Source organism: Streptomyces sp. AK08-02 (assembly GCF_033795085.1).
Classification (GTDB): domain Bacteria; phylum Actinomycetota; class Actinomycetes; order Streptomycetales; family Streptomycetaceae; genus Streptomyces; species Streptomyces echiniscabiei.
In genome coordinates this window covers 1-229,757 of sequence record NZ_JARAZV010000016.1, presented here as the reverse complement: position 1 = coordinate 229,757, position 229,757 = coordinate 1, and the positions used below count along the sequence as shown (strand labels likewise).

The window sequence follows — 229,757 nt, the reverse complement described above, 5'->3', positions numbered from 1 at the left end:
CTGGTGCTGTCGGCGGGGGTGGGGCTGGCGCTGGGCGTCGTCCTGCTCAAGATGACGAGCTCGTCGGTCCACGTCGACTGGGCCGCCGTACTGGCGATGACCGGGATCGGCGCGGGCGTCGTGCTGCTGGTGACGGTGCTGAGTCTGCCGCCGCTGCTGCGGCTGATGAGGCCGGACGGCCTGCGGACGGAATAGCTCTCCCGCGATTTGTCCGGCTTCCGCTCGGGCCCCTCCCCCGGACCTCGGTTTCCGGGAGAGGGGTCTGTCGGCGTTCGCGCTCAGCGGATGTTCAGAGGCTGTACTCCTTGACCACCCGCCGCACCTGGGCGAAGAGCATGCCGACGTTGACCGCCTTGCGGCAGACGACCACGGCGACGACGTCCTGCTGCTCGTTCAGTCGCACGAACAGGTGAGTGAGGTTCTCGCTGTTGACGAGGATCTCCTGGAAGAAGTGCTGGTCGCTCGGAGTGCCCCGGCGTTCCTTGAACACGTCCTCGATCATCACGACCGTACGGCCCTGGAACAGGTCGAGGGTCGCGCCCGCCAGCAGGTCCAGCACCTCCGGCGGATGGTTGTCGACCGTCTCGTACGAGAGCAGCATCCCGGTGGCCATGTCGACCACCCCCGACGCGACACACTCGGGGGCATCGGTACGTAGCGCCTTGACCAGGCTCATGACCTGGTCGGAGAAACCTGTGGTCATGCGTTTCGTCGCCATCCTTCCTTCACACTCCTTCGGTCGCCACGGCGGGTTCCGTGGCGGTGAGGATCGAGCCGATACGGCGCAGCGCCGGCTGGGTCGCCCGGTGCAGCCGTTCCAGGTCGACGCCCTCGTCGCCGAGTACGACCATCAGCGCGGTGTCCCCGACGGCGTAGAAGGCCGCGCAGCCCTGGCTGCCGTAGGTGACCGTCCGGCGCAGGGTGCCCCGGCCGGTCGCCTGGGCGGCCCGTCGGGCGAGACCGAGTCCCGCGGCGGCGATGGCGGCGAGACCCTCGGGATCGATCGACGCGGCGGTGTCCGCCGCTATGAGCAGTCCGTCGGTGGCGGCGATCGCCGTGTCGGTTATTCCGTCCACCTTTTCGCGCAGGTCGCGCATTTCCATGGCCAGCGCTTTGTGGTCCATGTACTCAACTCCCCTATGAGCTCTACGAACTTCTACGAACCTTCACGAATTTCCATGAGTTCCGTTCCGCATTCGGAAGAACCCTTTCCAGCTCGTCCCGCGCTTTTCGGGGGCGAGAGTTTCGGTGATGCCACTGGCGCCGGGTTCGCGGCGGGGCAGTGCGGGAGCGGGAGCCTGTGGTGGCGATGCCGGTCGAGGCACCGGTTGCGCGTCGGAGGCGAGGACGGCGGCCAACGCGGTGACGACGGCCGCGTCCACGTACGGGGGCGGCAACGGCGGGGGTGGTGGTGGCAGGGGCGGCGGTGGCGGCCTGCGCTGTCGCAGGCCCTCCTGCGGCACCCGGACGACCGGGAGCGGCGCGGCCCCCTCGACGCATTCCAGAAGCCCGGCACCGAGCATCCGCGCCACCTCGACCGTCACCGCGTACACCCCTCGACCGGTACGGAACGCGAGGTCACGCGCGGTACGGCGGCCGTCGGCCTCGGCCAGCAACTCCTGCTGTACGGGATTGAGTTGCCCCGCTCCGATCGGCAGCGGCACCGAACTCGGGCTCGGGCGCTCCCGGTTGGGGCGTACCGGGTGGGACAGGGCGGCGAGGGCGGCGAGTTTGCGGTTGGCGTCCTGCAGGAGGCGGACCGGCCCCTCGCCCACCGGGACCGGGGCGGACGGCTCGGCCCCCGGGTCGCGTTCACAGACGTCCACGCGGCCCGCGACGACCGCGAAGACGGCGTCCCGTAACGCCATCATGCAGACGACGCGCAGTTGGGCGGAGCCCGCGTAGCCGTGCCTGATGAGTTCCGCGCCCGGCCAGCGCGCTCCCCCGGCCTCCCGCACCAGCTCGGCCCACTCCTCGCCGCTGATCCGGCGGGAGCGCAGCAGCAGCGCCTCGGGGCCGGGGGCACCGGGGCTCTCGACGCCGACGACCAGTCCGCGCCGGAAGTGGAATGCCCCGCCTGGGCTGCCGACCGCGCGCAGGGCCCCGGTGTACTCCTCCTGCCCGCACTCGGCCAGGGCGTCGAGCAGCAGGCCGTAGCCGACGCGGCCGAGGGAATCCGGGGAGGCGGATACGGGAACGGGGTCAAGGGCGGACGCGGAGACGGAATCGCGGATGACCGACATCACTCCCCTTGGCCTTGCTCACCGGTATTTCGCACATACGCCTGACGCGTAGCACTGAGGGGGTATGTGTATCAGTCCGGGCGCATATTCAGACCGGGGTCTCGCTACCTGACGGAAGTTGAGATCTCTCGCCGTTCAACGGGCTTTGTTCGACGCTCATTTGATCGAACTGTCACCTGTTTAGTCGCCCAACACCCGGACGGGCAACGGCCGCAGTGCCTCCCGCAGAGCCGCCGCCAGTTCCTCGTACTCCGCGCCCCGCACCGCGCCCGCACGCGTCGCGAGGCCGATCCGACGGGTCGGGGCCGGGGCGGCGAAGTGACCGGTGCTGAGCTCGCCGCTGCGGCCCGCCTCGACCCTGACGGCGGTGTGCGGCAGCAGCGTCACCCCGAGGCCACCGGCCACGAGCTGGACGAGGGTGGACAGTCCGGCGGCCGTCGTGGCGGCCGGGGAGTCCGCGTGCCCGGCCTCCTGGCAGACGTCGAGCGCCTGGTCGCGCAGACAGTGCCCTTCGTCCAGGAGCAGCAGGTCGAGCCCGCGCAGTGCCTCACGCGGGATGTCCGTGTGTCCGCCGAGGGGGTGGTCGCGGGGCGTGACGAGCACGAAGTCCTCGTCGAAGAGCGGGAGTTCGAGGATGCCGGGCATTCCGGTCGGGACGGCGATCAGGAGCAGGTCGAGGCGACCGGTGGTGAGTCCGTCGAGGAGTCCGGCGGTCTGCTCCTCGTGGACCTGGAGGTCGAGGTCGGGGTAACAGTCGTGGACCAGGCGCAGAACGGCGGGCAGGAGGTAGGGCGCGACGGTCGGGATCACGCCGAGCCGCAGCGTCCCGGTGAAGGGCGCGCGCACGGCCTCGGCCTCCTCCATCAGCGCGGCGACCGACTCCAGCACGTCCCGTGCGCGTACGGCGAGCCGCTCCCCGGCGGGCGACAGCAGCACCTTGCGGGTGGTGCGCTCCACGAGGGTGACACCGAGGGCCTCCTCCAGGGCGGCGACGGCACCCGAGAGCGCGGGCTGGCTCATGCCGATCGCGGCGGCGGCGTCCCGGAAGTGCAGATGTTCGGCGACGGCGACGAAGGCGCGCAGCTGGGCGAGGCTGGGCCTGCGGCGACCGTCGGTGTTCCTGGACGCGGCCATGCCCGTACTCCTGACTGCTGTTTCGCCACCGGGGTTCGGCTACCGGGTTTCACTGTCGGGGTTCGCTATCGGGTTCACTGATAGTTTTCGTGGATCGACATGGCCGAGTGTAGTGATTCGTCTGATCAGTGGTGGTGAGTGGGTATGGGTCTCGCGGAACTGAAGTCCGCCCTGCCGGACTACGCGGCGGACCTGCGCCTCAACCTGGAGAAGGTCGTCGACGGCTCCCGCCTCACCGGGCAGCAGCTGTGGGGCACGGTCCTGGTCTGCGCGATCGCGTCCCGCTCGCCGCGTGTACTGCGCGAGCTGGGGCGGGAGGCCAGGGCCCGGCTCTCCCCGGAGGCGTACACCGCCGCCCGCTCCACCGCCGCCGAGATGACGATGAGCAACGTCTTCCACCGCACCCGCCATCTGCTCTCCGACCCGGAGTACGGCCGACTGCGCGCCGGTCTGCGGGCCAACGTGCTCGGCGACCCGGGCGTCGGGCGGACAGACGTCGAGCTGTGGTCGGTGGCGGTGTCGGCGATCAACGCCTGCGGTGCCTGTCTGGACGCCCACGAGCGGGTGCTCCGCGCGGCGGACGTCGACCGGGAGACGGTGCAGGAGGCGTTCAGGATCGCGGCGGTCGTCCAGGCCGTCGCCACGACTCTGGACGCGGAGGCGATCCTCTCCGAGTGACCGCGGCACGGGCGTACGGCCGTAGTGCCGCGTGGTCGTGCGGTCGTGCGGCGCCTGGCAGCGGCGGGTGACGGAGGGGCCCCGGTGGGTGACTGGACGCGGCAGGCGGGACGTCCGACAATGGGCTCACCCTCTCTCCGTTCGTCGCCGCCTTCGTCGTACCGGCCGCGAGGACCGTCCTTCTCCGATTGAGGGAGCCACCCGCAATGACCGTCGTCCTGGTGCTGATGGCCGCCGTCGCCCTGACCGCCGCCGCTGTCCTGCCGCGTGTGCTGACCCGGGCCGGCTGGCCCGACCGGGAGCCGGTGCTGGGGCTGTGGGTGTGGCAGTGCCTGGTCGCGACCGTGCTGGTGTGCTGCCTCGCCGCGCTGCTGCTGGGCACGACGGCGGCGTTCGGGACGGTTCGGGCCCACGCCTTCGCCCCGGCGCCGTCGATACCGGCACGGGCCGCCGCCGCCTACCAGCTGGGGCCGTCCCCCGTCTGGCTCACCGTACTGACGCTCCTGCTGGCCTGCGGGGCGGCCTGGACGGTCGCGATGCTCGCCCGGGAACTCGCCGAGGCACACCGTCGGCGTCGGCTGCGGCGCATCCATCTGCGGGAGCGCGCGCCGGACCTGCCCGCCGGTTTTCCGGCCGCGCGGGGGCCGCTGCTGGTTCTGGAGGACGAGTATCCCGACGCCTGGCTGCTGCCCGGCCCGACGCCCCAACTCGTGGTCACCACGGGCGCGTTGCGTCGGCTGTCCGACCACGAGCTGGACGCCGTACTCGCCCATGAACTCGGTCATGCCCGCGCCCGCCACGACTGGCTGCTGCATCTCTCGCAGGCGCTGGCCACCGGTTTCCCGCGCGTCCCCGTCTTCGCGCACTTCCGTGACCAGACGCACCGCCTGGTCGAACTGGCCGCGGACGACACCGCGTCCCGGCGCTGCGGCCACCGCACCACCGCGGTGGCCCTGATCGAACTCAACCGGCACCGGGGCGTGTTGTCCTGCGCATGCACCCGCGGGCAGCTGGGCGACCGGGTCGAGCGGCTCCTGGCGCCTCCGCCGCGCCTGGACGCGCCGTACCGCGCCGCGGCGCTGCTGGCCGCCGCGGTGGCCCCTCTGATCCCGTTGCTGATCGCGCTGGGACCGGCGCTGAAGGTGCTCAGCTGAGCTTGGAGGGGGGGCGCATTGGCTTCGCCTGCGCCGGCATCTGCGTCTGCGCTGCGCGGCGGCTGACGGTCCGCTGCGGCTGGGCGCACAGTTCCCCGCGCCCCTAGAGGGCCTGCGGCCGCTCCAGGGCGGTTACGCAGGAGGGGGGTCGGACGGCGGTGGGCTCTGCTCGCGGTGCTGGGCTTTTGTCAGTGCGATCTCCGCCGATGTCGCTCCGCGTGGCTTCGGGGCGTGGTGCAGGGCCGTCGAGTCCTGGGTGTGGGCCTGGGAGTAGACGCGCAGGTAGCCGACGACCGTGTTCGTCACCGCGACCAGCGGTACGGCGACCACCGCGCCGCCGATCCCCGCCACCATGCCGCCCGCCGCCACGGACAGCACCACCGCGAGCGGGTGGACCCGGACCGCCCGGCCCAGGATGAACGGCTGCAGGACGTGCCCCTCGATCTGCTGCACGGCCAGCACCACCGCGACCACCAGCACCGCTGTGACGACGCCCTGTGTCACCAGCGCCACCACCACCGCCAGGGCACCCGAGGCGACCGCGCCGACGAGGGGGATGAAGGAGAACAGGAAGATGAAGACGGCCAGCGGGACGGCCATCGGCACGTCCAGGAAGTAGATGCCGAGGCCGATGAAGATGGCGTCGATCAGAGCCACTATCACCGTGCCCCGCACATACGCCGTCAGCGTGCGCCACGCGCGCGGACCCGCGCCGGCGACACCGGGACGGGCCGCCGCCGGGACCAGCTTCAGCGTCCACTCCCAGATGCGCTTGCCGTCGTAGAGGAGGAAGAGGGTCGAGAAGGCCGCCAGCAGTATGCCGGTCAGCGCCTCGACGACGACCGTGACGCCCTCCAGACCCACCGAGGTGATCGAGTCCGTGTTGGCGCCGATCGCGTCGCGCAGGTTCTCGGCGATCTTGTTGATCTGCTTGTCGGTGACGTGGAAGGGGCTGTTGAGCAGCCAGTTGCGAAGTTCGTCGATGCCGTCCTGGACCTGGTCGGAGAGCTGGTCGGTGTTCTCGATGACCTGCCAGGTCACGAACCAGCCGATCAGCCCCATCACGACGAACCCGAGGATCGCGGTGAGCGCGGTCGCGGGCCCCCGCGGCATGCCCCACCGGGTGAGGCGGGCGACCGTGGGCTGCAGCAGCGCGGTGATGAGCAGCGCCACCACGAAGGCGAAGACGACGAGTTGGACCGCGCCGATGACCCGCATCAGCACCCAGAGCGTGCCGGCGAGCACCAGCAGCCGCCAGCCCGCCTCGGCCGCGACCCGTACGCCCCACGGGACGACGGAGGCCGGCTCGGGCCGCACGGCGATCACGCCGGGGCCGGTGGGGGTGGTCGTGGTGCGGGCCCGGGGAACCTGCTCGCGCTCATCGTGCTCGCGCTCATCGCGCCTGTCCGGCTCGGCATCATCCGGCTCGGACGCATCGGGCTCGGACCGGGGGCCGTGCTCATACCGGGAGCCGTGCTCGTGCTCGGGTGGTGAGGTGTCCGGTCGTGACGGGGTGCCTTGCGGCGAGTCCGCGTCGTCCGTGTGCTCCTTCTCCACCTCGGCCCGGCGTGCGTCCAACCGCTCACCCAGCTCAGTGAGTCGGCCACCGATCCGGCCCAGCAAATGCGGCACTCGCGACATGATCCGCCCTCGTCCCCCGTCTCTCCCTCTGCCCATCGATCTCCCCCAAAGCCTCCAGAGCCTCGGGAGCAGCGGTCCACGTCCGACCGTACATGGCCGAAGCCCCTCACCGAAGGACGGTGAGGGGCTCGGAAAGGTTGAGACAACTGAGCGCGGAATCCGCGACAGTCGCGGCAGACTCAGTAGTAGTTGTTGGCCTGCCAGAAGTTCCACGCGCCACACGGGCTGTCGTAGCGGTCGTTCATGTAGCTCAGGCCCCATTTGATCTGGGTTGCCGGGTTCGTCGCCCAGTCGGCGCCGGCCGAGGACATCTTGGAACCCGGAAGCGCCTGCACCAGACCGAACGCGTCCGAACTGGGGTTGTCCGCCTGGTAGTTCCAGCTGGACTCGTGGTCCACGATGTTGCTGAAGCACTGGAACTGGTCCGCCGGGACGATCTGGCGTGCCATTTCCTGGACTTCGGCAATCGTGTACGAGGCCTGCTGCGGAAAGCTGGACGCGTCGCGCGTCGCGGAACGGCTGGCCGCCTCTTCCGCTTCCTTGCGCGCCTTCGCCTCGGCCTCGGCCTTCTCGGCCGCCTTCTGCTTGGCTACCGCGTCCTTGGCCGCCTGCTTGCGAGCAGACTCCTCGGCGTCCTTCTTGGCGGTGGCGTCGGCGGCGATGGCCTGGACATCGGCCTGCTGCGTCAGGGACGCGGTCTGCACCTCGGCCTGGGAGCCCACGGGAATGTCCGTGAGCAGCGTGGTGTCGCCTACCAGTGCCTCGGCGTTGTTGGGGGTCCCGGTGTCGCCCGAGGCCACACCCGTAACTGCGCCGACAGCGGTGACCGCGGTGGCCGAGGCCACTGCGAGTCCCCGGACCGAAATCCGGCTCACACGGTTTCCTTCCAGCATCGCCCGCTTCGGTGACCCTGGCGGACGCAATCTTGCCCCCAAGACGCTGGCCTCCCAACTGCGGGGTCACGGGAGACACGGGCCCGGTGGGCAACTCCTTTGCGAGGAGCGCCGCGTGGTGCACGGGCGGCATACGACGACGGTATGGAGTTGAAGGTGGTGCTTCGGTGGTGCCGTACTACTGGGGGTACAGATGTGTCGTATGCGGGGCCTGACAGGAGTGAGACTCTGCCGCACCCGGACGCCGGGTGGCAATTCTGAGTTGCGTGTGAAAGCTCACACCTCGTTTGTCCCCAGTGATTTCAGGAAAGCCGCAGACGCGGAAGCGCCGCCCGGCTAGGCTCTTCGCCTTTGCCGGACGGCGCCTCTTTTGTGAACTACACGGTAACCGGACGCAATTGCCCAATTGCCCGAGCGAGTTCCTATCTGCCCAACCAGGGTCAGATCTGCCCGTCCTCCAGCATTTCGGTCACCAGTGCGGCGATCTGGGATCGCTCCGACCGGGTGAGGGTGACGTGCGCGAAGAGCGGGTGCCCCTTCAGCTTCTCGACGACGGCCACGACACCGTCGTACCGGCCGACCCGCAGATTGTCCCGTTGCGCCACGTCATGGGTGAGAATCACCCGCGAGTTGGAGCCGATTCGGGACAGCACGGTGAGCAGGACGTTCCGCTCCAGCGACTGCGCCTCGTCCACGATCACGAACGCGTCGTGGAGCGACCTGCCGCGGATGTGGGTGAGGGGCAGCACTTCGAGCATGCCGCGTGCGGTGATCTCCTCGATGACCTCGCGGCTGGTGACCGCGGACAGCGTGTCGAAGACCGCCTGCGCCCAGGGGCCCATCTTCTCGGACTCGGAACCCGGCAGATAGCCGAGTTCCTGGCCGCCCACCGCGTACAGCGGCCGGAAGACCATCACCTTCTGGTGCTGCCGCCGTTCCAGCACGGCTTCCAGCCCCGCGCACAGCGCGAGCGCCGACTTGCCGGTGCCGGCCCGGCCACCCATCGACACGATCCCGATGTCAGGATCGAGCAGGATGTCGAGCGCGATCCGTTGCTCGGCGCTCCTCCCCTTGATACCGAACGCCTCGCGATCCCCGCGTACGAGGCGGACGTTACCCTCCGCCGTGACGCGCCCCAGTGCCTTGCCGCGCTCCGACTGGATCGTCAGACCGGTGTGCACCGGCAGCTCGGCGGCCTCGGGGACGTAGGCGTGCCCCTCCTCGAAGAGAAGGTCGACCTGCTCGCCGGCCAGGGTCAGTTCGGACATTCCGGTCCAGCCGGACGAGCCCGTGATGGCCAGCTCCGCACGGTACTCCTCGGCGAGGAGCCCGACGGACGAGGCCTTGATCCTGAGCGGCAGGTCCTTCGACACGACGGTGACGTCGTACCCCTCGGCCTGCAGATTGCGGGCGACCGCGAGGATGCGGGAGTCGTTGTCCCCCAGGCGATAGCCGCTTGGCAGCACGCTGGGGTCCGAGTGGTTGAGCTCGACACGGACGGTCCCACCCAGCTCCCCGATCGGAATCGGGGCGTCGAGACGGCCGAACCGGACGCGGAACTCGTCCAGCAGGCGCAGGGCCTGCCGGGCGAAGTACCCGAGTTCGGGATGGTGCCGCTTGGCCTCCAACTCCGTGACCACGACGATCGGCAGCACGACTTCGTGCTCCTCGAAGCGGTTCAGGGCGCCTGGATCGGCCAGCAGGACGCTGGTGTCGAGAACATAGGTGCGCCGGTCTGGCATACGGCGCTTTGTGCTGGTCACCACGGAAGGACGTACCCCCTCGGATGAGGTCGGGGAGCGACGAAGGAGATCTGGACCGGTCGACGGCCCCAGTGCGCGGGCCGAGAACCGGCCCTCCGCCTGTTCGCCCGTGCTGTGACCACACGGTCGGGCTGGTGCAAAGGGCCTCCCGGGCGGACGGCCCCGTGCCGTCCGCTGAGATACGACACCCGTGGTTCGGGTGTCGACCTGCTTGGCTTATGCCCTCGAACATGCGCGGCCATGCCACGACAAACGGCGGCGCGCTGGTGAACTCCTTGTTACATCCGCCCCAGGGAGGGTGAATTTCACCCCGTGGGCCCATTCGGGGCCGGGTCGGCTCCGGCCCGGTTCAGCCGCCGAAGCGCCGGTGGCGGGCCGCGTAGTCGCGCAGGGCACGCAGGAAGTCGACCTTGCGGAAGGCCGGCCAGAAGACCTCGCAGAAGTAGTACTCCGAGTGGGCCGTCTGCCAGAGCATGAACCCGGACAGCCGCTGCTCGCCGCTGGTGCGGATGACGAGGTCGGGGTCGGGCTGGTCGCTGGTGTAGAGGTGCTTGCCGATCATGTCGATGTCGACGCTCTCGGCGAGTTCCTCCAGCGAGGTGCCCTTGTCGTGGGCGTCGAGCATCATCGACCGCACGGCGTCGGCGATCTCCTGCCGACCGCCGTAGCCGATGGCGACGTTGACCAGTATCCCGCCCGCCACGTGCGCGGTGGCCTCCTCGGCCTCCTTGAGCTGGGTCTGCAACTGCCCGGGGAGCAGGTCGAGGTTGCCGACGTGGTGGACACGCCAGCGACCGTCGGCGGCGAGCGAGGTCACGACGTTCTCGATGATCTCGAGAAGCGGTGCCAACTCCTCCTGCGGACGGTTGACGTTGTCCGTGGAGAGCAGCCAGAGGGTGACGACCTCGACGTCGGTCTCGGAGCACCAGCCGAGGAACTCCTCGATCTTGTCCGCGCCGGCCCGGTGCCCCTGGGCGGTGGTGGAGCCGGCCGCCTTCGCCCAGCGGCGGTTGCCGTCCACGATGACGCCGATGTGCTTGGGCACCTGGTCGTGGTCGAGGTGGCCCTCCACCCTGCGTGTGTAGACCCTGACCAGCAGTCGGCGCAGGTTGTCGCGCAGGTTCACGTGTTTGTCAGCCCCTCCGTACGGATCGGACAGGCGCGGCCGGGCGCGATCCCTGGCGCGATTTCCTGCCCGTGTGGTGGTCCTCGGGGGTGGCGATCCCCGGAGGGGAAGCGTACCGCTGCGGGACGGGGGGTCCTGCGCGCGGGGAACGGGGGCCATGCGCCCGGGGGCCGCCCGGGGGCCGCCCGGGGGCCGCCCGGGGGCCATCGGCGGGCAAAGGGGACCTTGCCGCCGGGACACCGCCACGGCGAGGGAAGGGGGTGCGGAGCGGCGTACGGGAGGGGGTCGAGGAGGGTGCGGAAGGCGGGGTCGGAGAGCGGCGGTATCCGGCTGGCGCCGACCGGGCACAAAAAACGGGCCGGTCCGTGGGGGGGAGACGGACCGGCCCGAGGGGGGGCTTCCACCATAACCCTTCGTGAGTGATGCTGTGTACATCGACGCGGAAAACTACTCTCCGAAGTCGCCTGGCAACGCATGGATGGCCCCGGAAGCCCTTTTTCACGGTCGGATCATGGCTGAAAAACAGTTGATTCCCAGGAAAAAGCGCGAGATTCTGGGCGATCCAGAGGCATCCGACGGGTTTCATCCCCTGATCCGGCGCCACCCGTCAACCCCGAATCCATCCGGGTGAAGGACGGGCGCCCGGAAGGTTCGGAGGGCCCCGAACCCGGCCCCCCTCCGTGGGGCGACCCTGTCGCGAACGCTTGCTTGACGCCGTCGCTAACTTCGCAGCCATGGCCACGTTCACCACCACAGAGACACCGGAGCCGATCCCACTGGAGCTCGCCGAGTCGGGACGAGCACGCCGACGCGGGCTGCTCGGCCGGGACGGGATCGAGGGCGCACTGCTGCTCACGCCCGCGAGTTCGGTGCACACGTTCGGAATGCGATTCGCGATCGACGTCGCCTATCTCGACGCAAAGGCGCGGGTCCGAGCGGTAAGAACCATGCGCCCGGGCCGAGTTGGGCTTCCCCGCCCATGGGTCCGATCGGTCCTGGAGGCGGAGGCCGGAACCCTGGAGAGATGGGGGGTTCGGCGCGGCGTACGACTCGCGATCCGGGCCGACGATGCGACGCCGGAGGACTGCTGAACAGGCGCGGGACGCCTTCGCGCGAGCCGGTGACAGACGGGCAGGGCACCGCGCAGGCCCCTCCTCTGCGCGGTACCCTCCACGCAGCTTTGCTTGCGCGAATTGCCTTTACTCAAATTTACGTGACGCCGACCCCTGCTCACGAACCCCGGCGATAACGATGTGGAAACCTCGTGAAACCTTTTCGGGCATACGCACACATGTCGCACGGGAGGCAGGGCGGGGCGCGGAGGACCAACTTCCTCCCACTGGATTTTCGCCAATATTCGGACGAGGGCGAGCGATATCCGGATGCCTGCGGGCGAGATATCGATCTATGCGGCATATGGGCCGAATTGCGGTGAGGCTTGGCGGGCAGGAACCCAGTGGACAAGAACCCAGCGGACTGTGACAAGCGGTCGACGGGTCGGCTCAGCCGGAAGGCTTGCGGGCCTCGAAGAGATGGCGGCTGCTGTGTGCCACGAATGAGCCCTCGGCTTCGATCTGCTCGTGCAGGGACCGGAGTTGGGGCCGGTAGGCGTCGACTGCGAAGCCGGGCACCATCCAGATCACCTTGCGCAGGAAGTGCACGACGGCGGCGATGTCGTAGAACTCCATCCGCAGCCGCTCGGCGCGCAGTTCGACGATCTCCAGCCCGGCGGCCTCCGCGCCAGCCCGCTCACGGTCGGGATGGCGGGCGCCGCGCTGCTGGTCCGGCTGCGGTCCGAGGAAGTACTCGACGAGTTCGTACGCGCTGGCGGGACCGACGTGCTGGGCGAAGTACGTACCGCCGGGTCGCAGGACACGGGCGATCTCGCTCCATGGCGGGGACACCGGGTGCCGGCTCACGACCAGGTCGAAGGCCTCGGCGGCGAAGGGCAGTGGCGCGTCGTCCGGTACGGCGACGACCGCCACGCCGCGCGGGTGGAGCAGGGCGGTGGCCTTGACGACGTTCGGTGGCCAGCCCTCGGTGGCGACGGTGAGCGGGGGAAGCTTCGGGGCGGTGTTGAGCACCTCTCCGCCCCCGGTGTGCACGTCGAGCGCGGCGGCCACGCGGCCCAGCCGCTCCCCCATGGCCCGGGCGTACCCCCAGGAAGGCCGCGCTTCGGTGGCCCGCCCGTCGAACCAGGAGAAGTCCCAGCCCTCGGTGGGGACCGCGGTGCCTTCGGCGAGAAGTTGCTCGAAGGTGGGCGGAGCCGTGGGTTCGGGCACGGGCGCGGGCATGGGTTCGGGGGTAGGCACGGACATGGGGGTGATGTTCGCAGGCGGATGTCAGTGACCGCTGATAATTTCCAGGCGGTGTGAGTCCGAGGCGGTGTGAAGCGGCGTGAAGCCGTGGGGGCCGGGAGCGGGAAGGTTTGGTACGGGACATGCTGTACGCCGATGACGAGACGACAACGCTGCGCGCGAAGCTCGACCAGGAGCGGGACGCGGTGCTGTGGAAACTGGAGGGCCTGGACGAGGAGCAGGTCCGCAGGCCGATGACACCTTCGGGGACGAGCCTGTTGGGGCTGGTGAAGCATCTGGCGTCGGTGGAGTACGGCTGGTTCGTGGAGACGTTCGGCCGCGAGACCGAGTCGTTCTGGTTCGACCCGTACCTCGGCGAGGACATGACGGTGGGCCCGGACGAGTCCACCGCCCGGATCACCGACTTCTACGCCCGTGCCCGCGCCGCCGCCGACCGCGTGCTGACGGAACTCCCGCTGGACACCATGGGCAAGCCCGCGTGGCGCGACGACGAGTGCTCCCTGCGCTGGGTCCTGGTCCGTATGACGGCGGAGACTGCACGGCACGCGGGGCACATGGACATCGTGCGGGAGCTGATCGACGGGAGCACAGGCGCGTACCGCCCGTCATGACCCGGCTGGGCTCTCCTGGCTGCCGAGGACGAGCATGATGTGCTCGTCCTCGCCGTGGCGGACGGTACCGGTGCGACGGAAGCCGTGCTTTTCGAGGAGGCGGACGGAGGCGGTGTTCCCGGCGAAGGGGTCGGCGTACAGGGGCCGGTGGGTCTCGCGCCGCAGAAACTGACCGAGGGCGACGGTACCGACACCTCTCCCCCAGTACGGCCGCGCGAGCCAGTATCCGACGAAGCGATCTCCACCGACACCCTGTTCGCCCTCCCACCAGGCGACGATGCTGCCGGCGGGTTCACCGTCCACCGTGACCAGCTGCACGAACACGGTGCTGTCGCCGAGGATCCTCGACTTCCAGTGCCTCATGAAGGCATCCCGCGGCCGAGGCGTGAACCGTGACCGGCGGACGGCTTCGGGATCGTTCTCGGAGACGAACAGGAACTCCAGGTCGGCTTCGGTGACGTCGCGGAGTCGCACGTCGTCGTCCTTGCCGGTCGCGTTGTCGGTCATGTTGTCGGTCATGGTGGGGAGTGTGGCAGGGGGCACTGACATCGGCTGAGGCGGAACATCGCTTACGCCTCCGGCGCGTCGGCCCGCCCGTACCGCAGCATCACGACCCCGTTGCCGAAGGTCTGAGACTCGATGAGCCGAAGCCGGGTGGTCCGGTCGGCGTCGGGGAAGAGGGGCTTACCGCGCCCGATGAGAACCGGATGGACGTACACGAGATACTCGTCGACAAGGTCCTGCCGCATGAACTCGGCGGCAAGCTCGGCACCTCCGAGCCCCAGATCCCCACCGGGCTGCTCCTTGAGCGCCCGAATCTCCTCCGGAACGACCTCCCGCACGATCGTGCTGTTCCACTCCGCGTGGTCCAGGGTCCGGGAGAACACGTACTTCGGCATGTCCCGCCAGATCCCGGCGAACTCGATCACATGCTCCGGACTGTCCGGATCGGCATCGGCGGTGGGCCAGTAGTCGGCCATGAGTTCGTGGACAACTCGCCCGTGCAGGAAGGCACCCATGGATTTGGCCTGTTGATTGAGGTGCCGGTGCAACTCGACGTCGATCACGTGCCAGTCGATGTCACGGTTGGGCCTCTCGATGTAGCCGTCGAGGGAGACGGACATCATCAGCACAACTTTCCTCGCCATTACCGCACCCCTCGCCACCGACACCGTTGTCGCACAAGCGTCCACGGTACGCACCGGGGTGGGGGAGAGCGGGGTGCCACGCGTATCCGCTGAGCGGAGCGGCCGAAGGGTGCGGTCGGTTTTCCTCGTCGGACCCATGCCCACCATTACCGTTCCGCGCTGGTCCCGAACTCCAGAGGGTTCTCGAAACTGACCGTCTCGACGATCTGCCGGAGGATCACGCGATACTCCGCGCGGCGGGCCACGGCGGTCGTGTTCATGGTAAAGACCGCCAAACGCCTGCAGTCCGGGTGCGGCACATGTGCATGAACCTGCAGAAGTGGCTGCTGTGGAAGACCACAGTCGACTGCCGCTTTCAACGCAGTCTCACTCAGCGTTGCCGGTCCGCAGGGGAGTTCGAGGTATTCGATGTGGGTGTGGCCCGCAGTGGATGTCACCGCGCGGGGCAATGGCAACGTCACGCCAGGAGATGGTGAAGAAAGAGAGCAGGGGCCGACCGCTTGTCGCCCCTGTTTCGTTCACGTCGTCACGGTGCAAACCGATCGAGCAGTGGATGATACCGAACTCACCCAGAGCGCCCAGTAGTTGCTGCGCCTGTGCCAGTTGGGCAATGATCTGCTGCCGGGCCATCTCGTTGGTCGCGGCACCAGAAACGGCACGAAAGAACTGCGCACACGATCGTGTTCGCGCGGGTCAGTGCCTTTTTTGAAGGTCGCCATTCCTACGCGCCGGAGAATCGTGGGTACGGCGACGGTTCGACGCCCGGCGCGACACTCACTCCTGTTCGCCCAGGCCGAAGCGCCGCTCAGCAAGTACCGTATCCACTTGGCCTGGATGGACAACGCAGCGCTGACCACTGCCGATTCCGCGCGACCTGATCCACTGACTCGCCCACGATCTTTGGGGGAGAGATCGTGACTGGCATCAACTGGGAAGAACCCTTCTGCAGCGAAGGCACCAATTGCTTCCGTCTCAATGCCGACTCCGACGGCAACGCCTGCATGGAGGTTGCCGTCCAGTCCCGACGCCATACTGAGACTCCTCCGCAAGGTGGAGACGTCACTCCCCCTTCTGGAACGTCACCTCCACCCGCCGGTTCTTGCGTCGGCCCTGTTCCGAGCTGTTGTCGGCGATCGGGTAGTCCTCGCTGTAGCCGCGTACCTGGAAGGTGACGTCTCCCCCGAGGCCGGCGGCCAGTTCGTCGTGGACCACCTCCGCGCGGTTCTTGGAGAGGGTCAGGCCGTGCGCGTACGAGCCCAGGTTGTCGGTGAAGCCGAAGACCCTGACGTTCGTGGCCTTCTGGGCCTTTATCTCGTCGGCGATGGCCTGGATGCGGGAGCGCGCCTCCGGGTTCAGCTTCGAGCTGTTCTTCGGGAACAGGACTTCCGCCTGGAGGGCGAACGTGACGGTCTCACTGGTGTCCACTCGGCGTTCCTCGCCGCCCATGTCCTCCACGACCGACATGATGTCGAGCACCTTGGACGGGGCGAGCGTGGCGCCGTCGGCGAGTTTCAGGCCGGGGCTGTTGGGGTCCACTTCGGGGGGTGGGGAGGTGGTCAGGCTGCCGCCCGGGGACCCGCTCGGGTCATCGCCGTCGGCGTGGGCGACGGGAGCGCCGAGAGTGAGCGCGGCCAGGACTGCCAGGGCCGTGACCGTGGTCGCGGTGGGGCGATGAGTGCGGGTCATCGTCACTCGCCCTCAGTGATCTCGATGGACGCCGGGGGCATCGAGCCGACCAGGAAATCGACCTTGCTGGTGCTTTCAGGAGGGGCGGGGAACTGGGCGAACCAGTCCGTGGTCGCACCCGTGTCGACGCCACCGGAGAACCTCGTGCACAGGCAACGCCCTTCCGTGTCGCGGAGGACGAGGTACTTCTTCTTGCCGGTGGTGTCGATCAGACTGGCGCCCGCGATCGACCCTCCATTCGCCTGCAGGTCGGTCTCGTCACCGCGCCAGTCCGCCCCGACCCACGGGGCACCCGTACCGTTGGTCACCTTGCCCTCGACGGTGACGAAGCCGCCTTCGTCTCGAGCGGCCGACGTGACCTGGAGGGTCAGGCCTCCTGCCTTCACCTCCGCCAGCACCGGGTCTGCGGCAGGGGCCTGGGTCTTGTCCTTGTCGGCGTCTCCCTGGTCCGTGGCTGTCGAGGTGGGCGAAGGACTCGTACTCGACGCCTTGTTGTCGCCGCCTCCTCCGTCTCCCCCGCCGCAGCCGGCCACCGCGAGAAGCAGCACGGCCGTGATCGCCACCGTCGACAGCGCCCTGCGGCTCTTCTTGGTATGCCGGAAATCCATCGGTACGGCTTCCTCTCACTCGGCCAGATGCACAGAGAACAGCACGGACGCGTCGGGGAAGTCGTCCGGATCGAAATCTACGGGGTCGATGTTCACGATCTGGCCGTCGCAGTTCAGCTCGATCGGCAGCGTGGGATCCGCACCGGCGTCGAAGTCACAACGCGGCTGAATGACGGCTACGGCATGGGCCCTGGCGTGCATGCCTTCCGTACCCGGAATGATCGACGCGCCGACCGTGTTGTTCGTCTCCACAGCGACCTGGAATCCGGGGTAGCCGCCCCTGTCCACGAGTACGGCGCCGCCCTGGACCCTTGCCCCGTTGTCCGCGGCGAGTGCCTCCGCTGCCGCCGTGGCCCCGGCATCGGGTGGATCCTGGCCGTTCAACCAATGGAGCCAGTCGTCGCCCTGTCCGATCGCGCCTGTCAGGGTTGTCATCAGCTCGTCGCGGGCGTCCTGGGCTGCCGCCAACGCCGCAGCGTCCGCCGCGGACTGAGCTCCATTGCGGACGGACGCTGCTTGCGCGAAGACGAAGAACGCGACGGCGGTGAAGAGCAGGATCCCCGTCAGCCAGATGTAGATGGGAAGTGTCTGGCCTCGGTCCCCGCGCACTTCTGGAAGCCCTAGCCAGTGACGGCCTTTACGGCTTTCAGAATCGCCGACGAGATCACTCCGCCCAGCCCCAACCCGTTGATCAGCGTGAAGATCCCCGCAATGATGATCATGAGGCCCGCGTATTCCACGAACCCGGCTCCCGCGTCCCGTTCCTGCCCCCGCATCCGGGAGGCAACGGTCCGCACCCACCTGTTGACCTTCAGCATGGCTTGCGCCTTCCCGCCCGACACCACTAGCGACCTCAGCACAGTACGTGAGAACCCGCCTACCGCGCGTGGGCCCGTGGGCCCAACTTCCCCCCGCGGTACGCCCCATCACTCCCACCCCTCTCGAGCCGTACCCAGCCACCGGGCGATCGCTTCGCTCCGGGTCGCACTGTGCAGCTTTGCGAAGATGCGGTTGATGTGGTTCTTGACGGTCTTCTCGCTGATGAAGCAGGCGGCGGCGATCTGCTGGTTGCTCATGCCGGCCGCGATGAGATCCATGACCTCAACCTCCCTTGAGCTCAAGTCGAAGTGCGGTCGATTGCGGTCACGGGCGGCGAGGGTGGTCACGTGGGCGAGCCGGGTCCGCCGAGACCCTCGCAAGAGTGCCATAGATGATTGCAGGTGCGAAGCGATTTCGTTCGGTTCGTAGGAATCGCCGAGTGAATCCGCGACATCCGGACGAGGTCGACTCCGCGCGCCCCCTGCCACCGCCCGCACCGCCTGCGTCAACTCCTCCGTGGTGAAGCCTCCGTGGACCAGGTAGCCCGACGCGCCTCTGTGCAGAGCCTGCCTCACCACCTCCGGCTCGCTGCTGTACGTCAGCATCATCACCGGGGCCAGCGGGGCCAGTTGGGGGAGAGCTGTGAGGCCGTCCGTGCCTGGCATGTGTACGTCGAGGAGGATCACGTCAGGGTGTACGCGCTTCGCCGCCGACACCGCATCGGTGCCGTTCGACGCCTCCGCGACCACCTCCATGTCCGGGTGGCCGCCAAGCAGCGCCGCCAGGCCCGCCCGTACCACCGGGTTGTCGTCCGCCACCAGAACCCTCAACGGCTCCGGCCGCCGTTCATCTGTGGACATGCGATGCGGCCTCCTTCCGGGGCCGGGGGGCGGGTACGTGGTCGAGGCCGGGGCACCTCACCTCCACGCTGATCTCCGTACCCCCCTCTTCACACCGGCTCAGGTGAATCACGGCACCCAGCGTCCTCGCCCGTTCCACCATGCCCAGCACGCCGAAGTGGCCTGATCTGGCGCTCTCTTCGAGGTTCAGGGGGGTCGGGAGGCCCACTCCGTTGTCCCGGACGCGGAGCGTCACGCCCTCCCCCGATGACTTCGCCACCAGCGTCACCCTCGTCGCGTCGGCGTGCCTGCGCGTGTTCTCCAGTGCCTCCGACGCGATCGCCAGGAGGTGGTGTGCTGTCCGGTGCGGGAGGGTGGCGAGCTGTTCGGACTGCGATTCCAGGGTTGTACGGATTCCCGTGCTCCGCTCGAACTCAGCCGCCCTGTCGGCCAGTTCGACACGCAGGTCTACGTCCGGTGCCGTCAGGTCCGTATGGTGGCGCAGGTCCGTGAGTAGCTCGCGGGACTCCGCTGCGGCGCGGCGGGCGGCCGAGGCCACCAGGGTCGCCTGACGGCGTACCGCCTCCGGGTTCGCTCCGTCGTCCGACGAGGTCGCCGCCAGCGCCTCCGCCGCCAGTGCCAGCCCGTACAGGGTCTTCGCCACCGAGTCGTGCATCTCGCGTGCCAGGCGGGCCCGTTCCGAGTCCACCGCTTCCGCCACCGCCAGCCGGGAGTTCGCCTCCGCCAGTGCCTCGCTCGCCGTACCGAAGCGGAACATCAGGTTGCGCAGCGTGACGCCGATGATGCCGGCGCCGATGCAGAAGCCCGCTATGAGGAGGGTGCTGGTGCCGGTGCCCGGGCGGTGTTCCCAGGTTCGGTGGACCGTGAGGAGTACCACCAGTTGCAGGCCGGTGAGGGCGCCTGAGCCGCGCCAGCCGTAGAGGAGGCCTGCGAGGAGCGGGGTGCAGACCGTGGCGTAGGCGAGCGGGGAGGCGGGGGACGCCATGAGGAGGAGTACCGCCGCGAATGTCAGGTCCGCTGCCATGAGGGTGGGGTGGGCCAGGAGGCGGGGGGCGAGCCGGTCCCAGTCCCGGTACATCGCGTACGAGGCCGTGATGCCCAGGACCGCCGCCGCCAGGACCGCGTAACGCGGGGAGCCCTGTGCCGTGTTGGTCATCGCGAAGGGGGTGCCGAGGGCCAGCATGGTCATGCGTACGGCGAAAGTCTGACGGCACAGGGCCTGGAGTGCGTTCAGTTGGAGGCGGACCGTGGCGGGCGCGGGGGCGTCGTCGGCCAGGTAGCCGGCGGTCGGGTCGTAGCCCCGGCCGTGCTTCACACGACGTCGCATGTCCGTCACCCACGCCCTCATGGCCTCAACGCCCCAGAATCGAGCCGAAGTTGGTGCCGGAGCCGAGGAACATGCCCGTGGCGATGAGGATCATCGTCGCCGGGAGCATGAACACCAGGGTGACGAGGGTTGCCTTGGGGATCGTCTTCGCGGCGCGGCGGCGGGACTCCTGGGCGTCCGTGCGGCGCATGTCGGCGGCGATCTGGATCAGGGTCTCGGCGATCGGGGAGCCCAGCTCCTCGCCCTGCTGGAGCGCCGAGACGAACTGGGCGACCTGCTCACTGGAGTTGCGTTTGCGCAGAGCGTCGAAGGCCTGGCGGCGGCTGACGCCCATGTCCATCTGGCGGAGTGTGATGCGCAGTTCGTCCGCCCAGGGGCCCTCGTACTTCTCCGCCACCCGGTCCAGGGCCTGGCGGAAGCCCAGCCCCGCCGAGACCACGACCGCGAGCACGTCCAGGAAGTCGGGGAGGGTGCGGTCGATGACGTCCTTGCGTTCCCGTACCGCCTGCCAGATCGCGGCGTCCGCGGCCGTCAGTCCGAAGGCGAAGGTGATGACCGCGAGGACCAGTTGGCCGTTTTCGAGGAAGATCAGGCCGAGGAGGATGCCGAAGGTGACGTAGACCGCGCGGCGGGCCGCGTAGCGGGTGATGGTCAGGCCGCCGGGGTTGCCGGCCATGTCGATGCGCAGGCGTTTCGCGTCGACGCGGCGCGGGCCCATCAGGCGGAGGACGAGGGGTGCGAAGCGCATGCCCATGCGGTCCACCGCCGAGTCGGCCTTCGAGACCCGGGTGCCGCCCACCTCCAGGGCGAGTTGCAGGTCGGAGGGGAGTTTGACGTCGGCTCGGATCATGCGGATGCCCAGCAGGGCGCCCGCGACGGCGATCGCCATCACCAAGGCCAGTAGCAGTTGCAGCATCCGTTCACTCACTCCCCTCAGACCTCGATCTTGCCCAGGCGGCGGATGACGAAGAACCCGACCGTGTACAGGCCCAGGGAGAGGAGGACCAGGCCTTGGCCGAGGCCCGAGCCGGTCACCCTCTCCAACGCGCCCTCGTTCGAGGAGTTGACGAGGAGGAGGGAGCCGAGGCCCAGGCAAGGGACCGTGAAGGCCGTGGCGTTGACCTCCGACAGCATCGTGCGGACCTCCCTGCGGGTCTCCTTGCGGTCCTCGAGCGTCTGGGTGAGGTTGCGGAGCGAGCTGACCACCGAGCCACCCGCCTTGTTGGCGAGGATCAACGTCGTCACCAGGACCACCAGTTCGCGGGACGGCAGGCGTTCCGCCAGTTCTCCCAGCGCGTCGTCCACCGTCCGGCCCATGGTCAACTGGTCGGCGACCCGGGCCAGTTCCTCGCCCGCCGGGGCCTCCAGTTCCTCGGCCGCCATCGCCAGTGACGTCCGCAGGGCGAGTCCGGCCGCCGTCGCGTTCGCCAGCAGGCGGGCCACGTCCGGGAGTTGGTTGATGAACGCCTCGATACGTTTCTGGCGTTGCCAGTTGAGGAAGATCGCCGCCCCCCAGACCGTCACCAGCGCGGCGATCGGGCCGAAGAAGGGGGCCAGTGCGGCGGCTGCCAGCAGCCACAGCGCGACGCCGGCCGCGACGACGTACGTGAAGAACTCGCCCGCTGTCAGGTCCAGTCCGGTCGCGGAGAGGCGGAGGTGGATCGTGCGGCCGAGGCGGGTGCGGCGCAGTCTGCGGTCGACGGTCGCGAACCGGCGTACACGGCCGGCCGCCGTGCGCAGCGCGCCGCCGCCGGACAGGCGGTCTTCGAGTGCCTGGCGCTGGGCGTGGCCGGCGGCGTACGTGTGCACGCCCGCGACGGCGAGCGTGCAGCACAGCATGGTGGCGCCCAACGCCAGCGGGACCGTGTTGTTCATGGCGTCTCGCTCCGCGTAGTTGTACGGATCCTTGGCATGGTCCTCGTCGTCCGCGTGTTCATCCGATCGCCTGCCTCGAGTCCAGTACGTCGAGCACCTCGGCCACTCCGAACGCCGGGGGCAGCGACTCGTTCGCCAGGTACAGCTTCTCGGCGACCGGGCGGGGTACCGGGAGGTGTTCGAAGTAGCCCTGGGCGACGCGGTCGGGGCCGGTCGGGCGGGTGACGTAGCGGGAGACGGTCACGATGCGGAACTGTTCGCGGCCGTGGGAGACGAGGAGGGCGATCTCGGCGATGCGGCGGGACCCGTCGACATGGCGGGCCAGTTGGACGACCACGTCGACCGCCGAGTTGATCTGGTCCTTCAACGCCTCGAAGGGGATCATGACTTCGGACATCGAGCCCAGGGTCTGCAGGCGCATCAGCGCGTCCTCCGCCGAGTTGGCGTGGACGGTGGCGAGGGAGCCGTCGTGGCCCGTGGACATCGCCTGGAGCATGTCGAGGGTCTCACCGCCTCGGACCTCACCGACGATGATGCGGTCGGGGCGCATACGCAGGGAGTTGCGGACCAGGTCTCGGATGGTGATCTGGCCCTTGCCCTCCACGTTCGGCGGGCGGGATTCGAGGCGGATCACGTGTTCCTGCTGGAGCTGGAGTTCGGCCGAGTCCTCGATGGTGATGATGCGTTCGTGGGCGGGGACCAGGCCGGAGAGGGCGTTGAGGAGCGTGGTCTTGCCGGTGCCCGTACCGCCGCTGACGATGACGTTGAAGCGGGCCCGGACGAACGCGGCGAGGAGCATCAGCATCTGCTCGTCCAGGGAGCCGAGGCCGATCAGCTCCGGGAGCGTGTAGGCGCGGGGGAAGCGGCGGATCGTGAGGGTCGGGCCGGTGAGGGAGAGGGGCGGGATGATGACGTTGACGCGTTCGCCGGTGGGCAGACGGGCGTCGACCATCGGATTCGACTCGTCCACCCGCCTGTTGACCGTCGAGACGATTCGCTCGATGGTCTGCATCAGCTGCTCGCTCGACGCGAAGCGCATGGGGAGCTGTTCGACGCGGCCCGCTCGTTCCACGAAGATCGAGTCGGGGCCGTTGACCATGATCTCGGTGATCGACGCGTCGGCGAGGAGCGGTTCGAGGACGCCCAGGCCGAGAGCTTCGTCGACCACCCGCCGGATGAGCTGGGAGCGTTCGGCGGAGGACAGGACCGGGCCCTCGCGGCTGATGATGTGGCCGAGGACGCGTTCCAGGCGGACACGGCGTTCCGCTGCCGCGAGGCTGGACATCTCCGCGAGGTCGATCTCTTCGAGGAGCTTGGCACGGTAGACGGCGACGAGGTGGCCGTCCTCGCGCGCGGTTCCGTTGCCGTGGTCGTCGGCGGAGGCTATGCGGGAGCGCAGGCTCATGGTCTCGGTCTCAACTCCTCTCCAGTCAGCGTGTGTTGCTCGGTTCGGTCGGCGCCAAGGGGCGGTGGCCCCAGGACAGCCGGATCGGTCGTCAGTCGTCTTTGTCGTTGGGCATGGTGGCTCGGCGGGTCACGGGCCAGGAGTCGAAGATCGGGATGATCGCGGGGACGGTCACGGTCACGGTCGCGGTGGTCGTGTCCCCCGCGCCCAGCGGTGCCTCCACCTGGGGGTTCAGCCAGTCACTGACGGAGGCGGTACCCGCCGCCTGCCCGTCGCCCCCGAGGGAGGTCGCCCGGGCCGCGGCACGGGCCCCCGTACCGGCCTGGTTGATGCCGTAGCCGATCAGGCCGAGCTGGATGCAGGCCAGGCCGATGACGATGAGGATCGGCAGGAAACCGGTGAACTCCAGGATGGAGGAACCTCGGTCCCCCTTGCCCCGGACGCGGTTCGCCAGTCGGCCCCGAAACCTCCTCGTCCTCGTCCTCATCCGTCCTCGTCTCCCTCCAGCGCCGCTCCCGCCTCGCCGATCACCCTCCAGTTGACGTCGAACCCCGGGAAGAACAGCGGGACTTGGGCCTGGACGGTGGCCTTCATGACCCCGCCATCAGGGCCGCAGTCGATAGTGGCGCCGTTCCAGGCTCCGGGGAGGTGCTCGCCGCCCGCGCTCTCGCAGGCTCCCTCGTAGCCGCCGGGGTCGAGGGCGTACGCCGCTGTGGCCGCGCGAGCCGCCTCGTCCGCCGCGTTCCCGGCCAACGAGTACGTGTAGCCGTACAGCACGCACTGCCACAGGATGCTCATCACGACGAGCAACAGCGGGAACATGCCCGCGAATTCGAGGGTGATCGCGCCTCGGTCGCCGCCCTTCTCCGCCCGTCGCCGCAGGGTCGACGAGGCCCGGTCGGACGACGACTTGCGCCGCTTGCCGCCGCCCCCTTCGTGGACGACGACCAGGCCCAACTCCCCGGCCAGCGACCAGAGGGCCTGCTTGACGGTAGAGCGGGCGTCCAGGTCCTGGAGCCGGCCCGCGTCCACCACGCCCTGAAGTTCCTTGAACGCGGCGGGAATCGAGGCGCGGGCGACCTTGGTGCCGGTGACCTTCTCGACGAGCGAGGGCTGGATCTCCGTACCCTTGGACTGCCTGTTGACGACTGTCAACGTCTCCTCGGCCTTGCGGATCTGGAGGCGGTCCCAGAGGCGGACCATGCGTTTGGCGGCGCGTACGGCGACGACGTCCGGGGTGACGAGGAGCAGGGCGTGGTCGGCCATCTCGACGGCGGCGGCCGTCGCCGAGTCCATCCGGGCGCCGCAGTCGACGATCACGACGTCGTGCCGGGAGCGCAGGGCTGCCACGACCTGGCGGGTCACCCTGTCGGTGACCTCCTCGCCGCGTTCGCCCTCGGCGGGGGCGAGGAGGAGGCCGATGCCGGTGTCGTGGACGAAGACGGCGTCCTGGAGGACTCGCGGGTTGATGTCCGTGATGGCGGCCAGGTCGGCGATCGACCTGCGGAACTGGACGTCCAGGTAGGAGGCCACGTCCCCCGACTGGAGGTCCAGGTCGAGGAGGGCGACGGTGTGACCCGAAGCCCGTGCGGCGAGGGCGAGTTGGACGGCCGTGACGGTGGCGCCGACCCCGCCCTTGGCGCCGGTGACGGTGACGACCGTACCGCCGGGGCCCGAGTACAACTCCGGGGCGTTGCTGCCGAGATGGCGCCGCATGCCCGACGACCAGGAGGCCGCCGCCTGGACGCGCTCGGCCAGGGCGTCGTAGGTGAGGGGCAGTTGGACGATGCCACGTGCGCCGGAGTCCATGGCGGCGGTGAGGACGCCGGTGCTGGGGTCGGCGGTGATGAGGACGACCCCGACGGCCGGGAAGCGCATCACCAGGTCGCGGACGAGGTCGAGGGCCGGTACGGGCCCTATCCGCTCGTGCACGAGGACGACTTCCGGCAACTCGTCGAGGGACTCGGCGGCCAGCCGGGCCAGGGTGTCGAGCAGCGCGGTCGAGTCGGCGACGGGCGGGGCGGGTTCGGCGTCGGGGAGCCGGCTGAGGAGGGTGCTCAGCGCGCGGGCGGACTCGATGTCGGCGGTGGCGGCGAGAACGCGGATGGTCATCGGCGCACCCTCGGAAGGCGCGGCTGCGGCTTCGGCTGCGACCGTCGCCGGGGCTGCGGCTTCGTACGTACGGACCTCATGTCCGCCTCCTACTTGTCCTTGTTGAGGGTGTACGTACGGTCGGCGGTATCGGGGACGGCCGTCAGTTCGCCGCCCGCGACGAGGGACAGGCGGACGTGTTCGGCGAACGACTCGGCGTAGGCGACGCGTTGGGCGTCCGCCGTCTTGAGCGCGAAGGTGATCGGGACGGCCTCCGTCGCCGTACGTTGGCGGTCGTTGCTCGACTGCCCCGGTTCCAGGGCGGTGAGCTTGCCGACGTCGATGACGCGTGCGTTCGTGACGAGCAGCTTGGCTTCGTCGACGCCCTTCTCGCTGTCCTTGGACTCGAAGGTGGCGTAGATGTTGACGAGCGACCCCGGGTTGATCTTTCCGGCCACACCGGTCGAGGCGTCGATCATGATCGCGATCTCCTGCTCACCGGCGTTCAGTTCGGGCCGGTCGACGATCATGTCGGTCTGCAGCAGGGAGCCCTTCTCCAGCCGGGTCACCGCGACCTTGCCGCGGATCTGGGAGACGCGTGTGACGGCGGTCTGCGACAACCACCGCTTCGGCATGGAGATCTTCTCGAACTGGTCGGCCGTGAGCTCCTTGTAGGGCGCGACATCGCTCTTGAGGCGGTACGCCGTCACCTCAGGGCCGACCTTGGAGTTCACGTCGCGGATCACCGAGAGCACTCCGACAAAGGCGCCGATGGCGCACAGGATCGAGAGGACCAGCAGGATGACGCCGCGGCGCTGGCGTGAGTTCATGACGCGGACAACCTCGATCGGGGGTGGGGACGGACACGTCTTCTTGAGTCTCTTGCGTCTCTTACGTCGTACCTCGGGGCAGTGCTCGTACTGGTGTTCCTGATACTCCTGCCGGGGTTCCTGCCCGCCCGAGGGCCGCGGGAAGCTCAGAAGGCGAGGCAAGTGGGGCGGCGCAGAATCCGCAGCGGTCTCCGATGAGTTCGAGGCCGCACCAGTGACACTCCTCGCGGCGTACGGAGGAGACCAGTTGGTAGAGCACGGAGACGTCGTGCAGCCCTGCGGCGAACTCGACGATCTTCCCGGTTCCCCACCAGCGGGGGGACTCCGCGGGCAGCGGCACGGGGGCGACTCCCTGCACACGCCAGGCGGGTGCGAGGGTCGAGGTGACCCAGTCGGAGGGCGCCTGCCTCTGCGCGACGAGCAGCCGTGTCCCGAACTCGGGCCCGGCCAGCTCCTCCTGGCCCACCCGTACGAGCTGGGCCCGCGGGTTGGCCAGTACGGCGAACTCCGCGCCCGGCATCCAGGACTTGGCGTGCGACTTGAGGGAGACCGGCACCCGGTCGAGCTTGGCGACGGAGCCGAGGTGGGCGCCCGCGTAGATGTAGTGGGCGAGCAGCCGGGCGGAGGAGGCGAGCACTCCCGGGCTGAAGTCGCACATGGAGAGCTGCCTCAACTGCTGGGCGAGCAGGGCGAGTCCGAGGGGCGGCAGATCGACGGCGAGCAGCGCGATCCGGTCGCTCTCCAGGACGGAACGCACGGTGTGCAGCCGCCGGGTGAGGGCCGCGTCCGTGGCCGCCGGGTAGAGGGCGATGACGTACCCGTGCTGCTCGATGAGCGTGTGCATCCCCATGAGAGCGCCGTCGAGGCTGTCGAGGGACGGGACGGCGGCGGGCGGGGTCTGCCGGTCATGCGGTGGGAGCACCAGGTCGGAACTGGTGACGGCTATCGCGGTCGGCACGCTGCACACCACCCCGTTCACTGCGGCGGGGTGGTCGGCCACCGCCTCAGATCGCCCCTGTGACGTCCTCTTGCATCAGCACCTTATCCACGGCATGGCCCGCTCAACACCGAATCTTCTAGATCAACTAACGGAAGGTGGAGCCCGATCGACGGAGAGTAAGGCGAATATGCCACAAGTCGGGTGGCCGGGAGGGTAGTTGATGAGGCACCCGCGCCGAAGCCGACGACCCCTTCGGGGGCAGGTCTGCCAGAATTCTTCACACCTTCGACAACTTCACGAGCTTCACGGGTAAACCTCGTCGCCGGAATTGTGGCCTCCATCACAGCGCAAGGGGTCGGCGCCTGATCCACTGCCCGGATGATCGGTCTGATACTCCGCGTCCTGCCCTGGTACATCCGCGAACCCCTGGCCATCTCCGTGTGCCTCTTCTTCAGCGGCGCCTGCTTCTACTGGACCATCCAGGCCGGATGGTGGGCCAGATTCGGCTTCGGCCTCCTGTTTCTCGCCATCGCGGTCCTCCGGGGGTTCATCCTCAGAGGGGAGTTGAGATCGTGGCGGGCGACCAGAAGGGCTCCGGAACAGCCCAGACCCGCACAGGCCGCACAGTGACCCCCTGAGGCACCGACCCGCCTGCCGCCGGTCTCAGGCGTACAGCCTCGCGATGGCGAAGTCGACGAGTTCATCGAACTCCATCTGCCTCGGCGTGCCGTTCTGGGTGTTCCACTCGGCGACGAACCAGGCGCCGTGCCATTCGGCACGCCATACGTCGCCGTGCCGGTTCTCGAACTCGACGAAGCTCCCGGTTCCGCCGTCCATCAGCCGCAGCTCCTCGACGAGCCGCGCCGGCTCGGCGAGGCCCCGGCCCGGGTTCGTGCTCCTGCCCCCGGTCCGGGTGTCGGCGTACCGCATCTTCAGGAAGGGGAGAGGTTCGCGGTCGAGATGGTTCAGGCGCAGCATGCGGTACCTGGTGACGGCTTCGTCGAGCGTCTCGTCGCCGGAGAACTCGCAGACGTACGCCGGAAAGGTGAGCCGGACGTGCGGGGTCAGGTCCGGGTTCTCCACGCGGTAGAAGCGGTGGACCTCGGGCGCGATGCCCACCACCGCGTCGAAGCGGTGACCGGCGGGCGGTTCGAAGCAGTCGAGTGAGCCCAGAAAGGGGTTACGGGCGAAGAGCGCGTCCTCGTAGTCCCGGGTGAAACGGAGAGTGCTGACGGCGAGGTCCTGGTCGTAGGAATTACGGCCGCTCAGTTGGAGCAGCCGTTTACCGTCGGCGGACAGCGCGTGGCACTCCCCGTCAGGTCTGCGGCCAAGCCGCCGGAGGACCCGCAGAGTCGGCATTTGAATGTACTGGTCATATTCTTTCGCTGGACGTTGAGCGCAATCGCATCTGGAGGTTTCTCAACCGCTACCGAATTTTTCTGGTCATTTCCGCCATGGCCTCGTCAGGTGTGGCTGCGAGCAGCCTCACCGAGTCCATACCGACATAAACTGCACCGTCCTCCGCAACGCCAACGTATTGGTTGGTTCGGTCAATCATGCCGACGGGATAGAGATAGGTACCTGCTTGCTCGCTGAGATCATCGAGAATCTCGTCGTCCCACATGGCCAGGAGCGGGTCGAGCCGGAACTCGCCCCATGGCATCGAATCCCGCGGCTCCCGATGCGGGACTCCCACACAGCCGAATTCGGCAAGGAACCGCTGTGCTGCCTCATGCATCTCGAACTCGCCCTGCTGGTGCAGGATGCTCTCCCATGTGGCTGTGGGAACCGAGCGGCCGGGGTACCAGCCGGCCGCACGCAGTACCCGGTCCGTCTCGGCCGGCCAACGCCGCTCAGCATCGGCACCTGGGCTTACGGCTTCGATCCGGTCCCAGAAGGAGTGAGTTCCCACCGGGACATCAGGCGCCCGGACGCCCGCTTGCGTTCCTTGCAGCTGCACGAGGCGCTCGAGTGCCTGGTCGACGCCCTCTGCCAGCAACTCCGTGTGCTCCCTGGCCAGATAGACCGCCCCGCCGACGGCGATGCCCAGATAGCTGTTTCCGCTGTCAGCCTGGCCGATGGGACAGAGAAGAGTCCCGACCTCCTCGCTCAGCCTGGCGAAGGTCTCGCTGTCCCACTCGGCTTTCAGCGGGTCGAACCTGATGGCTGACTGGGTCAGGATCGAGTCCGGCGGCCAGCCATGGGTCACCAAGCCTCCGAATTCGGCGAGGAATCGTCGCGCGGTCTCGTGGACCTTGAACTCCCCGCGCTCACGCAGAATCGACTCCCACGTGGCGGTGGGCACCGAACGGCCTGGCTGCCACCCGGCCCTCCGGAGTACCTGTTCGGTCTCTGTGGACCAACGCCGCACTTCTTCACTCATCTAGGACACCCCTCGAATTCCCAAGCGATCAAGAACATCTTGGCAGGAGTCGCAAATGGGCTTCGGCACCCCATGCATGGGATTGCCCACCGCGCGCACGTTCACCGCCGCCATCACTCCGCCTCGTGGATCGACCCCGGCCTTCATGGCGTTCGAGAGTGCTTCCGCCTCACCACACCTCCCGTGCTGGCCGCCAGCGCGCTCCTTGATGGCCTGCGGAACTTGATCGTAGGCGGCTCGGATGTCCGGATGCAGGTCGTGGTCTCCTCCGCCCTTGACGCTGGCGCCGTTGAACGGTGTCTCATGTCCGGGCACCGACAACCCGGCTGCACTTGTGGGCCTGGTGTGTTTGTTTGCTCCTGGCCGCGCTTGCTCTTCGTCGGCTCTTCGCCTTGCGGCAGCACTCGCTGCCTCTTCGCAGGCCGGCGACAGCCCGAGCGGGTCGACGGCGGTGAACGGATTCGGGACGTACGCGCGAGGGTTCGGCCCAGGCGCGAGACCGAGGGGGTCCAGGGAGACGTACTGCCCTGTCTCCGGGTCATAGTGACGGTGGTAGTTGTAGTTGAGTGCTGTTTCGGGGTCGTGGTACTGGCCCGGGAAACGCAGAGGGCAGTACGCACCATCTGGGTCGGGGTCGTCGAGCGGTGCGCCCCATACGGTCGTTCGTGCCCTCCACGCCAATTCTCCGCGTTCGTCGACCAGTTCGGTCGGAGTGCCGACGAGATCGGTGACGATGGAATAGAACTGGTCGTCGACCCACTCCTGGGAGGCCTCCCCGGCGGGGACCCTGTCCACCTGAGTAACCGGGCTGAAGCGGTCCCGTTCCCAATCCCACACCGTGCAGGAGGGCGCCTCGTCGCCCGCACGCCTGACCTGCTCGGCCGGAACGAACCCGTCCCAGGCGAAGGTCACCTCCTCCACCACTGTCTCGCCATCCGGGGCGAACCGCTGTTTCGCGGTGCGGCGGCCGAACGGGTCGTACCGATAGGCCCACTTCGTGCCGTCGGGCGTGGTCACAGCTACGAGGCGGTCCTGACTGTCCCAGGCATAGCGCCAGACGTCAGGCTTGCGGGACAGACGCTTCCTGCGCCTGACCACCACCCGGCCCTGGCCGTCATACTCGTAGCGGATCTCCCCGGCCCTGCTGACCGGTCCAACCGGTCCACCTGGTCCCGGTCCGGAGGGCTGTGCGGGGCGAGGAGGCGTGCTCGCCTGCCACTCTCCCTGTGCGAGATCGCCCGCCGCGTCGTACGCGTAGCGTTCCGACCACGTCGCCGCCCGCACCCCGGTGACGCGCCCGGTGCTGTCGGTGTCCACGAGGCGGTCACCGTTGAGCAGGTCGCTGATCGCTGAGACCGTTCCGTCGGGGCGGTAGCGGTACGCACGGTGCTGGACACGTCGCGGTTCGACTGTCCCCGTCCGTTCGGCGCTTGCCGTCAGCGTCTGCGAGTTCAGCCTTCCGTCCGCGTCCCAGGTCTGGCTCAGAATCGCGGAACCTGTGCGGCGCTCGATCTCGTGCCCGGCCTCGTCATACGCGAACGTGACGGTCCTGCCCGCTGTCCGCAACAGCGTGGGCCGGTCGTTTCCGTCGTACTCCCAGGTGCTTTCCGCATTCGACGGAGTCGTCCTGCGGATACGTCTGCCCAGCACGTCGTAGGCCGAACGCACGGTCGCGCCGTTGCAGGTTTCGGCGAGGACCCTGCCTCTGGCGTCCCGCTCGTAGGTCAGCTCGGTCTGGCCGTCGACCACTCGAAGCAGGTTTCCGACCGGGTCGTACGTGTATGTGGTGGCCCCTTCCGGCGTGTGCTGCTGCGCCACCTTGCCGAAGGCGTCGCGTATGTAGTCGATGGACTCGCCCGCGCCGTTTGCCTGTCCCACGAGGCGACCGACCGCATCGAATCGATAGCTCCGGGCGCGCCCGCCGAAGTCCTGCTCACGGACCAGGCGGCCTGCCTCGTCGTAGAAGTACTGCCAGGCAGAACCGAGTTGGTTGGTGACCGACGTGACACGCAACTGGCCGTCGTAGGCGAATTCCAGGCGTGAACCGTCGGGATCGATTCGAACAGCGGGCAGATCGAATCCGCCGTACTCGAAGCGTGTCACCTGTCCGAGGGTGTCCGTGTGCTCGATGAGGTTGCCCTCGCCGTCGTGGACACGTCGCTCTGTGGTGCCGTCGGGGAGGATGCGTCGGCTGAGCCGTCCTTCGGGTGTCCAGTCGAACCGGGTGACTGCCCCGTGCGGTCCGGTCTCCGCGGTGATCCTGCCGAACACGTCCCGCTCGTACCGTGTCGTCGAACCCTCGGCGTCGGTGGTGCCGACCGGCAGACCCGCCGCATCGGACTCCAGCGATGCGGTACGCCCGGCGGCGTCGGTGACCGCGGCGAGTGCGCCGATCTCGTTGTACTGATAGGAGATGCGAGCGCCGGTGGGATCCGTCTCCGACGTCAGATTGCCGCACGCGTCGTATTCCATGCGCCAGACGTGACCATCGGCCTGGGTCACCGACACGGGTCGGCCGTACTCGTTGTTCTCCGCGTGCTCCCGACTGCCGTCCGGTCGGACGACTGCCGTTGGGGCGCCCTGCTCGTCGTACTCGTAGCGGGTCGTGAAGGCGAGCGAGTCCGTGCGGGAGAGCAGCCGGTCGTAGCGGTCCCACTCGGAATGCGTGGAGTGGCCGAGCGGGTCGGTCACAGCGACGAGTTGCTGGAGCTCGTTGTGCCGGTACGTCGTGGTGTTGCCGAGGGCGTCGCTGTAGTGCGTCTCGCGGTTGGTGGTGTCGTAGGTGATGGTGCAGGAGAGACGGCCTTCCGCCCCCTCGCCTCGTATACAGCGATCCTGATCGTCGTAGGTGAAGCGGTACCAGCAACCGATTCGGTCGGTCCACGACGTGATGCGTGCCCGGCTGTCGTAGGTGAGCCTCAACGGCAGACCGCTGGAGTCGTAGATCTCGGTGAGGTCGCCGTCGGAGCTGTAGGCGTAGCGCCGGAGGATCGTGGCCTCGGTGCTGTCCTGCGGGTTGCGCAGGCGTAGCCGAACGACGCGTTCGCCCTCGGTGTCGACATGGAGGTGCCGGCCGGCGGAGTCACGTACGGCGACGGGGACGCCCCTGGCGTCACGGTCGAAGTCGATCCGTCGACCGTTGCGGTCGGTGATCGCGGCGAGGGGAAGCGTGAACGCCGCATCGGATTCAGCCGGGGTTTCCTGAGGGGCGAAGTGACGGATGAGACCCGTGACCGGGTCGGTGATGCGCAGTGGAGTACCGGGCGCGCCGTCCCAGTCCAACGGCCAGCGCGGGCCCTCCAGCGGCATGACCGAGGCGCCTGGTTGCGGCACCGGATAGAGCAGGATCATGCCGTCGTCGACGGCGAACACGGCGCCGTCGTTGTCCAGCTCAAGGCGCTCGTCGAGGGTGGATGCCCAGGACCTCCCGAACGATCGCCCTGCCTGGTAGGTCGACAGATGGGTACGGCGCAGAATCAACGGGAGCAGGCCCGGCAGCTCGACGTCGGTCTCCTCCATGAGCATCTCGCCGGAGACCATGTCGATGGGGTCACCCTTTTTGGTGCGCCCCAACGCTTGCTTGGCCTTGCTCACCGCGTTGTCCACCCCGCGGCGAAGACCGCCCTTCCCCAAGCCCTTGGCCATGCCCTTGAGGCCGACCTTGGCGAACGCCTTCATGCCCTTGGCGAGTCCGCCGAGCGTCGTCAGCCCCTTCATCCCGGGGATGCAGTCGAGCGCGGCGAAGCCCACATCCCACAGGGACGCCTGTCCCTTGGAATACTTGTAGAGCGTGTCCGCGAGCACGACCAGAGCAGCGATCAGCACGATCGCGCCCAGGATCGGCCCCCCGATGATCATCGCGACGACACCGACCACCGTGACCACGATCTTGCAGACGGCGACGATGGTGTCCCAGTTGTCGACGAACCAGTCCCCGACGTCCTCCCACCAACTCCGGTTCTGGATACCGGCGTCCGACGCCTCGTCGATCCTCCGCTTCGCCTCGCCCGCCGCGTCCTCACGCATCCTGCGCGCGTCCTCGGCCATCTTCTTCGCCGCGTCCAGAGCCGACTGCGCACCGTTCACATCCGACTGGGCGCTGCTCCGGGCCGACTCGGCATGCTGGGCGTCCCGGGTCGCGGCCCGGACCTTCGCCTCGTCCGGCTTCTCCGCCGACTTGCTGCCCGTCGGATCATCCTTGTACTTGTCCGACTCCTTCGCCGCCCGCGTCACCCACGAATCGGCCGACGACAGACGGGACTTGGCCGACGACAGATCCGCCTGCGCCTCCCGCCCCTTCGCCAACGCCCTGTCGGCCAGAGCCTGCGCCCGCTCCAACTTCGGCCAGTAGGCCACCAGCGCGTCACCGCACAGGTCGTACGACTTCTTCAGCTTCTTCAGGTTCTTCGGCACATCCGAGAACTCGTCCTGGAACACCTCAGCGGTCTTGCCCGCCCACTCCAGCGTCTCGTTCTCCGACGCCATCCCCTTGACCAGACGCAGAGCATCCGCGACATCGTCCGCGAAGTCATGCAGCGTACGGGCCAGTTGACGCACCCGGTCCGGATCACCCGGCGTCGGGTCCTTGTCCAGATCCAGCACATGCCAGTCCGCCGGCCGATACCCCGCCATCCCACGACCCCCGTCACGTGCGCGTCACCGACAACCGTATGCACACGCGAACTTACTGCGCACGAACATTCGACGGGAAGTCGGGAGCGGGAGGGGAGCAGATCGGATGCGGTGTGGTTCACGCTGCGCGACCACAGGGATGTGAAGATCACCTTCACTGGTGGAACGCCATGTGCGGGCCCTGAGCAGAGCCCCGCAGGGCACGCACGGCGGTTCGCCTTTGCCGTTGCCACAGCGCAACCTTGGCAGCCTGGCGGAACCACCGGTCCCACCGATAGCGTCTAGATTTTGCTAGCACATCTGTCTCACGGGGAGTCCACTGTGAAGCGCCGCTCTTTGTCCGTTGCTGCCGCGCTCGTCGCGTCCGCTGCCCTGCTGTTGACCGCCTGTGGCGGCGACGACAGCGGATCGAAGGACAACGACAAGATCGCCGGGGCCGACACCGGGAGCGAGTCGTCGGCATCGCCGACGGCGTCCGCCTCGGCCTCGGCTGCCTCCGCCGACCGACCCAAGATCGACCTGCCGTCAGATGTCACGCTCACCTTCACACCAGAGCAGACCGGCGACGCCGTCAAGGACGCCGTCCTCAAAGACAACGCGGAGATGATTCGCGCGCTCGACGCAGCCATCGTCGCCCAGAACCCTCGACTCGCCGCCCTGGAGTTCTACACGGAGGGCGAAGGCGCGGTGGCCGCCGAAAAGTGGGTGAAAGCGTTCACCGACGTCGGATGGACGGTAACCGGCACCGTGCGTTACTTCGATCGGCAGGTCACCGTCAGTTCCAAGGACAGCGCTTCGCTGACTTACTGCGGGGATGAGAGCCAGGGCTTCAGCAAGGTCATCAAGACCAACGAGGTCAAGAAGACACCGCCGAACAAGGACAGCTACGTCGCCTATGGCGTTCAGGTGCAGAAGAACAAAGCAGGCGTATGGGAACTCGTGAAGATCCAGTCCACTCGTGGAGTTGACAGGTGCCAGCCATGACCCCACTCCTTCGTCTCGCCACGACTGTTCTGATCGCAGGCACAACGTGTCTGGCCGTATCCCCTTCCGCCATGGCCGCCCAAGATCCTCCTGGCGCAGGGTCGTTCGGCAACGGACCGAGCGGCAATGCCACCGGCGACGGCACCCTCTCCGCAACCGCCGGAGCCGTCGTCTACGACCGTTCCAAGAACGGGGCCGGGCAGTCGGCCGGGCCTGTTGCCGCTACCACGTCCTGGACGCCGCCCGCCTGTTGGTATGCCCCGACGTACTCCCCCGCGGAACTGGAGAAGGTCAAGGTTCCGGTCTGGGAGGCGGGGTCCACGGGGTACGAGTGGGATGCCGAGCAGCGGAAGAAGTACCTCAACGAGGACGATCACACGAAGGACTTCAACAAGGACAAGGCCGGTAAGGGCTACTGGTGGGGGTCCTACGTCAACAAGTCCTATCCGCCGGGCTGGGACTCCTGCAAGGAGGACTACTTCTGGGTGGACACCGGCGCCCCACCGCCCGCCAACATTCCTAACGTCATCACCCCCGAGATCCTCGCCGGACTCGCCTACAACGAGATCCGCGTCCCGGGCACCAAGGTGACCCTCGCCCCCGCCGGTCCCACCAAGGTCAACCTCCCGACCTGGGCCTGGCTCGACGCGGCGCAGTTCAAGCCGGTGTCCGTCACCGCGTCCGTGCCAGTGCTCGGCATGACTGCCACCACCGTCGCCGAGCCCGTCTCCCTGAAGATCGAGCCCGGTACCGCCGACGCGCAGGTCTACCCCGCGTCCGGCGTGTGCACGTTCGTCAACGGGCGCATCGGGGAGCCGTACGCCACCGGGAAGGCCACCCAGACCCCGCCCTGCGGTGTGAAGTACCTGCGCTCCTCCGGCAACGGGTCCTACCCGCTCCGCGCCACCATCACCTGGAAGATCCACTGGACCGGCACCGGCGTCAACGCCCCGCAGGCGCTGCCCGACGGTGAGTTCGGCGCCGAGCAGGCTGTCGTCGTTCAGGAGATCCAGGCCGTCAATCGCTGAGGCGTGCCCATGGGGGCGTATGGGGGCCAGGTGGGCCCTCATACGCCCCTCGGTTTCTGGCTCTGCAACATTTTCCCCCGCCCATCGCGTCAATGAGGTGAAGGCAGTTCACGCGCGCCGGACGTCAGGGTGCCGCAGGCTCAGGGGGAACGTATGAGAAAGGCCCGCTCGGACGAGTACGCGGAGTTCGCGGCGGCGCGCGCCGGGCATCTGTATCGCTCCGCGTGTCTGCTCACCGCCGGGGACACCTACCTCGCCGAGGACCTGGTGCAGGAGACCTTCGGGCGGTTGTACGTCAACTGGGGGCGCGTCTCCCGGGCCAACAACCCGGCGGGGTATGCGCAGACCGTGCTCACCCGCACCTTTCTCACGCACCAGCGCCGCCGCAGCAGTACCGAGCGTGCCACCGACGTGTTGCCCGAGTCGGCCGTTCCCTCGGACGGAACCGACGTGACCATGCGGCTCACACTGGTCGAGGCGCTCGCCCAACTCCCGCCCAAGGACCGGGCGGTGGTCGTCCTGCGCTACTGGGAGGACCGTTCCATCGAGGAGACGGCGAGCGCGATGAACGTCACCTCCGCCGCCGTACGCTCCCGCTGCCTTCGTGCCCTCACCCGGTTGCGCGTCCTCCTCGGTGAGGAACTCGGGGAGTACGCGGTCCGCTGAGGCCCGTCCCTCCTCCCGTCCCGGTACACAATGCCCGTACACAGCAGAAGTGGTGGTTCGCCATGTCCGTTGAACATCGAGACGACCAGTTCGAGGACCGGCTCGGCGCCGCGCTGCGCAACGCCGGTGGTGCCTTCGACGCCGATCGTGCCGCCCTCGTCGCCGGCGGTGAGACCCGGGGGCGCCGGCTCCGTATGCGCCGCCGGACCGCTGTCGTGAGCGGCGCCGCCGCGATCGCGCTGGTGGGCGTGGGGGGCGCGCTGATCACGCCCTGGGGCGGAGACGGGAGCGGACAGCGGTCTGCGGGAGCCACCGGAACAACCGTCGGACCCGGTGACGCCACCGGCACACCCACCGGCGCATCCACCGGCACGGCCACCTCGCCCGCCGTGTCCGGGGCTCAACTGCTCGCCACCTTCAAAGGGTTGCTGCCCGAGGGCAAGCTCAGTGAGGAGTCCGCGCGGGGCACGGACTCGAAGCGGGGGCCGTACGTGTACGCGGTGTTCGACGACGGGAAGGGCGCCGCGGCGCTTTCCCTCAGCTTCGGCCGCGTCGCGCCCGGGAGTGATCAGGCCCGGTGGGCGACCCAGTGCCCGGACACAGCATTCGGCCCGTACGACGAATGCGCGAGGAGTACGCTGCCCGGCGGCTCGGCGCTCGTGATCCTCAAGGGGTACGAGTTCACGGACCGGCGCCTCGACACGAAGCTGTGGAAGGCGGTCCTCATCACGCCGGACGGGGGACAACTGACGGTGAGCGAGTGGAATTCCGCCGCCGAGAAGGGCGCGCCCATCAGCCGTCCCGAACCGCCTTTGTCGAGCCGCCAGTTGAAGACCCTCGTCACCGACCCCGCGTGGCTCAAGGTCGTCGACACCCTTCCCGAGGTTCCACAGTCGCCGCAGTCGCCGACCCCGTCCTCCGGCTCCGGGAACGCCACCCTCCTGACGACGCTCACCGGGCTGCTCCCGAAGGGGCAGGATCTCCGTGTCGTCCGCAAGAGCGGCGAGGGGACCGAATTCGGGTACGTCGTCGTCGATGACGGCAAGGGCGAGAGCTTCGTCCAGATCAATGTGCAGCCCAACATGCAGGACGTCGAGGACGACCTCTTCGGTGAGGGCTCCGGCGCGGTGACCCTGCCCGACGGCATCAAGGTCGTCGTCCGTCAGGGGCCGGGCGACGACAAGGGCAAGGGGCTCGTCATGCGGACCGCCGACGCCTTCTGGCCCGACGGTCTGAGGGTGGTCGTCAGCGCCTTCAACTCCGCCAGCCAGATCACCGGCCCGACCCGCGAGAACCCCGCCCTGACCCTCGACCAGCTCAAGGCGATCGCCACCGACTCCAAGTGGCAGCAGCTGCAGCCGGCCCCCAACTGAGCCTTCGCCGACGGGACTCGGGCTCAGAAGAACTCCGACCACGGCTGGTCCCAGATCTGCTTCACGCACAGCACCAGGAAGAGCAGGCCCGCGATCACCAGCATCGCGTTGCTCAGCAGCCGGTTGCGCCATTCGGCAGGTGTGCGGGAGGAGTTGAGCAGGACCAGCAGCGTGCCGGCCAGGAAGGGGAGGAAGGCCGCGCCCAGGACGCCGTAGAGGATGATCAGGCGGAAGGGCTGGCCCTGGAAGAGCAGGACGATGGGCGGGAAGGTCAGCCACAGCAGGTACGCGCGGAACGGCCAGGACCGTTCGCGGGTGCCGGAGGCGACCTCCTCGCCCGTCGTCCGGGTGCCGCGGAAGCGTTCCACGAAGTCGGCGAACATCAGGCTCACGCCGTGCCAGACGCCGATCAGTGATGTGTAGGAGGTGGCGAAGAAGCCGATCAGGAAGAACTTCGCGGTCGCCGAGCCGTACTTGTCGGCCAGGATGTCGCTCAGCTGGATCAGGCCCTTGTCGCCGCTCGCGATCGCCACGTCGGCGCTGTGCAGCAGCTCCGCGCCGACGAACAGCATCGACACCACGAAGATGCCCGTCGTCGCGTACGCGACCCGGTTGTCGAGGCGCATCACCTTCATCCAGCCGGTGTTGGTCCAGCCCTTCGCGTTGACCCAGTACCCGTACGCCGCAAGGGTGATGGTGCCGCCCACACCGCCGACCAGGCCCAGCGTGTTGAGGATCGAGTCCTTCTCGTCGGGGAGGACGGGCAGCAGGCCGGCGAAGGCGTCCCCGAGGTTGGGGGTCACTCGGATCGCCAGATAGACCGTGACGACGAACATCACGCCCACCAGCACGGTCATGACCTTCTCGAAGACCTCGTACTTGTTGAACCAGACGAAGACCAGGCCCGACAACCCGCACAGGATCGCCCACCACTTGAGGTCCATGACGTCCGGGAAGAGTGCCGCCAGCGGGAGCGCGCTCGACGACATCGCCGCCGCGCCGTAGACGAAGCCCCAGATCACGACGTACGCGACGAAGAAGTACGTCGTCCAGCGGCCGAGGCTCGCCCAGCCGTCGAAGAGGGTGCGGCCGGTGGAGAGGTGCCAGCGGCCGGCCGCCTCGGCGAGGGAGATCTTCACCAGACATCCGAGTACGGCGGCCCACAGGAGGGTGTAGCCGAAGTTGCTGCCCGCGATGAGTGTCGCAACCAGGTCACCGGCGCCGACGCCGGTCGCGGCCACCACGATGCCGGGCCCGATGTACTTCCAACTCGACTTACGGGGAGTCGAGTTGGGCCTTGGAGATCCGGATACGCCCGTGGCTTTCGTGTCGGTCGTGGGCCCTGTCGCCCCTGGTTCGTTTGCTTCTGTGGAGTTTCCTGTGATGTCCGCCATGTACGTCAAGAAAGCGCAAAGGGGCTGGTCGCACAAGAGGGCGTTCCGGAGCCGGACGGTGGACGGCCGGGGCGTCCGGCGTCCGGAACACGCAGGCCGCTACGGCTGTCGCCGACCACAGCCGTGGGACCCGCAGGTGCCGAGCTCGAACCACACGGTCTTGCCCGGCCCGTCCTGGTGGCAGCCCCAGCGCCTCGCGAGCGCGTCCACCAGGAACATTCCCCGGCCGCTCTCCCCGGTGCCGGCACACAGCACCTGCGGAGTACCGCGGCCGGTGTCGGTGACCTCGCAGCGCAGGACACCGTGCGACGCCGACAGGGTGAGCCGGAAGGGGCTCGCCGCGTGCAGCACAGCGTTGGTGACCAGCTCACTGACGAGGAGTTCCGCCACGTCGACGAGGTCGTTCCCGGCCGCGAGGTCGTCCTCGGGCCCGAGGACGCCCGGGGACGAGAGGTCGTCCCGGGCCGGCGGACCGTCCCGGTCGGCCGCTTCGTCGCGGAGTTCGTCCCAGGGGTCGTCCCGGCCGGTCAGGCCCCACTCCTCCAACCGCCTGCGCACCTCCGCCCGTGCCTCGCGGGCGGCGGTGGGCCGCGGGTCGTACTCGACGCTCAGATGGCCTGCCCCCGGCGGGGGTTGGAGGTAGGAGCCATACCGAGGGACGGGACCCGGGACATGTCCCCCGGAGCCCCCGGAGAGTTGCAGCATGCCTTCAGGATCGCGTCCACGAACGCCCCCGCGCGCGGGGAGAAATACCTGTTTTCCGCACCCACAGCTCCAAGCCGACACCTCCGCACCCACACCTCCGCACGAGCGGGTCGTCATCGGCGGGTCGTCATCGGTGGGTCGTCACCCAGGCCGCGATCTGGGTGCGGTTGGCGAGGTTGAGTTTGCCGAGGATGTGTTCCACGTGGCCCTCGGCGGTACGGCGGGCGATCACCAGGCGGTCGGCGATCTGCTGGTTGGCGAGACCCTCGGCGACGAGCGCGGCGACCTCGGTCTCCCGGCGGGTCAGACCCGTACCGGACCCGCAGCCGGAGCCGGTACCAGAGCCGGAGTCGGGGACCAGGGCCGTCAGCCGTCCTGTGCCGGACGGCGGTTCGGGTTGCCGGCCTGCCGACTCCCCCTCCCGCAGGGCGTACTTGACGATCCCGGCGAGGCCAAGGCTCTCCCCCCGGCGGTACGCCCGTTCGTACGCCCGGCACCCGAGGCCTTCGCGTGCCCGGGTCTCGGCGTCCTGCCGTACGGAGTCGTACGGGATGGACCGGACGCGGTCGGCGCCGCCGAGGAGGACGGCGGCCCGGTCGTGGGTGTGGTGGCGGGCGGTCGCGATCAGCGCGAGCAGGTCCAGGGTGGGGGCGATGCCGAGGAGGTCGTGCAGGGTGTGCGCGGTGCGCAGCGCCTCGCGGGCGGACGGTTCGGCCCGGCGCCAGTCCCCACGGACGGTGTGAGCGAGGGCGAGTGCCCGCAGGACGCCTGAGCGCACCCACAGCTCTCCGTACTCCTCGCACACGCGCAGGGCGTTCTCGCAGACGGCGACGGCTCGGTCCGCCTCGCCCAAGGTGGCCAGCGCGGTGGCCAGTTGGACCCGTTCGAGCCCGGCGAGGCCCGCATGCCCGCCGGTTACGGGACCCTGCGCCACGGCGTGCTCGAAGTGCCGCAGGGCAGCGGCGGGTTCACCTCCGACGAGGCGGCCGACCCCGACGACGTACCCGGCGTGCGCCGCCTCGGCCGCGTCCCCGAGTCGTTCGGCGAGGGCGAGCGCCTCCTCGGCCCGCCGCCGTCCCCGGGCATGCTCCTCCGGTGACGCGGTGAGCAGCCCGAGCAGGCCGGAGACCCAGAGCGCCCGGGCCCGCTCCCGGCTGGGCCCGGGGTTCGCGTCGAGGGCGCGGTCGAGCCAGTACCGTCCCTCGCCGGACGCGCCGCACGCGTACCAGTGGAACCAGAGGGTGCCGGCGAGACGGAGGCCGGCGAGGGCGTCGTCGGGCCCGCACCCTTCCGGCCCCGGGCCGGCTGCGAGGCCGAACTCCAGTGCCGAGCGCAGACCGGCCCGGTCCGCGTGGAGGCGGGCGGCCATGCGCGGTTGGTCCGGACCGAACCAGGCACGCTCGTACGCCGACGCCCGGGTCTGCGTCCAGTCTCGGTGCCGGAGCCGGGCGGCCCGTTCCGCACCGGGCCGCTGCCGCAGCCGGCCGAGTCCGTACCGCCCGAGGGTGTCGAGCAGGCGGTACCGTACGCCGCCGTCGGGGCCCTGTTCCCGGCTCAGTACGGACTTGGCGACCAGCCCTGTCACGGCCTCCAGGACGTCGGCGGTACCGTCCCCGCACACGGCCTCGGCCGTCTCCAGGTCGAAGTCTCCGGCCAGTGCCGAGGCCCGCGCCCACACCAACCGCTCCTCCGGCGTGCACAGTTGGTGACTCCGGTCGATCGTTGCCCGCAGGGTGCGGTGGCGAGGGTGGGGGTAGGGAGAGGGGGAGGGGTGGGCCGATGGTTCGTCGGCTGCCAGGTCTTCAAGGTCTTCCAGGTCACCCAGATCGGCCAGGTCGTCCAGGTCACGCGCGTGGGTCATGCGGGCCGCCGCCAGTTCGATCGCCAGGGGGAGGCCGTCGAGGTGGCGGCACAGGCGGGCCACGGCGCGGCGGTTGGCGGGGGTGAGGGTGAAGCCCGGGACCACCGCGGCGGCCCGGTCCGCGAAGAGGGCGAGGGCCGGGTGGCGGTGGGCCGCGGAGAGGTCGCCGTCCGGGTCCGGGACCGGCAACGGCCTTACGTCCAGCAGGTGTTCCTCCGTCAGGCCCAGGCGGTGCCGGCTGGTGGCGAGGACCCGTACGCCGGAGGTGCGTTGCAGTAGTGCGCCGACGACTTCGGCGCAGGTCCTTTGCAGGTGTTCGCAGTTGTCGAGGACCAGCAGGAGCCGGCGTTCTCCCAGCTGATCGGCCAGTGCGAAGAGCGCGTCCGAGTCGTGCCGAACATCCGGGGAGTCGGGGAGATTCGGGGAGTTCATGAATACCGCCGACTTCGGCCGCCGCCGCGTGGACCGGTGATGGTCGTAGTCGTGGAAGCCCAGCGCCTCGGCCACGACCCCCGGTACGAGGTCCGGGTCGCTCACGTCGGCCAGGTGCACGAACCGGACGCCGTCCGGGAAGGCGCGGGACACTCGATCCGCGACGTGGGCGGCGAGGCGCGTCTTGCCCACGCCGCCCGGGCCTGTCAGCGTGACCAGGCGGGCCCTGGCCAGCAGTGCGCGGGCTTCGGTCTGTTCGTCACGGCGGTCGACGAAGCCGGCTGTCCCGACCGGTGGTCGGGCCGGTGACCGGCGATCCGTCCGTGGCGCTGATCCGCCCATGATCAGTACCTTCCAACAGCCCCCGACAGGACAAACAGGCAGGTCACACACACGTGTGCACTTGCACGAGAGCCGCGACGGGCGGGCGCCGGTACGCGTATCCTTCCCGGCCCCCACAGCTCTTTCCGGCCCGTACGGCCGACCGGTTCACGCCATCACTCTTTATGCGGTCTTGACCTGCCCATGTCATGGCCGCACGATGGCGCCACACCCACACCAGTCCGTCGCACGGAAGAACCACCCCCCGCTCCACTCCCCCACTTCCGGAGAACCCGGAACTCCCGGAGAAATCAGGAGACTTCATGCGACTTCGTATACGAGGCTCAGGCGCCCTCGGCGGCAGACGATCCGCCGCCGCCGTCGGCCTGCTGTCCCTCGCCCTCGCCCTGGGCGTCGCCTCCACCACCCCCGACGCCACCGCGACCAGCGTCAAGCGCCCGGCGGCCTCGGCGGACGACATCCGCCAGTACGAGATCAACTTCGCGAACTCCACGTCCGACGTCCGCACCGACATCATGGCGTCGGGCGTGACCGTGGACGAGGCCGACGAGGAGCATGTCGTGGTCTCCGGCCGTGCCGACCAGGCCAGGCAACTGGCCCGGCGCGGCTACGAGATCACCCTGTTGGGCTCGGCCCCGAACCGCTCCAGCAGCGCGGACGACGTACGGCTGCTCGACTTCCCCACGGCCGACTCCCGCTATCACAACTACGCGGAGATGACGTCGGAGATCAACTCCCTCGTCTCGGCCAACCCCTCCATCGCCAGCCAGCGGGTGATCGGGACCTCGTACTCGGGCCGGAACATCGTCGCCATCAAGCTCAGCGACAACGTCGGCACCGACGAGGCCGAGCCCGAGGTGCTGTTCACCCACCACCAGCACGCCCGTGAGCACCTCACCGTCGAGATGGCGCTCTACCTGCTGCGCAACCTGACCTCCACCTACGCCACCGACTCACGGGTCAAGGCGATGATCGACTCCCGTGAGATCTGGATCATCCCGGACCTCAACCCGGACGGCGGCGAGTACGACATCGCGACCGGCTCGTACCGTTCGTGGCGCAAGAACCGCCAGCCCAACAGCGGTTCGTCCAACGTCGGTACGGACCTCAACCGCAACTGGAACTACCGCTTCGGCTGCTGCGGCGGTTCCTCCGGCTCGACCTCGTCGGAGACGTACCGCGGTGCGTCCGCCGAGTCCGCGCCCGAGGTCAAGGTGGTCGCCGACTTCGTCCGCAGCCGGGTCGTCGGCGGCGTCCAGCAGATCAAGACGGGCATCGACTTCCACACGTACAGCGAACTGGTGCTGTGGCCCTTCGGGTACACGACCGCCAACACCACGACCGGCATGACCCAGGACGACCGGGACGCCTTCGCCACGGTCGGCGGGAAGATGGCCGCGAGCAACGGCTACACGCCGGAGCAGTCCAGCGACCTGTACATCACGGACGGTTCGATCGACGACTACCTCTGGGGCAGTCAGAAGATCTTCTCGTACACCTTCGAGATGTATCCGTCGTCCAGCTCGGGCGGCGGCTTCTACCCGCCCGACGAGGTGATCGACCGGGAGACGGCACGTAACCGGGACGCGGTTCTGCAACTGCTGGAGAACTCGGACTGCATGTATCGGTCCATCGGGAAGCAGGCGCAGTACTGCTGAGCGGGCTCCGAAGCAGTAGTGAGGTAGTGGGGAACTGCGGGTCCGTTGTGGCTGGTCGCGCAGTTCCCCGCGCCCCTACGGGGCGCTTTCCTCAAGGTCTTCAGCGTCCTCGAAGTAGGTGTCGAGGACCTTGTCCAGCTCCGTTTCCCACTCCTGGTGCTGCGACTTCGCCTTCGCCTCGATCTCGACCGGGTACCAGCGGCGGTCCGGGGTGTGGACCGTCACCGTGAACCGCTTGCCGAAGCGTGACGTCTCCGTCTCGACGGCCCCGATCTCGTCCCAGCGGAACTCGCACTCCTGGTCGTCCAGGTAGAGCCGTACGCCCCTGTGGTCGGCGATGATCTTCGCCCGGCGGTCGGACGCCTCGAAGACGGGCCCCTCGGGGACGTCCGCCTCCGTCTCCGGCTCGGCTTCCTCCTCCGGTGAGGCCGCCTCGGCCGGGGTCGCCTCCGGCTCCGCCGGGACCGAGTCCTCCGGGACCGGGACCGGGTCCTTGACCCCGTCCTCCGGCTCCGCCGGCGCGGGTGAAGTGAGCCCGGGGATGGCCGCCGGGTCGACCGCGGCGGTTTCCAGGGGCTGGCTGCTCGAACCTATGCGCTGCTCCACAGGCGGAAGTATGGCGGACATTGCTGTGTCATGGGACAGCAGGGGCCGGTGAGATCCAGATTGGCCGGACAGGAACACCGGCACATCCACACGAACAGGCTCAGTACGGCGGCCACGGCGGAGGCGGGCAGGGGGAGCGCATCGTGGCTGGGTGCGGGTTGTGTGTGGTTGCTCGCGCAGTTCCCCGCGCCCCTATGAGGGCCTGCGGCCCCTCATAGGGGCGCGCGGCTGGGACTCAGTTGTCCAGTACCGCGAGTGCGTCGATCTCGACGAGGAGCCCTGCGGGGAGGCCGACGTAGACCGTCGTGCGGGCGGCCGGGGGCGCTGTGAGGGCCTGCTCCTCGAAGTAGGTGTTGTAGATGCCGTTCATCTCGGCGAAGTGGTCCACGTCCGTCAGATAGACGCGGATCATCATCACGTCGTCCCAGGTCGCGCCGCCCTCCTCCAGGATCGACTTGACGTTGGCGAGCGTCTGGAGGGTCTGTTCCCGCAGGGTCGGGCCGGCGGGCGTGGGGGGCTTGCCCTCCTCCGCCGGCAGGAAGCCGACCTGGCCGGCGACCTGGAGGATGTTCCCCTTGCGCACGCCGTGGGAGAACCGGGCGGGCGGCGTGGTGTGGGTCCTGGGCGTGAGGGCGATCTTGTCTGTCATGAACCGTTGTCCTTAGCGGGCGTGGGGGTCTTGCCGGAGTACTCACCGCTGATGGCATCCGCCGTACGGCGCACCAGCGGAAGCAGGGTGAGGAGTTCGTCGGCGGTGACGACGACGTTGGGGGCGGAGACGGACATGGCGGCGACCACCCGTCCGTCGGTTCCCGTGAGGGGGGCCGCGACGCAGTTGATGGACTCCTCGTGACCGCCGAGGTCGGTGGCCCAGCCCTGGTCGCGCACCTTCTCCAACTCCCGCAGGAATGCGGGGGCGTTGGGGGTGGAGCGGGAGGTGTACATGGGGTAGTCGAGCTTGTCGGCGACGGACCGTCGCTCGGTCTCCGGCAGGTCGGCGAGGAGCAGCTTGGCGACGGCGGCGACGGTGATGGCGACGGGCTTCCCGATCCGCGAGTACATGCGCACCGGGTAACGGCTGTCGACCTTGTCGATGTAGAGGACCTCGCCCTCCTCGTACACGGCGAGGTGGACGGTGTGTCCGCAGATCTCGTTGAGGCGTACGAGGTGGGGGTGGGCGATCTCCCGGATGTCGAGGTTCTCGACGGCTTCCTGGGCGAGGGCGAAGAGGCGGGCGCCGAGACGGTAGCGCTGGTCGGACTGGCGGTAGACGAGTCCGTGTTCGTGCAGGGTGCGCAGCAGCCGAAGGGCGGTGGACTTGTGGACGCCGAGCCGGTCGGCGACCTTGCCGAGGTCGGCGGGGCCCTCTGCGAGCAACGGCAGGATGCTCAGCGCGCGGTCGACGGTCTGGCTCATGGGGTGCGTACCTCCTCCGGGGCCTGCTCGGCTTGCGTCCAGCCGGGGCCGAGTCGAAGTGTCTCCCACGCCCGCCCGTCGAGAGCGGTCAGCCGGTCGGCGTGGTCCCGGGCGGGCGGCGCGGCGAGATCGCCGGGGGCGGTGAGGACGGCGGCGGCCATGAGGTGGCCGTGCCGGATACGGTCCCGTACGGGGAGGGCGCGCAGGGTGGCGGAGAGGAACCCGGCGGCGAAGGCGTCGCCGGCGCCCACTGCCGCGACGATGTCGACGTGGGGCGCCGGGACACGGACGGAATCGGTGACGCCGGTGCCGGTGCCGATGCGCCGGTCGAAGGCGACGGCTCCGTCCCCGCCCTGCTTGACGACCACGAACCGCGGCTCGGGCAGCGCCTTCGCGATGTCGTCCGCGCCGCGCAGCCCCCACGCGGCCTCCGCCTCGTCGGCGCCGACGAAGACGAGGTCGGCGCGGCGGGCGAGGTCGAGCAGGACCCGGGGGCCGTCGGTGTCGGTCCACAGTCCCGGGCGGAAGTTGACGTCGAAGGAGACGAGTGGCCGTCCGGGCCGGGGCTCGGTCAGTTCCCACAGCAGGTCGAGACAGTCGCCGGACAGGGCGGCCGTGATCCCGGACAGATGCAGCACCCGTCCGGCGCGCGCCGCGTTCACCTCCACGGTGTCCGCCGTCATCGCCGAGGCCGCCGACCCGGCCCGGTAGTACGCCACCTCGTGCGCGTCGGTCGCCCGGTCCCCCGCCGTACGGAAGTACACGCCCGTCGGACGCGCCGGATCACGCCGTACGGACGCCACGTCCACGCCGTACGACCCGATCGCCTCGATCAGGTGGTCGCCGAAGCCGTCGTCGCCGACGCGGCTGACCCAGCGGGCGGTGTGTCCGGCGGCGGCGAGGGCGCATGCAACGTTGGACTCGGCGCCGCCGATGGCACGCTCGAAGGACGGTACGTCGGCGAGGCGGCCCGGCCGGGAGGGAAGAAAGGTGACCATGGACTCGCCGAGCGCGACGACGTCCACGACGTCGGGGGCGTTGCTGGGTCCCGTGCTGGTCACGATCGTCGTAGCTCCTCGGTGGTGCGGGGGAGGCGGCGGCTCCGTTGACCCCGCGTTGCCGAGATGTTAGACAGCGGTAAGCGATATACGCAATGCTCGTTGCAAGGAGTGCAACGAACTGGATGAGGACTGGCTGAGGGAGGCCCCATGGGCACCGAGGACGTCGAGGACGGCGAGAACATCGAGGCCACCGCGAGTGCCGACAGCGCCGGGGCGCTCGCCCGGCTGGCCGCCGAACGCGTCGACGCCCGCTTCAAGGGCCTCCCGCCGGACGCGGACGGTCTGACCGTCGGCGAGCTGGCCGCACAGCGCCGCAACCTCTTCACCGGTGGTTTCACGACCCCCGTACTCGCCCTCTCCGCCGAGCGGCTCACCCACAACCTGGAGCTGATGGAGACGTACGCGGCCCGCCACGGCCTCGTCTTCGCCCCGCACGGCAAGACCTCGATGGCCCCCCAGCTGTTCCAGCGCCAGATCGAGCACGGCGCCTGGGGCATCACCCTCTCGGTCCCCCACCAGGTGCGCGTCGCCCGCGCCTTCGGTGTCCAACGGGTTTTCCTGGCGAACGAGTTGGTCGACCCGGCGGCCCTGCGCTGGATCGCGGCGGAGCTGGCCGCCGACCCGGACTTCCGCTTCGTCTGTTACGTCGACTCCGTGCGCGGGGTTGAGCTGATGGACGCGGCTCTCACGGTGGCGGGGGCGGAGCCGGGGGCCGGTGCCCGTCCGCTGGACGTGGTCGTCGAACTCGGCGCCGGTGAGGGTGCCCGGACCGGTGTGCGCACCGAGGCGGAGTGCGCGGCTGTCGCGGACGCGGTGGCCGCCGCGGCGACCCTGCGGCTCGTCGGGGTCGCGGGGTACGAGGGCGAGGTGCCGCAGGCCGACCCGGAGCGGGTGCGGACGTGGCTGCGGCGGCTGGTGGCACTGGCGGCGGACTTCGACAAGGCGGGGCGGTTCGCCGGGGCGTCCGTTGAACAGATCATCGTGAGCGCGGGCGGCAGCGCCTGGTTCGACGCGGTCGCCGACGTGTTCGTCGAGATCCCCGAACTGTCGCTCCCTGTATGCAAGTTGCTGCGCTCCGGGGCGTACGTCTCACACGATGACGGCCGCTATCGCGAGATCACGCCGTTCAACCGGGTCCCCGAGGAGGGGTCCCTGGAGCCCGCCTTCCGTCTGTGGACGCAGGTCGTCTCCCGTCCCACTCCCGAGCAGGCCTTCACGAACGCGGGCAAGCGGGACGCGGCGTACGACCTCGACCTGCCGTTGCCGCAGGTGGTCCGGAGGGAGGGCGCCGGGGAGCGGCCGGCGACCGGCATCTCGGTCACCGGCCTCTCCGACCAGCACGCCTGGCTGCGTACGACCCCGGAGGCGGATCTGGAGGTGGGCGACTGGCTGGGCCTGGGCCTCTCCCACCCGTGCACGTCGTTCGACAAGTGGCAACTGATCCCGCTCGCGGAGGCGGACGGCACGGTCGTCGACTACATCCGTACGTTCTTCTAGGAGGCCCGACGTGGAAGAGCTCGTCATTCGGGACGCGGACGTCGTGGACGGCTCCGGTGGGCCGTCGTACCGCGCCGATGTGGTGATCGACGGCGGCAGGATCGTCTCGATCGTCCAGGAGGCGGCTGCCGCCGGTTGCCAACGCCCCGAGGCGCGCAGGGAGTTGGACGCGGAGGGTCTGACCCTCTCCCCCGGCTTCATCGACATGCACGCCCACAGCGACCTGGCCCTGCTCCGCGACCCCGACCACAGTGCGAAGGCCGCGCAGGGGGTGACCCTCGAAGTCCTGGGCCAGGACGGGCTGTCGTACGCCCCGGTCGACGACCGCACGCTCGCCGAGGTCCGTCGCGCGACCACCGGGTGGAACGGCCACGGCGACGACATCGACTTCGACTGGCGTTCCGTGGGCGAGTACCTGGACCGCCTCGACCACGGTTTCGACGGCGAGGGCATCGCCGTGAACGCGGCCTACCTCATCCCCCAGGGCACGGTCCGGATGCTCGCCGTCGGCTGGAAGGACCGTGCGGCGACTCCTCAAGAGCTGGACCGTATGCGGCGGTTGGTGGCCGAGGGCATGGAACAGGGCGCGGTCGGCATGTCGTCGGGCCTGACCTACACGCCCGGCATGTACGCCAAGGACGCCGAACTGACCGAGCTGTGCCGGGTGGTGGCGTCGTACGGCGGCTACTACTGCCCGCACCACCGCTCGTACGGGGCGGGGGCGCTGGCGGCGTACGCGGAGATGGTGGAGCTGACCCGTGAGGCGGACTGCCCGCTCCATCTCGCCCACGCCACCATGAACTTCGGCGTGAACGAGGGGCGGGCCCCGGAACTCCTGACCCTCATCGACAAGGCGCTGGCGGCGGGCGCCGACCTCACCCTGGACACGTATCCCTACACTCCCGGTTCGACAACTCTCGTGGCTCTGCTGCCGAGTTGGGCGAGCGAGGGCGGCCCGGAGGCGATCACGCGCCGCCTGACGGACGCCGACACCGCCGAACGTGTCCGGCACCACCTGGAGGTCGTCGGCGCGGACGGCTGCCACGGCGTGCCGGTCGACTGGGAGACGATCGAGATCTCCGGCGTGACGGACCCGGCGCTGAGCGGTTTCGTGGGCCGTACGGTGCGGGAGTCGGCGACCGCGCGCGCCGAGACCCCCTGGGCGACGGCCCGCCATCTGCTCCTGACCGATCGGCTGGGGACGACGATCCTCCAGCACGTCGGCCACGAGGAGAACGTCCGCGCGATCATGCGCCATCGCGTCCACACGGGCGGCTCGGACGGCATCCTCCAGGGCGCCAAGCCGCATCCGCGCGCGTACGGCACGTTCCCTCGGTATCTCGGGCGGTACGTACGGGAGTTGGAGGTCCTCACCCTGGAGGAGTGCGTGGCCCACCTGACCTCGCGCCCGGCGGCGAGGCTACGACTGCCCGACCGGGGCCTGGTCCGCGAGGGCTACCGCGCCGACCTGGTCCTGTTCGATCCGCTGACGGTGGCGGCGGGGGCGACGTACGAGAATCCGCGCACGCTGCCCACGGGCATCCCACACGTCCTGATCGACGGCCGCTTCGTCGTGGAGGACGGCCGCAGAACGAACGTGTTGGCGGGCAGGTCGATCCGCCGCTCACCCCCGCGCCCCTGAAGGGGCGCGGGGAACTGCGCGACAAGCCACGACGGCGCAGCAGACGCACCCCGACCAAGCGCGCCCCAAGCGGAGCGCTACGGCTTGGGCAGGGTGCACCCACTCGCGCTCAGGTTCAGCTTGTTGTCGAGCCCGAAGCAGGCCGGGATCTGGTAGGTCTCCTGGGCGTAGTTGATGCCCTTGCGCACGGTCACCGTGCCGTTGGCGTCGACCTCGCAGGGGTTGTTGTCGGTGCAGCGCGCGCCGTCCTCGTTGCCGGTGTTGTTGACGGCGACGACGTTGCCGGTGGCGTTGTCGACGACCGGCGAGCCCGAGGTGCCCCCGATGGTCTGGCAGGCGGAGGTGTAGCGGACCGAGTCCTTCCAGGTCCACTCGCCTTCCTTGAGGCGGTAGGCGAAGCCGTCGACGTTGCAGGCGTACGTCCGCTTCCAGTAGCCGGAGACGACGGTGATCGCGGTGCCGGCGACCGGGTGGGTGGTGTTGAGCGTGAGCGGGTTGATGTTGTACGAGCTCTTGATCGCCGCGTAGGTGGTCGTGAGCTGGTATATCGACACGTCGGTGTCGGTCATCGTCGCGTACGCGATCTTGCTGGCGCGCAGGGTGGCGACGCGGGTGGCCGCGGCGTTGAGCAGCCCGAAGGTGCGGGTGGACGCCTGGTCGACGATGACCTCGCCGGCCTCCGGGAAGCCCGTCTCCAGGCAGTGTCCGTTGGACATGACCAGCGCCGGGTCGTCGGCCTCGGAGTTCGGGAAGCGGACGAGCGAGCCGGAACAGTTGGACAGCGAGACGGTCCCGGCGAAGTTGACGGCCTGGATGGCAGGCGCGGCCTTGGCCGCCGGCGCCGCCTTGGTGACGGCGCTCTTCGCGGCGGGCGCGGCCGTGTCGGCCTGCACCGCGAACGCGGGAGCCGCTCCCGCCCCGGTGATCACCAGGGCTGCGAGCGCGGCAAGGAGAGGCTTGTTCATGTGTGGGGGTCCCCTCGTACGAAGAAGCGACCGGAGGTTTTCCGGCCGCTCGCTTTTTGTCATGCGCATTGTGATGCGGAAGGGGCGACTGGGGCAAGGAATCGTTTCCGGCCGGGGGTTGGCGGGATCGCGCCCATCGGGAGTCGACCTTGCACGATCCCCGGAACTCCGAAAAACCGCGCAGCGCCTGCTCCGCCGGAGCCGAAGCGGCGTCGATCAGCCGGAACCACGGCTCCTTCGGCACGTACAGCTGGGAGCGCCGGCCCACGGCAGGGCCGGCCGCCGCCATCCCCGCCGAGCGGCTCGCCCGTCTGCCCGCCCGGGAGATCGTCGTGGCCACAGACGGTTCGACGTCGGCGGCTGCGGGCGCGCTGGGCAAGTACCGCGAAGGCCTGCGGCTCGACTTGAAGGACGCGGCCGAAGCTGTGGGATGTTCGACCCCGAGAGTGACGGAGAGTTCGGCGGCTGAGAACTTGGCGGCGGGCCCCGGCCAAGTCACCCCCTACGGATGCAGCCTCTCCCCCTTCGCCAGCATCGCCACGTACTTCTCGATCCGACGCGCCCGAGTCTCGACCCTCTTCGCCTCCTGGACGCGGTGCAGGATCGAGTAGCGGTTCTGTCGGTCCAGGGTCTCGAAGAACGCCGCCGCGGCCGGGTCGGCGGCCAGGGCCGCCGCGAGGTCGTCCGGCACCGTGGCGGTCCTCGGGCTGTCGTACGCCGCCTCCCAGCGGCCGTCCGCCTTGGCACGGTCGATCTCCGCCAGCCCCGGCGGACGCATCCGGCCCTGCTCGACCAGGGCGGCCACCTTGTCCCGGTTGATCTTGGACCACCTGCTGCGCGCCCTGCGTGGCGTGAACCGCTGCAGCCACCACTCGTCGTCGAGCCCGGCCTTCTGACCGTCGATCCACCCGTAGCAGAGGGCCACGTCGAGCGCCTGGGCGTAGTCCAGGGCCACGATTCCGGGGCCCTTCTTACGCAACTTCAGCCAGATTCCGGCCGAGGCCGCGTGGTTCTCGCCGAGCCATGCCTCGAAGGCCTCGGCGGAGTCGAAGACGACGGTCTCCCTGTCCTGAGTCATCCGGGCAGCGAACCACACGGGACTGACAACGGGACCGACAACAGGACCGACAACGGGACCGGCGAGCGGTACGCGACCAGGTCCGGCCCACGGCCTCAGATCCGCTGGAACAGGACGGGGATCAGCGCGGGTATCGCGGGGACCAGCAGATAGAGGGTGAGTCCGGTCGTGGCCTTGCGGGTCGTGACCGGGAGCACCGGAGCGGCCCAGACCTTCGCTATCGCCGGATCGCGCTCCGCCTCGGGAAGCGTCTGGTAGAGCCACTTCACGTGGTTCTGCTTGACCACCAACGCGGAGTGGTAGCCGATCGAGGAGGGGTAGACGACCACCAGGATGTCCACCACCATCACCGCGAGCACGACGAACACCATCCAGGACGCCGCCGACAGCCAGATCATGAACAGGGCCAGCAGGCCGATCAGATGGGCCACCGCGGAGCCGTAGGTCCACAGCATGAACTGGCGCAGGGGGCGCAGCCCTCGGAAGCCGTCGCTGTCGAACCTCATGTTCGGGGTGACGCCGAAGCCGATCGCCTCGGACCGGTACAGATAGACCGTGAAGACGACGCCCATGACCAGTTGCTTCGTCAGGAAGTAGAAGGCGTACGTGCCCGCCGCGCACAGACCCACAGCCAGTTCGGGATGGGTGTGCCGGTTGGCCCACCAGCCGTCGTAGACCTCGGAACGCCAGACCGAGTCGGGGAGCTCGGTCGGGTTCCACGTCTCCAGCAGGCCATGGGTGTTGACCAGGCCGTACAGAAAGATCGTGGCTGTCGCCATGGCCACCGCGATGGCCGCCGAGACGCCCGGACGGCCGAGCGCGGCCAGCCATTTGTTGGTCCGCCGGACCAGCCGGTTGTGCTGTCCGACCTGCAGGTCGGACAGCCCCTCCGCGCCTCCGTTGCGCACGTTCATCTGCACGAAGTCGGCGATGGCCCGTACCTGCTGAGAACAGAAGACGGGCGTGACGAAGACGACCACCAGCACGATGAGTCCGGCCGGGTCCTGGAGCAGGGACAGGCTTACGCCGCTCAGCTCCGTGCTGTCGTCGAACAGGTAGTCGAGGGCCCACCGTCTGCTGGTGTCGGCCGGCGCTCCGAGCACTCCGTCGACCCCGGCCAGTATCAGCAGCGTGACGGCGGAGGCGAGGCCGAGCAGCCGGATCTTGGCCTTGGCCGTCAGCGGCCAGTACACCAGACGGACCAACCGGCGGGCCGCGCACCGGCGCCCGTCGGGCACTCGGCGCAGCAGGCGCATCGCCCAGCGGAAATCGACGGGTTCGGTCGAGTGGAAGACCCTTCCGATCCGCTCCGGACGTAATGCCGCGAGCTGCTCCATCCCCTCGCCCCCCGACGGCGACAGCACCCGATGGATTTTCACCATGCGTGTCCTGTTCATCCCCGTCTCAAGTGGTGGAAAACACGACGCGGGACGCGTTACCCGGCCGTAAGCTCGCGGACATGCAGCTGATCCAGTCGACCAAGCTCGCCAACGTCTGTTACGAGATCCGGGGCCCGGTTCTCGAAGAGGCGATGCGGCTTGAGGCGGCGGGGCACCGCATCCTCAAGCTGAACACCGGCAACCCGGCCGCCTTCGGCTTCGAGGCTCCGCCCGAGATCCTGGAGGACATCCTCCGGAACGTGTCGTCGGCCCACGGCTACGGCGACGCGAAGGGGCTCCTGGCGGCCCGCCGGGCGGTCGTCATGCACAACCAGACCCTCGGTATCGAGACGGACGTCGAGCACGTGTTCGTCGGCAACGGCGTCTCCGAGCTGATCGTGATGGCGATGCAGGCCCTGCTCGACGACGGCGACGAGGTGCTGGTCCCCGCCCCCGACTACCCCCTGTGGACGGCGGCGGTCTCCCTCTCCGGCGGTACGGCGGTCCACTACCGCTGCGACGAGCAGGCCGACTGGATGCCGGACCTCGCGGACATCGAGCGCAAGGTCACCGACCGCACCAAGGCGATCGTCATCATCAACCCGAACAACCCGACGGGCGCGGTGTACGACGACGCCATGCTCCGGGGGCTGACGGACATCGCCCGCCGCCACAACCTCCTCGTCTGCTCGGACGAGATCTACGACAAGATCCTGTACGACGGCACCACGCACACCTCGACCGCGAAGATCGCCCCCGACCTCCTCACGCTCACCTTCAACGGCATGTCGAAGGCGTACCGCGTCGCCGGTTACCGGGTCGGCTGGATGTCGATCTCCGGGCCCCGCGCGCACGCCGACTCGTACATCGAGGGCCTGACGATCCTGGCGAACATGCGCCTGTGCGCCAACATGCCGGGGCAGCACGGCGTGGTCGCCGCGCTCAGCGGGCGCCAGACCATCAACGACCTGGTGCTGCCGGGCGGGCGGCTCAAGGAGCAGATGGACGTCGCGTACGAGCTGCTCACCCAGATCCCCGGCGTCAGCTGTGTGAAGCCGAAGGGCGCGCTCTATCTCTTCCCGCGCCTCGACCCGAACGTCTTCAAGATCAAGGACGACCGGCGTATGGTCCTGGACCTGCTCCGCCGCGAGAAGATCATGGTCGTGCACGGTACGGGCTTCAACTGGCCCGAGCCGGACCACTTCCGCGTGGTGACGCTGCCCACGGTGGGCGACCTGCGTGACGCGGTGACCCGCATCGGCACCTTCCTGGACGGCTACAGCCAGCCCTAAACCCGAATTCCGCGAATTCTCTCCCCACTTTCGCGATCGGACTCAACTTTAGACTGAATCCAAGCTAGGATGGTTTCCTGTCAGCGCACAGGAGGCGTGTCTCCCCATGTACGAACCGATCCGCACCCCCTCGGTCCACAGCACCCGCAGCGCGCCGGCCGACACCGCCTCGGACTTCCCCCACAGGTCGCGCGAGGAGGAGCTGGACATCCAGCTGGCCGTTCACCTCGCCGCACTCCTCACGGCGACCGACGAACTGCGCGCCGTCGCGCCCTCCGCCGACCTGGACACCGCCGCGGAGCGCCTGGCCGGCGAGGTGGGCAGGCTGCACCGCGGCCGCACGCCGCTCCGCGCCTCGGCCGCCGTGACCGGCGCCCCCGACCTCGCCGCCCTGCACCAGCGCGCCCACGCGCTCGCCGGACGCGCACTGGTCGTCGCGGCCTCCCGTGCGGACACGGCTGCCGCGATCCTCGCCGCCGAACGTATGGACGCCCACGCCGAGGCCGCGACCGAGGCCACCGAGTCCCGCGCCCTCGCGTCCCACTGAGCCCCTCCCACGGGCTCCCCTCGACGGCCCCGGTCCGCGCGCTCCCGCAGCGACGCGCGGACCGGGTGCCACGCACTGCGTTGGCTTGAGCGGGGGGTCCTGTCGCGCCGGGTTGTGAAGTGCCGGTGGGTGCGGTGCGGTGCGTTGTGGGGGCTTGCGTTTGGGAGCGAGTGCGGGTGCGTTTTGGCTTGTCGCGCAGTTCCTCGCGCCCCTGGGCTCGTGGGAGGTAGCGAGGGTGGGGCGGCTGCGGGTGCGTCGTGGCTTGTCGCGCAGTTCCCCGCGCCCCTTTAGGGCGCGTTGCGTACCGGGACCGGTGCTTCACCCTCTGTTCATCCATTTCGCCGGGGAACGTTGGATTCCGGGAGCACGCTCCGGCTGTGAGACGAATCGCAGGGATCGTCCTCGCGGTCCTGCTGATCGGCGGCGTGGTGGCAGCCGTCGTGGCGGGCCGGGACAACGGGGACCGGAGCACGGCAACGAAGACCGTGCGTGGAGTGATCGGGTCGGAGAAGGCCGAGTTCTTCGCCGATCCCGACGTGGTGAAGGCCCTTGCCGCCAAGGGCTACACCGTACGGACGGAGACCTCCGGGTCATGGGCGATGGAAGGGCTCGACCTCAAGGGCTACGACTTCGCCTTCCCGTCCAGCCAGGCGCCCGCCGACGAACTGGCCGCCAAGTACAAGGCACGGCAGCCCCTACCGCGGCCCTTCTACTCGCCGCTGGTCGTCGTGGCCCACCGCAACGCAGCCGAGGTGCTGGCCGCGGGCGGACTCGCGACGCTCGACAAGGGGCAGCACCGCGGCACCCTCAAGATGGCCGCCTATCTCGACGCGGCCAAGGCCGACCGCACCTGGCAGCAGCTCAAGGGGGCCGAGAAGTACGGGGAGTTGACCGGCACCCTCTACATCGCCTCCACCGACCCGGAGAGTTCCAGCTCCGGCGCCCTCTACCTCGCGGCCACGAGCTACGTCGCGAACGGCGGCCGGGTGGTGGCGAGCGACGCCGACATCGCCCGTACGGCGCCCCTGATGCGCAAGCTGGTCAGCGTCCAGGGAGCCCAACAGCCCAGCTCCGACGCCGCGTTCAGGGACTTCGTGAGCGGCGCCGGAAACCCGCTCGTCCTTGTGTACGAGTCGCAGGTGGCCGCGTTGCTCCGCGAACAGCAGAGCGCCGACGACCTCACCGTCCTCTACCCGGACACCACCGCCAACAGCGACCACACCGTCGTACCGCTGACCGAAGAGGGCCGCGCGCTCGGTGAACTCCTCAGCGACGACCCGGTGTTGCGCAGGCTCGCTGTCCGTCACGGGTTCCGGCCGCAGGGCGACGCCGCCGAGTTCGTCGCGTCCACCGCGGCCCACGCCGCCTACCTCAACCAGAGACTGACCGGCGTCCGGCAGGCGCCCGTGCCCACCTCCAGGGTGCTGCACGAGATGGCGCGCCGGGCCCGAGGACAGTCGTGACCAGTAGCAGGGGGGATCACACGTGAACTTCCAGAAGCCGAACCACGGGCCCAACCAGGACACCAGCCCGTACAACAGCCCGAGCAACACCCAGAGTGCAAGTCAGAGCGCGAGTCAGAGCGGCGACGACATCTTCACGCTCACTCCGCCCGAGCCCGTCGCGGCCGTGCCGCGCGAGAGAGCCGGCGGGCTCGTCCCCGTCGACGACGACGTCCGTACGGACATGGCCCGCAAGGCCGCCGAGTACGTCGGGCAGCTCGCCGCCCTCGACGCCCGCTCGCCCGAGTTCGCGGGGCGCGTCGGGGAGATCACCGGCCTCGGCGCCGGTGAGATGCGGACCGCCGCCGCGCAGTCCAACCGCATGCTGGAACGGGCCGTGCGCAGCCTGCCGAGCAAGGGCGGGGACGCGCAGTCGCAGGTGGCGGGCTCGCTCGTCGAACTGAGGCGCGTCGTCGAGGACTTGGACCCCCGTGACCTGCCGACCGGCAAGGGGCGCAAGTTTCTCTCCAAGCTGCCCGGCGGCAACAAGCTGCGCGACCACGTCGCCAAGTACGCCACCTCGCAGGCGACCCTGAACAAGATCGTGGGCTCACTGCGCGGCGGACAGGACGAACTGCGCAGGGACAGCGCGGCGTTGCAGACCGAACGCGTCCGTCTGTGGGAGACCATGGGCAAGCTCCAGGAGTACGTCGTCCTGACGGAAGCCCTGGACGCGGCCGTCGAGCGGCACATCGGGGGCGTCGAGGCGGCCGACCCGGGGAGCGCCGACAACCTGCGGGCCGACGTCCTCTTCCCGGTCCGGCAGAAGCACCAGGACCTGCTGACCCAGCTCGCGGTGTGCGCACAGGGCTACCTCGCCATGGACGTCGTACGCCGCAACAACGACGAACTGATCAAGGGCGTCGACCGGGCGGCCACCACGACCGTGTCCGCGCTGCGCATCTCCGTGATGCTGGCCTCCGCCCTCGACAACCAGAAGAAGGTCATCGAGCAGGTCAACGCGCTGCGCGGGACGACCGAGGACCTCATCCGGGGCAACGCCGAGATGCTCGCCACGCAGAGCGGGGAGATCCAGCGCATCGCCGCCGATCCGGCCGTCGGCGCGGAGACCCTGCGCAACGCCTTCCAGCAGATCTACCGCACCCTCGACACCATCGACACGTACAAGGTCCAGGCGACGGAGGCGATGGCGGCGACCGTGGAGTCACTGACCGCCGAACTCCAGCACGCGAGCGCCTACCTGGACCGCAGCCGGTCGCGGAGCGCGCTGGACGGAGGCCAGATATGAGCAGGAGACACCGGCTCGCGGCCGCGGCCTTTCTGGCGCTCGCGCTCCTGACCGCCTGCACCACCCAGCAGGACCCCGAACCGCTGCTCGACCACGGCTCCCCCGAGCCCGGCACCCTCCGCGTCCTCGCGTCCAGCGAACTCTCCGACATGAAGCCCGTCCTCGACCGGGTCGAGAAGGACACCGGCATCAGGGTCCGGCCCACCTACATGGGCACCCTCGACGCGATCGACATGCTGGCGACGGGGAAGACGGACGGCCGGTACGACGCCCTGTGGCTGTCCTCCAACGACTATCTGCGGCTGCGTCCCGACGCGGCGAAGAAGGTCGTGTCCGAGACGCCGATCATGTCGAGCCCGGTCGCCATCGGAGTAAAGGCCGCCACCGTACGGGAGTTGGGCTGGAAGCCCGACCAGGTCACCTGGTCCCAGGTGGAGGTGGCGGTACGGGACGGAAAGCTGACGTACGGCATGACCGACCCGGCGCGCTCCAACTCCGGCTTCTCCACGCTGATCTCGGTCGCCTCGGGGCTCTCCGGGGCGCAGTCCGCGCTGACCGACGCGGATGTCGAGAAGGCGTCTCCTCGGCTGAAGGAGTTCTTCAGGGGGCAGAAGCTGACGTCGAGTTCGTCGGGCTGGCTGGCCGCCGCCTACGACCGGCGCGGCACCGTCGACGCCCTGCTCAACTACGAGTCCGTCCTCAAGGGCATCCCCGGTCTCACGGTGATCCGCCCCCGCGACGGGGTCGTGACCGCCGACTACCCGATCACCTCGCTCGCGTCGACCGACGCCGCGACCCGGGAGAACGTCCGCCGGCTGACGGAGGCCCTGCGGACCCCGGCGGCGCAGCGCGAGATCACCGACGTCACGCACCGCCGCCCGGTCGTCGCCTCCGTACCGCCCGCCACCGGCCTGGACATCTCACGCCGTCGCGAACTCCCCTTCCCCGGCAGCCGGTCCGTCGCCGACGGTCTGCTCGACGCGTACGAGAACAAGCTGCGCCGCCCCTCCCGGACCGTGTACGTCCTCGACACCTCGGGCTCGATGGAGGGCGAGCGGCTGTCCGGCCTCAAGGCGGCGCTGCGCGGCCTGACCGGCGACTTCCGGCACCGCGAGGAGGTCACGCTGATGTCGTTCGGGTCGGACGTGAAGAGCGTGAGGACGCATGTGGTGAGCCCGGCCGATCCGCGCAGCGGACTCGACGCGATCCGCCGGGACACCGACGCGCTGGCGGCGGACGGCGACACCGCGATCTACACCTCGCTGGAGAAGGCGTACGAGCGACTCCGCGCCGACCGTGACACGTTCACCTCGATCGTGCTGATGACGGACGGCGAGAACACGGCGGGCGCGAAGGCGGCGGAGTTCGACGGCTTCTACCGTCAACTCACCGCCCAGCAACGGGAGATCCCCGTGTTTCCCATCCTCTTCGGTGACTCCGACCGCGCCGAACTGGCACACATCGCCGAGCTGACCGGCGGTCGTCTCTTCGACGCCCAGAAGGGCTCGCTCGACGGCGCGTTCAAGGAGATCCGTGGCTACCAGTAGACAGGCGGGCCACTCCGGGCCCAGGGGACTTCTGGGATTTCTGGGGTTCCTGGAGTCCCGCAAGAACATCGCCGGGAGTGCCTGCGGGCTGGTGGGTCTCGGCCTGACCTTCACCGGTGTGGCGGGACCGTACTGGCCCGTCGTCGTCGCCGGACTGTACGGCGCGGGCGCGCTGATCGCCCCGCCGGAGCGGCAGCCGCTGCCCGACTTCCCGGACCCGTCGGCCCAGCTCTCCGCTCAACTCGACGAACTGCGGGGGGACTTCGAGCGGCTCCACGAGTATCTGACGCAGGTCGAGCTGGCGCCCGTGGCGGCCGGGCAGGTGACCGAACTGACCGGGCTGGTCGGCGCGTTGCTGGAGCCCGGGTGGGTGTCGGAGGCGCTGGCCCAGGACCCGGAAGGGGTGCACGTACTGTCGCGGATCGTGCGGCAGGACCTGCCCGAGGCCGTCGACAGCTTCGTACGGGCGCGGTGGTGGACGCGGCTGGCGCCGGGACAGGAGCCGCCCGAACGGCATCTGGAGCGGCAGCTCGGGCTGCTGCGGCAGGAGGCGGAGGCGCTGGCGGCGGGCCTCAGGGAGATCGAGGCCCGCCGCCAGGAGTCCCACACCCGCTACCTGGAGGGCCGGGGGCCCCGGAGCGGCGGGCTCAGCGACTGACGTAGAGCAGGGCGACGTACAACATGCTGACGTACACCGTGCCGCTCAGGATGTTCCTGATGTTCCTTGTGTTCGGAATGCTCAGGGGCAGCTGATGCGAGTGTCGCCCGGGTCGGTGGTGCAGGTGTCGAAGCCGGCGCCGCCGTTGGCGGTGTCGTTGCCGCCGACGCCGTCGGCGGTGATGAGCCGGTCGTTGCCGATGTAACCGGTCAGGGTGTCGTTGCCCGGGCCGCCGTTGAGGGTGTCGTCACCGGAGCCGCCATCGATGTTGTCGTCGCCGTAGTTGCCGTGGGCGGTGTCGTTGCCGTTTCCGGCGCGGATGATGTCGTTGCCGCCGAGACCGCAGATCACGTCGTTGCCGCCGGTCCCGTTGAGGGTCTCGGATGCGCTGGTGCCGATGATCGTGCAGCCACGGGCGTTGTTCACGGTGGTGGTCGCCGTGGCCGTGTTGTTGCCCGGGGCGGGGTCGCTCTGGGTCGCGGCGGCCGTGACGGTGTTCCTGAGGGTGCCGGTGGCGCGGGGTTCCACGACGACCGTCACCGTGGCGCCGGAGCTACCGGCGAGGGTTCCGAGGTTGCAGGAGGCGCCGGTGGCGCTGATCGTGCAGGTGCCCTGGGTGGTGGTGGCGGAGACGACCGACGCGCCGGGGCCGCTGAGCGTGTCGGTGAGGGTGACCCCTGTCGCCGTGGTGGCGGCCGTGGTGTTGGTGACCGTCATCGTGTACGTGGCACGGTCACCGATGGTCACCGTGCCGGGGCCGCTCTTCGTGACCGACAGGTCCGGGGCCGGCGGCGGCGGAGGCGTGCTGCCGCCGCCCTGGAAGCGGGCCAGCGCGAAGTCGGTGTTCGGTCCGCCCGCGCCGGCGGCGACGATCCTGCCCGCGGAGTCGAGCTTCACGCCGTACGCCGTGTCGGCACCACCGAAGTCCGCGGTCGCCCTGCCGCCGGTGCCGAAGCTGCCGTCCAGGCTGCCGCCGGTGGTGTACCGCAGGATCGTGAAGTCGCCGTCGCTGCCGCCCGCGGTGACGATCCGCCCGTCCGGCTGGAGTGCCAGGTCGGCGGCGCCGGCGGCCGGGGTGGTGACCCGGCCGTCACCGTCGAAGCTCGTGTCCAGGCTGCCGTTGGAGTTGTAGCGGGCGAGCGCGGCCCGGTCGTCGCCGGCGCCGGCCGCGACGATCTTGCCGTCGGACTGGACGGCCAGGGACTCCACGGCCTCGTAGCCGCCGAAGTCGGTGCGGACGATGCCGTCGCCGTCGAAGCTGGTGTCCACGCTGCCGTTGGAGTTGAAGCGCATCAGAGCGAAGTCGAAACGGGTCGAACCGACCTGACCCCCGACGACGATCTTCCCGTCGGGCTGCAGTGCCAGCGCGCGTCCGTCGCCGCCCTCCTGCGGGACCGGCCCCGCCGGGTTGGCGGTGACCGTGCCGTCGCCGCCGAACGTGGTGTCCGGGGTGCCGTCGCTGTTCAGGCGGAGCACCGCCATCTCGCCGCCCGTGTAGCCGGCGGCGACGATCCTGCCGTTGGAGTCGATCGCCACGTCATTGGCCTCGGTCGGGCCGGCGATGTCGGCGAAGACCCTGCCGCCGTCGCCGAAGGTGCTGTCGAGGGTGCCGTCGGCGTTGTAGCGGGCCACCACGAACCAGCAGCAGTCCTCGTACTCGCGCCAGCTCATGCCCACCACGACGATCTTGCCGTCGGCCTGCAGCGCCACCGCGTTGGCCGCGCTCCACTGGAGGCTGGGGCCCATGTTGTTGACGGGGGTCGTCACCGTGCCGGCCGCGTCGCCGCCCTGGCCGCCGAAGCCGGTGTCCGGGTTGCCGTCGGGGTTGTGGCGGGTCAGCGCGAAGCGGCTCTCCAGCACCGAGTAGTCGGCGGAGGCGCCGACCGAGACGATCTTTCCGTCGGGCTGTACCGCCACGTCGCGGGCCTGGTCGTCGTCGGCGAAGTTGGTGAGCACCTTGCCGTCGCCGCTGAAGGTGGGATCCAGGTCGCCCGGAGCCGCGATCGCGGTGCCCGGAAGGGTCAGGACGAGCGCGAGGCCGATGGCCGCCACGAGGCCGGTGCGGGCGGCCCGAGGTCTCACAGGCCTCAGAGAACTCAGAGGTCTCAGAGGTCTCAGAGGTCTCAGAGGTCTCAGACGGGAGGTGAGGGCTTTGAGCCCTGTGCGTGAGGGGAGCGATGTGAGCATGTCGGCAGCTTTGCGCCGGACACACGGCGTTTCGCCTACCAGGGAGCCGTATTGCGCTCTCTGGCAGGCGAAAATCCATCACCACGGGTGATCAATCGCACGACCGAGCGATAGCCAGGCCGTTCCGTTGATACCGCGGCCGGTCGTGACGACGTCGCAGGTCAGGGCAAGTCCGACCGGCCGCGGAGTCTCAGTGGCGGGCCTCAGCCCAGACGCTGCACCAGCGCCCGGTACTCGTCCCACAGTTCCTTCGGCGTGTGCTCCCCGAAGGTGTTGAGGTGCTCGGGAACCAGCGCGGCCTCCTCGCGCCACACCTCCTTGTCGACCGTGAGCAGGAAGTCGAGGTCGGACTCGGAGAGTTCGAGACCGTCCGTATCGAGCGCGCCCTTGGCCGGCAGCACACCGATCGGCGTCTCGACACCCTCGGCCTTCCCGTCCAGCCGGTCCACGATCCACTTCAGGACCCGGCTGTTCTCACCGAACCCGGGCCACACGAACTTGCCCTCGTCGTTCTTGCGGAACCAGTTGACGTAGTAGATCTTCGGCAGCTTGGACTGGTCCTTGTCCTTCGCCACGTCGATCCAGTGCGCCATGTAGTCGCCCATGTTGTAGCCGCAGAACGGCAGCATGGCGAACGGGTCGCGGCGCAGCTCGCCGACCTTGCCCTCGGCGGCGGCCGTCTTCTCGGAGGCCACGTTCGCGCCCAGGAAGACACCGTGGTTCCAGTCGAAGGACTCCGTGACCAGAGGTACGGCAGTGGCGCGCCGCCCGCCGAACAGGATCGCCGAGATCGGCACGCCCCGCGGGTCCTCCCACTCGGGCGCGATGATCGGGCACTGGGCGGCGGGGGTGGTGAAGCGGGCGTTGGGGTGGGCGGCGGGGACTCCGGACTCCGGCGTCCAGGAATTGCCCTTCCAGTCGGTCAGGTGGGCCGGAGTCTCCTCCGTCATGCCCTCCCACCAGATGTCGCCGTCGTCGGTCAGCGCCACGTTGGTGAAGACCGAGTTGCCCCACAGCGTCTTCATCGCGTTGGCGTTGGTGTGCTCACCCGTGCCGGGCGCGACGCCGAAGAAACCGGCCTCGGGGTTGATGGCGTAGAGCCGGCCGTCCTCGCCGAAGCGCATCCAGGCGATGTCGTCGCCGATCGTCTCGACGGTCCAGCCACTGACCGTCGGCTCCAGCATCGCGAGGTTCGTCTTGCCGCAGGCCGACGGGAAGGCGGCGGCGACGTACTTCGACTCACCCTGCGGAGGCGTGAGCTTCAGGATCAGCATGTGCTCGGCGAGCCACCCCTCGTCCCGCGCCATCACCGAGGCGATCCGCAGGGCGTAGCACTTCTTGCCGAGCAGCGCGTTGCCGCCGTACCCGGAGCCGTACGACCAGATCTCGCGGCTCTCCGGGAAGTGCGAGATGTACTTCGTGGAGTTGCACGGCCACGGCACGTCGGCCTCGCCCTCGGCCAGCGGCGCCCCGAGCGTGTGCACAGCACGCACGAAGAAGCCGTCGGTACCGAGCTCGTCGAGGACCGGCTGCCCCATGCGCGTCATGGTGCGCATGGACACGGCGACGTACGCCGAGTCGGTGATCTCCACGCCGATGGCGGAGAGGTCGGAGCCGAGCGGGCCCATGCAGAACGGGACGACGTACATCGTCCGGCCCTTCATCGAGCCGCGGAAGACGCCCTTGTCCCCCGCGAAGATCTCCCGCATCTCGGCGGGGTCCTTCCAGTGGTTCGTGGGCCCCGCGTCCTCCTCCTTCTCGGAGCAGATGAAGGTGCGGTCCTCGACCCGTGCGACATCGGTCGGGTCGGAGGCCGCGTAGTAGGAGTTGGGGCGTTTGATCGCGTCCAGTTTCCTGAAGGTGCCCTTTTGGACGAGCTCTTCGCACAGTCGCTCGTACTCGGTCTCGGATCCGTCACACCAGACCACGTTGTCCGGTTGCGTCAGTTCTGCGATCTCGTTGACCCACGAGACCAGTTGCTTGTGGTTGGTCGGGACGGTGTCGGAGAGGAAGGTGCCAGAGAGAACGGGAGCCGCGATGTCGCGCGCCACGATTGCTCCTTGAATGAGGGTTTTTTGTTGACTGCCCCTTGGGGGCCGCGACCCGGATGCTTCACGGTGATGATCAATGGCGCTCATCCGGTGCCGACTGCACTCATTTGATCATCCGACTGGAGCGCCCATCTGTCCAGAGGGCCTCACACCTGAGCGACGTGACCATCGCCACTCACCCTTTACTCCCTCTAGAGTTTTCTCCGCGCCACCGCGTGTTCACCGGTCGTACCCGAGACCCAACGCACATGAGAGGCTGGCCACTTCCGACCCCTCCCGACACCGGACTGACGCGTAACTTACGGTTACGTAGGTACGATGGCCGTCATGACTGCGCCCGCCCCCGACGCGCCTCTGGATCCGCCGGCCGCCGGCCGGGGTCCCCTGGCGCTCTCGCTGCCACATTCCGATGAGATCAAGCCCAAGCTGCGAGGCTGGCTCCATCTCGGCATGTTCCCGGCCGTACTCATCTCCGGCCTGGTGCTCACCGCGCTCGCCAGTTCGAGCCGGGCGCGCATCGCCTGCGGCATCTTCACCCTGACCGCCTGCCTGCTGTTCGGCGTGAGCGCGCTCTACCACCGGGGCACCTGGAGCCCGCGCATGGACGGCGTCCTGCGCAGACTCGACCACGCGAACATCTTCCTGATCATCGCGGGCACCTACACCCCGCTGACGATGCTGCTGCTCCCGGCGAGCCAGGGACAGTGGCTCCTGTGGGGCATCTGGGGCGCGGCCGTGGCCGGCATCGCCTTCCGCGTGTTCTGGGTCGGCGCCCCGCGCTGGCTCTACACCCCCTGCTACATCGCGATGGGCTGGGCGGCCGTCTTCTTCCTGCCGGACTTCATGCGGGCGGGCGGCATCGCCGTACTGGTACTGGTCATCGTCGGCGGGCTCCTCTACAGCGCGGGCGGCGTGATCTACGGGCTCAAGCGCCCGAACCCGTCACCGCGCTACTTCGGCTTCCACGAGGTGTTCCACTCCCTCACCCTGGCGGCGTTCATCGCGCACTACATCGGCATCTCGATGGTGGCGTACCAGCACGGGTAGCTCCCGACGTCTCGCTGAATGGCCGCGGCTCTCGAGCTGCGGCCATTTTCGTGTGCCCGCACTCCTCTCGATTGACAGCTGCCACCTTTTGATAGTTACTCTGCCGCACTGACGCTCCCGGCCGGTCTCCTCGGCGACCGCTTCGGGCGGCGCCGGATGCTGATCGCCGGGCTCGGCGTCTTCCTCGCCGGATCGCTCGTCGGCGCGCCGGCCGGTGACGTCAACTGGGTCGTCGCGGCCCGTGCGCTGATGGGAGTGGGCGCGGCCCTGGTCATGCCCCTGGCCCTCTCCGTCCTGCCCTCGCTCTTCCCGCCCCACCAGCGCACCAAGGCCGTCGGCGTCATCTCGGCCGGCTCCGCGCTCAGCATGCCGCTGGGCCCGATCATCGGCGGCTGGCTCCTCAACCACTTCTGGTGGGGCTCGGGCTTCCCGATCAACGTCCCGATGGTCGCCATCGGCATCGCGGCCTGCGTGTTCCTCCTCCCCGAGACCCGCGACCCGGCCTCTCCCAAGGTGGACGTGGTCTCCACGACGCTCACGGTGACGGGCCTGGGCGCGCTCATCCACGCGATCATCGAGGCCCCGACCCGAGGCCGGACCGACGCCCTCGTCCTCACCCTGTTCGCCGCGTCGGCCGTACTCCTCACAGCCCTCGTCCTGCGCGAACGCCGAGCCACCCGCCCCATGCTCGACATGACACTGCTCTCCCACCGGGGCTTCCTCCTCAACGCGGTCGCGGCGACGCTGGTGATGTTCGTCCTCTCCGGCCTGATGTTCGTCCTCCCGCCGTACCTCCAGGCGGTCCTGGGCACCGACGCCCTGGGCACGGGCGTACGGCTGCTGCCGCTGATGGCCGGCCTGTCGGTGGCGGCAAGGGCGGCCCACCGGTGAACGCCCGGTTCGGCTCCCGGGCGACGGTGCCCGCCGGCCTGGTGGTCCTGGCCTTCGCGGCGATCCTGGGCAGCCGTACGACGGTCGACTCGACCTACGGCTACACAGCCCTGCGGCTGACCATCGCCGGCCTCGGCTTCGGCTTCGCGGTCGCCCCGGCGACATCGAACCGGCCCAACTCCCAAAGCTGATTCTGAAGTTGACGAGGGTACGGTTGCCGACCAAGGCACGCATGACGCCAGCGTGAGAGCGCTGGGGAGGGGACGTCAAGGGGAGTTGTATGGCACGATCTTCCGCGTGGAGTGGGGAACGCTTGCCGGGACGACGCTTGGAGCAGTGCTCGGCATTGGGGCGACGCTGGCCGGCGAGCACTTGCGTTGGCGGCGGACTGTCAGGGACAGCAAGCTGCAAGACCGCCGAACCATGTACGCGGACTGTTTGGTGGCCCTCCGCCGTGCGCACGAGGCTATGCGGTTGGCCGCCGACGAGGCCTACTCGGACCCGCAGACGAGGGCAGCCAAGATACGGCAGGCATTCCAGGCATCAGGGTGCGATGAGGCGCGAGAACGGCTCGTTCTGACGGCATCCAACGGCGTATCGGAAGCCATAGACGCTTCGTACCACTCCTTGCGTCAGGTTCGAGAAACACTCGCGTCCGGATGCACGTTGACGTCAGATGAGTACGATGCCGCCAGACAGGCTCACGGAGACGCGACCCGGGCGGCACGTACCGTCTTCCGGCAAGACCTGGTGACCCTGGAGCACTGACCCGTTGCTGTACAGCAGCGAAGTACAGCAACCAACCATGGCCAGTGGCGCCCATCAGACCCCGTCGAGCGACCTGTATGACCCTCAACGCCCGATCTTGTCTGAGCTACGGATCAGAAGGCATAACCTGTTGAGCGGTGAGGTCGTCCGCACGGTAAAGGCCGCGACCCGGGGTGCGACAAGGGGCGGCTGCCTCACCACTCAAATCCGTACCAGATCCGTGCCAGGTGGAGCGGGCAACCACAGGGAATGACGGGTACTGAACCGCTAGCGTCGAAGCAGTTCCGCACAGGCGGCAGCAGGTCAGGCGCCCAGAGGGCCCAAAAGCACCTCAGCTTCTCAAGCTCAGGGCTCGGGGAGAGAAGCGTGCCTGGCACTGGTCTGTCACCCTTCACCGTCCTCGTGGTCTGTGCTGACATGCCGTGCGGGAGGATGTCTCCCTATGAGCGATGTTCCTGTCCCTCTCGATAGAGCCGCCGAGTTCATCGAGCGAGGTCGACAAGCCGCTGCCAGGGAAGATTGGAAGGCCGCTGTCACTGCCTGGATCGCTGGTTCCAACGCTGGCAGTGTGGAGTCTGCGAACCTGGTGCTCAAGGGGATCGCACCCTTGAAGGCTCTGGCCGATGCTGGGGACGTCGACGCGCAGGCCCTGGTGGCCGGAGCGGTGCTCGACTTCATGGACGATTCGGCTGTGCCGATGGTGCTGACCTACGCAACAGCCGCGGCACGGGCCGGGCATCCCGCGGCCCAGCGCACTTTGGGCTTCTTGTACCGCACTGGCCGCGGAGTCCAGGCAGACGCATTCCAGGCCGAGGCCCTCTTCACAGCAGCCGCGAAGGCCGGCGACGCATACGCCGCGTTCAACTTGGCGGGCATGCACATCAACGGCGATGCCCGGGTGAGAGACCACGACGAGTGCCTGCGCTTGCTGCGCCAAGCAGTCGAAGGGGGCGTGACACAGGCCGCTGCCGTCCTCGGTGATCGCCTCGCCGCGATCGATGAGGACGCCGAAGCGCTGAGCTGGTACTTGTACGCCGCGGAGCGGGGCCACGGGGGTGCTATGTTCGCCGCCGCTTGCCGGTACCGCGACGGACTGGGCACGGCACCTGACCCGGTCCAAGCCGTGCGGTGGTTCTTGGCCATGCTCGACCGCGGCAACGGAGACGGGATCCACGAAGCAATCCAGTTGGTGAAGCACGGGATGACCGAAGAGCAGATCCGCAACGCCGGCGAACTGGCCGACCGGTCCTCCGAGGCCGAAACACTCATCACCATGGCCCGCGAACGTGGCTGGTGAACGTCGAGCACGCCCGCCGCTGCCTGTCTCAAATTCCGTCTCGTTCAGCCCGGTTCACCGGCGTTCAACGAAGAACCGGAGCCCATCCCAGCCTGGTGACGAGCCGCCGATGAACGCAGGTGAACGACGCCCACTGCCCCACCACCACAGTTGGAAAGCGTGTTGGGCGGAAGGTCAGGTGGGACTGCTGCATGCCTGGGTGCGCAAGTACGAGGAGTTGGGCCTGCCGGGGTTGGCTGACCGGTCATCCCGGCCGGTTGCCAACCGCCAGCAAATGGGAACTCGCTGACAGCAGCTCCGGATAGGGCTCCGCCATCCGCGCTGCGGCCAGGGCCGACTCGAAGAGCGGGGACTTCCCGAGGGACTCGCCCGTGTGGCGCTCAGTCGCGGCCAGGAGGGACCAGGCAGGGCCTTCGATGCCGTAGACCTGGGTGTTGGAGAAGTTGGCGGTCGATACCTCGTCGAGGAGTTGGGCGCCGGTGTGAAAGTACGCCTTTGTGAACGCCTTCTTTCCGTCGTGGACCTGGGTGGCGAGGATGCCGGAGATGCTCTCGCGCAGGGGCTCCTTGTGGAGGTGGGCGTAGGCCGTGTGCTCGAAGAGGGAGGCGTAGCGGTTGATGCCGGCCGCCGCGAGGAGGCCGCCCGGTTTGAGGACGCGGTGGGCCTCGGCGAGGGCCCGGTCGCGGTCGGTGCGGTCCGGGAGGTGGTAGAGGGGGCCAAGGAGGAGGACGACGTCGTACGAGGCGTCCTCGGCCGTGAGGTGGCGGGCGTCCCCCAACTCCACCGTGGCGCCGCTCTGTTCGGCCTGGGTGAGGTGGCGGGGGATCGGGTCGACAAGGTGGACGTCGTAGCCGTCCGCCACAAGCCAGCGGGCGTGGGCACCTGGGCCGCCGCCAACGTCGAGGATCCGGGCGGGCGGAGGCGGCAGGTGGCGGCGTAGCAACTCCTGTGTGCGGACCAACTCCAGACGGCCGTCCGCCGTCGTGGACAGCCTGTCTGCCTCGTCGATGGTCTCCGCGTAGAACGTCACGATCTCCGGCGCTACCCCAGGGCTCGTCATACGGGCATTCTGGTGGCGAACCGGTGGACCAGTCCAGTGATCGGGAACGAACCCTATGTCGCAACTGAAGTACGAGCAGATCGCCGAGGATCTACGCACCCGGATCGCGAACGGCGAGTTCGGTCCCGGGGACTTGCTGCCCTCCGGCCGCGACCTGGCCGAGCAGTGGGACGTATCGAGAGCCACCGTCGTCAAGGCGTACGACGTCCTGCGCAATGACGGCCTGGTCGCCGCTCGGCAGGGTGCCGGATTCGTCGTCGCCCAGGCTCCCGTCGCCCGGCCGGCAGGTGCACGTCGCGCCGATTCCACACGAGTGACGGGCGGCGCCCCGTACCGGCGCCTCGGCGTCCCGGATCGCGCGGTGCCACCCCCTCGCGTGGTGGACGCCCTGGGATTGAAGCCGGGTGAGGAAGCGCTGCGGAGAGTCCGGCTCGTGTTGCTCGACGACGGCTCCCCACACACGCTGGTGACGGCCTGGTTCCCGCCCGCTGTCGCGGACGCGGCCCCGCGCCTCGCCCTCAAGGGGCCCATCGCGGAGGGAACCACGCACTACGTGCGACGTGAGACGGGTCGTCTTCCGGCGGAGGGAACGGACACGACGACGGTAAGGCTGGCCGACAACGAAGAGGCCCGTTTGCTGGAGGTGGAACAGCCAGCGGCGGTAGCTGTCGTGCTGCACGTGGCCCTGGACCAGGATCACCGACCGCTCGTCTGCGAAGAGGGAGTGACGGCCTCGCATGTGTTCGAGCATGTCGACAACTACCCCATGCGGTAGAGAAACCGACGTTTCGCTTGACTGGACCGGTCCACCGGTCCAGTCTCTTTTTCAGCGCCGCGCACATGACCACTTCGCGACGCAGTCACTCCATGCCCGGCAGCGGGCAGAAAAGACCCCGGCGACCGCTCGCGACGGCCCCGGGGTGTGGCCGATCTGACAAGGAGACCGACAATGCCCCTTGTATCACGGGCACTCGAACGGATGAGGGCGGTGCTCTTCGGGCCGCCCGACTCCGACCACCCGCCCCACCACCCGGCTACGGCCCTGGCGTTACCCCTCGCCCACCCCTCCCCCGAGACATGGACCGCCTTCCCCGCAGGCACCCCGCGCCGCAGAGCGCGCTGTCCATGGCCCGGGACCGAGCTGCCGGAAATCACCGCCGATGACATCGCCAGCACCCTCGTCGGCGCGTACGTCCTGACCTCCGAAGCGCGTCAACAGCTCAGGCAGGCGCGCCAGTTCGCGGAGGTGAGCTGATGGTCGGGGGACGGGTCCGGGCCGGAGTCCGGCGGGCCGAGATTCCCATGTTGCACGCGTACCGGCTGTGGTTCGAGCACACCCGCAAATGCGGCGTCGGCTGCAAGGGAGCCCGCACAGTCCAGGACGGCTGTGCGGCCGGGCGGGAGTTGTGGGGTGCCTATCGGCGCGCCCGGAACGAGAAGAACGTGACGGTGACTTCATGACATGGACCATCGAGCGGGCACCCGGGCGGCCTGTGCGTCGAACCGACGACGACCGGATCGCCGTACCGCTGCGGCTGAACCGGACCGGGAGCGGGCACCCCACCGACCCGGATGCCGACACCGACACCGACATGGCCCTTACCCTCGCTGAGGCCGAACACCTCCACGCCGCTCTCTGCCGTGCCCTCGACGGCCAGCCCCCGCCTCCGGCCGCGCCGGACTGTCGTCGTTCCGTCCAGACCTCGCCCGGCACCGCGCACCTCAGCGGTCGGGCGTAACGGTGACGCGCGGCCCCGTACTCGACGGATGTCGCCGGGTACGGGGCCGCAGGCCTGCGGTGTAGCGCTCAGGTCCTACCGTCGACGCTGAGCGTCAGTTCAGTCCTCATCGTCAGGTCAACGGCGCCTAACATCCCCCTTCCCACAAGCCACCCCGTCCCCGTTCGGATCCAGCCTCAGGGGATCGTCCTGGCCGTTGACCTTCAGGCGCCCGTAGTTGTTCTCCTTCAGCCACGCGCATCGTGACGTGGTCGTCTTCGTCACCTCCGCCGGGAAGTTGGTCGGCACGCACACGTTGATGGAGCCGTAGTGGCGGTCGCAGCCCGAGATGGTGGGGCTGATCTTCTGCGACGTGCGCTTCTTGCCGGGGCCCGTGACCTTGCCCGTCAGGCCGTCCGCGAAGGAGTGGACGTGGGCCGAGGGGGTCTCCCCGGAGTCTGTGGACATCGGCATGGACATGGACATGGACGTTGACGACAGTGCCGCCGGGCCCTGGAGGTGGACCCACTTCGCCACCGACGGGACTCCGTTGGCGTCGACCGCGAAGAGCATGTACCAGCCGGGCGGGGCCAGGTTGGGGTTGCTCGTCACGTTGAGGTCGATGTTGTTGCCGTCGACCGACAGGGGCAGGTCCACGAAGCGCTGGTTCGGGTCGGAGGAGTGGGTCACCGCGGCCGGGCGGATCAACTCGGCCTTGACGATGGGCCGGTCGACGGTGATGCGCTGGGTGTCGCCGTAGGTCCACTCGCCGTCGATCATCGAAGTGATCGTCGGGCGGGTGCCCTTGAGGAGGTACGGCGGGGTGTAGATCGACACGTTGTGGTTCCAGGTGCCGTTGCCCGGGTTGTCGCCGGTCGACATCACCCGGCCGTCGGGGAGCAGGAACGACGACGAGTGGTAGCCGCGGGCCTGCGGATCGGCGGACACCGGGTCGAAGGTGTTCGTCGCCGGGTCGTAGATCGACGACTCGAAGACCGGGTTGGCCCGGTTGTGCAGTGCCCCGCCCGTCTCCAGCACCTTGCCGTCCGGCAGCAGTACGGCGGAGACGTACATCTTGCCCTGGTTGCCGGTCTCGGCCACCGGACCGTTGCCGAGGTCGACCGTGCCCTGGGGCAGCGGCGGGCCGGCGACGTACGCCGGGTTCGCGGCCTTCAGGTCGATGATGTCGGTGAGGCGGTTGGCGTCGGGGTTGGACTCGATGTTGCCGCCGCCCAGGGTGAGGACCTTCTGGTTCTGGGCCGGGGGCAGCAGCACGCTCGCCGACTGGTCGCGCTGGTCCTTGTTCTGGAGCCCGGAGATCGCGGTCGTCGTGTTGGCGGCGTAGTCGTAGATCGCCGAGCCCGTGCCCGGGGTGCCGTTGCCGAAGACATGGCTGCCGGAGTAGAAGAGGCGGCCGTCCTGCATCAGGATCATCGACGGGTACAGACCCCAGTACGACCAGGTCTGGTTGACCTTCCACAGCGGCTGCCACTGCTGCTCGGCGTTCGACCAGTACTCGGCGGTCACCGAGCCGGTCGAGTCCTCGCGCAGCCCGCCGAACGAGATCACGTCACCGTTGCCGAGGGCGGTCGCCGACGGGTACCAGTGGCCGTCGTTCATGTCGTTCGTCTTGCTGTACGTCTCGGTCACCGGGTCGAAGATGTACGAGTCCTTGTAGCCCTCGTAGCCGTGCCCGCCGACGACCGGGTACGCCTTGTTGCCGCTCATCACCAGCACGCGCCCGTCCTGGAGTTGGACGTGCCCGGAGCAGAACATGTCCTTCGGCGTGGGGATGACCTTGTACGTGCCGGCGACCGGGTCGTACACCGCGCTGGTGAACGTGCCCGCGTTGAACTGTTCCTCGCTGTTACCGGAGCCCGCGATCAGCAGCACCTTGCCGTTGTTGAGGACGACGGAGTGCATGGAGCGGACCGGGTTCTGCGTGGGCAGCACCGTCCACCTGCCGTTTGCGCACTCCTCGGTGGTGCCCGTGCAGGACGCGGGCGGGACGGGATCGGTGACCTGGTCCATCGTGTAGTCGTCGGTCGTGGCGGAGCCCGTGCCGTAGACGGAGACGCCCCAGGTGATGCGGTCCGTGCCGGCCGGGACCGCCGGAGTGCGGACCGTGGCCTGGGTCCAACTCGCCTGCATGTCCAGGGTTTTGAGGTCGGTCCAGTACTGCCAGCCGAGGGTGGTGTCGTGCCGGAACAGGGTGATGGCCGCGTCCGGGGTGGTCGTCTTGTACCAGAGCCCGAGGTCGTACTGCTTGCCCGCTGTCACCACGGGCGCGCAGGTCGTGTCCTCGGTGATCAGCGCCTTGCGGTCACCGCTCACCCGGCGGGTCAGCGTCACCTTCATCGCCTTCGAGCCCGAGTGGGCGTCGGCGACCGTGGCGAAGGTGAAGTCGTTGTCGCCCCACCCCGACTTCTCCCAGCAGTACGGCATGTCGCCCGCGCCCGCCGTCTCGAAACCGGGGTTGAGGACGAGGTTGGCGGCGGAGGCGGGCTGGGGCGAGGTGAGGAGGAGACCGGCGGTCAGGGCCCCGACCCCGACAAGTGCCGTTCTCCTGCGCGAAGTTGCCCTGCCTGCTGTTGTGCCCGTTGTTCTGTCCGTTGTGCGGAATCTGCGGAACGGTCTCACGCGGCTCTCCTTGCTGTTTCGCTTCCGTGCCCGGCCCCTGAATGACCCCGGCGCGGCAGATAGACCAGCGCTTCGGTGCCGACGAAGCGCACGACGAAGGTCGTCACCAGCGCGAGCGCGGTGGCGGGCAGCGCGCCCATCCCGAAGCGGTCCACGAACAGCGCGATCAGCGGCAGCCGCAGTACGAGGTCGAGGTTGGCGAGCAGGGCGAACCGGCCGGCGCGGTCCCACCAGCGCCGGTGGCGGCGGCGGTCGCGGAACAGCAGATGCTCGATGAGCAGGAAGTTCCAGGCGACGCCCAGTTGGTTGGCGAGGATCTCGGCCGGTACGTAGTGCAGGCCGGCCGCGGTGAGCCCGTACAGGCCTATCAGGTTGGGCAGGAAGCCGGTGGCGCCGATCAGGCCGAAGCCGATCATGCGGGCGGCGGGTGAGGCGGTGCGCAGGCCGAGCAGGTGGCGCAGGAAGCGCAGGCCTTCCTGGGCCGTGGACTTGGACTCGCCGGCGTAGCGGTCCTGGAAGACGAAGGGGACCTCGGTGACCTGGCGGGGGCGGCTGCGCACGGCGAGTTCGAGGAGGATCTTGTAGCCGAGGGGCTGGAGGATTCCGGCGGTGACGGCGCTGCGGCGGATCGCGAAGAAGCCGCTCATCGGGTCGCTGATGCCGTGCAGCCTGCGCGGGAAGAGGGACTTGGTCAGCCAGGTCGCGCAACGGGACACGGCCACCCGGTAGTTGCCCGCGAGCCCGGCGCGGCTGCCGCCCTTGATGTACCGGGAGGCGACCACGAGTCCGGCGCCCGCGCGTTCGCCGGTGGCCACCAACTCGGGTACGAGGGACGGTGGGTGCTGGCAGTCGCCGTCCATGACGACGATCCAGTCGGAGGTCGCCGCCTTGATGCCCTCGACGACGGCGCCGCCGAGCCCGCCGACCGCTTCCTTCCGGTGGATGACGGTGACCGGGTACGGGCAGTTCTTCGCGGCCTCGGAGATCACCTGGGGGGTGTCGTCCGTGGAGTCGTCGACGAAGACGACCTCGCAGGGCAGCCGCGCGGGCACCGACTCGGTGATCCGGTGCAGCAACTCCCGTACGTTGGCGGACTCGTTGAAGGTCGGTACGACGATGGTGACGGCGCCCGGCTCGGGTACTTCGGCGGTGCGTACGGCCGGATCGCCGAGTTCGCCGGGGGCTGTCGACTCGAAGCTGCTCATCGGGCGCCTCCCGCGGCGTCGATCCTGCGGATCTCGATCCGGTCGTCGCCGGTGCCGAAGGTGGCCACCGGGGTCGAATGCTCCATCGCGGCCTTGACGTTGGGCAGGTCGACCGCGTCGCGCCGTACTGTCGGTGAGGCGACGACGTAGTCCAGGTCCTGCCAGCCCCTGGGCATCGTCTTCGTGACGGCCGGGTCGAGATCGGCCTTGTAGAACCAGATGACTCCGAGTCCGGGTCGGTACCCGGCGTGTACGAGGTCGAGCCAGAGTGCGTCGTCGACGAGGACGCGGGTACGTGAGGGGTCGTCGACCTCGGTGGCGAGCCAGGTGGAGGCGGCCCGGTAGGGGGCGTTGGCGGAGGCGGTGACGGCGGTGCGGTCGCCGTCGTACCAGCGCGGTACGACGTAGGCGGTCGCGGCGGATACGAGGATCGCGGCAACCACGTAGCGTGCCCAGGTGAGTTGGCGATTCTCTCCTTCTCGGCGGCGTCTGCGCAGTACCGCGTGGGCGATGCTGGCGGTGCCTCCGGCGAGGACGAGGGCGAGGAAGGGCAGGGCCTGGATGACGTACATGGCGGGCAGGTAGCCGTTGGGGCGCATGGCGACCAGGGCGAGGATGCCGATGGTGAGCGCCGGGCCGGCCAGGGCGCGGGCGGTGACCGACCAGCGCCAGGTGACGATCAGGAGCAGGGCGCCGGCGAGGCCGCCGAGCGGCAGGATCCGGTCGTAGTAGAGCCAGGACCGCAGGACGCCGTGCGAGCCGGAGCCCGGGTCGAGGATGAAGCCCGAACCGGGCCTGGTCATCTGGTATTTGAGACCGTCGATCAGCGAGACATGTCCGCCGCCGGGGAACAACTCGCCCTTGAGCAGGGCGAAGAGTGGGTACGAGAGGCCGATGAGGGCGCACGCGGTGATGGCGCCGGTGAGGGCGAACTTGCGGGTGTCGCGGTGGCCGTGGCGCCACATGGTGACCAGCAGGGCGGGGAGGATGACGAGCATCGTCTCCTTGGTGAGAACCGCCGCGGCTGCCGCGAGGCCGGCGGCGAAGTGGTGCCACAGATGGCGGCTCGGGCTGGCCGCGAGGGTGAAGGCGACCAGTACCCACATCACCGCGATGTTGTCGAGGAAGATCTCCCGTTGGAGGACGACGGACAGCGGTGAGAGCCCGAACAGGGCCATGGCGAGGCCGGCCGCCCAGCGGGGCAGTGAGAGCCGGCGGCCGAGGACGTAGACGAGGACCGCGCTGATGGCGCTGATCAGCAGCATCGCGACGCGCATGGAGCCGACGGTCATCGAATCGGGGCTGATCAGGGACGGTATCCAGGTGAGGGCGGCCAGTTGGATCCAGCCGAGGGGCGGATGGTCGTACCAGTAGGTGTAGTGGGCGAGGCCCTTGCCCTGTTGTACGGCCCAGGCCTGCGCGAGGTAGGTGCCCTCGTCGTCGCTGAGCGTCGGATAGTCGGCGATGTTCCAGCCCTGGATCACCAGGATGGCGATGAGCAGGAGGCCGCAGGTCAGAAGGTCGGGGCGGGAGGATCGGAGGCGGCTGAAGCGGCTCGGCGGCGGAGTTGTCCGAGGGGCCGAACCGGTTTCGGGCGCAGGCTGCCGCTGCGCGGGGACCTTGGTGGTGGTCGCCGCGGGAAGTGTGGAAGTCACGCAGGAACGTCCTCTCGGGACTCAACTGTTCTGCCGCCGGACGGCCGCTGACCGGCCTGGGTAAGGTGCGCGCCGACGTGACTGGTCAACTCCCAGTCGTTCTGGCCGCGTTGCTCACGCCAGACGGCGCGGACGGCGGCCCCGGCGAGGAGCACCTGGTAGAAGGGGCCGCCCACGACGAGCTTGAGATAGTGGACGAACCTGACGCGAAGCCCGTACTGCCTGCCGAAGTCGTGCAGTCCGACGAGTTCGAAGACGAAGGTGACCAGCGCGGTGACGGCCGGGAGGAAGGTGATGAAGGCGATCCCGACGGGCACGTCGAGGAAGAGCGCGACGGCCACGTTGAGCGGGATCACCACACCGGAGATCGCCTGGAGGTACGGCGTCATCAGCGTGTAGCGGGCGAGCAACCGCTGGCCGAACTGCGGGAGTTGCTTCCAGTCCTGCTTCCGGTACACCTGCAGGAAGCCCTGGTTCCACCGGGTGCGCTGTCTGAGCAGCGACATGAGTGAGCCCGGGGTCTCCTCCTTGGTCACCATGTCGGAGTCGTAGGCGACGACCACCTTCTTGCCGACGCTGGACAGCCGTACGCCCAGATCGCAGTCCTCGGCGAGGCAGTCGGGGTCCCAGCCGTCCGCCTCGCGCAGCACGTCCGTCCGTACGAAGACGGTGTTGCCGCCGAGGGGGATGAATCCTTTCTGCGCGTGCAGATGGAGCCGTGACCGGAACCAGAAGAAGTACTCCAGGCAGTTGCGCAGGCTGTACCAGCTGGAGTTGAAGTTGATGAGCTGCACCCCGCCCTGGACCACGTCCGCACCCGTCGTGCGGAACGCGTGGTCGACGTGGGAGAGCAGCTCCGGGTGGACCTGGTCCTCGGCGTCGAAGACCCCGACGACGCTGCCGCGGCAGTGCGGCAGCGCCGTGTTCATGGCCTTCGGTTTGTTCTTCCGGTCGTGGGTGTCCACGACGACCCGGACGCGTGGGTCGCTCTCGGCGGCCCGGTCGGCCACCGCCGCTGTCTCGGGGTCGTCGTGCCCGACGATGACGATGATCTCGAAGTCGGTGTGAGTGGATTCGAGCAGGCGCTGGATCGTGTGATCCAGTACTGCCTGCTCGTGGCGGGCCGGCAGCAGGAGCGAGAACGACAGCCCCTCACCGCCGTCCGGTCTGCTGAACCGGGTCGAGGCGAGCACTTCGGGTGTGCGCCACGCGTGCATCTGCCACCACAGGGTGAAGGCAGCCATCCAGAACAGGGCCAGCGAAACGGTGGCGATGAAGACAGACGTGAGCAACAGATCCCCCCAGATCCAGATACCCCCTGTCGCGACAGCGAGTTACCGCTGTCGCGTTCCGGAGGCGAGACTAGGAGGGAACTGTGAAGGGCTGGAGTTGTTCTGATAAATAGCGTGTTTCCGAACGGTTGACCGTCTAGCCGGATGTATCCGCACATGTGCGCAGATTCAGCCGAGCGAACGCGACATGGAAGGCCGCGTTCCGCCCGGTTACCGCCGGTTGGCGCCGGTCTCAGCCGCCCAGAGCGGTGCGCAGCTGCTCGGGATCCGTCGTCGGAAGGTTGCAGGTGAAATTACGGCAGACGTACGCGGTCGGTTCACCGCCGACGAGAATCCGCCCGGAGAGCAACGGCAGCTCGTCACTGTCCGCAGTCCCCACGGCCACGACGGCACCCGGAGCCGTACCCAGAAGTGCCGTACGGTGCAGGGCGGTTGTGGCGGGATCGCCGAGCGACGGCCCGACGACGGCAACCTCCCGGGGCCCGTCGAGCAGCGCCTCCGCGACAGCGAGCCCCCACCCGATGAACCGGGGCACACGCGGCCCGAGCGCCTTCACGACCCCCAACGCCCGCTCGGCGGCGGCCCGATGGGGCTCGGCCCCGGTCTGGGCGGCGTAGCCGAGCAGCGCCCCGGCAGCCGCGGTCCACCCGGAGGGCACCGCGTTGTCGGTCGGGTCCTGGGGCCGCCGGATGAGCTGCTCGGCGTCGCTCGCGGTGTCGTACAGGGAGCCCGATTCCGGGTCGACGAACCGGAGGAGCACATGGTCGAGCAGGAACCCGGCGAACTCCAGCCAGACCCCCTCCCCCGTCACGGAGGTGAGGGCGAGGAACCCCTCGGCGACATCGGCGTAGTCCTCCAACACCCCGGCGTTCGCCCCGACTTGGCCGTCCTTGCTGGTACGGGCGAGCTGGGCCCGGTCGTCCAGGTGGACCCGTACGAGAAGGTCGGCGGCGGCCAGCGCAGCGTCGACGAGGTCGGGCCGCTCGAAGTAGGCGCCGGTCTCGGCGAGCGCGGCGATCGCGAGGCCGTTCCAGGCGGCGACCACCTTGTCGTCGCGCCCGGGTTCGGGCCGCCCGCGACGGGCGTCGAGCAACCGCGCCTTGATGGAGTCGACCTTGTCGGCGTCGAACACGCCCTCGTGTTGCGGGAGTTGGAGAACGGAGGCGCCTTCCTCGAAGGTGCCCTCGGCCGTCACCCCGAAGTAGTGCGCGGCGAGTTCCGCGTCCTTCTCGCCGAGCACCTCGGTGAGCTGGGCCGGCGTCCAGACGTAGTAGGCGCCCTCGACGTGCTTGCCGGTGCCGTCGTCGCTGTCGGCGTCGAGCGCGGAGGCGAACCCCCCTTCGGCGGTGCGGAGTTCGCGCACCATGAAGTCGGCGGTCTCCAGAGCGACGCGCCGGGCGAGTTCGGAGCCGGTGGCGCGCCAGAGGTGGGCGTACACGCGGCACAGCAGCGCGTTGTCGTACAGCATCTTCTCGAAGTGGGGCACGACCCACTCCCGGTCGACGGAGTACCGGGCGAAGCCGCCGCCGAGCTGGTCGTAGATCCCGCCCCTGGCCATACGCTCACAGGTGTCCTGGGCCATCTGCAGCGCCCCCTCGGCGCCGGTACGGGCGCCGTGCCGCAGCAGGAACTCCAGGACCATGGACGGCGGGAACTTGGGGGCGCCGCCGAATCCGCCGCGCTGGGCGTCGTACTCCCGGGTCAGTCCGAGCAGTGCCCGCGCCTGCTCCTCCTCGCCGGGGGTCTCGCCGGTGCCGTATCCGATCTCCCGTCCGGCCAGATCCCGCACGATCTTCTGCGCGACCTCGGCGACCTCGTCGCGCCGGTCGGTCCAGGCGGACCGGACCCCTTCCAGCACCTCCTGGAAGGAGGGCATTCCGCTGCGCGGCTCGGGCGGGAAGTAGGTGCCGAAGTAGAAGGGTTCGGCGTCGGGCGTGAGGAACACCGTCATGGGCCAGCCGCCCTGGCCGGTGGCCGCCTGGACGGCCTCCATGTAGACGGCGTCGACGTCGGGGCGCTCCTCGCGGTCGACCTTGACGCTGACGAAGTGCTCGTTGAGGTAGTCGGCGGTGGCCTGGTCCTCGAAGGACTCGTGCGCCATGACGTGGCACCAGTGGCAGCTGCTGTAGCCGACGCTCAACAGGACCGGTTTGCCGCTGCGCCGCGCCTCCTCGAACGCCTCGGCCGACCAGGGCCACCAGTCGACCGGGTTGTCGGCGTGCTGGAGGAGATAGGGGGACGTCTCATGGGCCAGTCGGTTCGGCATGGGGACCATCCTGCCGCAGGACCCGACACGTCAGGCGCCAGGTGTGTCCCAGACGGTGACGTTCAGTTTTCCGGTGCCCCTGCTCGGCGCCGTGACGACCTTCAGGTAGGCGACGCGGCCCTGGTCGGTCATCAGGCAGAAGCGGCCGCCCGGCTTCACGTCGGACGTGTAGGTGCCGTTGGTGTCCACGGCGTCCGCGCACTCCTGGGCCGTGGGAGCGGCGCCGGATCCGGGCAGGGGAGCCAGCATGGATCCCGAGCCGGGCACGAACAGGTTCGGGTCGCCGAGGGACGCCCCGAAGATGATGTCCGCGCCTTTGAGGGAGCTGTCCGAGACGATCGGTTCGGAGGTGTCCAGCTCGATGTACGAGCCGCTGTCGGTCGTGTCGGCGTCGACGACCTTCGGTCCGAACCGGGCTCGCACGGCGTCGGCGGTGTTGTCGGCGCTCTTGGGGGGCGTCGCGGGCGACTGCTCCTGGCCGGTGTTGTCCGCGGGCGCGGACGACCGGGTCGGCGCCGACTCCACGTTCTTGTCTTCCGAGGAGCCCGGCCTGCTCACCAGCACCGTGACCAGGAGTCCCACGACGGGGATGACGATGCCGACGACCCACCAGGCCCAGCGCGGCGGCTGCGGTGCCTGGGGTGGCGTGGGCGGCGCCGGGTGCCACTGCGCGTGCGGCGGAGCGCCCGGTGGCGGGTTCACGCTGCTCATGTCCTGTTCTCCCCGTTCGATGTCTGTGATCACGATAGCCGTGCGGCGTTTCTCCCGCATCAACCGCATCCACCGCTTCTGCCGCATCTGCCGCATCTGCCGCGTCAACCGGCCTGACCGGCACGGTGATCAGGACCCGACGCCCCCTCGCCCCGATGCGCCGTCCGCAGGACACTTGACCAAGGAACCAGCAAGGAACCACCGGGGAAATGCCGTTGCTGCCGAATTGCCGTCAGATTTGCTGCCAGAGGGGGACACACCATGCGGGACAGCCACCGGGCGGAAGCCGAGCGGCTGTTGGGCCGGGCCGTGGAGGAAGAGGTACGGCGGTCCGGGGGGCGTACCGACGGAAGTGCGCTGCTCACGCGGGCGCGCGGGGCGCTGGACGCCATGGCGCAGTCGTCCGCGCAGGAGTACGAGGCGTACACGCGGGCGCTCGACGAGGCGCAGGCCGGGCAGCTCACCTTCGGGCAGCGCTACGCCCGGGAGGGCGCCGGAACTCCCCTGCTGGTGGCGGCTGTCGCCGCGCTCGCGGCGGGCGTCGCCGATCTGGCGCTCGGCACCGGGGCGGGCACCGCCGTGGGCGCCGCGCTGACCGTGGGCGTGGTGGGCGCCGTCGCGACCGTCCTGAAGGTGACGGCCTCCCATGTGCCGGCCGCTCACCATCGCGCCGGTGCCGTGGGTCAGCCCGGCGGTCCCGAGCAGCTGCGGCTGAGCTGGCTGACGGCGCTGGAGGTACGGGGTATCCGCCCGTTCCTCGACCAGCAGCGGGTGCTCAGCGCGTCCACCGGGCCGAAGAAGGCGGGGCCGAAGCTGCGCGGCAGCGACAAGAGCGCGGCGGCCCGCAGGCGCAGTGTCCTGGAGCAGTCGTTCGCCCAACTCCCTGATCCAGACGAGCCGTTCGCGGGTCGGCGGCAGGAACTGGCCCGTATCCGGCAGTGGGTGCACGCGGCCCGCGCGAGTACGGAGACCCGGCCTACCCTGGTCGTCCTGCACGGCGCGTCCGGCAGTGGCCGCAGCGCGCTCGCGATCCACGCGGCGCACGATCTGCGGGACCAGTTCCGGGGCGCGTGTGTGGTGGATCTGCGCGGCGACAGCCCGGAGGAGGCGCCGCTGCCCACCCGGGACGCCCTGCTGCATCTGCTGAACCGGCTCGGCGCGTCCCGCGAGCAGTTGCTGTTCCGTGAGCGTTCGTCGCCGGAGCAGCAGGTCAGAAGGCTGAGCGAGCTGTACAACCAGCATCTCACCAGTGTCCCGGTGACGATCGTGCTGGACGACGCCCAGGACCCCGAGCAGGTCCGCACCCTCGTCCCGGAGCGCTCCGACAGCCTCGTCATCGTCACCGCCCGCGAGCCCCTCGCCCTCCCGGACGACCTGCCGTTCTGGGTGCATCAGCTGCCCGTCGAGGCCCTGGACGCGGCGGGCGCGGAGGAACTGCTGAGCGCGTCCGCGCAGCCGGAACCAGGGTCGGGGCCGGCATCCGGGTCAGCGGCAGCGGCCGGGGCGGGACCGGATCCGTACGACGCCGAATCCGAGGACCGGATACGGGAGTTGTGCGGCGGGCTGCCTCTCGCCCTGCGTATCGCGGGCTCCTCGCTCGCGTCGCGCAGCCGGCGTCAACTGGCCACGGACCTGGGCGCGTACGGGCCGGTGGAGCCGGTCGAGCGGGTGCTGTGGCTGCGATACACCGACCAGTCGGAACAGGGCCGGCGGCTGCTGCGCAGGCTGGCGCTGGCCGGGCGGGCCTCCCTCGGCGCCGCAGCGGCGGCGTCCCTGCTGGCCACGGACCGGACGGAGGCGACCCGTCAGCTGGACGCGCTCGCCCGCGCGGGCCTGATCGACCATGTCCGGGGCAGCCGTTACCGTCTGCACGACCTGGTCCGGGCCTTCGCCCAGGCCCGTCTCCTGGACGAGGAGGAGCCGGCGGAGCGCTCGGCCGCGCAGGAACGCCTGATCGTCAGCTACGGCGAGCTGGCCGACTCGGTGCTGCGCCTGGTCGACGGCAACATGTCGACCCGCTCGGACCGCTTCAGCCCGCACGGCTTCACCTCCCTCGACGAGGCGCTGCGCTGGCTGGACGACGAGTCGAGCTTCATCACGGCGACGCTGCGCCACGCGGAGGGCGTCAACCAGGCGGCCGTACTCAACCTGCTGGGCGCGCTGTGCGACTACTGCCTGCTGCGCGGCGACCTCTACCGGCTCGGCGAGATCAGTGAGCTCGCGGAGTCGGTCGACCAGGGGCTGCTGGTGCGTTCCGTGCAGTGGCGTACGGGTATCGCGGCCCGCCAGCTGGGCGAGCTGGACAAGGCGCGTACGACGCTCACCTCGGTCGTCGAGCTGTACATGGAGGCCCATCACGACGCGGGCGCCGCCCGGGCACTGTGCTCGCTCGGGATCACGCTGCACCACCAGGGCAACCTGGTCGAGGCGGCGGCGAAGCTCCAGGAGGCCCTGGATCTCCAGCAGGCTCCCGAACTGGCGACCGACCGCGCCTGGACGATGCACGCCCTCGCCGCCGTCGAACGCGACCGCTCCCGCCTCGCCGAGGCCTGGGACCTGCTGACCCGATCCCTGGTCCTGCACCGCGAGGGCGAGTCGATCCACGGCGAGGCGTGGGCCCACTTCCAGCTCGGCCAGCTGGGCCTGCGGATGGGCGACGTACCGCGCGCCGAGTCCGAACTGCGTACGGCACTCGATCTGTACGGCCGTACCCGCGACGCCCGTGGGGAGGCCTGGGCGCTGACCCAGCTGGCCCGGGCCCGGCTGGTCGCCGGGGACGCGTCGGCGGCGGTGGACGGGCTGCGGCGGGCGGCGGCGGTGCACCGGGACAACGAGGACGCGCGCGGCGAGGCGTGGTCGGTGTACTACCTGGGCCAGTCCCTGGAGGAGACGGGCAACCTGGATCTGGCCGTCCGCGAGCTGGAACGTTCCCGCACGATGTTCTCCCGTATCCGGGACGTCTACGGTCTGGCCTGCGCCCGCCATCACTCGGCCCGTGTCACCCGTGACCAGCGGGCGGTCCAGACGGGCTCGCTGCGCAACTCGGGGTTCGCCCGCCAGCTCCTGGTGGACGCCCGCGCCGACTTCCAGCGCATCGGGGTCGCCCACGGCGAGGCCTGGACCTGTCTGGAGCTGGCGGTGGTCGACGCCGGCAACACCCGGACCCAGCAGGCGCTGGCCCTGTGCGACGAGGCGATCGCGCTGTTCACCTCGTACGGCGACCGGCGCGGCGAGGACTGGGCGCGCTTCCTGCGCTGCACGCTCCTGCCGTACGCGGCCCCCGGCGGCGTCGATATCGGCACGGCGGTGGCCCAGGAGGAGCTGAACCAGCTCTCGCGTGGCCGCCATCCGTCCCGCGACGAGAAACTCGACGACTACGTCGACGCCTACCAGCTTCTCCTGGAGCGCGGCGTGGCCCTGGAGTCGGGCTGGCAGGCGTGGCGGCTGGGCATGATCCCGAACCGGCACGCCCGGGAGGTCATGGGAGTGCCGGTGGCGGCGGCCGGTCGGCGGTAGGAGGGCGGCCGTCGGAAGGAGGGCCCGTCGGCGGGGAGGGCGGGAGGCGCGGTCACCGGGTGCCGGGCACCCGGTGCGGCCTCACTCCCGCGCGGATCCTTTGGCGGAGCCCTTGGCGGCTGGGTCGGCCGGCTCCTTGGCCGTTGCCCCGGCCGTCGCCTTGGCCGCTTCGTCGGCGGCGCCGGGGGTCCTCGCGGGGTCCGGCGCCTCCTTGAACTCGATCCTGCCCATCTGCTTGTTCATGGACTTCATCAGGGCCCACACGGCGAGGGCCATCACGGCGAACACGATGAAGCCGAGGACACCAGGGGTCACCTTGTCCTCGTCGACCTCCGCCGCGAAGGGGACGAGGTGCGTCATTGCCAGGCTTGCGCTTGCACTCATGTCAGGCATTGTCGCGGATGCCCGCAAAGAGGTCGTCCTCGGGGAGGGAAGTGTCCACGAGCGACTTCGCCAGCTCGTACTCCTCCGTCGGCCAGACCTCGCGCTGAAGGTCCAGCGGCACCCGGAACCAGCCCCCGTCGGGGTCGATCTGCGTGGCGTGCGCGAGCAGCGCCTTGTCCCGGATCTCGAAGAACTCCGCGCACGGGACATGCGTGGTCAGCGTGCGCTCGGTGCGCTCGAACTCCGACCAGCGCTTCAGCCAGTCCCCGTACGGCGACTCCATGCCACGCTCGAGCAGCGCGTTGTGCAGCGCCTCGGTGCGCGGCCGGTTGAAGCCCTGGTTGTAGTACAGCTTCTGCGGCTGGTACGCCGGGCCGAACTCCGACTCCGGGTATGCCTCGGTGTCCGCCGCGCCCTCGAAGGCCACCATCGAGATCTTGTGGGTCATGATGTGGTCGGGGTGCGGGTACCCGCCGTTCTCGTCGTAGGTGGTGATCACCTGCGGACGGAACGCGCGGATCTGCTTCACCAGCTCTCCGGCCGCCTTGTCCACGTCCTCCAGGGCGAAGCAGCCCTCGGGGAGCGGAGGCAGCGGGTCGCCCTCGGGGAGGCCGGAGTCGACGAAACCGAGCCACTCCTGCTTGATGCCGAGGATCTCGCGGGCCTCGTCCATCTCCTTCTTGCGTACCTCGTGAATGTGCTCCTCGATGTACTTGTCGCCCTGCAGCTTCGGGTTGAGGATGGACCCGCGCTCCCCGCCCGTGCAGGTCACGACGTGCACGTCCACCCCCTCGGACACGTACTTCGCCATGGTGGCCGCACCCTTGCTCGACTCGTCGTCGGGATGCGCGTGCACGGCCATCAGTCGCAGCTGATCAGTCAAGACTCAATCCTCGTAAGTCGGCATCCGGTGTGAGCGGGTGCGATGAGCGGCTTCTATAGTGACCGAACCGAGCGGCCAATAATTCCGGGGCCCGGCTTTCCAGGGCCTCGCGGAGAGGACGATCATGAGTACGGCGACCACGCGACTGCCCGAGGGACGGTACGGCCGCTCCACGGACGAGCGCGCCGACCGCAAGCTCAGGGTCGCCGCCGCCGTCCTCGGGACCGTGCTGCTGGTCGTGGTCGGCTGGTTCGGCTACCACTACGTCGTCGGCAACAAGATCAGCGCCGAGATCATCACCTTCAAGACGTACGAGGACTCGGTCAGGGTTCATCTGGAGGTCCGCAAGGACTCCGGTACGAACGGCTACTGCACGGTCCGCTCCCAGGCCGAGAACGGCGCCGAGGTCGGCCGGGCCGACTTCCGCTTCGACGGCGCCGCCACCCGCATCGACCGGGCCGTCACGCTCCGTACGACGTCCCAGGGGACCACCGCCGAACTGCTCGGCTGTCACGCCGACTGAGGCCCGCCGCCGGGGAAATCCACGGGGTCACTCTCATCACACAACCACTGACCTGCGTCGACATACTTCTGACGGCTTATGTCCTCCCCCTCCCGCCGCTGAATTGTTAGGCTCGTGGTTTCGCCCATCCGTGAAGGAACATTCTTCAGGGTAGGGCGATGCTTTGTATTCCCAGTACCTACGAGGAGCACCTGTGACCCAGACCAGCGAGAACGTCACCTGGCTGACCCAGGAGGCGTACAACAAGCTCAGGGACGAGCTTGAGCACCTTACTGGTCCTGCGCGCACGGAGATCTCCGCCAAGATCGCCGCCGCGCGTGAGGAGGGCGACCTGCGCGAGAACGGCGGGTACCACGCGGCCAAGGAGGAGCAGGGCAAGCAGGAGCTCCGTGTGCGCCAGCTGACCCAGCTCCTGGAGAACGCGAAGGTCGGCGAGGCTCCGGCGGCGAACGGCACGGTCGCGCCCGGCATGGTCGTGACCATCGCCTTCGACGGCGACGAGGACGACACGCTGACCTTCCTGCTCGCCTCCCGCGAGTACGCCAGCTCGGACATCGAGACGTACTCGCCGCAGTCCCCGCTGGGCCGGGGAGTGAGCGACAAGAAGGTCGGCGCGGACGCCCAGTACGAGCTGCCCAACGGCAAGCTCGCCACCGTGAAGATCCTCAAGGCCGTGCCTTACCAGGCCTGAGCCTTCGATCTCGAAGACCCTGACGAGCCCCCGGCGCCCCAGGACGCCGGGGGCTTCGTCATGCGGTGGCCGAGCGGTACTTGCGGACCGCGAGGGTCCTGAACACGAGGATGATCAGGACCGAGTAGATGACGGAGGCCCACACCGGGTGCTGCATGGGCCAGGCGTCGGACGGTGAGACGCCGGGGTTGCCGAACAGTTGCCGGCAGGCCTGCACGGTCGCGCTGAACGGGTTCCAGTCGGCGACATGACGCAGCCAGGGGGTCATCCGGCTGGAGTCCACGAACGCGTTCGACACGAAGGTGACCGGGAAGAGCCAGATCAGTCCGCCGGACGTCGCTGCCTCGGGCGTGCGTACGGACAGGCCGATGAGGGCGCCGATCCAGGTGAACGCGTAGCCCGTCAGGAGCAGCAGCCCGAAGGCGCCGAGCACCTCACCGATGTTGGTGTGCGTGCGCCAGCCGACCAGCAGGGCGACCACCGCCAGCACGAACAGGGTGAGCGCCGTCTGCACGAGGTCGGCGAGCGTGCGCCCGGTCAGCACCGCGCCGCGTGCCATGGGCAGGGAGCGGAAGCGGTCGATGAGGCCCTTGTGCATGTCGTCGGCGATGCCCGCACCCGCACCCGCCGTCGCGAAGGTGACGGTCTGGGCGAAGATGCCGGCCATCAGGAACTCGCGGTACGTGCCGGAGTCCGTAGAGCCGCCGATGTTCATGGAGCCGCCGAAGACGAACGCGAAGAGCACCACGAACATGATCGGCTGGATGAGCCCGAAGATCACCATCTCGGGAATCCTCGACATACGAAGCAGGTTTCTCTTCGCGATGACCAGGGAGTCGCGGATCAGTTGGCTGAAGGGGTTCGTGGGCGCCTCTGCGGGCACGGCGTCGGTGACGGCACTCACTGGACGTTCTCCTTTTCGCTCTGCTTGCCGTTCTCCTCGTCCTTCGCCTCGGCCGTGTGGCCCGTCAGGGAGAGGAAGACGTCGTCGAGGGTGGGGCGGCGCAGGCCGATGTCGTCGATCTCTATGCCACGGGAGTCCAGTTCGCGGATGACCTCGGCGAGGAGCTTCGCGCCGCCGGTGACGGGCACGGTGAGTTTGCGCATGTGCTCCTGGACGGTGACCTCGCCCTGCCCCTTGCCGAAGACGCCCAGTACCTCGGACGCGGTCGCGATGTGCTCGCGCTCGTGCACGACGACCTCGACGCGTTCGCCGCCGGTGCGGGCCTTGAGCTGGTCGGAGGTGCCGCGCGCGATGACGCGGCCGTGGTCGACCACCGCGATGTCGTGCGCGAGGTGGTCGGCCTCCTCCAGATATTGCGTGGTCAGCAGCAGGGTCGTCCCCCCGGAGACCAACTCCTTGATGACCTCCCACAGTTGCTGGCGGTTGCGGGGGTCGAGTCCGGTCGTGGGTTCGTCCATGAACATCACCGGCGGCGAGACGACCAGGGCAGCCGCGAGGTCGAGCCGGCGGCGCATGCCTCCGGAGTAGGTCTTCGCCGGGCGGTCGGCGGCGTCCGTGAGGTGGAACTGCTCCAGCAGTTCGGCCGCGCGGGCCTTCGCCGGCTTCGCCTTCATCTGGTAGAGCTGCCCGACCATCTGCAGGTTCTCGCGGCCGGTCAGATACTCGTCGACCGCCGCGAACTGGCCGGAGAGGCCGATCGAGCGGCGGACGGCGTCGGGGTTCTTCAGGACGTCGATGCCCGCGACGACCGCCGTGCCGCGGTCGGGCCGCAGCAGGGTCGTCAGACAGCGGACGGCGGTGGTCTTGCCCGCTCCGTTCGGCCCGAGCAGGCCGAGGACCGTGCCCTCCGGGACGTCAAGATCGACGCCGTCCAGAGCTTTTACGTCGCCGAAGGTCTTCACCAGACCTTCGGCGTAGATGGCGCCTGGCATATCAGTTCTCCACGTCGTTGGGGATTGCCGCGTCGTTGGGGGATCACCGCGAAAAGCCTAGATTTTTCTCCTTTGCCCCGACCGGCGAGGAAGAGGAGGATGAGCGGGCGCACGAAGGGAACAGTTGCGGCGCGTGCGGTGGCCCGACACAAACCATAACGCGATGTATCGCGTCTCTCAATGCATTTTTCCAGAGCCACCCGTCCGAGTGAGTGGCCTCAGTCGATGACGAGGTAACCGGCCTCGCGCAGGGCCAGACCGACCTCGGCGCAGTGCGCCGGACCCTTCGTCTCCAGGTGCAGTTCGACCTCCGCCTCCGTGAGGCCGAGTCGCGGGTCGGTCCGGACATGGCTCACGTCGAGGACATTAACGTCCACCACTGACAACGCCCCGAGAAGCGTCGCGAGGGCGCCCGGCCGGTCCGTCAGACGCAGCCGAACCGCCAGGTAGCGGCCCTGTGCGGCCATGCCGTGGCGCAGGATGCGCTCCAGCAGCACCGGGTCGACGTTGCCGCCGGACAGCACCGCGACGACCGGTCCCTCGAAAGCCCCGGGCCGGCTCAGCAGCGCGGCGACCGGGCTCGCCCCCGCCGGTTCCACGACGAGCTTGGCGCGCTCCAGGCAGAGCAGCAGCGCGGCCGACAGTTCGTCCTCGCTGACCGTGCGGACCTCGTCGACCAGCTCGCCGATGATCCCGAACGGCACGTCACCGGGCCGCCCGACCTTGATCCCGTCGGCCATCGTGACCGGGTTCGCGACCGACACCGGCCGCCCGGCCGCCAGTGAGGGCGGATACGCCGCCGCTCCCGCCGCCTGTACGCCCACGATCCGTACGTCGGGCCGCACCGACTTCACGGCGACCGCGATCCCGGCGGCCAGGCCGCCCCCGCCGATCCCCACGACGATCGTGCGGACCTCGGGGCACTGCTCCAGGATCTCCAGACCCACCGTGCCCTGCCCGGCGATGATGTCGGCGTGGTCGAAGGGGTGGATGAACACCGCGCCCGTCCGGTCCGCGTACTCCTGGGCTGCGGCCAGCGTCTCGTCGACGACCTGCCCGGACAGCCTCACCTCGGCGCCGTACTCGCGGGTAGCGCTGATCTTGGGCAGCGGCGCGCCCTGCGGCATGAACACCGTGGCGTTCACCCCCAGCAGTGCCGACGCCAGCGCGACCCCCTGCGCGTGGTTGCCGGCACTGGCCGCGACGACACCGGAGGCCCGCTCCTCGGGCAGCAGCCCGGCGATACGGACGTACGCGCCCCGCAGCTTGAAGGACCCGGTCCGCTGGAGGTTCTCGCACTTGAGGTGCACCGGCGCGCCCACCAGCTGGGACAGGTACCGGCTGCCCTCCATGGCCGTCATGCGCGCCACGCCCAGGAGCATCTTCTGAGCGCCGCGTACGTCGTCGAGAGTGACGGGCCGCAAGGAGTGCAAGGAGTCAGCCGTGCTGTAGCTCATGACTCAAGTCTCGCAGTTCACAGGCGCGGACTCGCGGTGTGACCAAGCACCGAGACCTGTTTACTCAGCGTCGGTACGGCCCGCCTTCCGGCCGCGTACCCTGTCCCCCAACCCAGCACCCCCTTTCATGAAGCGAGCCCCCGGCCATGCCCACAACACCTGAAATGTCGATGGACATGACGACCGTCGGTGACGCCGGTCTCCTCGACACGTTGCAGCACGAGGTCGCCGTGTTCGCGCGCCGTGCCGAACAGACCCGGCTCGGGGGAGTCGGGCAGGTGCGCAACTCGATGGACCGCGCCGCGTATCTCCTGCTCAACCGCCTCGACAAGGAAGGCCCGATGGGCGTCAAGGCGCTCGCGGCGAGCATGGGCATCGACTCGTCGACGGTCACCCGGCAGGTGGCTCCGCTCGTCGACACCGGCCTCGTCAAGCGCACCTCGCACCCCGAGGACGGCCGCGCCGTGGTCCTCCAGCTGTCCCCGCGCGGGCTCGCGCGGCTGGAGGAAGTCCGGTCCTCCAGGCGCCAGTTGATGGCCGAGCTGACCCAGGAGTGGGCGCCGGAGGAGCGCGAGGTGTTCTGCACGCTCCTCACGCGCTTCAACACCGCGCTCTCCGCCCGCCAGGCCGCCCAGGGCATCCCGGTGGGAGAGCCGGGACCCGCCTCCTGACACCGGTGCCGAAGACCCGCGCCCACGCGCGTGTGGGCGCGGCCCGAGGACTCCTGCTTCCTGGCTCTTGACCGGCGGGCGGAACCTGGCCTCAGATGAGACCGGGTCCTTGTCGTACGGCGGGAGGCACGGTGCGAGAACGGCAGGCGTCCCCCGGTGCCGGACCGGGCCGGGACTTCGAGGCGTTCGTCGCGGGAGCGGCCGGTCGGCTGCTGCACACGGCCACGCTGCTCACGGCGGAGGCGCCGCGGGACAACCCGCGCGCGCGGCGCCTGCTCACGCACGCCTTCGCGCACACGTACGCGAGCTGGGACCGGATGCGCGGCGAGGACCCGTACGACCGGGCCCGCCAGTATCTCGCCGTCCGCTTCGCGCGCGGGGCCTGGCACCAGTACGGCGGCCTCGGCCGGGCCCGTCCGCACCCCGGCAGTGCCCTGGCCGTACTCACCCCCCAGCAGCGGCTGATCCTGGTCCTGCGGCTGTACGAGGGGGTCGGCGAGGAGCAGACCGCGGCGCTGCTGGGGCTGCCCACGGAGCGGGTCCACGCGATCTGTGACCGTGCGACGGCGACGCTGCTGCACCCGCCGCCGGGCCCGGCGCCGCCCGTGGTGGCCGGGCCGAAGGTGGTGCCGTCATGAGCCGCCGGGACCGGGAGGTCGCCGCACGGCAGATCATGGAAGGCAGGCCGCCCCCGGTACCGCCCGACCTGTACGTGGAGGTCGTACGGCGCGGCGGCCGCATGCTGCGGCGCAGGCAGGCGGCGCGACGGCTGATGTGGCTGCTGCTGATCGCCGCGGTGCTCGTCTTCAGCGTGTGGGCGGCGACGGTCCAGCCCTGGGTGGCGCCGCCGTCGCAGACGACTCCGCCCCTGACCGGCTGGTGAGACCCGGTCGCGGTGACCGGGTCTCCGGCTCGTCTAGCCGAGGGCCTGCTGGAGGTCCTCCAGGAGGTCGTCGACGTTCTCGATGCCCACGGAGAGGCGTACGAGGTCGCCCGGCACCTCCAGGGCCGACCCGGCGACGGACGCGTGCGTCATGCGCCCCGGGTGCTCGATCAGGGACTCCACACCGCCGAGGGACTCGCCCAGCGTGAACACCTTGGCGCGGTTGCAGACCTCGACGGCCGCCTCCTCGCCGCCCTGGACCTGGAACGAGATCATGCCGCCGAACGCCCGCATCTGCTTGGCGGCGACCTCGTGACCGGGGTGCTCCGGGAGCCCCGGGTACAGAACGCGCGTCACGCGCGCGTGCCGGGTGAGCATGTCGGCGATCCTGGTGGCGTTCTCGCTGTGGCGGTCCATCCGCACGGCGAGCGTCTTGGCGCCGCGCAGCACCAGCCAGGAGTCGAAGGGCCCGGCGACCGCGCCCATCGCGTTCTGGTGGTACGCCAGTTCCTCGCCGAGTTCCTGGTCACCGGTGACCAGTGCGCCGCCGACGACGTCGGAGTGGCCGCCCATGTACTTGGTCAGGGAGTGCACGACGACGTCCGCGCCGAGGGCCAGCGGCTGCTGGAGGTAGGGCGTGGCGAAGGTGTTGTCGACGACGAGCCGGGCGCCGGCGCCGCGGGCGATCTGGGCGACGGCCGCGATGTCGGTGATGTTGAGGAGGGGGTTGGAGGGGGTCTCCACCCAGACGACCTTGGTCTTCGGGGTGAGGGCGGCCCGTACGGCGGCGGGGTCGCTGGTGTCGGCGACCGACCATTCCACGCCCCAGCGGGCGACGACCTTCGCGAAGAGGCGGAACGTGCCGCCGTAGGCGTCGTTGGGGATGACCACGTGGTCGCCGGGGCTGAGCAGCGTACGCAACAGGCAGTCCTCGGCCGCCAGTCCTGACGCGAACGCGAGTCCGCGGCGACCGCCCTCCAGCGCCGCGAGGTTCTCTTCGAGGGCGGTACGGGTCGGATTGGCGCTGCGGCTGTACTCGTATCCGCCGCGCAGCCCGCCGACGCCGTCCTGCTTGTAGGTCGAGACCTGGTAGATCGGCGGGACGACCGCGCCGGTGAGGGGATCCGCGGTGTTGCCCGCGTGGATCGCGAGGGTCTCGAAGTGCTGACTGATGTGCCTGTCGCTCATGTGAACCGAGGGTAGTGCGCTCGCGGGTTCGATGACGCCCACCGTCTGTGCGGCCGGGTGCGGGGCGGGCCGGGACGGGCCTGGTTCGCCAATTGTCGGAGGCGTCTGGTTCGCTTGGGGCATGGAGATTCTCTGGGTCCTGATGGCGCTGGTCATGCTCGGCTTCGTGGTGCTGCCGTTCGTGCGGCGCAGGAGTGCCGGTATTCAGCTGGTCGCCCCCGGTGACCCGGACGCCGCGGACCCGGCGAACTACGGCTTCGTCCGGCAGGAGGAGCTGGACATCCGGATGCCCGGCCCCGACCAGGATCTCCTGGACGTCCTGGACGTCGTGCAGCGCACCCAGGACTACAGAGCGGCGGCGCAGCTCCTCGCCGGCACGGAGAAGGACGGTGAGCGGCGCTGGCAGCGCGTGCAGGCCTTCGCGGGCGCCGCGTCGCTTGAGCTGCGGCAGCGCCCCGGCGGGGTGAGCGAGACGCCGGGCGGCCAGTGGCTGCGGGTGTGGCGGACGGAGTCGCCCAAGGACGCGGGCGGTGCGGCGGTGCACGCGGAGTTCCTGGTGCAGCAGGCGTGGCGGACGTCGACTCCCGGGACGGACGAGTTCCGGATCATCATGGAGGAGGCGAAGGCGGCGTGCGGCGACGCGGCGCTCCTCTCCCCCGGTGACCCGGTCCCGTACATCGTGGAACTGTCGGTGGCGCGCGGACTGGCGTACTCCCGGCCGGAGTTCGAGCAGCTCTGGCTGAAGATCCTGGACCGCGCGCCGGAACACATGGGGGCGCATCTCGCGGCCCTGCACTACTGGTGCGAGAAGTGGCACGGCTCACGCGCGCTGGCGATGTCGTTCACGGAAGCGGCGGCGGCCCGGGCTCCGCAGGGCTCGCTGCTGGCGGCGATGCCCCTGTTCGCGGTCTTCGAGCACCTGCCCGAGGTGAACCTGGTCAGCGGCTTCTACCAGAGCGAGGTGGTGACGAAGTCGATCCACGGCGCGCTGTACGCGGTCCACGCGGCTCGCCCCGACGACCCGATGCTCGCTCATGTACGCCACCTGCTGATCTTCTTCCTGGTGCGCTCCGAGCGCTGGGCGGAGGCCATGAACCAGCTGGTGCACGTGGACGGCCACGTGGGCGCGCTCCCCTGGACCCTCACCGCCGACCCGGCGTCGGAGTTCGCGGTGTACCGGGCACTGGCGGTGGCGGGGTACGAGGCGAACGGCGGAAGCCCGGCGACGCTGCTGCGGTGAGCGTGGTGACCGCGCTGCGGTGAGCACGGCGGCGGTGCCGGTGACGGGCCGGTGACGGGCGGAGCCGCCCGGCAACGGGAACGGGGACGAGGAAAGGGCCGAGAGCGCCCGCGCTGACGCCCCGTGTCTCACCCCGCCCGGCCCGCCTCGCCGCGCCCTGCCTCACTCCACCCCCACTGGCATGATCATGTCTTGCCTGCCCATGCGCCCGTAGGCGATACTCCGCTTTCCCCCACCCGCCGGTCATGACCCCACCGCTCGGCCGCGCGCCCTTCCTACCGTCCCCGTTCCCCGTGGAGGGATCCCGGCCCGATGGGCTCGACCCTGCGCGCGCTGCGCGCTCTCGTACTGCTCGCCGGCTTCTATCTGCTCGGCGTGCTTCTGCTGGCGGTGCTCGCCGGCGCCGACTTCCTGCTCTTCGCGCACGCTCCGGCGGCGCTCGCGGCGAAGCTGGCCTTCGTCTCCGTACTGCTGGCGATTCCGTTGGTCCGCGGCCTGCTCATGCTGCGTACGCCGAAGGGCGAGGAACCCTCTGGCCTGCCCGTGACCGAGGCGGAGGAGCCCGAACTCTGGCGTATCGTGCGGGAGTTGGCCGACCAGGTCGGCACCCGCGCTCCGTCCCGCATCGTCCTCACCGGCGATGTCAACGCCGCCGTCAGCGAGGACGCCCACCTGCTCGGTCTCCGCACCGGACCGCGCCGGCTCTACCTCGGCGTACCCCTCATGCAGGGGCTGACCGAGGCCCAGTTGCGCGCGGTCCTCGCCCATGAACTCGGCCACTACGCCGGCTCCGACACCCGCCTGGCCGCCCCCGCACTGCGCGGACGCGCCCAACTCGTGCGCACCATAAGGAACTTCGAGGAGCGCGCCGGCAGCACGGAGGCCCGCGAACGGGCCCGGCAGGAGCGGCGGAACGCCAGGGCCGAGGCCAGGGGCAAGGAGGGGCGGGCGATCGACACGGCCGGCGCGGGCATCACGTACCGCGCACTGGCCCGGATCTACACCGCGTACGCCGAGCTGTACCTCCGCATCACACTCGCCGACTCCCGCCGCCAGGAGTACGCCGCCGACGCCTCCGCCGCCCGGACGGCCGGCCGCGACGCCATCGCCTCGGCACTGCGCGAAATCCCGGTGCTGGACGGCGCGTTCGGGTTCTATGTGCGCTCCTACGCCACCCTCGGCACCGAAGCCGGGTTGTTGCCGCCGCACGGCGAGGTGTTCGGCGGCTTCGGCCGGATGCTGACCGCCCGCCAACTCGAACTGGCCACCCTGCGCAGCGAGTTGCCCACGGAACCGACCTCGCCGTACGACTCCCACCCACCCGTCGCCGATCGCGTACGCCGGATCGAGCTGCTGCCCGACGACGGCCGCGCGGACGAGGCCCGCGGTGCGGCCATCGCCGTACTGACCGACGCGGAGCGCACGTTCGCCGCGCTGGAGGAGGCCGTACTGACCGACGAGGTACGGCAGTTGCCGCGCACCGCCGACTGGCAGGAACTCCTCGACGGCGCGATGGCCGGCAACCTCGCCGCACTCAACACCCCACTGCACCGGGCCCTCGCTCTGTACACGAAGGACCGCCCCTCCCTCCAGGCCCTCCTCACCCTCATCGACGACGGCCAACTGTGGCAGCTGGCACGCAGGTTGCCGCTGTCGGACGAGGCGGTCGCGGCGAAGGGACGGGCGTTTCGCGAGTTCGTGCGCCCGACCCTGCACAACTCGCTGCACAGCATGGTGATGGCGGAGTTCAGCGCGCGGTCGCGGATGCGCTGGGAGTTCTCCTGGGAGCAGTCGGCGAAGGCACGTCTGCTGCCGGCGCCGGGCGACACACCGGACGACGGCGCCCCGGGGCTCGACGCCGCGATCGCCGGAGCCGTGAACACGGCCCTCGCCGATCCCCCGGACACCGCCCCGCTGCGCGCCCTGCTTCCCCCCGCTCCCCGCGACCCCGCCACCCGAGAAACGGACGCCCCCCGATGACCGTACTGCTGTGGATCCTGGGCATCCTGGCCGTGCCCACCCTGATCGTCGCCCTCTGGCTGGGCGGGGTGTTCGTCAAGGAGTTCGTCGCCCAGACGAGGGGCACCGCCACCAACGATGACGGTGACGGCGGTGCGGCGGCCGCCGAGCAGCTCGGGCTGCTGCCCGCCGAACGGCAGAGCACCAAGTACGCGGGAGTGCTGCCGGACGGCTGGGAGACGGCGCTCGACGCCGTACGGGACGGCGGTGACGGCTCCTGGAAAGCCGCCGCCGAGCTGCTGCACGGTATCGGCCGGGACTGGGAGCGCCGCGCCTCCGCCTCGTCTCTGCTGGCGAGCATCGCGGCCGAGGACGACGCCTGGCTGCTCGCGTGGGAGACCGACGGGCCGCTCGGCCCCGACGACCCGGACGCGGCCCTGGTCCGCGCCCGCAGCACGGTCAAACTCGCCTGGAACGTCAGGGGTGGCCTGCGGGCCAACCACACGACGGGCGAACAGTTCGCGGGATTCCACCGCTTGCTGCAGCGTTCCCGCGAGGAGATAGCTCGAGCCGCGGCACTCAACCCGGACGACCCGACCCCGTACGTCGCGGAGATCTGGACCGCGCTCGGGCTCGGCTACCCGCACTCCGCGATGGACAAGCTGTGGTCGGAGATCACCGCCCGCGACCCGCACCACTACGAGGCCCACTTCTCGGCGTTGCAGTACTGGTGCGAGAAGTGGCGCGGCTCGGAGCAGCTCGCGACCGAGTTCGCCGAGCGCGCGGCGGCAGCCGCACCACTGGGCAGCCTGCTGACCGTCCTCCCGCTGATCGCCCACTTCGAGCACGACGAGTCGGACGACAGCGACGCCGACCGCACCCCCGAGATGATCGCCCGCGTGAACGCGGGCCTCGCCGACGCAGCGGCGGCCGATCCGACTCACCCGCGCCTGCCGGAACTGCGCCACCTGCTGGCGTACTACCTCTCGCTACAGGACCGCGACGAGGCCGCGATCGAGCAGTTCAGGCTGGTCGACGGCTACGTGGACGCCCTGCCATGGCGCTACCGCGCGAACATGACAGCGCGCTACTGCCACATCCGGAACCTGTCGGCACAGGCGGTCGTGTCGGCGGCGCAACAGGAGTAGGGCGTAGGAGTGGGCGACAGGCCCAGGACGCGGGGGCCGGGGCGAGCCACCCCGGCCCGCCCCGCGCTCAGCGCTCAGCGCGCTCAGCCCTCCGCGCGGGTGGGCAGCTTCCATCCCGGGCGCGGGAAGTGGCAGGTGTAGCCGTTCGGGTAGTGCTGCAGGTAGTCCTGGTGCTCGGGCTCGGCCTCCCAGAAGGGGCCGACCGGCTCCACTTCGGTGACGACCTTGCCGGGCCACAGGCCGGAGGCGTCCACGTCGGCGATCGTGTCCTCGGCGATCCGCTTCTGCTCGTCGTCCACGTAGTAGATCGCCGAACGGTAGCTGAGGCCGATGTCGTTGCCCTGGCGGTTCTTGGTGCTCGGGTCGTGGATCTGGAAGAACAGCTCCAGGATCGCGCGGAAGTCGGTCGCCTCGGGGTCGAAGAGGATCTCAATGGCCTCCGCGTGCGTGCCGTGGTTGCGGTACGTCGCGTTCGGCACGTCACCACCGGTGTAGCCGACCCGGGTCGCCGTCACGCCCGGAAGACGGCGGATCAACTCCTCCATCCCCCAGAAGCATCCGCCCGCCAGCACGGCCCTCTGCGTCTGCGCAGCCATTGCAGCCCTCCACATTCCTGTCGGCTCGATCACTCGGGCTGTCCGGCCCACACACCACCGGCAGCCCTCGCCCGCTTCTTCAACGCGCGAGGGTTCCGGGCAATTCCGTGCGGCACGGTTGCTACCCCTGCGCGTTACTGCCACCGCCGGCCGCGGGGACCCGGGGAACGGCCGAGTTGGGGTCGAAGCCCGCGAACGCCAGGCCGATGACGAACCCCGCCACCTCCTCCAGTTGACGGACACGATCCAGCGCGCCCAGAGTCGCCGGGATCCCGCCGACGTCCCGCACCAGCTCACCGACGACGCGCAGTGCCGCCGTATCGTCGCCGCACATCGCCACCGTCACCCGGGACCCGTCGGCGTCGGGCGGGCTCGTCCACTGGGCGGCGGGAAAGAGATGGAACGCCTTCACGACCCTGGCTCCTGGCGCGAGCCCGGCGATCCGTTCCGCCATCGACTCGCCCTGTCCGGTGAGCAGCGTGCCGACACCGTGTGCCACGGCGTTGGTGGGATCGATCAACGGCGTCCCGTCGAGTACGCCGTCCGCCGCGCCCACCAGTTTCAGCATGTCCTCGACGCCGTCCCACGACACGGCGAGCAGTACCGCGTCGCGCCCCCCGGTGACCACCTCACGCGGCGGAGCGGCGAGCACACCGTGCCCCAGCCGCTCGGCGAGACCCTCCGCCCTCGCCCGCGACCGCCCGCCGATCACCACCTCGTGACCCGCCCGTGCCCAGCCCTCGCCCAGGCCCGCCGCGAGTGTCCCCGTTCCCAGGATCCCGATACGCATCGTCGCCGCCTCTCACACCGTGGTTGGTCGGGTAGGACGGTATGCGGGGTGTTACGCACCGATCGGTGCGTGACCGACGGAGGATGATGGGCGGCGAGATGACTGATCACGACGCCCACTGCCTCGATTTCGTCGCCGACTGCCGACTGCGCGCGGCCACCGATCTCTTCACCCACACCTGGGATCCCGTCGTACTGGCGGCTCTTCGCGTGGGGCCGCGCCGACGTGGTGAGCTGCGCACGGCGATCGGTGGCATCAGCGACAAGGTCCTCACCGAGTCCCTGCACCGTCTGGTCACCGCGGGACTGCTCGAACGCCACGCGTACGCCGAGGCACCGCCTCGCGTCGAGTACGCCCTGACCGGCCTCGGACGGAGCCTGGTCGAGGGCCCGATGACGGTCCTGGGCCGCTGGGCGATCGAGCACGCCGACGAGCTTCTTGAAGCTCGGGAGAGCAACACCTCGGAAGATCTGTGACCCTTCCGTCTCGGCTCGCGGATCATCGTCCCCGCCCCGCAGGCCGCCCGCGGGTCGGCATCGCTCGTGTGCCGGGTTTCGCACACGGTGAGCAGCCATGCCGGTGTGACGTGACTACCCATAGGGTGCATGCGTGACCGCCTCGTTGAGTTCCGCAAAAGCCCGTGCCGCGCTCCGCACGACGGCGCGTGCCTCCGCCGAGCTGCTGCTCGTACTGCTGATGCTCGCGGTGGCTCTGTGGATCCTGGGCCGTATGTGGTCGGTCGTCTGGCCGCTCGTGGTCGGCCTGCTCCTGACCACGCTGACCTGGCCACCGACCCGTTTCCTGCGTCGTCGCGGCTGGAAACCCGCACTGGCCGCATCGACCGTGACCGTGCTGTTCCTCCTGGTCGCACTGGGCTTCGTGGCACTGATCGCGGTACCGGTGTCGTCCCAGTCAGGCGACCTGACCGACGGCGTGGTCGACGGCATCCAGAAGTTGCGCGAGTGGGCTGCCGGGCCGCCGTTGAACATCGGTGACGCCCAGATCGACAAGGCCTTCGACAGCGCGGTCTCCCGCGCGCAGGACGGCCTGGGCAGCCTGGTCGGCGTTGCCGTCACGGGAGTGAGCACCGTGGTGAACGGCCTGGTCACCGCCGTCCTGGCCCTCTTCCTGATGTTCTTCTTCCTCAAGGACGGCCCTCGGTTCCTGCCGTGGCTCGCCCAGCAGCTGCCCGGTCGGCTCGCCGTCGACGTCCCGACCGTGGCCGCGCGCGGCTGGGACACCCTGGGAGCGTTCGTCCGTTCTCAGGCGATTGTCGGCCTGCTCGACGCTGTCCTGATCGGCCTGGGACTGTGGATTCTCGGGGTACCGCTGGTGCTCCCGCTGTCGGTGCTGACCTTCGTCTCCGCGTTCGTACCGATCATTGGCGCCCTGTTCGCCGGTTTCGTCGCGGTTCTCATCGCGCTGGTGTCCAACGGCCTGACGGACGCGCTGATCGTGCTGGCCATCATCGTCGTGGTGCAGCAGCTTGAGGGCAACGTGTTCCAGCCCATGATCCAGAGTCGCGGACTCGGCCTCCACGCGGGGGCGATCCTGCTGGCGGTGACGCTGGGCGGCAGCCTGGCCGGCATCGTGGGCAGTCTGCTCGCGGTACCGGTCGCCGCGCTGATCGCGGTGGTCTGGAACTACGTGCGCGAGCAGATCCGCGAACCGTCACAGGATCCGGGCACCGACGAGTCGGACGCCGGGGCCGCTGTCGCGTCCTAGGGCTACGGGGGTGCGGCGCCGTCTCCGTGCCCGGTCGGCGTCGTGTTCGGCGTACAAGCAGGCAGGCGATCATCTGCTCATACAGCCGGTACCCCGTGAATGATCCTGTGCCGCAGGACGTCAGCCTCCCGGAGCCTGATTTCGGTCAAACCGCTCCCCCGCCGCATGATTCGCCGAGCCCCACGCCACGATTACAGACATGGCGACTTCAGGGGCGATGAGCAGTCGATTCGGTGGGCTGGGACAGTGGTGGGGCGTCGTCGCCGCCGCTCTTTTGATCGCCGCCTGGATCAACAAGGCCGCAGGACCTGCGATCGTCGCAACCCTGTCGGCGCTTGTGCTGATCTGGTGCTTCTTCCAAGCACCCGTGACCTGTGCGGCCCCGGTAAGGGGGCGGAACGACGGTTGCAGGAACAACGCGACCGGTCTACTCATGGGATGTCACATCCGCCAACATCGCTGGCAGAAACTGAAAATGCTGATTCTCCGACGCCAAGTACGAGAGTTCTGCTCCGGCCTCTTCTCGGACGGAAAAGCCGCTCTCGTCACGCTGGCCGCGATCGGTAGTTTCCTCTCCGGCATCGTGGCCTTCATTCCCGGCATGGCACTCGGCTGACCTCTTCGTGCGAGCGGCGGGTGCCACGAATACACGCGCCGCTTTCCGGAGTGGTCCAGAGAAATCAGGGAACTGCCGCGGCCACCTGGACGTCTCACCCGGCAGATCAGGCACCACGATCAGCAGCGATCGCGCGCACAGCACGCACGCATGCGGCCCACCGTGCACCATCTCGGGTACGCACCACCTTGACCCGCGGCTCCGCGCACGTTTTACCGTGCCCTGTGCACCGCGCTTCCCGAAAGGACACGCTCCCGGGGTCAAGCCCTTCGGGAAAGTCAGGCCACTCGTCAACCGACGTCATACTGCGACGCTAGCCATTGTCGGGGGACCACGCAGCAGCCTCGCGCGAAACTGGGCTTGATCCGCAAAGGCGGGGATCGACCGCGGGACGGCGTTATCACGGGCGTGGGAGCGTTCCTCCCACGCATACCCGGGCAGGACAAGGGCCCTTGAGATCAGCGAATTCCCATGGCCCTTGCCCTATCACTCCATGACCTACCGGTCAGCGCTCACCGCTTCACTTGGCGGGCTTGTAGAACGCGTACGTCGCGGAGTACGGGACGCTCACCTGGTCGGTGCCGGTGCAGGCGGTCGCAGGGGCGACGCCACCGTGGGTGTTGAGGCGCTGGATGTAGGAGACGCCCGCGAAGACGCCGGTGCCGCGCGTGGCGGTGGACTGCAGGAGGAGTTCCGGGATCGTGCCGGTCTTGGGCGAGTTGGCGATGGCGGCGGCGTTCACCGCGCTGCCGTCCACCGTGGACACCCAGACAGGGCCGCGGGAGTGGAGGGCAACCGTGCGGTGGGAGCGGTCGTTCTTGGCCCAGAGAGTGGCGGCGGGCTCCAGCAGCTTCCAGGCGCCGTCGGTGCAGGTGTAGGTCTGGACGCCTTCGGCGGAGAAAACGCCGGTCAGCCGGTTGCCGTCGGGAACCTTCAGCACGGCGGGAGCGTCGACGCCGGGGCGGGCGGACTGCACGGTTGCCGCCTGACCGACGGTCGCACTCAGAAGGGTGCCGGCGGCCACGGCGGTGAGCGCGGTGGTGGTGAGGATGAGACGCTTGGCGAATTTCATCGAGCTTGTCTCCAGAACGTTTTTCGAACTTTGAACGCTGAACCTTGAACCTTGAGATCTGAACCAGGTCGTGAGCGCGGCGCGGATGTCACGCAGGTCCCTGAGCCGGGACTGTGCGGTTCGTCGACCTTCCGCACGGTAATTGGTCCTGCCCCCTCAGCCCCGCGCCGTCGCGTGAAGATCAGCGACGAGAAGGTGAACAACTCGTGGGCATCACCGCTTGGTTGAGAGTGATGACCACTGGACCCCGGCTGGCGGAACTGCCCGGCGGAGATCATCACGTCTCACGAGTAGGGAGTATCGCCGTACGGATTGCGATGCGACGAGGTCCTGTGGGGCACATGGCCGGGCAGGGCTCCGCGTACTGGGGGCGCGCGACTGACCATCAGGGCAGCTGGGTGCGGCGGGCCGCAGCAGTGTGCGGACCTCCGGCGGTCCTACTCCACCACGATGCCGAAGTCCTGCACGAGTTCCTCAAGACCGCCCCTGTAGCCCTTTCCTCCAAGCACGAAGTCCCAGTCCCCGTTGGACCTTCGGCGGAAGGAACCAAGCACCAGGGCAGTCTCACCAGGCCGACCGTCGGAGACCTCAAGGCGTCCCAGTTCGGTCATCGCCGGATCGAGGAGCCGGATACACGCGTCCGTGAAGCCGGAGAGGTCGGCGGCCGGATTCACCTCCGGGTCGATGGCGGCCACGAGCACGAACCGGTCGGCGGTCTCCGGTAGCCCGTCGAAGGTCACACAGATCGCGGCTTTGTCCGGTGCGGCGGCAGGAAGAGCTCGCACCGCGCCATCAGGTGTCTGGTGGTTGTTGAAGAAGACGAAGTGGTCATCGCTGAGCACACGGCTGCCACGGCAGACGAGAGCGCACACGTCCAGGGCGACGCTTCCGGTCCACGACATGCCCAGGATGTTGTAGTCGGCGGGCAACTGTGCGGCGGGCCCTACGGGCGTCGGCCCCGCCGTGGTCGGGCGGCCACCCCCCTCACCCAGTCGCCCACGCAGCCCGTGACGGTGCAGTAGGTCGACGAGCTCGGCTCCTGAGATCAGCTCCAGAGGCTTGCCGTTGGCGAAGGTGTGCGAGCCGGGGCCGAACCCTGAAGTCGTCACGAGGACGCCCTTGTTGGCACCGGCATCCTGAACGGTGCCGTACAGGTCACGTACAGCGGTGGGTGGCACCGTGTTGCGGTAGCGCTTCACCTGCACGACGATCTTGCCGCCGCGAATCGGTGTCGGATCGAGCGCGTCGACATCCACACCGCCGTCGTTCGAGCGCTGCGTGGTCACCGCCTGCATGCCCATGGCCCGGAAGAGATCGGCGACGAGATCCTCGAACGCGATCGGATCCATGGCGAACAGATCGGGTTCGTCATCGCCGCCATGGGCGACAACGCGATTGCCGACATCCTGTGGCCGCCGACTTGGCCGTACGGTGGCGAGCTGGTCCGGCCGCGCCGAAAGCTGCCCTCGCAGTCCGTCGGTCAGGCAGCTGACCGCGTCCACCTGGGCCAGATGCAATGCGCGGAACGCCGACCCCGAGGCCATCGCCGTCACGAGGAAGATGTGGCCGCGTTGGCCCGTCGTCGGGTCGTGCTCATCCACGAACCCGTTCAAGGACACCGACTCCAGCGCGCCCAGCTCATCCGCGGCGAAAAGCTCGTGCAGGACGAGCAGTACGCACTGCGCGAGAACCTCCCTGTACAGGGCACGGCGCTGGCTCACCGGGCGCGGGGACTCCTTGTCCTGGTCGAGGGAGGACACGTACCGCACGGACTTCGCTTCGGGGACCACGGCGTATCCGGGCAGCTCCCAGTCGAGAACCAGCTGTCGAGCTGCCGCGTCGTACGCCGCCGATACATGGCGGGGGAAGTCCTCGGGCCATGCACCCGACGAGTAGAGAGCGGCGGAGAAGTACTCGACCACCGAACCGGGGTCTCCGCGTCTGACGCCTTCGGTCACCTCGCGAATGCCCGCATTGTGCCGGCGAACCTCCGCCAGCTGAGCACTCGCCCACTGCTGGTACTCCCTCTGGGATACGGCGAGTTGCTGCTGGCGCTGTGCTTCTGCCGCCTGTGCGGCCTGCCAGTCCCGCTCGAAGCGCGCCCGCGCCTCGGCCTGCGCCTGCGCGCGGCGGCTCGCCGTCCAGCCGCCCTGCGCCTGGTACTGATCAGGGCTGGGCATGGGCAAGGCATAGGCCAACGACCCGGCGGAGAAGGGCTGGACCGTCTCGGCCCGCATAAGTGCCGCCGCACTGAACGCCGGGGCCCCGCAGCCTGCGGCGAGAAGACCTTGCAGTGACGCGACCTGTACGTCCAGTTCCTCCGTGCGACGCTGCGCGTCTGCCTGGCGGTACTCGCGGTGGCTCTGGGCGGCTCGCCTCTGATAGGCCCGCGCCTGTTGTTCTTCCTGCCTCTGCCGTCTGGCCGCGGCTTCCAACTGGCGCTGCTGCTGCCGTTGCATCTCGGCCCAGACGCCGACGGAACCAGTAGAGCGACGACTCATGTGCTGCAGGCCCTCCCCAGGACGTTGGCAGCCGGGAAACACATTGGTTGTCCCCACAACCAGTTGTAACCAGACGACTCTACCCAGCAATCACCCTCTCGCATATCCACTCGTCAAAGGCGGCCCACCCGGCCATACCCGCAGGTCAACATGACTCGGCAGTAACCAGAGCCGTACTGGGCCGCAGAACCCGAACTGTCGCATTCCGCAATGCGATGTGGTGTGTCCGGGCGGCAAGCGTGAACCCGAGCGGTTCCGCCTCGGGCGGAATCCCGGGCAGCGGTGCCCCGGGCGGGCAGCCTCCGGAGGAATGACCACGACTTGCCGGAGGGACCGATGGCGCCGAATGCGGCATACGACGAGATCGCGGACTGGTACGAGACGGAGTTCCTCGCCAGAAGCCCGGGAGACGGCCACCCGCTGAGCCTGGGCGGCCTCCTTCGCGACCTGCTCGGTGAAGGTGGCGGCACCTGCCTGGAGATCGGCTGCGGCACGGGCGTCCACGCGGCTCCGGTTCGCGAACTGGGCTGGACACCGGTGGGAATCGACCTTTCCGGGCGGATGCTGGCCCACGCCCACGGACGGTTGCCGGTGGCCCAGGCCGATGCCGAGCGACTGCCCCTGCGCGACGAGTCCGTGCCGGCCGTGATCGCGATGATGGTCCACACGGACATGCCCGGATATCCGGCAGTGTTGCGTGAGGCCGCACGGGTTCTCCAGCCGGGCGGCACGTTCGTGCACGTCGGTGTCCACCCCAGCTTCTGCGGCGGATTCGCCGACTTCAGCGACCCGGAAGCAGTGGTGATCCGCCCCGGCTACCTCGACAGCGGCTACTGGACGAAGGAGTCCTGGACGAACAAGGGCGTGCGCGACAAGGTGGGCGCCATGCACCGCCCGCTTCCCGAGCTGTTGCACGCGTTCCTTGACGCCGGTCTGCGGCTCGACCGCTTCGCCGAGGACGGGGCACCGACCCCGATCGTCCTGGCGGTCAAGGCAACCAAGCCCCGGCCAGCGGGTACAGCGCCGGCCTGAGCTCAACGCTCGATGACGGGAATGCGCGCCAACTGCCGCCCCATGACGATTGAGATGGGACAGTGGAAAAGGCCGCGCGAGCCCTCTCCTCGGAGTGACAGCAACGCGAAGCCTCCACGGACTCCCAACCGCCGCCGTACGCTCGAATCATGAGCGCCAACCTCGGCAAGCGGCTCCAGGAAGTGCGCAAGCGGCGCGGTATGACTCAGCGCCAGCTGGCGAGCGAGTCCGGCGTCTCCCTCTCCTTGATCCGGAAGCTGGAGCAGGGCGAGCGGGTCGACACCCGCCTGGAGACCGCACGCCGGCTCGCGCAGACGCTGCGCGTACCGACGACAAGCCTCATCGCCGAGCACCAGGACGAGCCGGAGGAGGCAGCACCGGGGACTGGTGATCGTTGGGAAGGTGTGCGGCGCGCGCTGGCTGCTCCTGTGCACCCCGATGGCATGGGTGACGAACCGACCGTGGCCGGCGTACACGAGGCTCTGGAAGCCGCTTTGCCGCTCTTCTCCGGTGACCGGTTCGCCGAACTGAGCGTCATCCTCCCGCCGCTGCTCCGGGATGCTGATCTAGTTGCCGACAGCGGAAACGAGGGGCGTGCCGTACGTGTTCGGCTCGCCCAGTTGACGGGGTGGCTGCTCACCCAGACCAGGCAGTTCGAGGCGGCGGACATCGCCCTGACGCGGTCTCTGAACGACGCCTCCGACCGGCTTCAGGCGGCGGCGACCGTGAGCACACAATGCTGGTTGTTGCTGCGTCGCGGCCGACTGGCCGAGGCACGTGAGTTGTCGACGCGATGGGCGGACGAGGTCGAGCCGCGCATCTCGCGGGCGACTCCGGCGGAGCTGAGTGCGTGGGGGTGGCTCCTGCTGCGCACCTCCGCCGCAGCGATCCGCGACAACCGGCCCGGCGAGGCCGACGACGCCTTGCGGTACGCCAATTCGGCGGCGGTTGCGATGGGGCGCGAGTTCGCTCCTCGTGACGACTTCCTGCAGGCCTTCGGCCCGGTCACCGTGGCGCTGAAGCGCGCCGAGAACGCCATGGTCGTCGACAGGCCGGACCTGGTGCTCAAGCTCTCCGCACGTATCCCCACCGGCGGCATGCGCCCCACCTCCAACAACCGGAACCGCCATCTCCTGGACGTGGCGGAGGCGCACGCCCGCTCGCGCGACTACGCGCAAACCGTCGAGGTCCTGCAAGGCATCCGCGCGGACGCTCCTCAATGGCTTCCCAACCAGCGGTACGCGCGGGACATCTTCAGCCGGGTGATTGCCCGTCGGCGCACACTCACCCCGGAGATGCGGAGCCTCGCCGACGCGATCGGCGTAGCTCTGTAGACAGTTGTGCGGCCGGCTCTCCAACGCTGAGTGGCACTTCGAGTCGGGACCTCACCAAAGTGCCATTGATGCGCGATCACGCCATTACCTAGCGTTATCGGTATGACGACTCAAAGCAGGGCAGCAGCAGGCGCGGCAGCCCCCACGAATGCCTCGGCGGTGAGTGATACGACCCGCTCGGTGCATGATCCGGCGAACGGACACTTTCGAGCGCTGACGCTCTCGGCGGAGTCCCCGTACTGCGCCAGAGCCGCGCGCGACATGGTCGGCTCGTACCTCCGAACCTGGGGGCTGCCGCACGCAGTTGATGCCGCGCGGCTCGTCGTGTCGGAGCTCGTCGGCAACGTCGTGCATCACGCGGTGCCGGATGACCGCCTCAACCGTCCGGGCACCGGACGACGCATCGACGTGTCGCTGATGACGTACCCCGAGATCCTCGTGATCGGAGTCTCCGACGAGGACTCGACCCCGCCCGAGCTCCCGCCGGGCGAGTTCGTGTCGCCTGCGTCGGCGGACGACTTCGCCGAAGCACTGTTGCCCGACCGAGGACGCGGACTTCTGATCGCCCAGCGGCTGGCCGAGTCCGTGTGGTGGTCGCCGGGAATCAGAGGCGGCAAGACCGTTTGGTGCCGCTTCGACCTCGCCGAGTTGAGGATCGAGTACTCGGCCTGACAGACGTCGGCGCCGACAGGGGAATCATCGGCCGACGGAAGAAGTTCCCGAGACATGGCTGTCATCCACCACACGACCATGTCCCCCGGCAAGCTGGAGCTGCTCACGGCCTGGCTTCCCACTCGACCTTGGTATCTCGGCGGGGCGAGTGAGCCGGAGTTGAGCAAAGCCGGGGGCTTTCGGCTCGACGATCCGGAAGGGGAGGTGGGTATCGAGTTCATGGTGGTCACGGACGCGTCCGGTGGGAAGCCGGTCTCCTACCACGTGCCGCTCAGCTACCGGGGCGCGCCGCTCGACGGAGCAGCCGACGACGCGCTCGTGGGTACCTCCGAGCACGGGGTGCTGGGCAAGCGCTGGCTGTACGACGGGGCCCATGACCCGGTACTCGTAGGCCAGTTGCTCGCCCTCCTCCAAGGCCGCGCCGAGGCACAGGCACAAGGCTTGAGCGACACCCCCGACCCGTCTGTCACCGGTCACCTCACGGGGGCCGGGGTCTCCGCCGAGGTCGCGTCCGTTGCCGTCACCGATGGGGAGCACGGCACCTTTGTAGTGGTGGAGACCGTGGCGGCGGGCGGCAGCGAGCCGGGGAGTACCGCCCTGACCCTTCAGGTGACCCGCGTTCTCCCACCGGAACAGTCGGCGCAGCCGGAACAGCAGGCCTCTGTCATCGACCCGACCGAGGCCCGAGGGCACGTCACCGCCGGCTGGCGCTTGCCGGACGGCAGCGAGGGTCGCGCCCCGTTCGTGCTTCTCGGTGGCACCGCGACCCCCTGAGCAGGCCGAACCGGCGCGCCCGCATGTCACGGAAATCAACAGCGGACGCAAATTCTCCGTCCTACGATCGCTGACATGCTGCTTCGAAGAACGTTACGGATGATCATTGTCATCGCTGTGGCCCTCGCAGCGGCGGTGCAGGGCGGTGCTGCGAGCGCGGCACCCGCTCGGGAGAAGCAATCACCGTCGCCTGAGCGGCAGTTGCTCTACTACAACCACGCGTACGGGGTGTTCGACCGGGAGACCGCCGACGCCATCGAGCATTCCGCCTATCTGCGGAGGTTCGCCAACTTCCAGGTCCGCACCACGACCGGGGCCGGCGGTGAGACCTGGACCGGCCGGTATCTGATGGGCCGCGAGACCTACCTCGAACTGTTCGGCGTCGGCGACGTGCCCGGCCAGGACGGCACCCTCGGCTCCGCCGGAACGGGCCTGTCGACCGAGCGGGCAGGTGATCAGGCCACTGTCGTCGAGCGGTTGCGGGCGGAAGGGGTCAGTGACCCGGTCCTGTTCCAGCAGACGCGGGACTTCGGCGACGGCGTCCCGGTGCCGTGGTTCGACGCGGTCCTCACCACCCTCCAGTACGACGCGTACGGTGCCTGGGCGATGGAGTACACGCCCGAGTACTTCGCCGACCCGCGCAGCAACACCGAGCCGGCCGCCTTCCCCGGTGACGTCGGCCGGGAACGCTATTTGTCCGACCTCTACCGCGACCACCTGATGCGGAACATCACGTCGGTCCGCCTCGCGGTCACCGCACGCGACCTCGCCGCCACGGTGCCGCTGCTGCGGGCCGGTGGCTTCGCCGTCCGGTCGGTGGCGGACGGCGGCATCGTCGCGAAGGGCGGCGGCACCACGATCCGCTACGACGTCGTCGCGCGCGAACACGCGGGGATGCGGCGGGTCGAGATGTCCCTCAACCGACCGATGAGCCACCGCCACGAGGAACAGCTCGGCCATTCGACCCTGGCCGTCGGCCCGGGCGCCCGTGCCGTGTGGACGTTCGAGGACACCAGCGGGACGTGACGGCCGAAGGCTCACTCAGGCCCCGCCACCGCCCTCACCCCTGCCCCCGCCCCCGCTCTCCCTCCCGTACGGCCGCGTAAGGATCTCCCGGGCTGTGGCCCTTCGGCTCCTCGAAGTACGCCCCTCTCCCACCGTCGTTCGCGTTGATCTCGTGCGGGCGGCGGTGGGACGGGTCCGCCCAGTACGGGAGCCCGGCCTCCCCGCTGCGCGCGCGGATCGTGTCGAAGTCGTCCACGTCACGACCCCGGGTCCGCGCCACACAGAAGGCGAAGTTAAGGTAAGCCTTGCCTTAGCAATGCCGGATTGGCTGAAAAGCAGAGCAGCGGAGTGAACAAGTGCGTACGTCGAAGTGGCAGCCCCTTCTGGCCGCGATCCTCGCCGGAGGGCTGCTGACCAGCTGCTCCTCGACCTCCGACAACGATGCCAAGGCGGCCGGCGCCGACGCCCGCAACCCTGTCATCGGGGCCTCCGAAGGCTCCGCCGACGGGCCCTCCGCCGCGCCCTCCGCCCTTGCCGCCGGCATGGGGTCCGACGTGGGCACGGACGGCACCTTCCCCCGTACCGTCACGCACTTCAAGGGTTCCACCGCTCTCAAGGCCGCGCCCACCCGCGTCGCCGTCCTCAGCACCGGGCAGCTCGACGACCTGCTCTCCCTCGGGCTCGTCCCCGCCGCCACCACCCGCGCCGGCAACGCCGGGCTCGTCCCCGACTACCTCGCCGACGCCTTCCCGCAGTACAAGGCGAAGCTCTCCGCAATGACCGACGCGGGGACCCGCCAGGCGCCGAACCTGGAGACCCTCGCCGCCGCCAAGCCCGATCTCATCCTCGCCAACGACTCCCTCGGCGACCTCTATCCCAAGCTCTCCAAGATCGCCCCGACCGTCGTCACCGCCGGCAACGGCATCAACTGGAAGCGGGATCTGCTGCTCGTCGGGGACGCCGTGGGCAAGGGGCAGGAGGCCCGGAAGCTCGTCGACACCATCGCCTCCGACGCCGCCGACTTCGGCAAGCAGGGCGGTGGGCTCGGTTCCACCACCGTCTCCATGGTCCGCTTCACGCCCGACCGAACCCGTATGTTCGGCGTCTCCTCCTTCACCGGGTCCATCGCCGTGGACATGGGGCTCGGACGGCCCAAGTCCCAGCAGTTCAGGGCCATTTCGGAGGACATCGGGGCCGAGAGCATCGACACCGCCGACGGTGACTGGATCTTCTACTCCGTGCAGGGCGACGCCGCCAAGACCGACGCGGCGAGTGTTGTCGCCGGGCCGCTCTGGAAGTCGATGAAGGCGGTCACCACCGGGCACGCCGTCAAGGTCGACGACGACCCCTGGTACCTCAACGCCGGTCCGACCGCCGCCCGTCTCGTCGTACGGCAGCTCGCCGAGCACCTCGGCAAGTGACCGCACATCCAGCGCGTACCGCCCGTACAGCAGGTCGTACCGCGGCCACCACCGCCGTCGCCGTCCTCGCCCTCCTGGCCGTCGCCGGCGTCGCTCTGCTCAGCCTCGCCGTCGGTACTCGCCCCGTGCCGCCGAGTGCCGTGCTCGACGCGCTGCTGCACGGCGGGAGCACTCCGGACGCGCTGGTCGTACGTTCACTGCGGCTGCCCCGGACCGAGATCGGACTCACCGCCGGGGCCGCCCTCGGGCTCGCCGGGGCCGCGTTGCAGGCCGTCACCCGTAATCCGCTCGCCGACCCGGGGATCCTCGGGCTCAGCCAGGGCGCGGCGGCCGGTGTCGTGATCGCCATCGCGCTCGGGCCGGCGAACGGCTTCGGCGGGTACGTGTGGTACGCCTTCGCCGGGGCCGTCGCCGCCGCCTGTCTCGTGTACGCCATCGCCGCGCGCGGCCGTGGCGGCGCCTCACCCGTGAAACTCGCGCTGGCGGGTACCGCCCTGTCCGCGATGACCGCCGGCGCCACCACCGTCGTACTGACCTCCTCCTCCGCCACGCTCGACCAGTTCCGCTTCTGGCAGGTGGGCGCGCTCAGCGGGCGGGACGCCGACACCGTGGGGCGCATGCTGCCGTTCCTGCTCTGCGGGGCGCTGCTCGTGCTGGGCTGCGCCCGTGGCCTGGACGCTCTCGCGCTCGGCGACGACACGGCCCGGGCGCTCGGGCACCGGGTGCATGTCGTACGGGGGGCTGCGGCGCTCGGCGCCACCCTGCTGACGGCCGCCGCGGTCGCCGCCGCCGGGCCGATCGCGTTCATCGGCCTCGCCGTACCCCACCTGGCCCGACGCCTCGTCCCCGGCGGCCATCGCCACGTCCTCCCGCTGTCCGCCCTCCTCGGCGCGGCCCTGCTGCTGGCCGCCGACGTGGCCGGACGGGTCGTACGGGCCCCGGCCGAAGTCCCCGCCGGTGTCATGACGGCGCTGGTGGGCGTGCCGGTACTGGTGGTGCTCGTACGGCGGAAGGTGGCGAGTACGTGAGCGGAACTCCGGTACGGCACCACACCCGGGGCGGCTCCCTTCCTCGCGGGGTCGTCGTGCTGCGGCCCCAGCCCCGCGTCTCCCTCCTCCTGCACCGGCGGTCCGCCGCCGTCGCCGCCGGGCTCCTCGCGCTGCTCGCCCTGGTGATGGCGGTGTCCGCGTCCGTCGGGCAGACGTACGTTCCGCCCGGGGAGGTGTGGGCGACCGTGCGGCACGGGGGCGGGGCGTACGACCTCGTCGTCAACGAGCTGCGGGTGCCGCGGATCGTGCTCGGGGCGCTCGTCGGGGCCGCCCTCGGGCTCGCCGGGGCGCTCGTGCAGAGCGTGACGCGCAATCCGCTGGCCAGCCCGGACGTCATCGGCGTCGGGCACGGGGCCGCCGCCGCGACCGTGCTGGCCCTCGCCACCGGGGTGGTCGCGTCCCCCGGGGCCATGCCCGCCGTGTCCGTCGCGGGCGGCATCGCGGCTGCCGCGCTCGTCTACGTGCTCGCCTGGCGGCGTGGGATGCAGGCGAGCCGGTTCGTGCTCACGGGGGTGGGGATCGGCGTCGCGCTCTCCGCGGTGGTCCAGCTCTACCTCACCGACAGCGAGCTGGAGGCCGCCGAGCAGGTCAAGCTCTGGCTCACGGGGAGTCTCAACGGGCGCGGGTGGGAGCAGGCGAGGCCGCTGGGCGTCGTACTCCTGCTGTGTCTGCCCGCGCTGGTGTGGGCGAGCCGGGCGCTGCGACCGCTCGGGCTCGACGCCGACACCGCCGCCGCGCTCGGAGTGCGGGTGCGCCGGACGCAGCTCGGGCTGACCGTCCTCGGGGTCGTCCTCGCCGCCACCGCGACCGGCGCCGCCGGACCGATCGGGTTCGTCGCGCTCACCGCGCCACAACTGGCGCGGAGGCTCACCCGTACGCCTCAACTACCGCTGCTGGGATCGGCGTTGACCGGGGCGGTGGTGCTGGTGGGGGCGGATCTGGTGGCCCGTACGCTGCTGCCCCCACTGGAAATCCCAGTGGGGGCACTCACGGCGCTGGTGGGCGGCCCGTACTTGCTGTGGCTCCTTGCGGCCCCTGGAAACCGTCGCCCGGATCACGCCTAGGGGACAGGGGCGCAGCCCCGTCCTTCAGGGGCGCGGGGCTGTATCGATATGCGGCTCCGCCGCGTGGGCGCGCCAAGCCACAACGAACCCGCAGCCGAATACGTGCACCCAGCGGAGCTAGATCGTCGCCGTGTCGATCACGAAGCGGTAGCGGACGTCGCTCGCCAGGACCCGCTCGTACGCCTCGTTGATCTGCGAGGCGCTGATCAGCTCGATCTCCGAGCCCAGGTTGTGCTCGGCGCAGAAGTCCAGCATCTCCTGGGTCTCCTGGATGCCGCCGATGCCGGAGCCGGCAAGGGTCTTGCGGCCGGCGATCACCGAGAAGAGGTTCAGCGCGACGGGCTCCTCGGGGGCGCCCACGTTCACGAACGCGCCGTCCGTCTTGAGGAGGGCCAGGTAGGCGTCCAGGTTCAGCGGGGCCGAGACCGTCGACAGGATGATGTCGAAGGTGCCGCGCAGCTCCTTGAAGGTGGCCTCGTCGCTGGTCGCGTAGTAGTGGGAGGCGCCCAGCTTCAGGCCGTCCTCCTTCTTGCGCAGGGACTGCGAGAGAACCGTCACCTCGGCGCCGAGCGCGTTCGCGATCTTGACGCCCATGTGGCCGAGGCCGCCCATGCCGAGGATCGCGACCTTCTTGCCGGGGCCGGCGTTCCAGTGCTTCAGCGGGGAGTACGTGGTGATGCCGGCGCAGAGCAGCGGCGCGGCCACGTCGAGGGCCAGGCCGTCGGGGATGCGGACGGTGAAGCTCTCGTCGACGACGATCTTCTCGGCGTAGCCGCCGTACGTCGGCTCACCGTTCTTGTCGAGGGCGTTGTAGGTGCCGACACCGCCCTTGAGGCAGTACTGCTCCAGGCCGGCCTCGCAGTTCTCGCACTCGCGGCACGAGTCGACCAGACAGCCGACGCCCACATGGTCGCCGACCGTGAACTTGGTGACGCCGGAGCCGACCGCCTCGACGACACCGGCGATCTCGTGACCGGGGACCATCGGGAAGATGGCCTCGCCCCAGCCCTCACGGGCCTGGTGGATGTCGGAGTGGCAGATGCCGGCGAACTTGATGTCGATCAGGACATCGAACTCACCGACCTCTCGACGTTCGATGGTGGTGCGCTCCAGGGGAGCCTTGGCGGAGGGGGCGGCGTATGCAGCGACAGTGGTCATGCCGGGAGTTCTCCTAGGGGATTCCGTGCCCGGCCGCCTTCTGACCGGGCACGACGACCAGTCTGCCGAGTGTTCCCCCGATCACCCAGTCCACGCCTTTGCGTACGTCCAGCGGTCCTACCACTGGCGGGGTCAGGCTCACGTTCGTACGACCGGGAATACTGGACCGTATGGACGAACATCCCGAATCCGCTCATCAGGCGAACGCCCCCGGGGACGGGCGGCTCCCTGGGGGTGCCCTGGACCGGCGTGCCGAGCTCAGCGAGTTCCTGCGCACCCGGCGGGCCCGGCTCAAGCCGGAGGACGTGGGGCTGCCGGACTTCGGGCGGCACCGCCGGGTACCGGGGCTGCGCCGCGAGGAGCTGGCCCAGCTGGCCGGGGTGTCTGTGGCCTATTACACCCGCCTCGAACAGGGCAACGGGCGGAACGTCTCCGCGGAGGTCCTCGACGCCATCGCCCACGCCCTGCGGCTCACGAGCGCCGAGCACGCCCATCTGACCCACCTCGCCAAGCCGAAGCAGCACAAGAGGAAGCCGTCGGTGCGGGTGCAGGTCGTACGCGGGACGCTGCTGCAGCTGCTCGACACGATGGACGGCGTACCGGCGTACATCGCCGGGCGGCGTACGGACATCCTGGCGTGGAACGCGATGGCGGCCTCCCTCTTCGGGGACTGGACCGAGCTGCAGCCGCAGGACCGGAACTGGGCGCGGCTGGTGTTCCTGCGGCCCGAGTACCACGAGCTGTTCCTGGACTGGGAGCAGAAGGCGATCGACATCGTGTCCTATCTGCGGATGGACGCCGGCTGCTTTCCGGAGGACCCGAGGCTGGCGGCGCTGGTGGGTGAGCTGTCGGTGAAGAGCGAGGAGTTCCGGCGGCTGTGGGCGACCCACGACGTCAAGGAGAAGGGCTACGGGGTGAAGCGGTTCCGGCATCCCCTGGTCGGTGAACTGACCCTGAACTACGAGTCGTTCAGGCTTCCCGACGACAACGACCAGACGCTGATCGTCTACGGCGCGGAACCGGGGTCGCCCTCGGCGGACGGCCTGCGGTTGCTGGCCAGCTGGGGCCGGGACGCGACCCGGGCGGGCAAGGTTTCCTGACGGCGGCACACGAAACGGCCCGCCGGGGGAAAACCCCGACGGGCCGTCCGTCAGCACGTCACCGGCGGCTCACTTGCCGTAGTACGCGTTGTAGATCGAGATCGTCGACTTGTTGCCCTTCTTGTCGCTGATCTTGGCGTGGAAGGAGATCGCCGCCCCCTTCGCCGGGTTCACGACGGTGACCTTGCCGTTCTTCACCGTCAGCTTCTTCCAGGTCCTGCCGTAGTCGTACGACGCGTACACCGACAGCGTCTTCAGGTTGCTGCCCCGCGCCGCGCCCTCGACGACGACCGGGAACGTGACCTTCGTACCGGCCGCGACCTTGTTGTCCAGGCCGACCGGCGCGTTGAAGCGCAGCGAGGACACCGGGAGCTTGGCCCCGTCGACCCCCGGCTTCTTCGAGCGGAACGTCCAGCTCGCGTCGATCCGCGTGGACGCCTGGGCGACCTTGACGCTGCGCTTGACCGACGTCGTCAGCTTGTACGCGGCGTCGCCCGCCGGCACCGTGAACGCCTTGCCGCCGAACAGCGGGTCGTCGATCGTGCCGACCTTCTGGCCGTTGCGGTAGAGCGTCGTCGCCACCGACGTGAAGTCGGACGAGCCGGCGTGGCCCGCGCCGTCGGAGAACAGCGGCACCAGACCGTAGATGTAGTTGCCGTCACGGTAGACGCCGAAGTCCGGGAGCAGCCGGGGCCCGAAGACGGCGGTGTTCCAGGTGCGCGCGTACTTGCCGCCACCCTTCAGTGTCTGCGGGTTGCCGAGCGTGTAGTAGGCCTCGGGGATCGGGAATCCGTCCGCGTCCTTGCCGTTGAACTGGGTGAAGTCGAACAGCCACTGGACCTTGTCACCCGTGGACAGGTACTGGGTACGGGTGCCCGGCAGCGCCTGCTCGACGAGCCTGCCGAAGGCGAAGTCCTCGGGCAGGAGGGCGATCGCGCTGACCGCGCCGGTCCTGTTGGGCGCTCCGCCACCGAGCCGGTTCGACACCGTGGCGAAGTCGCTCGCCTTGAAGTGGCGGACCTTGTCGCCGGTGATCTTCTTGACCTTGGCGGTGGTGATGGCGTCGTACTCCGCGCTCGCGCCCTTGCCGAACTGGCCGAACCAGGTCTGGGAGAGACCGGTGACCTCCGCGCCGAGGTGGGCCATCCGCACGTTCGCGAAGGAGTCGAGGCTCACTGCGACACCGATGCCTGGCGGGTTGTACATGTAGTCGATCGTCACGGCCAGCGGCTTGACGTCCGCGTCCGGCACCGTGATGTCCGCCGCCTTGGTGGTACGGGCGTCGATCGTCACCGAGGTGTCCTTGGTGATCGCCAGCTTCGGCTGGACCACCCAGTCGAGGCCCTCACCGCCCAGGTCGGGCTTGGTGAAGTCCTTGGCGATCCATCCGTCCAGGAGGTAGGTGCCCTTGGGCAGCCGCATGGTCGTGGTGCCGGTGGTGGCCGTCGGGACCTGGTAGTAGCGGTCCGTGGCCAGACCGGCGTAGCCGATGAGCACCGTGTTGTACTCGCCCGTCGGCCGGCCGGCCTTGTCGATGTGCTTGACCGTGACGTCGTACGACTCGACCTCACGGTTGACCGCCGCCCCCGTACGGACGCTCTGGGCGCCGGCCGTCGCCGTCACGTACGAGGAGTACGCGCCGTCGAGGGTGCCGCCCAGCTTGGTGTTGACGGTGTAGCCGACGGAGGCGCTGCCGCCCGCCGGGACCTTCAGGGTCGTCGCGGCCAGCTTGAAGAAGCCGGCCGGAGCGGCCTGGCCCTTCGGGTTGGTCGCGGTCGCCGCCAGCTTCAGCGTGACGTCGGTCGTGCCGAGGTTGCGGTACGTCAGCGGCTTGGTGACCGGGGTGTCGTCGGTGTGCGGCCACGCCTGGGTGCCGAAGCTCACCGACACGGGGTCGGCGATCACGGTCTGCTTGATGGCCTTGTCGACCTGGATCCGGCCCGAACCCTGCTGGAACGGCGTGTAGTTGCCGCCCTTCGCGGATCCGGTGAGCGCGCCCTTGAGCTCGGCGTACTTCCAGGTCGGGTGCTCCTGCTTGAGGATCGCCGCCGCGCCCGCCACATGCGGAGTCGCCATCGACGTACCCGAGATGGTGAGGTAGCCGGCCGGCTTCTCGCCGACCTCCTGCTCGATGAGGCTGCCCTTGGCGGAGGCGGCCGTGATGTCCACGCCGGGCGCGGTCACGTCCGGCTTGATGGCGCCGTCGCCGAGGCGCGGGCCGTTGCTGGAGCTCTCGTCCAGCAGGTCCTTGTCGTCGACCGCGCCGACGGTGAGCGCCGCGTCGGCGCTGCCCGGCGAACCGATCGACTCCGGACCGGAGTTGCCCGCCGCGATCGCGAAGAGGATGCCCTTCTCGGTGGACAGCTTGTTGACCATCGCCTCCAGCGGGTCCACCTCGGGGGTGTCCTGGCCGCCGAGGCTGAGGTTGACGACCTGGGCGCCCTGCTCGGCCGCCCACTCCATACCGGCGAGGATGCCCGAGTCGTCACCGGCACCGGTGTCGTCGAGCACCTTGCCGTTGAGGATCTTGGCGCCGGGTGCGACACCCTTGTACTTGCCGCCGGACTTGGCCCCGGTGCCCGCCGCGATGGACGCGACATGCGTGCCGTGGCCGAACTTGTCGGTGGCGCTGGTGGCCGTGGAGAAGTTCTTGGCCGCGATCACCTGGTCCTTGAGGTCCGGGTGGGTGGCGTCGACGCCCGTGTCCAGGACGGCGATCTTGACGCCCTTGCCGTCGTAGCCGGCCGCCCACGCCTTCGGCGCGCCGATCTGCGGGACGGACTTGTCGAGGCTGGCTCTACGGGTGCCGTCGAGCCAGATGTGCGCGATCCCGGCGGCGGTCCTGTCGCCGTTGGTCACCGCGTCCCAGAGTTCGGGAGTGTCCTTCTGCGAGGTCTGAACGGCGTCCGCGTTCAGGGACTTCAGCGTGTGACGGAGGGTGCCCGCGTCGCGGACGTCGGCCTTGGTGGCGGTCGCCGCCCCCGTGTAGCCGACGATGACCTTGAGGCCCTTCTGCTGGGACCTGCGGACCGCCGCCTTGTTCAACTCCGTGACGTCGAAGAGGCGTTGGTCGAGCTTGCCGCTCGACACGAGCCGGGCGGCGTCGGCCGGCACGACGAGCGTGTGCCCGTCGGTCTTGCGGATCTGTACGGGTATCCTGCCCCGGCCCGCCGCCCGCTCCAGGCCGACGACACGGCCCTTGGCGTCGACGGCGACCCGGTCGCCGGTGATGAGTGTGATGCGGTGCGCGGGCCTGAGCTTCTGGGCAGCGCTGGTCACACGCTGCTGCTCACCCTTCGCGTCGGCCTTCGCGGAAGCCGGGCCGGTCATGCCCGCCGCGAGAGCAACTGCGGCTGCCGTGGCGACGGTTGCCACGCATGCCCTTTTCACTTGTGTGCGCAAGTCTCCCCCAGGAGCGCTGGCTGAGTACCGGGCAGTTCCCCGTTCGCCCGGCAGGGGGAGTCCCGTACGCATGAGCGCACACCCCCCGACCGGAATTATGCCGAGGGGTGTTCAGCCGCTCAATAGACTGGACGATTACGCGTTGACCGTTATGAGCCAGTTACGAAACATTGCGCGCCTCACGTACCGGCGTTCTCCTTCACGGTGATCTTCCCCTTCCGGATGGTCGCCACCCTCGGGGCTTTCTTCGCGATCGCCGAATCGTGCGTGACCATGATGAAAGTGAGCCCGAGCTCCTTCCACATGGTTTCGAGTACGTCCATGATCTCGTCGCGCATCGACTCGTCGAGGTTGCCGGTGGGCTCGTCGGCGAGCAGCACCTTCGGCTGCTTGACCAGCGCACGAGCGATGGCGACACGCTGCTGCTGACCGCCGGACATCTCCCCCGGCAGATGCCCGAGCCGCTCCCCGAGGCCCACCGACCGCAGCGCCTCGGCGGCCCGGTCGCGCCGTTCCCTGCCCTTCACGCCCAGCGGCACGAGAGCGGTCTCGACGTTTTCCTGGGCGGACAGCGTCGGAATGAGATTGAAACTCTGGAAGACGAATCCGATGTTCTCGCTGCGGACTTTGGTGAGTCGGCTCTCGGACAGTTTGGCGAGATCCGTCCCATCGAGATCGACAATTCCCTCGGTGGGCCGGTCGAGTCCGCCGAGCATTTGCAGCAGAGTCGACTTGCCGCCGCCGGTGGGGCCCTGGATGACCAGGCGGTCGCCGTCGGCGATGGTGAGGTCGACGCCCGCGAGAGCGTCGATGGTCTCTTTGCCTCGGGTGTAGCGCTTGACTACGCCCTTGAGTTCATACATGTGGGTGACTCCTGGGAGGGGTTGGGGGTGCCGGCTGTCATTCGTCGACTACCGGCCGGTGGGGGCTGGACGCGCAGTTCCCGCGCCCCTGAGGAAATCCAGCCCCGCCGGCCGTGGGCCGAGCTACTCGACTCGCCTCAGCGCGTCCGCCGGGCGCAGTCTGGACGCGCGCCAGCCGCCGAAGGCGCCGGCGATCAGGCCGCCGGCGACCGCGAGGCCGACCGCGAGGGCGATGGTGGAGAGCGCGACGGGCGCGGTGAGCGCGACCGAGAGCGCCTTGGACGCGGCCTGCCGACCGAAGCCGCCCCCGCCGCCGGGGAAGCCTCCGCCGGGACCGCCGTTGCCGCCCGAACCACCCACCTCCGCCTGGAGTTCCGGGCTGATCGCGGTGACGACATACGCGCCGGCGAGGCCGAGCGCGATACCGAGGGCACCGCCCACCAGCCCGTTGACGACGGCCTCACCGACGACCTGCCGGGTGACCCGGCCCGACTTCCAGCCGAGCGCCTTCAGCGTGCCGAACTCGCGCACCCGCCGGGAGACGGCCGAGGAGGTGAGCAGGCCGGCGACCAGGAAGGCGGCGACGAGCACCGCGATGGACAGCCACTTACCGACGTTGGAGGCCAGGTCGGAGGCGGTGGACAGGGACCCGGAGACGGTGCTGGCGAGATCGGCGGACGTCGTGACCGTCGTACCCGAGATGTTCTTCTGGATCGTCGACTTGACCGCGCCGATCTGCTGGGAGTCGGTCGCCTGGACGTAGATCGTGGTGACCTTGCCCTTGGAGTCGCTGAGGGTCTGGGCCTGCTGCAGCGGGATGTACAGGTTGGCCGCCGAGTCGCCGCTCTCGGGGGTCGCGATGCCGATGGCCTTGTACTTGACGCTCTTGATGGTGACCGTGCTGCCGACCTTGAGCTTCTTCTCCTTGGCGTAGGACGCGTCGACGACCACGACCTTGGCGTTCGTCTCGGAGGTCGTGAACGTACGGCCGCTGGTGATCTTCGAGGAGGTCAGCGGGCCCAGGGCCGGCTTGGTGACGTCGGTGCCGTACACCGAGTAGTTGTTGACGTCGAAGTTGGCGCCGCCGCCCTCAACACGCCCCTGGGGTGCGCCCGTCGAGCCGCCGCGAGGGTATCCGCCGCCCTGGTTGCCGCCGCCGCTCTGCTGGTCCTGTCGGAACTCGCCCTGCCGGAACTGACCGCTGACCTTGAGGACCTGGAGGCTCAGTCCGCCGACAGCGTCCGAAACGCCTTTCTGGGCGTCGACCTTGGTGACTGTGGAGGCGGCCAGGGTCTGGAAGCCCTGGACCAGCACCCGGTCACTGCTCTGCTCGGCGGTGGAGTTGTTGTTCCGCGCGTCGAACTGGAAGCGCCGGCGCTGGGTGTCCCCGGTGCCCGTCTGGGCCGCGGCGGCCTTGGTGACGGTCATGTCGGTGCCGAGTCCGTACAGCGACTGCAGGACCTTGTCCTGCGCCTTCGACATGCCCGAGGAGACCGAGGTGACCACGATGACCAGGGCGATGCCGAGAGCGAGCCCGGAGGCGACGACGAGTGCCGCTTTTCTGCGGCGGCGCAGTTCGCGCCTCAGGTAGGTGAAGAACATGGCCGCAAGCTAGGTACACCGCGTGATGACGGGATAAGTCCCGCATAAGAGAAGCATGAGAAGGCTGTGGTCAGCCTCGGAAAGCGGCCTCAGGACCCTGAGAGGCCCCGAAGAACCGGGAACCGGGAAACGCCGAGAGCGGCTGCTCGGATGAGCAACCGCCCTCGGAAATCAGGGAGTTGGAGCCAGACAGTCGGAACGGAACCGTACGGCCGGGGAGACCGCAGTGCCGACCGCCGGATCAGACCGCCGAACCCGCCTTCCAGTCCGCCCAGTTCATGTTGTAGCCGTTGAGGCCGTTGGCCGGGTCGACGGTCTTGTCGCCGGTGTTCCGGACGTCGACGACGTCACCGATGATCGAGTTGTTGAAGAACCAGGCGCCCTCGCTGTTCGGGTCGTTGGCGCCCTTGGTGTCGTTCAGGCCGACACAGCCGTGGCTGGTGTTGACGTTGCCGAAGACGGAGTCGGCACCCCAGTAGTTGCCGTGCACGAAGGTGCCTGAGGTGGTCAGGCGCATGGCGTGCGGCACGTCCGGGATGTCGTACTCGCCCTTGCCGTCGTCGTCGGTGAAGCCGACCGTGGCGCCGTTCATCCGGGTCTCCTTGAACTTCTCGGAGATCACCATCCGGCCTTCGTACGTCTTGTTCTCGGGCGAACCGGCGGAGATCGGGATGGTCTTGACGACCTTGCCGTCCTGCGTGATCTTCATCGTCTTCGTCTTGGCGTCGACGATGGAGACCTGGTTGCGGCCGATCTTGAAGGTGACCGTCTTCTGCTGCACACCGAAGACGCCGTTCGCGCCCTCCACGCCGTCGAGCGCCAGCTTCAGCGTGACGGTGGAGTCCTCCTGCCAGTAGTCCTCGGGCCGGCAGTCCATCCGGGTGTCGTTGAACCAGTGACAGACGACCTCCTGCCCGCTGGTCGAGGAGACCGTGACGGCCTTCTGCACGGCCGCCTTGTCGGTGATCGCCTTGTCGAAGTTGAGCGACACGGGCATGCCCACGCCGACGGTCGAGCCGTCCTCGGGGGTGAAGTAGCCGACGAAGCTGTTCGCCGCGGAGACCGTGGTGAACGAGGCGTTCTCGTGCGCGGCGCGGCCCTTGGCGTCCTTCGCCTCCGCCGTCACCTTGTAGGTGGTGGCACGCTCCAGCTGGCCGGTCGGCTTCCAGCTGGTCTTGTCGGCCGATATCTCACCGGCGACAGCGGTACCGTCCGCCGTCGTCATCGCCACGGACGAGAGGGTGCCCTTGGTCACCGCCACCTGGGCGGCGTTGTTGATGGAGGCGTTGTTGGAACCGTCTCCGGGCGTGATCTTGATCCGGGCCTCGGATGCCGCCTCGGCCGCCGCCTCGTCGGCCTTGGCCTGCGAGGTGTCGGTACCGCTGTCTCCCTTGGAGGCACTGTCGCTGTCGCCTCCGCTGCACGCCGAGAGCACCAGCACGCCACCGAGCAGGGCGGACGCGGCCATCAGACCCTTGCGCCGCCTACTGTCCGTCATCACACGCTTCTCCATCGTTGCCGTAATCCCAAAACCACGAGTCCCCGTACGGAACCTGGAACCTGCAAGTCCCCTTGACAATCTTCAACGCTACGACCGGTTCGCCTCGTTCCACATTCGCTCAGCGTGTGGGCCACACCACGTCGCCCGGGTCACAGGGGGCTGTCCGCCCGTCCCGTACTCCACCGGGTCGCGTGATGCCACTGCCGGTCACTGCTTCTCCTGAGACGACGAAACCCCGGTCGGCGGTTGCCGACCGGGGTCACGAATTTCCCCCGGCCGAGTCAGCCGTCGACCCGATCCCCGACCACTGCGTCGCCGTCCGCCTCATCATCCTCGTCGAGATCCCAATCCGGCGAATCCGGGTCGTAGTCGATCTCCTCGCTGCTCCAGGACGCCTGTGCAAGTTCGGTCCCCGGCACCTCACCGACCAGGTCGAACGGGTCCACGAGGTACGCGAGCGCCTCCGCGGTGTCTTCCGTCACAGTGTCCTCGGCGTGCACCCGCTCGTCGGCCGGCATCTCGGTGTCGGCGGCGATCCGCTGCAACGCGGCCTTCGTCAGGGCTTCCACGTCGTCGACCTCGACGACCAGTTCCACGCGAAGCCGTACAAAACGTGATGTCTCTGATGTGCTCATGGTCGAAGAGAGTACGGCTCACAGCTCCCGCAACTTTCCCACGACCCACGCATTTCATTAGCATCGGGGTCACGGCCAATTCGCCAGCGCCACAAGGGGATCGATATTCCGTGTCAGCCGCACGTCGATCGTTGTTGACCGCCACCGCCGCGGGCACCCTCCTGGGTGCCCTGTGGTTCGTCCCGTCCGCCAACGCGACGGCCGAGAAGCCGGTGGAGCAGCGACACAGAGCGGACACGTCCATGTCCACGATGTCGGAGCACACCCGGCAGATCTCCATGACGAGCACCACCGGAAGCGCGAGCACAAGTACGCGGGTGAGCACGACGAGTACGAGCACGAGTACGACCGCCACCACCACCTCGGCGACCACGACCTCGGACTCGGCCGGCGACGGCACCCGCCTCGCCGACACCGGCAGCTTCGACACCACCCCGTACGTCGTCGGCGGCACGCTCAGCCTCGCCCTGGGCGCCGCGTTCGTGACGTACTCGCTGCGCCGGGAGCGCCTGGGCTTCTGAGCGGGCCCCCGAGACGACGCGGGAGCGCCGCCTCGGGGCACCACGAGCAAGACCTGCCGGTGCCAGATGACTACTGCGACTACTTCGGTTACTGCAGCGGGCCGGTCACCGGCTCCACCGCGGCGACCAGGTGCCCGCCCCGCACGAACACGTCCGCCGCGGCGAGGTCGGGCGCCAGGAACCGGTCCGGCCCGGGCCCCTCGACCCCGGCCGCCCGTACGGCGTCGATGACGGCCCGGGAGGCGGGCGCGGGCTTGAGCCCCTCCCGCAGTTCGATGGCGCGCGTGGCCGCGTACAGCTCCACGGCGATGATCCGGGCGAGGTTGTCGACGGCCGTACGGAGCTTGCGCGCCGCCGACCAGCCCATCGAGACGTGGTCCTCCTGCATCGCGGAGGAGGGAATCGAGTCGGCCGAGGCGGGCACGGCGAGCCGCTTCAGCTCGCTGACCAGGGCGGCCTGCGTGTACTGGGCGATCATCAGCCCGCTGTCCACACCGGCGTCGTCCGCGAGGAACGGCGGCAGCCCGTGCGAACGGTTCTTGTCGAGGAGGCGGTCCGTGCGCCGCTCGGCGATGGATCCCAGGTCGGCGGCGGCGATGGCGAGGAAGTCGAGGACGTACGCCACCGGAGCGCCGTGGAAGTTCCCGTTGGACTCGACCCGCCCGTCGGCCAGGACGACGGGGTTGTCGACGGCGGAGGCGAGCTCCCGCTCGGCGACGAGCCGGGCGTGCGCCATGGTGTCCCGCCCGGCGCCGGCGACCTGCGGGGCGCAGCGCACGGAGTAGGCGTCCTGGACTCGGGGCGCGCCGTCCTGGTGGTGCCCGGTGAGCTCGGAACCCTTCAGCACGGCGAGCATGTTGGCCGCGCTGGCCCCCTGCCCCGGGTGCGGCCGGATGGCGTGCAGCTCGGGCGCGAGCACCTTCTCGGTCCCGAGGAGCGCCTCCAGCGAGAGCGCGGCGGTGACGTCGGCGGACTTGTAGAGGGTGTCGAGGTCGGCAAGGGCCATGATCAGCATGCCGAGCATGCCGTCGGTGCCGTTGAGAAGGGCGAGGCCCTCCTTCTCGCGCAGCTCGACAGGCGCGATGCCGTGTTCGGCGAGGAGTTCGGCGGCCGGCCGTACGACCCCGTCGGGCCCCTCCGCGTCACCCTCCCCCATGAGCGTGAGCGCGCAGTGGGAGAGGGGGGCGAGGTCACCGGAGCAGCCGAGGGAGCCGTACTCGTGCACGACGGGGGTGATGCCGGCGTTCAGCAGGTCGGCCATGGTCTGCGCGACCTCGGGCCGCACGCCCGTGTGCCCCGAGCAGACGGTCTTGAGCCGCAGGAACACCAGCGCCCGTACGACCTCGCGCTCGACCCGCGGTCCCATGCCGGCGGCGTGCGAGCGGACGATGTTGCGCTGCAGCTGGGCGCGGAGTTCGGGGCTGATGTGCCGGGTCGCCAGGGCACCGAACCCGGTGCTCACGCCGTACACCGGCTCAGGCTTGGCGGCCAGCGCGTCGATGATTCCCCGGGCCTTCGAGAGGGCGGCGACGGCCTCCCCGGACAACTCGATCCGGGCCCCGCCGCGCGCCACGGCGAGCACGTCGGCCGCGGTCGTCCCGGACGTCCCCACCACCACAGTGTGCATATCCATATTCAGGAGCGTACGCACTGAATTCCAAGATGTCACTACCGGGTGGCAGGTACACCCCTTACAACACCGACCCGCACCTTCCAGGCACCGGCCCGCATCTCCAGCCCGTCCGGCGTTTGAGGACAAGGCCCGTTCAGGGCCGACAGCGGGGGCCTGGGGGCGGCAGCCCCCAGCGACGCCCACACCAACACCCCACACCAACACCCCGCACGAACCCCCCGCACCAACCCCCCGCACCTCACGACCGACGCCCACGGAACCGCCGCCGCTCAACAGCTCCCTCCCCGGAGGGCGACTCCGCGAGCAACACCACCGGATCGTCGGGCCCCTCACGTCCGGCGACCACCGGCCGGTCCGCGTGAACCGCCTTCGCCCGGTACTGCGCCGCATCGGCGAGCCGGAACAACCGGCGAGCCGTCCGCACCGGCCCGATCGCGTCGGCGGTCGAGGCGACCCCACAGGCAACCCCCTCCCCCAGCTCCAACTCACCGGCGCGACGGCACAGTTCACCCGCCGCCCGCACCACGTCGTCGACGGGCGCGCCGACCACCAGCAGGCAGAACTCGTCACCGCCGAGACGGGCGGCGAGCGCGCCGGGCAGCATCGCGCCGCACAGCGACAGCACCGACCCGAACCGTTCGAGGAGCCGGTCGCCGACCGCGTGCCCCAGGGTGTCGTTGACGCGCTTGAGGCCGTTCAGGTCACAGACGACCAGGCTGACCACGGCACCGTCCCGCCGGTGGCGCTCGATCGCCTCGTCGAGGTGGGCGTCCACGGCACGCCGGTTGGCGAGCCCGGTGAGCGCGTCGGTGAAGGCGAGCCGCCGGGCCTCCTCCAGCCGCTCGGTCTGCGCGATCCCGGCGGCGACGACGGACGCCAGGACGGTGGCGAAGTCGGCGTCGGCACGCCCGAAGACGGGGGCACCGACCGGCCGGGCGACGTACAGCTCACCCCAGGCCCGGCCGTGCAGCACGACAGGCGCGACGACGCAGCAGCCACGCCCCCGGCGCCGTAGCGCGGCGACACGCTGGTGGCAGTACCCGGCGCGCCCCGCCGACGGTCCGCGCGCGGGCCCCTCCGCGGTCTCGACCCAGGCGTTGGGCTCACCACCGCCCGCCCATCGCTCATGCAGGAACTCGGTGATCTCCGGGAACTCGTGCACGGGGTAGGCCTCCCCCTCCGGGAACTCCTCCTCGTCGGAGGACCGCTCCCCCACGTTCACGAGGACCCGCAGCCGCCCGAGTTCCCGCTCCCACACCGACAGTGCGGCGAAGTTCCCGGTCAGCGCATCACAGGCCCCGAGCGCGGCGGCACGCCAGGTCTCGCGCGGGCTCTGCGCGGCGGCCATGCCCTGCGCGAGCGTCACGACGGCGTGGAGCCGACTTTCCTCACCCATTGATCCAGATTAGGAAGGTTTGTGTTGATTTGAGACATCGAGCGGGCGAAAGAGACATCCCCCTACGACGGGAGCGGCCTCGCACGGCCGAGAAGTCCGGGCCCCTACTCCCCCGGCCAGACCGGCGCCCTCTTCTCGGCGAACGCCGCGACCCCCTCCGCCCGGTCGCCCGAGAAGGCCACGGCACGCCACGCCGCGTCCTCCACCTCCAACCCCGCCTTCAGGTCCAGCCCGAAGCCCACCCGCAACGCCCGCTTGGCCGCCCGTACGCCCACCGGGGAGTTCGCCGCGATCCGGGACGCCAGTGCCAGCGCCTCCTCCCGGTCGCGCCCCGTCTCGACCAGGACGTCCACGAGCCCCAGGGCACGCGCCTCGTCCGCCTCCACCCGCCGCGCGGTGAAGATCAGCTCGGCGGCCCGTGCCGCGCCCACCCGCCGGGGCAGCAACTGCGTACCGCCGCCCCCCGGAATCACCCCCACGGACACCTCCGGCAACCCCACCAGCGCCGTACCGTCCGCCACGATCAGATCGCAGGACAACGCCAGCTCGAACCCGCCCCCCAGCGCGAACCCGTGCACAGCGGCGATCGTGGGCATCGGCAGCTCCAGCACCCCGGTGTACGCCCCCCGCGCCACCGGCCGCTGCCGCACCAGTTCGGCGTCGGACATCGAGTTGCGCTCCTTGAGGTCGGCCCCGACACAGAACGCCCGGTCATGGGTGGAGGTCAGCACCACCGCGCGTACGTCACGGTCGGCGGCCAGCGCGGCACACGCACCGGCGACGGACCGGGCCATGGCGGAGGAGACCGCGTTCATGGCCTTCGGCCGATCGAGGACCAGCTCGGCGACGTATCCGTGCCGCCGGACCAAGACGAACTCCCCGAACCGCTCCTCGGACCGTTCCTCACCCATGACACCCTCCTGGTTAACGCGGGTTAACTACGACCGCCCCGATCATCGCAGCCGGCCGGCACCCAGGGGAAGAACGGGAGGAAGTGAGCAGGAGGAGCGGCGAGGGGGCACGGGAGGCCACCTCTCCTCGTTCGGGTGACATGGCACCGATCTCCCGAAATCTTCCTCCGGGGAGCGCATAACGTGCGCTCCGCCGCGGCGCACCCGGGGCGCGAGCGCAACGGGTAGGGATCGCGATGACGGACACCACGACAAGGCCTGTCGACACGGGCACACCAAGGCACGCACAGGCCCCCCGCCGGGTCCCGCCCCAGGCCCAGCCGTGGGCCCCGCCGCAGTTCACGACGCCTCCCCGGGCCTGGACCCCTCCCCCGCCCCCGGCCGCGCCCCGGCCCCCCGAGGCCGCGCCCGCCCCTCTCGTCAACCGCCCGCGAGGCAGGCACCGCAAGCCCCGCCCCCGCAAGGTCCTGCTCGCGGCGGGCGGCTTCGCGCTGGCCGCCGGGGTCCTGAGCCTCGTACGGCTGGCGCCCGACGGCGGAGTGGGCGGCGTCGGCAGGGCACAGGCCCAGTCGGACCTGGACCCGGACACGAGCGCGCACACGAACGCGGATACGGACACGGACCCCTCGACCGACCGCACCGGCAACACGGCGGCCACGGTCGGCAGCGTTCCCACGCCGAACCCGTCGGCGAGTACTCCCATGGGCGGCGCGACCCCGGTCCCGACCGCACCTCCGACAGCGCTCCCGACCGCTCTCCCGACCACCACGGGCCCGCTGCGGCCCTTCCCCCCGGGCGCGCTCCCCACGCCCCTGGTCCCCGCCGCGGACGCCACCACGATCCCGCAGCGGCCCAGCACGCCCTCGCCCGCCGCCACCCCGGGCGAGCTACGCCCGGGGACCTCGACACCCGCCCCGGCGGCGCCACAGCCCGCGCAGCAGACACCTCCGACCACCGCACCGACGCCCGAGCCCCCCGCGCCGGCCCCGGCGCCGAAGCCCGCGACGCCCGGCGGAGTGTGCGTACCGCTCATCGGCGTGTGCGTGGACGCTCTGAACCACCACCACTGATCAGCCCGGGCCCGACCGACCGGCGGTTCTACGTGACCGGCCCCGCACGTCGGGTCAGCAGCCAGGGCTCGACCACGCCGAGGCCGCGCACGGGCCGCTGCCACATGGGCTGGAGCGCGAAGCGGTACACCGGCGGCTCCTCGCCCTCCTTCTCCGCGGTGGCGGCGGCCTCCGCCGCCTCCGCCTCGGAGGCGGGCGCGTCCCCGGTACGGATCAGCTCCTCCGCGAACGCCGCGTCGACGAGTACCGCGTCCCGTGGCGCTATCGACGTCAACCGCGAGGCCAGGTTCACCGTCGACCCGAAAACATCACCCATACGGGTGGTCACCGTGCCGAACGCCATCCCGACTCGCAGCTCGGGCATCGTCTCGTCGTGCGCCATCGTCTCGATCAGCCGCAGCGCGATCTCCGCGGCCACACCCGGCTCGTCCGCCGCGTACAGCACCTCGTCGCCGAGCGTCTTGACGAGCCGCCCGCCGTTCGCCGCGACCAGGTCCGCGGCCGTGGTCTCGAAGGCCTCGACGAGTTCGCCGAGCTCCTCCTCCTCCATACGCCGGGTCAGCCGCGTGAACCCGACAAGGTCGGCGAAGCAGACGGCGAGCCGCCGGTCGACCATCTCCTCGTCGTCTGCGGCCTGCACGACCCGCCCGGTCGCGGCGGCGAGCTGGCGCCGCCAGACGTACACGATGAACTCCTCCAGCTCGGGCAGGAGCAGTTCGATCAGCGGGTACGTCACCTCGGTGCGCGTCATTCCGGGCTCGGGCGGCTCGGTCAGCCCCTCCAGGAAGGAGTCGATCTGCCACTCGGCCAAACGGGCGGTGGTCTGCCCCGTGGAGCGCGCCACCTGCACGGCCATCGCCTCGCTCAGCAGCCCCGCCTCGACGAGACCGGCGAGTCGGCGCAGCGCGAGTACGTCCGCCTCCGTCAGCGCCTTGGCCTGCCCGATGTCGGCGAAGCCCATCGCCCGCCAGAAGCGGGACGCGAGTTCCATGGAGACACCGGCGCTGCGGGCGGCCTGAAAGGGGGTGTAGCGCCGCTCGGCACCGAGGATGAGCTGTTCGAGACGCAGGGCGAGCGGGTCCTCACCGGGGTCGGCGATATGCCCATCCACCCGGCTGCCCGCCGCGTCGGAGCCCGTGTCGTCGACGGTCACGCCTGCTGCCCTTCCGATCTGTCACGGTCAGATATCGACCGCCCTCAACGATACGGCCTCGCTCCGCTGGGTTCAGCAGGGACGACGCACCCGGTATCGGTGTGACCGTCACTGGGGGCTGCCGCCCCCAGACCCCCGCAGGAAACGCCGCCCGGCACCGAGAACTTCGACGTCGCCCGTAAACGGACGGGAAACGGGTGGGCGGGTGGGAAATTCTTCTAGGCCGGCCGCAGGTGCACGACATCCCCCGCCCCCACCGGCTCCTGCACCCCCTCTCCCGTGGCAAGCACAAGCCGCCCATCCCCGTCCACAGCAACCGCCTCCCCCACCACAGACCTCTCCCCCGGCAACTCCGCCCGCACCGTCCGCCCCAACGTCGCGCACCCCGCCGCATACGTCTCCTGCAGTCCCGACAACACGGGATCCCCCTCCGCCGACCGCCACCGCACGTACCACTGCTCCAGCGACCGCAGCACCGCCCGCAGCAGCGGATCCCGGTCCGTGCCCACCGCCCCGGCCAGCGCCAGCGACCCCGCCGTCGGCACCGGGAGCTCGTCCTCGCGCAGGGTGACGTTGATGCCGATGCCGATCACCGCCGCGTCCGTACCGGCCCGCTCCGCGAGGATCCCGCCCGCCTTGCGCTCCGCGCCCCCCACACTCACCAGCAGGTCGTTGGGCCACTTGAGGGACGTGTCGACGCCCGCGGCGCGTGACAGGCCCGTCGCCACCGCGACCCCGGTGAGCAGCGGCAGCCAGCCCCAGCGGGTCACCGGCACCTCCGTCGGCTTCAGCAGTACGGAGAAGAACAGCCCGGAACGAGCCGGTGCCGTCCACTGCCGGTCCAGCCGACCCCGTCCGGCGGTCTGCTCCTCGGCGAGCAGGACGAGCCCCTCCTCCGCCTTGCCCGCGTTCGCGAGGGCGGCGAGGTCGGCGTTCGTGGATCCCGTACTGCGGACGACCTCCACCCCCGACCAGAGCCCGCCCTCCCGGACCAGCGCCCGGCGCAGCGCGCCGGCGTTCAGGGGCGGCCGTTCGAGATCGGACCAGCGCCCGTCGTTTCGCGCCGACCCCTCCGAACCGTCTGCACCCTCGGTGTTCTCTGCGTCATCTCGCGGCGTCATGCAAGCCACACTAGATGTGGTAAACGCCGCACTGCCGATGGGTAGGCACGCCACTACGCTACGGATGAGTAGCCCATCCCCCTTCTGAGCACGTCACACTTTGCAGGGAGCCGCATCCCGATGGCCGAGCCGGTACAGCCGCAGCAGACCGACATCCACACCACCGCTGGCAAGCTCGCGGACCTGCAGCGCCGCGTCGAGGCGGCGACGCACGCCGGATCGGAACGGGCTGTCGAGAAGCAGCACGCCAAGGGGAAACTGACGGCCCGTGAGCGGATCGAACTGCTCCTGGACGAGGACTCGTTCGTCGAGCTGGACGAGTTCGCCACGCACCGCTCGACCAACTTCGGGCTGGAGAACAACCGCCCGTACGGAGACGGCGTGGTGACCGGTTACGGCACCGTCGACGGACGTCCGATCGCCGTGTTCTCCCAGGACTTCACCGTCTTCGGCGGTGCGCTGGGCGAGGTCTACGGCCAGAAGATCGTCAAGGTCATGGACTTCGCGCTGAAGACCGGCTGTCCGGTCATCGGCATCAACGACTCGGGCGGCGCCCGTATCCAGGAGGGCGTGGCGTCGCTGGGCGCGTACGGCGAGATCTTCCGCCGCAACACCCACGCGTCCGGGGTGATCCCACAGATCTCGCTCGTCGTGGGGCCGTGCGCCGGCGGCGCGGTGTACTCCCCGGCCATCACCGACTTCACGGTCATGGTCGACCAGACCTCGCACATGTTCATCACCGGCCCGGACGTCATCAAGACGGTCACCGGCGAGGACGTCGGCATGGAGGAGCTGGGCGGAGCCAGGACCCACAACTCCGCCTCCGGCGTGGCCCATCACATGGCCGGCGACGAGAAGGACGCCATCGAGTACGTCAAGCAGCTGCTGTCGTACCTGCCGTCCAACAACCTCAGTGAGCCCCCGCTGTTCCCGGAGGAGGCGGACCTCGCCGTCACGGACGAGGACCGCGAGCTTGACGTCCTGATCCCGGACAGCGCGAACCAGCCGTACGACATGCACACGGTGATCGAACACGTCCTGGACGACGCGGAGTTCTTCGAGACGCAGTCCCTCTTCGCGCCCAACATCCTCACCGGGTTCGGCCGGGTGGAGGGCCGTCCGGTCGGGGTCGTCGCCAACCAGCCGATGCAGTTCGCGGGTTGTCTCGACATCGCCGCGTCGGAGAAGGCGGCGCGCTTCGTGCGTACCTGCGACGCCTTCAACGTGCCCGTCCTCACCTTCGTGGACGTCCCCGGCTTCCTCCCCGGTGTCGACCAGGAGCACGACGGCATCATCCGCCGGGGCGCCAAGCTGATCTACGCCTACGCGGAGGCGACCGTCCCGCTCATCACGGTCATCACCCGCAAGGCCTTCGGCGGCGCCTACGACGTCATGGGCTCCAAGCACCTGGGTGCCGACCTCAACCTCGCCTGGCCGACCGCCCAGATCGCCGTGATGGGCGCCCAGGGCGCCGTCAACATCCTGCACCGCCGCACGATCGCCGAGGCCGAGGCGAACGGGGAGGATCTGGAGGTGGTCCGCGCCCGGCTGATCCGGGAGTACGAGGACACCCTCCTCAACCCCTACATCGCGGCCGAGCGCGGCTACGTCGACGCGGTGATCCTGCCGTCCGACACCCGCCGCCAGGTCGTACGAGGGCTGCGTCAGCTCCGTACGAAGCGCGAGTCCCTGCCCCCGAAGAAGCACGGCAACATCCCGCTGTAAGGAGCCGGCGTCATGACGATCAAGGTCGTACGGGGCAACCCGACCCCCGAGGAGCTCGCCGCCGCCCTGGCGGTGGTCCGAGCCCGCGCCGCGGCGGCGCCCTCCGTGCCGCCCGGCGCACCCGGCACCACGGACGCGTGGGCGGACCCGGCAAGGATCGCGTCCCACCGGATCCCCCAGCCGAGCCCGACCTCATGGAGCCGCACCTACTGGCCCGCGTGACGGAGGCCTGCCCAGGGGCGCGAGGAACCGCGCGCAGCAGAACAACATGGGGCGCCGATTTGAGTACCCCTACTCAGGCGCCCGACCCCGCCAGGCCCCACGCTGGTGGAATGCTGTGGTCCGATCCCGAGAACGAGCCGCCGAAGGAACTGCGCGACGCGCAGCGGATGCTTCGGCGGCTCGGCCTTCTCCTGGCGCTGGCCATGGTTCTCGCGATGATCGTCCTCGGTGTGCGGTAGGACGGCAGGACCTGTCCGGGGACCGTGGCCCGCCGATACCCTGGCCGTCATGACCGATGATCAGTCGCGCCGCCGTCTCGTGCTCGCCTCCCAGTCCCCCGCCCGGCTCAACCTGCTCCGGCAGGCCGGGCTCGACCCCGAGGTGATCGTCAGCGGGTTCGACGAGGACGCGGTGACCGCGCCGTCCCCGGCCGAACTGGCCCTCGCGCTGGCCGAGGCCAAGGCCGCCGTGGTGGCCGCGCGGCCCGAGGCGCGCGGCGCCCTGGTGATCGGCTGCGACTCCGTCCTCGACCTGGACGGCGTGGCGTACGGCAAGCCCGCCGACGCCGAGGAGGCGACCGCCCGCTGGAAGGCGATGCGCGGCCGTCAGGGCACCCTGGAGACAGGACACTGCGTCCACGACACGGCGGTGGGTCGCCAGGTGTCGGCGACCGCGTCCACCGTGGTCCGCTTCGGCGAGCCGACGGACGAGGAGATCGCCGCGTACGTCGCCTCGGGCGAGCCCCTCCACGTCGCCGGTGCGTTCACGCTCGACGGCCGCTCGGCACCGTTCATCGACGGCATCGACGGCGGCCACGGCAACGTCATCGGCATCAGCCTGCCGCTGCTCCGCAAGCTGCTCGCCGAACTGGGCGTCGGCATCACGGAGTTGTGGACGCCCAGGGAGAAGTAGGAGACGGCAGAGGAGTCGCCGCGGTCAGGGGGTGCTGGGGGTCGGCGGGGGCGTCAGCGGGGAGCCGCCGTTGCCCACGGCCGGGGAGCCGCCACCGGTGCCACCCGTGCCGTCCGAACCGTCCGTGCCGTCTTCGGGTGCCATGGCCGCGGCGTCGTTCTGCCTGTCGTAGGTCATCAGCAGGAGCACCACCAGCGCCAGCACCACGACCATCGTCAGGAACGCCGGCACGCCCACCAGCCCCCAGGCGAACGCCCCGAGCAGCGCGTGCACCACGGCGACGCTGATCAGCAGGACACGCCCGAGGCCGGCCGGGGAGCGGTCGCGCAGGGCGACGAGCAGGGCCACCACCCCGCACAGCGCGAAGTAGGCACCGAAGACCAGCCCGCCGATCTTCGAGGACATGGACATCATGTCCGGGTCGAGGCCGGCGAGGGACATCTGCTGGTTGCCGACGACGATCCCCAGGAACCAGTTCAGCGCGGCGATGCCGAAGGCCTCCACGAAGAGGACGATCGCGACGATCCAAGCCACCGGTCTGCGGACCACCGGCCCCCACCCACTTTCGACTGCACCACTAGTACGTTCGGTACATCCTGAACGCTACTAACGGGTAAACGCCCGGACAAGGGTTCGGCGAAGGTTCCTCGGCGGGCAGAAAACCATTGGGCCGTTCGTAGGGACTCCACAAAGAAACCGAGTGGGCCGCAGCACGCTCTCACAGAGACCTTGACCACATCAGGGGGCTAGGGTTTCCCGATGGAGTCCCGCGTACATAGGTGCGACAAGGGATTTCACGGGTAGGGCGAGCCTCGCATCACGCTCCGTGTGGGCAAGCTCACCAGTGGGGACGGGTCGATGCGCCGTGTCGGCAGTCCCTAAACTCGGCTTGTTTCAAGGAGGGAGCCTCAATCGTGCGCAAGGTGCTCATCGCCAACCGTGGCGAAATCGCTGTCCGCGTTGCCCGGGCCTGCCAGGATGCCGGTATCGCGAGCGTGGCCGTGTACGCCGACCCGGACCGGGACGCGCTTCATGTGCGTGCCGCCGACGAGGCGTTCGCTTTGGGCGGTGACACCCCGGCGACCAGCTATCTCGACATCGCCAAGGTGCTGCAGGCCGCCAAGGACTCCGGAGCGGACGCCATCCACCCCGGATACGGCTTCCTCTCCGAGAACGCCGACTTCGCCCAGGCCGTCATCGACGCCGGACTGACCTGGATCGGCCCGCCCCCGCAGGCCATCCGCGACCTCGGCGACAAGGTCGCCGCCCGCCACATCGCCCAGCGTGCCGGTGCCCCGCTGGTCGCCGGCACCCCCGACCCCGTCTCCGGGTCGGACGAGGTCGTCGCCTTCGCCACCGAGCACGGCCTGCCCATCGCGATCAAGGCCGCCTTCGGCGGCGGCGGACGCGGTCTGAAGGTCGCCCGCACCCTCGAAGAGGTACCCGAGCTCTACGACTCCGCCGTCCGCGAGGCCGTGGCCGCGTTCGGACGCGGTGAGTGCTTCGTCGAGCGCTACCTCGACAAGCCCCGCCACGTGGAGACCCAGTGCCTGGCCGACTCCCACGGCAACGTGGTCGTCGTCTCCACCCGTGACTGCTCCCTCCAGCGCCGCCACCAGAAACTCGTCGAGGAGGCCCCCGCGCCGTTCCTCTCCGAGGCACAGGTCGCCGAGCTGTACTCCTCCTCCAAGGCGATCCTCAAGGAGGCCGGCTACGTCGGCGCCGGGACCGTGGAGTTCCTCGTCGGCACCGACGGCACGATCTCCTTCCTGGAGGTCAACACCCGCCTCCAGGTCGAGCACCCGGTCACCGAGGAGGTCGCCGGCATCGACCTCGTGCGCGAGATGTTCCGTATCGCCGACGGCGAGGAGCTCGGCTACGGCGACCCCGAGCTGCGCGGCCATTCCTTCGAGTTCCGCATCAACGGCGAGGACCCCGGCCGCGGCTTCCTGCCCGCCCCCGGCACCGTCACCACCTTCGCCCCGCCCTCGGGCCCCGGGGTGCGCCTGGACGCCGGCGTCGAGTCCGGCAGCGTCATCGGCCCCGCCTGGGACTCCCTGCTGGCCAAGCTGATCGTCACCGGCGCCACCCGCGAACAGGCCCTCCAGCGCGCCGCCCGCGCCCTGGCCGAGTTCCAGGTCGAGGGCATGGCCACCGCCATCCCCTTCCACCGCAAGGTGGTCACCGACCCCGCCTTCGCTCCCGAACTCACCGGCTCCACCGACCCGTTCACGGTCCACACCCGCTGGATCGAGACCGAGTTCGCCAACGACATCCCCGCCTTCGCCGCGCCCGCCGACATCGAGGCGGACGAGGAGGCGGGCCGCGAGACCGTGGTCGTCGAGGTCGGCGGCAAGCGCCTGGAGGTCTCCCTCCCCATCTCGCTGGGCATGTCCCTGGCCCGCACCGGCCTCGCCGCCGGCGCCAAGCCCAAGCGCCGCGCCGCCAAGAAGTCCGGCCCGGCCGCCTCCGGCGACACCCTCGCCTCCCCGATGCAGGGCACCATCGTCAAGGTGGCTGTCGAGGAGGGCCAGGAGGTCAAGGAAGGCGACCTGATCGTCGTCCTCGAAGCGATGAAGATGGAACAGCCCCTCAACGCCCACAAGGCAGGCACCGTCAAGGGCCTCGCCGCCGAGGTCGGCGCCTCCCTCACCTCCGGCGCCCCCATCTGCGAGATCAAGGACTGACCCGTACAACCCTGTGAGGCGCCCGGCGGACTGAGCAATCAGCCCACCGGGCCCTTCTGTTCCTGACGCGGGCGCATCCGTGCCTGACGTTCGGTGCGCGCAGCGCCCGAACGTCAGGGGCGCGGGGAACTGCGCGACCAGCCACACCCCGCCCGCACCCGGCGACGACCCACGTACCCCCACGGCGGCCGACCGATGGCATGCTGCACCCACGGAACCCATACAGGGAAGGGCAGGCATCCCATGGCCCAGCCGCCGGCAGGCCTACGCGCGGACGCCCGCCGCAACTACGAACGGCTCCTCGCGGAGGCCCGCTCCACCTTCGCCGAGCACGGGACGGACGCCTCACTGGAGGACGTCGCCCGGCGTGCCGGCGTGGGCATCGGCACGCTGTACCGTCACTTCCCCAACCGGCACGCCCTGATGAGCGCCGTCTTCGAGGACTCGGTGAGCGACCTGCTGGCCCGCTCCCGCGAACTGCTGACCGACCCGGAGCCGTGCGTCGCGCTGGTCACCTGGCTGCGCGAGATCGTCACGCACGCCGGTGAGTACCGCGGCCTGGCACGGGCCCTCATGACGGTGTCGTACGACGCCGACTCGGACCTGGCCAGGTGCAGCAACCCGATGCGGTCGGCGGGCGCGGCCCTGCTCACCCGCGCCCAGCAGGCCGGCACCCTCCGTGCCGACGTCTCCATCGGCGACCTGCTCCAGCTCACCAACGCCATCGCGCTGGCGGCCGAGGCGACCCCGGACGACCCGGACCTGGCCGACCGCCTCCTGACCCTGACACTGCGGGGCGTGAAGGCGGCACCGCCTCGGTAACCGGGGTCAGCGGCGGCGGAGGTCCGCCACCCGGGTTCGTTCCCGCTCGCGCTCACCGGGTCCGCCGGACTGCTCGCCCAGCATCGTGCCGCGCAGCGGATGACCCGCCGAGCCGCCGGGCAACTGCCCCCGGCGCGGGTTGGGAAGCGGCACGTCCCGGCGCTGTTGGCGGGCCGGTACCTGCTCACCGCCCTGCGGCCCGGTCCCCTGGGAACCGTTTCCCGAGCCCGCCGATCCGGCCACGGCGATCTGCACGCCCTGGTCGGCCAGGGCCTGGAGTTCCGTCCCAGCACGGTCGTCGTGGAGGGGCGGTTCGTCGGTGACGAGGCGGGTGATCAGGTCCGTCGGCACGGTCTGGAACATGGTGTCCGAGCCGAGCTTGGTGTGATCGGCGAGCACGACGACCTCGGCGGCGGCCTGCACCAGCGCGCGGTCGACGGACGCCGACAGCATGTTGGAGGTGGACAGCCCGCGTTCGGCGGTGAGCCCGCTTCCGGAGAGGAAGGCCTTGGACACCCGCAGCCCGTGCAGGGACTGCTCGGCACCACTGCCGACCAGGGCGTAGTTGGAACCGCGCAGAGTGCCGCCGGTCATCACGACCTCCACTCTGTTCGCGTGGGCCAACGCCTGGGCCACCAACAGGGAGTTGGTGACGACGGTCAGCCCGGGGACCCGCGCGAGCCGGCGTGCCAGCTCCTGCGTGGTGGTCCCCGCCCCGACCACGATGGCCTCGCCCTCTTCGACGAAGCTCGCGGCGAGGTCGGCGATGGCCGTCTTCTCGGCGGTCGCGAGATGAGATTTCTGCGGAAAGCCGGACTCCCGCGTGAACCCGCCCGGCAATACCGCACCGCCATGCCGGCGGTCGAGGAGTCCTTCTGCCTCCAGTGCGCGCACGTCCCGCCGTACGGTCACTTCGGAGGTCTGGACGACGCGGGCGAGCTCACGGAGCGACACGGCTCCATTGGCACGCACCATTTCGAGGATCAATTGACGACGTTCTGCAGCGAACACGAAACTGACAGTAACCCCAACGACCGTCTGCTTTCAGCAGTATGCGCCGAATAACAGAAGTTGTTCGCAAGCGGGTACGGGAAGTGGTATACGCGCCTATCTTCCCTGCTTATGCCATGGGAAAGGGCGGCAAATCCCCGTGACCAGCGGGAAGTTGCCACCCTTGTCGACTCCCGGCTGTCAGGCCTCGCCCGACGCCTTGCGCGTGTGAAGCTGCCGGGCGACCTCGGCGATCGATCCCGAAAGAGAGGGATAGACCGTGAACGCGTTCGCGATCTGCTCGACCGTCAGATTGTTGTCGACGGCGATCGAGATCGGGTGGATGAGTTCGGAGGCGCGCGGCGACACGACGCAGCCGCCCACGACAATCCCGGTGCCCGGCCGACACATGAGCTTGACGAAGCCGTCGCGGATGCCCTGCATCTTGGCGCGCGGATTGCGCAGCAACGGCAGTTTGACGACGACGGCGTCGATCTTGCCGCCGTCGACATCGGCCTGGGTGTAGCCGACGGTGGCGATCTCGGGGTCGGTGAACACGTTCGACGAGACGGTCTTCAGGTTCAGCGGGGCCACCGCGTCGCCGAGGAAGTGGTACATGGCGATACGGCCCTGCATGGCGGCGACCGACGCGAGGGCGAAGACACCGGTCACGTCACCGGCGGCGTACACACCGGGGGCGGTCGTCCTCGACACCTTGTCGGTCCAGATGTGCCCGGAGTCGCGCAGCTTGACCCCGGCCTCCTCCAGCCCCATTCCGGCACTGTTGGGAATCGCGCCGACGGCCATGAGGCAGTGCGAGCCGCTGATGACCCGCCCGTCGGCGAGGGTGACCTCGACCCGGTCGCCGACGCGCTTGGCGGACTCGGCGCGGGAGCGGGCCATGACGTTCATACCGCGGCGCCGGAAGACCTCTTCGAGGACCGCGGCGGCGTCCGGGTCCTCACCCGGCAGCACGCGATCACGGGAGGAGACGAGGGTGACCTTGGAGCCGAGGGCCTGGTAGGCACCCGCGAACTCGGCACCGGTGACACCCGACCCGACGACGATGAGTTCCTCGGGCAGCTCGGTGAGGTCGTAGACCTGGGTCCAGTTGAGGATGCGCTCGCCGTCGGGCTGCGCGTCGGGCAGCTCACGCGGGTGTCCGCCGGTGGCGATCAGCACGGCGTCGGCGACGAGCGTCTCCTCGCTGCCGTCCACGGCCCGGACGACGACCTTGCGGGAGCCGTCCATGCCCTGCATGCCGTCGAGCCGCCCGCGCCCGCGCAGGACGCGCGCGCCGGCCCGGGTGACGGAGGCGGTGATGTCGTGCGACTGGGCGAGGGCGAGGCGCTTCACCCGTCGGTTGACCTTGCCGAGGTCGACACCGACGACGCGGGCGGCCTGCTTGTCGGGTGGGGTGTCATCGGCGACGATGATCCCCAACTCCTCGTACGAGGAGTCGAAGGTCGTCATCACCTCGGCCGTGGCGATCAGGGTCTTCGACGGTACGCAGTCGGTGAGCACCGACGCCCCGCCCAGACCGTCGCAGTCGACGACGGTCACCTCCGCGCCGAGCTGCGCTGCCACCAGCGCCGCTTCGTAGCCGCCGGGTCCGCCACCAATGATCACGATCCGAGTCACATACCCCATTGTCCCGTACGCGCCGGGGTGCCGACGCCCCGGGGGCCGCCGCACGGGTCCGGGGCGGGCTCGGGGCGGGCCCGGGGCGGACGTCTGTGCGGGTACGAAAGGGGCGTGTGCTGCCGGAGTGACGGCCGTGTCCGCTGCCGTACTCTCGATCCATGTCGCTCTACGCCGCCTACGCCGGCAATCTCGACGCGCGGCTCATGACGCGCCGCGCCCCGCACTCGCCGCTGCGCGCCACCGGCTGGCTGACCGGGTGGCGGCTGACGTTCGCCGGCGAGCACATGGGCTGGGAGGGCGCGCTCCCGACCATCGTCGAGGCACCGCGTTCCCAGGTCTTCGTCGCCCTGTACGAGATCGCCCCGCTCGACGAGGACTCGCTGGACCGCTGGGAGGGCGTGGGTCTCGACATCTACCGCCGGATGCGGCTGCGCGTCGACACGCTGGAGGGCGAGGAACCCGCGTGGGCGTACGTCCTCAACGGATACGAGGGCGGTCTGCCGTCGGCACGGTACCTGGGCGAGATCGCCGACGCGGCGGAGTCGGCGGGGGCGCCGCACGACTACGTGATGGAACTGAGAAAACGTCCCTGTTGAGCAACCGCGGGCCGGCTGCCCACCCTTTGGTTGGAAACGACAAGACAACGATCGGCATCCCGTAACCTCCGTCATCTACGCGCGTAGGCTCGAAGCGGATACCCTCATGCCCGTGAACGCATCTCTTCTTCCGGACGACATCCAGGGCGACCCCTACTCCGCCGCCGACACCGCCGCCGCGCGCCTGCGGGAGCTCACCGGCGCCGAGACCCATGACGTCGCCCTCGTGATGGGCTCGGGCTGGGCACCGGCAGTGGACGCCCTGGGCACCCCCGAGGCCGAGCTCCAGGTCACCGAGCTGCCCGGATTCCCGCCGCCGGCCGTCGAGGGCCACGGCGGCAAGATCCGCTCGTACCGGATCGGCGACAAGCGCGCGCTGGTCTTCCTGGGCCGCACGCACTACTACGAGGGCCGTGGCGTCGCCTCCGTGGCGCACGGTGTCCGTACCGCCGTGGCCGCCGGCTGCAAGACCATCGTCCTGACCAACGGCTGCGGCGGCCTGCGCGCCGACATGCGCCCCGGCCAGCCGGTCCTGATCAGCGACCACATCAACCTCACGGCGACGTCCCCGATCGTCGGCGCGAACTTTGTCGACCTGACGGACCTGTACTCGCCGCGGCTGCGGGCCCTGTGCAAGGAGATCGACCCCAGCCTCGAGGAGGGCGTGTACGCCCAGTTCACCGGCCCGCACTACGAGACGCCGGCGGAGATCCGGATGGCACGGACCATCGGCGCGGACCTGGTCGGGATGTCGACGGTGCTGGAGGCGATCGCGGCGCGCGAGGCAGGCGCCGAGATCCTGGGCATCTCGCTGGTGACGAACCTCGCGGCGGGAATGACGGGCGAACCCCTGAACCACGAGGAGGTCCTCCAGGCGGGCCGCGACAGCGCGACCCGCATGGGCGCCCTGCTGACCCAGGTCCTGGACCGCCTGTAGCAGGTCGGCTCTCCGCGCCCCCGCCGACCTCCCTTGTCGCGCTGAACGCGCTCGTCCTCAATCGCCGGACGGGCTGATGGTGCCGACCGGGGCTTGATCTTTCAGCGCCGACCCGCACCTCCAGCCCGTCCGGCGCTTGAGGACAAGGCCCGTCCAGGGCCGACTCCCCTCCCACCCCGACCCACACCCCCAGCCCGCCCAGCGCTTGAGAACAAGGCCCCTTCAGGGCCGACTCCCCTCCCACCCCGACCCACACCCCCAGCCCGCCCAGCGCTTGAGAACAAGGCCCGTCCAGGGCCGACTCCCCTCCCACCCCGACCCACACCCCCAGCCCGCCCAGCGCTTGAGAACAAGGCCCGTCCAGGGCCGACTCCCCTCCCACCCCGACCCCCACCTCCAGCCCGTCCGGCGTTTGAGGACAAGGCCCCTTCAGGGCCGATGGGGGGTCTGGGGGCACAGCCCCCAGGAACGGGATGGGACGGGTAGGGGCGGCGGGGGCGAGAATCAACGGGCCGCACCCGACCACGCACCGCACCACACCACCACACCGAGAGGCACCCCCGTGCACGACGACGAACTCATCGCACGCGCCAAGGCGTGGCTGGCCGAGGACCCCGACGCCGAAACCCGTGAGGAACTCGCCGAGCTCATCGACGCCCACGACCTCCCCGAACTCACCACCCGCTTCGCCGGCACCCTCCAGTTCGGCACCGCGGGCCTCCGTGGCGAACTGGGCGCCGGCCCCATGCGCATGAACCGCTCGGTCGTCATCCGCGCCGCCGCCGGCCTCGCCGCGTATCTCAGGGCCAAGGGCCAGGCGGACGGCCTCGTCGTCATCGGCTACGACGCCCGTCACAAGTCGGCGGACTTCGCCCGGGACACCGCCGCCGTGATGACCGGCGCCGGCCTCAGGGCCGCCGTGCTCCCCCGCCCTCTCCCCACCCCCGTACTGGCCTTCGCCATAAGGCATCTCGGCGCCGTCGCGGGCGTGGAGGTCACCGCCAGCCACAACCCGCCCCGCGACAACGGCTACAAGGTGTACCTGGGCGACGGCTCCCAGATCGTCCCGCCCGCCGACGCCGAGATCGCCGCGGAGATCGAGGCCGTACGCGCGCTGGACGACGTACCGCGCCCCGAATCCGGCTGGGAGACCCTCGACGAGGCGGTCCTGAACGCCTACCTGGCCCGTACGGACGCGGTCCTCACCCCCGGCTCCCCCCGTACGGCCCGTACGGTCTACACCGCGATGCACGGTGTCGGCCGGGAGACCCTTCTCGCGGCTTTCGCCCGGGCCGGTTTCCCCGCCCCCGAGCTGGTCGCCGAACAGGCCGACCCCGACCCGGACTTCCCGACCGTCGCGTTCCCCAACCCGGAGGAGCCCGGCGCGATGGACCTCGCCTTCGCGAAGGCCCGCGAGACGAACCCGGACCTGATCATCGCGAACGACCCGGACGCGGACCGCTGCGCGGCGGCGGTACCGGTGCCGGGCGACGGAACGCACCCGGCCGACTGGCGCATGCTGCGCGGCGACGAGGTCGGCGCGCTCCTCGCCACCCACCTGGTCCGGCACGGGGCGCGGGGCACGTTCGCCGAGTCGATCGTCTCCTCGTCCCTGCTCGGCCGGATCGCCGAGAAGGCGGGACTGCCCTACGAGGAGACCCTCACCGGCTTCAAGTGGATCGCCCGCGTCGAGGGTCTGCGCTACGGCTACGAGGAGGCCCTCGGCTACTGCGTGGATCCCGAGGGCGTTCGCGACAAGGACGGCATCACGGCCGCGCTCGTCATGACGGAACTCGCCTCCGAGCTGAAGGCCGAGGGCCGTACGCTCCTCGACCTGCTCGACGACATCGCGGTCGAGCACGGTCTGCACGCCACGGACCAGCTCTCGGTCCGCGTCGAGGACCTCTCGGTCATCGCGAACGCCATGAGCCGGCTGCGCGAGCGGCCCCCGACCCATCTCGCGGGCCTGGCGATCACGAGGGCCGAGGACCTCACCAAGGGCACGGAGACGCTCCCGCCCACGGACGGCCTGCGGTACACGCTCGACGGCGCCCGCGTCATCGTCCGCCCGAGCGGTACGGAGCCCAAACTGAAGTGCTACCTGGAGGTCGTCCTCCCGGTGCCCACGCACGCGGATCTCCCGGCGGTCCGGGCGAAGGCCACGGAGCTGCTGGAGACGATCAAGCGGGACCTCTCGGCGGCGGCAGGAATCTGAGCCACACCGACACCCACACCACCACACCCACACCCGATGGGGGGTGCCCCTGACCAGGGGCACCCCCCATCGTGCTGGTACCCGCTCTCGGCGCGCAGCTCAGCCCGTGGGCAGCAACGCGGACACCCACACGGCGGCCCACACCGCCACCAGTACCGCGGCCAGCGGCCAGAGCGGCCGGCCCCGTTCGGCGGCGCCGCTCTCGCCGGTCGGCCGCAGGTCGGCGTCGAGACGCATGGCGGTCAGTTCGGCGGCCAGGGCGTCGTACGGGTGGGTCAGCCCCCGGCGCCGTTGGAGCCGGCCCCAGCGGGGTGCGGAGACCGCCCAGTCGCCGTCCTGCCAGTCGATCTTCAGCTCAAGGGACCGGCGCCGTACGAACCGCAGCTCGTCCCAGGGGACGTGCCGGGGGCCGCGCAGCCCGGTGACCCAGACGCCGGACCGGTCGGCGGTGACGCGCCAGGCGAGCTTCATGGGGACGCGGAACGCCCCGTACAGGCCGAGCAGGGAGATGAGCGCCAGATTCCAGGTCGAGAGGCCGGGCTCGTCGAACAGACCCCAGCCCAGCCATATGCCCCACTGCACGAGGAACGCGGTGGCCAGCCAGTCCAGCCACCCCGCCCGCCATCGCCGCACCTGACCTACGGCCGCCTGCTGCTCGGCCAACTCCCGTCCCTGCAGCTCCAGCTGGAGGCTGTCCGCGGCCTGTTCGCGGTGCCGGGCGACCCGCCTGCGACTCGCGTCCGGCGACAGCGGCCGGACCGGTCCCGCCGACCACTCCGTCAGCGGCGGTTGCTCGGGATCCTCGTCCGCGCTGACGACGAGGATCTCGGCGCCGTCGAAGGGAGCGCCGTAGAGCACGGCCTCCCGGACGGGCCCGAGGGTCTCGTCGTCGAGGCCGAGCAGGGCCATCCGAAGCTCGTCGACACCGTCCTCGTCCTCGCCGCCCCCGTCTCCCTCCCCGTCCTCTTCGTCGTCCTCGTCGAAGGAGGTGAGCTCGACGGTGAACAGGGGCCGCTCGGCGGAGGGATCGTCGGCGGCGTACACCTCCGTACTGCCCTGCGCGTCGTCCCGTACGAGGACACGCAGCACCGGCACCGGAGTCCCGCGCAGCGCGCTCGCCTGTCGTCGGCCGAGCCATCCGGAGGTCAGCGCGGTCGCCCCGAGGCCGGCCAGGAAGACGGTGAAGACCCAGGCGCCCTCCTGGTCCTCGGCCGAGCCCCAGAGACCGGCGGTGCTTCCGGTCAGCACGCCGAGCGCGAGCACGACGGACCCCAGGCCGAACAGCAGTCCCCCACGCCGTACGGGGGCCCCGGCGCCCGGCACGAGCACGGCGACGCCCCCGGCAGCGGCCGTGGCCCGTTCCAGCTGCTCGCCGCGCGCCCGCAGCCGTACGGCCACGACGGCCCACGAGCCCAGCACGACGACCACGCCGAAGCCGGTCAGCGCCCAGGGCATCGAGGAGGCCTCGGCGGCGAGGGCGAGCAGCAACAGAGGGGCGCCGACCCACACGAGTTCGGGCCGGGCGAGCACCCACAGCACGTACACCGCGAACCCGGCGGCGACGAACGGCCACAGGCCGCCGGCCATCGCCACCAGGGCGCCCACGCACAGAACCAGGGTGGCGAGACCGGCCGCGACCGACCGGCGCACCCGGAGGAAGGTCCAGCGCGGCGGCAGCGCGGCCGACCAGTCGGCCGCGCGGGAGGTGGTCCAGTCCTGGCAGCCGTCGGGTATGGAGGCGGCGGGCAGTCGCAGCGACTCGTCGGGGAGGGCCACGCGGCTCAGCCGACCGCGAGCAGAATCGCCAGCAGAACCGCACCGGCGGCAGCGGGCGCCATGATCTCGTACGCCCATTTCACGGTGACCTCGCCCTGTGAGGTGAGCGCCTTCTCGCGGGCCTCCCAGAGCTGGCCCAGGTCGTCCATGTTCTGGTCGTTCTGGGCGCGGGTGGGCCCGGGCGGCACCAGGGACGGCCGTCCGCGGCCGCCGCCCGCCTCGCGGGCCTCGCGCATCCTGGCCCGGTTGGCCCGCTTACGGGCGCGCAGCGAGACAGGGATGGCCCACAGCTGGTACTTGGCGCCGGCCTCGACGAGGACCTCGTTGGAGAAGCCCGAGCGGAACCCGGCGACGGCACCCCAGGGCACCACGACGACCCGGAACGGGTTGCGCACGCGCAGCCGGTGGTCGTTGGCGAGCACGGCCGGCCGCAGGGTGAAGGCGATCACCAGCGGTACGGCGAGCAGGAGCGTGGCGAGCGCCAGCCACGGCGTACGCCCGTGACCGGCGAACAGCGCGTCACCGCCGAGCCAGCCCGCGAGCCCGAGCAGCAGCACTCCGGCCAGGAGGGAGGAGGGTGACCGGTAGACCCGGTCGGGAGACACGGGCGGCGTAGGGCCCTGCGCGGGCGACGGATGGTCCGGGGTCGTCATGCCCCCGATTCTGCCCGACGCCCAGAACACCGTTCACCTTCAGCCCTTCCGGCGATTGAGGACGAGGCCCCTTCAGGGCCGAAAGCGGGGGTCCGGGGGCGCAGCCCCCAGGACGGGACGGGTAGGGGCGGCGGGGGCAAATCGAACCGGCGCCCACCCATTTCCCGGGCTGTACAGCCGCTACGCGCGTAGATATGCTCGGCTTGTGACCATGCCCACCACTGCATCAACCGCACTCCCGCTCAAGGACGTGACCGCGTCCGACAGCACGCTGCGCCGCTACCTTCACGGGCTGCCCGGCGTCGACGCGGTCGGCCTGGAGGCGCGCGCCGCCTCACTCGGCACGCGTTCCATCAAGACCACCGCGAAGGCGTACGCCATCGACCTCGCCATCTCGATGGTCGACCTGACGACGCTGGAAGGCGCGGACACCGCCGGCAAGGTCCGGTCGCTCGGCGCCAAGGCGGTCCGCCCCGACCCGACCGACCGTACGGCGCCCGCCACGGCCGCGGTCTGCGTCTACCCCGACATGGTGGCCGTCGCGAAGGAGGCCGTCGCCGGGTCCACCGTCAAGGTCGCCTCCGTCGCCACCGCCTTCCCCGCCGGCCGCGCCGCCCTCGGCGTGAAGCTGGCCGACGTGCGTGACGCCGTCGCCGCCGGTGCGGACGAGATCGACATGGTCATCGACCGCGGCGCGTTCCTCGCGGGCGACTACCTGAAGGTGTACGAGGAGATCGTCGCCGTGAAGGAGGCCTGCGGGGCGTCCGCCCGGCTCAAGGTCATCTTCGAGACGGGCGAGCTGTCGACGTACGACAACATCCGGCGTGCCTCCTGGCTCGGCATGATCGCCGGGGCGGACTTCATCAAGACGTCCACCGGCAAGGTCGCCGTGAACGCGACGCCCGCGAACACCCTCCTGATGCTGGAGGCCGTACGCGACTTCCGCGCCCAGACGGGCATCCAGGTGGGCGTGAAGCCGGCCGGTGGCATCCGCACCACCAAGGACGCGGTGAAGTTCCTGGTCCTGGTCAACGAGACGGCGGGCGAGGACTGGCTCGACAACCACTGGTTCCGCTTCGGCGCCTCCTCGCTCCTGAACGACCTGCTGATGCAGCGTCAGAAGCTGGCCACCGGCCGCTACTCCGGTCCCGACTACGTGACGGTGGACTGATCACCATGGCTGCTCCCCTGTTTGACTACGCCCCGGCACCCGAGTCCCGCTCGGTGGTCGACATCGCCCCTTCCTACGGCCTGTTCATCGACGGCGAGTTCGTCGAGGCCGCCGACGGCAGGGTCTTCAAGACCGTCTCCCCCTCCACCGAGGAGGTCCTCTCCGAGATCGCCCAGGCGGGCGAGGCGGACGTGGACCGCGCGGTGAAGGCCGCCCGCAAGGCCTTCGAGAAGTGGTCGGCGCTGCCCGGCTCCGAGCGCGCCAAGTACCTCTTCCGCATCGCCCGCATCATCCAGGAGCGCTCCCGCGAGCTGGCCGTCCTGGAAACACTGGACAACGGCAAGCCCATCAAGGAGACGAGGGACGCCGACCTGCCCCTCGTGGCGGCCCACTTCTTCTACTACGCGGGCTGGGCGGACAAGCTCGGCCACGCGGGCTTCGGGACGAACCCGCGCCCTCTCGGTGTCGCCGGCCAGGTCATCCCCTGGAACTTCCCGCTCCTGATGCTGGCGTGGAAGATCGCCCCGGCCCTCGCGACCGGCAACACGGTCGTCCTGAAGCCGGCCGAGACGACCCCCCTCTCCGCGCTGTTCTTCGCGGACATCTGCCGCCAGGCCGGTCTCCCCAAGGGCGTCGTCAACATCCTTCCCGGTTACGGCGACACGGGCGCCGCGCTCGTCGCGCACCCGGACGTCAACAAGGTCGCGTTCACCGGCTCGACGGCCGTCGGCAAGGCGATCGCACGCACCGTCGCCGGCACCCGCAAGAAGGTCACCCTCGAACTGGGCGGCAAGGGCGCCAACATCGTCTTCGACGACGCGCCGATCGACCAGGCCGTCGAGGGCATCGTCACCGGCATCTTCTTCAACCAGGGCCAGGTCTGCTGCGCGGGCTCCCGGCTCCTCGTACAGGAGTCGATCCAGGACGAGTTGCTCGACTCGCTCAAGCGCCGGCTGTCCACGCTGCGCCTCGGCGACCCGCTGGACAAGAACACGGACATCGGCGCGATCAACTCCGCCGAGCAGCTCTCCCGGATCACCTCGCTCGTCGAGGCGGGCGAGGCGGAGGGCGCCGAGCGCTGGTCACCGGCCTGTGAACTCCCGTCCTCCGGCTACTGGTTCGCCCCGACACTGTTCACGAACGTCACCCAGGCGCACACCATCGCCCGCGACGAGATCTTCGGCCCGGTGCTCTCGGTCCTCACCTTCCGCACCCCGGACGAGGCCGTCGCCAAGGCCAACAACACCCAGTACGGCCTGTCGGCGGGCATCTGGACGGAGAAGGGTTCACGGATCCTCGCCGTGGCGAACAAGCTCCGCGCCGGTGTCGTCTGGTCCAACACGTTCAACAAGTTCGACCCCACGTCGCCGTTCGGCGGCTACAAGGAGTCGGGTTTCGGCCGCGAGGGCGGTCGCCACGGCCTGGAGGCGTACCTCGATGTCTGACCCCCGAGTGGACACACGACTGTCCGTCTTCAAGACCTACAAGCTGTACGTGGGCGGGAAGTTCCCGCGTTCCGAGAGCGGTCGGGTGTACGAGGTGAGCGACGCGAAGGGCAACTGGCTGGCGAACGCGCCCCTGTCCTCCCGCAAGGACGCCCGTGACGCGGTCGTCGCCGCGCGCAAGGCGTTCGGCGGCTGGGCCGGGGCCACGGCCTACAACCGGGGCCAGATCCTCTACCGCGTCGCCGAGATGCTGGAGGGCCGCCGGGACCAGTTCGTCCGGGAGGTCGCGGAGGCGGAGGGTCTGTCGAAGCCGAAGGCCACCGCCCAGGTGGACGCGGCGATCGACCGCTGGGTCTGGTACGCGGGCTGGACCGACAAGATCGCCCAGGTGGTGGGCGGCGGAAACCCGGTGGCCGGCCCCTACTTCAACCTCTCCTCCCCCGAGCCGACCGGCGTGGTCGTGGTCCTCGCCCCGCAGGAGTCGTCGTTCCTCGGCCTGGTGTCGGTGCTGGCCCCGGTGATCGCCACCGGCAACACGGCGATCGTGATCGCCAGCGAGAAGTCACCGCTCCCGGCGCTCTCCCTCGGGGAGGTCCTGGCCACCTCGGACGTACCCGGCGGAGTCGTCAACATCCTGTCCGGCCGTACGGCGGAGATCACCCCGTCCCTGGCCGCGCACCAGGACGTCAACGCGATCGACCTGGCGGGCGCGGACGAGATCCTGGCCAAGGAGCTCGAGATCGCGGCGGCCGACAACCTCAAGCGCGTCCTGCGTCCACAGACTGTGGACAACGCACAGTGGTTCGCCACGCCGGGCACGGAACGCATGACGGCCTTCCTGGAGACGAAGACGGTCTGGCACCCGACAGGTTCCCTGGGAGCCGGAGGTTCCTCCTACTAGGCCGGCCGCAGGCCGCCCAGCAGGGGCGCGGGGCCGCATCTTTTCTGCGGCTCCGCCGCGGGGCGCGACCAGCCACGACGCACGCGCACCCGGCAACGGTCAGCAGCTCCCCGCCCCTTGCCCGCACCTCAACCGCCCAGCAGCCCCGCGGCCTGTCCCAGTACCGGGATGCTGCCGATCGACTGCGCCTGCGCGACCGGGCCGGTCAGGGCCTGGGAGGTCAGAGGTTGGAAGTCGGCGAGCTGGGTGCCCACGCCGTTGTCGAGCGGGTCGACGCCCGTGCCGGCGAGGGGGTTGGGCTTGAGGCCCGCGACCGGGCCCGTGACATAGCCGACCGTGCCCGTGAGCGCCGCCAGGCCGTTCTGCGCGTCGATCTGGCCCAGCGAGGTGGTGGGGGTCATGCGAATGACGTCCACCGCGGGGCCGCCCTCGGCGGCGGAGGCCGTCGCGGCGCCCGCCCCCAGGGCCGCGCCGGTGGCCGCGAGGGCGATCAGGGCGCGCTGGGCGGTCTGGGCCGTCTGGGCCGTCTGGTTCCGGGTGGACGTGTGTCGTGCCATGACTGGTGGCCGCCTTCTGATGCATTGGGTAATCAGGTCGACACGTAGGGTAGTTGAGATGTGACGCACCTTCCAAAGCTGACCCGCGGGGTCGGCAGGGAGGCACCCGATGCCTCACACTGGTGTCTCGTGACCTCCCACCCGCCCATACCCACGCGAGTCGTGCTGCTCTGCGGCCCTTCCGGCTCCGGCAAGTCCCTCCTCGCGGCCCGTTCCGGCCTCCCGGTCCTGCGGCTCGACGACTTCTACAAGGAGGGCGTCGACCCGACGCTGCCGCAGGTTCTGGGAAGCACGGACATCGACTGGGACCACCCGGAGTCGTGGGACGCGGACACGGCGGTCACCGCGATCACAGAGCTGTGCCGCACGGGCCGTACGAAGGTTCCCGTGTACGACATCTCGCGCAGCGCCCGCACGGGCGAGGAGCTCGTCGAGATCGGCCGGACCCCGTTGTTCATCGCGGAGGGCATCTTCGCCGCCGAGATCGTCGCGCGCTGCCGGGAGGAGGGCGTCCTGGCGGACGCGCTCTGTCTGAGCCGGGGGCCGGCTCGGACGTTCCGGCGACGGTTCCTGCGGGATCTGCGCGAGGGCCGCAAGTCGGTGCCGTTCCTGCTGCGCCGCGGCTGGCGGCTGATGCGCGCCGAGCGTTCCATCGTGGCCCGCCAGTCGGCACTGGGCGCCCACGCGTGCGACCGGGACGAGGCGATGGGCAGACTGGCCGACGCGGCGGCGGGCCGACGCGTCCAGTCGGGCACGGCGGCCTGAACCCCGCGCCGCCCCCGTACACCTGCACGCGGGCCCGCACCGCCCGCACACACGAAGAGCGGGACTGGATGGACCCCCCGGCCCTCCAGCCCCGCTCTCTTTGTGCTTCCCCCTTGTGGTGCCACCCCCGAGGCCCCCCGGCCCCGGTGGTTCCCCCCCTTGGTGGTGCTCCCCCGTGCTCCCCCGTACTTTCCCCCGTTCACCGCTCCCCCGTTGAGCGGTCTTTCCCCCACACCCTCAGGCCACAAGCTCCCCGAAGGATTCCTCCTCGTCACGGCCGAAGCTGAGGACCTCGTCCTCACGCATCCGGCGGAGCGACCGCCAGATGCTGGACTTCACCGTGCCGACACTGATGTCGAGGATCTCCGCGATCTCCGGGTCCGTGCGGCCCTCGTAGTAACGAAGGACCAGCATCGTCCGCTGGAGTTCGGGCAGCCGGGCGAGCGCCTGCCACAGGACCGCGCGCAGCTCCGTGCCGCGCATCGCGTCCGTGTCGCCGGCCGTCTCCGGCAGTTCCTCGGTCGGGTACTCGTTCAGCTTGCGGCGACGCCACGCGCTGATGTGCAGATTCGTCATCGTGCGGCGCAGGTAGCCCCCGACCGCCGCCTTGTCGCTGATCCGGTCCCAGGCCCGGTACGTCGAGAACAGGGCGCTCTGGAGCAGGTCCTCGGCCTCGAAGCGGTCACCGGTGAGGTGGTAGGCGGTTGCGTACAGGGAGGCGCGGCGCTCCTGGACGTAGGCGGTGAACTCCGCCTCCGACAGCGAGCTGCGCTCCCCCGTGGACTCCCTGTACGCGGCCCCCGTAACCCCCGTGGTCCCGCTGGTGCTTCCCCCTGTGTGCGCGTCAACCACCGACATGTACGTGGTGTGCTGACGCCCGGTGCCGCGAACGCACCCCCGCCCGTTCACGGCACCGGACTTCTCGGTGGTCCGGGTGACGTCGTGCAGACGCGTGATCACTGCGTTCGCGCTTGTGCTGTGCAGCGTGCTCATCTCGCGCCCCCCGTCGTGGACTTCCCGTCTTCGGCCCGGTCCGATGTGCTCCCTTGCCTGTGCCGAGAACTCTGCCCAAGCGACTTCATGACGGTGTCCGCCGACTGTCACAGGCGTGCAACAGGGGCACTTCTCAGGAACAGCGCGGCGAACAACACAGGAAGGTCACAGAGTGGCCCGGTAAAGGGCCGCCGACACCCCGAAATCGCCCGACAGGCCCCTGACAGTCGCAGCCCTGCCCGGCCATGGGCCAGAATGCATCCGTGCCTTCCCTGTTGCTGATCGAGGACGACGACGCCATCCGTACGGCCCTGGAGCTGTCTTTGACGCGCCAGGGACATCGGGTTGCCACCGCTGCCACCGGTGAGGACGGTCTGAAGCTGTTGCGTGAGCAGCGGCCGGATCTGATCGTCCTTGACGTGATGCTGCCCGGTATCGACGGGTTCGAGGTGTGCCGGCGCATCCGGCGCACGGACCAGTTGCCGATCATCCTGCTCACCGCGCGCAGCGACGACATCGACGTGGTCGTCGGGCTGGAGTCCGGCGCCGACGACTATGTCGTCAAACCCGTGCAGGGCCGGGTGCTCGACGCCCGCATCCGGGCCGTGCTGCGGCGCGGGGAGCGGGAGTCCAACGACTCGGCGACCTACGGTTCGCTGGTCATCGACCGCTCGGCGATGACGGTGACGAAGAACGGCGAGGACCTGCAGCTGACGCCCACCGAGCTGCGGCTGCTCCTGGAGCTGAGCCGGCGGCCCGGTCAGGCGCTGTCCCGGCAGCAGTTGCTGCGTCTGGTGTGGGAGCACGACTACCTGGGCGACTCACGGCTGGTGGACGCGTGTGTCCAGCGGTTGCGCGCCAAGGTCGAGGACGTGCCGTCGTCGCCGACGCTGATCCGAACCGTCCGCGGGGTCGGCTACCGGCTGGACTCGCCTCAGTGACGAAGCCGCAGGACAAGCTCCGTGGCTGGGCCGCGGCGCGCAGGGCGATACTTTCCGGGCTGCGCTTCACCAGTCTGCGGCTGCGGCTGGTCGTGGTCTTCGGTCTGGTCGCGCTGACGGCGGCCGTGTCGGCGTCCGGGATCGCGTACTGGCTCAACCGCCAGGCCGTGCTCACGCGTACGCAGGACGCGGTGCTGCGCGGCTTCCAGCAGGAGATGCAGAACCGCGCCGGTGTGCTCCCGGTCAGTCCCACGCAGGACGAACTCCAGCACACGGCCGGCCAGATGGCCGCCAGCAGTCAGCGGTTCAGTGTGCTGCTGGTCGCCGAGGACGGGAGCGGTCGGACGGTCGTCGGCAACTCCGGGGCGCTGGACACGTTCTCGCTGGCCGACGTGCCCAAGTCGCTCCGTACGGCGGTCGACAGACAGCAGTCGATCACCGCGAACAACAAGTCCCCGTACCACCTGTACTGGCAGCGGATCATCGACGGCGACAAGCCCTACCTGGTCGCGGGCACGAAGGTGATCGGCGGCGGTCCGGCCGGCTACATGCTGAAGTCGCTGGAGCCCGAGGAGAAGGACCTCAACTCGCTCGCCTGGTCGCTGGGCATCGCCACCGGCCTCGCGCTGATCGGCTCGGCGCTGCTCGCGCAGGCCGCCGCCACGACCGTACTGAAGCCGGTGCAGCGGCTCGGTGTCGCGGCCCGGCGGCTCGGCGAGGGGAAGCTGGACACCCGGTTGCGGGTGTCGGGCACGGACGAACTGGCCGACCTCGCCCGGACGTTCAACCACACGGCGGAGGCGCTGGAGACACGGGTGGCCGACATGAGCGCCCGCGACGAGGCCTCGCGGCGGTTCGTGGCGGACATGTCCCACGAGTTGCGTACACCGCTCACCGCGATCACCGCCGTGACGGAGATCCTGGAAGAGGAGCTCGACGCGGAGACCGGCAGCATCGACCCGATGATCGAACCGGCGGTGAAGCTGGTGGTCAGCGAGACCCGGCGGCTCAACTCGCTGGTGGAGAACCTGATGGAGGTCACCCGCTTCGACGCGGGCACCGCCCGGCTGGTCCTGGACAACGTGGACATCGCCGACCAGATCACGGCCTGCATCGACGCCCGCGCCTGGCTGGACGCCGTCGAACTGGACGCCGAGCGCGGCATCATGTCCCTGCTCGACCCGCGCCGCCTGGACGTCATCCTGGCCAACCTCATCGGCAACGCCCTCAAGCACGGCGGCTCGCCGGTACGGGTGTCGGTGCGCGTGTCCGACAACGACGCCGGTGTTGGCGCCGACCTGCTGATCGAGGTGCAGGACCACGGTCCGGGCATCCCCGAGGACGTCCTGCCGCACGTCTTCGACCGCTTCTACAAGGCGAGCGCGTCCCGCCCCCGGTCCGAGGGCAGCGGCCTGGGCCTGTCCATCGCCCTGGAGAACGCCCACATCCACGGCGGCGAGATCACCGCCGCGAACTCCCCGAAGGGCGGCGCGGTGTTCACCCTGCGGCTGCCCAGGGACCCGTCGGCCCTGACGGAGACCCCGGCCGAGCCGACCGGCGCGAACGTCGACGGGGAGAGCGCGTGACGAACGTACGGAGACTACGGAACGTGCGGCCGGCGCGGGCCTCGAAGGACGTACCCGGCGTCCACGGCACACACGGTGCGCCCAGCGCACACAGCGCGCCTGACACACGTGGCGCCCCGCGCGCGCGTGGCGTGCGGCCCTGGCTGGGCGTGCCGCTGCTCGCGGTGCTGCTCGCCGGCTGTGGGATCCGTGCCACGGAGGTCCCGACGGACTTCGGTCCGGCGCCCTCCCGCGTCCCCTGCTCCCTCTCCGACGTCTCCGGTCCCTCCGCGTCGGGCGACGCTCCGCAGGCGTCCGCGGGCGTTCCGGTCCAGGTGTTCCTGCTGTGCGCCTCCCAGCTGGTGACGGTCGACCGCGCGGTGCGCGTTCCGGACGGTACGGGGGAGGCGGAGCGGCGCGTCCTGGTGGCCCAGGGGTTGCTGGACGAGCTGGCCAGGACACCGCGGGCGAGCGAGACCGTGGCCGGTTACACGACGGACGTGCGCGGCGGGATGAGCGTGAGCGGCCCGGGCCCGCGGGACCCCGAGGACACCCTGCGTCTGAGCACGCCTCCGGCGGACCTCGCGTCGTACGCCCTCGCCCAGATCGTCTGTACGTTCTCCGACTCCGCCGCCGCCGAGGGGGACGGCTCCGTCGTCCTGGGCGGCCCGGCCGCCGGCCCGCCGCGCCGGTACGCGTGCACCCCCGAGGTCCGTTCCCGGCCCGGGGCGCAGGTGCCGCCGTCCTCGGGGGTGGACAGCGGCTGAGCGGCCCGCACGAGCCCGGCCGACACGCCGGGAAGGGGCGGTCGGGCTCCTGTGTGGCACATGCCTCACTCGCCTGTACGGGGGCAACCCGGAACCGATCGTGCCGATGGCCGCGTCTTGGGGAGCGTGCAGCGTCATGGCTCGGGCGGCGAAAGTGCCGCGAATCGCATCCGTGCGGCGGGAGGTGTCCTCCTCGTCGCCCATCTCGCGCTCGTCGCCTGGATCACGCTGCGTCCGCTCGACATCCCGTGGCAACTGCCACCCAACCTGCAGCCCTTCGCGAGCATAAGAGCCGATCTGACCCTCGGCCCACTGGAGGCCGCCCGGCGCATCGCGCAGGGGCTCGCACTGCTGGCTCCGCTGGGGGTCCTGCTGCCGATGGCGGGCGGACGGCTCGATGTCTCACCGCTCGCCTCGCTCGTCCGTACGGTCATGGCGGGTGCCATGATCTCGCTCGGCATCGAGCTGTTGCAGACCGGCGTGCCCGGTCAGGTCGTGGACGTCGACTCGCTGCTCCTGAACACCGTGGGCGTGGGCCTCGCGCATGTCGCCGTGGTGCCCGCGGCGCGGTCCTGGCTCCGCCGCAGGAGCGACCGCAGGCGCCGGGCGGCCATCCGTACGGAGGACGCGACTCAGGGTAGGACCCCGACGATTCCCAGGGTCGGGATCGCCCCGTAGAGCGATGCTTCGCCCGTTGTGCGTCCGTAACGTCGAGTACAGATGAGGCGGCCGGAGAAGCCGGTCGCAGCACCGTACTCACGAGGAGACGCCATGACCGCCCTTGCCCGCCCCACCAACGGCCGCATGATCGGCGGAGTGTGTGCCGCGCTGGCACGGCGCTTCGGCATCTCCACGACGACGATGCGCGTGATCTTCGTGCTCTCCTGTCTGCTGCCCGGCCCGCAGTTCGTGCTCTACATAGCCCTGTGGGTCCTGCTGCCCTCCGAGCAGCACGCGGCGAAGGCCGGCGCCGCCTGGTAACCGGTCCCGGACGGCCCGTCCGCATGCCGATGGGGCGCACCCCCTGATGAAGGGGTGCGCCCCATCGGCGCGTGCGCGAGGTGGGTCAGCCGAGCGGAATGCCGTTCACCGGGAGGCCGTGGGTGGGCAGGCCCTGCAGCGGGAGGCCGCCGAGCAGGCCGGAGACCGGCGCCGTCGGGCCCTCGGAGAGCAGCTTCGTGACGGCGGGCTGCGCAGCGGCGACGCCCGCGCCGAGCGCGCTCTGCCCCTGGGCCACGGCCTCGGTGGCACCCGGCAGCGCCTTCGACGCGCTCTCCACGGGCAGCGTCTGGGTCACGGAGCCCAGCGCGGCGGAGTCCGGGAGGGCGGGGAGAGCCGGGGCGGCGTTGGCGGCACCCGCACCCGCCGCGGCGAAGGCGGCACCGAGAGCGGCGACACCGAGGGTCTCGGCAGCAGACTGCTTCATAGTGAATGCGTCCTTGAATGCGAGACGGGGATGTGAGCGGTCCAAGACCGTAAACACGGGAAGCCGCCTGCCGCAAACATCGAAAAGCGGCCGAGTCGCACCGACCCGACCGCCTTCCGGACTCCTGGATCAGTCCTGCTTCTCGACAGAACCGCTGGTGGAGGCGGTCTGCCGGAACAGCCATTCGGATTTCAGCTCGGCATATCCGGGCTTGATGACGTCACTGATCATCGCCAGTCGTTCATCGAAAGGAATGAATGCTGACTTCATAGCATTGACAGAGAACCATTGCATGTCATCGAGCGAATAACCGAACACCTCGACAAGGTGCTCGAATTCCCTGCTCATCGAGGTGCCCGACATCAGCCGGTTGTCGGTGTTCACCGTCGCACGGAAGTGCAGCTTGCGCAGCAGCCCGATGGGGTGATCGGCGTAGGAGGCGGCGGCGCCGGTCTGGAGGTTGGAGCTGGGGCACAGCTCCAGGGGGATGCGCTTGTCCCGTACATAGGAGGCCAGGCGGCCGAGTTTCACCGAGCCGTCGTCCTGGACCTGGATGTCGTCGATGATGCGCACGCCGTGACCGAGCCGGTCGGCGCCGCACCACTGGAGGGCCTGCCAGATGGAGGGGAGTCCGAAGGCCTCACCGGCGTGGATGGTGAAGTGGTTGTTCTCACGCTTGAGGTACTCGAAGGCGTCGAGGTGCCGGGTGGGCGGGAAGCCGGCCTCGGCGCCGGCGATGTCGAAGCCGACGACACCCAGATCGCGGTAGCGGTTCGCCAGTTCGGCGATCTCCAGGGAACGGGCGGCGTGCCGCATCGCGGTGAGCAGGGCGCCGATCCGGATGCGGTGACCGTTCTCCCGGGCACGCCGCTCGCCTTCCCGGAAGCCCTGGTTGACGGCCTCGACGACCTCTTCGAGGGTGAGCCCGGCCTGCAGGTGCTGCTCGGGCGCGTACCGCACCTCGGCGTAGACGACACCGTCCTCGGCGAGGTCCTCGGCGCACTCGGCGGCGACCCTGACGAGGGCGTCGCGGGTCTGCATGACGGCGCAGGTGTGGGCGAAGGTCTCCAAGTACCGTTCCAGCGAGCCGGAGTCGGCGGCGTCACGGAACCAGGCGCCGAGCTTGTCGGGGTCGGTCTGCGGGAGTTGGGTGTACCCCGCGTCACGCGCGAGGTCGACGATCGTGCCGGGACGCAGGCCGCCGTCGAGATGGTCGTGCAGCAGGACCTTGGGGGCGCGACGAATCTGGTCCGGGGTGGGACCGGGGCTCGGGGTGCTCGCCGCGGAGGCGCTCTGGCTCGTCATTTCCGCACTCTAACTCCTACGCGCGTAGAACGCGTGTCCTCTTTTCTCTTTCTTTTTCCCTTTCCTCGCCTGTACGTTTCCGCCGATACGTAACGGTGACCGTGAGGACAGGTCGCGTACCCCGGTGCTTCTGACACTGTTCTGTCATGGCACACCAAGTGACGCCGGTACGTCAGGCCCGGCTCGGGAGAGCAATGGGCCCGGAGCCGACGTCGGTCAGCGGCGCGGTCCTGCTGCTGCCCGGCGGTGACGAGGTATCGACCCGCAGGCCTTCGCCCCTTCTGGCGGCCGCCTCCGTAAGGGCGTTGGGCCGTCGGCTCGCCCGCGCGGGCCGCGCCGACGGACTGGCCGTGCACGTCGTCCACTACCGCTACCGCGGCTGGAACGGCAGCGAGGCACAGCTCGCGTTCGACGCGCGATGGGCCGTCGACGAGATCGTACGGCGGTACGGCGACGTCTCCGTGTGCCTCGCCGGCGTCGACATGGGCGGCCGGGCGGCGCTGCGCGTGGCGGACCACGAGGCCGTCAACTCCGTACTGGCGCTGGCGCCTTGGCTGCCCGAGGAGGATGTGGCGGCACCGCCGGAACCGGTACGGCAGCTGACGGGTCGGCGGGTGCTGATCGTGCACGGCACGAACGACGCACGGACCGATCCCGAACTGTCGTTCCGGTTCGCGGCGCGCGCGAAGAAGGCGAACCGGGACATCTGCCGGTTCGAAGTGCACGCGGACGGCCACGGGTTGCGTCAGTACCGGCAGGAAGTGCACGCGCTGGCCGAGGACTTCGTGATGGGGGTGCTGTTCGGGCGGGCGTTCTCCCGGCCCGTGCAGGACGCGTTGATGGCTCCGCCGCCGCTGGGGTTGAGGATGCCGTTGGCTGCGGGGTTCGGTCGGTCCTTGCGGCGGTAGGTTCGGGGCGGATCGGTTGTGTTCGGGGTGCGGGTCCGTGTGGGCCGGTCGCGCAGTTCCCCGCGCCCCTCAAAGCAGGGCCGTCGCCGTCATGTAGGCAGCAGGTTGCCCCTTCTCGACAGCAGGAAACGCTTGAAAGCTGCCACCGGCGGGGTGTCCGGGTGGCCGTCGAGCCAAGCGACGCCAATCTCCCGCGCCGCTCGTGGTGAGGTGACCGTCAGCTCCGCGACTCCCGGGCGGGGGACCGCCGGAGGCGGCAGAAGCGCCACCCCGAGCCCCGCCGCGACCAGCCCTCTCAGGGTCTCCGCCTCCTCTCCCTCGAAGGCGATACGGGGGCGGAAGCCGGCCTGCCGGCAGAGGTCGTCGGTGATGCGGCGGAGGCCGTAGCCGGGTTCGAGGGTGACGAAGGTTTCGTCGGCCGCTTCCGCGAGGCGAACGCGTCTGCGGGTGGCGAGGCGGTGGTCGGCGGGGACCACGAGACGGAGTTTCTGTTCGTCGAGGCGGCGCGCGACCAGGTCGGGGGCGTCGGGGACGGGCGAGGTCAGACAGAGGTCCAGTTCGCCGGAGCGCAGCCGCTCGATCATGGCCTCGCCGTAGTTCTGTACGAGGGTGAAGCGGACGCGGGGATGGTCGGCGCGGAAGGCGTGCAGCAGGCCGGGCACCGTCTCGGCGCCCATGGTGTGCAGGAAGCCGAAGGCGACCTTGCCGGTGGCGGGATCGGCGTCGGCGCGTACCTCGTCGGCGGCCCGCCCGATCTCGGCGAGGGCCCGCTCGACGGAGGCGAGGAACGTACGCCCCGCGGGGGTGAGGGAAACGGTGCGTCCCCGTCGGGCGAACAGGTCGACGCCCAGATCCTGTTCGAGGCGGACCATCGCCCGGGAGAGCGTCGACTGCGGCACCTGCATCTCCTGGGCGGCGCGGGTGACGTGCTCCGTGCGGGCGACTCCGGCGAAGTAGGACAGGCGCGGGGCGAGAGCCGCGACGATGTCTTCTGTGTCACCGGACGGTGACAGGCGAGCTTCTGACCTCTGCTGATGCACCATGGGAACGATTATGGGGTTTCCGTGCATTGGACGGATGAACGGGGGCGTACGTAACTTCGAGGCATGCCTGCTGCCAGTACCGGGGCGTCCACGATCGTGGCCGCCGCCCCTCCGTCGCTCCCCCCGCTCCCCGCCGCCGACCTCCGGATGGCCCCGGGCGGGCCCGGCTACCGGCGGATGAGCTTCGCGCTCTTCCTCGCCGGCGTCGCGACCTTCGCCCTCCTCTACTCAACCCAGGCACTGCTGCCGTTGATCTCCGGTGAGTTCGGGGTACCGGCGAGCGACGCGAGCTGGACGGTGTCGGCGGCGACCGGTGCGCTGGCCCTGTTCGTCCTCCCGATGAGCGCGCTGTCGGAACGGTTCGGCCGTCGTACGGTGATGACGGCGTCGCTGGCCGTGGCCGTGACGGTCGGGATGCTGGTGCCCTTCGCCCCGTCGCTGGGCACGCTGATCGCGCTGCGGGCGGTGCAGGGCGCGGCCCTGGCGGGGCTGCCGGCGTCGGCGACGGCGTATCTGGCCGAGGAGGTCCGGCCCAAGGCGCTGATCACCGCGATCGGCCTGTTCGTGGCCGGCAACAGCGTGGGCGGGATGAGCGGCCGGGTCATCACGGGCTGGGTCGCGCAGGAGTGGGGCTGGCGGGCCGCGGTCGCCGTGATCGGTGTCGTGGCGGTGGGCTGCGCGGTGGCCTTCCGGCTGCTGCTCCCCGCGCCGCGTCACTTCCGGACGGGCTCACTGCGGCCCCGGGTCCTGGCACGCACGGTACGTACACATCTGGCGAACCCCTTGCTGCGGCGGCTGTACGCGATCGGCGCCCTGTTCATGACGGTGTTCGGCGGGGTCTACACGGTGATCGGGTACCGCCTGACGGAGGCCCCGTTCAGCCTGCCCCAGGGTGTGGTCGGCTCGATCTTCCTGGTGTACCTGGTGGGTACGGTGTCGGCGTCGACGGCGGGCAGGCTGGTGGCCCGCCTGGGTCGCCGGGGCGCGCTGTACCTGGCCGGCGGTACGACCACGACCGGCCTGCTGTTGTCGCTGTCGGACACCCTGGCGCTGGTTCTGCTGGGCCTGGTGCTGATCACGGCGGGGTTCTTCGCGGGCCACGCGGTGGCGTCGTCGGCGGTGAGCCACACGGCGAAGGTGGGGCGGGCGCAGGCGTCGGCGCTGTACCAGTCGGTGTACTACATCGGCTCCAGCGCCGGCAGTACGTTGGGTGCGGTGGCGTTCCACGCGGGCGGCTGGTCGGGAACCGTGGGGATGGGACTGCTGGCGGTGCTCGGCGTGGTCGCGGTGACGGTGATGGGATCCCGGGCGGCGCGGGTGCCTGCGGCGGCTTGACCGGCGTTCCCCAGTCGAGGCCGGGACAGCCCAGGCCTTGTTTCCCACCCACCCGCCCGTTTGCTGCATGTATCCAGCCCAGGCCCGCCCCTCCAGCCCGTCCGGCGTTTGAGGCCGGGACAGCCCAGGCCTTGTTTCCCACCCACCCGTTTGCTGCATCTAACCAGCCCAGGCCCGCCCCTCCAGCCCGTCCGGCGATTGAGGCCGGGACAGCCCAGGCCTTGTTTCCCACCCACCCGTTTGCTGCATCTAACCAGCCCAGGCCCGCCCCTCCAGCCCGTCCGGCGATTGAGGACGAGGCCCCTTCAGGGCCGAAAGGGGGGTCTGGGGGCGCAGCCCCCAGGGATGGGACGGGTAGGGGCGGCGGGGGCGAAAAACCCACTCCCCGGGCCATTGTCAGTGGCCTGCGCTAGCTTCGTCGTGTTGGGTCGCGGCGAAGCGACGAAGGCAGCCATGGGGCGGGTTGGCGATGAGTGACAGTACGGCTACGGCTACAGACCTCGACGTGAAACTGGAACAGCACCGCGTCGAGCTGACCGGGTACTGCTACCGCATGCTCGGCTCCTCCTTCGAGGCCGAGGACGCCGTCCAGGACACCATGGTCCGTGCCTGGCGGAACTACGAGAAGTTCGAGGGCCGGTCGAGTCTGCGTTCGTGGCTGTACCGGATCGCGACGAACGTCTGTCTGGACATGCTGACCGCCGGCAACAAGCGCGCCCGCCCCATGGACCTCACCGACTCCACCCCCCTCGCCCGGGCCGCCCTGTCCCCGCGCCCCGACAACACCTGGCTGGAACCGATGCCGGACGCCCGCGTGCTTCCCACCGTCGAGGATCCTGCGGAGGCCGCCGTCGCCAAGGAGTCCGTGCGGCTCGCCTTCATGGCGGCGCTCCAGCAACTCCCCGCCAAGCAGCGGGCCGTGCTGATCCTCCGCGAGGTGCTGGCCTGGAAGGCGAGCGAGGTCGCCGAACTCCTCGAGACGTCGGTCGCGTCCGTCAACAGCGCCCTCCAGCGGGCCAGGGCGACACTCGCCGAGCGGGACCGGGACGGCAGCGGCGTCGGCGCCCACGCCGGCGTCTCCGACCCGCTCAGCGAGGAGCAGCAGAAACTGCTGGAGCGCTACGTCGCCGCGTTCGAGGGGTACGACATGACGGCGCTCACCGCGCTGCTGCACGAGGACGCCGTCATGACGATGCCGCCGTTCGACCTGTGGCTGACCGGGCCGGAGGACATCACCGGCTTCATGACGACACTCGGCGCCGCCTGCGCGGGCTCGCACCTCGTGCCGGTCGCCGTCAACGGACTGCCGGGCTTCGCCCAGTACAAGCCGGACGAGGAGACGGGCGGCTACTCCCCCTGGGCGGTCCAGGTGCTGGAGATCTCAGAGGGCCGGATCACCGGGTTCCACTGCTTCCTCGACACCAAGCGCTGGTTCCCGCTGTTCGACCTCCCCCTCTCGCTCCCCCGCGACCCCGGCCTCGACGTCGAAGCCGATACCGACCAGGTGCAGGAAGGCGAGTAGGGCGGGCGCCGGGTCCCGGAGGCGTATCCGGCCTCCGGCCCGGCGGGCGGTCAGCTGGAGCCGGGCCAGCAGCTCGACGGCACCCAGCCCCGGCGGTCCCAGCCCGGCCACGTCACAGACGACGACCGGGTCACGACCGCCGCCGCAGCCGGTCCCCAACAGCGCGCGCACGTCCTCGCACAGCCCGGGCACCTCCTCGCGGGTGACGGGGCCGGCCAGCACGAGTACAGCGGGTGTCTTGGCGTCCACGAACGGTAGACCGGGCGGCTGCCCGTAACTCATCGCCGACCCGGGTGAGCCCACCCGCTGAGATCGCTTTGACGTGTACCCCTCCTCCCCCGGAGGGTTGCGTGTATGCCACACGAACCGTCCCCGCCCGCGACACCCCACGGCCTCTCTTCCTCCCGGCTCACCAAGGAGGCTCCGTGCAGGGGGTACTGACGGGGTTCGCGGTGATCGCCGTGGTCATCGGCGTCGGCTATGTGATCGGGCTGCGCGGCTACCTCGGGGACAACGGACGCGAGGTTCTGACCAAGCTCGCCTTCCACGTCGCCAGCCCGGCCCTGCTGTTCACCATGCTCGCCCGGGCCGACCTGTCGGTGATCTTCTCCAGCCGGCTCCTGATCACCGCGCTGAGCACGATCGCGGCGGCCGGTGTCTTCGTCACGGTGGGCGTCGTACGCCGCTGGGGTGCCGGCCCCACGACGATCGGCGCGCTCTGTTCCAGTTACGTCAACTCGGGAAACCTCGGTATCCCCATCGCCGTGTACGTGCTGGGCGACGCCTCGCTGGTCGCGCCGGTTCTGCTGTTCCAGCTGATCATGGTCACGCCGATCGCGCTGACCGTGCTCGATCTGACGAGCACCGCCGAGAAGGGGCCGCTGTGGCGGCAGTTGATCACGCCGTTGCGCAACCCCATAGCCGTCGGCTCGCTCGCCGGGGTGCTGGTGTCGGCGACGGGGCTCACCGTGCCCGCACCCGTCATGGACCCGCTGACCCTGATCGGCGGCATGTCCGTGCCCGCGGTGCTGCTGGCGTTCGGTATCTCGCTGTGCGGCAGCACCCTGCCCCTGCGCGGTTCGGAGCGGGCTCCCGTACTGCTGTCGGTCGCCCTGAAGTCGGTGGGCCAGCCGGTGGCCGCCTGGGCACTGGCCGCGGGTGTCTTCGGCCTGCACGGCGCGCCCCTGCTCGACGTGGTGGTCACCTCGGCGCTGCCCGCCGCCCAGAACCTCTTCACGTACGCCGGCCGCTACGGCGTGGCGGAGCGGCTGGCCCGCGAGTCGATCCTGCTGTCGACCATCCTCGCCGTACCCGTGCTGGTGGTCGTCGCGACCCTGCTGGGCTGAGCGGTGGGGCCGGGAGGGGACGCCCGTCCCCGTCCCGGCCCCACCGGCACCGGCTTACGCGATCCGCTCCAGCACCACCGGCGCCGCCGTGAAGGCCGTGCCCGTCGCGCCGATGTCGTAGGACCCCTCGACCGCCTGGAGCGCGTACTCGAAGCGCTCCGGGGTGTCCGTGTGGAGGGTCAGCAGGGGCTGGCCGGCCGTGACCGTGTCGCCCGGCTTGGCGTGGAGCTCGACGCCCGCGCCCGCCTGCACCGGGTCCTCCTTGCGCGCACGCCCCGCGCCGAGCCGCCAGGCGGCGACGCCGACGCCGTACGCGTCCAGGCGGGTCAGGACGCCCGAGGACGGGGCCTTGATGACGTGCTGTTCCCTCGACGTGGGCAGCGGGGCGTCCGGGTCGCCGCCCTGGGCCGCGATCATCCGGCGCCACACGTCCATCGCGGAGCCGTCCGCCAGCGCCTTCGCCGGGTCCGCGTCCTTCACGCCGGCCGCGTCGAGCATCTCGCGGGCCAGGGCGAGCGTCAGCTCGACCACGTCGGCGGGGCCGCCGCCCGCGAGGACCTCTACCGACTCCCGTACCTCCAGCGCGTTGCCGGCCGTCAGGCCGAGCGGGGTCGACATGTCGGTCAGCAGCGCGACCGTCCGCACCCCGTGGTCCGTGCCCAGGCCCACCATCGTGGACGCCAGTTCCCGCGCGTCCTCGATGGTCTTCATGAAGGCGCCGGTGCCGACCTTCACGTCCAGGACCAGGGAGCCCGTGCCCTCCGCGATCTTCTTCGACATGATCGAGGAGGCGATCAGCGGGATCGCCTCGACCGTGCCGGTGACGTCGCGCAGCGCGTACAGCTTCTTGTCGGCGGGGGCCAGGCCGTCACCGGCCGCGCAGATCACCGCGCCGGTGGTGTCCAGGACGTGCAGCATCTCCTCGTTGGAGAGCAGCGCCCGCCAGCCGGGGATCGACTCCAGCTTGTCCAGGGTGCCGCCCGTGTGGCCGAGGCCGCGGCCCGAGAGCTGCGGTACGGCGGCGCCGCAGGCCGCGACCAGGGGGGCCAGCGGGAGGGTGATCTTGTCGCCGACGCCGCCCGTGGAGTGCTTGTCGGCCGTCGGACGGGACAGGGCGTCGAAGTTCATGCGCTCGCCGGACGCGATCATCGCCGCCGTCCAGCGGGCGATCTCGCGGCGGTTCATACCGTTCAGCAGGATCGCCATGGCGAGCGCGGACATCTGCTCGTCGGCGACCGCGCCGCGCGTGTACGCGTCGATGACCCAGTCGATCTGCTCGTCACTGAGTTCGCCGCGGTCCCGCTTGGTGCGGATGACGGAGATGACATCCATCGACAGGGTCGTCATGGCTCTGCTTCCTTCCTGTGGTTCCAGTCGCTCTGAGAACCGGTCGTTCTGCGGAAATGTGCGGCCCCCCGCAGCAGGTACGCGACCGACTTCGGGGGGCCGTACGGGAGTTACTTGGTGAGATGGTCCGGGCCGAAGGCCTGGGGCAGCATCTCCGAGAGGGGCAGCACGCCCGCCGGGGTCTCAAGCAGCAGGCCCGCGCCCCCGAACTCGTACAGCAGCTGCCGGCAGCGGCCGCACGGGACGAGGACGTCGCCCTTGCCGTCCACACACGTGAAGTGCGTGAGCCGGCCGCCGCCGGTGTTCTGCAGCTCCGAGACCAGACCGCACTCCGCGCACAGGCCGATGCCGTAGGAGGCGTTCTCGACGTTGCAGCCGGTGATCGTACGGCCGTCGTCGACCAGGGCCGCCACACCGACCGGGTAGCCGGAGTACGGGGCGTACGCCCGGGACATCGCGCCCCGCGCCGCCGCCCGGAGCGCGCCCCAGTCGACGCCCGTCACTTGCCCTGCCCCTTCCGGTAGCGCATGCCGTCCGCCTTGGGCATGCGCAGTCGCTGTGCGGACAGCGACAGCACCAGCAGCGTGACGACGTACGGGGTGGCGCCGACGAAGTCGCTCGGGACCTCGTCGGTGGTCAGGTACCAGACCAGGACCGCCACGGCCACGACGGCGCTGACCGCGCCCTGGACGAGTGCCTTCTTGTACAGCTTCCAGCCGGCCATCGCGATGAGCAGCACGAACAGCAGCAGGAGCAGCGCGTGGACGGTGTCGCCGCCGTTGCGCAGCTGCAGTGCGTCGGAGTAGCCGAACAGGCCGGCGCCCATGGCGAGACCGCCGGGCCGCCAGTTGCCGAAGATCATGGCGGCGAGACCGATGTAGCCGCGTCCGCCGGTCTGGCCCTCCAGGTAGGTGTGCGAGGTGACCAGCGCCAGGAAGGCGCCGCCGAGGCCGGCGAGACCGCCGGAGACGGCCACGGCCATGTACTTGTACTTGTAGACGTTGACGCCGAGGGACTCCGCGGCGATCGGGTTCTCGCCGCAGGAGCGCAGACGCAGCCCGAACGGGGTGCGCCACAGCAGCCACCAGCTGCCGACGAACAGCGCGATCACCAGGACCGTCACCACGGACAGGTCGGTGACCAGACCGCCGACGATGCCGGCGATGTCGGAGATCAGGAACCAGTGGTGGTTCTCGATGGAGTGCAGTCCGCTCGACAGACCCGGTACGTCGAAGCTGGGCAGCGAGTCCACGGGCGGGGACTGCTTGGGGTTGGCGCCCGCGTCGGCGGCCTTGCCCTCGGTGAAGAAGAGCTTGGCGAGGTACTGGGTGGTGCCCAGTGCGAGCAGGTTGATCGCGACACCGGAGACGATGTGGTCGACGCCGAAGGTGACGGTCGCGACCGCGTGCACCAGCCCGCCGATGACTCCGAAGCCGATGCCGCACAGCAGACCGAGCCAGGGGTTGGACTGCCAGCCGATCCAGCCGGCGCCGAAGGTGCCGAGGATCATCATGCCTTCGAGGCCGATGTTGACCACACCGGACCGCTCGGACCACAGACCGGCGAGGCCCGCGAGCCCGATCGGCACGGCGAGGCTGAGCGCGGCGGAGACCTGGCCCTCGGAGGTGAGCTGGTCGGAGCCGGAGATGACCCGGACCGCGGCGACGAGGAGCAGCGCGCCGGCGACGATCATCAGGATCTGGCCGACCGAACGGCCCGAACGGGGGGCGGCGCCGGCCGCCTTGGGTGCCGCGGGCGGCGGTGTGTCGGTCATCGTGGCAGTCATCACGCCACCTCCTGCTTCTGGGTCGGGGCCGCGGCCTGGGCGGCGAGTTCGGCGCCGACCCGCTGCTGCTGGCGCTTCAGGCCGTAGCGGCGTACGAGCTCGTAGGCGATGACGACGCACAGGACGATGACGCCCTGGATGACGCCGAGGATCTCCTTGTCGTAGCCCTCGAACTCAAGGTGGTTGGTGGTGCGCTCCAGGAAGCCCCACAGCAGCGCGCCCAGCGCGATGCCCACCGGGTTGTTGCGGCCGAGCAGCGCGATGGCGATGCCGGTGAAGCCGATGCCCACGGGGAAGTCGTTGCTGAACTGGTGGCTGTCGTTGAGCAGGGTCGGCATGCCGATGAGACCGGCCACCGCGCCCGAGATGACCATGCTGGTGGCGATCATCTTCTTCACGGACACACCGCTCGCGGCGGCGGCCGACTCGGACTGGCCGACGGTGCGCAGGTCGAAGCCGAACCGGGTGCGGCCGAGGACGAACCAGTACGCCACCCCGACGAGCACGGCGATGACGATGAAGCCCCACAGCTCGCCGGCCGCGCCGGTGTCGATCTGGAAGAAGTACGAGGACGAGGGCAGCGGCGTGGTGGAGACGACCGTGCCGCCGGCCTGGAGTTCGGCGAGCTTTCCGGGCTGGAGCAGGTAGGCGATGATCGCGGTGGCGATCGAGTTGAGCATGATCGTCGAGATGACCTCGCTGACCCCTCGGGTCACCTTGAGGATGCCCGCGATGGCCGCCCACAGGGCGCCGGTCGCCATCGCGCACAGGATGATCAGCGGGATGGAGATCCAGCCCGGCGTGGTCAGCGCGCCGCCGAGGACGGCGGCGACGAACGCGGCGATCCGGTACTGGCCGTCGACGCCGATGTTGAACAGGTTCATCCGGAAGCCGACGGCCACCGAGACGCCCGCCAGGTAGTACGTCGTCGCCTTGTTGAGGATGTAGACCTGGCTGTCGCTGGCGGTGCCGTAGGTCAGCATGTCGCTGAACGCGGCGCCCGGGTTCTTGCCGGTGGCGAGGATCACGAGGGTGGTGACGACGAGCGCCGCGACGATCGCGAGCAGCGGCGCCGCGAGGCCGAGGAGCAGCCGCTCCCTGTCGATGCGTTGGATCAGCTTCTTCATCGGGCGTCGTCCTCTGCGTGCTCCAGGTGGCCGGTGGCCGCACCCGTCATGGCGGAGCCCAGCTCCTCGGGGGTGATCGTGGCGGGGTCGGCGTCGGCGACCAGACGTCCGCGGTACATCACCCGCAGCGTGTCGGAGAGCCCGATCAGCTCGTCCAGGTCGGCGGAGATCAGCAACACGGCCAGGCCCTCGCGGCGGGCCTCCCGGATGTGGTCCCAGATCGCGGCCTGCGCGCCGACGTCCACACCGCGCGTGGGGTGGGCGGCGATGAGCAGCTTGGGCGCGTGGCTCATCTCGCGGCCGACGATCAGCTTCTGCTGGTTGCCGCCGGAGAGGGAGGCGGCGGTGACGTCGATACCGGGGGTGCGGACGTCGTACGCCTCGATGATGCGCTCGGTGTCGGTGCGGGCGCCCTTGATGTCGAGGAGCTGGCCGCGGGAGTTGGGCTTCTCGCTGACGTGGCCGAGGATGCGGTTCTCCCACAGCGGGGCTTCCAGGAGCAGGCCGTGGCGGTGGCGGTCCTCGGGGATGTAGCCGACGCCGGCCTCGCGGCGGCGACGGGTGGGGACGTGCGAGATGTCGGTGTCGTCGAGGGTGATGACGCCGGCGTCCGGGTCGCGGATGCCCATGATCGCCTCGACCAGTTCCGACTGGCCGTTGCCCTCCACGCCGGCGATGCCGAGGACCTCGCCCCTGTGGATGGTGAAGGTGATGTCGTCGAGGATGACGCGCTCGACGCCGTCCAGGTCGGTCTGGGCCAGGCGCAGTCCGTCCAGCTTCAGCAGCGCGACGTCGGTGACCGTCGACTCCTCGGTCTCCGGCGTGGGCAGTTCGCTGCCGACCATCAGCTCGGCGAGCTGCTTGGTGGTGGTGCCGGCCGGCTCGACCGTGCCGACGGTGGTGCCGCGGCGGATGACGGTGATCTCGTCGGCCACGGACAGGACTTCGCCCAGCTTGTGGGAGATGAAGATGACGGTGAGGCCCTCGGCCTTCATGCCGCGCAGGTTGTCGAAGAGGGCGTCGACCTCCTGCGGCACGAGGACGGCGGTGGGCTCGTCGAGGATGAGGGTCTTGGCGCCGCGGTAGAGGACCTTGAGGATCTCCACCCGCTGGCGGTCGGCGACGCCGAGTTCCTCCAGCAGGACGTCCGGGCGGACGTTCAGGCCGTAGGCGTCGGAGACCTCCTTGATCTTCGCGCGGGCCTTCCCGCTGATGCCGTACAGCTTCTCCGCGCCGAGGACGACGTTCTCGAGGACGGTGAGGTTGTCGGCCAGCATGAAGTGCTGGTGCACCATGCCGATGCCGCGGGCGATGGCGTCGGCGGGGTTACTGAAGGTGACCGTCTCGCCGTTCACCGTGATGGTGCCCTCGTCCGGCTGCTGCATGCCGTAGAGGATCTTCATCAGGGTGGACTTGCCGGCACCGTTCTCACCGCACAGGGCGTGCACGGTCCCGGTGCGGACGGTGATGTCGATGTCCTTGTTGGCGACGACGCCGGGGAATCGCTTGGTGATGCCGCGCAGTTCGACGGCAGCGGGAGGGCTGGACGCGTTGATGGCGCACTCTCCTCGGGGGAAAGGGGCTGCATAGGGGAGGCCAGGCGTCGGCGACGCTAGCGCGGCAACTCGATGCTACACGCGTAGAGTTGACACATTGTTATGGCTCGGCGAGAGGGTTGAGGTGCGCCGTCTCGCCGAGCCGGGGTTCCCGCGGGAACCGTCAGGTCAGACGGTGGTCTTGACCTTGATGGTGCCGTCGACGATCTTCGCCTTCGCGGCGTCCAGCTTGGCCTGGATGTCGTCGATGAAGCCACCGCTGGTGGCCAGGCCGACACCGCCCTTGGCGAGGGAGTAGACCTGGTTGCCGGTGAGCGGCTTGCCGTCCTTGACGGACTTGATGAAGTCGTAGACGCCGACGTCGACGTTCTTGACCATCGAGGTGAGGATCGACTCCTTGTACTTGCTCAGACCCTCGATGTTGTACTGGTCCGAGTCCACGCCGATGGCCCAGGCGCCCTTGACGCCGGAGACGGCCTCGATCGCGCCGTTGCCGGAGGAGCCGGCCGCGGAGTAGATCACGTCGGCGCCGCCGTCGAGCTGGCCGGACGCGGCCTCCTTGCCCTTGTCGGGGCTGGCGAAACCTGAGAAGTCCGAGCCGTGGGTCAGGTACTGGACGTCGACCTTGACCTTCGGGTTGGTGTCCTTGACGCCCTGGACGTAGCCCGCCTCGAACTTCTTGATCAGCGGGGTGTCCACACCGCCGATGAAGCCGACGTGGTCCTTCTTGGTCTTCAGCGCCGCGGCGACACCGGCCAGGTAGGAACCCTGCTCCTCGGTGAAGGTGATGCTGTCGACGTTCTTGGCGGTCGCGACCGCGTCGATGAGGCCGAAGCTGACCTTCGGGAACTTCGCGGCGACCTTGTCGACCGAGGTGGCGTAGGAGAAGCCGACGGCGACGATCGGGTTGTAACCCGCGCTGGCCAGGTCGGTCAGGCGCTGCTCGCGGTCGGCCTCGGTGTCGGAGCTCTTGGCGGTCAGTTCCTTGATGGAGCCGTTGAACTCCTTCTCGGCCTTGTCCGCGCCGCGCGCGGCGGAGTCGTTGAAGGAGCGGTCACCACGGCCGCCGATGTCGTAGGCGAGGCCGATCTTGAGGCTGCCCTTGCCGCTGTCCGACGACGAGGAGGACGGGCTGTCGTTCTCAGAGGAGGTGCTGCCACAGGCTGTGGCAGTCATTGCGAGAGCTGCGGTTGCGATACACGCAGCAGAAAGCTTGGCTACCCGGCGCACGGGAGGCTCCTTCACCTGACCTGAGCGCCATGTCGGCGCTTCGTGTGAGCACCATGCCAGTGCTCGGGCCCGGACGCCCCAGCGGCGTCGGCTTCGCGGCATCGTAACGCGCGTAGATGTCAGAAAATAACCCTCGCGGTAGCCGTTATCGATTCGAGGCAAACGCCGTCTGAACTCGTGCTCTTACGGCTTCGCGGACGATGGTTTCCGTAGGCGCACGATTGGCTTACAACCATGTTGCGCCAATCGACGGAGTGCCCCCCGAAGGCGCCGCCACCCGTTTCGGCGGTCCGCCGCGTCGATCAGCGCCGCGACCATGGACATCGCCACGCCGACCGTGATCGCATACTGGCCCACTGACCGAAGATTGACCGAAGCCGGGCGAAAATTGACCGCGTCCAGACAAAGGCAAAACTGGGCCCGTCCTACGTTCTGACCCATGCCCCCACAGCCACCGCCTCCCCCCTGGGCCGCCGCCACCCGCCCCGCCCACCCCACCCTCCCGGTGCTGCCCTACCGCAAGCCCACCAAGGGCCGCGACTACTGGGTCCTGGACGACGCCCTGCCCGGTGTGGACGCCGTGCGCGAGCGGTGTCTCGCCAAGGACGACTGGACGAAGGGCCACCCCTACACCTCGGAGAGCTGGCCCGGGCTGCGGGCCATGCCGGGTCTCGAACCGGCCGAGCTGGGGCGGATCGAGCGGCTGGTGCGGCAGGCGACCGGCGCGAAGGAACTCTGGGTGCAGAAGGCTCCCGGCGGCGGCACCCTCAACCACAACTGCGTCCAGGTGGTCGGCGAGGGGGAGAGCACGCCCCGCCCGCACACGGACTCACGGGCGCTGTGCCGGTACGCGGCCGTGCTCTACCTCAACCCGGGCGTCCCCAAGGACTGCGGCACCAGCTTCTTCCGCCAGTCCCTGCCCGGCGGGCGGCTCGGCGGCAACACGGTCCAGGCCCCGCACAACAACCTCGTCGAGGCGCTGGGCACCCGGTTCGTGGCCCCGGACGCCTTCGAGGAGGACGTACGCGTCCCGCACAGGTACAACCGTCTGCTCCTCTACAACGCCAACCTCGTGCACAGCGCGACCGGTTACTGCGGAACGACGCTGGAGGAGAAGCGGATGACGGCGGTGTTCTTCTGGATGGCGTGAGCCCTCTCCGACATCCGCGCCCCCTCAGTACGACGGCAGCCCCGGTCGCTCGGACCGGGGCTGCCGCTCTTCCTGCTTCTACCGCTCCCGCCTGCTACCGCTCCCGCGCGTCGAGCAGCGCGGCGGCGGTGAACAGTTCCACGCCGACCGTGATCGCGTGCTCGTCGGCGTCGAAGTCGCCCTGGTGCAGATCGCGCACCCCGCGCTCGCCCGGCCTGCGCACGCCGAGGCGGGCCATCGCGCCGGGCACGTGCTCCAGGTACCAGGAGAAGTCCTCGCCGCCGAGGCTCTGGGCGGTGTCCTCGACGGAGTGGGTGCCGCGCCGGGCGGTCATCGCGTCGCGCAGCAGCTCGGTGACGTCCGCGTCGTTGACGACGGGCGGCACGCCGCGTACATAGGTGATCTCGGACTTGGCCCGGTACAGGTTGGCGATCTCGTCGACGGCCGCGTGGACGAGGTCGGGGGCCTGGTGCCAGGTGTCGAGGTCGAGGCAGCGGACGGTCCCGGACAGCTCGGCGTGCTGCGGGATCACGTTGCAGGCGTGGCCCGACTCGATCCGGCCCCAGGTCACGGAGAGCCCGCTGCGGGCGTCGACGCGCCGGGACACGAGCGCGGGGACGTCGGTGGCGACCCGGGCGGCGGCGGTGACGAGGTCGGTGGTGAGGTGGGGGCGCGCGGTGTGGCCGCCGGCGCCGTCGAGCGAGATCTCCAGCCGGTCGCAGGCGGAGGTGATCGGCCCGTGCCGCAGCCCGATCCGCCCGGCGTCGACCCTCGGGTCGCAGTGCACGGCGATGATCCGGCCGACCCCGTCGAGCGCGCCGCACTCGATCGCGTCGGCGGCGCCGCCGGGCAGCACCTCCTCGGCGGGCTGGAAGATCAGCCGCACCGGCCTCGGCAGCAGGCCCTGCCGGTGCAGTTCGGCGAGGACGAGCCCGGCGCCGAGCACGACGGTGGTGTGCACGTCGTGGCCGCAGGCGTGGGCGCGGTCGGGCACGGTGGAGCGATACGCGCAGTCACTCTTCGTGTCCGGGATGGGGAGGGCGTCGATGTCGGCGCGCAGGGCGAGGACGGGCACAGGAGTGCCGTTGTCCTGTCCCTCGGGGCCTACGCCGATGTCGCCGATGTCACAGATGAGCCCGGTGCCGGTGGCGAGCACGCGCGGCTGGAGGCCGGCCTTCTCAAGCCGTGTCCTGATCGCGGCGGTGGTGCGGAACTCCTGGTTTCCGAGCTCCGGGTGCATGTGCATGTCGCGTCGGAACGCGACGAGCTCGGCGCGCAATCCCTCCGGCAGCGTGCCGGGAAGCGCGGCTTCCCCGGGCAGATCGGCCTCGGACTCTCGGGACATCATGTGGTTCACCCTCTGAAGGGTAGGACGCCCGGGCGGTCGAATGACCCACGATCAACAAAATTTCAACCTGTGAGGGGAGAAAAACTGACCGCCGGAGGCATACTCGCGAACTGGGATGGGTAAACTCGCCGGTCTTTCCCGGCAGCCACTTCTGTCTACCCCCGCCCACGATGCCACGCCGTACACCGCGTCGACGGAACTGTCCACGTACCGAAACGGCCACGGTCACGGGCATGAACACTGGCCCCCACTCGCCGTCGGGCACGTGAACGCGCCTTCCCGCGCTCCGCCCCCGGGTAACGTGCACCCCCGTGACCGCCCCGAACCAGTCGTCCGTGACGGACCTCATACAGACCGCCGTACCGGACCCGCCGGACTTCCTCCACGCCACCCGCGCGTCGTACGACGCCATGGCCACCGACTACACAGAGCGATACGCCGACCATCTGGCGGACCTTCCGCTGGACCGCGCCCTTCTCGCCGCCTTCGCCGAGCTGGTGCGGGCCCAGGGCTCCGCACCCGTCGCGGACATCGGCTCGGGCCCCGGGCACGTCTCCGCGAGACTGCACGCCCTCGGCGTACCGGTGTTCGGCGTGGACCTGTCCCCGCGCATGGTGGCGCTGGCCCGACAGGCCCACCCGGGGCTCCGGTTCCACGTCGGGTCGATGACATCGCTGGACCTCCCGGACGAGACCCTGGGCGGCATCCTGGCCCTCTACTCGATCATCCACATCCCGGACGCCGCGCTGCCCACGGTGTTCGCGGAGTTCCACCGCGTCCTGGCCCCCGGCGGCCATGTCCTGCTCGGCTTCCAGACGGGCCCCGACACCGGCCACCTCCACCTCACGGAACGCTTCGGCCACGAGATGTCGCTGGACTACTGGTTCCGCACCCCGGACACGGTCGCCGGACTCCTGACCAGGGCGGGCCTGACTCTGCACGCGCAAACGGTGCGCGAGCCGTACGAGGGGGAGACCCGGCTGCGCGCGTATCTGCTGGCACGCAAGCCGGAGTAGCCGCGACGGGTGGCCCGCATCATGGGCTGATGGCTCGTCTCCGCGACATCATCATCGACTCTGCCCACCCCGCCTCACTGGCCCGCTTCTGGGCCGCCGCGCTCGACGGGTACGCCGTCGCCCCGTACGACGAGGCGGAACTCGCCCGGCTGCGCGGGCTGGGGATCGACGGCCCGGAGGACGACCCGACGGTTCTTCTGGAGCCGCGGGACGGCGGGCCCCGGCTGTGGGTCCAGCTCGTCCCGGAGCCGAAGCGCGTCAAGAACCGGCTTCACCTGGATCTTTCGGCCCCCGACCTCGCCACCGAGGTCGCCCGGCTCACGGCGCTGGGCGCGACGCTCCTGGCTCGGTACGAGGGCCATCTCGTCCTGCTGGACCCGGAGGGCAACGAGTTCTGCGTGGTGGAGGGCGCCTGAGGACCCTCAAGGAGCGAGGTGGGACGAGGGGGCGGGTGCGGGGGCGGGCGTCAGCCCGTCGCCTTCGCTTCCTTCGCCGGGCGGCCCGAGTCCGTCGACACGCGCTGCACGTCCCGGGCCGAGCCGGTGACGCCCGACAGGAAGCCCTGGGCGCGCGGTGACGCGTTCGCGGTCAGCCAGGCCGGGTCGATGTCGCAGACGGCGACCTTCACGTCCGTGCCCGCCAGGGCCAGCGGCAGGGTGTGGACGACCGTCGAGGGGAAGCTGAGGATCGTACGGCCGATGGGGCCGCGGCGGGCGATCAGTTCGAGGGGGAGGTCCGGGCGGACCACCTCCAGGCCCGTGCAGGCCGCCAGGTCGTGAAGTTTCTCGGCGCTCTCGCGGCGGTGGGCGAAGTAGCGCGTCACGCCGTGGGCCTCGGCCAGGGCGCGGACCGCGTCGCGGTAGCGGTCGGCGTCGACCACTCCGGTCTCCACGAGCGACGTACCGACCATGTCCGCGCCCTCGGAGATGTGCGGGGGGCCGAAGCGGGAACGGGTCCAGGCGAAGTCGTTGTACGTGACCTCGACGCCCGCGGGGGTGTCCTCGATCGGCATCGAGGAGAAGATCTCGACCCGGCGCCTGCCACCCGGGGTCAGCCGGCGGCGGGCCTTCGACGACACCGGGATGAACAGCAGGTCCCGTGCTCCGGGACGCTGTGCCTTGCGGTGCCAGCGCACCAGGCGCTCACCGCGGGCGAGTTGGGAGACGAACTCCATGGTCGCCGTGCCGTCGTCGACGACGACGAGGTCACGGGCCTTGGTGATGTTGAGAAGCACCTGTACGTAGCGGGAGAACGGGTCCCCCATCACGATCCGCCGCGTCCTGCGCAACAGGGGGGCGAGGCCGCCGATCGTGCGGAAGGGCGCCGACGTACCGGCCCGCGCGTCCTCCCAGCGGACCTCGTGGCCCTCCTCGCGGGCGAGCTCTGCCATGCGGCGCAGCTGGCCACGGGTCATCGGGTCGACCGGGGAGAGGACGACCAGGGTCAGTCCGCCTCCGGCGGGTTCCCGGTGGATCGTCGGCCGGTTCTGACCCCTGCGCCAGCGACGCGACGCCTGTCCGGGGACCTTGCCGCCTTTGCGGGTGGAACCGGCGCGGGCGGAAACGACCGACGCCGGACCGCCGGCCCCCTCCGGGTTGGGCGCGTGCGCGTGCACGTGCGCCCATTCCAGCACGTTCAGGAGCTGGACCGGGCTCTCGACGAAGGCGAGAGTGTGGGGGCCGGTGGTACCGGCGCGTGGGCTCATCGACGTACGACCGTCGCTTCCGTGAGTACGGACTGGGGAATCCGCGTGGACGGAGTGGTCACCGGCTGGCGCCGGTGAAGCCGCTGAGTGGTGTGGATCAGGCGGTGACGGGCTCGCCCGCGGCAGCCGCGACCTCGGCGTCGGCGATGACGCCGGTGACGCGACGGAGCTTCTTCATCGGGCCGATCTCGGACTCGTAGACCTTCTTGACGCCGTCGCCGAGGGACTCGGAGATGGTGCGGATGTCACGGACGAGGCGGACGAGGCCCTGCGGCTCGACGGAGGCGGCCTGGTCGGAGCCCCACATCGCGCGGTCGAGGGTGATGTGACGCTCGACGAAGGTGGCACCGAGGGCGACCGCGGCCAGCGTGGTCTGCAGGCCCGTCTCGTGGCCGGAGTAGCCGATCGGGACGTTCGGGTACTCCTTCTCCAGCGTGTTGATCACGCGGAGGTTGAGCTCCTCGGCCTTCGCCGGGTACGTCGAGGTGGCGTGGCAGAGCAGGATGTTGTCGCTGCCCAGCACCTCGACGGCGTGACGGATCTGCTTCGGGGTGGACATACCCGTCGACAGGATGACCGTACGGCCGGTCGCGCGCAGGGCGACGAGCAGCTCGTCGTCCGTGAGGGACGCGGAGGCGACCTTGTGGGCCGGGACGTCGAACTTCTCCAGGAACGCGACGGCCTCGGTGTCCCACGGGGAGGCGAACCAGTCGATGCCGCGCTTCTTGGCGTGCTCGTCGATCTTGCGGTAGTCGTCCTCACCGAACTCCACGCGGTGGCGGTAGTCGATGTAGGTCATGCGGCCCCAGGGGGTGTCGCGCTCGATGTCCCACTGGTCGCGCGGGGTGCAGATCTCCGGGGTGCGCTTCTGGAACTTGACCGCGTCGCAGCCGGCTTCGGCGGCCACGTCGATCAGCTTGAAGGCGTTCTCAAGGTCACCGTTGTGGTTGATGCCGATCTCGCCGACGATGTAGACGGGCTGGCCGGGGCCGGCGGTCTTCGAACCGAACGAGCGCAAGCGGGTGGAGGTCATTCTGGGGGTTCCTTACTTCTTGTTGAGGGGGTCGAGAGAGGGGCCGAGGATCCAGCTGGCGATCTCTCGGATCGCGCCGTCGCCGCCGGGAACGGTGGTGACCGCGCGTGCGGCGCCGCGCACAACGTCGTGGGCGCTTGCGACCGCCACGGGCCAGCCCACAAGGGCGAAGCACGGGAGGTCGTTGACGTCGTTTCCGACGTAGAGCACGCGCTCCGGCGCGATGCCCTGCTCCTCGCACCACTGCTTCAGCGCGAGGTCTTTCCGGTCGATGCCGTGCAGCACGGGCAGCTGTAGCTTCCGTGCGCGGGCGGCGACGACCGGGTTCTGTTCCGAGGACAGGATCAGCAACTTGAGGCTGCTCTTGCGCAACGCTGCGATTCCGAGGCCGTCACCGCGGTGCACGGAGACGAACTCCCGTCCTTCGGAGTCGATCAGCACCCTGTCGTCTGTCTGGGTGCCGTCGAAGTCGAGTACGACCGCGTCGATGTCGTCGGCGGTCGGGAGGGCGCCGGGGCGTTCCGCGTCGAAGAGCGTCGCGAGGGCCCGGGCGCGGGCGAGGTCGTGCGGGTCGTCGATCTCCAGCACGCGGGCCGGGTCGGTGCGCACGGGTTCGGTGTGACCGAAGAAACGGTGCTTCGACTGGCGGAAACCCGTCGCGTCCATGGCGTAGACGGCGCCGGTCTCCAGGAGGTCCTGGGGTCGGTCCTGGCGGCGGGGCCGGAAGGACTTGTCGTGATTCACGCCATAGCCACCACCGCCGACGGTGACCGTCTCGGTGGCCACGGAGCCCGTGCCGCCCTCGGCGGCCGTGTGCTCGCCGGGCACCGGCTGCGGGTCGTCGGCGGCGTCGCGCCAGATGAAGCCGTGGAAGGGCGCGACGGTCAGCGCGCTGTCGGCGCCGTTGTGCACGACCGCGTTGACGACGCCGTCGACGTCCTCGCGGATGATGAACGGGCTGGTGCACTGCACGAGCAGGACCACGTCGACCTTGGCGCCGTGCAGCGTCTCGTGGGCGTCCATGGCGTGCAGGACGGCGGCCTCGGAGGTCGCGGTGTCACCGGCGATGGCGGCGGGGCGCAGCACGACCTCGGCACCGGCCTGGCGGGCGGCGGCGGCGATCGCCTGGTCGTCGGTGGAGACGACGACGTCCGTGACCAGCTTGGCCGCGAGGCACTCGCGCACCGCGCGGGCGACCAGCGGGACCCCGCCGACAGGCAGCAGGTTCTTCGCGGGCACGCCCTTGGAGCCCCCTCTGGCGGGGATCACTGCGAGCACGCGGGGCCGCGCGGTCGCTCGGCCCGCTTCCGGGTTGGACGCCGGGTTGGACATTGCCTGCACTCCTTGACGCTCTTCGCGTGTCTGACGGGGGATCCGATGGGTCACAGCTCCCCCATCCGCCGGATCACGGGCGCGACGCGCTGCACGCCGTGCCGGTAGGCGCCGCGGGCCGCGCGACGCACGATCTGCCGCACCGCTCCCGGCTCCTTGTCGGCGGCCGGCGCCCCGGGCAGCGGAACGCCGTCGGGGCCGAGGTGGTGCCGAGCGAGAATACCCGGCAAATATCCGGGAGCCGTCATCGGTGTGTAGTACGGGGCCAGGGGCGGAAGCTTCGAGGATCCCAGAAGTCGGTCGATCCTGTCGCGTGCGGCGTCGAAGGCCGTCTCGTACGAGCCATCCGCGGCGACCCCTTGGCGGGCCACCCACGACTCATCAGGAACAGGCTGGTGACCGGCGTCGAGCTGCTCCCAGGAGGCGAGGCAGCCGCTGCCCACGAAGTGGTGGTTGCCGAGTGCCTCGCGCACTCCCAGGTCGCTCAGCACGACGGTCGGGATGCTGCGGTGCAGGGACTCCAGGGCGGCCGTGGAGCTGATGGTGACCAGCAGGTCCGTGCGGTCCAGGACCTCGCCCATGTGCCCGTAGACGAGCTTGAAGTTCGGCGGAAGGTCGGCGCGCTGGGCCAGTTTCTGGTAGGGCAGTTCCTCGATGTGCGTGGTGTGCTCGCCGGGCTTGGAGCGCAGCTTGAGAAGCACCTCGCGCTCGGGGTGCAGCTTCGCGTGCTGCACGAGCCGGTCGAGGAGATACGTACGGTCCTTGCGGCTCTCCGGGACGGAGGGCTGAGCGGCGAACACCACCGTGTAGGGGTGACCATGCTCACCTGTGTAAGTCGCGCCACCCAGGAACGGGAGTGCGATCTCGGTCACAGAGGACGAATCGGCGCCCACTCCGTCGTACACGGCCCTGAAACGGTCGGCGTCCTGGCGGGAGTTCGCGAGGACCAGATCGGCGCCGTGGCGCAGCAGGAGGCCGTCGGCGAGCTTTTCGTACACGACCCCGACATAGCCGGTGACGACGACGGGGCGCAGGGCCGTGTCGTCCCACACCTGTGCCAGGCCGTGCAGCATCGCCTGGACGCCACCGCCGACCAGGGCGAGCACGAGGATGTCGTACGGCTCCTCCTGGTCCATGGCCCGCAGGAACTCCAGGGCGGTCACCTCGCGCAGCGAGTCCGCCTTGACGCCGACCTCCTGGAGCTGGCGGGCGGTGGGGGTGGCCCTGCCTCTGAGGAGGTAGCCGTCAAGATGAATGTCGGAATTATCAGGAGAAATACGGCTGGCTGTGAGCGCACCCCATTTCCACCGAGTGTCGGAATCGGCGAGGACGGCGACCCTCATGGGGCTCGTGGTACTGGCTGGCACGCCCAAGACCTTAAGCCGACATGGGGGGCTTCCGCCGAATCCGGGGGCAACAAAGGGTTAACAAAGGGTCGCGTCGGCTTGAATCAAGACGTCAAACGTGCAGAAACCCCCTTGATTCACCGGTCGGACACATGTAGTTCACCCGACATCAAACCCCGGGTAAAGTGAGACCACCGGAGAGGCTCTAACCTCGGACTCGTGGTCAAGCTCTCCGTCATCGTGCCGTTCTACAACGTGCAGCAATACGCGCCCGACACTCTGAAGAGCCTGCGTGCCAACGCGCGCGAGGACTTCGAGTTCATCCTCGTCGACGACTGTTCGCGCGACGAGACTCCGGACATCCTCGCGCGCGCAGAGCGCGAGCTGCCGGGCGCCGTGCTGGTCAGCCACGAGAAGAACGGAGGCCTGGCCACCGCCCGCAACACCGGTATCGACAAAGCGCGTGGCGAATACCTCACGTTCCTCGACGGCGACGACTGGCTCGCTCCCGACTATTTCCCCCAACTTCTCGCCGCTATTGAGGAGTTGGGCTGCGATTTCGTTCGTACGGACCATGTCCAGTGCACCGGTCGGGCACGCGCGATCCATCGGGTCCCGCACGGCCGGCGCGGGGTCGTGATGTCGCCGCGGGACGCGATCCTGCCCACCGACCGCACCACCTCCGTCGACTACGCCTACGCCTGGGCAGGCATCTACCACCGCCGGCTCGTCGACCGCGGCATCCTGCACTTCACCGACGGGCTGCGTACGGCGGAGGACCGGCCGTGGATCTGGAAGCTGCACCGGGAGGCCGAGTCGTTCGCCGCCGTGGGGCTGCTCGGCGTCTTCTACCGGCGTGGCGTCGCCTCCTCGCTCACCCAAATCGGTGATGTTCGCCAACTCGACTTCATCCGGGCCTTCGACCAGGTCATCGAGGAGACGGCCCGGGACCCCGAGGCGGATAGGCTGCTGCCGAAAGCTGTGCGCACCTACTGCGCGATCATGGCTCATCATCTCGGAGCGATCGAGAGGTTCGAACCGGCCGTGGCCCGAAAACTGCGCTCGCTGAGCGCCGCCGCGCTGAAGCGGATGCCGCAGGACGTCCTCGCGGAGGCCATCGACTCGATGGACGTCCAGCGGGCCAACCGACTGCGGAAGGTACGGCGCAGGCCCGTCTCCGCGTCCGCCGGGACGGTGTCCGTCTGATGTCCGCCAGTCCTCAGACCGTCAGCGGCAAGGCCCGTACCACTCAGATCTTCTGTGCGTCGACGCTCTACGGCGCCGCGACGCTGGCCGCCGCCCTCGACGCCGGCCTCTTCGGACCGGCCGACCGAAGGCTGCTGCTGATCACCAACAACGCCGCCAACCCCGAGATCACGCCCGGGGTCGACGCGATGTCCGGCTTCGACCGGGTGAGCGGGCGGTTCGACGAGGTCCTGTCGTGGAACGAGACGATCGCCCCGTTCCACCCCAGCGGCTGGGGCCCGCGCGCCGACGACGTCCCCCTGTGGGAGCGGCATCTGCGGCTGCTGTGGAACCTCGGTGACGACAACATCGAGCTGGCCGTCGAGTCCGTGCAGGTCAACCCGGCCCTCGCGCTGTGCCAGCTGTTCACCGGCGCCCCCGTCGACGTCTATGCGGACGGCCTCATAAGTTACGGCCCCACGCGCGACAAGATCGACGCGCTGGTCGGGACCCGTATCGGGCGCCTGCTCCACCTCGACCTCGTCCCGGGCCTCACCCCGCTGCTGCTCACCGAGTTCGGCGTGCCCGCCGAACTCGTGCCGTCCGAGGCGTTCCTGAAGGTGCTGGGCGAACTCGCCGAGGCCGCGGACGAGACGGAGACCTGGGCGGCTCCCCCGAAGGGACAGCCCGCGCTGCTCCTCGGCCAGTACCTCTCCGCGCTCGGCATCCTCACCCCGCACGAGGAGGAGGAACTGCATCTGCGCATGGTGCGCGGCGCGGTGAAGGCCGGGCACCTCTCGCTCCTCTTCAAGCCGCACCCGACCGCGCCCACGGCCTGGTCGCGGTCCCTGGAGACGGAGGCGAAGAAGCTCGGCGCCGAACTCACCGTCCTGGACCGGCCCGTGCTCGCCGAGGTCCTCTTCCAGCGGCTGCGCCCCGCGCTGGTCGTCGGCTGCTTCTCGACCGGCCTGTTCACGGCGGCCGGCCTGTACGGCATCCCGGTCGCCCGGGTCGGCACGGACACCGTGCTGGAGAAGATCACGCCGTACCAGAACAGCAACCGCGTGCCCCTGACCATCGTGGACATGCTGCTGCCGGACCTCGCGGACGCCAAGGCCGTCAAGAAGTGGTCGATGCCGTCGGACAAGCAGGTCGGAAAGAACCTGGCCGGGCTTCTCAAGGCGATCGGCTTCTGTATGCAGCCCCGGATCTACTCGCGGCTGCGCCCGGAGGCGGAGAGCTACCTCTCCAAGCACCTCACCGAGCAGACCTGGCGCTACTTCAAGCGCCGCCGTCTGACCTCACTGGCGCTGCCCGGCGCCCTGCCGTCCCAGCTGTCGTTCATCCCGCGCAACGCGACCGTGCGCAGGATCGCGCGCCGGGCGCGGGCGCTGAGCAAAACGGTGAAGCGGTGACAACGGGCACCGCGGAGATCTAATCTGCCAAACGCGTCGTCCCCCGGTTCGTTCGTATACGGACGGGTGGCGACGCGTTGGCGTCCGCGTGCATCCATCCGCGTCCGTCGTACGTCAATGAGCTGACCGGTTGTTCATCCGTGAGAGTTCTGTGCTACCTCTTTGGGTTGCTCCTGGCTCTCCTGGCTGCCGTCGCTGAGCCAGCTTCTCCTCGTTCCGAGTTCCCGCTGCGAAAGGCCACTCGATGACCGCGGCCGACCAGACCATGGCCCCTCCGCTACCGGCCCCGCCGCCGGGCCCGCGGTCGGGGAGTGCCGAACCGGCCGTGCCGCCCTCCGCCGAGGGAGCCAAGCCCCGCCGCCCGGCCAGTCGGCTGAAGGCGCTGGACGGGCTGCGGCTGCTGGCCGCGCTGATGGTCTGCATGTACCACTTCGCCGGTAAGAACGGCCAGGTCGCCGAGTCCTGGCACCAGTCGCCCGGTGTGATGTTCCCGACCCTGTCCCGGTTCGCCACCTACGGCAGCCTCGGGGTGCAGTTCTTCTTCATCATCAGTGGCTTCGTGATCTGCATGAGCAGCTGGGGCAAGACGCTGGGCGACTTCTTCCGCTCGCGCATCGCCCGTCTCTACCCGGCGTACTGGGTCGCGATCGTCATGGTGACCGCCGCCTCGTTCCTGATGCCGGTGGTCGTTCACCATGTGCGCGGCGACGAGTTCCTGGTCAACCTCACGATGATGCAGCAGCCGCTGGGCGTGCCGCGCGTCCTGGGCGTGTGCTGGACGCTGTGGGTGGAGCTCAAGTTCTACGTGCTGTTCGCCCTGTTCGTAGTCTGGAAGGGCGTCACCTACCGCCGGGTGGTGACCTTCTGCATCCTGTGGACCCTGGCCGGCGCCTTCGCCCGGGTCGCGGACAACCCGCTGATCTCCGAACTGACCTTCCGCGACCACGCCCCCTTCTTCATCGGCGGCCTGGCCCTCTACCTGATCCACCGGTACGGCAGCGACATGCTCCTGTGGGGCATCGTCGGTATGTCGTTCCTGCTGGGCCAGCGCTACTCGGTGACGGCGCTGTGGCACCCGGGCGCGCAGGGCGACTTCGTCCGCAACCCGTTCGTCATCCAGGCCATCGTGCTGATCGCCTTCGCGTCCGTCGCGGTGGTGGCGCTGGGCTGGACGAGCTGGGCGAACTGGAACTGGCTGACGCTCGCGGGCGCGCTGACGTACCCCTTCTACCTGATCCACGAGCACCTGGGCTGGTTCTTCATCCGCGTCCTGCACCGCGGCTGGGGTCTCGACCCGTACCTGACGATCCTCGCGTCGGTGGCGTGCCTGCTGACGCTGGCCTATCTGATGCACAGGTTCATCGAGAAGCCGTTCGGCTCCCGGTTGAAGCGGACGATGACACTTCAGTCGAAGCAGCTGGGCGAGAAGCTGAAGCGGGCGTAGCGGCGCCCCTGCCGAGATCGCGAACGTGAGAAGGACCCGGGGTCGGAATCCGACCCCGGGTCCTTCTCACGTTCCTCGTGCCTGTTCCGTGTGCCTGTTCCGTCAGGACCGTGCGGCCCTGACCCTCTTCACGACCTTGCGGACCGTCGGGTTGCGCCGCAGCGTCTCCGCGCGGACCGTGCTGCCGCCGGGGAGGCGGAGGCTGGTCAGGCGGCGGCGCTTGAAGTAGTGGGCGTTCTCCGACAGGTGGACCGACAGCCAGGCGGCGACCTCTTCGCGCAGCTGCGGGTGCTTACGGGACTGCATGCAGTACCCGACCGCCTTCACCAGCGGCGACAGCCGCTCGACGAGCCCGGGGTCGTCGGACGGGGTGCCGATGGCGGACGCGAGGTCGCGTTCGGCGTCGGGCAGAGCCGCGTCGATGATGGTGAGCGGGATGCGGTTGCTGTTCTCGTACGGCGTGATGGCGTCGAGGAGCGAGTCCGTGCCGACCCGGGCGACCGGGATGCCGTAGAAGGTCGCGGCGGTCATCAGCGCGGTGGAGAAGCAACCGATGACGAGCTGCGGCTTCAGGTACGCGAACACCGTCTCGGCGAGCACCGGTTCGTTCAGCACGCTCAGGTGCACGCCGAGCTCCGTGGCGGCGCTCTGCAGGGACGTGGAGTACGCGGCCGGGGCGCTCGGGTGCGGCTTGAACAGGACGGCCGTGTGGCCGGCCTTCGCGGCGGCCCGGAGCATCCGGACGTGCAGCTCCTCCTCTTCCTCCTGGGTGATGAGGTTGATGGCGGACAGGTACTGGCCGAGGAGCACGGCCGTCGGACGGTTCTCGACCGGGATGCGGGCGGCCAGGATGTCGGCGCCCTGCTCCCCGATCTCGTTGAGCACGCCGACGATCGGCTCGTTGGGGATCGGCACCGGTTCCACGCCGTACTCGGCGAGGAGCAGGGGCCGAAGGCCCGGTATGAGGTCGAGGTGCAGCACACGGGCGATGCGGCTGCTCATGCCGTGCGGGACGCGGTTGCGGGTGGGGCCGTAGCTCATCAGGCCGTCCGCGTACACGTGGATCGGGCTGTCGGCGAAGATCTCGGCGACCGCCCGGGAGGGGTTCGCCTGGATCGACTCGCAGGCGATCTCGACGGGCTCGTCACCGAGGTCCCAGGCCAGGCGTACGGCCTTCTCCCACATGATGGCGTCCTGCGCGCGGGGGGACCAGCCGGCCGGGTGGTGCGGGGAGATGAACTCGTTCCACGAGCGCACCTCGTCGAACTCGGGCCGCAGCTTCTCGAAGCCGGACATCCGGTCGAGGGGGGTGCCCACCTCAGGGATGGCGGCCGTGTTGCTGACGACCAGGATGCGGCGGTGGTCCTCGCGCGGGCCGAAGAGCCCGGCGCGGATCGCGGCCGTTACGGTCGCCGCGGCGTACTGCGTCGCCGAGAAGAAGATCTGGATCATGCCGCGATTCCCTTCATACCGCCGCGCACGCGCCGCAGCAGGTGTACACGCTGCTCGCCCATCCCGATGAGGGCGGCCTGCAGCTCGTCCTCGGACATCTTGTTCAGGGCGTCGGCGCTCATCTGCCGCAGCTTGGCGGCGGTGGGCCGGTCGAACCGGCTGCGCTGGAGGAGCTGGTGCGCGATGACGACGCAGTAGTTGCGCAGCGCCTTCTTGCGCAGCAGCCCGACCTCGGGGTCGTTCGCCAGTTCGGCGAGTACGAGGTCGAAGGACCGGAAGAAGTCCAGCTGGCGGACGTCGCCGATCTGGGTGAGCGAGGTGGTGACCCCCCGGCGGTAGAAGACGCCGCGCAGGCTGGCGGCCACGTAGGAGTCGGCCCTGCGGTGCAGGTCCCAGATCCAGGGGCGGTCCTCGGCGGTCTTGAGGCCGTCGTGGAAGCGCAGCATGCCCTTGTCGAGGAGGCGGCGGTGGTAGACGCCGGCCCAGGCGTAGGGGTAGTCGACCATCGTGGTGTCGTCGACCGGGAGGATCGAGGTGCGCGGGTCGAGCGGGATGTTCCGCCGGCCCTCGGGGGCCCGGTGGACGGCCCGCTCGATGCCGTTGACCTGGACGTGGTCGGTGCGTACGAAGTCGACGTCGTGGCGCTGGATGACGTCCACGAGGTCCTTGAGATAGCCCGGGGCCAGCCAGTCGTCACCGTCGAGGAAGGTGAGGTAGGTGCCTTCGGCCGCGTCGATGCCGGTGTTGCGGGCGGTGGCGAGGCCACCGTTCTGCTCGTGCTGGATCACCCTGCCGTGCTTCAGCCGCTTCGTCAGCTCCAGCAACGCCTCGTAGGTCTTGTCCTTCGTCGAGCGGTCCTCGATGAAGATGAACTCGAAGTCGTCCTGGTCGTTGTTGACGAGACTCGTCACTGTGTCCGAGACGTAGGTCTCGATGTTGTAACAAGGGACGATAACGGACAGTATCGGGGGACGATTGGTCACGCGCACACCTGGGCTCTCTCAGCTGCAGATTCCGCGACAGTAAGAGGTATTCGGCACCGCGTGTCAACTCGAACGTGACCGGACGGTGCTCGATGGATGAGGACCGGGCCGAACTCCCAGCGCATCACGACGAATTGCCGTACGTCATCGCGTACGTCGTCCCGATTCCTGCGAGCACCAGCTCCAGCCCTTCCTCGAACTGTCGGTCGTAGTTCTGGAAGACCTCGGTGCCGGCCGCGGCCGACAGGGGAAAGTCTGCCATCCTCCGGGGGCGCTCCTCGACGTCGTGCCCCTCCCAGCGCTCGCCGGGTATGCCGTTCGGCTAGGAGCCGGCCAGCGACAGTTTCACGGCGAAGCCGATGAACAGCGCACCCGCCGCCGAGGTCGCCGCCGCCGACAGTCGCCGACGGCGCCGGAAGGCGGCGGCCAGCCTGGTCCCGCCGAATATCAGCACGGTGAGACAGAGGAAGCTGGCGAGCTGGGCGAAGGCGCCGAGGACGACGAAGGAGACGGCCGGGTAGGCGTATCCGGGGTCGACGAACTGCACGAAGAAGGCGACGAAGAAGAGGATCGCCTTCGGGTTGAAGAGGCTGATGACGAGGGCACGGCGATAGGGCCGCTCGTCGGCACCGGCAGGCGCTTCCTGGGCCTCGGCCTCGTCCCGCCGCGTGCGCCACATGCCCCAGGCGGCGCGCAGCATGCCGATCGCGAGCCACATCAGATAGCCGGCGCCCGCGAATTTCACGATCCCGAAGAGCAGGGCGTTCGTCTGGAGCAGCGAGGCCACCCCGGCCGCCGAGAGGGTCATCAGCACGGTGTCCCCGCACCAGACGCCCGCTGCGGCCGTGTATCCGACGCGGACGCCCCGACGGGCGGCGGTTATGCCGAGCACGGGGGGAGTGTCGCACGGGGGTACGACACTCCCAAGGTCAGCCGTCGAGGAGGGTGTCCACGGAGAGTTCGACGCGAACGCCGACCGACTCGGGAACCGGCACGCTCTGGCCCCGCTTGAAGCGCTGCGGGTCGGGATACTTGCCGTCGACCGGGTCTGCGTAGAGGAGCACCTCGCCGTGCTTGCGGTCAGCGACGAGGTAGGCGGGGATGCCTGCCTGGGCGTAGCACTCGACCTTGACATAGAGGTCGTCGGACCAGTTGGAGGAGGTCACTTCGACCACGAGACGGAAGACGTTCGGGGCGTAGTAGTTCTTCGTGACGTGGGCCTCGCGGAAGTCCTCGTCGACGACGGAGAAGTCAGGGATCGCGAAGTCCTCGGGCAGCGCGGGCAGCCAGAGGCCCACACCCTGAACATATTCATGCCCGGCAGCGACGATGCCTGCCAGATCGAAAGCCCTCCCCAGCTTCGTCAAAGACAGCGCGTGCGAGCCGTCCGGCGGTGGTGTCACAGTGAGCCTCCCCTGGAGAATCTCCACGCGGTGCCCAGGCAGTGCACGGGAGAGCTGGTCGGCGGCTTCGCCCAACGTCAGCTCGTGTTGCAGTACGGCCACGGCATCCTCCTTTTCAGGGCTCACACTTCACGAGAGTAACCGGGGGCGTGCACTTTCCCCTTCCGATCACCCATTCGGATGAAATGCCCAGCTCAGTGGGCATCGGAGGGCGCGGCGGGACTGCACAGCGGTTCGACGGGTAGTCCCGACGCCGATTCACACGTCATGGTGTGTGTCTCGGCGTAACTTGCTTGGGGGTCAGGTGATGAGCTTCGGGGGGTCCGGCTTGCGTACTACGGGCATGCGAAAGGTGATGTTCGCCGTTCTCACGGCTCTCGCCGTGGGCGGCTGCACTGTGCAGACCACCGACCCGGACGGCGACCCGCGGCAGCCCGTGCACATCCAGGTCTCGCACCCGCCCGACGACAAACCCGGCGCCGCGGCCACACCGGCGCCCATACCCACGCCCGCACCCACGCCCAAGAAGGCGGACCCCGCTCCCTCCCCGCCCGCCCCCGTTCTCTGGTCGCGCGGGGACACCGGGCGGGACGTGCGTGAGCTGCAGGCGCGACTGCACCAGGTCGCCTGGCTCTACGACGGGCCGACCGGGTCGTACGACGATCTGACGGAGAACGCCGTCAGGGGTTTCCAGGGCAAGCGCGGGCTGCCGCGCACCGGGAAGACCGACACCGTCACCTGGCAGCGGCTGTTGCGCATGACACACGAGCCCGGCCAGTGGGAGCTGTATCTGACCGGCGGGCAGCCGGCCGCCTATCCCGACCCGCGCTGCCTCAGGGGCCGGGTGCTGTGCATCAGCAAGACGAGCCGGACGCTGCGCTGGATGATCGACGGCCGGACCGTCTCGACGGTGGCCGTGCGGTTCGGCAGCCAGTACACGCCGACCCGGGAAGGCGTCTTCAGCGTCTACTGGAAGTCGCGGCACCACGTGTCGACGCTCTACGACTCCCCGATGCCCTACGCGATGTTCTTCAGCGGCGGCCAGGCCGTCCACTACTCCGCCGACTTCGCGGCCCGCGGTTACGGCGGCGCCTCGCACGGCTGCGTCAACGTCCGGGACGAGACGGCCATCGCCGCGATCTTCGCCGAGGTGAGCACCGGCGACAAGGTCGTCATCTACTGGTGAGCCGGCGGCGGCGAGGGGATGTTCGGGGCGCGGACGGGACCGGGGGAACGTGTCCCGCCCGCGCCAGGTGCACGAGCCGAAGATACGGGGGGAACCCCCGGCTCTGTGCGAGGAACCGATGACCAGTCGGCTCACTGTCTACTGCGCCGACGGCGCCGAAAACGTCACACCTGGCCCCGGGAGCAGACGGGGCCGGGGGTGGTCAGGTGGCCGTCGGCCGCGGCAGGACGCCGTACGAGGGGGCGGCGGCCGGGGCCGGGGCGTCCTGGGGTCTGGGCGATCCGAGCGCGAAGGACGTCGGTGTGGGCGTCGGTCTCGTCGCGGCCCGCCCGCCGTGGCTGCCGCCGTTTCCGCTGCCGTTTCCGTTGCCGTTTCCGTGACCGTTGCCGTGGCCGTTTCCACCACCGCCGGCGTTGCCGTTGCCGCCGTTCCCCTGGCCGCCGTTGTCACCGGCGCCGTTCTGGTCGCCCCCGGCGTCGGTGTCTCCCCTGCCCGCCCCGGTACCCGTGTCGGCGTTCGGGTGGACGGCCGGATCGTCCTTCAGCGCGTCCTCGCAGTAGCGCGACACCTTCTTGGCGCCCTTGGCCGCCTTCTCCAGGGCCCGTCTGCGCTCCGCCTCCAGCTTCTTGCCGCTGCGCAGGTCGCGGCAGGACGTGGCGAGTCCGCCCCGCCAGCCGCCGGGCAGGCTCATGTCGGAGCGGGACCCCTGGCCCCCGTCGGCCGGGCCCTTCCTGCTCTCCCCGGGCGCCGGGGAGCCCTTGCCGAAGGAGCCTCCGGGCGTGCCGTCGGGTCTGGGCAACGGGAAGCTCCTGCCCCGGCTGCCGTCCGGCGAGGGCGAGGCCCGCATGGGGTCGCGCGACTCCGCGGCCGAGACGGTGGCGGTCGGGCGGCCGGGCCCGTCGCCGCGGAACGGGTTCGGCAGGACGCCGACGCCTGCGGCCATCGCGACCGAGCCGGCCATGCCGGCGGCCAGCGCGGCACTGATCCCCAGACGCAGCGGGCGGCCCCAGCGGGCCGCGCGGACGCCCCTTCGCGTCGAGGCGCCGGAACGCCCGGACCCTCCCACCCGTACGAGGCCCATGTCCGAGCCCATGTCCGACGCGGGCGGCGTGACGGTCGCGGGTGCGACGGCGGTGAGGTCCGGGGCCGGGCGCGCCTTGCGGAACGCGGCCAGGGCGGCGGCCTCGCCGGGGAGTTCGGCACCACTCAGCGGGGGGTCCACGGAGAGCGCGCCCAGGGTCTTGGCGAGCAGCTCCGCCTGGTCGCGGGCCTCGGGGCCCGCGGACGTCAGTGAAGCGTCCAGTGGCTCCCCGCTCAGCAGGCGTTCCGCCGCAGCGCGGTCCAGCCACCTGTACTGGTCGTCGTCGGCCATCACATGTCCTTCTGCGTCCGCGAACGCGTATGCGTCACACCGGCCGACGTCACCGCACGTCCGTGCGGTTCCCGTGGGGGCGGCAGCGCGTCGAGCGCGGCGGTCGCGTCCGGGTCCGCCCCCAGCAACTCCGCGAGCCGCCGCAGACCGCGGTGCGCCGCCGTGCGTACGGCTCCGGGGCGCTTGCCGAGGGTCTCGGCGGCGGTCTTGGCGTCGAGGCCGACGACCACCCGCAGGACGACGGCCTCGGCCTGGTCCTGCGGCAGCTGGGCGATGAGGGACAGGGTGCTGTCGGTGGCCAGCGACTCCATGGCCTCGCCGGCCGTGTCGGAGTCGGCGGCCCGGCCGGACAGCTCGGTCTCGTCGCCACCTATGGCGGGGCGGCGTCCGCGCATCCGTATGTGGTCGAGGGCACGGTTACGGGCTATCCGCGCGGCCCAGCCCCGGAACCGGTCCGCGTCCCCGCTGAAGCGGTCCAGGTCACGGGCGATCTGCAGCCAGGCCTCGGACGCCACGTCCTCGGCGTCGGGGTCGCCGACCAGCGTCCGCACGTATCCGAGCAGCCGTGGGTGCACCGCGCGGTACACAGTCCGGAAGGCGGTCTCGTCCCCGGTCTGTGCCGAAAGCACCGCGGTGGTCAGCTCCGCGTCGTCCCCCTGCACCACACCTCTTCGCGCCTGAACCCACACCGCTCTCGCGGGGTGGTTCTCGCCGTCGTGGTTCTCCTGAATGGCTGCGGTTCCAGGCCTCGGTGGACGTGGGTGCCCGACGACCACAGCCTGTAGCGAAAGGCACGTTACGGCGTGAAAGCGCTCCTCGTCCATGTCCGTACAACGTGCAACTAACTCGTGACGGAGTGACGGTGTGACAGAAACCGCACGCGCGGCGCTGTAGGAGATACGGGCCGCCGCGCGGCCCGTGCCGCGCGACGGCCGGGGCCTCTCCTGTGGGGGGTGGCGGCTCCGGCCGTCTCCGTGGTCCAAGGGCTCCGGCCCGGGCCTTCGCCCGGTTCCGTGACCAGCGCGGCCCGGTGAGTGGTGCCTCGCGTTCACGGACCCCTTCACGGCTCCTCACCGTACGTACGTAGAGGAATACGTACTTTCACCGATGGATTCGGGACTGCCCTTTGCGACTGTGGTGACGCCATTGGCCGCAGGCAGGTCGCCGCTCAGGGGGAAGACGTGGGGTTGTCCCAGACAGGTAGACGCACTCGTGCGGCGACATGGGGTTCGGGCATGGTGCTCGTCCTCGGCCTCGGCTCACTGGCCGGGTGCGGCGGCGGGGACGGGAAGGCGTCCGCCGATGACGGAGGTACGCCGACGGCGGCCGCCGAACCGGCGAACGGGCCGGGCGACTACCGTGCGCCGGACGATCTCTGCCCGAATATCGACTTCGGCCCGCTGACCGCCGCCGTCGCACCGGCGGACGGTCCGACGAAGGGGCAGGAGACCGGCTCCGAACCGGCGGAGGGCAGCGGCGCGGCCTGCCTGCAGGGCTTCAGGACGGCCGGGGCGAAGGCGGATGGCCGTTCCACCGTCTACTGCACCGCGTGGAAGGACGTGGCCACCGCGATCGGACAGTACGAGCACGGGCTGTCCTCGGCGTCGAAGGGGGCCGAGGGCCCGGTGGTGCGGGTACCGGGTCTTGGCGGCGGGGCCTTCCGCTACGAGAGCGTCGAGGAGGCCGCGGTGTTCCGTAGCGACCTCCGGCTGGTGGTCCGGGACAGCAACCTGGAGTGCGACGTCCAGGTGCAGAGCCTGACCGTTCTGACGGATCAGCAGGTCACCGCGGCCTGGCCGGCCATGGCGGAGACCGTCCGGGCGCTGCTGCCCAAGCTGCGTTCCTGACCGGCGGACCGGGTGGCAGGCCGGCTCCCCCGGTCGGCCGATGGAAACGAGATGAGGTTCGAATGCGGCGGATTTCGAAGTCATGGCGCTGGCCCCTGGCGGGAACGGTCCTTGCCGCTGTGGGCGCCCTGTTCGTTCCTGTCGGCGGGACGCTCTGGGTTCACCTGCTCGTGGCCCTCTGCGCGCTGACGGTGCTCGTGCGGCTGGCGCATCGCGAGGTCCCCTTCCCGCTGGCCCTGGCGCAGTTGCGCCTCGGCGGCGACGACCCGGTCGTGCTGCGCGCCCGCGTCCTGTCGGCAGCGGCGGCGTGGATGGAGCAGGGCAGGCTCGAACTCGCGGCCGAGCGGCTGAAGTCGGTCCTGCCGGATCTGACCCGCGTTCTGGGAGCGAGCCACCCAGACACCCTGTCGGCCCGTCTGCTCAGCCTGCAGGTGCGGGGCGAGACGGGTGACCTGCCCGACCGCCTCGCCGCGATACGGGAACTGGTCGCCGACATCACACCGGTCCTGGGGCCCGGCCACCCCGACACCCTGGCGGCCCGCCACTTCCTCGCCGAGTGGCTCAACGAGGACGGCCGCACCGACGAGGCCGAAGCGGCGTACGAGGATGTCGTCGCCACCGGCACCGAGCATCTGGGCGCCGACCACAACCTCGTCCTGATAGCCCGCAGTCGTCTCACCATCCTGCGCCACAGCCGCGGCGGCCCCGACAGCGGTACGGCCGTCGACGACATGACCACCCTCGTCGCCGACATGGAACGGACCCTCGGCCCCGCCCATCCGACGGCAGCCTCCACCAGGCGACTTCTCACCCAGTGGCAGAACACGGGGGCGGGCAGCGGCGCATAGGGCTTCGATCTCCCGAAGGATCTCCCGAAGGGGCGGCGTCGGAGCGGCCCGCCCGACTCCGCGTGCCACGGCGTGTGACCCACCGGTAGTACGTAGTCCGACTACGTAGTTCTCCTGATGCGCGCCGGGGATCCAGCGGCTTGACTCGTCGCACGCCGGAGGATCAGTCGCCGCGTGCCTGTCGTGTGCCGGCTTTCCGGTGGCCCTCCGCCGTTCGCGCGGGGCGACCGGGACCGATTGTCAGTGGCTTCCCATAGCGTTCCGCGCATCGTCGCACTGAGGCCGGGATTCCCCGGCCGGGCTGTGCTGGTTTCACATGTCTCGCGACGCGGAAAGGCGGATGGATCCTGTGGGTTGGCTGTCGGCGGGTGACGGGTACGAAGTCGCCCTGGTGGAGGGCCGGGTGGCCGCGAGGGCCACGTCGGGCAGGTCTGCGGGGCGGCAGTTGAAGACGCTCCCGAAGGGGTTGCGCGACCATCCGGAGGTGGACCGGCTGCGCCGGTTCGCGGAGTGGCTGGACCGGCATGCCACCGCGTGTGTGGCGCAGGTGGACGCCTGGATGGTGTCGTCGCTGCCGGTGCCCACCGGCTTGCTGGCCCGGGTGTGGCCGGACGAGGCGTGGCAGTCCGCGCTGCGCGATCTGGCCGTCGTGGGCGATGACCCGGACGAGGTGGGTTTTCTGCGGGACGCCACCGAGTCCGGTGAACTGCGGCTGGTGAACCTGGACGGTGAGACGGTCCGGTTGTCGCCGCGGTCGGTGACCCTGCCGCATCCGGTGCTGCTGCCGGACCTCGACGACCTGCGGGAGTTCGCGGCGGAGCTGGGGATCGCCCAGCGCGTCGAGCAGATCCACCGGGCCACCTGGCGCAAGCCGGCCGATCTGCCGGAGAAGGCCACCGAGATACGGGAGTTCGCGGGCGGCAAGTACGACTCGCGGTTCGGGCTCGCCGCGCGGGCCACGGCCCTGGGTTACCGGGTGTCGGGGGGTTACGCGACCGGCCGGGTGCGTGACGGCGCGCGGTCCGTCGAGGCGGCGGTGTGGATCGGTGAGCCGTACTGGGACGGGGACACCGAGACCGGCGCTCTGAGCTGGAGTGACGGGGACGGGCGCTCCATCGGGCTGTCGGAGGTCGGCCCGGTGGCGTGGTCGGAGGGGATGCGGATGGCCGCGGCGCTGTACGCCGGCCGTGTGGTGGAGGAGGGGAAGAGCGCGTGAACGCGGTCACCACGCAGGAGAGTTACGAGGATCTGCTGAAGGCCGGTGCGGTGCTGCCCCCGGACACCGAGGGGGCCGGCGAGCGCGCGGTGCCGCTCACGGCACGTACGTACCGGCATCCGGGGCTGGACGGCCGGGTGGTCGTCCGGCTGGTCGCCGGTGAGCTGGGCGCGGCGGAGGACCTTGCCGCGGGCTTCCTCGGTCTGGAGACCGACGCGGAACCGGTCGAGGTCGGGCTCGGGCTGCGCCAGTCCCTCGGCTTCCCCGAGTGGGTGCTGGTGCACCACCCGGAGGACGGGCACCATGCGCTGGGTGTCGTACCGGACCTGGAGCGGGCTGGCCGGCAGGTGAAGTCCAAGCCGAAGGCCGCGCTGGACGCCCATCTGGAGCTGGCAGGCCAACTGGCCGCCGCTGTGCCGCACTTCCTGCCGACGTTCTACGAGCAGGCGGGCCGGGTGTTCCTGGGCGTGGAGAACGCCACGTACGCGGCGCAGATGTTCACCCGGGCGCGCAAGGCGGAGGCCGAACACGGTCTGCCGGTCGACGAGGACCGGCTGGACGCGGTGTTCCTGGAGTTCGCGCTGGCCGGGGCGCTGCCGGTGAAGGTCCTGACGGGGTACGCGAAGGAACTGGCGGCGCGGGTGCCGGCGGACGAGGCGCTGCGCAGGTTCCGGCGGCTGTGCGTGCGGCGTACGGCGGGCGGACTGCCGCCGTCGGCGCAGACGGCCGTCGAACTGCGCAGGCTGGCCAGGGCGGCCGGCGCGGACGCCGACGCGGAGGAACGGTCGTATCTGGCCGAGTTGCTCACCTTGCCGGCCACCCTCCGTGCGGCCCTGGGCTGGTGGAAGGCCCACCGCACCGCCCTGGTGGCACTGGCCAGGGACGAGCCGGAGGTACGGCGGACGCTGCTGGACGTGATGCCGGTCGGCGGAGACAACGAGTTGCCGGCGCTGTGGCTGGAGGTGCTGGAGGAGTCCGGCGCCACCGCCGGGCTCTGCTCGGCGGAGGCGTCCGAGCGGCCCGAGGGCGGCGCGGCCGACTGGCTCCGGCGGTTCCTGGACTTCCGGGGCCACGGATGGCGTCAGCCCCGCCTTCCGGCGCTGTACCCGCTCGTCGAGCGCATGGTGGACGGGCTGCGCGCCGAACTGGCCGGTCCGGGGACGGCCGTTCAGGTCGAGTACGACGTGGATCTGCTGGACCTGCTGCTGGCGGCCCGGGTGCCGGTGGCCGACCCGCCCGAGAACCACCAGCTCCGCCTGGAGCAGTGGGCGGAGGGCGAGGGGCAGCGTGATCTGGTCGCGCTGGAGGCCGACGCCCGCTTCCGGGCCGCCTTCCGGCAGGGCGCGGATCGCTTCGGCGACGACCAGGACGGCCGCCGGGCCGTCCGGCTGCTGGCCGCGTCCCCCGGCGGGCGCCCGATGCTCGCCGAGTGGATGCGCGAGGTCGCCCGGAGCTTCGCCGCAACCGGGCTGCCCGGCCTCCCGGACGCCATGCACCGGCTGGCCCGGATTCCCGGCGAGGCGCTCGCCCTGGCCGAGGACGAGGTGCGCGCCGCCGCCGCGACCGATCTCGCCCCGGTTCTCGCCCGTACCCTGCGCGCCGGGCTCTTCGACGAGTTGCACTGGCCCGCCTGGGAGGAGGCCGCCGCCGCCCTCGTACCCGCCAAGGACGTCGACGACCTCGTCATCGCCGACGCCTGGCCGCACCTGATCGTCGCGGGCCCCGCGCAGGCCCGCGTGATCGGCGCCGAGGGCACCGTCCTCACCCATGACCTGCGCATCCCGGCCCGGGACAACTACGGCGACCCCGGCTACCACTACGTGGACGGTGAGCTGCTCGTCTACTGGAACTCCCGTGCGACGGACCAGCGGTTGCGTGGCTACTGGCACACGGCCGCCGACCGCCCGCAGCCGATGGCGGACGGCGAGAACCGTACCCGTGGACAGCGCATGAACTGGTACAGCGGCGGTGGCAACAGCACCCTGCCGCTGCCCGGCGGCGGGCGTACCACCGGCGCCGGAGTGCTGCACCGGGGCGACACCGCCGTGCCGGACGAACGGCCGGTGATCAGCGACGGGACCTCGTACTGGGTGTGGGTCCGCGACACGGACGATGACCGGGCCTCCGGGTGGCACGAACACGACCCGGCCACCGGGGAGGTCGGCCGCAGGAGCCTGCCCGGGTTCTTCGCCGACGCGGGCGGCACCTTCAGGGCGGGCTGGCTGCTGCCCGCCCCCGACGGCCGGCTGCTCGGCTGGCGCTCACTGGAGCTGCCCGACGGCTCGCTGCGCGTCGAGGATCCGGCCGGAACGGGCGTCACCGTGGCGGCCGGTGGCGAACGGCCGACCCACGCCGTGCTCTTCCCCGGGGACGATGTGCCCCGGGCGGTGGACAGGCGGGGCTTCTACAGCGTCAACCTCGTCGACGCGGACGGCGTCGTCACCTCGACCGCCAGGACCGACCAGGCCCCGGGGACGTTCGCGGAAGGGACGGTGATCCTGCCGCCCCAGCGTTACTGGCACCTCCTCCAGCCCCGGGACCCGCGGGGCTCGGCCGCCCTGCGCCGGATCGACCGCGACACGGCGGCAGCGCTGCTGAAGGCCGCGACGGCGGACCAGGACAAGCACAAGGGCAACGAGAAGAAGGCGGAGCTGGCCGCCCTGGTCCGTACGCTGCTGCCCGAGGTCGGCCATGAGGCGCTGGCCGCAGGTATCGCCGGGGTGGCGCGGTTCGCCGCCCAGCAGCAGGCCGTGCTGGACCGGGTGGCGGCCAAGCTGGCGGAGACGCTCTCGGGCGGGCGGTCGCAGGACGCTCCCGCCGGGCCCGTCGACCGGCTGCTCAGCGCCGCGCTGAACGGCTTCAGCAGCATCCACAGCTGGTACGGCTCCGACGAGAACCACTACGTCATGAGCCAAGTGCGGTTCATCGGCGCGGCGTTGCGGAATCCCGCGGCTCCCGCCGCACCGAAGGGAAGCCTGCACCACGACGGGCCGGCCCTGCCGGGATGGGCGCTGATGTGGCGGGCGCTGCCCGACCTCGCCACGACAGCCGCGTTCCGGGCCGCGTCCGCGACCACCGGCGAAGAACACCGGGACGCGCTGGGCGAACTGCTCCGCGAGCTGGACACGCCGGGCCTGTCGGTCATGGCACCCACGGACTGGCGTCTGTGCCAACTGCACCTCGACCGCGGTCTGTTGACCCAGGCCGACGGCACCGAACGCGAAGGGGCCGACGGGCAGGGTCTGCTCCGACTGGACGACGGCGCGTTCCTGCTCTTCGTCGAGGGGGACGAGGACAGCGCGGGCTGGGAGTTCACGGCGCTCTTCCACGACCCGGCCGGCCGCTTCGAGGTCCCCGCGCCCTACACCGTGCGGTCCTCGTCCCCGGTCGGCGCGGCCCGGGACGCCGGCTGGCTCGCCGCCTTCCGCACCGAACTGGCCGGACGCGGCCCGGCGCCCTGGTTCCCGGAGGCTGCCGAGGAGTTCGCCGCTCTGACCGGGGTCACATCGACCACTGCCCGGCTGGTCGTCGCGGGACTGCCGCAGATCGACGTGTACGAGAGGAACTTCCTGTCGGCCGAGGTGCGGACCCTTCTCGGGGTGAAGGCGGCCGACGCCGCCCTGGCCAAGGACGAGCTGCGCGGGATGGAGGCGGCCACCCGGCAGGCCGTCGTCGCGGCGCTGATGCCGGCCGATCCCGCCCGGCTGTGGACGGACGGCCCGGACGTGGCCGCCGCCGCGGAGGTGTGGAACCGACTGGTCGGGCGGCGGGTCGCGGTGCCCGAGGCACTGCTCGCGGACGCGGTGCGCGCGGTGAAGACGTACTGGGAGCCGAGCCGTTCGCTGCCCGCCCTGCTCGACCCGGCGGCCGAGCCGCAGTTGAGCCAGGACCTGGCCTGGACGGTCCGTGGCGACCGCGCGGCCCCCGTCGACGAGAAGGCCACCGGCTTCACCACGCGGACCCTGACCGGCGCCGTCGCGATGGCCGCCTGGCTCGCCCACCGGCTCCCCGCCGGTGACCCGTTGCGCGCCGCGTTGCCCGGAGCCCTGACCGCCGTACGGGACCGGCTGGCCAACCCCGAGCTGCTGCTCGACCTCGGCCACTACGTCAGCCTGCCCGACTTCCGCAAGGTGGCCGGCGCCCCCACCGAGACCGGCGAGGGCTTCGAGCGCTACGGCGCCGTCCTCATGGCCACCGCCGACGACCAGCCCAGCCCGGCCGTCCGGACGGCGCTGCTGGACGCGGACGGAGGCGACCCCTACCTGGCCGTCCTGCGCGCCGACTCCCCGGAGGTCTCCGTGGCCGAGGGGGCGCTGCGCACCGCCCGCGATCCGCGCTTCGTGGCGCTGCTCGCCGACCCCGGCGACCCGGTCGCGGGCGAGCGGGACGAGGACGGCACCTGGTGGCCGCAGGACGCCTCGCGATCGGTGCCGGAACTGGTCACCGAGGCGGCCAAGGAGTACGGCGTCAGCGAGGACGCCGCCGTGCTGTATCTGGCGCTGCTGGCCATGCCCGACCCCACCGACCGCAACACGGCCCGCTGGACGGGGTGGCAGCGGCGTCGGGGCGGGGCCGCCCGGCTGAAGGCGGCCCGTGCCGAACTGGCCGCCACCGATCTGGTGGTCGAGGCCAGCCGCACCCGGGCGGGACGCTCGCTCTTCCTGCCGGGAGGATGGGTGGCCCTGGGCTCTCCGCACGTCCCGCTGGAGCAGTGGAAGCTGCCCCTGCTCGACCTCGCGGTCGGCCAGAGCGCTCCGCTCGGAGTGCTCGTGCCCACCGAACCCGCCGCCGAGCTCTACCGCCGGGCCTGGCAGCGGGTCCGGGACGGCGACGGCCCGCGCTTCGAACAGCTCAAGGTCAGGCGGGCCCGGCGCCGCTGAGCCCGTACGCGGGGTGGTGGGGGTGCGGTTCCGCACCCCCACCACCCCGCGGCAGGACCTCCCCTTCACGTCACGCAAGCCCCGTAGGACGCAAGGAACTTCATGACCCTGATGGAACAGGCGACCGCCCTCCCGGCCCGGCAGCAGCTGCCCGCCGAGGAGCGCCACGCCACCGAACTCGCCTTCCTCGCCGCCCACGACGACGGACCCCGCCCGCCCGGCTGGGCGCTGACCCCGCGGGCCGCCGTCACGTTCGTCTGCGGCAGCGGTGGCGAGACCCTGAAACTGGCCGAGCCGCACGGGACGCTGCCCGACCGGCTGCTGATCGCCCCCAAGTTCGTCGGTGAACGCGCCCTGGTGGAACGGTGTGTGGTCACCCTCGCCGGTGAACGCGGCCTGCTGCTGGTCGGCGAGCCCGGCACCGCCAAGTCGATGCTCTCCGAGCTGCTGGCCGCCGCCGTCTCGGGCACCAGCGCCCTCACCGTGCAGGGCACCGCCGGCACCACCGAGGACGCCTTCCGGTACGGCTGGAACTACGCCCTGCTGCTCGCCCAGGGCCCCACCCCCCAGGCGTTGGTCAGCTCACCCGTGCTCACCGCCATGCGCACCGGCCGGGTCGCCCGGGTCGAGGAGATCACCCGCTGCCTGCCCGAGGTACAGGACGCCCTGGTGTCGATCCTGTCCGACCGGCGCGTCAGCGTCCCCGAACTGGCGGGCACGGACGACGCACAGGTGCCGGCCGCCCCCGGCTTCACCGTCATCGCCACCGCCAACCTCCGGGACCGGGGCGTCTCGGAGATGTCCGCCGCCCTCAAGCGCCGCTTCAACTTCGAGACGATCGAGCCCATCGCCGACGCCGACGCCGAGACCGCCCTCGTACGCGGCCAGGCCACCGCCGCCGTGCGGCGCGCGGGCGCGGCCTTCGGCGTGGACGAGGCGGTGCTGGAGGTGCTGGTCACCGTCTTCCGCGACCTGCGCACCGGCCGCTGCGGCGAGGGCTGGGACGTGGAACGGCCCGGCACGGTGATGTCCACCGCCGAGGCCGTCCAGGTCGCCGCCTCCCTCGGGGTGGCCGCCGCCTACCTCCCCGGCGGGGACGTCCTCGACCTGGTGCCCGGCCACCTCCTCGGCGTCGTACGCAAGGACGACCCGGCCGACCACGCCCGGCTGCTCGGCTACTGGGACGGCCCCGTACGACGCCGCGCCGAGGACGGCTCCGCGATGTGGCGGCGCCTGTGGGACCTGCGCGGGAACCTGCGGTGACGGTCGATCAGGCGGCTCCGGCCGCCCTGCCGCGGGACCCCGGCCCCCGGGCCGCGGTGGCGGTCCTGGCCGATTCGGTACGGCCGTACCTGCTCGGCGTACGCCACCACAGCCCCGCGCTCGCCGCCGCCGTACCCGCCCTGCTCGACGCCTGCGGGGCGGAGGTCGTCTGCGTCGAACTGCCCGCCGACTTCCAGCCCTGGCTCACGCACCTGGCCGACCCCGGCACCGTCGCACCCGTCGCCCTCGCCGGGGCCAGGGAGGACGGACAGCTCGGCTTCTACCCCTTCGCCGACTTCTCACCGGAGCTGGCCGCCATCCGCTGGGCCAGGGAACGCGGGGCAGAGGTGCATTGCTGCGACCTTCCGCTGGCCGACCCGGGCTGGACGGCTAGCGGGCAGCCCGCTGCTACGGCACCAGGCGCGCGGACCGGGTTCGCCGAGGCGCTCACCGCCGCCGGAACCGGCCGCGACGGCGACGACCTCTGGGACCGCGCCGTCGAGGTCCTCGCCCCCGGCTGCACCCCCGAGGCCGTCCGCCGGGCCGCCCTCGGAGTCGGCTGGGCGCTGCGCCGCGACGCCGAGACCGGTGACGGCGTACCGCCCACGGACCTGGCCCGGGAGGCGTACATGCGCCGCGTCATCGGTGAGGCCGCCGCCGGCGGACACCGCGTCGCGGCGGTGATCGGCGCCTTCCACGCCCCGGCGCTGGCCGGGGAACCGAACAACACTGACACCCACGGCAGCCGCGACCGGAGCACCGGCGGGGGCGGGACCAGCGGCCGGAGCACCGACGGGCACGGCAACAACGGTTCCGGCCCGACCGGCACCGGCACCGGCACCGGCACCGGCAAGCAGGACACCCACAGGCCCGTTCCGGACGGGCACGGCGACGACGGTTCCGGCCCGGGTGGGCCCGGCGCGCGGATGTCCTCCGCGTCTGCCCCGACCGCGCCGGACGCCCTCGGCCCTGCGGGCGACCGGGTCGGCCGTCCGACGGAGCGCGTCGCTGTGGTGCCCTCGGCCGGCGCGGCCAGTCCTGACGGCGGCTCACGAGCCGCCGTCACCTCCCTCGTCCCGTACTCCTTCGACCTGCTGGACTCCCGCTCCGGATACCCGGCGGGCATCCGCGACCCCCGCTGGCAGCAGGCCGTCCTCACCGCTGCCGGTGACCCCGGCCGGGTCCGCGACGCCGCCGCCGGTGCCATCACCGATCTCTGCCGCGAGCTGCGTGCGGCCGGGCACACCGCGGGCACCGGCGAGGGAGTCGAGACCCTGCGGCTGGCCTGCGACCTGGCCCGGCTGCGCGGCCTGCCCGCCCCCGGCCGGGGCGAGTTGCTGGAAGCGGTGACGACCGTGCTCGGCCAGGGCGAACCGCTCGGACGGGGCCGCGCCCTCGCCCGGGCTCTGGAAGTGGTCCTGGTCGGTACGGACCGCGGCCGGGTCGCCCCCGGCACACCGCGCTCCGGGCTCGGCCCCTCCGTGGAGGCGGAGCTCGCCGCGCTGCGCCTGCCCGGCCCGGAGAAGCCCGAGGCGCGTGAGGTCCGGCTCGACCCGCTCCGCTCCGAACGCGACAGCCGCCGCGAGATCCTGCTGCAGCGCCTCGCGGTGTGCGGCGTCGGCTACGGCGAGCCCGTCGAGGTGACCGGCACGGGCGACGGGACCGCCCTCACCACCCGCTGGCGGCTCTCCTGGACCCCGGCCGTGCCCGCCCGGCTCGACCTGGCCGGGGTGCGGGGGGTCACCGCCGCGCTGGCCGCGGCCGGGACCCTGCGCGAGACCTTCCGCCGCGACGCCGCCGACGGCGGAGCCACCTGCGCCCAGATCCTCGGCGCCCTGCGTGCCGCCGCCCGGTGCGACCTGCCCGCCCTGGTAGCCGACCGACTCGCCGATACGGCCGCCGTCCTGCCGTCAGCCGCCTCCCTCCCCGAACTCCTCGAAGCCCTGGACCTGTTGGAGGCACTGCGCAGGGGCCATCTGCCGGGCGCCGGACCCGAAGGCCGCCGACAGGCCGCCGAACTGGCCGCGACCCTGCTCGAAGCGGCGATACGCGCACTGCCCGGCCTGGCGGGCAGCGACCGGCCGGACGACGCCGCCGCTCTGATCGCCCTGTCGGCCCGGGCCGGTGAACACCGCCTCGGCCTGCGGCTGGACGACGCCCTGGGCGCCCTCGCCCGCACCGGCTCCCCGCTCGTCCAGGGCGCCGCCCTGGCGGCCAGGGTCCTGCTGGACCTCGACGGTACGGACGCCCTCGGAGCCCGCGCCGCCGGCTGGATCGACACCGCCACCGGCCCCGACGGCCGCCACCGCCTGGCCCGTCTGCTCACCGGCCTGCTCACCGCCGCCGCTCCCCTGCTCCAGTCGGCACCGGCCGCCCTCGACCCACTGCTCGACCGGATCGACCACCTCACCGACCAGAACTTCCTGGACCGGCTGCCCGCCCTTCGCGGCGGCTTCGACACCCTCGCCCCGGCCGGACGTGACCGGCTGCTGAGCACCGTCACCGAACGCCTCGGCGACCGCCCCGACCTGGCCCTGACCGCCCCGCCCGAACTCCTCGCCCTGTGGACGGCGGCGGACGCCGCCGGGTTCGCCGCGCTGAAAGCCCTGCGGCTGCCCGCACCGGCGGACGCACGGCCCACCGCAACCGGCTCCGCACACCCGGACACCGCCGGGAACGCGCCCCGGGCGGTGGCCCCGACACCGGCGGCTCCGGGGAGCAGGCCGCCGTACGCCACCGGGCCGGTGCCCGGATCCGCACCCGGTGCGGCATCCCGCCTCACCCCCGCCGACCGCTGGCGGCTGCTCCTCGGCCGGGAGACGGAACGGCTCCCCGCAGGAGCCCGTCGTTACGCCCACGCACTCGACGAGCTCTACGGAGCCGGGCGCGGCGAGGGCGCCGACGGCATCGGACCAGGTTCCGGCGGGAGTCCCGGCGGCGGCCGGGAGGCCGCCTTCCCCAGCGCCCGCGAGTGGGCCGCGGAGCTCGATGCCCTGTTCGGTACGGAGGTCCGCGAGGAGGTCCTGGCCCGCGCCGTCGACAGTGGCCGCACGGATGTCCTGGCCGAGCTCGACCCCGCCGCCGTACGCCCCTCCGTCGAGCTGCTGACCTCCGTACTCTCGCTCGCCGGAGGCATGCCCGAGCAGCAACTGGCCCGGCTGCGCCCGCTGGTGCGCCGTCTGATCGACGAGCTGGCCAAGGAACTCGCCACGCGCACACGTCCCGCGCTGACCGGGCTGGCGACACCTCGTCCGACCCGGCGGCCCGGCGGCCGGCTCGATCTGCCCCGCACCCTGCGGGCCAACCTCGCGCACACCCGTCGCCTCGACGACGGCCGTACCGTCGTGGTCCCGGAGCGGCCGGTGTTCAGCACCCGGTCGCGCCGGGAGGCGGACTGGCGGCTGATCCTCGTGGTCGACGTGTCGGGCTCGATGGAGGCTTCCGTCATCTGGTCGGCGCTCACCGCCGCGGTGCTGGGCGGTGTACCCACCCTTTCCACCCACTTCCTCGCCTTCTCGACGAGCGTGATCGACCTGACGGACCGGGTGGACGATCCGCTATCCCTGCTGCTGGAGGTATGCGTCGGCGGCGGCACCCACATCGCGGCCGGGCTCGCCCACGCCCGCTCCCTGGTCACGGTGCCCAGCCGCACGCTCGTCGTGGTGGTCAGCGACTTCGAGGAGGGCTACCCGCTGGGCGGGCTGCTCGGCGAGGTCCGGGCCCTCGCCGGCTCCGGAGTGCACCTGATGGGCTGTGCCGCCCTGGACGACACCGGGATCCCGCGCTACTCGGTCCCCGTCGCCCAGCAGCTCGTCGCCGCAGGCATGCCGGTCGCCGCCCTCAGCCCCCTCGCCCTCGCCCGCTGGGTGGGCGACCGACTTCGCGGAGAACCCCGATGAGCGCCGTACTGCCCCCGGCGGCACCCGACGTGGTCGCCGCCGCCGTCGAAGCCCTCACCTCCCGGCTGCGCGGGAAACTGGACGCGGCGATCGAGCTCTACGCCACGACCCCCGTCACCGCCGACGGCGCGGCCCTGCGCGTCAGCTGCGGCGAGGACACCGAAGTCACCCTCACCCCAGGACCCTCCGGTGCTGTCACCGATGCCGGCCAGGCCGTGTGCAGCTGTCTGCTCGCTCCTCGCTGTCTGCACCGGGCGGCCGTCCTCAGCGCCTGCCCCGTCGCCGACGACCAGGACACCGCACCCGAAGACCCCGAACGCACGGACACGGTGCCCGACGACACCGCACCCGAGGACACGCCTGCCGCCGCGACAGCGCCGGCCGCCGAAGCCATGCCGCCGACCGCCGCACAGGTGAGTGCCGCCACCGGTCTGTGGGCGGCGGCCTCGGCCGTGCTCGCCACCGGGGTCCCCGGCGCGGGCGCGGTGCCTCAGGCGGAGCTGCTCCGGGCCGCCCACACCGCCCGTCTGGCCGGACTGCACCGAGCCGAGGCCGCCGCGCTGCGCGTCGTACGCGGGCTGCGCGGTGCCCGGGCCCGCCACGACAGTCACCGCCTGGCCGACCTGGTCGCCGATCTGCGTGACCTCCTGCTCACCGCCGGCCTGCTGGCGGCGGCCGAGTCCGACCCGTCGCTGATCGGCACCGCCCGCCGCGGTTACGAGCCGGGCGGCAGCCTGCGGGTCCACGGCGTCTGCCGGGAGCCGGTGATCAGTGCGACCGGTTACGGCGGTGTCGTCACCCACCTCGTCTCCGACGACGGCCGCCGACTCTCCGTCGCCGACGTCAGGCCCGGCGGCCCGGCCCGCGCCCGCGGTGCCGCCACCGCCACCGTCGCCCTCGGCGGGGCTGTCCTGGACCACGGCCAACTCGCCCGTGGCGGCCTCCTGGTCACCGGAGCGACGGTCTCACCGGACGGCCGCCTCGGTGCCGGAAAGGGGGTCCGGGCCACCCCGGTGGCCGGCCTGTCCTGGTCGTCCGGACCACTCGCCGCCCTCTTCGGCCGGCCACTGCGAGAGGCCGTCACCGAGCGGCTCTCCACCGATCCCGGCGCCGACCCGGAGCGGGCCGCCCGGTCTGCCGGCGAGCTGGTCGGCTGCGACCTGGTCCTCGTCGGCGTCGGCGCCGCGGGCGACCAGCTGCTCGCCCGCGAACTGCGCTCCCCCGAAAAGCCCGAAGCACCCGACACGGAAGCCCTGTTGATCCGCCTGGTACCCGCCGACGGCCATCCCGATCTCGCCCACACCGCCAACCTCCGGCAGCTCGCGTCCCGTCCCGGGCTCCGGATCCGGGTCGTCGGCCGCCTGGACCCCGACCGGGCCGCCACCCTGCGTCCGCTCGCGGTCGGCCCGCTGCCCGGCGCCGAGCGGACCCTGCGGCTGCCCGCTGAGTGGCTCGGCCACGCGGACCTGGGCTACGACCGCCTCCAGGGCTCGCACTTCCCGCCGCCCGACGCCGGCGCTCCCGCCGAGGGTCTCGCCCACACCCCGCCCGACCCGCCGGCCGACCCGCTGGCCGACGCGCCGCTGTGGCGGGTGCGCCGCATGGTCGAGCTGGCCGTCACCGGAGGTCGTCGAGCGGTCGCCGAACCCGCCCGCAACGGTGAGGTCCGCGGTGACGGAGCGGCGCTGCGTCGTACGGGGTTCCCGGCCGCCGCCGAGCTGTCCGCCGCGCTCGCCGAGGAGGCCGACCGTCGCACCCGCGACGTCTTCGGCCGGATCTGCGAGCCCGATCCGGACGCCTACGCCAGAGCATGGCTCGCCACAGCCGTCTACCTCACCGGCACCGAGCGGGCCCTGGTACGGGCCACCTGGCTCAGGCCACGATGAAGCCGCATGCCGCCGCTCCAGGGCCGATACGGGCGACTCCGCGGCACTGGCCAGGGCGGCACAGCTAGGGCCTGTCCGGCGTGCGGCGTGCCACCAGGGCCGCCAGCGCGACGCGCGAGGTGACGCCGGTCTTGCGGTAGATCCTGGATATGTGGGTCTCGACCGTACGACGGCTGATGTAGAGCCGGGCGGCGATCTCCTGGCTGGTGAGGCCCTCGGCGACCTGTTCGGCGATCTCCGTCTCCCGCGCGGTCAGCGCGGCGAGCGACTGTCGCGGACCGGTGGCCGCTTCGGTCACGGGCGGCCGTACCGTTTCGGCCAGGCCGACCAGCATGCGGGCGCCCCCGGCGGAGGCCAGCTGATGGCCCCTGAGCCAGGCGGCCTCGGCGGACGCGCCGCCGTCTGGGGAGGCCGGGAGCGAGGCGACGAGCAGGGAGGAGTACGCCTCCCAGATCACGGCACCGCACTGGGCGCCGGCCTCGGCGGCGGACGCGAACAGCTCGGCCGCCGCGGTCGTGTCGCCGCGGCTCACCGCGACATGGCCGGCGCAGCGCATCGCCGCCGACCGTTGCACGGGCAGTGCCAGCCGCTCCGCGTCCTGCCGGGCCCGCTCGGCCCAGGTCCGGGCGGAATCGGCGTCACCGGTGGCGAGGGCCGCCACCACCAGGATCTCCAGGAGGACGGGGCGCATCGAGGGCTGCAGCCGATCCACCCCGTGCCCGCCCGCGTGGAGCAGGGCGTCCCGGGCCCGCTGTGGGTCGCCGCTGACGAGGGCCGCGTAGCCGAGCGTGGACCACGCGATCGACGCCCACCAGTTGTCGTCCGGACCGGCCGCCGCCGCTGTGACGGCTTCCTCCGCGGTGGCGAGCGGACGCGGATCGCCAGGTGGGCAGCTCTCCACGAGCACATGGGTCTTGGTCCCGAGGACGAACGCGAGCAACTCGTCGCTGCCGATGCCGCGGGCGATGTCCTCGGCCTCCTCCGCCAGTTCCAGCGCCGACGGCAGCCGACAGGTCTGGATCCGTACATGCGCCTTGCACAGGAGCAGGTGGGGCAGGAGGTAGATCTGGCCCGTGCGCCGGGCGATGGCAAGGCCGCGGTCGGTGTGCCGCTCGGCGTCGGCGAAGCGGTTCATGAACGCCTCCGCCCAGCCCAGTCTCCCCAGCGCCTCGCACAGACCGGTCAGGTCTCTGTCGGGCAGCGCGTCCACGATCCCGGCGGCCTGGTGGGCGAATCCGCCGGCCGCGGTCATGTCCCCCTCGTACGCCTCTCCCAGCGCGCAGACCGCCAGCGCCCCCGCCTCGGCAACCTCGTCCCCGAGGACGCGGGCCACCGAGAGCGTTCTGGCGATCTCGGCCCGTACGGTCGGATACGAGGTGTGATGCGGTGCCGAGGACCCCAGTTCCATCCCCAGGGCGACCGTGGCGGACGGCGAGGGCTCCGGGCTCCGGGACAGTTCGCGGCGCAGCAGGGCGACGGCTTCCGCATACCGTCCGAGGTGGCGTTCCATCACGGCGCACAGCACGACCGCCGACGCCCGCACCCCGGCGTCGGCGTCGGTATCGGTATCGGTATCGGTGTCGGTGTCGTCCTGTCGGCCCGCCAGGGCGATCACCTCGTGGAGCAGGTCCCGGCTCTCCCGCAGGCCGCCGCACACGCCCAGCGCACGGGCCCGCAGCAGCATCAGATCCCGCCGCCGCGCCCGGTGCTCGGGGGTGTGCGGCAAGTGCCGGAGCACCACCTCCAGCCAGTGCGCGCAGCTGGCCGGAGCCGTCTGCGCGGCCTGCTCGGCGGCCTCGGTCAGCACGGCGGCGGCCTGCGGGTCCCAGCCTGTCAGCGAGCGCTCCGCGTGGTGCGCCCGCTCGGCCAACGGAGCACCGACGCGGGCCAGTTCGGCGGTGGCCAGGCGATGGATCCCGGTGCGCACCCATGGGTCGGTGCTGTCGTGGACGAGGGTCCGCAGCACCGGATGGCGCAGGGTCAGCCGACCCTGGCAGCCGGTTCGGAGCAGGTCCCGCCGGGCCAGGATGCCCAGATCGGCGTTGAGTTCGGCATCGGTACGGCCGGTGACCAGGGCGAGCATGGAGGGCGTGGCGTGTTCGCCCAGTGCGGTGACCGCCTCGACGACACGGCGTTGCTCCGGCGTCAGCGGTGTCAGCTCGTCCAGGAGCAACGATCCCAGCCCGGCCTTGGAGAGTGTGCGCATCGGCGCGCCCGCGCGGTGGGCCTGCAGCAGGGTGAGGAAGTACAGCGGATTGCCCTCACTGGCGGCGTAGAGCTCCAGAGCCTCGCCTCGTGGCAGGTCCGGCGTCAGCCCTTCGACGCAGTCGTGTTCGGCGAGCGGACCGAGTCCCATCCGGAGTACGGCTCCGGTGTCGACCCCGCGGGTGAGTGCCGCGTCGAGCGAGACGGGAGTCTGGCGGGCGCGGCGTGCCACGACGACGACAACGGAAGCACGCACGGGGTGCCGGACGAGATGGTCGAGCAGTTCCAGTGCTGCCGGGTCCGCCCAGTGCATGTCGTCGAGCGCCACCAACAGCCCCGAGCCGCCGATCCGGTTCAGCAGTCCGGCCGTTGCCCGGTGAAGCCCGAAACGGTCGACCTCGCTGCGCCCCGGCGAAGGCTCACGCGCGGCGCCGTACAGCATGGGCGCGACCTCGGCGAGCGCCGGAAAGGACGCCAACACCCGCGGATCGAGGTCGGCGATGGCATCGGTGAAGGGCTGGAACGGGATGTGCTGTTCGTACTCCGTCGCCCTGCCCCGCAGGACCGTCATCCCGCGCTGCCCCGCCCGCGAGCAGAGCTCTCCCATCAGCCGGCTCTTGCCGATTCCGGCCTCTCCGGTGATGTCGACGACGGCCGGCCCGCCGCCGCCCTTCCGCATCCCGTCGAGCACGTGGTCGAGCCGCCGGATCTCCGCCGACCGGCTCACCAGCGGAGCACGGCGCCCGCCGGCCGCATGTTCGCCATACGGCTCAGCCACGTGCCCTCCCAAGAGTCCTGCCGCCTGGGAGATTTCTATCGCACGCCACCGACAGCACCGGACCGGGGAACCGGCACTGGTCGAACTGCCGGGAGCGCTGTACGCGCGCCAGTCGGCACGGGTGGCGGCCCCGGTCAGCGCCAGTCGTCCCGGCGTCGGGTGCGGGTCACCTTGTGTGCGCCGGAGTCCCGGGCCGCGAGAAACGCGTCGATCGCCCTGCGTTCCGCGTCACCGGCGCTGTCGTCGTCCCGGAGGCGCTCACGCAGGGCGGCGGCGAGCAGTCCCGCCAGGCGCGGGCGGCTTCCCGGCCGGCCGCCGGTCGTGTCGTCGCCGTTCACGTCGGTTCCCCCAGCTGCCGGGCGAGGCGTTTCAGTCCCCGGTGTGCCGCCGTGCGCACCGCGCCGGGGCGCTTGCCGAGGACGCGGGCGGCGGCGGGCGCGTCGAGGCCGACGACCACCCGGAGCAGGACCGCCTCGGCCTGGTCGCGCGGAAGCCCGGCGATCAGCCCGAGGGCGTACTGCGTGGAGAGGGTCTCCAGGGCCTGGTCGGGGGTGCTGTGCGGGCCGGGCAGGTCGAGTACGTCCTGTTCGAGCGCCGTCCCCTGGGGCCGTACCCGTCTTCGGCGCATCAGGTCGAGGGCGCGGTGGCGGGCGATGGTCGCCGTCCAGCCGCGGAAACCGGCGCCGTCGCCCTTGAACCGGCCCAGGTCGCGGGAGATCTCCAGCCAGGTGTCGGACGCCACGTCCTCCGCCTCGTCGCCGACGAGTCCCCGCAGATAGCCGAGGAGTCCGGGCTGCACCAGCCGGTACGCGACCGCGAAGGCGGCCTCGTCCCCGTCCTGGGCCCGCGCGACGGCGTCGCCCAGCTCCTCGTCGTACAGCTGTACCCGGCGGGGTTCCCGTCGTCCCTGGCCCAAGCGCTGTCCTCGTCCGTAACGGCGTATCGAGTGCGAGTGCGGGTGCGAGGTTCGACTCCCCCGTCCCCATGGGCATCTGCGTCGCCCGGCACGGAAACGTCACTGCTCGATCAGCGCCCTACGGGGTTCAGACAGCCGTCGCGTCCCGGCACAGCAGTCGCAGCGAGCCGTGGCCGGCGAAACAGCGGCGGGCCTCGTCTGCGGGGTCCCACAACCGTCCGTCGGCCGTACGGATCCAGTGCCCGCCGTCCGCCTCCAGCCACTCCGCGCCGCCCTCGGTCCGGCGCACGATCACCTCGCCCGCGTACGCCCCGAAGCCCCGCAGCACCGACTCCACGGCGGCGTACGGCGTCTGCTCGCGGCGGAGTTCCTCGATCATCCGGTCGACGCGCCACAGGCTCTGGGTCGAGTAGTCGAGGCGCAGTCGCGCGCCCTCACGCATCGTCGCGACGGTGTCGGCGGCCCAGCGCACGGGTTTGGCGGCGGCCTGCGGGCGGGCTGGTGCTCGGTGTGCTGCTCGGTGTGCGATCACAGTCCAGGAAAGCGCGCGGGCGGCGATCGGTGTCACCCGATTCCGGCGGCTGACGGGGATCAGCGCGGGACCGCCCCACGTCCACCGCAGGACGGCCACAGGAAAGCCACAGGGCTCACTTCCCGCGGAGGGTCACGCCCGTCCCCGTGCCCGTCGCGACACCACCGCGCGCAGCACGCGCCGACCCTCCGTCGACACCGCCAACGCCTGCCGCAGTCCGCCGGAACCGTGCCCTGCGAGCAGTTCCAGGACGGTGATCTGCCGCCGCAGTTCGGCCGCCACGAGGGGCGACATGCCCTCCGTGCCGCCCGCGCGGTGGGACTCGACCGAGGACGGGTCGGCAGCCGCGGAGGCGTCCAGGAGCTGATGGACGCGGAGGGCGGCGACGGAGCAGGCGTCGGCCCATTCGCGTACTCCGGCGGCGGACCGTACGGCGGGTGCGGCGGCGAGCATCCACCGGGCGAGGAGCGCGGCCTCACCCTCGGCGGAGGCGGAGGCAGCAGCGGCGGCGGGGACGACCGGGGCGGCACCAGCGGCATCGGCGTGTTGGGCGTCCGGTCCGTCGCCGGTGTCGAGTTTGACCCGGGCCTGTTCCAGGCGGGTCGCCCATTCCTCCGCGTCGCTGTCGTCGGCCAGGCTGGCCCACAGGGGGCGCAGGATCTCGTCGTCCCCTCCCAGAAGGGACACGCACCGATCCAAACAAGCCAGTCCACTGACGGTCAGGCCACGCTCGTCAGCATCGGCGATCAGTTCCACCAGACTCATGCAGGCCTCCCCTCCCCGGGCACCATCCCTTACGGAGCCCGCACTTTCCCCACTTCCCCTACTGCGTGCAACCCACCCGGAGCGTCACAGAGGCAGAACACCGAGTCGGTCGAGGAACCGGAAGAACAGGTTTTCGGCCAACGGGTCGGGCTCCGACGTCAGTACGTCGAGGAGCGGCCCGGCGTTCACGGTGTGACCGGCCTCGGCCGCCCAGCCGACCGCGCGTTCGGCCGCGTCGCCGGGTTCCAGGAAGTAGTCGTCCAGGGTGAGCCCCTCGTCCGCGTCGCCCTCGCCGTCACCCCGCCCGGCGCCCAGGTATCCGGCCATGACGTCGCGCGCCAGACAGGTGGTCCACGCGCCGCTCTCGGGCGCCGCCGCCTCCAGCACCACGCAGTGACTGTCCATGACGTACCCGAAGAGCGCGGGCGAGCCGGTCTCCAGGGCGAGGGTGTTCATGCTGCCGATGTCGGCGCCGCCGCTCGGGTACTCCCACACCTGCCAGCCGTCGTCGCGCCGTTCGCGCGAGGTCAGCCCGTCGCGCACCGCCCGCAGGGCGTCGGTCTCGGCGAGCGGCCGCGCGCTCCTGCCCACGATCAAGTAGCCCCAGTAACCCAATGCCATCCCCCTGGCCCTTTGGTTCTGCTCGCACTGCCCGCGCCGAATACACCACAGACACAAGGAGGTTGGCCAGGGATCCGACAATCGGACGTCAGACGCCCACGGAGGCGGGGCCCCGCAGGCCCTTCTCGTGCTGCATACGGGTCAGCCGGAGCACGACGAGGATCGCGAGCACGGCCGCCGCGATGTCGGCGACGTCCGAGACGAGCACCTGGACGACGTCGGACCTGATCGCCTCGGCCGTGTCCGCGCCGTCGAACGCGCCGAAATCGCCCCGGCTGGTGAAGAGCGCGACGAGCCACAGCGCCCACCAGGCGTTGACGAGCGCGTGCGAGGCACGGGTTCCGGCAGGACTGCTCGCGTCCCAGATGTCCATCATGATCCGGCGCGGGAACCACAGGCTGACCACCGGCACGAACCAGCCCCAGCCCGCCCAGCCGCGCTTCATGGTGTGCCCGAACGGATCGAACACCTCGGCGTTCACCCGGACGCGCAGGAACCAGACGAGGAAGAAGACGGCCGTCGCGACGAGGGTCGCCGTCTGCGCGACTCCGGCGGCGGCGTAGAGCGTGTCCGCGTGGTCGGCGCGGCGCATGAGGGCGTTGTAGCCGCCGAGGCCGAGGCCGTCGTCCGCGAGGGAGCCCATCGCGTCGTACATGGTGAGGCCGGCGTAGACAGCGAAGAGGTCGGCGGCGATGACCACGCCGAGCAGCACGGCGACGGCCCTGCCGAGTCCGACCGGCGAACGCAGCCAGGCCGGTCCGTGCGGCTGGACCACGGGGCCGGTGGGCGCGGCCGGCGCCGAGGGCACGGGCCGGGGCGCGATCACGCGCCCCGACTTGGGCTCGTCGGCGGCGTCGGCGCAGTCCCAGCACAGGCCCTCGGGAGAAGCCGCGGTGGACAGCTTGCAGTGCTTGCAGAACATTCGGATCCCCCGGAACAAGAAAATCGGGCGCCGTCCCTCCCCAGGACCACGCCCGACAGACGAATGCATGTACTAGACGAATACATGTGCGATCTGTGCGGAACCTACGGCCCACCGGGCCCGTACGTCCAGCCCGTTTCAGCCCAGCCTGCCCGCCAGCTTCTTGAAGTCGGTCCAGGACAGGGGCGGCTGGGCGCGGGGGTCCCACAGTTTCTGCACGGTCGCCCGCAGCGGCATCCGTATCCCGGCGGCCACCTGGTTCTGTGTCTGCGATCCGGAGAGGTCGCACCAGACGGCGAAGACCCCGCCGAGGATCTGCCCGTCGTACGCCGAGGACACGGCCGTACTGCCGCGCAGCACCCGCGGCGTCCACTGCTTGTAGATCCGCTCGCCGGTGGGATAGACGAAGGTGTTCGGCTGCCCGAGCACGTAGTAGAGGTACTCGTCGTTGTAGTTGACGACCTTGCGGCCGGCGCTCAGGTATCCGGCCGGCTGCCGGGCGCCGATCTCCTTGCCGGTCCAGTAGGCGACCTGGATGTTCTTGCCCGGCTGGACGGAACTCGACTGGTAGAAGCCGTCGTTCCAGGCGCGCAGTGCCGTCCGGCCGTGGGCGCGGACGGTGGCGGCCCGGTCGTTGAGCCAGCCCGTCGCGAGGTCGGAGACACCGGCTCCGGCCCCGTACTTCTGGGTGGCCGCCGCGGCGAGCTGGGGGTAGGAGGTCGCCGGGCTGGAGACCGTCAGGGCCCGGTACTCGTCACCGCCCAGGTTCCAGGACGCGCCGGTGAAGAGGTCGGCGTACTCGCCCAGCAGGTCGTCGACGATCTTCGCGGACTCGGGCTTGGAGATGTCGATCGCCCCGCGGGCCGCCGTGCCCTGCGCGTTCCTCAGCTGGAGGTCGGGGTGGGCGGCGAGGACCGCGCCGAGGTGACCCGGGCTGTCGATCTCGGGCACGACGGTGATGTGGCGGCTCGCGGCGAGGGCGAGGATGTCGCGGACCTCGGCCTTGGTGAGGTGGTCCGCGGACACGATCTCCGGGTGGCTGTCGGAGGCGATCCGGAAGCCCTGGTCGTCGGAGAAGTGCAGGCCCAGTTCGTTGAACTTGAGGTCGCCCAGCTCACGGACACGGTCCTTGATCCACGAAGCGGTGAAGTGCTTGCGGGCGATGTCCAGCATCAGCCCGCGCTGTGCCTTGGCCGGCCGGTCGCGCACGACGCCCTCGGGGGCGGTGCTCCCGCCGCTCACCTCCTGCTTGAGGGTGCGGGTGCCGTAGAAGACGCCGGCTTCGGCGGGGCCGGCGACGGTGACACGGCCACTCTTGACGGTGAGGGTGTAGGACTCGGCGCCCTTCGCGGCCTGCGCCGGGTCCAGCTTGAGCTGGACGTCCCCGGCGCGCGGGGCGGCCGTCCCGCCGTACGTCATCCTCAGCTCACCGGCGAGCAGCTTCCCCTCGTCGGCGAGGGCGCCGGCGCCGACGACCACCCGGGCGGTCGAGGCGGGGCGCCAGCCGGGACCCCGGGCGGGTACGTGCTCGCGTACGGCGGGGATGGTGCGGGGGGTCTTGGACAGCGGGTAGACGCGGGCGGGGGACGGCGAGGGCGAGGAGGGGGCCGGGGCACGGGAGGCGGTGGACGCGGAGCTGGCCGCCCCGGCCGTGTCCGAGGAACGCGCGGCGCCGGTCGACGCGATGTCGCTCCCGGCGTCGGTGCCGGGGCTCGCGTCACCGACCGGCCAGAGGGCCACGGTCACCCCCACCGCGCCGGCGGCCACGAGAACACCGGCCCCGAGAAGCAACCCGGGCCCCTGCCCGTACGTCCTCCTCCTCGGACCCCGTTTCCGCTCAGGAGCCCGTCGCCTCCGCCCGGTCACCGGTTCCCACCTGCCCGAGCCTCACGTATCGCCCGCATGCCACGCACCTCCTGATTCGCCTCCACCTCTGAACCTACGACCGCATCCCACCGAAGTGGTCCACCGTACGTTCCTAAACTCTCCCGTTCGGGTGAAATTCAGACGTCCGTCGGACAGCTCCTGACCACTTCTCGATAATGTGAGCGGTACTTCTCCCCCACTCGTCCCACGCTCCTCCCGCACATCTCCCTACCCGCCTCCCCAGAACACCGAGGACTCACGCTGTCCGCGCACCGGCTTCCCCACCTCTCCGGCCCGCTCGCCATGCCGGCCCAGACGCGCACCGAGTCCCCCTCTCCTACGCCGCCGAGCCTGGAGCGGTTCAACACGGAGCCCGCCGAGGACATCGAGCGCACGCTCCTCACCTGCCTGCGCAGCCTCCGCTGGGCCCGCCGCCTCACGGACCACCGTCCCTATCCCGACCTGGACTCCCTGCTCGCGGCGGCGGACGAGGCGGCCTACGACCTGACCCCGGGCGACCTCTCCGAGGCCCTGGCCGCCGAGGCACTGCCCGCGCTGCCCGACGGGGTGTATTCGGCGGCCCACATGGCACTGGGGGCGGCGCACGCGGCGTACGAGAGCCGTTTCGGCCATGTGTTCGTCATCTGCGTCGACCACACCTCCCCGGACGAGGCCCTCGACCAGGTCCTGACGGGCATCCGGTCACGTCTTACGAACGATCCGGAGGAAGAGCGGGTCGTGGCGGCGGAGGAACTGCGGCGCCTGGCGAAGGCACGGCTGGGGAACTCCCTGAGGGGCGCGGGGAACCGCGCGACCAGCCACAACTGACCGGCCACCCGGCAGACAACCGCGGCCCCTCCCCCAGCAGCCGCCCCCAATAGCCCGTACGAGCCTGTTTGATCACATCGGTAGGCCCGCTGTAAGCGTTCCGACAACTCGTCGCTACGATGGCCAGGGCCGGTGGACCGTACCCGGCCGGGCCCGTCCGACACCGAAGCCGGCGCGGCTCCTAGATCCCCGCTCCCGGAGGGTTTTCCGTGCCGGCTGGAACGCTGTACCGCGGCCGGGAAGGAATGTGGTCCTGGGTGGCTCATCGAGTCACCGGCGTCCTCATCTTCTTCTTCCTGTTCGTACACGTCCTGGACACCGCTCTCGTCCGTGTCTCCCCCGAGGCCTACGACAAGGTCGTTGCCACGTACAAGACGCCGATCGTCGCCGTGCTGGAGTACGGCCTCGTCGCCGCCATCCTCTTCCACGCGCTGAACGGCCTCCGCGTCATCGCCGTCGACTTCTGGTCGAAGGGCCCGCGCTTCCAGAAGCAGATGCTGTGGACCGTCGTCGGCCTGTGGGTCGTGCTGATGCTCGGGGCGATCTACCCCGTCCTCGGCCACGCCGCTCGTGAACTGTTCGGGAGCTGACCCACATGGCGACGACTGAATCCACCGCCTCGGGCATCGGCCCCGTCGAGGGCGCGGGCACGTATCCGGGCTACGACGCCGACAACCCGGCGCCCCTGATCGAGGCCCCGCGCAAGCGCACCAAGAAGACCCCGAAATCCACCCGGGGCAACTTCGAGATGTACGGCTGGCTGTTCATGCGGCTGTCCGGCATCGTCCTGGTCGTACTGGTCCTGGGCCACCTCCTCATCCAGCTGGTGCTGGACGGCGGAGTCTCCAAGATTGGCTTCGCCTTCGTGGCCGGCCGCTGGGCCTCGCCGTTCTGGCAGGTCTGGGACCTGCTGATGCTGTGGCTGGCGATGCTGCACGGCGCCAACGGCCTGCGCACCGTCATCAACGACTACGCGGAGCGCGCGAACACCCGGCTGTGGCTCAAGGGCCTGCTCTACACCGCCACGGTGTTCACGATCCTGCTGGGCACGCTGGTGATCTTCACCTTCGACCCGAACATCCGCTAGGCCACCGGGTCACAAGGGGCTGAGGTAATTCTGATGAAGATCCACAAGTACGACACCGTCATCGTCGGCGCGGGCGGCGCCGGCATGCGCGCGGCCATCGAGTCGACGAAGCGCAGCCGTACCGCCGTACTGACGAAGCTCTACCCGACCAGGTCCCACACGGGCGCCGCGCAGGGCGGTATGGCCGCCGCGCTCGCCAACGTGGAGGAGGACAACTGGGAGTGGCACACCTTCGACACGATCAAGGGCGGTGACTACCTGGTCGACCAGGACGCCGCCGAGATCCTGGCGAAGGAGGCCATCGACTCGGTCCTCGACCTGGAGAAGATGGGCCTGCCGTTCAACCGGACGCCCGACGGCACGATCGACCAGCGCCGCTTCGGCGGCCACAGCCGCAACCACGGTGAGGCACCGGTCCGCCGGTCCTGCTACGCGGCCGACCGTACCGGTCACATGATCCTCCAGACGCTGTACCAGAACTGTGTGAAGGAGGGCGTGGAGTTCTTCAACGAGTTCTACGTCCTCGACCAGCTCATCGTCGAGGTCGACGGTGTGAAGCGGTCGGCCGGTGTCATCGCCTACGAACTCGCCACCGGTGAGATCCACGTCTTCCAGGCGAAGGCCGTGATCTACGCGTCCGGCGGCTGCGGCAAGTTCTTCAAGGTCACGTCGAACGCGCACACGCTGACGGGTGACGGCCAGGCGGCGGTCTACCGTCGCGGGCTGCCGCTGGAGGACATGGAGTTCTTCCAGTTCCACCCGACCGGCATCTGGCGCATGGGCATCCTGCTGACGGAGGGCGCCCGCGGTGAGGGCGGCATCCTCCGCAACAAGGACGGCGAGCGCTTCATGGAGAAGTACGCGCCGGTCATGAAGGACCTCGCGTCCCGTGACGTCGTGTCCCGCTCCATCTACACGGAGATCCGTGAGGGACGCGGCTGCGGCCCCGAGGGCGACCACGTCTACCTCGACCTCACCCACCTCCCGCCGGAGCAGCTCGACGCCAAGCTGCCCGACATCACCGAGTTCGCGCGCACCTACCTGGGCATCGAGCCGTACACGGACCCGATTCCGATCCAGCCCACCGCGCACTACGCGATGGGCGGCATCCCGACGAACGTCGAGGGTGAGGTGCTGCGGGACAACACGACCGTCGTACCCGGGCTGTACGCGGCCGGCGAGGTCGCGTGCGTCTCGGTGCACGGCGCCAACCGCCTCGGCACCAACAGCCTCCTGGACATCAACGTGTTCGGGAAGCGGGCCGGGATCGCGGCGGCGGAGTACAGCCAGAAGGCCGACTTCGTCGAACTCCCCGAGAACCCGGCGGAGCTGGTGGTCTCCCAGGTGGAGCACCTGCGCGAGTCCACGGGCACGGAGCGGGTCGCCGCGCTGCGTCTGGAGCTCCAGGAGACCATGGACGCGAACGTCATGGTGTTCCGTACCGAGCAGACGATCAAGACGGCCGTGGAGAAGATCGCGGAGCTCCGCGAGCGCTACCGCAACGTCTCGATCCAGGACAAGGGCAAGCGGTTCAACACCGACCTCCTGGAAGCCATCGAGCTGGGCAACCTGCTCGACCTGGCCGAGGTCATGGCGGTGTCGGCCCTGGCCCGCAAGGAGTCTCGCGGCGGTCACTACCGCGAGGACTACCCGAACCGCGACGACGTCAACTTCATGCGCCACACCATGGCGTACCGCGAGGTGGGCGACGACGGCACCGAGTCCATCCGTCTCGACTACAAGCCGGTCGTCCAGACCCGCTACCAGCCGATGGAGCGTAAGTACTGATGGCAACCCCTGTTCTGGACAAGGCGGACGCGGCCGGCGAGCCCGAGCCCGGCTTCGCCGACTCCCCGTACATCACGGTCACCTTCCGCATCCGCCGCTTCAACCCGGAGCTGGCGGCCGAGGCGGTCTGGGAAGACTTCCAGCTGGAGATCGACCCGAAGGAGCGCGTCCTCGACGCCCTCCACAAGATCAAGTGGGACCAGGACGGTTCGCTGACGTTCCGTCGCTCCTGCGCGCACGGCATCTGCGGTTCGGACGCCATGCGGATCAACGGCAAGAACCGTCTTGCCTGCAAGACCCTGATCAAGGACATCAACCCGGCCAAGCCGATCACGGTCGAGCCCATCAAGGGCCTCACGGTCCTGAAGGACCTCGTCGTCGACATGGAGCCGTTCTTCCAGGCGTACCGCGACGTGATGCCCTTCCTGATCACGAAGGACACGAACGAGCCGACGCGCGAGCGCTTCCAGACGGCGGAGGACCGGGAACGGTTCGACGACACCACGAAGTGCATCCTGTGCGCGGCGTGCACCTCGTCGTGCCCGGTGTTCTGGAACGACGGCCAGTACTTCGGCCCGGCGGCGATCGTCAACGCCCACCGCTTCATCTTCGACTCGCGTGACGAGGCCGGTGAGCAGCGGCTGGAGATCCTGAACGACCGGGACGGCGTCTGGCGTTGCCGTACGACGTTCAACTGCACGGACGCCTGCCCTCGCGGCATCGAGGTCACGAAGGCGATCCAGGAAGTGAAGAGGGCGCTGATCACCCGGCGGTTCTGATCACTCGACGGTTCTGATCACCCGGCGGTTGTGATCTCGCATCACCCTCCGATGGCCGTGTTTCTGTATCGACAGAGGCACGGCCATCGGGCGTTCCACCGCCGGGCGTGCCGGCCTTGTGGTGATCGCGGCCACACCCCGTCGATACCCACCAGTACCACTAGGAACTTGGTCAACTCCCGTTACAGACTGGGCACATGACCATCCTGAGGAAATCGATCGCGGCACTGTCGGCCGCCGCAGCCACGGCGGCCACCCTGCTCGCGATACCCCCCACCGCCTCGGCAACTCCCGTCCACGACACGGCATACGGCCAACGGCCCCTCGTACGGGAGAACTTCGACCACCTTCCCCTCGGCCCGGTGACCGCCGGCCGCGGCTGGACGACGGACACCTCCAACGGCACCCTGACCGTCGCCCCGAGTTCGACCGGCAAGGGCCGCGAACTCCGCCTCCACACCGAGGGCAACGGCCGCGCGTTCCTCGTCATCCCCAACCTCTCGACGCCCGGCAACAGTTACTGGGCCCGCCTGCGCCTGCGCGTGGACGCCTTCCCCACGGCGCCCGACTGGGCCCACTGGACGATCGCGGAGGCCTCGGGCACCGACTCCCCCACCCTCGTACGTCCGTTGGGCGGCCAGTACGCCCCCACGGACCAGGGCAACTTCTGGGGCGTCGGCTCCGATCTCGGCCCGACGGGCGACTGGACGTCGTGGAAGACGTCGGCGCCGGCGGTGGCGTCGAAGTGGAGTTGCGTGGAGTTCCATCTGGACGCCGCGGACAACCGGGTCACGGTGTACTTCGACGGGGTCGAGCAGTCGGACCTGACGGTCGACGGGACGCATCACGGCGGCGCCCAGGACTCGGACTTCGTCTTCCCGACCTTCGACAAGCTGAAGCTGGGCTGGCAGTTGTACCAGGGGAACCCGTCACCGGCGTCGTACGACGTGCGGATGGACGACGTGGTGGTGAGTCCGGGGCGCGCGGGCGGGTGCTGAGAGCCACTGAGAGTGGCATGACCCGGTGAAGGGGGGTGAGGCGGGCGGACGCCCTGCCTCACCCCCCTTCGCTTCACTTCGGCTTCAGCCGAGGACGAGCGGGATCGTTGCGGCAAGCTCGTCGCCGAGGGCGACGGTCTCCGCCTCCGTGGGTGTACGACGTCCGGTGCCGACCAGCAGGGCGTCGGTGTCGGAGAGCGCGGCGGGGAACGGGGTCCCGGCGATCGACTCCAGCAGGGCGCGGGCCGCCGCGAGTGTCTCGGCGGGCGGCAGCCGCGCGGGGTGCGGCAGACGCGCGATCAGGTCCAGGTGATGCAGGGTCCATTCGAGGACGTACGCGGAGAGGTAGTCCTCGACGGTCAGGACCTCGCCCTTGGTGCCGACTCGGACGGCGGGATCGGCGAGCCCGGCGGCGCGGCCTGCGGCGGAACCCACGTCGTCGAGGTGGAACTTGAGAAGCCCAGGGTCGCCGTAGGCGGCGGCCAGCCGTGGGATCAGGGCGTCGAGGGGGTCGTCGCCGGTCGGGGGCTCGGTGAGGACGTCCCAGTAGGTGACGGCGTCGACGGTCGGTTCGGTGTCGGGGGCGGGCGTGACGAGAGTGATCAAAACGTCCTGGGCGTCGATGACGAGGTGACACACCAGGTCCCGCACCAGCCAGCCGATACAGCCGGAGGGGCGCTCGAAGTCCTCGTCGGGGAGTGCGGCGACGGCGGTGAGCAGGGCGGTCCAGGAGCGCGAGAAGAGGTCCACGGGGCGGCACGGTAGTGGGGGCGGGAAGGGGGGACAAGTGCGGTCGGACGGCGGGCAGGCTCAGTGGCCGATCGCTTACCTGACCAGGAGACAGGGGTCACAGGGTGCTGGCCACGATCGGGTGAATTGACGTCGCGTTCCCTCCCCAATGGTCGACAGTATGCAAGAGTACTAGTATGGAAGCGTACTATCGGGCGAGGGTCGATGGCCTGGCATCTTGAAATGGCTGGGGAGGTTCGCGACCGTCCCCTTGGCCGAAGCCCGCTACGCGGAATGGCTCGTTCACCTGAAGCAGCGGCAACAGAAGGAGACGTAAACATGACCAGCTTCCACTCCTGGGACGAGGTCAAGGAGGAGGTCTTCGACGCCGAGGACCTCGACGAGATCGCGGCAGGAGCCCGGCGCATGGTGTCCGTGGCACGCGCACACCGGCTCGCGGAGATGCGTCGGCAACTCGGCCTCACCCAGCGCGAAGTGGCGGACCGGATGCACGTACGGCAGGAACGGGTGTCTGCCATCGAGCGCGGCAAAACGTCATCCGCAGAGGTGGGAACGGTGGCCGCCTACGTCGCGGCCCTGGGCGGGGAACTGGAGATCGTCGCCAACTTCAACGGGGCGCGGGTGGTTGTGGCGTAACTCCGGGGCCGACGCAGGGAGAATCCTCGCTCGCGCACGCAGACAGGCCCCATGCGCCCCTCGCTACCCCACGGGTAAAAGAAATGCCATGATCGCCTCCAACATGTCATGGACAGAGAGACCTCTGGGGAGGGGTCGGGGGGAGGTACGCAGCGATGCGGACCATCACGGAAGGCGTGCTGGAGTCCAGCCGGTGCCCTGAGTGCGGTACGGAGATCCACGCGGACAGCCGTTTCACCAAGTGGTGTCCGGCCTGCGACTGGAACGTGGATCCGGGTGGCCCGGAACCTGCGAAGGGGCGGCTGGAGACACTGCGCCGCAGGCTGGCACAGCGGCACGGCGAGAAACTGCTGACGACGATGACCACGGACACGACCGAGGAACGACAGCGGCAGCAGCGGGCTGACCATGACGTTTCCGGTGTTCTGGCGTACGCCATCGCACTGCTGGTCCACGGGGTCACGGCCGTTCTCGCCGCGGCCGGGATCTGGTACGTGGTGAGCGGCTGGGGCGGGTTCCTCATGGTGCCCGGTCTGTTCCTGCTGGCGCTGGGCTGGGCGCTGCGCCCCAGGCTCAACCGGTTGCCGAAGGACGAGGACACCGGGGTCGTCCTGCGCCGCCCGGACGCGCCCGAACTGTTCGCTCTGATCGACGAGATCGCCGTGGCATCGGGCACCAGGGGTGTGGACGCCGTGGCGGTCAACGCCGAGACGAACGCGAGCGTCCAGACGTACGGCCTCCGGGGCCGCCTGCTCACTCTGGGTCTCCCCCTGTGGGAGTCCCTCACCCCCGAGCACCGAATCGCCCTGCTGGGACACGAGTTGGGCCACTACGGCAACGGGGACACGCGCCGCGGTGTGGTGCTGGGGACGGCGTTCCGCTCGCTCGGCCTCTGGCTCTACTACCTGTCCCCCATCCCGAACCCGACCGCAGTCCAGATGATCACCAACCTGGCGTACGTCGTGCCACGGCTCCTCGTCCAGGGCGTACTCATGCTGCTCGACACCCTCACCCTGCGCTCCACGCAGCGCAGCGAGTACCTCGCCGACTCGGCTGCGGCGCGGGCCGGTTCGACGGAGGCGGCGGTCGGCCTGATGGACCGCCTCCTCGTCTCCGACTCCATCGACATCACCCTGCGCCGCGAGGTGAACGGGCGCCGGATGCGTGGTGGGGCGCGGGCTCGGGGCGCCGAGAGTGACGGCCTGTGGGAGGAGTTGGCCGCCCACATGGACTCCATCCCCGAGTTCGAGTACGAACGTCAGCGCCGCGTCGGCGCGTTGCGCGGCCACAGTGTCGACTCGACCCATCCGCCTACCCACTTGAGACGCCGGCGGCTGCTTGAGGTGGGGCCGGTGGCGGGGGTGGTGACTGCGGATGAGGAGCGGTCTGCTCGTATCGCGGGTGAGCTGGCGGGGGCGCGGGGAACCGTGGCTCGGGAGGTTGTGAGGGACGGGGTCGGCGGGGCGTAGGCCTTGGGGCATTGTCAGTGGTGCCTCGTAGGGTCCCCGTCATGTCCAAACGACGGCTCGATGAGAATCGCGAACGGCTCCTGAACGAACTGCCGTCCGGCCACCTGGCGGGCCCGTCCCAGCATCCACACCCCTTGGTGTGGCTGAGCGACGGGCCGGTCCGGGGCGCGGCCGACTGGTGGGCGCGGTTGCACTCCAGACATCCCGAGACCGGCCTGTACCCGCTGCTGCTCGAATACCCGGACGACTCGTTCGAGCCCGTGGAAGGCGACTACGGGGCGGGGCCGGGCATCGACGCTGCCTCCTACCTGAGACGTGCGTGGACGGAGGATGCCTGGCCGCCCTTCAAGGATTGGCCGGGCCTGGCGGCGCCTGCCGCAGCAGTGACGGACGTCGCCCTATCCGCCGGGGAACTCGCCACCGCGCTGGTCCGCAGCAGTCGGGCCCAGTGTCTGGCCCTCGTCGAGGTCTCCCGGGGCGCTGACGCGCCCGCTGCCCTCACCTGGGCCGGACCGGCCAACCACATCGGCGTGGCAGAGCTGTCGGCGGTACTCCGCTCCTGGGAGGACCGGTTCGGAGTCCGTGTCGTGGGCCTCGGTCACGGAAGTCTGTACGTATCGGTCGCCGCTCCGCCGACGGACATCGGTCAAGCCCGCGTTCTGGCGGCCGAGCACTACGTTGCCTGCCCGGACTGGTTCTACGCGAACCCGTCCATGGACTGGGAGACATACCCGGAGGAGCTCATGAAGCGCCGCGAATGGGAGTTCTGGTGGGACTGACTGCGACTGCTGGCGACTACCTGTGGTTCCAAGAACTCTTCCCCGATCTCGCGGAAGCGTATTGCTTCACGCTCGTGCACGATCTGCCGCCCGCAGACGTACTCGCCCGCCTCGAAGGCGAAGCCGAGCCCTCATTGACCGGAACGGCGGCGATAGTGGACGCGGCCTTCGATCTTCTCGATCGTTCGGACACCACCCGGCAGTTCATCGCCATGACCACCGTCGGGGACTGGACCTTGCTGATCGAGCCCGTCGGCTATCTCGGGGTCACCGAAGAACGTGCACTACCGGCCTCCGCCGGAACGCGATGGGTCTCGCACTTCGTCAACATCAACGGCGTCGATACATTTCTCTGGGCCGAGGACAGGGCCAACCGTCTGACGTTCGAGCCCGCAGTCCCCGACCACCGGTGGGGGACGACTCCCGACGAACTCCTGGACGCCATGCACCACAGCGGCTTCCAGTTCGGTGACGAGATCTCCGACGCTGCGGACTATCTGGCCGCAGAAGCGGCGTTCGCCTTCGCAGAGCATCTGACAGGGGTTCGTATAACGCCAGAGCTTCTCCGGGACACGACCTTCATCTGCGGCAGCGCGGAGATCGGGTGAGTCGGCCATGGCTCCTTCCTCCCGTTTCGCTGGTACCCGTCACAAGAAGAACATCCGAGCTACTGTGGATGTCCTTACGGAGACCTACGAGGATGTGCCCTTCGGTGAACTGCTGCACCACCCGGCTGCGACCACACGCAGGCTCGACGCCGTCCGTGCGTTGCGGCTGCGGCTGCGTGACGCCGGGGACCTCGCGCTGATGCGGTACGACCGCCACCGCTCCTAGAGCAGGGCATCGACCTACTCGTGGTCAAATAGCTCCTCGGCCACGCCCACATCGGCGTCACCGCCACCATCTACGCGCACGTCCGGCACATAGTATGTGTGCTACGGAGACCCTCCCTATCTGTGTTTTCGCAGATCAGCGGCGGTTTCGGGTTCCGCTGGTGTCCGTGGCTGTGCCCTGGCGTCCGTGCTTGTTGCCGTCAGCGCTGCCGTCAGAGTTATAGACCGCTGGTCGGGCTACGGCAGGAGTGTCAGCGCTGGGACATGCGCGGGCTTGACGACGCTGAAGTGCCGTCGGTCGAGGGTGGCTACCCGGTCCACGTCGAAGCGTTCGGCTACTGCGATGACCGAGGCGTCGACTCCGCCGAGCGGGAAGTCGGCGTACTGGAGGACCAGTTCACCCATGCGCGTCAGGTCGGTGGGAGTGAGGTGGACCAGCTCGAATGTTCCCCGTGCGACCTCGTTGAGGAACGCTGCTTCGACCTTGGGCCAGCGCTCCAGCAGCCAGCAGACCTCGGTCATGACCGGGCTGGGCAGCAGACGGCGTCCGGTCAGCGACGTCAGCAGGGAGGCGCACTCCGGGTGACGCCGGTCGGCCGCGTTGAAGGCCGCAGCCAGGGGTCCGGTGTCCAGGACCGTGGCGATCACGCCGAGTCGCCGAAGCGCTCGCGCATCCGCTCGCGGATGTAGTCGTCGTGCCGTTCAGCCAGATCCTCTGGGCCGTTCACGCTGCCGATCAGGGCCAGCAGCCCGGCCGGGACCGACTCCTCGCCCTCGTTCGCGTCGACCGCCGACAGAGACTGGGCAACCTGGGACAGTTCCTCATCCTGGGTGACGAGCAGGCGCAGGCGTCGCACCTGGGTCGGGGTGAGCCGGTCCACCAGGTGGTGCATGTCCTCGTAGTCGTATGCAGCGGTCACGCCAGCAGTGTAGGACGGCCCTGCGGCCTCGGACAGCTGGATCGGCAGAGGTTCACCCCCGCCGGCGTGCGGGCATGCGCCCGAGAATTGCCAGGAACTTGGTCGATTTCCCCGTGTATGCCCTGTCTGGTACTTCCCACAGCGGCCCGTTCGCCGGGGAGGGCGATCCTCGGGCGTCGGGGCGATGCTGGTGCCCCCACCAGTGCGGCAGCGCGGCTGGGTGGGGAGGGGTCCGCCGAGAGGGTGGGCCGCTGGGGGTATCGCTCCCCCGCTGGAGGCGGTGCCGGCCACCGCCCTCGGTGAGCCTGCGTGACGCACGTGAAGGGTCGGCCCCCTGGCTGGCCCTGTGCCTGCGATCCGGCCGTAGGACGGTCGTTGGCGACAACTTGCTCTGCCAGGAGCCCTACTCCGGTCAGCCCGACAAACTGGCTGATTGCCGCTCCCGCAGCCCTGGGTCATGCCCCGGCTGCCGGTGCGGCTCGCCGCCTGCGGCGCCGCTGACCTTCCGAGCGAACGGCGGACTTGTCGGCGACGGCGGGCAGGTCCCGCCTTGAACCTCGTGCAGAAAATCTGAACGCACCGCCCTGACCAGCGTTGTGCAACTGACGATCAACGATTACGCCTGGGTCGTGGTCTTCTGCTTGAGGCGTTCGTAGGGGGTCTGGCCGCCGAGGCCGCCGTGGGGGCGATGGTAGTTGTAGTAGTCCTCCCACTCGCGCAGCTTGTCGTTGAAGACCTCGGCGTCGTCGATGATGACGCCGTCCAGGAGCCGGTAGAACTCCTCGGCGTCGATGCGGTGGGAGCGTTCGACCTTGCCGTTCAGGCGTGGTGTTCGCGGCTTGATATAGGCGTGGGCAATGCCTTTGTCGAGGACGTGCCAGTGGAAGGCAGTTTGGAACTCGGCGCCGTTGTCGGTCTGGATGACCTCGACCTGGAACGGCAGGCGCTGGATGACGTAGTCGAGGAACTGGATCGCGGTCGCCTGGTTCAGCGTCGGGTAGATCCGCAGCACCCGCAGCCGTGTACAGTCGTCGATCGCGGTGAACTGGAAGTACTTGTTGCGCCCGCCGCGGCGCCCCTGGGGCATCGAGGCGAGCGGTTCGATGAACTTCACGTCGATCTGCACGCGGTGGCCGGGCAGTTGCTTCTCGTACCGCTTCCACCGGCGGTCGTGGCGCTTGTAGCGCTGTGAGGCCGGCAGGCGGCCCATGTCCAGCCGGTTGAGGATCCGCCAGACGCCGGACTTGCTGATGGTGACGTCGTGGTACCGCTTGAGGTACATCGCGATCTTCTCGGGCCCGAAGTGGTAGTTCTGCCGCAGGTAGATGATCTTCCCGACGACCTCGACGTGGGTGGCGTTCGGGCAGGTCTTCGGCGCCTTGGAGCGGGTGCGTAGACCCTCGACGCCCTCGGCCTGGTAGCGGCGGTACCAGGTGTAGTACGCCTGCCGGCTGATCCCGAAGTACCGGCAGGACATCGCGACGTTCCCGCTGACCTCTTCGACGTGGCGTATGACGGCCAAGCGGCGCTTGGCCTCACGGTCAAGCGGCGGGGTGGGGTTGGACTTCGACATGTGGATCTCCGTAGTGATCAGAGACCCAGGTGTCAACGATGATCGGCAGTTTTATAATGGTCAGCCAGTCGCTGTTGCGCTCGCAGAACCCCGGCAAGGGCTTGGCGTGATGGGTGGTGGCGTTGTCCCACACCACGATCTGCGGGACATCGCCGAGTTGCCGACGGGCAGATCAACAGGACTGCGAACTCTCGGGCCCGGAAACCCTTCTTCTCGCCGTTACGGCCCCGGTACGTCTGGGTCCGGTAGATCAGGCGGGTGTCGTGGCCTGGCCGGACGCAGATCATCCCGGCCATCAGGACCCGGCCCGAACCCTTGCCTACCACTTTGACCAGCGGCGTCCTGCCCAGCCTTGACCGGGTGCGGCCCTTACCGGGCTTCAAGTCCTGCCGGCCTCGATTCACCCATACGGTCGACACCGGATCGTATAGGGCACCAAAATCTTGTCCGGTAAGCCTCACTGCCCGCCAAAAAACTGGCGGGCAGTGGGGCACGCTTCAAGTGTCGGTAGCTCCCTACGAATCGAACCGATGTGGATTCTAGTTTCCGGACATGCGTGAATGTCTCAGATAGATCAATCTCCACGAACGTCCGGGCCAGACCCCATCAGGCAGTCCGAAATAGACCTCCATGTCAATATGAAATCGGCCCTCAAGAAATGCGTCCAGCTCGGACTTGATGTCGTCAACATCTTCTTCGAAGTCGGAGGAACTATTCGACACTGCGAAATGTAGAGTAATCCGTTCAACGCCGACCTGAACTGCGATTGCGTAGACATTTTCAGTGATCAAGCCGAGGGTGGCCTGCATGGCTTGAATGACGAAGTAATTTTCGCGGTCCAGGGCATTCAATTTCATGGAGTCCAATTCGGACTGGTCGGGACGATGCTGGGTTTTTCGGTTCCCTTGATCATAAATACATTCGTCGGCTGGTCAACATAGCCAGCTCCCGGGTTGTTGTTGTTTCCAGTAACTCCATCGTATCGGATCACAGTGTGCCCCTCCTTGGTTGTGCCAAGGACTGTTGTTCGGCCGGCGTGGTAGGCGTCGAGAACTTGTTTCCCGTCATTAAAGGATTTGAGATATGAACCGCCGCCAAATTCTGGGCGTCCCTCGACGTGTCGATACTGCTTTTGGCTCAGTTTGGTGGAAATACAGGGCGAACTATTGTGCACCAGGACCGGTACATCTCCCGCCAGCACATAGTACGTGTGCTCGCTCGGGGGCCGTCATCTGCGTTTTCGCAGGTGAGCACTATTCGGCTTGTACGCAGGTGTGCGTGGAAGTGCCGTGCTGTG

203 protein-coding genes and 3 pseudogenes (1 of these 206 running past the window's edge) are annotated in these 229,757 nt (G+C 70.1%); 96 read left to right on the top strand and 110 right to left on the bottom strand.

The window, feature by feature from the left end:
- Window positions 1–195, top strand: partial view of an ABC transporter permease gene (locus PV734_RS32025; protein ID WP_319293138.1) — the end only. 2,136 nt of this gene lie to the left of the window's left edge; only the last 195 of its 2,331 coding nucleotides appear in the window; its start codon lies beyond the left edge, outside the window; it ends in the stop codon at window positions 193–195.
- 94 nt (window positions 196–289) lie between these two features.
- Here PV734_RS32025 and PV734_RS32020 read toward each other — a convergent pair whose 3' ends face one another.
- From PV734_RS32020 to PV734_RS32005, 4 genes are all read right to left on the bottom strand, one after another.
- Window positions 290–718, bottom strand: coding sequence for a hypothetical protein (locus PV734_RS32020; protein WP_319092234.1), 429 nt, complete (start codon window positions 716–718; stop codon window positions 290–292).
- 7 nt (window positions 719–725) lie between these two features.
- The gene (locus tag PV734_RS32015; RefSeq protein WP_319092235.1) at window positions 726–1,124 is read right to left on the bottom strand and encodes a roadblock/LC7 domain-containing protein; all 399 of its coding nucleotides are present in this window, start codon (window positions 1,122–1,124) and stop codon (window positions 726–728) included.
- Between the two features lie 42 nt (window positions 1,125–1,166).
- Window positions 1,167–2,243, bottom strand: a complete 1,077-nt coding sequence (locus PV734_RS32010; RefSeq protein WP_319293136.1) for a MarR family transcriptional regulator — start codon at window positions 2,241–2,243, stop codon at window positions 1,167–1,169.
- A 180-nt stretch (window positions 2,244–2,423) separates the two neighbouring features.
- The gene (locus tag PV734_RS32005) at window positions 2,424–3,377 is read right to left on the bottom strand and encodes a LysR substrate-binding domain-containing protein (RefSeq protein WP_319293134.1); all 954 of its coding nucleotides are present in this window, start codon (window positions 3,375–3,377) and stop codon (window positions 2,424–2,426) included.
- 144 nt (window positions 3,378–3,521) lie between these two features.
- On the opposite strand from PV734_RS32005, the gene PV734_RS32000 reads away from it, so the two are divergent.
- Together PV734_RS32000 and PV734_RS31995 are read left to right on the top strand one after the other, a co-directional pair.
- Window positions 3,522–4,055 (top strand): carboxymuconolactone decarboxylase family protein, encoded by a 534-nt coding sequence (locus PV734_RS32000; protein WP_319293132.1) that lies wholly within the window; start codon window positions 3,522–3,524, stop codon window positions 4,053–4,055.
- A gap of 206 nt (window positions 4,056–4,261) precedes the next feature.
- Entirely contained in the window at window positions 4,262–5,209 is a 948-nt protein-coding gene (locus tag PV734_RS31995; RefSeq protein ID WP_319092239.1) for a M56 family metallopeptidase, read from the top strand.
- Window positions 5,210–5,341: 132 nt separating this feature from the next.
- On the opposite strand, the gene PV734_RS31990 is transcribed toward PV734_RS31995, so the two are convergent.
- The 4 genes from PV734_RS31990 to PV734_RS31975 form a co-directional block, all read right to left on the bottom strand.
- Entirely contained in the window at window positions 5,342–6,850 is a 1,509-nt protein-coding gene (locus tag PV734_RS31990; RefSeq protein ID WP_319293129.1) for an AI-2E family transporter, read from the bottom strand.
- 179 nt (window positions 6,851–7,029) lie between these two features.
- Window positions 7,030–7,743 carry a transglycosylase SLT domain-containing protein gene (locus tag PV734_RS31985; RefSeq protein WP_319092241.1) on the bottom strand — a complete coding sequence of 238 codons (714 nt, stop codon included), beginning with the start codon at window positions 7,741–7,743 and terminating at the stop codon, window positions 7,030–7,032.
- Between the two features lie 440 nt (window positions 7,744–8,183).
- On the bottom strand, window positions 8,184–9,509 hold the full coding sequence (locus tag PV734_RS31980; protein WP_319092242.1) for a PhoH family protein: 1,326 nt from the start codon (window positions 9,507–9,509) through the stop codon (window positions 8,184–8,186).
- Window positions 9,510–9,855: 346 nt separating this feature from the next.
- Window positions 9,856–10,632, bottom strand: coding sequence for an isoprenyl transferase (locus tag PV734_RS31975; protein WP_319092243.1), 777 nt, complete (start codon window positions 10,630–10,632; stop codon window positions 9,856–9,858).
- Window positions 10,633–11,047: 415 nt separating this feature from the next.
- Between PV734_RS31975 and PV734_RS31970 the strand changes: the two genes are divergently transcribed.
- Window positions 11,048–11,263, top strand: a complete 216-nt coding sequence (locus tag PV734_RS31970; RefSeq protein ID WP_319293127.1) for a hypothetical protein — start codon at window positions 11,048–11,050, stop codon at window positions 11,261–11,263.
- A gap of 103 nt (window positions 11,264–11,366) precedes the next feature.
- Window positions 11,367–11,723, top strand: coding sequence for a DUF192 domain-containing protein (locus PV734_RS31965; protein ID WP_319092245.1), 357 nt, complete (start codon window positions 11,367–11,369; stop codon window positions 11,721–11,723).
- Between the two features lie 411 nt (window positions 11,724–12,134).
- On the opposite strand, the gene PV734_RS31960 is transcribed toward PV734_RS31965, so the two are convergent.
- Window positions 12,135–12,926: a class I SAM-dependent methyltransferase gene (locus PV734_RS31960; RefSeq protein ID WP_319092597.1), complete on the bottom strand. Its 792-nt coding sequence runs from the start codon at window positions 12,924–12,926 to the stop codon at window positions 12,135–12,137.
- Between the two features lie 146 nt (window positions 12,927–13,072).
- On the opposite strand from PV734_RS31960, the gene PV734_RS31955 reads away from it, so the two are divergent.
- The gene (locus PV734_RS31955; RefSeq protein ID WP_319092246.1) at window positions 13,073–13,561 is read left to right on the top strand and encodes a DinB family protein; all 489 of its coding nucleotides are present in this window, start codon (window positions 13,073–13,075) and stop codon (window positions 13,559–13,561) included.
- Here the strand turns inward: PV734_RS31955 and PV734_RS31950 are convergent.
- The 15 genes from PV734_RS31950 to PV734_RS31880 form a co-directional block, all read right to left on the bottom strand.
- A complete protein-coding gene (locus PV734_RS31950; RefSeq protein ID WP_319092247.1) occupies window positions 13,556–14,080 on the bottom strand; it encodes a GNAT family protein in 525 nt (174 codons plus the stop codon). The genes PV734_RS31955 and PV734_RS31950 overlap by 6 nt on opposite strands.
- 50 nt (window positions 14,081–14,130) lie before the next feature.
- Entirely contained in the window at window positions 14,131–14,709 is a 579-nt protein-coding gene (locus PV734_RS31945; protein ID WP_319092248.1) for a dihydrofolate reductase family protein, read from the bottom strand.
- A gap of 1,059 nt (window positions 14,710–15,768) precedes the next feature.
- A complete protein-coding gene (locus PV734_RS31940) occupies window positions 15,769–16,395 on the bottom strand; it encodes an OmpA family protein (protein ID WP_319092250.1) in 627 nt (208 codons plus the stop codon).
- 2 nt (window positions 16,396–16,397) lie between these two features.
- Window positions 16,398–17,003, bottom strand: a complete 606-nt coding sequence (locus PV734_RS31935; protein ID WP_319092251.1) for a hypothetical protein — start codon at window positions 17,001–17,003, stop codon at window positions 16,398–16,400.
- 15 nt (window positions 17,004–17,018) lie between these two features.
- Window positions 17,019–17,612, bottom strand: a complete 594-nt coding sequence (locus PV734_RS31930) for a pilus assembly protein TadG-related protein (protein WP_319092252.1) — start codon at window positions 17,610–17,612, stop codon at window positions 17,019–17,021.
- Between the two features lie 11 nt (window positions 17,613–17,623).
- Window positions 17,624–17,821, bottom strand: coding sequence for a hypothetical protein (locus PV734_RS31925; RefSeq protein WP_319092253.1), 198 nt, complete (start codon window positions 17,819–17,821; stop codon window positions 17,624–17,626).
- A 108-nt stretch (window positions 17,822–17,929) separates the two neighbouring features.
- Window positions 17,930–18,682, bottom strand: coding sequence for a response regulator transcription factor (locus PV734_RS31920; RefSeq protein WP_319092254.1), 753 nt, complete (start codon window positions 18,680–18,682; stop codon window positions 17,930–17,932).
- On the bottom strand, window positions 18,669–20,009 hold the full coding sequence (locus tag PV734_RS31915; protein ID WP_319293125.1) for a sensor histidine kinase: 1,341 nt from the start codon (window positions 20,007–20,009) through the stop codon (window positions 18,669–18,671). The genes PV734_RS31920 and PV734_RS31915 overlap by 14 nt, the downstream gene beginning before the upstream one ends.
- Window positions 20,010–20,034: 25 nt before the next feature.
- Window positions 20,035–20,925: a DUF5936 domain-containing protein gene (locus PV734_RS31910; RefSeq protein ID WP_319092256.1), complete on the bottom strand. Its 891-nt coding sequence runs from the start codon at window positions 20,923–20,925 to the stop codon at window positions 20,035–20,037.
- A 17-nt stretch (window positions 20,926–20,942) separates the two neighbouring features.
- Window positions 20,943–21,884, bottom strand: coding sequence for a type II secretion system F family protein (locus PV734_RS31905; protein WP_319092257.1), 942 nt, complete (start codon window positions 21,882–21,884; stop codon window positions 20,943–20,945).
- Window positions 21,885–21,942: 58 nt separating this feature from the next.
- Window positions 21,943–23,289 (bottom strand): CpaF family protein, encoded by a 1,347-nt coding sequence (locus PV734_RS31900; protein ID WP_319092258.1) that lies wholly within the window; start codon window positions 23,287–23,289, stop codon window positions 21,943–21,945.
- A 91-nt stretch (window positions 23,290–23,380) separates the two neighbouring features.
- Window positions 23,381–23,776 (bottom strand): TadE/TadG family type IV pilus assembly protein, encoded by a 396-nt coding sequence (locus PV734_RS31895; RefSeq protein WP_319092259.1) that lies wholly within the window; start codon window positions 23,774–23,776, stop codon window positions 23,381–23,383.
- Window positions 23,773–25,401 carry an AAA family ATPase gene (locus tag PV734_RS31890; protein ID WP_319293123.1) on the bottom strand — a complete coding sequence of 543 codons (1,629 nt, stop codon included), beginning with the start codon at window positions 25,399–25,401 and terminating at the stop codon, window positions 23,773–23,775. Before PV734_RS31890 ends, PV734_RS31895 begins: the two co-directional genes overlap by 4 nt.
- 89 nt (window positions 25,402–25,490) lie before the next feature.
- On the bottom strand, window positions 25,491–26,210 hold the full coding sequence (cpaB, locus tag PV734_RS31885; protein WP_319293121.1) for a Flp pilus assembly protein CpaB: 720 nt from the start codon (window positions 26,208–26,210) through the stop codon (window positions 25,491–25,493).
- Between the two features lie 61 nt (window positions 26,211–26,271).
- Window positions 26,272–27,168: a hypothetical protein gene (locus PV734_RS31880; RefSeq protein ID WP_319293119.1), complete on the bottom strand. Its 897-nt coding sequence runs from the start codon at window positions 27,166–27,168 to the stop codon at window positions 26,272–26,274.
- Window positions 27,169–27,528: 360 nt separating this feature from the next.
- On the opposite strand from PV734_RS31880, the gene PV734_RS31875 reads away from it, so the two are divergent.
- A complete protein-coding gene (locus PV734_RS31875) occupies window positions 27,529–27,780 on the top strand; it encodes a hypothetical protein (protein WP_319293117.1) in 252 nt (83 codons plus the stop codon).
- 33 nt (window positions 27,781–27,813) lie between these two features.
- On the opposite strand, the gene PV734_RS31870 is transcribed toward PV734_RS31875, so the two are convergent.
- From PV734_RS31870 to PV734_RS31860, 3 genes are all read right to left on the bottom strand, one after another.
- On the bottom strand, window positions 27,814–28,509 hold the full coding sequence (locus PV734_RS31870) for a hypothetical protein (protein WP_319293115.1): 696 nt from the start codon (window positions 28,507–28,509) through the stop codon (window positions 27,814–27,816).
- A gap of 67 nt (window positions 28,510–28,576) precedes the next feature.
- The gene (locus PV734_RS31865) at window positions 28,577–29,533 is read right to left on the bottom strand and encodes an SUKH-3 domain-containing protein (RefSeq protein WP_319293113.1); all 957 of its coding nucleotides are present in this window, start codon (window positions 29,531–29,533) and stop codon (window positions 28,577–28,579) included.
- Complete coding sequence (locus PV734_RS31860; RefSeq protein WP_319293111.1) at window positions 29,534–34,165, bottom strand: DUF6531 domain-containing protein; 4,632 nt, start codon at window positions 34,163–34,165, stop codon at window positions 29,534–29,536.
- 321 nt (window positions 34,166–34,486) lie between these two features.
- On the opposite strand from PV734_RS31860, the gene PV734_RS31855 reads away from it, so the two are divergent.
- From PV734_RS31855 to PV734_RS31840, 4 genes are all read left to right on the top strand, one after another.
- Window positions 34,487–35,149, top strand: coding sequence for a hypothetical protein (locus PV734_RS31855; RefSeq protein ID WP_319293109.1), 663 nt, complete (start codon window positions 34,487–34,489; stop codon window positions 35,147–35,149).
- On the top strand, window positions 35,146–36,177 hold the full coding sequence (locus PV734_RS31850; protein WP_415924300.1) for a hypothetical protein: 1,032 nt from the start codon (window positions 35,146–35,148) through the stop codon (window positions 36,175–36,177). The genes PV734_RS31855 and PV734_RS31850 overlap by 4 nt, the downstream gene beginning before the upstream one ends.
- 153 nt (window positions 36,178–36,330) lie before the next feature.
- Entirely contained in the window at window positions 36,331–36,843 is a 513-nt protein-coding gene (locus PV734_RS31845) for a SigE family RNA polymerase sigma factor (protein ID WP_319092269.1), read from the top strand.
- Window positions 36,844–36,905: 62 nt separating this feature from the next.
- The gene (locus PV734_RS31840; protein ID WP_319293105.1) at window positions 36,906–38,216 is read left to right on the top strand and encodes a hypothetical protein; all 1,311 of its coding nucleotides are present in this window, start codon (window positions 36,906–36,908) and stop codon (window positions 38,214–38,216) included.
- A 23-nt stretch (window positions 38,217–38,239) separates the two neighbouring features.
- Here the strand turns inward: PV734_RS31840 and PV734_RS31835 are convergent, their stop codons facing one another.
- The 3 genes from PV734_RS31835 to PV734_RS31825 form a co-directional block, all read right to left on the bottom strand.
- Window positions 38,240–39,610, bottom strand: a complete 1,371-nt coding sequence (locus tag PV734_RS31835; RefSeq protein ID WP_319092271.1) for an Nramp family divalent metal transporter — start codon at window positions 39,608–39,610, stop codon at window positions 38,240–38,242.
- 99 nt (window positions 39,611–39,709) lie between these two features.
- Window positions 39,710–40,315, bottom strand: a complete 606-nt coding sequence (locus PV734_RS31830) for an ATP-binding protein (RefSeq protein ID WP_319293103.1) — start codon at window positions 40,313–40,315, stop codon at window positions 39,710–39,712.
- Window positions 40,316–40,442: 127 nt separating this feature from the next.
- A complete protein-coding gene (locus PV734_RS31825) occupies window positions 40,443–42,950 on the bottom strand; it encodes an ATP-binding protein (RefSeq protein WP_319293101.1) in 2,508 nt (835 codons plus the stop codon).
- Between the two features lie 302 nt (window positions 42,951–43,252).
- Between PV734_RS31825 and PV734_RS31820 the strand changes: the two genes are divergently transcribed.
- On the top strand, window positions 43,253–44,608 hold the full coding sequence (locus tag PV734_RS31820; RefSeq protein ID WP_319092274.1) for a M14 family metallopeptidase: 1,356 nt from the start codon (window positions 43,253–43,255) through the stop codon (window positions 44,606–44,608).
- Window positions 44,609–44,683: 75 nt separating this feature from the next.
- Here the strand turns inward: PV734_RS31820 and PV734_RS31815 are convergent, their stop codons facing one another.
- From PV734_RS31815 to PV734_RS31800, 4 genes are all read right to left on the bottom strand, one after another.
- A complete protein-coding gene (locus PV734_RS31815) occupies window positions 44,684–45,214 on the bottom strand; it encodes a hypothetical protein (protein WP_319092275.1) in 531 nt (176 codons plus the stop codon).
- Window positions 45,215–45,449: 235 nt separating this feature from the next.
- Window positions 45,450–45,863, bottom strand: coding sequence for a RidA family protein (locus PV734_RS31810; RefSeq protein WP_319092276.1), 414 nt, complete (start codon window positions 45,861–45,863; stop codon window positions 45,450–45,452).
- Window positions 45,860–46,630 carry an IclR family transcriptional regulator gene (locus PV734_RS31805; RefSeq protein WP_319092277.1) on the bottom strand — a complete coding sequence of 257 codons (771 nt, stop codon included), beginning with the start codon at window positions 46,628–46,630 and terminating at the stop codon, window positions 45,860–45,862. Before PV734_RS31805 ends, PV734_RS31810 begins: the two co-directional genes overlap by 4 nt.
- Complete coding sequence (locus PV734_RS31800; protein WP_319293099.1) at window positions 46,627–47,691, bottom strand: sugar kinase; 1,065 nt, start codon at window positions 47,689–47,691, stop codon at window positions 46,627–46,629. Before PV734_RS31800 ends, PV734_RS31805 begins: the two co-directional genes overlap by 4 nt.
- 147 nt (window positions 47,692–47,838) lie before the next feature.
- Here PV734_RS31800 and PV734_RS31795 point away from each other — a divergent pair, with 147 nt between their 5' ends.
- Both PV734_RS31795 and PV734_RS31790 read left to right on the top strand, forming a co-directional pair.
- The gene (locus PV734_RS31795; protein ID WP_319092279.1) at window positions 47,839–49,188 is read left to right on the top strand and encodes an amino acid deaminase; all 1,350 of its coding nucleotides are present in this window, start codon (window positions 47,839–47,841) and stop codon (window positions 49,186–49,188) included.
- A gap of 10 nt (window positions 49,189–49,198) precedes the next feature.
- On the top strand, window positions 49,199–50,830 hold the full coding sequence (locus tag PV734_RS31790) for a D-aminoacylase (protein ID WP_319293097.1): 1,632 nt from the start codon (window positions 49,199–49,201) through the stop codon (window positions 50,828–50,830).
- A gap of 77 nt (window positions 50,831–50,907) precedes the next feature.
- Here the strand turns inward: PV734_RS31790 and PV734_RS31785 are convergent, their stop codons facing one another.
- The 3 genes from PV734_RS31785 to PV734_RS31775 all read right to left on the bottom strand — a co-directional run bounded on the left by PV734_RS31785 (window position 50,908) and on the right by PV734_RS31775 (window position 54,255).
- On the bottom strand, window positions 50,908–51,795 hold the full coding sequence (locus PV734_RS31785; protein ID WP_319092281.1) for a serine protease: 888 nt from the start codon (window positions 51,793–51,795) through the stop codon (window positions 50,908–50,910).
- Between the two features lie 502 nt (window positions 51,796–52,297).
- Entirely contained in the window at window positions 52,298–52,873 is a 576-nt protein-coding gene (locus PV734_RS31780) for a YdeI/OmpD-associated family protein (RefSeq protein ID WP_319293095.1), read from the bottom strand.
- A 95-nt stretch (window positions 52,874–52,968) separates the two neighbouring features.
- The gene (locus PV734_RS31775; protein WP_319092283.1) at window positions 52,969–54,255 is read right to left on the bottom strand and encodes a hypothetical protein; all 1,287 of its coding nucleotides are present in this window, start codon (window positions 54,253–54,255) and stop codon (window positions 52,969–52,971) included.
- Between the two features lie 77 nt (window positions 54,256–54,332).
- Between PV734_RS31775 and PV734_RS31770 the strand changes: the two genes are divergently transcribed.
- The 6 genes from PV734_RS31770 (at window position 54,333) to PV734_RS31745 (ending at window position 61,047) form a co-directional block, all read left to right on the top strand.
- Window positions 54,333–55,544: a pyridoxal phosphate-dependent aminotransferase gene (locus tag PV734_RS31770; protein WP_319092284.1), complete on the top strand. Its 1,212-nt coding sequence runs from the start codon at window positions 54,333–54,335 to the stop codon at window positions 55,542–55,544.
- 106 nt (window positions 55,545–55,650) lie between these two features.
- A complete protein-coding gene (locus PV734_RS31765; protein WP_319092285.1) occupies window positions 55,651–56,091 on the top strand; it encodes a hypothetical protein in 441 nt (146 codons plus the stop codon).
- A gap of 377 nt (window positions 56,092–56,468) precedes the next feature.
- A complete protein-coding gene (locus tag PV734_RS31760; RefSeq protein WP_319092286.1) occupies window positions 56,469–57,554 on the top strand; it encodes a substrate-binding domain-containing protein in 1,086 nt (361 codons plus the stop codon).
- A gap of 130 nt (window positions 57,555–57,684) precedes the next feature.
- The gene (locus PV734_RS31755) at window positions 57,685–58,842 is read left to right on the top strand and encodes a toxic anion resistance protein (protein ID WP_319092598.1); all 1,158 of its coding nucleotides are present in this window, start codon (window positions 57,685–57,687) and stop codon (window positions 58,840–58,842) included.
- Complete coding sequence (locus PV734_RS31750) at window positions 58,839–60,389, top strand: substrate-binding and VWA domain-containing protein (protein ID WP_319293093.1); 1,551 nt, start codon at window positions 58,839–58,841, stop codon at window positions 60,387–60,389. Before PV734_RS31755 ends, PV734_RS31750 begins: the two co-directional genes overlap by 4 nt.
- A complete protein-coding gene (locus PV734_RS31745) occupies window positions 60,376–61,047 on the top strand; it encodes a hypothetical protein (RefSeq protein WP_415924299.1) in 672 nt (223 codons plus the stop codon). The genes PV734_RS31750 and PV734_RS31745 overlap by 14 nt, the downstream gene beginning before the upstream one ends.
- A gap of 81 nt (window positions 61,048–61,128) precedes the next feature.
- Here the strand turns inward: PV734_RS31745 and PV734_RS31740 are convergent, their stop codons facing one another.
- Together PV734_RS31740 and PV734_RS31735 are read right to left on the bottom strand one after the other, a co-directional pair.
- Window positions 61,129–63,129: a calcium-binding protein gene (locus PV734_RS31740; protein WP_319293091.1), complete on the bottom strand. Its 2,001-nt coding sequence runs from the start codon at window positions 63,127–63,129 to the stop codon at window positions 61,129–61,131.
- Between the two features lie 308 nt (window positions 63,130–63,437).
- Complete coding sequence (locus PV734_RS31735; RefSeq protein WP_319293089.1) at window positions 63,438–65,285, bottom strand: phosphoenolpyruvate carboxykinase (GTP); 1,848 nt, start codon at window positions 65,283–65,285, stop codon at window positions 63,438–63,440.
- A gap of 327 nt (window positions 65,286–65,612) precedes the next feature.
- Between PV734_RS31735 and trhA the strand changes: the two genes are divergently transcribed.
- The 3 genes and pseudogenes from trhA (at window position 65,613) to PV734_RS31720 (ending at window position 69,288) form a co-directional block, all read left to right on the top strand.
- A complete protein-coding gene (trhA, locus tag PV734_RS31730) occupies window positions 65,613–66,332 on the top strand; it encodes a PAQR family membrane homeostasis protein TrhA (protein ID WP_319293087.1) in 720 nt (239 codons plus the stop codon).
- A 102-nt stretch (window positions 66,333–66,434) separates the two neighbouring features.
- Window positions 66,435–67,384: pseudogene (locus PV734_RS31725) on the top strand (MFS transporter); the annotation flags it as partial.
- 1,049 nt (window positions 67,385–68,433) lie between these two features.
- Complete coding sequence (locus tag PV734_RS31720; RefSeq protein ID WP_319198801.1) at window positions 68,434–69,288, top strand: tetratricopeptide repeat protein; 855 nt, start codon at window positions 68,434–68,436, stop codon at window positions 69,286–69,288.
- Between the two features lie 244 nt (window positions 69,289–69,532).
- On the opposite strand, the gene PV734_RS31715 is transcribed toward PV734_RS31720, so the two are convergent.
- Complete coding sequence (locus tag PV734_RS31715; protein WP_319293085.1) at window positions 69,533–70,348, bottom strand: class I SAM-dependent methyltransferase; 816 nt, start codon at window positions 70,346–70,348, stop codon at window positions 69,533–69,535.
- Window positions 70,349–70,403: 55 nt separating this feature from the next.
- Here PV734_RS31715 and PV734_RS31710 point away from each other — a divergent pair, with 55 nt between their 5' ends.
- The 3 genes from PV734_RS31710 to PV734_RS31700 all read left to right on the top strand — a co-directional run bounded on the left by PV734_RS31710 (window position 70,404) and on the right by PV734_RS31700 (window position 72,087).
- Window positions 70,404–71,123 carry a GntR family transcriptional regulator gene (locus PV734_RS31710; protein WP_319092295.1) on the top strand — a complete coding sequence of 240 codons (720 nt, stop codon included), beginning with the start codon at window positions 70,404–70,406 and terminating at the stop codon, window positions 71,121–71,123.
- Window positions 71,124–71,297: 174 nt separating this feature from the next.
- Entirely contained in the window at window positions 71,298–71,603 is a 306-nt protein-coding gene (locus PV734_RS31705; protein ID WP_319092296.1) for a hypothetical protein, read from the top strand.
- Window positions 71,604–71,805: 202 nt separating this feature from the next.
- Window positions 71,806–72,087, top strand: coding sequence for a hypothetical protein (locus tag PV734_RS31700; RefSeq protein WP_319293083.1), 282 nt, complete (start codon window positions 71,806–71,808; stop codon window positions 72,085–72,087).
- A gap of 117 nt (window positions 72,088–72,204) precedes the next feature.
- On the opposite strand, the gene PV734_RS31695 is transcribed toward PV734_RS31700, so the two are convergent.
- The 6 genes from PV734_RS31695 to PV734_RS31670 all read right to left on the bottom strand — a co-directional run bounded on the left by PV734_RS31695 (window position 72,205) and on the right by PV734_RS31670 (window position 81,835).
- Entirely contained in the window at window positions 72,205–74,511 is a 2,307-nt protein-coding gene (locus PV734_RS31695; protein ID WP_319293225.1) for a galactose oxidase early set domain-containing protein, read from the bottom strand.
- 191 nt (window positions 74,512–74,702) lie between these two features.
- Window positions 74,703–75,911, bottom strand: a complete 1,209-nt coding sequence (locus PV734_RS31690; RefSeq protein ID WP_319293081.1) for a glycosyltransferase family 2 protein — start codon at window positions 75,909–75,911, stop codon at window positions 74,703–74,705.
- A complete protein-coding gene (locus tag PV734_RS31685; protein ID WP_319293079.1) occupies window positions 75,908–77,566 on the bottom strand; it encodes an ArnT family glycosyltransferase in 1,659 nt (552 codons plus the stop codon). Before PV734_RS31685 ends, PV734_RS31690 begins: the two co-directional genes overlap by 4 nt.
- Window positions 77,563–78,858 carry a glycosyltransferase gene (locus PV734_RS31680; RefSeq protein ID WP_319092301.1) on the bottom strand — a complete coding sequence of 432 codons (1,296 nt, stop codon included), beginning with the start codon at window positions 78,856–78,858 and terminating at the stop codon, window positions 77,563–77,565. The genes PV734_RS31685 and PV734_RS31680 overlap by 4 nt, the downstream gene beginning before the upstream one ends.
- Before the next feature lie 232 nt (window positions 78,859–79,090).
- Window positions 79,091–81,124: a thioredoxin domain-containing protein gene (locus tag PV734_RS31675; protein WP_319293077.1), complete on the bottom strand. Its 2,034-nt coding sequence runs from the start codon at window positions 81,122–81,124 to the stop codon at window positions 79,091–79,093.
- Between the two features lie 30 nt (window positions 81,125–81,154).
- On the bottom strand, window positions 81,155–81,835 hold the full coding sequence (locus PV734_RS31670; RefSeq protein ID WP_319092303.1) for a hypothetical protein: 681 nt from the start codon (window positions 81,833–81,835) through the stop codon (window positions 81,155–81,157).
- 261 nt (window positions 81,836–82,096) lie between these two features.
- Between PV734_RS31670 and PV734_RS31665 the strand changes: the two genes are divergently transcribed.
- Window positions 82,097–85,351, top strand: a complete 3,255-nt coding sequence (locus tag PV734_RS31665) for a tetratricopeptide repeat protein (RefSeq protein WP_319092304.1) — start codon at window positions 82,097–82,099, stop codon at window positions 85,349–85,351.
- Between the two features lie 81 nt (window positions 85,352–85,432).
- Here PV734_RS31665 and PV734_RS31660 read toward each other — a convergent pair whose 3' ends face one another.
- Window positions 85,433–85,744, bottom strand: coding sequence for a hypothetical protein (locus tag PV734_RS31660; RefSeq protein ID WP_319092305.1), 312 nt, complete (start codon window positions 85,742–85,744; stop codon window positions 85,433–85,435).
- Window positions 85,737–86,597 carry a mycothiol conjugate amidase Mca gene (gene mca / locus PV734_RS31655; protein WP_319092600.1) on the bottom strand — a complete coding sequence of 287 codons (861 nt, stop codon included), beginning with the start codon at window positions 86,595–86,597 and terminating at the stop codon, window positions 85,737–85,739. The genes PV734_RS31660 and mca overlap by 8 nt, the downstream gene beginning before the upstream one ends.
- Window positions 86,598–86,742: 145 nt before the next feature.
- On the opposite strand from mca, the gene PV734_RS31650 reads away from it, so the two are divergent.
- Window positions 86,743–87,141 (top strand): DUF4307 domain-containing protein, encoded by a 399-nt coding sequence (locus tag PV734_RS31650; protein WP_319092306.1) that lies wholly within the window; start codon window positions 86,743–86,745, stop codon window positions 87,139–87,141.
- Between the two features lie 193 nt (window positions 87,142–87,334).
- Window positions 87,335–87,832, top strand: coding sequence for a transcription elongation factor GreA (gene greA, locus PV734_RS31645; protein WP_319092307.1), 498 nt, complete (start codon window positions 87,335–87,337; stop codon window positions 87,830–87,832).
- A gap of 58 nt (window positions 87,833–87,890) precedes the next feature.
- Here the strand turns inward: greA and PV734_RS31640 are convergent, their stop codons facing one another.
- The 3 genes from PV734_RS31640 to ilvA form a co-directional block, all read right to left on the bottom strand.
- Entirely contained in the window at window positions 87,891–88,736 is an 846-nt protein-coding gene (locus PV734_RS31640) for an ABC transporter permease (protein ID WP_319092308.1), read from the bottom strand.
- Window positions 88,733–89,728 (bottom strand): ATP-binding cassette domain-containing protein, encoded by a 996-nt coding sequence (locus tag PV734_RS31635; RefSeq protein ID WP_319293075.1) that lies wholly within the window; start codon window positions 89,726–89,728, stop codon window positions 88,733–88,735. Before PV734_RS31635 ends, PV734_RS31640 begins: the two co-directional genes overlap by 4 nt.
- A 218-nt stretch (window positions 89,729–89,946) precedes the next feature.
- Entirely contained in the window at window positions 89,947–91,185 is a 1,239-nt protein-coding gene (ilvA, locus tag PV734_RS31630) for a threonine ammonia-lyase (RefSeq protein WP_319092310.1), read from the bottom strand.
- 164 nt (window positions 91,186–91,349) lie between these two features.
- Here ilvA and PV734_RS31625 point away from each other — a divergent pair, with 164 nt between their 5' ends.
- From PV734_RS31625 to PV734_RS31615, 3 genes are all read left to right on the top strand, one after another.
- Entirely contained in the window at window positions 91,350–91,856 is a 507-nt protein-coding gene (locus tag PV734_RS31625) for a MarR family transcriptional regulator (protein ID WP_319092311.1), read from the top strand.
- Between the two features lie 131 nt (window positions 91,857–91,987).
- A complete protein-coding gene (locus PV734_RS31620) occupies window positions 91,988–92,494 on the top strand; it encodes a sigma factor-like helix-turn-helix DNA-binding protein (RefSeq protein WP_319092312.1) in 507 nt (168 codons plus the stop codon).
- Window positions 92,491–92,739, top strand: coding sequence for a hypothetical protein (locus PV734_RS31615; RefSeq protein ID WP_319092314.1), 249 nt, complete (start codon window positions 92,491–92,493; stop codon window positions 92,737–92,739). The genes PV734_RS31620 and PV734_RS31615 overlap by 4 nt, the downstream gene beginning before the upstream one ends.
- A gap of 33 nt (window positions 92,740–92,772) precedes the next feature.
- Here the strand turns inward: PV734_RS31615 and PV734_RS31610 are convergent, their stop codons facing one another.
- Window positions 92,773–93,927 (bottom strand): cystathionine gamma-synthase, encoded by a 1,155-nt coding sequence (locus tag PV734_RS31610; protein WP_319092315.1) that lies wholly within the window; start codon window positions 93,925–93,927, stop codon window positions 92,773–92,775.
- Between the two features lie 121 nt (window positions 93,928–94,048).
- On the opposite strand from PV734_RS31610, the gene PV734_RS31605 reads away from it, so the two are divergent.
- The 3 genes from PV734_RS31605 (at window position 94,049) to PV734_RS31595 (ending at window position 98,274) form a co-directional block, all read left to right on the top strand.
- Window positions 94,049–95,167, top strand: a complete 1,119-nt coding sequence (locus tag PV734_RS31605) for a hypothetical protein (protein ID WP_319092316.1) — start codon at window positions 94,049–94,051, stop codon at window positions 95,165–95,167.
- A 312-nt stretch (window positions 95,168–95,479) separates the two neighbouring features.
- Window positions 95,480–97,147 carry a M48 family metallopeptidase gene (locus tag PV734_RS31600; protein WP_319092317.1) on the top strand — a complete coding sequence of 556 codons (1,668 nt, stop codon included), beginning with the start codon at window positions 95,480–95,482 and terminating at the stop codon, window positions 97,145–97,147.
- Window positions 97,144–98,274 (top strand): hypothetical protein, encoded by a 1,131-nt coding sequence (locus PV734_RS31595; protein ID WP_319293073.1) that lies wholly within the window; start codon window positions 97,144–97,146, stop codon window positions 98,272–98,274. Before PV734_RS31600 ends, PV734_RS31595 begins: the two co-directional genes overlap by 4 nt.
- A gap of 83 nt (window positions 98,275–98,357) precedes the next feature.
- Here the strand turns inward: PV734_RS31595 and msrA are convergent, their stop codons facing one another.
- Both msrA and PV734_RS31585 read right to left on the bottom strand, forming a co-directional pair.
- The gene (gene msrA, locus PV734_RS31590) at window positions 98,358–98,870 is read right to left on the bottom strand and encodes a peptide-methionine (S)-S-oxide reductase MsrA (RefSeq protein ID WP_319092319.1); all 513 of its coding nucleotides are present in this window, start codon (window positions 98,868–98,870) and stop codon (window positions 98,358–98,360) included.
- 121 nt (window positions 98,871–98,991) lie between these two features.
- Window positions 98,992–99,660, bottom strand: a complete 669-nt coding sequence (locus PV734_RS31585; RefSeq protein WP_319293071.1) for an NADPH-dependent F420 reductase — start codon at window positions 99,658–99,660, stop codon at window positions 98,992–98,994.
- 98 nt (window positions 99,661–99,758) lie between these two features.
- Between PV734_RS31585 and PV734_RS31580 the strand changes: the two genes are divergently transcribed.
- From PV734_RS31580 to PV734_RS31570, 3 genes are all read left to right on the top strand, one after another.
- Window positions 99,759–100,136, top strand: a complete 378-nt coding sequence (locus PV734_RS31580; protein WP_319293069.1) for a helix-turn-helix domain-containing protein — start codon at window positions 99,759–99,761, stop codon at window positions 100,134–100,136.
- 133 nt (window positions 100,137–100,269) lie between these two features.
- A complete protein-coding gene (locus PV734_RS31575; protein WP_319293067.1) occupies window positions 100,270–101,385 on the top strand; it encodes an AI-2E family transporter in 1,116 nt (371 codons plus the stop codon).
- Between the two features lie 199 nt (window positions 101,386–101,584).
- A complete protein-coding gene (locus tag PV734_RS31570) occupies window positions 101,585–102,001 on the top strand; it encodes a hypothetical protein (protein WP_319293065.1) in 417 nt (138 codons plus the stop codon).
- Window positions 102,002–102,521: 520 nt separating this feature from the next.
- Here PV734_RS31570 and PV734_RS31565 read toward each other — a convergent pair.
- Complete coding sequence (locus tag PV734_RS31565; RefSeq protein WP_319293063.1) at window positions 102,522–103,073, bottom strand: DUF3455 domain-containing protein; 552 nt, start codon at window positions 103,071–103,073, stop codon at window positions 102,522–102,524.
- 437 nt (window positions 103,074–103,510) lie between these two features.
- On the bottom strand, window positions 103,511–105,574 hold the full coding sequence (locus PV734_RS31560) for a restriction endonuclease (RefSeq protein ID WP_319293061.1): 2,064 nt from the start codon (window positions 105,572–105,574) through the stop codon (window positions 103,511–103,513).
- A 336-nt stretch (window positions 105,575–105,910) separates the two neighbouring features.
- Here PV734_RS31560 and PV734_RS31555 point away from each other — a divergent pair, with 336 nt between their 5' ends.
- The 5 genes from PV734_RS31555 (at window position 105,911) to PV734_RS31535 (ending at window position 110,412) form a co-directional block, all read left to right on the top strand.
- Window positions 105,911–106,606, top strand: a complete 696-nt coding sequence (locus tag PV734_RS31555; RefSeq protein ID WP_319293059.1) for a class I SAM-dependent methyltransferase — start codon at window positions 105,911–105,913, stop codon at window positions 106,604–106,606.
- A gap of 149 nt (window positions 106,607–106,755) precedes the next feature.
- The gene (locus tag PV734_RS31550; RefSeq protein ID WP_319293057.1) at window positions 106,756–107,940 is read left to right on the top strand and encodes a helix-turn-helix transcriptional regulator; all 1,185 of its coding nucleotides are present in this window, start codon (window positions 106,756–106,758) and stop codon (window positions 107,938–107,940) included.
- A 102-nt stretch (window positions 107,941–108,042) separates the two neighbouring features.
- Window positions 108,043–108,612: an ATP-binding protein gene (locus PV734_RS31545; RefSeq protein ID WP_319293055.1), complete on the top strand. Its 570-nt coding sequence runs from the start codon at window positions 108,043–108,045 to the stop codon at window positions 108,610–108,612.
- A 54-nt stretch (window positions 108,613–108,666) separates the two neighbouring features.
- Entirely contained in the window at window positions 108,667–109,386 is a 720-nt protein-coding gene (locus PV734_RS31540) for a maltokinase N-terminal cap-like domain-containing protein (protein ID WP_319293052.1), read from the top strand.
- A gap of 99 nt (window positions 109,387–109,485) precedes the next feature.
- The gene (locus PV734_RS31535; protein WP_319293223.1) at window positions 109,486–110,412 is read left to right on the top strand and encodes a DUF5829 family protein; all 927 of its coding nucleotides are present in this window, start codon (window positions 109,486–109,488) and stop codon (window positions 110,410–110,412) included.
- A 34-nt stretch (window positions 110,413–110,446) separates the two neighbouring features.
- Here PV734_RS31535 and PV734_RS31530 read toward each other — a convergent pair whose 3' ends face one another.
- Window positions 110,447–110,647, bottom strand: a complete 201-nt coding sequence (locus PV734_RS31530) for a hypothetical protein (RefSeq protein ID WP_319293050.1) — start codon at window positions 110,645–110,647, stop codon at window positions 110,447–110,449.
- 100 nt (window positions 110,648–110,747) lie between these two features.
- Here PV734_RS31530 and PV734_RS31525 point away from each other — a divergent pair, with 100 nt between their 5' ends.
- From PV734_RS31525 to PV734_RS31515, 3 genes are all read left to right on the top strand, one after another.
- Window positions 110,748–111,812, top strand: coding sequence for an iron-siderophore ABC transporter substrate-binding protein (locus PV734_RS31525; RefSeq protein WP_319293048.1), 1,065 nt, complete (start codon window positions 110,748–110,750; stop codon window positions 111,810–111,812).
- A 74-nt stretch (window positions 111,813–111,886) separates the two neighbouring features.
- Complete coding sequence (locus PV734_RS31520) at window positions 111,887–112,840, top strand: iron ABC transporter permease (protein WP_319293221.1); 954 nt, start codon at window positions 111,887–111,889, stop codon at window positions 112,838–112,840.
- The gene (locus PV734_RS31515) at window positions 112,837–113,925 is read left to right on the top strand and encodes an iron ABC transporter permease (protein ID WP_319293046.1); all 1,089 of its coding nucleotides are present in this window, start codon (window positions 112,837–112,839) and stop codon (window positions 113,923–113,925) included. The genes PV734_RS31520 and PV734_RS31515 overlap by 4 nt, the downstream gene beginning before the upstream one ends.
- A gap of 117 nt (window positions 113,926–114,042) precedes the next feature.
- On the opposite strand, the gene PV734_RS31510 is transcribed toward PV734_RS31515, so the two are convergent.
- Window positions 114,043–115,083: an NAD(P)-dependent alcohol dehydrogenase gene (locus PV734_RS31510; protein ID WP_319293044.1), complete on the bottom strand. Its 1,041-nt coding sequence runs from the start codon at window positions 115,081–115,083 to the stop codon at window positions 114,043–114,045.
- A 170-nt stretch (window positions 115,084–115,253) separates the two neighbouring features.
- Between PV734_RS31510 and PV734_RS31505 the strand changes: the two genes are divergently transcribed.
- The gene (locus PV734_RS31505) at window positions 115,254–116,183 is read left to right on the top strand and encodes a helix-turn-helix transcriptional regulator (RefSeq protein WP_319293042.1); all 930 of its coding nucleotides are present in this window, start codon (window positions 115,254–115,256) and stop codon (window positions 116,181–116,183) included.
- 69 nt (window positions 116,184–116,252) lie between these two features.
- Here PV734_RS31505 and PV734_RS31500 read toward each other — a convergent pair whose 3' ends face one another.
- The 5 genes from PV734_RS31500 to PV734_RS31480 all read right to left on the bottom strand — a co-directional run bounded on the left by PV734_RS31500 (window position 116,253) and on the right by PV734_RS31480 (window position 124,186).
- The gene (locus tag PV734_RS31500; protein ID WP_319293039.1) at window positions 116,253–119,573 is read right to left on the bottom strand and encodes a S8 family peptidase; all 3,321 of its coding nucleotides are present in this window, start codon (window positions 119,571–119,573) and stop codon (window positions 116,253–116,255) included.
- Window positions 119,574–119,764: 191 nt separating this feature from the next.
- A complete protein-coding gene (locus PV734_RS31495; RefSeq protein WP_319092329.1) occupies window positions 119,765–120,448 on the bottom strand; it encodes an ABC transporter ATP-binding protein in 684 nt (227 codons plus the stop codon).
- A 123-nt stretch (window positions 120,449–120,571) separates the two neighbouring features.
- Window positions 120,572–122,050, bottom strand: a complete 1,479-nt coding sequence (locus PV734_RS31490) for an ABC transporter permease (RefSeq protein ID WP_319092330.1) — start codon at window positions 122,048–122,050, stop codon at window positions 120,572–120,574.
- A gap of 241 nt (window positions 122,051–122,291) precedes the next feature.
- Window positions 122,292–123,563 (bottom strand): L,D-transpeptidase, encoded by a 1,272-nt coding sequence (locus PV734_RS31485; protein ID WP_319293038.1) that lies wholly within the window; start codon window positions 123,561–123,563, stop codon window positions 122,292–122,294.
- Window positions 123,564–123,832: 269 nt separating this feature from the next.
- On the bottom strand, window positions 123,833–124,186 hold the full coding sequence (locus PV734_RS31480) for a hypothetical protein (RefSeq protein ID WP_319092332.1): 354 nt from the start codon (window positions 124,184–124,186) through the stop codon (window positions 123,833–123,835).
- 110 nt (window positions 124,187–124,296) lie between these two features.
- Between PV734_RS31480 and PV734_RS31475 the strand changes: the two genes are divergently transcribed.
- Window positions 124,297–124,707: a cell wall protein gene (locus PV734_RS31475; protein ID WP_319092334.1), complete on the top strand. Its 411-nt coding sequence runs from the start codon at window positions 124,297–124,299 to the stop codon at window positions 124,705–124,707.
- Between the two features lie 88 nt (window positions 124,708–124,795).
- On the opposite strand, the gene hutH is transcribed toward PV734_RS31475, so the two are convergent.
- The 3 genes from hutH to PV734_RS31460 all read right to left on the bottom strand — a co-directional run bounded on the left by hutH (window position 124,796) and on the right by PV734_RS31460 (window position 128,647).
- Window positions 124,796–126,334, bottom strand: coding sequence for a histidine ammonia-lyase (hutH, locus tag PV734_RS31470; RefSeq protein WP_319293219.1), 1,539 nt, complete (start codon window positions 126,332–126,334; stop codon window positions 124,796–124,798).
- Window positions 126,335–126,578: 244 nt separating this feature from the next.
- Window positions 126,579–127,736 carry a diguanylate cyclase domain-containing protein gene (locus tag PV734_RS31465; RefSeq protein ID WP_319293036.1) on the bottom strand — a complete coding sequence of 386 codons (1,158 nt, stop codon included), beginning with the start codon at window positions 127,734–127,736 and terminating at the stop codon, window positions 126,579–126,581.
- A 104-nt stretch (window positions 127,737–127,840) separates the two neighbouring features.
- On the bottom strand, window positions 127,841–128,647 hold the full coding sequence (locus PV734_RS31460) for an enoyl-CoA hydratase/isomerase family protein (RefSeq protein ID WP_319092336.1): 807 nt from the start codon (window positions 128,645–128,647) through the stop codon (window positions 127,841–127,843).
- Between the two features lie 236 nt (window positions 128,648–128,883).
- Here PV734_RS31460 and PV734_RS31455 point away from each other — a divergent pair, with 236 nt between their 5' ends.
- Window positions 128,884–129,717, top strand: a complete 834-nt coding sequence (locus PV734_RS31455; RefSeq protein WP_319293034.1) for a hypothetical protein — start codon at window positions 128,884–128,886, stop codon at window positions 129,715–129,717.
- 28 nt (window positions 129,718–129,745) lie between these two features.
- On the opposite strand, the gene PV734_RS31450 is transcribed toward PV734_RS31455, so the two are convergent.
- Together PV734_RS31450 and PV734_RS31445 are read right to left on the bottom strand one after the other, a co-directional pair.
- A complete protein-coding gene (locus tag PV734_RS31450; RefSeq protein ID WP_319092338.1) occupies window positions 129,746–130,870 on the bottom strand; it encodes an adenylate/guanylate cyclase domain-containing protein in 1,125 nt (374 codons plus the stop codon).
- Between the two features lie 218 nt (window positions 130,871–131,088).
- Window positions 131,089–131,991: a biotin--[acetyl-CoA-carboxylase] ligase gene (locus PV734_RS31445; RefSeq protein ID WP_319293032.1), complete on the bottom strand. Its 903-nt coding sequence runs from the start codon at window positions 131,989–131,991 to the stop codon at window positions 131,089–131,091.
- A 120-nt stretch (window positions 131,992–132,111) separates the two neighbouring features.
- Between PV734_RS31445 and PV734_RS31440 the strand changes: the two genes are divergently transcribed.
- The 4 genes from PV734_RS31440 to PV734_RS31425 all read left to right on the top strand — a co-directional run bounded on the left by PV734_RS31440 (window position 132,112) and on the right by PV734_RS31425 (window position 134,850).
- The gene (locus PV734_RS31440) at window positions 132,112–133,716 is read left to right on the top strand and encodes an acyl-CoA carboxylase subunit beta (protein WP_319293030.1); all 1,605 of its coding nucleotides are present in this window, start codon (window positions 132,112–132,114) and stop codon (window positions 133,714–133,716) included.
- A 12-nt stretch (window positions 133,717–133,728) separates the two neighbouring features.
- Entirely contained in the window at window positions 133,729–133,938 is a 210-nt protein-coding gene (locus PV734_RS31435; RefSeq protein ID WP_319092341.1) for an acyl-CoA carboxylase epsilon subunit, read from the top strand.
- Between the two features lie 110 nt (window positions 133,939–134,048).
- Window positions 134,049–134,177, top strand: a complete 129-nt coding sequence (mmpB, locus tag PV734_RS31430) for a morphogenic membrane protein MmpB (RefSeq protein WP_319092342.1) — start codon at window positions 134,049–134,051, stop codon at window positions 134,175–134,177.
- 49 nt (window positions 134,178–134,226) lie between these two features.
- Window positions 134,227–134,850 (top strand): nucleoside triphosphate pyrophosphatase, encoded by a 624-nt coding sequence (locus PV734_RS31425; protein WP_319293028.1) that lies wholly within the window; start codon window positions 134,227–134,229, stop codon window positions 134,848–134,850.
- A gap of 24 nt (window positions 134,851–134,874) precedes the next feature.
- Here PV734_RS31425 and PV734_RS31420 read toward each other — a convergent pair whose 3' ends face one another.
- On the bottom strand, window positions 134,875–135,399 hold the full coding sequence (locus tag PV734_RS31420; protein WP_319293026.1) for a hypothetical protein: 525 nt from the start codon (window positions 135,397–135,399) through the stop codon (window positions 134,875–134,877).
- Window positions 135,400–135,764: 365 nt separating this feature from the next.
- Here PV734_RS31420 and PV734_RS31415 point away from each other — a divergent pair, with 365 nt between their 5' ends.
- Together PV734_RS31415 and PV734_RS31410 are read left to right on the top strand one after the other, a co-directional pair.
- Window positions 135,765–137,537, top strand: coding sequence for an acetyl/propionyl/methylcrotonyl-CoA carboxylase subunit alpha (locus tag PV734_RS31415; protein WP_319092345.1), 1,773 nt, complete (start codon window positions 135,765–135,767; stop codon window positions 137,535–137,537).
- Window positions 137,538–137,780: 243 nt separating this feature from the next.
- The gene (locus PV734_RS31410) at window positions 137,781–138,359 is read left to right on the top strand and encodes a helix-turn-helix domain-containing protein (protein WP_319092346.1); all 579 of its coding nucleotides are present in this window, start codon (window positions 137,781–137,783) and stop codon (window positions 138,357–138,359) included.
- A gap of 6 nt (window positions 138,360–138,365) precedes the next feature.
- Here PV734_RS31410 and PV734_RS31405 read toward each other — a convergent pair whose 3' ends face one another.
- Both PV734_RS31405 and PV734_RS31400 read right to left on the bottom strand, forming a co-directional pair.
- Complete coding sequence (locus tag PV734_RS31405; RefSeq protein WP_319092347.1) at window positions 138,366–139,370, bottom strand: DeoR/GlpR family DNA-binding transcription regulator; 1,005 nt, start codon at window positions 139,368–139,370, stop codon at window positions 138,366–138,368.
- A gap of 180 nt (window positions 139,371–139,550) precedes the next feature.
- The gene (locus PV734_RS31400; RefSeq protein WP_319092348.1) at window positions 139,551–140,999 is read right to left on the bottom strand and encodes an NAD(P)H-quinone dehydrogenase; all 1,449 of its coding nucleotides are present in this window, start codon (window positions 140,997–140,999) and stop codon (window positions 139,551–139,553) included.
- A 152-nt stretch (window positions 141,000–141,151) separates the two neighbouring features.
- On the opposite strand from PV734_RS31400, the gene PV734_RS31395 reads away from it, so the two are divergent.
- From PV734_RS31395 to PV734_RS31385, 3 genes are all read left to right on the top strand, one after another.
- Window positions 141,152–141,589: a gamma-glutamylcyclotransferase gene (locus PV734_RS31395; protein WP_319092349.1), complete on the top strand. Its 438-nt coding sequence runs from the start codon at window positions 141,152–141,154 to the stop codon at window positions 141,587–141,589.
- 112 nt (window positions 141,590–141,701) lie between these two features.
- Window positions 141,702–142,526, top strand: a complete 825-nt coding sequence (locus tag PV734_RS31390) for a purine-nucleoside phosphorylase (protein WP_006375920.1) — start codon at window positions 141,702–141,704, stop codon at window positions 142,524–142,526.
- A gap of 562 nt (window positions 142,527–143,088) precedes the next feature.
- Window positions 143,089–144,741, top strand: a complete 1,653-nt coding sequence (locus PV734_RS31385; RefSeq protein ID WP_319092350.1) for a phospho-sugar mutase — start codon at window positions 143,089–143,091, stop codon at window positions 144,739–144,741.
- Window positions 144,742–144,840: 99 nt separating this feature from the next.
- Here PV734_RS31385 and PV734_RS31380 read toward each other — a convergent pair whose 3' ends face one another.
- Window positions 144,841–146,517 (bottom strand): hypothetical protein, encoded by a 1,677-nt coding sequence (locus PV734_RS31380; RefSeq protein WP_319293024.1) that lies wholly within the window; start codon window positions 146,515–146,517, stop codon window positions 144,841–144,843.
- 5 nt (window positions 146,518–146,522) lie between these two features.
- Entirely contained in the window at window positions 146,523–147,170 is a 648-nt protein-coding gene (locus PV734_RS31375; protein ID WP_319092352.1) for a PH domain-containing protein, read from the bottom strand.
- A 211-nt stretch (window positions 147,171–147,381) separates the two neighbouring features.
- On the opposite strand from PV734_RS31375, the gene deoC reads away from it, so the two are divergent.
- The 3 genes from deoC to PV734_RS31360 are packed head-to-tail and all read left to right on the top strand — an operon-like array spanning window position 147,382 to window position 150,687.
- Window positions 147,382–148,341, top strand: a complete 960-nt coding sequence (gene deoC / locus PV734_RS31370; protein ID WP_319092353.1) for a deoxyribose-phosphate aldolase — start codon at window positions 147,382–147,384, stop codon at window positions 148,339–148,341.
- Window positions 148,342–148,346: 5 nt separating this feature from the next.
- Window positions 148,347–149,786: an aldehyde dehydrogenase family protein gene (locus PV734_RS31365; protein ID WP_319092354.1), complete on the top strand. Its 1,440-nt coding sequence runs from the start codon at window positions 148,347–148,349 to the stop codon at window positions 149,784–149,786.
- Entirely contained in the window at window positions 149,779–150,687 is a 909-nt protein-coding gene (locus PV734_RS31360) for an aldehyde dehydrogenase family protein (RefSeq protein WP_319092355.1), read from the top strand. The genes PV734_RS31365 and PV734_RS31360 overlap by 8 nt, the downstream gene beginning before the upstream one ends.
- A 128-nt stretch (window positions 150,688–150,815) precedes the next feature.
- On the opposite strand, the gene PV734_RS31355 is transcribed toward PV734_RS31360, so the two are convergent.
- On the bottom strand, window positions 150,816–151,244 hold the full coding sequence (locus PV734_RS31355) for a hypothetical protein (RefSeq protein ID WP_319092356.1): 429 nt from the start codon (window positions 151,242–151,244) through the stop codon (window positions 150,816–150,818).
- 60 nt (window positions 151,245–151,304) lie between these two features.
- Here PV734_RS31355 and PV734_RS31350 point away from each other — a divergent pair, with 60 nt between their 5' ends.
- Window positions 151,305–152,009 carry a uridine kinase gene (locus PV734_RS31350; protein ID WP_319092357.1) on the top strand — a complete coding sequence of 235 codons (705 nt, stop codon included), beginning with the start codon at window positions 151,305–151,307 and terminating at the stop codon, window positions 152,007–152,009.
- 237 nt (window positions 152,010–152,246) lie between these two features.
- Here the strand turns inward: PV734_RS31350 and PV734_RS31345 are convergent, their stop codons facing one another.
- Window positions 152,247–153,002, bottom strand: coding sequence for a SigE family RNA polymerase sigma factor (locus tag PV734_RS31345; RefSeq protein WP_319092358.1), 756 nt, complete (start codon window positions 153,000–153,002; stop codon window positions 152,247–152,249).
- Between the two features lie 263 nt (window positions 153,003–153,265).
- Here PV734_RS31345 and afsQ1 point away from each other — a divergent pair, with 263 nt between their 5' ends.
- The 5 genes from afsQ1 to PV734_RS31320 all read left to right on the top strand — a co-directional run bounded on the left by afsQ1 (window position 153,266) and on the right by PV734_RS31320 (window position 157,256).
- Window positions 153,266–153,943: a two-component system response regulator AfsQ1 gene (gene afsQ1 / locus PV734_RS31340; protein ID WP_006383553.1), complete on the top strand. Its 678-nt coding sequence runs from the start codon at window positions 153,266–153,268 to the stop codon at window positions 153,941–153,943.
- Entirely contained in the window at window positions 153,940–155,529 is a 1,590-nt protein-coding gene (locus PV734_RS31335) for a HAMP domain-containing sensor histidine kinase (protein ID WP_319092359.1), read from the top strand. The genes afsQ1 and PV734_RS31335 overlap by 4 nt, the downstream gene beginning before the upstream one ends.
- A 131-nt stretch (window positions 155,530–155,660) precedes the next feature.
- Window positions 155,661–156,275 carry a hypothetical protein gene (locus tag PV734_RS31330; RefSeq protein ID WP_319092603.1) on the top strand — a complete coding sequence of 205 codons (615 nt, stop codon included), beginning with the start codon at window positions 155,661–155,663 and terminating at the stop codon, window positions 156,273–156,275.
- Window positions 156,276–156,401: 126 nt separating this feature from the next.
- Window positions 156,402–156,953, top strand: coding sequence for a VanZ family protein (locus PV734_RS31325; RefSeq protein WP_319092360.1), 552 nt, complete (start codon window positions 156,402–156,404; stop codon window positions 156,951–156,953).
- A 93-nt stretch (window positions 156,954–157,046) separates the two neighbouring features.
- Window positions 157,047–157,256 carry a PspC domain-containing protein gene (locus PV734_RS31320; RefSeq protein WP_006383556.1) on the top strand — a complete coding sequence of 70 codons (210 nt, stop codon included), beginning with the start codon at window positions 157,047–157,049 and terminating at the stop codon, window positions 157,254–157,256.
- 85 nt (window positions 157,257–157,341) lie between these two features.
- Here PV734_RS31320 and PV734_RS31315 read toward each other — a convergent pair whose 3' ends face one another.
- A complete protein-coding gene (locus PV734_RS31315; RefSeq protein ID WP_319293022.1) occupies window positions 157,342–157,701 on the bottom strand; it encodes an ATP-binding protein in 360 nt (119 codons plus the stop codon).
- A 129-nt stretch (window positions 157,702–157,830) separates the two neighbouring features.
- The gene (locus PV734_RS31310; protein ID WP_319092362.1) at window positions 157,831–159,006 is read right to left on the bottom strand and encodes an adenosine deaminase; all 1,176 of its coding nucleotides are present in this window, start codon (window positions 159,004–159,006) and stop codon (window positions 157,831–157,833) included.
- A 146-nt stretch (window positions 159,007–159,152) separates the two neighbouring features.
- Here PV734_RS31310 and PV734_RS31305 point away from each other — a divergent pair, with 146 nt between their 5' ends.
- Window positions 159,153–159,914, top strand: a complete 762-nt coding sequence (locus PV734_RS31305; protein ID WP_319092363.1) for an alpha/beta hydrolase — start codon at window positions 159,153–159,155, stop codon at window positions 159,912–159,914.
- Between the two features lie 89 nt (window positions 159,915–160,003).
- Here PV734_RS31305 and PV734_RS31300 read toward each other — a convergent pair whose 3' ends face one another.
- Window positions 160,004–160,957: a LysR family transcriptional regulator gene (locus tag PV734_RS31300; protein WP_319092364.1), complete on the bottom strand. Its 954-nt coding sequence runs from the start codon at window positions 160,955–160,957 to the stop codon at window positions 160,004–160,006.
- Window positions 160,958–161,020: 63 nt separating this feature from the next.
- Here PV734_RS31300 and PV734_RS31295 point away from each other — a divergent pair, with 63 nt between their 5' ends.
- Both PV734_RS31295 and PV734_RS31290 read left to right on the top strand, forming a co-directional pair.
- Window positions 161,021–162,292, top strand: coding sequence for an MFS transporter (locus PV734_RS31295; RefSeq protein WP_319092365.1), 1,272 nt, complete (start codon window positions 161,021–161,023; stop codon window positions 162,290–162,292).
- 469 nt (window positions 162,293–162,761) lie between these two features.
- A complete protein-coding gene (locus PV734_RS31290) occupies window positions 162,762–163,814 on the top strand; it encodes a sigma-70 family RNA polymerase sigma factor (protein ID WP_319092366.1) in 1,053 nt (350 codons plus the stop codon).
- Window positions 163,815–163,844: 30 nt separating this feature from the next.
- Here the strand turns inward: PV734_RS31290 and PV734_RS31285 are convergent.
- Window positions 163,845–164,096, bottom strand: a pseudogene (locus tag PV734_RS31285) (hypothetical protein); the annotation flags it as partial.
- Between the two features lie 143 nt (window positions 164,097–164,239).
- Between PV734_RS31285 and PV734_RS31280 the strand changes: the two are divergent.
- Complete coding sequence (locus PV734_RS31280) at window positions 164,240–165,160, top strand: AEC family transporter (protein WP_319092367.1); 921 nt, start codon at window positions 164,240–164,242, stop codon at window positions 165,158–165,160.
- 54 nt (window positions 165,161–165,214) lie between these two features.
- Here PV734_RS31280 and PV734_RS31275 read toward each other — a convergent pair whose 3' ends face one another.
- The 6 genes from PV734_RS31275 to PV734_RS31250 form a co-directional block, all read right to left on the bottom strand.
- A complete protein-coding gene (locus PV734_RS31275) occupies window positions 165,215–166,498 on the bottom strand; it encodes a thymidine phosphorylase (RefSeq protein WP_319293217.1) in 1,284 nt (427 codons plus the stop codon).
- Between the two features lie 119 nt (window positions 166,499–166,617).
- The gene (locus PV734_RS31270) at window positions 166,618–167,010 is read right to left on the bottom strand and encodes a cytidine deaminase (protein ID WP_319092368.1); all 393 of its coding nucleotides are present in this window, start codon (window positions 167,008–167,010) and stop codon (window positions 166,618–166,620) included.
- Entirely contained in the window at window positions 167,007–168,293 is a 1,287-nt protein-coding gene (locus PV734_RS31265) for an ABC transporter permease (RefSeq protein ID WP_319092369.1), read from the bottom strand. Before PV734_RS31265 ends, PV734_RS31270 begins: the two co-directional genes overlap by 4 nt.
- Complete coding sequence (locus PV734_RS31260) at window positions 168,293–169,420, bottom strand: ABC transporter permease (RefSeq protein ID WP_319092370.1); 1,128 nt, start codon at window positions 169,418–169,420, stop codon at window positions 168,293–168,295. The genes PV734_RS31265 and PV734_RS31260 overlap by 1 nt, the downstream gene beginning before the upstream one ends.
- Window positions 169,417–170,943 (bottom strand): ABC transporter ATP-binding protein, encoded by a 1,527-nt coding sequence (locus PV734_RS31255; RefSeq protein WP_319092605.1) that lies wholly within the window; start codon window positions 170,941–170,943, stop codon window positions 169,417–169,419. The genes PV734_RS31260 and PV734_RS31255 overlap by 4 nt, the downstream gene beginning before the upstream one ends.
- A 201-nt stretch (window positions 170,944–171,144) precedes the next feature.
- Window positions 171,145–172,206 carry a BMP family ABC transporter substrate-binding protein gene (locus PV734_RS31250; protein WP_319092371.1) on the bottom strand — a complete coding sequence of 354 codons (1,062 nt, stop codon included), beginning with the start codon at window positions 172,204–172,206 and terminating at the stop codon, window positions 171,145–171,147.
- Window positions 172,207–172,645: 439 nt separating this feature from the next.
- Here PV734_RS31250 and PV734_RS31245 point away from each other — a divergent pair, with 439 nt between their 5' ends.
- A complete protein-coding gene (locus PV734_RS31245) occupies window positions 172,646–173,356 on the top strand; it encodes a DUF6445 family protein (protein ID WP_319092372.1) in 711 nt (236 codons plus the stop codon).
- Window positions 173,357–173,450: 94 nt separating this feature from the next.
- On the opposite strand, the gene PV734_RS31240 is transcribed toward PV734_RS31245, so the two are convergent.
- Window positions 173,451–174,701 carry an amidohydrolase gene (locus PV734_RS31240; protein ID WP_319293215.1) on the bottom strand — a complete coding sequence of 417 codons (1,251 nt, stop codon included), beginning with the start codon at window positions 174,699–174,701 and terminating at the stop codon, window positions 173,451–173,453.
- 314 nt (window positions 174,702–175,015) lie between these two features.
- On the opposite strand from PV734_RS31240, the gene PV734_RS31235 reads away from it, so the two are divergent.
- Together PV734_RS31235 and PV734_RS31230 are read left to right on the top strand one after the other, a co-directional pair.
- A complete protein-coding gene (locus PV734_RS31235; protein ID WP_319092373.1) occupies window positions 175,016–175,720 on the top strand; it encodes a class I SAM-dependent methyltransferase in 705 nt (234 codons plus the stop codon).
- Window positions 175,721–175,749: 29 nt separating this feature from the next.
- Window positions 175,750–176,136 (top strand): VOC family protein, encoded by a 387-nt coding sequence (locus PV734_RS31230; RefSeq protein ID WP_319293020.1) that lies wholly within the window; start codon window positions 175,750–175,752, stop codon window positions 176,134–176,136.
- Window positions 176,137–176,186: 50 nt separating this feature from the next.
- Here the strand turns inward: PV734_RS31230 and PV734_RS31225 are convergent, their stop codons facing one another.
- From PV734_RS31225 to PV734_RS31210, 4 genes are all read right to left on the bottom strand, one after another.
- Window positions 176,187–177,425 (bottom strand): hypothetical protein, encoded by a 1,239-nt coding sequence (locus PV734_RS31225; RefSeq protein ID WP_319092375.1) that lies wholly within the window; start codon window positions 177,423–177,425, stop codon window positions 176,187–176,189.
- 97 nt (window positions 177,426–177,522) lie between these two features.
- The gene (locus tag PV734_RS31220) at window positions 177,523–178,458 is read right to left on the bottom strand and encodes an N-acetylneuraminate synthase family protein (protein WP_319092376.1); all 936 of its coding nucleotides are present in this window, start codon (window positions 178,456–178,458) and stop codon (window positions 177,523–177,525) included.
- A gap of 12 nt (window positions 178,459–178,470) precedes the next feature.
- Window positions 178,471–179,790, bottom strand: coding sequence for an acylneuraminate cytidylyltransferase (locus PV734_RS31215; protein ID WP_319092377.1), 1,320 nt, complete (start codon window positions 179,788–179,790; stop codon window positions 178,471–178,473).
- 50 nt (window positions 179,791–179,840) lie between these two features.
- Entirely contained in the window at window positions 179,841–181,157 is a 1,317-nt protein-coding gene (locus PV734_RS31210; RefSeq protein ID WP_319092378.1) for a DUF6716 putative glycosyltransferase, read from the bottom strand.
- 198 nt (window positions 181,158–181,355) lie between these two features.
- Here PV734_RS31210 and PV734_RS31205 point away from each other — a divergent pair, with 198 nt between their 5' ends.
- The 3 genes from PV734_RS31205 (at window position 181,356) to PV734_RS31195 (ending at window position 185,180) form a co-directional block, all read left to right on the top strand.
- Window positions 181,356–182,342 carry a glycosyltransferase family 2 protein gene (locus tag PV734_RS31205; protein ID WP_319092379.1) on the top strand — a complete coding sequence of 329 codons (987 nt, stop codon included), beginning with the start codon at window positions 181,356–181,358 and terminating at the stop codon, window positions 182,340–182,342.
- The gene (locus PV734_RS31200) at window positions 182,342–183,736 is read left to right on the top strand and encodes an alpha-2,8-polysialyltransferase family protein (protein WP_319293018.1); all 1,395 of its coding nucleotides are present in this window, start codon (window positions 182,342–182,344) and stop codon (window positions 183,734–183,736) included. Before PV734_RS31205 ends, PV734_RS31200 begins: the two co-directional genes overlap by 1 nt.
- 244 nt (window positions 183,737–183,980) lie before the next feature.
- Entirely contained in the window at window positions 183,981–185,180 is a 1,200-nt protein-coding gene (locus PV734_RS31195) for an acyltransferase (protein WP_319092381.1), read from the top strand.
- Between the two features lie 102 nt (window positions 185,181–185,282).
- Here the strand turns inward: PV734_RS31195 and PV734_RS31190 are convergent, their stop codons facing one another.
- From PV734_RS31190 to PV734_RS31170, 5 genes and pseudogenes are all read right to left on the bottom strand, one after another.
- Window positions 185,283–186,632: a polysialyltransferase family glycosyltransferase gene (locus tag PV734_RS31190; RefSeq protein ID WP_319092382.1), complete on the bottom strand. Its 1,350-nt coding sequence runs from the start codon at window positions 186,630–186,632 to the stop codon at window positions 185,283–185,285.
- Complete coding sequence (locus PV734_RS31185; RefSeq protein WP_319092383.1) at window positions 186,629–187,615, bottom strand: glycosyltransferase family 2 protein; 987 nt, start codon at window positions 187,613–187,615, stop codon at window positions 186,629–186,631. The genes PV734_RS31190 and PV734_RS31185 overlap by 4 nt, the downstream gene beginning before the upstream one ends.
- Window positions 187,616–187,739: 124 nt before the next feature.
- Window positions 187,740–187,928: a TetR/AcrR family transcriptional regulator C-terminal domain-containing protein gene (locus PV734_RS31180; protein ID WP_415924301.1), complete on the bottom strand. Its 189-nt coding sequence runs from the start codon at window positions 187,926–187,928 to the stop codon at window positions 187,740–187,742.
- A gap of 9 nt (window positions 187,929–187,937) precedes the next feature.
- Window positions 187,938–188,492, bottom strand: a pseudogene (leuE, locus tag PV734_RS31175) (leucine efflux protein LeuE); the annotation flags it as partial.
- Window positions 188,493–188,544: 52 nt separating this feature from the next.
- The gene (locus PV734_RS31170) at window positions 188,545–189,120 is read right to left on the bottom strand and encodes a Uma2 family endonuclease (RefSeq protein WP_319293014.1); all 576 of its coding nucleotides are present in this window, start codon (window positions 189,118–189,120) and stop codon (window positions 188,545–188,547) included.
- A 241-nt stretch (window positions 189,121–189,361) separates the two neighbouring features.
- Here PV734_RS31170 and PV734_RS31165 point away from each other — a divergent pair, with 241 nt between their 5' ends.
- Window positions 189,362–190,204 carry a L,D-transpeptidase family protein gene (locus PV734_RS31165; protein WP_319092386.1) on the top strand — a complete coding sequence of 281 codons (843 nt, stop codon included), beginning with the start codon at window positions 189,362–189,364 and terminating at the stop codon, window positions 190,202–190,204.
- Between the two features lie 202 nt (window positions 190,205–190,406).
- Here PV734_RS31165 and PV734_RS31160 read toward each other — a convergent pair whose 3' ends face one another.
- Window positions 190,407–191,576, bottom strand: coding sequence for a hypothetical protein (locus PV734_RS31160; protein WP_319293012.1), 1,170 nt, complete (start codon window positions 191,574–191,576; stop codon window positions 190,407–190,409).
- Window positions 191,576–192,238, bottom strand: coding sequence for an RNA polymerase sigma factor (locus tag PV734_RS31155; RefSeq protein ID WP_319092388.1), 663 nt, complete (start codon window positions 192,236–192,238; stop codon window positions 191,576–191,578). Before PV734_RS31155 ends, PV734_RS31160 begins: the two co-directional genes overlap by 1 nt.
- Window positions 192,239–192,811: 573 nt before the next feature.
- On the opposite strand from PV734_RS31155, the gene PV734_RS31150 reads away from it, so the two are divergent.
- From PV734_RS31150 to PV734_RS31120, 7 genes are all read left to right on the top strand, one after another.
- Window positions 192,812–193,423, top strand: coding sequence for a hypothetical protein (locus PV734_RS31150; RefSeq protein WP_319092389.1), 612 nt, complete (start codon window positions 192,812–192,814; stop codon window positions 193,421–193,423).
- Between the two features lie 62 nt (window positions 193,424–193,485).
- On the top strand, window positions 193,486–194,271 hold the full coding sequence (locus PV734_RS31145; protein WP_319293010.1) for a tetratricopeptide repeat protein: 786 nt from the start codon (window positions 193,486–193,488) through the stop codon (window positions 194,269–194,271).
- 349 nt (window positions 194,272–194,620) lie between these two features.
- Window positions 194,621–195,487, top strand: a complete 867-nt coding sequence (locus PV734_RS31140; protein WP_319293213.1) for a DUF4132 domain-containing protein — start codon at window positions 194,621–194,623, stop codon at window positions 195,485–195,487.
- Window positions 195,484–200,367 carry a DNA-binding protein gene (locus PV734_RS31135; protein ID WP_319293008.1) on the top strand — a complete coding sequence of 1,628 codons (4,884 nt, stop codon included), beginning with the start codon at window positions 195,484–195,486 and terminating at the stop codon, window positions 200,365–200,367. The genes PV734_RS31140 and PV734_RS31135 overlap by 4 nt, the downstream gene beginning before the upstream one ends.
- Before the next feature lie 102 nt (window positions 200,368–200,469).
- Window positions 200,470–201,630 (top strand): AAA family ATPase, encoded by a 1,161-nt coding sequence (locus PV734_RS31130; protein ID WP_319293006.1) that lies wholly within the window; start codon window positions 200,470–200,472, stop codon window positions 201,628–201,630.
- Window positions 201,627–205,529 (top strand): vWA domain-containing protein, encoded by a 3,903-nt coding sequence (locus tag PV734_RS31125; RefSeq protein ID WP_319293004.1) that lies wholly within the window; start codon window positions 201,627–201,629, stop codon window positions 205,527–205,529. The genes PV734_RS31130 and PV734_RS31125 overlap by 4 nt, the downstream gene beginning before the upstream one ends.
- Complete coding sequence (locus PV734_RS31120; RefSeq protein WP_319092394.1) at window positions 205,526–207,415, top strand: SWIM zinc finger family protein; 1,890 nt, start codon at window positions 205,526–205,528, stop codon at window positions 207,413–207,415. The genes PV734_RS31125 and PV734_RS31120 overlap by 4 nt, the downstream gene beginning before the upstream one ends.
- 64 nt (window positions 207,416–207,479) lie before the next feature.
- Here the strand turns inward: PV734_RS31120 and PV734_RS31115 are convergent, their stop codons facing one another.
- The 8 genes from PV734_RS31115 to PV734_RS31080 all read right to left on the bottom strand — a co-directional run bounded on the left by PV734_RS31115 (window position 207,480) and on the right by PV734_RS31080 (window position 215,945).
- The gene (locus tag PV734_RS31115; protein WP_319293002.1) at window positions 207,480–210,398 is read right to left on the bottom strand and encodes a helix-turn-helix transcriptional regulator; all 2,919 of its coding nucleotides are present in this window, start codon (window positions 210,396–210,398) and stop codon (window positions 207,480–207,482) included.
- Between the two features lie 134 nt (window positions 210,399–210,532).
- Complete coding sequence (locus PV734_RS31110) at window positions 210,533–210,736, bottom strand: hypothetical protein (RefSeq protein ID WP_319092396.1); 204 nt, start codon at window positions 210,734–210,736, stop codon at window positions 210,533–210,535.
- Entirely contained in the window at window positions 210,733–211,314 is a 582-nt protein-coding gene (locus PV734_RS31105; protein ID WP_319092397.1) for an RNA polymerase sigma factor, read from the bottom strand. Before PV734_RS31105 ends, PV734_RS31110 begins: the two co-directional genes overlap by 4 nt.
- 127 nt (window positions 211,315–211,441) lie before the next feature.
- Window positions 211,442–211,843 carry a hypothetical protein gene (locus PV734_RS31100; protein ID WP_319293212.1) on the bottom strand — a complete coding sequence of 134 codons (402 nt, stop codon included), beginning with the start codon at window positions 211,841–211,843 and terminating at the stop codon, window positions 211,442–211,444.
- Between the two features lie 135 nt (window positions 211,844–211,978).
- Window positions 211,979–212,611, bottom strand: coding sequence for a hypothetical protein (locus PV734_RS31095; protein ID WP_319293000.1), 633 nt, complete (start codon window positions 212,609–212,611; stop codon window positions 211,979–211,981).
- A gap of 84 nt (window positions 212,612–212,695) precedes the next feature.
- Window positions 212,696–213,226 (bottom strand): hypothetical protein, encoded by a 531-nt coding sequence (locus PV734_RS31090; protein ID WP_319092609.1) that lies wholly within the window; start codon window positions 213,224–213,226, stop codon window positions 212,696–212,698.
- Between the two features lie 94 nt (window positions 213,227–213,320).
- Entirely contained in the window at window positions 213,321–214,154 is an 834-nt protein-coding gene (locus PV734_RS31085) for a DUF4328 domain-containing protein (protein WP_319292998.1), read from the bottom strand.
- A gap of 138 nt (window positions 214,155–214,292) precedes the next feature.
- Window positions 214,293–215,945: a glycoside hydrolase family 20 protein gene (locus tag PV734_RS31080; protein WP_319292996.1), complete on the bottom strand. Its 1,653-nt coding sequence runs from the start codon at window positions 215,943–215,945 to the stop codon at window positions 214,293–214,295.
- A 378-nt stretch (window positions 215,946–216,323) separates the two neighbouring features.
- Here PV734_RS31080 and PV734_RS31075 point away from each other — a divergent pair, with 378 nt between their 5' ends.
- From PV734_RS31075 to PV734_RS31050, 6 genes are all read left to right on the top strand, one after another.
- Window positions 216,324–216,848 (top strand): 2-oxo-4-hydroxy-4-carboxy-5-ureidoimidazoline decarboxylase, encoded by a 525-nt coding sequence (locus PV734_RS31075; RefSeq protein WP_319092402.1) that lies wholly within the window; start codon window positions 216,324–216,326, stop codon window positions 216,846–216,848.
- A 209-nt stretch (window positions 216,849–217,057) separates the two neighbouring features.
- The gene (gene sdhC, locus PV734_RS31070; RefSeq protein ID WP_079054090.1) at window positions 217,058–217,438 is read left to right on the top strand and encodes a succinate dehydrogenase, cytochrome b556 subunit; all 381 of its coding nucleotides are present in this window, start codon (window positions 217,058–217,060) and stop codon (window positions 217,436–217,438) included.
- A 5-nt stretch (window positions 217,439–217,443) separates the two neighbouring features.
- Window positions 217,444–217,935, top strand: a complete 492-nt coding sequence (locus PV734_RS31065; RefSeq protein WP_319092404.1) for a succinate dehydrogenase hydrophobic membrane anchor subunit — start codon at window positions 217,444–217,446, stop codon at window positions 217,933–217,935.
- Between the two features lie 33 nt (window positions 217,936–217,968).
- A complete protein-coding gene (sdhA, locus tag PV734_RS31060) occupies window positions 217,969–219,723 on the top strand; it encodes a succinate dehydrogenase flavoprotein subunit (protein ID WP_319092407.1) in 1,755 nt (584 codons plus the stop codon).
- Window positions 219,723–220,502 carry a succinate dehydrogenase iron-sulfur subunit gene (locus PV734_RS31055; RefSeq protein WP_319092408.1) on the top strand — a complete coding sequence of 260 codons (780 nt, stop codon included), beginning with the start codon at window positions 219,723–219,725 and terminating at the stop codon, window positions 220,500–220,502. The genes sdhA and PV734_RS31055 overlap by 1 nt, the downstream gene beginning before the upstream one ends.
- Before the next feature lie 197 nt (window positions 220,503–220,699).
- On the top strand, window positions 220,700–221,500 hold the full coding sequence (locus tag PV734_RS31050; protein WP_319092409.1) for a hypothetical protein: 801 nt from the start codon (window positions 220,700–220,702) through the stop codon (window positions 221,498–221,500).
- 84 nt (window positions 221,501–221,584) lie between these two features.
- Here PV734_RS31050 and PV734_RS31045 read toward each other — a convergent pair whose 3' ends face one another.
- Entirely contained in the window at window positions 221,585–222,250 is a 666-nt protein-coding gene (locus PV734_RS31045) for a maleylpyruvate isomerase N-terminal domain-containing protein (RefSeq protein WP_319292995.1), read from the bottom strand.
- A gap of 318 nt (window positions 222,251–222,568) precedes the next feature.
- On the opposite strand from PV734_RS31045, the gene PV734_RS31040 reads away from it, so the two are divergent.
- From PV734_RS31040 to PV734_RS31020, 5 genes are all read left to right on the top strand, one after another.
- Window positions 222,569–222,886 carry a helix-turn-helix transcriptional regulator gene (locus PV734_RS31040; protein WP_319092411.1) on the top strand — a complete coding sequence of 106 codons (318 nt, stop codon included), beginning with the start codon at window positions 222,569–222,571 and terminating at the stop codon, window positions 222,884–222,886.
- A 155-nt stretch (window positions 222,887–223,041) separates the two neighbouring features.
- Window positions 223,042–224,355, top strand: a complete 1,314-nt coding sequence (locus PV734_RS31035) for a M48 family metalloprotease (protein WP_319292993.1) — start codon at window positions 223,042–223,044, stop codon at window positions 224,353–224,355.
- Between the two features lie 41 nt (window positions 224,356–224,396).
- Complete coding sequence (locus tag PV734_RS31030) at window positions 224,397–225,134, top strand: DUF4253 domain-containing protein (RefSeq protein ID WP_319092413.1); 738 nt, start codon at window positions 224,397–224,399, stop codon at window positions 225,132–225,134.
- Window positions 225,125–225,742, top strand: coding sequence for a DUF6461 domain-containing protein (locus tag PV734_RS31025; RefSeq protein ID WP_319092415.1), 618 nt, complete (start codon window positions 225,125–225,127; stop codon window positions 225,740–225,742). The genes PV734_RS31030 and PV734_RS31025 overlap by 10 nt, the downstream gene beginning before the upstream one ends.
- A 64-nt stretch (window positions 225,743–225,806) precedes the next feature.
- Window positions 225,807–225,968, top strand: a complete 162-nt coding sequence (locus PV734_RS31020; RefSeq protein ID WP_319292991.1) for a hypothetical protein — start codon at window positions 225,807–225,809, stop codon at window positions 225,966–225,968.
- Window positions 225,969–226,204: 236 nt separating this feature from the next.
- Here PV734_RS31020 and PV734_RS31015 read toward each other — a convergent pair whose 3' ends face one another.
- The 4 genes from PV734_RS31015 to PV734_RS31000 all read right to left on the bottom strand — a co-directional run bounded on the left by PV734_RS31015 (window position 226,205) and on the right by PV734_RS31000 (window position 229,317).
- Entirely contained in the window at window positions 226,205–226,615 is a 411-nt protein-coding gene (locus PV734_RS31015; RefSeq protein WP_319292989.1) for a type II toxin-antitoxin system VapC family toxin, read from the bottom strand.
- Window positions 226,612–226,887, bottom strand: a complete 276-nt coding sequence (locus tag PV734_RS31010) for a hypothetical protein (RefSeq protein WP_319092418.1) — start codon at window positions 226,885–226,887, stop codon at window positions 226,612–226,614. The genes PV734_RS31015 and PV734_RS31010 overlap by 4 nt, the downstream gene beginning before the upstream one ends.
- A gap of 616 nt (window positions 226,888–227,503) precedes the next feature.
- Window positions 227,504–228,460, bottom strand: coding sequence for an IS481 family transposase (locus tag PV734_RS31005; RefSeq protein ID WP_319092419.1), 957 nt, complete (start codon window positions 228,458–228,460; stop codon window positions 227,504–227,506).
- Window positions 228,461–228,999: 539 nt separating this feature from the next.
- Window positions 229,000–229,317, bottom strand: coding sequence for a hypothetical protein (locus tag PV734_RS31000; RefSeq protein WP_319092420.1), 318 nt, complete (start codon window positions 229,315–229,317; stop codon window positions 229,000–229,002).
- Between the last annotated feature and the right edge of the window lie 440 nt (window positions 229,318–229,757).

Bases quoted from the DNA above. Each gene is read 5' to 3' on its own strand.
- PV734_RS31165 (WP_319092386.1), top strand. From the start codon at position 189,362: ATGCGAAAGGTGATGTTCGCCGTTCTCACGGCTCTCGCCGTGGGCGGC.
- PV734_RS31660 (WP_319092305.1), bottom strand. From the start codon at position 85,744: ATGCCTGACATGAGTGCAAGCGCAAGCCTGGCAATGACGCACCTCGTC.
- PV734_RS31225 (WP_319092375.1), bottom strand. From the start codon at position 177,425: ATGAGCCCACGCGCCGGTACCACCGGCCCCCACACTCTCGCCTTCGTC.
- PV734_RS31150 (WP_319092389.1), top strand. From the start codon at position 192,812: ATGGTGCTCGTCCTCGGCCTCGGCTCACTGGCCGGGTGCGGCGGCGGG.
- msrA (WP_319092319.1), bottom strand. From the start codon at position 98,870: ATGGCTGCGCAGACGCAGAGGGCCGTGCTGGCGGGCGGATGCTTCTGG.
- PV734_RS31315 (WP_319293022.1), bottom strand. From the start codon at position 157,701: ATGAAGCAGTCTGCTGCCGAGACCCTCGGTGTCGCCGCTCTCGGTGCC.
- PV734_RS31260 (WP_319092370.1), bottom strand. From the start codon at position 169,420: ATGAAGAAGCTGATCCAACGCATCGACAGGGAGCGGCTGCTCCTCGGC.
- PV734_RS31890 (WP_319293123.1), bottom strand. From the start codon at position 25,401: ATGACCATCCGCGTTCTCGCCGCCACCGCCGACATCGAGTCCGCCCGC.
- PV734_RS31615 (WP_319092314.1), top strand. From the start codon at position 92,491: ATGAGCCGCCGGGACCGGGAGGTCGCCGCACGGCAGATCATGGAAGGC.
- PV734_RS31510 (WP_319293044.1), bottom strand. From the start codon at position 115,083: ATGACCACTGTCGCTGCATACGCCGCCCCCTCCGCCAAGGCTCCCCTG.
- PV734_RS31490 (WP_319092330.1), bottom strand. From the start codon at position 122,050: ATGTTCTTCACCTACCTGAGGCGCGAACTGCGCCGCCGCAGAAAAGCG.
- PV734_RS31625 (WP_319092311.1), top strand. From the start codon at position 91,350: ATGTCGATGGACATGACGACCGTCGGTGACGCCGGTCTCCTCGACACG.
- PV734_RS31215 (WP_319092377.1), bottom strand. From the start codon at position 179,790: ATGTCCAACCCGGCGTCCAACCCGGAAGCGGGCCGAGCGACCGCGCGG.
- PV734_RS31465 (WP_319293036.1), bottom strand. From the start codon at position 127,736: ATGGGTGAGGAAAGTCGGCTCCACGCCGTCGTGACGCTCGCGCAGGGC.
- PV734_RS31550 (WP_319293057.1), top strand. From the start codon at position 106,756: ATGAGCGCCAACCTCGGCAAGCGGCTCCAGGAAGTGCGCAAGCGGCGC.
- PV734_RS31670 (WP_319092303.1), bottom strand. From the start codon at position 81,835: ATGAGCAGCGTGAACCCGCCACCGGGCGCTCCGCCGCACGCGCAGTGG.
- mmpB (WP_319092342.1), top strand. From the start codon at position 134,049: ATGCTGTGGTCCGATCCCGAGAACGAGCCGCCGAAGGAACTGCGCGAC.
- PV734_RS31040 (WP_319092411.1), top strand. From the start codon at position 222,569: ATGACCAGCTTCCACTCCTGGGACGAGGTCAAGGAGGAGGTCTTCGAC.
- PV734_RS31295 (WP_319092365.1), top strand. From the start codon at position 161,021: ATGCCTGCTGCCAGTACCGGGGCGTCCACGATCGTGGCCGCCGCCCCT.
- PV734_RS31960 (WP_319092597.1), bottom strand. From the start codon at position 12,926: ATGCCCGCGCCCGTGCCCGAACCCACGGCTCCGCCCACCTTCGAGCAA.
- PV734_RS31485 (WP_319293038.1), bottom strand. From the start codon at position 123,563: ATGGAGAAGCGTGTGATGACGGACAGTAGGCGGCGCAAGGGTCTGATG.
- PV734_RS31995 (WP_319092239.1), top strand. From the start codon at position 4,262: ATGACCGTCGTCCTGGTGCTGATGGCCGCCGTCGCCCTGACCGCCGCC.
- PV734_RS32010 (WP_319293136.1), bottom strand. From the start codon at position 2,243: ATGTCGGTCATCCGCGATTCCGTCTCCGCGTCCGCCCTTGACCCCGTT.
- PV734_RS31035 (WP_319292993.1), top strand. From the start codon at position 223,042: ATGCGGACCATCACGGAAGGCGTGCTGGAGTCCAGCCGGTGCCCTGAG.
- PV734_RS31230 (WP_319293020.1), top strand. From the start codon at position 175,750: ATGGCTCGTCTCCGCGACATCATCATCGACTCTGCCCACCCCGCCTCA.
- PV734_RS31375 (WP_319092352.1), bottom strand. From the start codon at position 147,170: ATGACGACCCCGGACCATCCGTCGCCCGCGCAGGGCCCTACGCCGCCC.
- PV734_RS31495 (WP_319092329.1), bottom strand. From the start codon at position 120,448: ATGTATGAACTCAAGGGCGTAGTCAAGCGCTACACCCGAGGCAAAGAG.
- PV734_RS31610 (WP_319092315.1), bottom strand. From the start codon at position 93,927: ATGAGCGACAGGCACATCAGTCAGCACTTCGAGACCCTCGCGATCCAC.
- PV734_RS31065 (WP_319092404.1), top strand. From the start codon at position 217,444: ATGGCGACGACTGAATCCACCGCCTCGGGCATCGGCCCCGTCGAGGGC.
- PV734_RS31710 (WP_319092295.1), top strand. From the start codon at position 70,404: ATGTCGCAACTGAAGTACGAGCAGATCGCCGAGGATCTACGCACCCGG.
- PV734_RS32015 (WP_319092235.1), bottom strand. From the start codon at position 1,124: ATGGACCACAAAGCGCTGGCCATGGAAATGCGCGACCTGCGCGAAAAG.
- PV734_RS31305 (WP_319092363.1), top strand. From the start codon at position 159,153: ATGGCACACCAAGTGACGCCGGTACGTCAGGCCCGGCTCGGGAGAGCA.
- PV734_RS31820 (WP_319092274.1), top strand. From the start codon at position 43,253: ATGCGACTTCGTATACGAGGCTCAGGCGCCCTCGGCGGCAGACGATCC.
- PV734_RS31805 (WP_319092277.1), bottom strand. From the start codon at position 46,630: ATGAGCCAGACCGTCGACCGCGCGCTGAGCATCCTGCCGTTGCTCGCA.
- PV734_RS31950 (WP_319092247.1), bottom strand. From the start codon at position 14,080: ATGACCGACAACATGACCGACAACGCGACCGGCAAGGACGACGACGTG.
- PV734_RS31245 (WP_319092372.1), top strand. From the start codon at position 172,646: ATGCCCCCACAGCCACCGCCTCCCCCCTGGGCCGCCGCCACCCGCCCC.
- PV734_RS31300 (WP_319092364.1), bottom strand. From the start codon at position 160,957: ATGGTGCATCAGCAGAGGTCAGAAGCTCGCCTGTCACCGTCCGGTGAC.
- PV734_RS31810 (WP_319092276.1), bottom strand. From the start codon at position 45,863: ATGACAGACAAGATCGCCCTCACGCCCAGGACCCACACCACGCCGCCC.
- PV734_RS31365 (WP_319092354.1), top strand. From the start codon at position 148,347: ATGGCTGCTCCCCTGTTTGACTACGCCCCGGCACCCGAGTCCCGCTCG.
- PV734_RS31770 (WP_319092284.1), top strand. From the start codon at position 54,333: ATGCAGCTGATCCAGTCGACCAAGCTCGCCAACGTCTGTTACGAGATC.
- PV734_RS31535 (WP_319293223.1), top strand. From the start codon at position 109,486: ATGATCATTGTCATCGCTGTGGCCCTCGCAGCGGCGGTGCAGGGCGGT.
- PV734_RS31460 (WP_319092336.1), bottom strand. From the start codon at position 128,647: ATGGGTGAGGAACGGTCCGAGGAGCGGTTCGGGGAGTTCGTCTTGGTC.
- PV734_RS32000 (WP_319293132.1), top strand. From the start codon at position 3,522: ATGGGTCTCGCGGAACTGAAGTCCGCCCTGCCGGACTACGCGGCGGAC.
- PV734_RS31910 (WP_319092256.1), bottom strand. From the start codon at position 20,925: ATGCTGCAACTGCTACTGGCCTTGGTGATGGCGATCGCCGTCGCGGGC.
- PV734_RS31120 (WP_319092394.1), top strand. From the start codon at position 205,526: ATGAGCGCCGTACTGCCCCCGGCGGCACCCGACGTGGTCGCCGCCGCC.
- mca (WP_319092600.1), bottom strand. From the start codon at position 86,597: ATGGCCGTGCACGCGCATCCCGACGACGAGTCGAGCAAGGGTGCGGCC.
- PV734_RS31075 (WP_319092402.1), top strand. From the start codon at position 216,324: ATGCCGGCCCAGACGCGCACCGAGTCCCCCTCTCCTACGCCGCCGAGC.
- PV734_RS31765 (WP_319092285.1), top strand. From the start codon at position 55,651: ATGTACGAACCGATCCGCACCCCCTCGGTCCACAGCACCCGCAGCGCG.
- PV734_RS31200 (WP_319293018.1), top strand. From the start codon at position 182,342: ATGTCCGCCAGTCCTCAGACCGTCAGCGGCAAGGCCCGTACCACTCAG.
- PV734_RS31985 (WP_319092241.1), bottom strand. From the start codon at position 7,743: ATGCTGGAAGGAAACCGTGTGAGCCGGATTTCGGTCCGGGGACTCGCA.
- PV734_RS31560 (WP_319293061.1), bottom strand. From the start codon at position 105,574: ATGAGTCGTCGCTCTACTGGTTCCGTCGGCGTCTGGGCCGAGATGCAA.
- PV734_RS31455 (WP_319293034.1), top strand. From the start codon at position 128,884: ATGACGGACACCACGACAAGGCCTGTCGACACGGGCACACCAAGGCAC.
- PV734_RS31785 (WP_319092281.1), bottom strand. From the start codon at position 51,795: ATGAACAAGCCTCTCCTTGCCGCGCTCGCAGCCCTGGTGATCACCGGG.
- PV734_RS31540 (WP_319293052.1), top strand. From the start codon at position 108,667: ATGGCTGTCATCCACCACACGACCATGTCCCCCGGCAAGCTGGAGCTG.
- PV734_RS31775 (WP_319092283.1), bottom strand. From the start codon at position 54,255: ATGGTGAAAATCCATCGGGTGCTGTCGCCGTCGGGGGGCGAGGGGATG.
- PV734_RS31570 (WP_319293065.1), top strand. From the start codon at position 101,585: ATGGCGACTTCAGGGGCGATGAGCAGTCGATTCGGTGGGCTGGGACAG.
- PV734_RS31600 (WP_319092317.1), top strand. From the start codon at position 95,480: ATGGGCTCGACCCTGCGCGCGCTGCGCGCTCTCGTACTGCTCGCCGGC.
- PV734_RS31990 (WP_319293129.1), bottom strand. From the start codon at position 6,850: ATGTCGCGAGTGCCGCATTTGCTGGGCCGGATCGGTGGCCGACTCACT.
- PV734_RS31715 (WP_319293085.1), bottom strand. From the start codon at position 70,348: ATGACGAGCCCTGGGGTAGCGCCGGAGATCGTGACGTTCTACGCGGAG.
- PV734_RS31920 (WP_319092254.1), bottom strand. From the start codon at position 18,682: ATGTCCACAGATGAACGGCGGCCGGAGCCGTTGAGGGTTCTGGTGGCG.
- PV734_RS31030 (WP_319092413.1), top strand. From the start codon at position 224,397: ATGTCCAAACGACGGCTCGATGAGAATCGCGAACGGCTCCTGAACGAA.
- PV734_RS31425 (WP_319293028.1), top strand. From the start codon at position 134,227: ATGACCGATGATCAGTCGCGCCGCCGTCTCGTGCTCGCCTCCCAGTCC.
- PV734_RS31695 (WP_319293225.1), bottom strand. From the start codon at position 74,511: ATGCCGTACTGCTGGGAGAAGTCGGGGTGGGGCGACAACGACTTCACC.
- PV734_RS31895 (WP_319092259.1), bottom strand. From the start codon at position 23,776: ATGAGGACGAGGACGAGGAGGTTTCGGGGCCGACTGGCGAACCGCGTC.
- PV734_RS31905 (WP_319092257.1), bottom strand. From the start codon at position 21,884: ATGAACAACACGGTCCCGCTGGCGTTGGGCGCCACCATGCTGTGCTGC.
- PV734_RS31915 (WP_319293125.1), bottom strand. From the start codon at position 20,009: ATGCGACGTCGTGTGAAGCACGGCCGGGGCTACGACCCGACCGCCGGC.
- deoC (WP_319092353.1), top strand. From the start codon at position 147,382: ATGCCCACCACTGCATCAACCGCACTCCCGCTCAAGGACGTGACCGCG.
- PV734_RS31240 (WP_319293215.1), bottom strand. From the start codon at position 174,701: ATGTCCCGAGAGTCCGAGGCCGATCTGCCCGGGGAAGCCGCGCTTCCC.
- trhA (WP_319293087.1), top strand. From the start codon at position 65,613: ATGACTGCGCCCGCCCCCGACGCGCCTCTGGATCCGCCGGCCGCCGGC.
- PV734_RS31220 (WP_319092376.1), bottom strand. From the start codon at position 178,458: ATGACCTCCACCCGCTTGCGCTCGTTCGGTTCGAAGACCGCCGGCCCC.
- PV734_RS31935 (WP_319092251.1), bottom strand. From the start codon at position 17,003: ATGGATTTCCGGCATACCAAGAAGAGCCGCAGGGCGCTGTCGACGGTG.
- PV734_RS31840 (WP_319293105.1), top strand. From the start codon at position 36,906: ATGTCCGTTGAACATCGAGACGACCAGTTCGAGGACCGGCTCGGCGCC.
- PV734_RS31005 (WP_319092419.1), bottom strand. From the start codon at position 228,460: ATGTCGAAGTCCAACCCCACCCCGCCGCTTGACCGTGAGGCCAAGCGC.
- PV734_RS31130 (WP_319293006.1), top strand. From the start codon at position 200,470: ATGACCCTGATGGAACAGGCGACCGCCCTCCCGGCCCGGCAGCAGCTG.
- PV734_RS31290 (WP_319092366.1), top strand. From the start codon at position 162,762: ATGAGTGACAGTACGGCTACGGCTACAGACCTCGACGTGAAACTGGAA.
- cpaB (WP_319293121.1), bottom strand. From the start codon at position 26,210: ATGAACTCACGCCAGCGCCGCGGCGTCATCCTGCTGGTCCTCTCGATC.
- PV734_RS31445 (WP_319293032.1), bottom strand. From the start codon at position 131,991: ATGACGCCGCGAGATGACGCAGAGAACACCGAGGGTGCAGACGGTTCG.
- PV734_RS31145 (WP_319293010.1), top strand. From the start codon at position 193,486: ATGCGGCGGATTTCGAAGTCATGGCGCTGGCCCCTGGCGGGAACGGTC.
- PV734_RS31705 (WP_319092296.1), top strand. From the start codon at position 71,298: ATGCCCCTTGTATCACGGGCACTCGAACGGATGAGGGCGGTGCTCTTC.
- PV734_RS31435 (WP_319092341.1), top strand. From the start codon at position 133,729: ATGACGATCAAGGTCGTACGGGGCAACCCGACCCCCGAGGAGCTCGCC.
- PV734_RS31850 (WP_415924300.1), top strand. From the start codon at position 35,146: ATGACCCCACTCCTTCGTCTCGCCACGACTGTTCTGATCGCAGGCACA.
- PV734_RS31750 (WP_319293093.1), top strand. From the start codon at position 58,839: ATGAGCAGGAGACACCGGCTCGCGGCCGCGGCCTTTCTGGCGCTCGCG.
- PV734_RS32020 (WP_319092234.1), bottom strand. From the start codon at position 718: ATGGCGACGAAACGCATGACCACAGGTTTCTCCGACCAGGTCATGAGC.
- PV734_RS31095 (WP_319293000.1), bottom strand. From the start codon at position 212,611: ATGAGTCTGGTGGAACTGATCGCCGATGCTGACGAGCGTGGCCTGACC.
- PV734_RS31580 (WP_319293069.1), top strand. From the start codon at position 99,759: ATGACTGATCACGACGCCCACTGCCTCGATTTCGTCGCCGACTGCCGA.
- PV734_RS31665 (WP_319092304.1), top strand. From the start codon at position 82,097: ATGCGGGACAGCCACCGGGCGGAAGCCGAGCGGCTGTTGGGCCGGGCC.
- PV734_RS31825 (WP_319293101.1), bottom strand. From the start codon at position 42,950: ATGGGCGGATCAGCGCCACGGACGGATCGCCGGTCACCGGCCCGACCA.
- PV734_RS31650 (WP_319092306.1), top strand. From the start codon at position 86,743: ATGAGTACGGCGACCACGCGACTGCCCGAGGGACGGTACGGCCGCTCC.
- PV734_RS31395 (WP_319092349.1), top strand. From the start codon at position 141,152: ATGTCGCTCTACGCCGCCTACGCCGGCAATCTCGACGCGCGGCTCATG.
- PV734_RS31195 (WP_319092381.1), top strand. From the start codon at position 183,981: ATGACCGCGGCCGACCAGACCATGGCCCCTCCGCTACCGGCCCCGCCG.
- PV734_RS31320 (WP_006383556.1), top strand. From the start codon at position 157,047: ATGACCGCCCTTGCCCGCCCCACCAACGGCCGCATGATCGGCGGAGTG.
- PV734_RS31605 (WP_319092316.1), top strand. From the start codon at position 94,049: ATGGAGATTCTCTGGGTCCTGATGGCGCTGGTCATGCTCGGCTTCGTG.
- PV734_RS31545 (WP_319293055.1), top strand. From the start codon at position 108,043: ATGACGACTCAAAGCAGGGCAGCAGCAGGCGCGGCAGCCCCCACGAAT.
- PV734_RS31055 (WP_319092408.1), top strand. From the start codon at position 219,723: ATGGCAACCCCTGTTCTGGACAAGGCGGACGCGGCCGGCGAGCCCGAG.
- PV734_RS31945 (WP_319092248.1), bottom strand. From the start codon at position 14,709: ATGGCGAGGAAAGTTGTGCTGATGATGTCCGTCTCCCTCGACGGCTAC.
- PV734_RS31835 (WP_319092271.1), bottom strand. From the start codon at position 39,610: ATGGCGGACATCACAGGAAACTCCACAGAAGCAAACGAACCAGGGGCG.
- PV734_RS31050 (WP_319092409.1), top strand. From the start codon at position 220,700: ATGACCATCCTGAGGAAATCGATCGCGGCACTGTCGGCCGCCGCAGCC.
- PV734_RS31940 (WP_319092250.1), bottom strand. From the start codon at position 16,395: ATGACCCGCACTCATCGCCCCACCGCGACCACGGTCACGGCCCTGGCA.
- PV734_RS31555 (WP_319293059.1), top strand. From the start codon at position 105,911: ATGGCGCCGAATGCGGCATACGACGAGATCGCGGACTGGTACGAGACG.
- PV734_RS31505 (WP_319293042.1), top strand. From the start codon at position 115,254: ATGGACGAACATCCCGAATCCGCTCATCAGGCGAACGCCCCCGGGGAC.
- PV734_RS31965 (WP_319092245.1), top strand. From the start codon at position 11,367: ATGGCCACGTTCACCACCACAGAGACACCGGAGCCGATCCCACTGGAG.
- PV734_RS31310 (WP_319092362.1), bottom strand. From the start codon at position 159,006: ATGACGAGCCAGAGCGCCTCCGCGGCGAGCACCCCGAGCCCCGGTCCC.
- PV734_RS31925 (WP_319092253.1), bottom strand. From the start codon at position 17,821: ATGCTGAAGGTCAACAGGTGGGTGCGGACCGTTGCCTCCCGGATGCGG.
- PV734_RS32005 (WP_319293134.1), bottom strand. From the start codon at position 3,377: ATGGCCGCGTCCAGGAACACCGACGGTCGCCGCAGGCCCAGCCTCGCC.
- PV734_RS31595 (WP_319293073.1), top strand. From the start codon at position 97,144: ATGACCGTACTGCTGTGGATCCTGGGCATCCTGGCCGTGCCCACCCTG.
- PV734_RS31900 (WP_319092258.1), bottom strand. From the start codon at position 23,289: ATGAGCCTGCGCTCCCGCATAGCCTCCGCCGACGACCACGGCAACGGA.
- PV734_RS31440 (WP_319293030.1), top strand. From the start codon at position 132,112: ATGGCCGAGCCGGTACAGCCGCAGCAGACCGACATCCACACCACCGCT.
- PV734_RS31860 (WP_319293111.1), bottom strand. From the start codon at position 34,165: ATGGCGGGGTATCGGCCGGCGGACTGGCATGTGCTGGATCTGGACAAG.
- PV734_RS31955 (WP_319092246.1), top strand. From the start codon at position 13,073: ATGCTGTACGCCGATGACGAGACGACAACGCTGCGCGCGAAGCTCGAC.
- PV734_RS31410 (WP_319092346.1), top strand. From the start codon at position 137,781: ATGGCCCAGCCGCCGGCAGGCCTACGCGCGGACGCCCGCCGCAACTAC.
- ilvA (WP_319092310.1), bottom strand. From the start codon at position 91,185: ATGAGCTACAGCACGGCTGACTCCTTGCACTCCTTGCGGCCCGTCACT.
- PV734_RS31865 (WP_319293113.1), bottom strand. From the start codon at position 29,533: ATGAGTGAAGAAGTGCGGCGTTGGTCCACAGAGACCGAACAGGTACTC.
- PV734_RS31355 (WP_319092356.1), bottom strand. From the start codon at position 151,244: ATGGCACGACACACGTCCACCCGGAACCAGACGGCCCAGACGGCCCAG.
- PV734_RS31480 (WP_319092332.1), bottom strand. From the start codon at position 124,186: ATGAGCACATCAGAGACATCACGTTTTGTACGGCTTCGCGTGGAACTG.
- PV734_RS31265 (WP_319092369.1), bottom strand. From the start codon at position 168,293: ATGACTGCCACGATGACCGACACACCGCCGCCCGCGGCACCCAAGGCG.
- PV734_RS31360 (WP_319092355.1), top strand. From the start codon at position 149,779: ATGTCTGACCCCCGAGTGGACACACGACTGTCCGTCTTCAAGACCTAC.
- PV734_RS31690 (WP_319293081.1), bottom strand. From the start codon at position 75,911: ATGAGCAGCTTCGAGTCGACAGCCCCCGGCGAACTCGGCGATCCGGCC.
- PV734_RS31870 (WP_319293115.1), bottom strand. From the start codon at position 28,509: ATGCCGACTCTGCGGGTCCTCCGGCGGCTTGGCCGCAGACCTGACGGG.
- PV734_RS31795 (WP_319092279.1), top strand. From the start codon at position 47,839: ATGGGCACCGAGGACGTCGAGGACGGCGAGAACATCGAGGCCACCGCG.
- PV734_RS31085 (WP_319292998.1), bottom strand. From the start codon at position 214,154: ATGTTCTGCAAGCACTGCAAGCTGTCCACCGCGGCTTCTCCCGAGGGC.
- PV734_RS31675 (WP_319293077.1), bottom strand. From the start codon at position 81,124: ATGCCGAACCGACTGGCCCATGAGACGTCCCCCTATCTCCTCCAGCAC.
- PV734_RS31830 (WP_319293103.1), bottom strand. From the start codon at position 40,315: ATGCTGCAACTCTCCGGGGGCTCCGGGGGACATGTCCCGGGTCCCGTC.
- PV734_RS31000 (WP_319092420.1), bottom strand. From the start codon at position 229,317: ATGAAATTGAATGCCCTGGACCGCGAAAATTACTTCGTCATTCAAGCC.
- PV734_RS31585 (WP_319293071.1), bottom strand. From the start codon at position 99,660: ATGCGTATCGGGATCCTGGGAACGGGGACACTCGCGGCGGGCCTGGGC.
- PV734_RS31190 (WP_319092382.1), bottom strand. From the start codon at position 186,632: ATGATCCAGATCTTCTTCTCGGCGACGCAGTACGCCGCGGCGACCGTA.
- PV734_RS31345 (WP_319092358.1), bottom strand. From the start codon at position 153,002: ATGAGCACGCTGCACAGCACAAGCGCGAACGCAGTGATCACGCGTCTG.
- PV734_RS31720 (WP_319198801.1), top strand. From the start codon at position 68,434: ATGAGCGATGTTCCTGTCCCTCTCGATAGAGCCGCCGAGTTCATCGAG.
- PV734_RS31780 (WP_319293095.1), bottom strand. From the start codon at position 52,873: ATGACTCAGGACAGGGAGACCGTCGTCTTCGACTCCGCCGAGGCCTTC.
- PV734_RS31635 (WP_319293075.1), bottom strand. From the start codon at position 89,728: ATGCCAGGCGCCATCTACGCCGAAGGTCTGGTGAAGACCTTCGGCGAC.
- PV734_RS31875 (WP_319293117.1), top strand. From the start codon at position 27,529: ATGATCGGTCTGATACTCCGCGTCCTGCCCTGGTACATCCGCGAACCC.
- hutH (WP_319293219.1), bottom strand. From the start codon at position 126,334: ATGCACACTGTGGTGGTGGGGACGTCCGGGACGACCGCGGCCGACGTG.
- PV734_RS31400 (WP_319092348.1), bottom strand. From the start codon at position 140,999: ATGGGGTATGTGACTCGGATCGTGATCATTGGTGGCGGACCCGGCGGC.
- PV734_RS31160 (WP_319293012.1), bottom strand. From the start codon at position 191,576: ATGGCCGACGACGACCAGTACAGGTGGCTGGACCGCGCTGCGGCGGAA.
- PV734_RS31700 (WP_319293083.1), top strand. From the start codon at position 71,806: ATGACATGGACCATCGAGCGGGCACCCGGGCGGCCTGTGCGTCGAACC.
- PV734_RS31565 (WP_319293063.1), bottom strand. From the start codon at position 103,073: ATGAAATTCGCCAAGCGTCTCATCCTCACCACCACCGCGCTCACCGCC.
- sdhA (WP_319092407.1), top strand. From the start codon at position 217,969: ATGAAGATCCACAAGTACGACACCGTCATCGTCGGCGCGGGCGGCGCC.
- PV734_RS31845 (WP_319092269.1), top strand. From the start codon at position 36,331: ATGAGAAAGGCCCGCTCGGACGAGTACGCGGAGTTCGCGGCGGCGCGC.